Annotated in this window: 203 protein-coding genes, 15 tRNA genes and 1 pseudogene (2 of these 219 cut by a window edge); 140 read left to right on the top strand and 79 right to left on the bottom strand. The window is 29.4% G+C overall.

The window, feature by feature from the left end; translation table 11 throughout:
* Both AQ1685_RS11280 and AQ1685_RS11275 read left to right on the top strand, forming a co-directional pair.
* Positions 1 to 4,474, top strand: partial view of a T9SS type A sorting domain-containing protein gene (locus AQ1685_RS11280; RefSeq protein ID WP_095072206.1) — the 3' end only. It extends 4,997 nt beyond the left edge of the window; 4,474 of the gene's 9,471 nt are visible here — the last part of the coding sequence; its start codon lies off the left edge, out of view; it ends in the stop codon at positions 4,472 to 4,474.
* A gap of 344 nt (positions 4,475 to 4,818) precedes the next feature.
* Positions 4,819 to 5,643 carry a T9SS type A sorting domain-containing protein gene (locus AQ1685_RS11275; protein WP_095072204.1) on the top strand — a complete coding sequence of 275 codons (825 nt, stop codon included), beginning with the start codon at positions 4,819 to 4,821 and terminating at the stop codon, positions 5,641 to 5,643.
* A 56-nt stretch (positions 5,644 to 5,699) separates the two neighbouring features.
* Here AQ1685_RS11275 and AQ1685_RS11270 read toward each other — a convergent pair whose 3' ends face one another.
* Positions 5,700 to 6,437 carry a hypothetical protein gene (locus tag AQ1685_RS11270; protein WP_095072203.1) on the bottom strand — a complete coding sequence of 246 codons (738 nt, stop codon included), beginning with the start codon at positions 6,435 to 6,437 and terminating at the stop codon, positions 5,700 to 5,702.
* 383 nt (positions 6,438 to 6,820) lie between these two features.
* On the opposite strand from AQ1685_RS11270, the gene AQ1685_RS11265 reads away from it, so the two are divergent.
* The 17 genes from AQ1685_RS11265 to AQ1685_RS11185 all read left to right on the top strand — a co-directional run bounded on the left by AQ1685_RS11265 (position 6,821) and on the right by AQ1685_RS11185 (position 23,148).
* A complete protein-coding gene (locus AQ1685_RS11265) occupies positions 6,821 to 6,988 on the top strand; it encodes a hypothetical protein (protein WP_157730190.1) in 168 nt (55 codons plus the stop codon).
* Between the two features lie 54 nt (positions 6,989 to 7,042).
* On the top strand, positions 7,043 to 8,788 hold the full coding sequence (locus AQ1685_RS11260) for a tetratricopeptide repeat-containing sensor histidine kinase (protein ID WP_095072201.1): 1,746 nt from the start codon (positions 7,043 to 7,045) through the stop codon (positions 8,786 to 8,788).
* A gap of 2 nt (positions 8,789 to 8,790) precedes the next feature.
* The gene (locus AQ1685_RS11255) at positions 8,791 to 9,456 is read left to right on the top strand and encodes a helix-turn-helix domain-containing protein (protein ID WP_095072198.1); all 666 of its coding nucleotides are present in this window, start codon (positions 8,791 to 8,793) and stop codon (positions 9,454 to 9,456) included.
* A gap of 345 nt (positions 9,457 to 9,801) precedes the next feature.
* Complete coding sequence (locus AQ1685_RS11250; protein ID WP_231970180.1) at positions 9,802 to 10,542, top strand: ion transporter; 741 nt, start codon at positions 9,802 to 9,804, stop codon at positions 10,540 to 10,542.
* Position 10,543: 1 nt separating this feature from the next.
* Positions 10,544 to 10,789 carry a DUF4236 domain-containing protein gene (locus AQ1685_RS11245; RefSeq protein WP_095072192.1) on the top strand — a complete coding sequence of 82 codons (246 nt, stop codon included), beginning with the start codon at positions 10,544 to 10,546 and terminating at the stop codon, positions 10,787 to 10,789.
* 34 nt (positions 10,790 to 10,823) lie between these two features.
* On the top strand, positions 10,824 to 11,336 hold the full coding sequence (locus tag AQ1685_RS11240) for an SH3 domain-containing protein (RefSeq protein WP_095072190.1): 513 nt from the start codon (positions 10,824 to 10,826) through the stop codon (positions 11,334 to 11,336).
* Positions 11,337 to 11,374: 38 nt separating this feature from the next.
* On the top strand, positions 11,375 to 12,445 hold the full coding sequence (locus tag AQ1685_RS11235) for a type I restriction endonuclease (protein WP_095072188.1): 1,071 nt from the start codon (positions 11,375 to 11,377) through the stop codon (positions 12,443 to 12,445).
* A complete protein-coding gene (locus AQ1685_RS11230) occupies positions 12,414 to 12,713 on the top strand; it encodes an HNH endonuclease (protein WP_157730189.1) in 300 nt (99 codons plus the stop codon). The genes AQ1685_RS11235 and AQ1685_RS11230 overlap by 32 nt, the downstream gene beginning before the upstream one ends.
* Before the next feature lies 1 nt (position 12,714).
* Entirely contained in the window at positions 12,715 to 13,257 is a 543-nt protein-coding gene (locus tag AQ1685_RS11225) for a hypothetical protein (protein WP_095072184.1), read from the top strand.
* An 87-nt stretch (positions 13,258 to 13,344) separates the two neighbouring features.
* Complete coding sequence (locus AQ1685_RS11220) at positions 13,345 to 14,217, top strand: DUF4407 domain-containing protein (protein ID WP_262509599.1); 873 nt, start codon at positions 13,345 to 13,347, stop codon at positions 14,215 to 14,217.
* Between the two features lie 2 nt (positions 14,218 to 14,219).
* Entirely contained in the window at positions 14,220 to 14,459 is a 240-nt protein-coding gene (locus AQ1685_RS11215) for a hypothetical protein (protein WP_095072180.1), read from the top strand.
* A gap of 127 nt (positions 14,460 to 14,586) precedes the next feature.
* Complete coding sequence (locus AQ1685_RS11210) at positions 14,587 to 15,003, top strand: hypothetical protein (protein WP_095072178.1); 417 nt, start codon at positions 14,587 to 14,589, stop codon at positions 15,001 to 15,003.
* Positions 15,004 to 15,126: 123 nt separating this feature from the next.
* Positions 15,127 to 16,983, top strand: coding sequence for a DNA topoisomerase IV subunit B (locus tag AQ1685_RS11205; protein ID WP_095072176.1), 1,857 nt, complete (start codon positions 15,127 to 15,129; stop codon positions 16,981 to 16,983).
* Between the two features lie 192 nt (positions 16,984 to 17,175).
* The gene (locus AQ1685_RS11200) at positions 17,176 to 19,866 is read left to right on the top strand and encodes a DNA gyrase/topoisomerase IV subunit A (RefSeq protein WP_095072175.1); all 2,691 of its coding nucleotides are present in this window, start codon (positions 17,176 to 17,178) and stop codon (positions 19,864 to 19,866) included.
* Complete coding sequence (locus AQ1685_RS11195; protein ID WP_095072173.1) at positions 19,867 to 20,202, top strand: DUF2834 domain-containing protein; 336 nt, start codon at positions 19,867 to 19,869, stop codon at positions 20,200 to 20,202. It abuts the gene before it with no gap.
* Entirely contained in the window at positions 20,195 to 21,031 is an 837-nt protein-coding gene (locus AQ1685_RS11190) for a mechanosensitive ion channel family protein (RefSeq protein ID WP_095072171.1), read from the top strand. The genes AQ1685_RS11195 and AQ1685_RS11190 overlap by 8 nt, the downstream gene beginning before the upstream one ends.
* Positions 21,032 to 21,111: 80 nt before the next feature.
* Complete coding sequence (locus tag AQ1685_RS11185) at positions 21,112 to 23,148, top strand: S9 family peptidase (RefSeq protein WP_095072169.1); 2,037 nt, start codon at positions 21,112 to 21,114, stop codon at positions 23,146 to 23,148.
* Positions 23,149 to 23,184: 36 nt separating this feature from the next.
* Here AQ1685_RS11185 and AQ1685_RS11180 read toward each other — a convergent pair whose 3' ends face one another.
* The 17 genes from AQ1685_RS11180 to AQ1685_RS11100 all read right to left on the bottom strand — a co-directional run bounded on the left by AQ1685_RS11180 (position 23,185) and on the right by AQ1685_RS11100 (position 37,837).
* A complete protein-coding gene (locus AQ1685_RS11180) occupies positions 23,185 to 23,811 on the bottom strand; it encodes a CPBP family intramembrane glutamic endopeptidase (protein WP_157730187.1) in 627 nt (208 codons plus the stop codon).
* A gap of 314 nt (positions 23,812 to 24,125) precedes the next feature.
* Complete coding sequence (locus AQ1685_RS11175; RefSeq protein ID WP_095072165.1) at positions 24,126 to 24,935, bottom strand: LytTR family DNA-binding domain-containing protein; 810 nt, start codon at positions 24,933 to 24,935, stop codon at positions 24,126 to 24,128.
* A 94-nt stretch (positions 24,936 to 25,029) separates the two neighbouring features.
* A complete protein-coding gene (locus AQ1685_RS11170; protein WP_157730186.1) occupies positions 25,030 to 26,541 on the bottom strand; it encodes a serine hydrolase in 1,512 nt (503 codons plus the stop codon).
* A 108-nt stretch (positions 26,542 to 26,649) separates the two neighbouring features.
* Positions 26,650 to 27,186 carry a helix-turn-helix domain-containing protein gene (locus tag AQ1685_RS11165; protein ID WP_095072161.1) on the bottom strand — a complete coding sequence of 179 codons (537 nt, stop codon included), beginning with the start codon at positions 27,184 to 27,186 and terminating at the stop codon, positions 26,650 to 26,652.
* Between the two features lie 19 nt (positions 27,187 to 27,205).
* Complete coding sequence (locus AQ1685_RS11160) at positions 27,206 to 28,033, bottom strand: hypothetical protein (protein WP_095072159.1); 828 nt, start codon at positions 28,031 to 28,033, stop codon at positions 27,206 to 27,208.
* Positions 28,034 to 28,039: 6 nt separating this feature from the next.
* Complete coding sequence (locus AQ1685_RS11155) at positions 28,040 to 28,648, bottom strand: MarC family protein (protein WP_095072155.1); 609 nt, start codon at positions 28,646 to 28,648, stop codon at positions 28,040 to 28,042.
* A 1-nt stretch (position 28,649) separates the two neighbouring features.
* Positions 28,650 to 29,156, bottom strand: coding sequence for a DUF3124 domain-containing protein (locus AQ1685_RS11150; protein ID WP_095072153.1), 507 nt, complete (start codon positions 29,154 to 29,156; stop codon positions 28,650 to 28,652).
* A gap of 186 nt (positions 29,157 to 29,342) precedes the next feature.
* Entirely contained in the window at positions 29,343 to 29,906 is a 564-nt protein-coding gene (locus tag AQ1685_RS11145; protein WP_095072151.1) for a hypothetical protein, read from the bottom strand.
* A gap of 92 nt (positions 29,907 to 29,998) precedes the next feature.
* A complete protein-coding gene (locus AQ1685_RS11140) occupies positions 29,999 to 30,196 on the bottom strand; it encodes a hypothetical protein (RefSeq protein WP_095072150.1) in 198 nt (65 codons plus the stop codon).
* Positions 30,197 to 30,325: 129 nt separating this feature from the next.
* On the bottom strand, positions 30,326 to 30,853 hold the full coding sequence (mog, locus tag AQ1685_RS11135; RefSeq protein ID WP_095072148.1) for a molybdopterin adenylyltransferase: 528 nt from the start codon (positions 30,851 to 30,853) through the stop codon (positions 30,326 to 30,328).
* Between the two features lie 24 nt (positions 30,854 to 30,877).
* Positions 30,878 to 32,092: a peroxiredoxin family protein gene (locus AQ1685_RS11130; protein WP_095072146.1), complete on the bottom strand. Its 1,215-nt coding sequence runs from the start codon at positions 32,090 to 32,092 to the stop codon at positions 30,878 to 30,880.
* A gap of 112 nt (positions 32,093 to 32,204) precedes the next feature.
* Positions 32,205 to 32,588, bottom strand: coding sequence for a DUF805 domain-containing protein (locus tag AQ1685_RS11125; RefSeq protein ID WP_095072144.1), 384 nt, complete (start codon positions 32,586 to 32,588; stop codon positions 32,205 to 32,207).
* 42 nt (positions 32,589 to 32,630) lie between these two features.
* Positions 32,631 to 33,965, bottom strand: coding sequence for a DUF58 domain-containing protein (locus AQ1685_RS11120; RefSeq protein WP_095072142.1), 1,335 nt, complete (start codon positions 33,963 to 33,965; stop codon positions 32,631 to 32,633).
* Positions 33,966 to 33,971: 6 nt separating this feature from the next.
* Positions 33,972 to 34,970 carry an AAA family ATPase gene (locus AQ1685_RS11115; protein WP_095072140.1) on the bottom strand — a complete coding sequence of 333 codons (999 nt, stop codon included), beginning with the start codon at positions 34,968 to 34,970 and terminating at the stop codon, positions 33,972 to 33,974.
* Position 34,971: 1 nt separating this feature from the next.
* Positions 34,972 to 36,177 (bottom strand): DUF4350 domain-containing protein, encoded by a 1,206-nt coding sequence (locus tag AQ1685_RS11110; RefSeq protein WP_095072138.1) that lies wholly within the window; start codon positions 36,175 to 36,177, stop codon positions 34,972 to 34,974.
* Entirely contained in the window at positions 36,177 to 36,878 is a 702-nt protein-coding gene (locus AQ1685_RS11105; protein ID WP_095072136.1) for a hypothetical protein, read from the bottom strand. Before AQ1685_RS11105 ends, AQ1685_RS11110 begins: the two co-directional genes overlap by 1 nt.
* Positions 36,875 to 37,837: a stage II sporulation protein M gene (locus AQ1685_RS11100; protein ID WP_095072134.1), complete on the bottom strand. Its 963-nt coding sequence runs from the start codon at positions 37,835 to 37,837 to the stop codon at positions 36,875 to 36,877. Before AQ1685_RS11100 ends, AQ1685_RS11105 begins: the two co-directional genes overlap by 4 nt.
* 21 nt (positions 37,838 to 37,858) lie before the next feature.
* Between AQ1685_RS11100 and AQ1685_RS11095 the strand changes: the two genes are divergently transcribed.
* Positions 37,859 to 38,674 (top strand): RDD family protein, encoded by an 816-nt coding sequence (locus AQ1685_RS11095; RefSeq protein WP_095072132.1) that lies wholly within the window; start codon positions 37,859 to 37,861, stop codon positions 38,672 to 38,674.
* Between the two features lie 100 nt (positions 38,675 to 38,774).
* Here the strand turns inward: AQ1685_RS11095 and clpB are convergent, their stop codons facing one another.
* A complete protein-coding gene (clpB, locus tag AQ1685_RS11090; protein ID WP_095072131.1) occupies positions 38,775 to 41,378 on the bottom strand; it encodes an ATP-dependent chaperone ClpB in 2,604 nt (867 codons plus the stop codon).
* Between the two features lie 155 nt (positions 41,379 to 41,533).
* Between clpB and AQ1685_RS11085 the strand changes: the two genes are divergently transcribed.
* From AQ1685_RS11085 to AQ1685_RS11075, 3 genes are all read left to right on the top strand, one after another.
* Entirely contained in the window at positions 41,534 to 44,218 is a 2,685-nt protein-coding gene (locus AQ1685_RS11085; protein ID WP_095072129.1) for a carbohydrate-binding protein, read from the top strand.
* A gap of 64 nt (positions 44,219 to 44,282) precedes the next feature.
* Positions 44,283 to 44,690 carry a bacillithiol system redox-active protein YtxJ gene (ytxJ, locus tag AQ1685_RS11080; RefSeq protein WP_095072128.1) on the top strand — a complete coding sequence of 136 codons (408 nt, stop codon included), beginning with the start codon at positions 44,283 to 44,285 and terminating at the stop codon, positions 44,688 to 44,690.
* 54 nt (positions 44,691 to 44,744) lie between these two features.
* Positions 44,745 to 46,298, top strand: coding sequence for a DEAD/DEAH box helicase (locus tag AQ1685_RS11075; protein ID WP_095072126.1), 1,554 nt, complete (start codon positions 44,745 to 44,747; stop codon positions 46,296 to 46,298).
* Between the two features lie 68 nt (positions 46,299 to 46,366).
* Here AQ1685_RS11075 and fahA read toward each other — a convergent pair whose 3' ends face one another.
* Positions 46,367 to 47,656: a fumarylacetoacetase gene (fahA, locus tag AQ1685_RS11070; RefSeq protein ID WP_095072124.1), complete on the bottom strand. Its 1,290-nt coding sequence runs from the start codon at positions 47,654 to 47,656 to the stop codon at positions 46,367 to 46,369.
* 176 nt (positions 47,657 to 47,832) lie between these two features.
* Between fahA and typA the strand changes: the two genes are divergently transcribed.
* The 5 genes from typA to AQ1685_RS11045 all read left to right on the top strand — a co-directional run bounded on the left by typA (position 47,833) and on the right by AQ1685_RS11045 (position 53,668).
* Positions 47,833 to 49,602, top strand: coding sequence for a translational GTPase TypA (gene typA, locus AQ1685_RS11065; protein WP_095072122.1), 1,770 nt, complete (start codon positions 47,833 to 47,835; stop codon positions 49,600 to 49,602).
* 214 nt (positions 49,603 to 49,816) lie between these two features.
* The gene (locus AQ1685_RS11060; RefSeq protein WP_157730185.1) at positions 49,817 to 51,211 is read left to right on the top strand and encodes a fasciclin domain-containing protein; all 1,395 of its coding nucleotides are present in this window, start codon (positions 49,817 to 49,819) and stop codon (positions 51,209 to 51,211) included.
* 158 nt (positions 51,212 to 51,369) lie between these two features.
* Positions 51,370 to 51,816 (top strand): hypothetical protein, encoded by a 447-nt coding sequence (locus AQ1685_RS11055; RefSeq protein WP_095072120.1) that lies wholly within the window; start codon positions 51,370 to 51,372, stop codon positions 51,814 to 51,816.
* 43 nt (positions 51,817 to 51,859) lie between these two features.
* On the top strand, positions 51,860 to 53,014 hold the full coding sequence (locus tag AQ1685_RS11050; RefSeq protein WP_095072119.1) for a class I SAM-dependent methyltransferase: 1,155 nt from the start codon (positions 51,860 to 51,862) through the stop codon (positions 53,012 to 53,014).
* 180 nt (positions 53,015 to 53,194) lie between these two features.
* Positions 53,195 to 53,668, top strand: coding sequence for a hypothetical protein (locus AQ1685_RS11045; protein WP_095072117.1), 474 nt, complete (start codon positions 53,195 to 53,197; stop codon positions 53,666 to 53,668).
* A 49-nt stretch (positions 53,669 to 53,717) separates the two neighbouring features.
* Here the strand turns inward: AQ1685_RS11045 and AQ1685_RS11040 are convergent, their stop codons facing one another.
* From AQ1685_RS11040 to AQ1685_RS11015, 6 genes are all read right to left on the bottom strand, one after another.
* Positions 53,718 to 54,572, bottom strand: a complete 855-nt coding sequence (locus tag AQ1685_RS11040; RefSeq protein WP_095072115.1) for a phospholipase D family protein — start codon at positions 54,570 to 54,572, stop codon at positions 53,718 to 53,720.
* Between the two features lie 124 nt (positions 54,573 to 54,696).
* Positions 54,697 to 56,538 carry an NACHT domain-containing protein gene (locus AQ1685_RS11035; protein WP_095072113.1) on the bottom strand — a complete coding sequence of 614 codons (1,842 nt, stop codon included), beginning with the start codon at positions 56,536 to 56,538 and terminating at the stop codon, positions 54,697 to 54,699.
* A gap of 219 nt (positions 56,539 to 56,757) precedes the next feature.
* A complete protein-coding gene (locus tag AQ1685_RS11030; RefSeq protein WP_095072111.1) occupies positions 56,758 to 58,452 on the bottom strand; it encodes an ORC-CDC6 family AAA ATPase in 1,695 nt (564 codons plus the stop codon).
* Positions 58,453 to 58,608: 156 nt separating this feature from the next.
* A complete protein-coding gene (locus AQ1685_RS11025) occupies positions 58,609 to 59,553 on the bottom strand; it encodes a putative phage abortive infection protein (protein WP_095072109.1) in 945 nt (314 codons plus the stop codon).
* A 243-nt stretch (positions 59,554 to 59,796) separates the two neighbouring features.
* The gene (locus tag AQ1685_RS11020) at positions 59,797 to 60,117 is read right to left on the bottom strand and encodes a hypothetical protein (protein WP_157730184.1); all 321 of its coding nucleotides are present in this window, start codon (positions 60,115 to 60,117) and stop codon (positions 59,797 to 59,799) included.
* Positions 60,118 to 60,509: 392 nt separating this feature from the next.
* The gene (locus AQ1685_RS11015) at positions 60,510 to 62,141 is read right to left on the bottom strand and encodes an ABC-F family ATP-binding cassette domain-containing protein (protein ID WP_095072106.1); all 1,632 of its coding nucleotides are present in this window, start codon (positions 62,139 to 62,141) and stop codon (positions 60,510 to 60,512) included.
* 598 nt (positions 62,142 to 62,739) lie between these two features.
* Between AQ1685_RS11015 and hisG the strand changes: the two genes are divergently transcribed.
* From hisG to AQ1685_RS10950, 13 genes are all read left to right on the top strand, one after another.
* On the top strand, positions 62,740 to 63,597 hold the full coding sequence (gene hisG, locus AQ1685_RS11010; RefSeq protein WP_095072105.1) for an ATP phosphoribosyltransferase: 858 nt from the start codon (positions 62,740 to 62,742) through the stop codon (positions 63,595 to 63,597).
* A gap of 196 nt (positions 63,598 to 63,793) precedes the next feature.
* On the top strand, positions 63,794 to 65,080 hold the full coding sequence (gene hisD, locus AQ1685_RS11005) for a histidinol dehydrogenase (RefSeq protein ID WP_095072103.1): 1,287 nt from the start codon (positions 63,794 to 63,796) through the stop codon (positions 65,078 to 65,080).
* A gap of 152 nt (positions 65,081 to 65,232) precedes the next feature.
* Entirely contained in the window at positions 65,233 to 66,264 is a 1,032-nt protein-coding gene (hisC, locus tag AQ1685_RS11000) for a histidinol-phosphate transaminase (RefSeq protein WP_095072102.1), read from the top strand.
* A gap of 150 nt (positions 66,265 to 66,414) precedes the next feature.
* Positions 66,415 to 67,551, top strand: coding sequence for a bifunctional histidinol-phosphatase/imidazoleglycerol-phosphate dehydratase HisB (hisB, locus tag AQ1685_RS10995; RefSeq protein WP_095072101.1), 1,137 nt, complete (start codon positions 66,415 to 66,417; stop codon positions 67,549 to 67,551).
* 75 nt (positions 67,552 to 67,626) lie between these two features.
* Complete coding sequence (gene hisH / locus AQ1685_RS10990) at positions 67,627 to 68,214, top strand: imidazole glycerol phosphate synthase subunit HisH (RefSeq protein ID WP_095072099.1); 588 nt, start codon at positions 67,627 to 67,629, stop codon at positions 68,212 to 68,214.
* 34 nt (positions 68,215 to 68,248) lie between these two features.
* The gene (locus AQ1685_RS10985) at positions 68,249 to 68,596 is read left to right on the top strand and encodes a four helix bundle protein (protein ID WP_095072097.1); all 348 of its coding nucleotides are present in this window, start codon (positions 68,249 to 68,251) and stop codon (positions 68,594 to 68,596) included.
* A 40-nt stretch (positions 68,597 to 68,636) separates the two neighbouring features.
* Positions 68,637 to 69,389 (top strand): 1-(5-phosphoribosyl)-5-[(5-phosphoribosylamino)methylideneamino]imidazole-4-carboxamide isomerase, encoded by a 753-nt coding sequence (hisA, locus tag AQ1685_RS10980; RefSeq protein ID WP_095072095.1) that lies wholly within the window; start codon positions 68,637 to 68,639, stop codon positions 69,387 to 69,389.
* A 4-nt stretch (positions 69,390 to 69,393) separates the two neighbouring features.
* The gene (locus AQ1685_RS10975; RefSeq protein ID WP_095072094.1) at positions 69,394 to 69,906 is read left to right on the top strand and encodes a DinB family protein; all 513 of its coding nucleotides are present in this window, start codon (positions 69,394 to 69,396) and stop codon (positions 69,904 to 69,906) included.
* Between the two features lies 1 nt (position 69,907).
* Positions 69,908 to 70,663 (top strand): imidazole glycerol phosphate synthase subunit HisF, encoded by a 756-nt coding sequence (gene hisF, locus AQ1685_RS10970; protein ID WP_095072092.1) that lies wholly within the window; start codon positions 69,908 to 69,910, stop codon positions 70,661 to 70,663.
* A gap of 175 nt (positions 70,664 to 70,838) precedes the next feature.
* A complete protein-coding gene (locus AQ1685_RS10965; protein ID WP_095072091.1) occupies positions 70,839 to 71,180 on the top strand; it encodes a cyclic-phosphate processing receiver domain-containing protein in 342 nt (113 codons plus the stop codon).
* Between the two features lie 81 nt (positions 71,181 to 71,261).
* The gene (gene hisIE / locus AQ1685_RS10960; protein WP_262509598.1) at positions 71,262 to 71,855 is read left to right on the top strand and encodes a bifunctional phosphoribosyl-AMP cyclohydrolase/phosphoribosyl-ATP diphosphatase HisIE; all 594 of its coding nucleotides are present in this window, start codon (positions 71,262 to 71,264) and stop codon (positions 71,853 to 71,855) included.
* A 105-nt stretch (positions 71,856 to 71,960) separates the two neighbouring features.
* The gene (locus tag AQ1685_RS10955) at positions 71,961 to 72,182 is read left to right on the top strand and encodes a hypothetical protein (RefSeq protein ID WP_095072089.1); all 222 of its coding nucleotides are present in this window, start codon (positions 71,961 to 71,963) and stop codon (positions 72,180 to 72,182) included.
* Between the two features lie 336 nt (positions 72,183 to 72,518).
* On the top strand, positions 72,519 to 73,583 hold the full coding sequence (locus AQ1685_RS10950) for a glycerophosphodiester phosphodiesterase family protein (RefSeq protein ID WP_095072088.1): 1,065 nt from the start codon (positions 72,519 to 72,521) through the stop codon (positions 73,581 to 73,583).
* 65 nt (positions 73,584 to 73,648) lie between these two features.
* Here AQ1685_RS10950 and AQ1685_RS10945 read toward each other — a convergent pair whose 3' ends face one another.
* Complete coding sequence (locus tag AQ1685_RS10945; RefSeq protein ID WP_095072087.1) at positions 73,649 to 74,866, bottom strand: NADH:flavin oxidoreductase/NADH oxidase family protein; 1,218 nt, start codon at positions 74,864 to 74,866, stop codon at positions 73,649 to 73,651.
* Positions 74,867 to 75,009: 143 nt separating this feature from the next.
* Between AQ1685_RS10945 and AQ1685_RS10940 the strand changes: the two genes are divergently transcribed.
* From AQ1685_RS10940 to AQ1685_RS10930, 3 genes are all read left to right on the top strand, one after another.
* Positions 75,010 to 76,239 (top strand): class I SAM-dependent rRNA methyltransferase, encoded by a 1,230-nt coding sequence (locus AQ1685_RS10940; protein ID WP_095072086.1) that lies wholly within the window; start codon positions 75,010 to 75,012, stop codon positions 76,237 to 76,239.
* Between the two features lie 40 nt (positions 76,240 to 76,279).
* On the top strand, positions 76,280 to 77,200 hold the full coding sequence (locus tag AQ1685_RS10935; RefSeq protein WP_095072084.1) for an EamA family transporter: 921 nt from the start codon (positions 76,280 to 76,282) through the stop codon (positions 77,198 to 77,200).
* Between the two features lie 120 nt (positions 77,201 to 77,320).
* Positions 77,321 to 80,104 carry a tandem-95 repeat protein gene (locus tag AQ1685_RS10930; RefSeq protein WP_095072083.1) on the top strand — a complete coding sequence of 928 codons (2,784 nt, stop codon included), beginning with the start codon at positions 77,321 to 77,323 and terminating at the stop codon, positions 80,102 to 80,104.
* A 259-nt stretch (positions 80,105 to 80,363) separates the two neighbouring features.
* On the opposite strand, the gene AQ1685_RS10925 is transcribed toward AQ1685_RS10930, so the two are convergent.
* Positions 80,364 to 81,179 (bottom strand): DUF1853 family protein, encoded by an 816-nt coding sequence (locus tag AQ1685_RS10925; RefSeq protein ID WP_095072081.1) that lies wholly within the window; start codon positions 81,177 to 81,179, stop codon positions 80,364 to 80,366.
* 81 nt (positions 81,180 to 81,260) lie between these two features.
* Between AQ1685_RS10925 and AQ1685_RS10920 the strand changes: the two genes are divergently transcribed.
* The 4 genes from AQ1685_RS10920 (at position 81,261) to AQ1685_RS10905 (ending at position 85,506) form a co-directional block, all read left to right on the top strand.
* The gene (locus AQ1685_RS10920) at positions 81,261 to 82,403 is read left to right on the top strand and encodes a vWA domain-containing protein (protein ID WP_095072079.1); all 1,143 of its coding nucleotides are present in this window, start codon (positions 81,261 to 81,263) and stop codon (positions 82,401 to 82,403) included.
* A 3-nt stretch (positions 82,404 to 82,406) separates the two neighbouring features.
* Entirely contained in the window at positions 82,407 to 83,870 is a 1,464-nt protein-coding gene (locus AQ1685_RS10915) for an AAA family ATPase (RefSeq protein ID WP_095072077.1), read from the top strand.
* A gap of 65 nt (positions 83,871 to 83,935) precedes the next feature.
* Positions 83,936 to 84,781: a class D beta-lactamase gene (gene blaOXA / locus AQ1685_RS10910; protein ID WP_095072074.1), complete on the top strand. Its 846-nt coding sequence runs from the start codon at positions 83,936 to 83,938 to the stop codon at positions 84,779 to 84,781.
* A 416-nt stretch (positions 84,782 to 85,197) separates the two neighbouring features.
* Positions 85,198 to 85,506 carry a hypothetical protein gene (locus tag AQ1685_RS10905; RefSeq protein WP_095072072.1) on the top strand — a complete coding sequence of 103 codons (309 nt, stop codon included), beginning with the start codon at positions 85,198 to 85,200 and terminating at the stop codon, positions 85,504 to 85,506.
* A 393-nt stretch (positions 85,507 to 85,899) separates the two neighbouring features.
* Here AQ1685_RS10905 and miaA read toward each other — a convergent pair whose 3' ends face one another.
* The 8 genes from miaA to AQ1685_RS10865 form a co-directional block, all read right to left on the bottom strand.
* Positions 85,900 to 86,823: a tRNA (adenosine(37)-N6)-dimethylallyltransferase MiaA gene (gene miaA, locus AQ1685_RS10900; RefSeq protein ID WP_095072070.1), complete on the bottom strand. Its 924-nt coding sequence runs from the start codon at positions 86,821 to 86,823 to the stop codon at positions 85,900 to 85,902.
* Positions 86,823 to 87,647, bottom strand: coding sequence for an ion transporter (locus tag AQ1685_RS10895; RefSeq protein WP_095072068.1), 825 nt, complete (start codon positions 87,645 to 87,647; stop codon positions 86,823 to 86,825). The genes miaA and AQ1685_RS10895 overlap by 1 nt, the downstream gene beginning before the upstream one ends.
* A 22-nt stretch (positions 87,648 to 87,669) precedes the next feature.
* Complete coding sequence (locus AQ1685_RS10890; RefSeq protein ID WP_095072066.1) at positions 87,670 to 88,767, bottom strand: exonuclease domain-containing protein; 1,098 nt, start codon at positions 88,765 to 88,767, stop codon at positions 87,670 to 87,672.
* 88 nt (positions 88,768 to 88,855) lie between these two features.
* Positions 88,856 to 89,518, bottom strand: a complete 663-nt coding sequence (locus AQ1685_RS10885) for a YggS family pyridoxal phosphate-dependent enzyme (protein WP_095072064.1) — start codon at positions 89,516 to 89,518, stop codon at positions 88,856 to 88,858.
* The gene (locus AQ1685_RS10880; protein ID WP_095072062.1) at positions 89,515 to 90,756 is read right to left on the bottom strand and encodes a DUF1015 domain-containing protein; all 1,242 of its coding nucleotides are present in this window, start codon (positions 90,754 to 90,756) and stop codon (positions 89,515 to 89,517) included. The genes AQ1685_RS10885 and AQ1685_RS10880 overlap by 4 nt, the downstream gene beginning before the upstream one ends.
* Before the next feature lie 3 nt (positions 90,757 to 90,759).
* On the bottom strand, positions 90,760 to 91,701 hold the full coding sequence (locus AQ1685_RS10875) for an NAD(P)-dependent oxidoreductase (RefSeq protein WP_095072060.1): 942 nt from the start codon (positions 91,699 to 91,701) through the stop codon (positions 90,760 to 90,762).
* 92 nt (positions 91,702 to 91,793) lie between these two features.
* Positions 91,794 to 92,858 carry a 3-phosphoserine/phosphohydroxythreonine transaminase gene (gene serC, locus AQ1685_RS10870; protein ID WP_095072058.1) on the bottom strand — a complete coding sequence of 355 codons (1,065 nt, stop codon included), beginning with the start codon at positions 92,856 to 92,858 and terminating at the stop codon, positions 91,794 to 91,796.
* A 12-nt stretch (positions 92,859 to 92,870) separates the two neighbouring features.
* On the bottom strand, positions 92,871 to 93,932 hold the full coding sequence (locus AQ1685_RS10865; protein WP_095072056.1) for an acyl-CoA reductase: 1,062 nt from the start codon (positions 93,930 to 93,932) through the stop codon (positions 92,871 to 92,873).
* 71 nt (positions 93,933 to 94,003) lie between these two features.
* Between AQ1685_RS10865 and AQ1685_RS10860 the strand changes: the two genes are divergently transcribed.
* Entirely contained in the window at positions 94,004 to 94,354 is a 351-nt protein-coding gene (locus tag AQ1685_RS10860) for a 4Fe-4S dicluster domain-containing protein (protein WP_095072055.1), read from the top strand.
* Between the two features lie 48 nt (positions 94,355 to 94,402).
* Here the strand turns inward: AQ1685_RS10860 and AQ1685_RS10855 are convergent, their stop codons facing one another.
* From AQ1685_RS10855 to AQ1685_RS10835, 5 genes are all read right to left on the bottom strand, one after another.
* The gene (locus AQ1685_RS10855) at positions 94,403 to 95,146 is read right to left on the bottom strand and encodes a class I SAM-dependent DNA methyltransferase (protein WP_095072053.1); all 744 of its coding nucleotides are present in this window, start codon (positions 95,144 to 95,146) and stop codon (positions 94,403 to 94,405) included.
* 69 nt (positions 95,147 to 95,215) lie between these two features.
* Positions 95,216 to 97,966: a TonB-dependent receptor gene (locus AQ1685_RS10850; RefSeq protein ID WP_095072052.1), complete on the bottom strand. Its 2,751-nt coding sequence runs from the start codon at positions 97,964 to 97,966 to the stop codon at positions 95,216 to 95,218.
* Between the two features lie 120 nt (positions 97,967 to 98,086).
* The gene (locus tag AQ1685_RS10845) at positions 98,087 to 101,026 is read right to left on the bottom strand and encodes a TonB-dependent receptor (RefSeq protein WP_231970179.1); all 2,940 of its coding nucleotides are present in this window, start codon (positions 101,024 to 101,026) and stop codon (positions 98,087 to 98,089) included.
* A 14-nt stretch (positions 101,027 to 101,040) separates the two neighbouring features.
* Positions 101,041 to 102,033 (bottom strand): FecR family protein, encoded by a 993-nt coding sequence (locus AQ1685_RS10840; protein ID WP_095072050.1) that lies wholly within the window; start codon positions 102,031 to 102,033, stop codon positions 101,041 to 101,043.
* Positions 102,034 to 102,116: 83 nt separating this feature from the next.
* Complete coding sequence (locus AQ1685_RS10835; protein WP_095072048.1) at positions 102,117 to 102,683, bottom strand: RNA polymerase sigma factor; 567 nt, start codon at positions 102,681 to 102,683, stop codon at positions 102,117 to 102,119.
* A 140-nt stretch (positions 102,684 to 102,823) separates the two neighbouring features.
* Here AQ1685_RS10835 and ychF point away from each other — a divergent pair, with 140 nt between their 5' ends.
* Entirely contained in the window at positions 102,824 to 103,915 is a 1,092-nt protein-coding gene (gene ychF, locus AQ1685_RS10830) for a redox-regulated ATPase YchF (protein ID WP_095072046.1), read from the top strand.
* Positions 103,916 to 103,977: 62 nt separating this feature from the next.
* On the opposite strand, the gene AQ1685_RS10825 is transcribed toward ychF, so the two are convergent.
* The 3 genes from AQ1685_RS10825 to AQ1685_RS10815 all read right to left on the bottom strand — a co-directional run bounded on the left by AQ1685_RS10825 (position 103,978) and on the right by AQ1685_RS10815 (position 106,394).
* Positions 103,978 to 104,151: a hypothetical protein gene (locus tag AQ1685_RS10825; protein WP_157730183.1), complete on the bottom strand. Its 174-nt coding sequence runs from the start codon at positions 104,149 to 104,151 to the stop codon at positions 103,978 to 103,980.
* An 81-nt stretch (positions 104,152 to 104,232) separates the two neighbouring features.
* Positions 104,233 to 105,177, bottom strand: coding sequence for an NHL repeat-containing protein (locus AQ1685_RS10820; protein ID WP_095072044.1), 945 nt, complete (start codon positions 105,175 to 105,177; stop codon positions 104,233 to 104,235).
* Between the two features lie 101 nt (positions 105,178 to 105,278).
* Positions 105,279 to 106,394: a helix-turn-helix domain-containing protein gene (locus tag AQ1685_RS10815; protein WP_095072042.1), complete on the bottom strand. Its 1,116-nt coding sequence runs from the start codon at positions 106,392 to 106,394 to the stop codon at positions 105,279 to 105,281.
* A 202-nt stretch (positions 106,395 to 106,596) separates the two neighbouring features.
* Between AQ1685_RS10815 and AQ1685_RS10810 the strand changes: the two genes are divergently transcribed.
* The 8 genes from AQ1685_RS10810 to AQ1685_RS10775 all read left to right on the top strand — a co-directional run bounded on the left by AQ1685_RS10810 (position 106,597) and on the right by AQ1685_RS10775 (position 112,074).
* Positions 106,597 to 107,340, top strand: a complete 744-nt coding sequence (locus AQ1685_RS10810) for an NYN domain-containing protein (protein WP_095072040.1) — start codon at positions 106,597 to 106,599, stop codon at positions 107,338 to 107,340.
* 517 nt (positions 107,341 to 107,857) lie between these two features.
* The gene (gene rpsU / locus AQ1685_RS10805) at positions 107,858 to 108,049 is read left to right on the top strand and encodes a 30S ribosomal protein S21 (protein WP_095072038.1); all 192 of its coding nucleotides are present in this window, start codon (positions 107,858 to 107,860) and stop codon (positions 108,047 to 108,049) included.
* A gap of 232 nt (positions 108,050 to 108,281) precedes the next feature.
* Positions 108,282 to 108,473 carry a cold-shock protein gene (locus AQ1685_RS10800; protein ID WP_095072037.1) on the top strand — a complete coding sequence of 64 codons (192 nt, stop codon included), beginning with the start codon at positions 108,282 to 108,284 and terminating at the stop codon, positions 108,471 to 108,473.
* A 219-nt stretch (positions 108,474 to 108,692) separates the two neighbouring features.
* Complete coding sequence (locus tag AQ1685_RS10795) at positions 108,693 to 109,589, top strand: DMT family transporter (RefSeq protein ID WP_095072035.1); 897 nt, start codon at positions 108,693 to 108,695, stop codon at positions 109,587 to 109,589.
* Between the two features lie 45 nt (positions 109,590 to 109,634).
* Positions 109,635 to 110,306: a DUF2461 domain-containing protein gene (locus tag AQ1685_RS10790; RefSeq protein WP_095072033.1), complete on the top strand. Its 672-nt coding sequence runs from the start codon at positions 109,635 to 109,637 to the stop codon at positions 110,304 to 110,306.
* A gap of 197 nt (positions 110,307 to 110,503) precedes the next feature.
* Positions 110,504 to 111,127 carry a hypothetical protein gene (locus tag AQ1685_RS10785; protein ID WP_095072031.1) on the top strand — a complete coding sequence of 208 codons (624 nt, stop codon included), beginning with the start codon at positions 110,504 to 110,506 and terminating at the stop codon, positions 111,125 to 111,127.
* Positions 111,128 to 111,141: 14 nt separating this feature from the next.
* Entirely contained in the window at positions 111,142 to 111,729 is a 588-nt protein-coding gene (locus AQ1685_RS10780; protein ID WP_095072028.1) for a hypothetical protein, read from the top strand.
* A gap of 54 nt (positions 111,730 to 111,783) precedes the next feature.
* Entirely contained in the window at positions 111,784 to 112,074 is a 291-nt protein-coding gene (locus AQ1685_RS10775; protein ID WP_095072025.1) for a hypothetical protein, read from the top strand.
* A gap of 59 nt (positions 112,075 to 112,133) precedes the next feature.
* Here AQ1685_RS10775 and AQ1685_RS10770 read toward each other — a convergent pair whose 3' ends face one another.
* From AQ1685_RS10770 to AQ1685_RS10760, 3 genes are read right to left on the bottom strand one after another with little or no spacing between them, the layout of a single operon-like run.
* Positions 112,134 to 112,883: an SDR family NAD(P)-dependent oxidoreductase gene (locus tag AQ1685_RS10770; protein WP_095072022.1), complete on the bottom strand. Its 750-nt coding sequence runs from the start codon at positions 112,881 to 112,883 to the stop codon at positions 112,134 to 112,136.
* Positions 112,884 to 112,940: 57 nt separating this feature from the next.
* Positions 112,941 to 113,504: a TetR/AcrR family transcriptional regulator gene (locus AQ1685_RS10765; RefSeq protein WP_095072021.1), complete on the bottom strand. Its 564-nt coding sequence runs from the start codon at positions 113,502 to 113,504 to the stop codon at positions 112,941 to 112,943.
* A gap of 60 nt (positions 113,505 to 113,564) precedes the next feature.
* Positions 113,565 to 114,902: an MATE family efflux transporter gene (locus AQ1685_RS10760; RefSeq protein ID WP_095072019.1), complete on the bottom strand. Its 1,338-nt coding sequence runs from the start codon at positions 114,900 to 114,902 to the stop codon at positions 113,565 to 113,567.
* A gap of 62 nt (positions 114,903 to 114,964) precedes the next feature.
* Between AQ1685_RS10760 and AQ1685_RS10755 the strand changes: the two genes are divergently transcribed.
* The 5 genes from AQ1685_RS10755 (at position 114,965) to AQ1685_RS10735 (ending at position 118,996) form a co-directional block, all read left to right on the top strand.
* Positions 114,965 to 115,366 (top strand): acyl-CoA thioesterase, encoded by a 402-nt coding sequence (locus AQ1685_RS10755; RefSeq protein WP_095072017.1) that lies wholly within the window; start codon positions 114,965 to 114,967, stop codon positions 115,364 to 115,366.
* A 28-nt stretch (positions 115,367 to 115,394) separates the two neighbouring features.
* On the top strand, positions 115,395 to 116,507 hold the full coding sequence (locus AQ1685_RS10750) for a DEAD/DEAH box helicase (RefSeq protein ID WP_095072015.1): 1,113 nt from the start codon (positions 115,395 to 115,397) through the stop codon (positions 116,505 to 116,507).
* A 15-nt stretch (positions 116,508 to 116,522) separates the two neighbouring features.
* A complete protein-coding gene (locus AQ1685_RS10745; RefSeq protein ID WP_095072014.1) occupies positions 116,523 to 117,143 on the top strand; it encodes a trimeric intracellular cation channel family protein in 621 nt (206 codons plus the stop codon).
* A gap of 37 nt (positions 117,144 to 117,180) precedes the next feature.
* Entirely contained in the window at positions 117,181 to 117,735 is a 555-nt protein-coding gene (locus tag AQ1685_RS10740) for a LysM peptidoglycan-binding domain-containing protein (protein WP_095072012.1), read from the top strand.
* A gap of 184 nt (positions 117,736 to 117,919) precedes the next feature.
* Positions 117,920 to 118,996, top strand: coding sequence for an energy transducer TonB (locus AQ1685_RS10735; RefSeq protein WP_095072011.1), 1,077 nt, complete (start codon positions 117,920 to 117,922; stop codon positions 118,994 to 118,996).
* Positions 118,997 to 119,031: 35 nt separating this feature from the next.
* Here AQ1685_RS10735 and AQ1685_RS10730 read toward each other — a convergent pair whose 3' ends face one another.
* Genes AQ1685_RS10730 through AQ1685_RS10715 form a run of 4 tightly spaced genes read right to left on the bottom strand, consistent with a single transcriptional unit; the run spans position 119,032 to position 124,141 of the window.
* Positions 119,032 to 120,444, bottom strand: a complete 1,413-nt coding sequence (locus tag AQ1685_RS10730) for a TolC family protein (RefSeq protein WP_095072009.1) — start codon at positions 120,442 to 120,444, stop codon at positions 119,032 to 119,034.
* Between the two features lie 5 nt (positions 120,445 to 120,449).
* Positions 120,450 to 121,814, bottom strand: coding sequence for an HlyD family secretion protein (locus AQ1685_RS10725; RefSeq protein WP_095072007.1), 1,365 nt, complete (start codon positions 121,812 to 121,814; stop codon positions 120,450 to 120,452).
* Between the two features lie 4 nt (positions 121,815 to 121,818).
* Complete coding sequence (locus AQ1685_RS10720) at positions 121,819 to 123,471, bottom strand: peptidase domain-containing ABC transporter (protein WP_095072005.1); 1,653 nt, start codon at positions 123,469 to 123,471, stop codon at positions 121,819 to 121,821.
* A complete protein-coding gene (locus AQ1685_RS10715) occupies positions 123,461 to 124,141 on the bottom strand; it encodes a TetR/AcrR family transcriptional regulator (RefSeq protein ID WP_095072003.1) in 681 nt (226 codons plus the stop codon). Before AQ1685_RS10715 ends, AQ1685_RS10720 begins: the two co-directional genes overlap by 11 nt.
* Before the next feature lie 139 nt (positions 124,142 to 124,280).
* On the opposite strand from AQ1685_RS10715, the gene AQ1685_RS10710 reads away from it, so the two are divergent.
* The 14 genes from AQ1685_RS10710 (at position 124,281) to AQ1685_RS10645 (ending at position 137,378) form a co-directional block, all read left to right on the top strand.
* Positions 124,281 to 124,934, top strand: coding sequence for a TetR family transcriptional regulator C-terminal domain-containing protein (locus AQ1685_RS10710; RefSeq protein WP_095072001.1), 654 nt, complete (start codon positions 124,281 to 124,283; stop codon positions 124,932 to 124,934).
* Positions 124,935 to 124,937: 3 nt separating this feature from the next.
* Entirely contained in the window at positions 124,938 to 126,260 is a 1,323-nt protein-coding gene (locus AQ1685_RS10705) for an ABC1 kinase family protein (protein WP_095071999.1), read from the top strand.
* Positions 126,250 to 126,879: a flavin reductase family protein gene (locus tag AQ1685_RS10700; RefSeq protein ID WP_095071998.1), complete on the top strand. Its 630-nt coding sequence runs from the start codon at positions 126,250 to 126,252 to the stop codon at positions 126,877 to 126,879. The genes AQ1685_RS10705 and AQ1685_RS10700 overlap by 11 nt, the downstream gene beginning before the upstream one ends.
* 1 nt (position 126,880) lies before the next feature.
* Complete coding sequence (locus AQ1685_RS10695) at positions 126,881 to 128,302, top strand: SDR family oxidoreductase (RefSeq protein WP_095071996.1); 1,422 nt, start codon at positions 126,881 to 126,883, stop codon at positions 128,300 to 128,302.
* Entirely contained in the window at positions 128,299 to 128,442 is a 144-nt protein-coding gene (locus AQ1685_RS10690; protein WP_095071994.1) for a DUF2256 domain-containing protein, read from the top strand. The genes AQ1685_RS10695 and AQ1685_RS10690 overlap by 4 nt, the downstream gene beginning before the upstream one ends.
* Complete coding sequence (locus AQ1685_RS10685; protein ID WP_095071992.1) at positions 128,418 to 129,722, top strand: DASH family cryptochrome; 1,305 nt, start codon at positions 128,418 to 128,420, stop codon at positions 129,720 to 129,722. Before AQ1685_RS10690 ends, AQ1685_RS10685 begins: the two co-directional genes overlap by 25 nt.
* Positions 129,722 to 131,224, top strand: coding sequence for a cryptochrome/photolyase family protein (locus AQ1685_RS10680; protein ID WP_095071990.1), 1,503 nt, complete (start codon positions 129,722 to 129,724; stop codon positions 131,222 to 131,224). The genes AQ1685_RS10685 and AQ1685_RS10680 overlap by 1 nt, the downstream gene beginning before the upstream one ends.
* 158 nt (positions 131,225 to 131,382) lie before the next feature.
* Positions 131,383 to 132,873 (top strand): cryptochrome/deoxyribodipyrimidine photo-lyase family protein, encoded by a 1,491-nt coding sequence (locus AQ1685_RS10675; protein ID WP_095071989.1) that lies wholly within the window; start codon positions 131,383 to 131,385, stop codon positions 132,871 to 132,873.
* Positions 132,873 to 133,298: a hypothetical protein gene (locus AQ1685_RS10670; RefSeq protein ID WP_095071987.1), complete on the top strand. Its 426-nt coding sequence runs from the start codon at positions 132,873 to 132,875 to the stop codon at positions 133,296 to 133,298. The genes AQ1685_RS10675 and AQ1685_RS10670 overlap by 1 nt, the downstream gene beginning before the upstream one ends.
* Entirely contained in the window at positions 133,288 to 133,554 is a 267-nt protein-coding gene (locus tag AQ1685_RS10665; RefSeq protein ID WP_095071985.1) for a TIGR03643 family protein, read from the top strand. The genes AQ1685_RS10670 and AQ1685_RS10665 overlap by 11 nt, the downstream gene beginning before the upstream one ends.
* 36 nt (positions 133,555 to 133,590) lie before the next feature.
* Positions 133,591 to 134,271 (top strand): SDR family NAD(P)-dependent oxidoreductase, encoded by a 681-nt coding sequence (locus AQ1685_RS10660; RefSeq protein ID WP_095071983.1) that lies wholly within the window; start codon positions 133,591 to 133,593, stop codon positions 134,269 to 134,271.
* Position 134,272: 1 nt separating this feature from the next.
* The gene (locus AQ1685_RS10655) at positions 134,273 to 134,803 is read left to right on the top strand and encodes a CIA30 family protein (RefSeq protein ID WP_095071981.1); all 531 of its coding nucleotides are present in this window, start codon (positions 134,273 to 134,275) and stop codon (positions 134,801 to 134,803) included.
* 4 nt (positions 134,804 to 134,807) lie between these two features.
* Positions 134,808 to 135,278 carry a TspO/MBR family protein gene (locus tag AQ1685_RS10650; RefSeq protein WP_095071980.1) on the top strand — a complete coding sequence of 157 codons (471 nt, stop codon included), beginning with the start codon at positions 134,808 to 134,810 and terminating at the stop codon, positions 135,276 to 135,278.
* A gap of 555 nt (positions 135,279 to 135,833) precedes the next feature.
* Positions 135,834 to 137,378 (top strand): WG repeat-containing protein, encoded by a 1,545-nt coding sequence (locus AQ1685_RS10645; RefSeq protein ID WP_162288573.1) that lies wholly within the window; start codon positions 135,834 to 135,836, stop codon positions 137,376 to 137,378.
* A 58-nt stretch (positions 137,379 to 137,436) separates the two neighbouring features.
* Here AQ1685_RS10645 and AQ1685_RS10640 read toward each other — a convergent pair whose 3' ends face one another.
* Positions 137,437 to 138,453: a helix-turn-helix transcriptional regulator gene (locus AQ1685_RS10640; protein WP_095071977.1), complete on the bottom strand. Its 1,017-nt coding sequence runs from the start codon at positions 138,451 to 138,453 to the stop codon at positions 137,437 to 137,439.
* A 1-nt stretch (position 138,454) separates the two neighbouring features.
* Entirely contained in the window at positions 138,455 to 139,075 is a 621-nt protein-coding gene (locus AQ1685_RS10635; protein WP_231970178.1) for an HD domain-containing protein, read from the bottom strand.
* Positions 139,076 to 139,203: 128 nt separating this feature from the next.
* Between AQ1685_RS10635 and AQ1685_RS10630 the strand changes: the two genes are divergently transcribed.
* From AQ1685_RS10630 to AQ1685_RS10565, 14 genes are all read left to right on the top strand, one after another.
* Positions 139,204 to 139,500, top strand: a complete 297-nt coding sequence (locus AQ1685_RS10630) for a phage repressor protein (protein WP_095071973.1) — start codon at positions 139,204 to 139,206, stop codon at positions 139,498 to 139,500.
* Positions 139,501 to 139,686: 186 nt separating this feature from the next.
* The gene (locus tag AQ1685_RS10625) at positions 139,687 to 141,069 is read left to right on the top strand and encodes an RtcB family protein (protein ID WP_095071971.1); all 1,383 of its coding nucleotides are present in this window, start codon (positions 139,687 to 139,689) and stop codon (positions 141,067 to 141,069) included.
* A 59-nt stretch (positions 141,070 to 141,128) separates the two neighbouring features.
* On the top strand, positions 141,129 to 141,803 hold the full coding sequence (locus AQ1685_RS10620; protein ID WP_095071969.1) for a hypothetical protein: 675 nt from the start codon (positions 141,129 to 141,131) through the stop codon (positions 141,801 to 141,803).
* Positions 141,800 to 142,666 carry a hypothetical protein gene (locus AQ1685_RS10615; protein WP_095071968.1) on the top strand — a complete coding sequence of 289 codons (867 nt, stop codon included), beginning with the start codon at positions 141,800 to 141,802 and terminating at the stop codon, positions 142,664 to 142,666. Before AQ1685_RS10620 ends, AQ1685_RS10615 begins: the two co-directional genes overlap by 4 nt.
* A 58-nt stretch (positions 142,667 to 142,724) precedes the next feature.
* Positions 142,725 to 142,946: a phosphate ABC transporter substrate-binding protein gene (locus AQ1685_RS10610; RefSeq protein WP_095071966.1), complete on the top strand. Its 222-nt coding sequence runs from the start codon at positions 142,725 to 142,727 to the stop codon at positions 142,944 to 142,946.
* Entirely contained in the window at positions 142,928 to 143,677 is a 750-nt protein-coding gene (locus AQ1685_RS10605; protein ID WP_095071964.1) for a nucleotidyltransferase domain-containing protein, read from the top strand. Before AQ1685_RS10610 ends, AQ1685_RS10605 begins: the two co-directional genes overlap by 19 nt.
* A gap of 303 nt (positions 143,678 to 143,980) precedes the next feature.
* Positions 143,981 to 145,057 carry a nucleotidyltransferase domain-containing protein gene (locus AQ1685_RS10600; RefSeq protein WP_095071963.1) on the top strand — a complete coding sequence of 359 codons (1,077 nt, stop codon included), beginning with the start codon at positions 143,981 to 143,983 and terminating at the stop codon, positions 145,055 to 145,057.
* A 202-nt stretch (positions 145,058 to 145,259) separates the two neighbouring features.
* Entirely contained in the window at positions 145,260 to 145,961 is a 702-nt protein-coding gene (locus AQ1685_RS10595; protein ID WP_231970177.1) for a DUF434 domain-containing protein, read from the top strand.
* 766 nt (positions 145,962 to 146,727) lie between these two features.
* Positions 146,728 to 147,729, top strand: coding sequence for an RNA ligase, Rnl2 family (locus tag AQ1685_RS10590; protein WP_157730182.1), 1,002 nt, complete (start codon positions 146,728 to 146,730; stop codon positions 147,727 to 147,729).
* 222 nt (positions 147,730 to 147,951) lie between these two features.
* Complete coding sequence (locus AQ1685_RS10585) at positions 147,952 to 148,638, top strand: hypothetical protein (RefSeq protein ID WP_095071957.1); 687 nt, start codon at positions 147,952 to 147,954, stop codon at positions 148,636 to 148,638.
* A 29-nt stretch (positions 148,639 to 148,667) separates the two neighbouring features.
* Positions 148,668 to 149,441, top strand: a complete 774-nt coding sequence (locus AQ1685_RS10580) for a M90 family metallopeptidase (RefSeq protein ID WP_095071954.1) — start codon at positions 148,668 to 148,670, stop codon at positions 149,439 to 149,441.
* A gap of 108 nt (positions 149,442 to 149,549) precedes the next feature.
* A complete protein-coding gene (locus AQ1685_RS10575; protein WP_231970176.1) occupies positions 149,550 to 150,719 on the top strand; it encodes an ABC transporter ATP-binding protein in 1,170 nt (389 codons plus the stop codon).
* Positions 150,720 to 150,728: 9 nt separating this feature from the next.
* Positions 150,729 to 152,489, top strand: coding sequence for a VIT1/CCC1 transporter family protein (locus AQ1685_RS10570; RefSeq protein WP_095071952.1), 1,761 nt, complete (start codon positions 150,729 to 150,731; stop codon positions 152,487 to 152,489).
* Positions 152,490 to 153,781: 1,292 nt separating this feature from the next.
* Entirely contained in the window at positions 153,782 to 157,303 is a 3,522-nt protein-coding gene (locus AQ1685_RS10565; RefSeq protein ID WP_095071950.1) for a T9SS type A sorting domain-containing protein, read from the top strand.
* A gap of 213 nt (positions 157,304 to 157,516) precedes the next feature.
* Here the strand turns inward: AQ1685_RS10565 and AQ1685_RS10560 are convergent, their stop codons facing one another.
* Complete coding sequence (locus tag AQ1685_RS10560; RefSeq protein ID WP_095071947.1) at positions 157,517 to 160,099, bottom strand: ligand-binding sensor domain-containing protein; 2,583 nt, start codon at positions 160,097 to 160,099, stop codon at positions 157,517 to 157,519.
* 180 nt (positions 160,100 to 160,279) lie between these two features.
* On the opposite strand from AQ1685_RS10560, the gene AQ1685_RS10555 reads away from it, so the two are divergent.
* The 11 genes from AQ1685_RS10555 to AQ1685_RS10505 all read left to right on the top strand — a co-directional run bounded on the left by AQ1685_RS10555 (position 160,280) and on the right by AQ1685_RS10505 (position 169,520).
* A complete protein-coding gene (locus AQ1685_RS10555; RefSeq protein ID WP_095071945.1) occupies positions 160,280 to 160,954 on the top strand; it encodes a hypothetical protein in 675 nt (224 codons plus the stop codon).
* Positions 160,955 to 161,706: 752 nt separating this feature from the next.
* Positions 161,707 to 162,402 carry a hypothetical protein gene (locus AQ1685_RS10550; protein WP_095071943.1) on the top strand — a complete coding sequence of 232 codons (696 nt, stop codon included), beginning with the start codon at positions 161,707 to 161,709 and terminating at the stop codon, positions 162,400 to 162,402.
* Positions 162,387 to 163,778, top strand: a complete 1,392-nt coding sequence (locus AQ1685_RS10545) for an RtcB family protein (RefSeq protein WP_095071940.1) — start codon at positions 162,387 to 162,389, stop codon at positions 163,776 to 163,778. The genes AQ1685_RS10550 and AQ1685_RS10545 overlap by 16 nt, the downstream gene beginning before the upstream one ends.
* Before the next feature lie 256 nt (positions 163,779 to 164,034).
* The gene (locus tag AQ1685_RS10540) at positions 164,035 to 164,577 is read left to right on the top strand and encodes a hypothetical protein (protein ID WP_095071938.1); all 543 of its coding nucleotides are present in this window, start codon (positions 164,035 to 164,037) and stop codon (positions 164,575 to 164,577) included.
* Between the two features lie 143 nt (positions 164,578 to 164,720).
* The gene (gene prfH, locus AQ1685_RS10535; protein ID WP_095071936.1) at positions 164,721 to 165,416 is read left to right on the top strand and encodes a peptide chain release factor H; all 696 of its coding nucleotides are present in this window, start codon (positions 164,721 to 164,723) and stop codon (positions 165,414 to 165,416) included.
* A 170-nt stretch (positions 165,417 to 165,586) separates the two neighbouring features.
* Positions 165,587 to 166,138, top strand: coding sequence for a tetratricopeptide repeat protein (locus AQ1685_RS10530; RefSeq protein WP_095075056.1), 552 nt, complete (start codon positions 165,587 to 165,589; stop codon positions 166,136 to 166,138).
* 27 nt (positions 166,139 to 166,165) lie between these two features.
* Positions 166,166 to 166,477 carry a hypothetical protein gene (locus tag AQ1685_RS10525; protein WP_095071935.1) on the top strand — a complete coding sequence of 104 codons (312 nt, stop codon included), beginning with the start codon at positions 166,166 to 166,168 and terminating at the stop codon, positions 166,475 to 166,477.
* A gap of 214 nt (positions 166,478 to 166,691) precedes the next feature.
* Positions 166,692 to 166,808: transfer RNA gene (locus AQ1685_RS10520), tRNA-OTHER, on the top strand.
* A gap of 72 nt (positions 166,809 to 166,880) precedes the next feature.
* Positions 166,881 to 167,001: transfer RNA gene (locus AQ1685_RS10515), tRNA-OTHER, on the top strand.
* A gap of 208 nt (positions 167,002 to 167,209) precedes the next feature.
* Positions 167,210 to 168,988 (top strand): hypothetical protein, encoded by a 1,779-nt coding sequence (locus AQ1685_RS10510; RefSeq protein WP_157730181.1) that lies wholly within the window; start codon positions 167,210 to 167,212, stop codon positions 168,986 to 168,988.
* Positions 168,969 to 169,520 (top strand): 3'-5' exonuclease, encoded by a 552-nt coding sequence (locus tag AQ1685_RS10505; protein WP_095075055.1) that lies wholly within the window; start codon positions 168,969 to 168,971, stop codon positions 169,518 to 169,520. The genes AQ1685_RS10510 and AQ1685_RS10505 overlap by 20 nt, the downstream gene beginning before the upstream one ends.
* A 46-nt stretch (positions 169,521 to 169,566) precedes the next feature.
* Here AQ1685_RS10505 and AQ1685_RS10500 read toward each other — a convergent pair whose 3' ends face one another.
* Entirely contained in the window at positions 169,567 to 170,142 is a 576-nt protein-coding gene (locus AQ1685_RS10500) for a phosphatase PAP2 family protein (RefSeq protein ID WP_095071931.1), read from the bottom strand.
* A 928-nt stretch (positions 170,143 to 171,070) separates the two neighbouring features.
* On the opposite strand from AQ1685_RS10500, the gene AQ1685_RS10495 reads away from it, so the two are divergent.
* The 16 genes from AQ1685_RS10495 to AQ1685_RS10420 all read left to right on the top strand — a co-directional run bounded on the left by AQ1685_RS10495 (position 171,071) and on the right by AQ1685_RS10420 (position 177,259).
* Positions 171,071 to 171,158 (top strand) — tRNA-Ser (locus AQ1685_RS10495).
* A 7-nt stretch (positions 171,159 to 171,165) separates the two neighbouring features.
* Positions 171,166 to 171,237 (top strand) — tRNA-Glu (locus AQ1685_RS10490).
* Between the two features lie 95 nt (positions 171,238 to 171,332).
* Positions 171,333 to 171,405 (top strand) — tRNA-Asp (locus tag AQ1685_RS10485).
* Positions 171,406 to 171,544: 139 nt separating this feature from the next.
* Positions 171,545 to 171,618: transfer RNA gene (locus AQ1685_RS10480), tRNA-Cys, on the top strand.
* A 28-nt stretch (positions 171,619 to 171,646) separates the two neighbouring features.
* Positions 171,647 to 171,729: transfer RNA gene (locus AQ1685_RS10475), tRNA-Tyr, on the top strand.
* Positions 171,730 to 171,807: 78 nt separating this feature from the next.
* Positions 171,808 to 171,879, top strand: a tRNA-Gly gene (locus AQ1685_RS10470).
* Between the two features lie 85 nt (positions 171,880 to 171,964).
* Positions 171,965 to 172,036 (top strand) — tRNA-Arg (locus tag AQ1685_RS10465).
* 324 nt (positions 172,037 to 172,360) lie between these two features.
* Positions 172,361 to 172,433, top strand: a tRNA-Pro gene (locus AQ1685_RS10460).
* 88 nt (positions 172,434 to 172,521) lie between these two features.
* Positions 172,522 to 172,594, top strand: a tRNA-Asn gene (locus AQ1685_RS10455).
* Positions 172,595 to 172,691: 97 nt separating this feature from the next.
* Positions 172,692 to 172,765: transfer RNA gene (locus AQ1685_RS10450), tRNA-Leu, on the top strand.
* Between the two features lie 6 nt (positions 172,766 to 172,771).
* A tRNA-Gln gene (locus AQ1685_RS10445) sits at positions 172,772 to 172,843 on the top strand.
* A 6-nt stretch (positions 172,844 to 172,849) separates the two neighbouring features.
* Positions 172,850 to 172,923, top strand: a tRNA-His gene (locus AQ1685_RS10440).
* 79 nt (positions 172,924 to 173,002) lie between these two features.
* Positions 173,003 to 173,075: transfer RNA gene (locus AQ1685_RS10435), tRNA-Phe, on the top strand.
* Between the two features lie 27 nt (positions 173,076 to 173,102).
* A complete protein-coding gene (locus AQ1685_RS10430; protein ID WP_095071929.1) occupies positions 173,103 to 173,588 on the top strand; it encodes a ribonuclease H-like YkuK family protein in 486 nt (161 codons plus the stop codon).
* Positions 173,589 to 174,853: 1,265 nt separating this feature from the next.
* A complete protein-coding gene (locus AQ1685_RS10425) occupies positions 174,854 to 175,954 on the top strand; it encodes a slipin family protein (RefSeq protein ID WP_095071927.1) in 1,101 nt (366 codons plus the stop codon).
* 210 nt (positions 175,955 to 176,164) lie between these two features.
* Complete coding sequence (locus AQ1685_RS10420; RefSeq protein WP_095071925.1) at positions 176,165 to 177,259, top strand: TlpA family protein disulfide reductase; 1,095 nt, start codon at positions 176,165 to 176,167, stop codon at positions 177,257 to 177,259.
* A 23-nt stretch (positions 177,260 to 177,282) separates the two neighbouring features.
* Here AQ1685_RS10420 and AQ1685_RS10415 read toward each other — a convergent pair whose 3' ends face one another.
* The 6 genes from AQ1685_RS10415 to AQ1685_RS10390 all read right to left on the bottom strand — a co-directional run bounded on the left by AQ1685_RS10415 (position 177,283) and on the right by AQ1685_RS10390 (position 189,843).
* A complete protein-coding gene (locus tag AQ1685_RS10415) occupies positions 177,283 to 179,373 on the bottom strand; it encodes a tetratricopeptide repeat-containing sensor histidine kinase (protein ID WP_162288572.1) in 2,091 nt (696 codons plus the stop codon).
* Positions 179,374 to 179,660: 287 nt separating this feature from the next.
* Positions 179,661 to 182,435 (bottom strand): alpha-amylase family glycosyl hydrolase, encoded by a 2,775-nt coding sequence (locus tag AQ1685_RS10410; RefSeq protein WP_095071921.1) that lies wholly within the window; start codon positions 182,433 to 182,435, stop codon positions 179,661 to 179,663.
* A gap of 81 nt (positions 182,436 to 182,516) precedes the next feature.
* Positions 182,517 to 184,196: a SusE domain-containing protein gene (locus tag AQ1685_RS10405; protein WP_095071919.1), complete on the bottom strand. Its 1,680-nt coding sequence runs from the start codon at positions 184,194 to 184,196 to the stop codon at positions 182,517 to 182,519.
* Positions 184,197 to 184,204: 8 nt separating this feature from the next.
* Complete coding sequence (locus AQ1685_RS10400; RefSeq protein ID WP_095071917.1) at positions 184,205 to 185,299, bottom strand: SusE domain-containing protein; 1,095 nt, start codon at positions 185,297 to 185,299, stop codon at positions 184,205 to 184,207.
* Positions 185,300 to 185,316: 17 nt separating this feature from the next.
* Positions 185,317 to 186,921 (bottom strand): RagB/SusD family nutrient uptake outer membrane protein, encoded by a 1,605-nt coding sequence (locus tag AQ1685_RS10395; RefSeq protein ID WP_095071915.1) that lies wholly within the window; start codon positions 186,919 to 186,921, stop codon positions 185,317 to 185,319.
* A gap of 9 nt (positions 186,922 to 186,930) precedes the next feature.
* Entirely contained in the window at positions 186,931 to 189,843 is a 2,913-nt protein-coding gene (locus AQ1685_RS10390) for a SusC/RagA family TonB-linked outer membrane protein (RefSeq protein ID WP_231970175.1), read from the bottom strand.
* Between the two features lie 287 nt (positions 189,844 to 190,130).
* On the opposite strand from AQ1685_RS10390, the gene AQ1685_RS10385 reads away from it, so the two are divergent.
* The 13 genes and pseudogenes from AQ1685_RS10385 to AQ1685_RS10330 all read left to right on the top strand — a co-directional run bounded on the left by AQ1685_RS10385 (position 190,131) and on the right by AQ1685_RS10330 (position 205,574).
* Complete coding sequence (locus AQ1685_RS10385) at positions 190,131 to 191,147, top strand: LacI family DNA-binding transcriptional regulator (protein WP_095071910.1); 1,017 nt, start codon at positions 190,131 to 190,133, stop codon at positions 191,145 to 191,147.
* A gap of 133 nt (positions 191,148 to 191,280) precedes the next feature.
* Positions 191,281 to 192,627 (top strand): MFS transporter, encoded by a 1,347-nt coding sequence (locus AQ1685_RS10380; RefSeq protein WP_095071908.1) that lies wholly within the window; start codon positions 191,281 to 191,283, stop codon positions 192,625 to 192,627.
* A gap of 2 nt (positions 192,628 to 192,629) precedes the next feature.
* Positions 192,630 to 193,289: a beta-phosphoglucomutase gene (pgmB, locus tag AQ1685_RS10375; RefSeq protein WP_095071906.1), complete on the top strand. Its 660-nt coding sequence runs from the start codon at positions 192,630 to 192,632 to the stop codon at positions 193,287 to 193,289.
* 28 nt (positions 193,290 to 193,317) lie between these two features.
* A complete protein-coding gene (locus tag AQ1685_RS10370) occupies positions 193,318 to 195,627 on the top strand; it encodes a glycoside hydrolase family 65 protein (RefSeq protein ID WP_095071904.1) in 2,310 nt (769 codons plus the stop codon).
* A 27-nt stretch (positions 195,628 to 195,654) separates the two neighbouring features.
* Entirely contained in the window at positions 195,655 to 196,608 is a 954-nt protein-coding gene (locus AQ1685_RS10365; protein ID WP_095071902.1) for an alpha/beta hydrolase, read from the top strand.
* On the top strand, positions 196,608 to 198,986 hold the full coding sequence (locus AQ1685_RS10360) for a glycoside hydrolase family 31 protein (protein WP_095071900.1): 2,379 nt from the start codon (positions 196,608 to 196,610) through the stop codon (positions 198,984 to 198,986). Before AQ1685_RS10365 ends, AQ1685_RS10360 begins: the two co-directional genes overlap by 1 nt.
* Before the next feature lie 2 nt (positions 198,987 to 198,988).
* Positions 198,989 to 200,659 carry an alpha-amylase family glycosyl hydrolase gene (locus AQ1685_RS10355; protein ID WP_095071898.1) on the top strand — a complete coding sequence of 557 codons (1,671 nt, stop codon included), beginning with the start codon at positions 198,989 to 198,991 and terminating at the stop codon, positions 200,657 to 200,659.
* Positions 200,660 to 200,670: 11 nt separating this feature from the next.
* Positions 200,671 to 200,922, top strand: a pseudogene (locus tag AQ1685_RS20640) (DUF1905 domain-containing protein); the annotation flags it as partial.
* Positions 200,923 to 200,952: 30 nt separating this feature from the next.
* Positions 200,953 to 201,150 carry a YdeI/OmpD-associated family protein gene (locus AQ1685_RS20505; RefSeq protein WP_231970174.1) on the top strand — a complete coding sequence of 66 codons (198 nt, stop codon included), beginning with the start codon at positions 200,953 to 200,955 and terminating at the stop codon, positions 201,148 to 201,150.
* 13 nt (positions 201,151 to 201,163) lie between these two features.
* Positions 201,164 to 202,600 (top strand): alpha-amylase family glycosyl hydrolase, encoded by a 1,437-nt coding sequence (locus tag AQ1685_RS10345; RefSeq protein ID WP_095071895.1) that lies wholly within the window; start codon positions 201,164 to 201,166, stop codon positions 202,598 to 202,600.
* A gap of 177 nt (positions 202,601 to 202,777) precedes the next feature.
* Positions 202,778 to 203,887, top strand: a complete 1,110-nt coding sequence (locus AQ1685_RS10340; RefSeq protein WP_095071894.1) for a type 1 glutamine amidotransferase domain-containing protein — start codon at positions 202,778 to 202,780, stop codon at positions 203,885 to 203,887.
* Positions 203,888 to 203,906: 19 nt separating this feature from the next.
* Complete coding sequence (locus AQ1685_RS10335; RefSeq protein WP_095071892.1) at positions 203,907 to 204,965, top strand: helix-turn-helix domain-containing protein; 1,059 nt, start codon at positions 203,907 to 203,909, stop codon at positions 204,963 to 204,965.
* Between the two features lie 63 nt (positions 204,966 to 205,028).
* On the top strand, positions 205,029 to 205,574 hold the full coding sequence (locus AQ1685_RS10330) for a DUF4251 domain-containing protein (protein WP_095071890.1): 546 nt from the start codon (positions 205,029 to 205,031) through the stop codon (positions 205,572 to 205,574).
* 2 nt (positions 205,575 to 205,576) lie between these two features.
* Here AQ1685_RS10330 and rlmF read toward each other — a convergent pair whose 3' ends face one another.
* The gene (gene rlmF / locus AQ1685_RS10325) at positions 205,577 to 206,434 is read right to left on the bottom strand and encodes a 23S rRNA (adenine(1618)-N(6))-methyltransferase RlmF (protein ID WP_095071888.1); all 858 of its coding nucleotides are present in this window, start codon (positions 206,432 to 206,434) and stop codon (positions 205,577 to 205,579) included.
* Between the two features lie 154 nt (positions 206,435 to 206,588).
* Complete coding sequence (locus AQ1685_RS10320) at positions 206,589 to 207,179, bottom strand: hypothetical protein (RefSeq protein WP_095071886.1); 591 nt, start codon at positions 207,177 to 207,179, stop codon at positions 206,589 to 206,591.
* A 187-nt stretch (positions 207,180 to 207,366) separates the two neighbouring features.
* On the opposite strand from AQ1685_RS10320, the gene AQ1685_RS10315 reads away from it, so the two are divergent.
* Positions 207,367 to 208,227, top strand: coding sequence for a winged helix-turn-helix domain-containing protein (locus AQ1685_RS10315; protein WP_157730180.1), 861 nt, complete (start codon positions 207,367 to 207,369; stop codon positions 208,225 to 208,227).
* A 58-nt stretch (positions 208,228 to 208,285) separates the two neighbouring features.
* On the opposite strand, the gene AQ1685_RS10310 is transcribed toward AQ1685_RS10315, so the two are convergent.
* A complete protein-coding gene (locus AQ1685_RS10310) occupies positions 208,286 to 210,493 on the bottom strand; it encodes a TonB-dependent receptor (RefSeq protein WP_095071882.1) in 2,208 nt (735 codons plus the stop codon).
* A gap of 203 nt (positions 210,494 to 210,696) precedes the next feature.
* Here AQ1685_RS10310 and AQ1685_RS10305 point away from each other — a divergent pair, with 203 nt between their 5' ends.
* The 5 genes from AQ1685_RS10305 (at position 210,697) to pdeM (ending at position 216,844) form a co-directional block, all read left to right on the top strand.
* Positions 210,697 to 211,071, top strand: a complete 375-nt coding sequence (locus AQ1685_RS10305) for a rhodanese-like domain-containing protein (RefSeq protein ID WP_231970359.1) — start codon at positions 210,697 to 210,699, stop codon at positions 211,069 to 211,071.
* A gap of 61 nt (positions 211,072 to 211,132) precedes the next feature.
* The gene (locus AQ1685_RS10300) at positions 211,133 to 212,161 is read left to right on the top strand and encodes a ligase-associated DNA damage response exonuclease (RefSeq protein ID WP_095071879.1); all 1,029 of its coding nucleotides are present in this window, start codon (positions 211,133 to 211,135) and stop codon (positions 212,159 to 212,161) included.
* A complete protein-coding gene (locus tag AQ1685_RS10295; protein ID WP_095071876.1) occupies positions 212,158 to 213,744 on the top strand; it encodes an ATP-dependent DNA ligase in 1,587 nt (528 codons plus the stop codon). Before AQ1685_RS10300 ends, AQ1685_RS10295 begins: the two co-directional genes overlap by 4 nt.
* Complete coding sequence (locus AQ1685_RS10290) at positions 213,741 to 216,200, top strand: ligase-associated DNA damage response DEXH box helicase (protein ID WP_095071874.1); 2,460 nt, start codon at positions 213,741 to 213,743, stop codon at positions 216,198 to 216,200. Before AQ1685_RS10295 ends, AQ1685_RS10290 begins: the two co-directional genes overlap by 4 nt.
* Positions 216,197 to 216,844: a ligase-associated DNA damage response endonuclease PdeM gene (gene pdeM / locus AQ1685_RS10285; RefSeq protein ID WP_095071872.1), complete on the top strand. Its 648-nt coding sequence runs from the start codon at positions 216,197 to 216,199 to the stop codon at positions 216,842 to 216,844. The genes AQ1685_RS10290 and pdeM overlap by 4 nt, the downstream gene beginning before the upstream one ends.
* A 294-nt stretch (positions 216,845 to 217,138) precedes the next feature.
* On the opposite strand, the gene AQ1685_RS10280 is transcribed toward pdeM, so the two are convergent.
* Together AQ1685_RS10280 and AQ1685_RS10275 are read right to left on the bottom strand one after the other, a co-directional pair.
* Positions 217,139 to 218,107 (bottom strand): sodium-dependent bicarbonate transport family permease, encoded by a 969-nt coding sequence (locus AQ1685_RS10280; RefSeq protein WP_095071870.1) that lies wholly within the window; start codon positions 218,105 to 218,107, stop codon positions 217,139 to 217,141.
* 12 nt (positions 218,108 to 218,119) lie between these two features.
* A complete protein-coding gene (locus AQ1685_RS10275) occupies positions 218,120 to 218,419 on the bottom strand; it encodes a hypothetical protein (RefSeq protein WP_095071868.1) in 300 nt (99 codons plus the stop codon).
* Between the two features lie 240 nt (positions 218,420 to 218,659).
* Here AQ1685_RS10275 and AQ1685_RS10270 point away from each other — a divergent pair, with 240 nt between their 5' ends.
* The 3 genes from AQ1685_RS10270 (at position 218,660) to AQ1685_RS10260 (ending at position 220,512) form a co-directional block, all read left to right on the top strand.
* Complete coding sequence (locus AQ1685_RS10270; RefSeq protein ID WP_095071866.1) at positions 218,660 to 219,586, top strand: LysR substrate-binding domain-containing protein; 927 nt, start codon at positions 218,660 to 218,662, stop codon at positions 219,584 to 219,586.
* Between the two features lie 464 nt (positions 219,587 to 220,050).
* Positions 220,051 to 220,269: a hypothetical protein gene (locus AQ1685_RS10265; protein ID WP_095071864.1), complete on the top strand. Its 219-nt coding sequence runs from the start codon at positions 220,051 to 220,053 to the stop codon at positions 220,267 to 220,269.
* A 12-nt stretch (positions 220,270 to 220,281) separates the two neighbouring features.
* Complete coding sequence (locus AQ1685_RS10260) at positions 220,282 to 220,512, top strand: hypothetical protein (protein WP_095071862.1); 231 nt, start codon at positions 220,282 to 220,284, stop codon at positions 220,510 to 220,512.
* Between the two features lie 100 nt (positions 220,513 to 220,612).
* On the opposite strand, the gene AQ1685_RS10255 is transcribed toward AQ1685_RS10260, so the two are convergent.
* The 13 genes from AQ1685_RS10255 to AQ1685_RS10195 form a co-directional block, all read right to left on the bottom strand.
* A complete protein-coding gene (locus tag AQ1685_RS10255) occupies positions 220,613 to 221,167 on the bottom strand; it encodes a hypothetical protein (protein ID WP_095071860.1) in 555 nt (184 codons plus the stop codon).
* A 289-nt stretch (positions 221,168 to 221,456) separates the two neighbouring features.
* Positions 221,457 to 221,894 carry a hypothetical protein gene (locus AQ1685_RS10250; RefSeq protein WP_095071858.1) on the bottom strand — a complete coding sequence of 146 codons (438 nt, stop codon included), beginning with the start codon at positions 221,892 to 221,894 and terminating at the stop codon, positions 221,457 to 221,459.
* A gap of 120 nt (positions 221,895 to 222,014) precedes the next feature.
* Entirely contained in the window at positions 222,015 to 222,656 is a 642-nt protein-coding gene (locus AQ1685_RS10245) for a D-Ala-D-Ala carboxypeptidase family metallohydrolase (protein WP_095071857.1), read from the bottom strand.
* On the bottom strand, positions 222,613 to 222,825 hold the full coding sequence (locus AQ1685_RS10240) for a hypothetical protein (protein WP_157730179.1): 213 nt from the start codon (positions 222,823 to 222,825) through the stop codon (positions 222,613 to 222,615). The genes AQ1685_RS10245 and AQ1685_RS10240 overlap by 44 nt, the downstream gene beginning before the upstream one ends.
* Positions 222,825 to 223,310 carry a hypothetical protein gene (locus tag AQ1685_RS10235; protein WP_095071855.1) on the bottom strand — a complete coding sequence of 162 codons (486 nt, stop codon included), beginning with the start codon at positions 223,308 to 223,310 and terminating at the stop codon, positions 222,825 to 222,827. Before AQ1685_RS10235 ends, AQ1685_RS10240 begins: the two co-directional genes overlap by 1 nt.
* A gap of 2 nt (positions 223,311 to 223,312) precedes the next feature.
* Positions 223,313 to 223,468 (bottom strand): hypothetical protein, encoded by a 156-nt coding sequence (locus tag AQ1685_RS10230; protein WP_157730178.1) that lies wholly within the window; start codon positions 223,466 to 223,468, stop codon positions 223,313 to 223,315.
* A 12-nt stretch (positions 223,469 to 223,480) separates the two neighbouring features.
* A complete protein-coding gene (locus tag AQ1685_RS10225; protein WP_095071853.1) occupies positions 223,481 to 224,251 on the bottom strand; it encodes a hypothetical protein in 771 nt (256 codons plus the stop codon).
* A gap of 24 nt (positions 224,252 to 224,275) precedes the next feature.
* Positions 224,276 to 225,061 (bottom strand): hypothetical protein, encoded by a 786-nt coding sequence (locus AQ1685_RS10220; RefSeq protein WP_095071851.1) that lies wholly within the window; start codon positions 225,059 to 225,061, stop codon positions 224,276 to 224,278.
* Between the two features lie 105 nt (positions 225,062 to 225,166).
* Complete coding sequence (locus AQ1685_RS10215) at positions 225,167 to 226,102, bottom strand: rolling circle replication-associated protein (protein WP_157730177.1); 936 nt, start codon at positions 226,100 to 226,102, stop codon at positions 225,167 to 225,169.
* Positions 226,103 to 226,880: 778 nt separating this feature from the next.
* Positions 226,881 to 227,249 carry a hypothetical protein gene (locus AQ1685_RS10210; RefSeq protein ID WP_157730176.1) on the bottom strand — a complete coding sequence of 123 codons (369 nt, stop codon included), beginning with the start codon at positions 227,247 to 227,249 and terminating at the stop codon, positions 226,881 to 226,883.
* Positions 227,250 to 227,765: 516 nt separating this feature from the next.
* The gene (locus AQ1685_RS10205) at positions 227,766 to 229,826 is read right to left on the bottom strand and encodes an AAA family ATPase (RefSeq protein ID WP_095071841.1); all 2,061 of its coding nucleotides are present in this window, start codon (positions 229,824 to 229,826) and stop codon (positions 227,766 to 227,768) included.
* On the bottom strand, positions 229,826 to 230,269 hold the full coding sequence (locus AQ1685_RS10200) for a hypothetical protein (RefSeq protein ID WP_095071839.1): 444 nt from the start codon (positions 230,267 to 230,269) through the stop codon (positions 229,826 to 229,828). Before AQ1685_RS10200 ends, AQ1685_RS10205 begins: the two co-directional genes overlap by 1 nt.
* On the bottom strand, positions 230,266 to 230,686 hold the 3' end of the coding sequence (locus tag AQ1685_RS10195; RefSeq protein WP_095071837.1) for a hypothetical protein. The gene runs 728 nt beyond the window's last position; the window shows 421 of its 1,149 coding nt (coding positions 729–1,149); its start codon lies off the right edge, out of view; it ends in the stop codon at positions 230,266 to 230,268. The genes AQ1685_RS10200 and AQ1685_RS10195 overlap by 4 nt, the downstream gene beginning before the upstream one ends.

The raw sequence follows: 230,686 nt of genomic DNA, 5'->3' as shown, positions 1-230,686 counted from the left end.
GAAAGGATGTAAAATAGATCCAACATATACAGTTGAACAACCTAAAAAATTAGAAATAAAATTTAATAAAAAAGACATTACTTGTAATGGTCAAAAAGGTTTTGCTTCAGCGAATGTTACAGGTGGTGTAAAACCTTACACATATTTTTGGACAAAAAAAGGGGAAGGATTAAAACTAAGTGAAGAGTCAGATATATTAGATGTTAGTGGTGGAACTTATGTTGTTAAAGTAACAGATAAGAATAAAATTGAAATTGAAGGTGAAATTACTATAATTGAACCTCCAGTATTAGAAATTTTAGATGTAAATATCATTAAAACAGAAGTTTCTTGTTTCGGTGGTGACGATGGTACAATAAAAGTAACAGCGACTGGTGGTGTTGGAGATTATTCTTACAGATGGGATAATGGAGCAACTGGTGACGAAATTACCAAATTAAAAGCAGGAGAATATACAGTTACTGTAATAGATAAAAATTTAGTTTGTGAGTTTACAAAGAAAATTACAATTACTCAACCATCTGAAGCTCTAAGTATAAAAGATTATACTACTACCATGACAACAGGATTTGGTAAAGTAGATGGAACAATCTCTATTGAAGTGAATGGAGGTACTTCACCATACACTTATCAATGGAAAGATGAATCAGATGTTACATTAACCAATACAACAGCTAATCTAACAGGAGTAAAAGCAGGTGATTATACAGTTCAAATAACAGATGATAAAGGATGTAGTATAATAGAGACTTACACTGTAGATGAGCCAGATGAATTAAATATAGATTTTAATAAAAGCGATATTTCGTGTTTTGGTGAAAAAGTTAATATTTCAGCTCATGTTAAAGGAGGAGTTAAACCTTATTTTTATTCATGGAATAAAGTAGGAGAGACGATAGAATTAAGCAATACATCAGAATTATTAAACATTAGTGGTGGTACTTATCTGTTGAAGATCGAAGATAAAAATGGTAATAGAAAAGAAAAAGAAGTTACTATTATAGAGCCATCGCAATTAGAAATAGATAATGTTTCTACAACAGATGCAACATGTTACAAAGGATCAGATGGAGCAATTGTGGTTAATGTTAAGGGAGGAGTAACACCATATTCATATAAGTGGGCTCACTCAAGCGTAAATACCAACACATTAAACAATATCGAGGCTAATACTTATAATGTTACAATAACAGATAACAATGGATGTTTTATTCAAAGAGAAATTGTAATAAATCAGCCAGAAAAGTATGCCATAAATAATGTGAAATTATCTCGTCCAACTTCTGATGTAGTAAATGATGGTGACATCGAAGTTATTATCATTGGAGGAGAAGCTCCTTATAATTATGTGTGGAAAGATGATACTGATACCGTAGTATTGGATGAAACAACTAATACTAAATCGAGTAAAATAGAAAATCTTTCTGAAGGTATGTATAGCATCACTATAACAGATGCTAAAAATTGTATTATTACTGAAGAATATAATCTTGCAAATCCAGGAGAATTATTAGTTTCTGTGGAGCAAAGACAAGAAATTTTCTGTCATGGAGAAAGCAACGCTATTTTAGATGTAGTTACAATTGGAGGAGCTTTAGGAAATAGGTTCAAATGGTACAGTACAGATTCTAGTACAGTTCTAGGTACAGATAAACAGTTAAAAGGTATTCCAGCAGGTGATTATTATGTTATTGTAAGTAATGCTGAAGGAATAGAAGAAAAAAGTTCAATTTTTACGGTAACTCAACCAGAAAAAGTAGAAGTATCAATTAGTCAAATTAATGCTAATTGTTTCGGAACTAATGACGCTAGTTTCAAATTAGATATTAAGGGAGGAACGGGAACTTATGAATATAGATATAAAAAAGACTCTGGTTACTCTGCTTGGAATGTAGTTACAGGAAATACAGCTACTGTATCAGATCTTGTAAAAGGAACATATGAAGTACAAGTTAGAGACATTAATAATTGTTTGGCTACAGATACTACAGGAAATTCTGAATACCAGATAAATATAACGGAGCCAACACCACTTAAATTTACAAAAGAAGAAATAGCTAATGTTAGTGGTTTCGGACTTAGTAATGGTACAATTGAGATAGAAGTAACAGGAGGTACTCCAAATTACAATTACAAGTGGTTTGATAAAGATGATAGTCCAATAGGAACTAATGCAACAGTATTAGACAATCTTATTATAGGAAAATATAAAGTAATTGTAGAGGATAATAATGGATGTAGTATAACTCAAGATTTTGAAATTACTCAACCAGAACCTTTAGAAGTATCAATCAATCAACTATTAACAATTAGTTGTTTAGGTTCTTCAGATGGATCGTTAGAAGCTGTTGTAAAAGGTGGCGTAAAAGATTACAAGTATAAATGGTATGAAGAATCATCTACTATTGCGCTAGGAACAGAAAGTAAACTTACAGATTTAGCGATTGGAAATTATTATGTGATTGTTGAAGATAAAAATGGTAATGTAGAACGTAGTAAAAGTTTTGAATTAACAGAACCAAAGATATTAGAGACAGCTTTATCATCTGAATATACATCTTGTGGAACTGGAAATGACTGGACAATTATCTCTAATACTAATGGAGGAACTCCACCATACAGATACATTTGGAGTAGTGGTGAAAGTACAGCAGATTTAAATAATGTAACTCCTGGATTATACGAAGTTACTGTAGTTGATGCTAGAGGTTGTAGCACTAAAGAAAGTATTCGTTTAACTCCACCACCTGAATTAAAGTTAACTAAAGATGATACCATTAATGTAACAGGTTTTGGTTTATCGAACGGATCGATTACAGTTGAGTTAACAGGAGGAACACCAGATTATACTTATCAATGGTTGGATGCTGATGGAGTTTCTGTAGGAACAAACGCTACTGTTTTAGATAATATCTCGGCAGGAAAATATCAATTAGTAGTAGAAGATTCAAAAGGATGCCGTTTAGTCGAAGATTATGAAATAACTCAGCCAGATCTTTTAGAAGTATCTTTAAATCAAGTATCGATTATCAGTTGTTTAGGGACTAATAACGGATCATTAGAAGCTATTGCAATTGGAGGAGTTAAAGATTATCAATACAGTTGGTATAAAGAAGGTTCTAATAGAATTATCGGTTCTAAAAATCAAATTTCCAATTTAGATCCTGGTAAATATTATGTGATTATTCTTGATGCTAAAGGAAACACAGTTCGTAGTTCAAATTATGAAATAACAGAACCAGAAGCTCTAGAGTTAAATTTAACTTCAGATTACACATTATGTGGAACTGGAAATGATTGGACTGTGACAACTGCTGTTAAAGGAGGTACATCACCTTATCGATATATTTGGAATACAGGTTCAAGTGATGCAAATTTAACAGATGTACTACTAGGAACATATGAAGTAACAATTGTTGATGCTAACGGATGTTCTGTTACTGAAAAAATTGAATTAAATGCGCCACCAGAATTAATTATTAGCGGAGAGGAAACAAATGATCCAAAGTGTTTCAATGGAAACAATGGTACTATTAAAGTAGAAGTTTCTGGAGGATTACCTCCATACACATACGAGTGGAATAATGGAAGTATAACAAGTATAAATGATAATTTAACTTCTGGAACTTACGAAGTAATTATTACAGATAGTAAAGGTTGTAAAATTTCAAAAGCTTATGTTTTAAATAATCCTGAAAAGATCGAGTTTTCATTAGGAGATGATGTTACTTTATGTAAAGATCAAACGTATGTTTTAAATGCTACAATAGATAAGGGTGTTTCATACGAATGGTCATCTACTAATGGATTATCAAGTACAGAACGTGTAATTGAAGTTTCTGAAGAAGGAGTGTACTCTGTAGTAATTACTAATGAAGATGGATGTATAATAACAGACGATATAGAAATTAAACGTTCAAAAGACGATATTTCATCAAACTTCTTTGTGTCTTCAATCGCTTTTGTAAATGAACCTGTAGTTGCAGTAAATGTTAGTGATCCAGCACCTGAAGAATCTGAATGGATATTACCAGTTAATGCTAAATTAAATGAAACGACTAAAGAATATGTAGAATTTTATTTTGAAGAAGCAGGAGAGTATGAAATAACTTTATATACTAAAAAAGGAGAATGTGAAGCATTTCAAACTAAGACTGTGTTTATCACTGAAAAAGAAATTGGAGATGATACAGCGTCTGAAGAAGCAAATGATAATGATCCTATAATTACAGACTTTAATATTTATCCGAATCCTTCGTCAGGAGTTTTTGCTTTAGACTTAGAATTAAAGGAAGAAAGTGATGTAAGTATTAAAATTTATAGTTTATTAAGTAATGATATGATCAACTATAAAAAAGTTGAAAATAATAAAGCATATAAAATAGATTATAATTTAAATATGGTACCAGGTTTATATTTTGTATTAATTGAAACACAGAACGAAAAACTAGTCAAAAAGATTATCATTAGGTAATAATCTCAAAATAGTTTAAAAGTAAAACTCTGTTGATATATTCGACAGAGTTTTTTTATTGGATAAATAAAGTATTTCATGTGCAGTCTAGTAAAAAAATATTATTATTGTTGTAAGAAATTGTTATTTAAAAATTGTTGTCTAGTTGCCTCTAATTTGTTGTGAAATTTAATTCATTACTAAAGTTTTTTGGTGAATATAAATGATCATCGTTTAAATAAATTCTTCTGTATAGAACAAAAAGCTAGTATCAATTAACCAAGCACATCATATTTTGTAAATGACGATTTAGAACAAATAATTGTTTAGAATTTAAAAACAAAAATGAATATAAATCAAAAATTATGAAGAAAATTACACTATTACTTTCTACCTTTTTAACTATCAATGCAGCTTTTTCACAAGTTACACTTGATTCTGAGTATAATGATGATGTTGTTATTATGAAATTTCCTAATGCTGGAGATAAAATTATTGTGATAGATGAAGAAGATAGTTTTAACTCTAGCAACCCACAAAATACTATTATTAAAATATACAATTTAGACAATTCAATTTATAAAACAATTGATATTGGATCTAATGATGAAGTTAGAGATATTTCACAGCACATAGTCAATAATGATGATAAATTAGAATTTATGATTCAACAATTTTCTATAACAAATCCTGACGGTTCAGAAGGAAGACCACAAAGTTTTTACATTATAAATGAAGATTTAGAAGAATTATTCAGATTAGATGAATGGAGTGTTTCAGAAGCTGCTATAGATAGTAGAGCTCATGAAGATACATTCTTATATCAAACTTCAGAAGGAGTAAAATTAGTTTTAGGAAAACATGATTTGAATTCAAATGCGGTTCAAACTAGAGTTTATAGTTTAGGCGGAAATGGAACACTATCTACAAATAAAGTATCATTAAGAAATGAAAAGTCAGCCTATCCAAACCCAAGTACAGAAATTATTAATATTCCTTATTCAGCGTTAAATAATGAAATTGTAGAAATCAAAATTTACGATATAACAGGAAAATTAGTAGAAGAAAAAAAGATGGATGATCAGTTTGATAAATTATCTTTAAACATTTCAAATTACACACAAGGAACGTATATATATGCTATTAAAAACTCTTTAGGAGTTTATAAAAACAAGTTTATTAAAAAATAATACGTATTTATTCTTATATGAAAAACTCTGTTAATACTAATATTAACAGAGTTTTTTTATTCATTTAATAACCCTTCTAAGTTTAGAATTTCTCTTGTAATTGGTTTTAATTCTTTTGTTGTCTCTGGATGAATTCCTCTAGCTGAAAAAAATTCACGAACATTTTTAGTATTTTTTCCATACCAATAGTTAGCAACTCCTTTAGTGAAAAAGGTGTAACTAGTGTCTAAGTCAACTTTTTGAAAGTTTTCAATATCTATCTTATAAATAGAATTATCTATTACATTTTCATCAGTTGATAAAGCATTCTCAAAACGATTATTATTCCATTTAATAAAGTTATTATTCGTTTGATTAAAGTATAAATATTTAATGAAGATACTAGAAAGAAAAAGTAAACCAGAAATTAGATATATCTGTTTTTTTCTATTGTTTTTAATAGGTGTATATGTATATGTTTTTTTTGTAATTGGTTTTACTTCTGAATGGATTTCTGTTTTAGAGTTATTTTCAGAAGTATTTTTTGTTTCATAATCTCTAAAAGTTTCATAACCCAGATAGTTGGCTATAAAATTCCTTTGATATTCATTAGGGATTTTTACACTTACATTATCTTTTTCTTCAACATACTTTTTGTAATAACGTTCTGCTTTTCTTTTTCCTATATAATTTTCATCATTATAATCTACTTTTTGTAATTCATTTACCCAAAAATCAGTTTTACTATTCTTGTTACTCTTAAATTCCCGAGTTTCTATTTCTTGAAAGAAATCTGTGATAAGTTGTTTAATCATAGTGTTTTAGCTAGTTGTTGTCCAAATTTCCCCATTTTGGTGAAGTTTTGGTTACGGGTAACCATAAAATAACCAAAACCATTTGGTTAAAAAATGGATGAATTTTGACTAACCCTAAACTCCAAATAATCAGAATATTTGCAGTGTGATTGGTCGGGGAATTAAAAATATACGAAACGATTACATCACTTAATTAAGAGATCTACATCAGTTGATTTTAAAAGAAGGGAAGCTTTTAAATAATACTGATTAGACACCTCACTTCCCGCGAAAGAGTAGCGCGCCTCTTTTAAAAATTCCATGTCGAAAACTGACATGGCCTGAATCTGAGCAAAGTGCTCGGACAGGATAAATATTATCAATTTTTAAAACAGAATTTTATTATGAAACGCATTTTTATAATATTCGCATTTATCATAGGGAACAGCATATTTACTTCATGTACAGATTTAAATGAAGAACAAATACAAGATTTAGAAATACAACAGGAGATTAAAGCTACAGGTGGAGAAGAAGGGCAGACACCTATTGAAGATGATGAAGAAGATTAAATTTTATCAAAAAAAAAGGTTGAGAGTTGTCTCAACCTTTTTTATTTTAGGTGTATGAAAGGATTTTGGCTAAATATTATTTTTGTTGGATTAAGTTTTGTTTCCTGTACAAAAGATCATAAACAGAATAATAATTACAAAGAGTTTGTAAAAAAAATTAAAACATCTTTTGAATTAGGTGATGAATTAAAAACTAAATTTTATTTAAAAGAATACTTAAAAACTTCACTAAAAGATAATAATATTCTATATATAGGTAAGGCATATAATAGATTGGGTTTGTATTACTATTGGTTTAACGAAATAGATTCATCTTATTATTTTTATGATAAAGCAGTACCTTTTTTTAAAAAATTAAAAGATAATAGTAGATTATCTAAAGTTTACTCTAATATGGCGATTATAGAATCTAACTTTAATGATTATACTAAAAGTAATTCTACTTCTGTAAAAGCATTAAATTCTTTAAAGGGAGTTAATAGTAAATATTTATCTAATATTTATAATAATTTAGGAATAAATTTAAGGAATCAGGGTTTATATAATGAAGCTATAGATTATTATAAAAAAGCAATTAAGTTTTCAAATAAAAAAAAGAATATCATTGAATATAAAAATAACATTGCTGTAGCTTATAAATTTCAGAAAAAATATACTAAATCAATTAAAATATATGAAGAGCTATTAAAGGATACCATAGGAATTCCATCAATAAAAGCAAGAATTATAGATAATTTAGGGTACACTAGATGGTTAAAAGATTCAACATTGAATATATTATCAAGTTTAGTTTTAGCGAAGAAAATTAGAATAAAAATCAAAGATAATAATGGATTAATAGCTTCTTATGCACATTTATCAGATTATTTTAAAAATATTAACTCCCAAAAATCTTTAGATTTTGCTTACAAGATGCTAGAGATATCAAATAAAGAGAAAAGATCTAATGACATTGTTGAAGCATATGATAAAATTATAAGTTTAGAAGTAGATTCTATAGCCTTGGCTACATCTCTTAAAAGAAATAAATTAAAAGATTTTATCTATGCAAAAAAAGATAAAGCTCAAAACAAATATGCTTTAATAAAGTACGAGAGTCAAGAGTTTGAAAAAAAAGCTATTCAAAGTGAAAAACAAAAACAACTTTGGATTTATATAGGAAGCCTATCATTGCTAACATTAATAGCCTATTTCTTCTACAAACGACAAAAAACCAAAAAAGAAAAAATAATAGAAGTATATAAAACAGAAACCCGTTTAGCGAAAAAAATCCATGATGAATTAGCTAATGACGTGTACTTAGCAATGAATAAAATACAAAGTAATACAACTATTGAGTCAACTGATTTGTTAGCGGATTTAGATAAAATATACAAGCAAACTAGAGATATTTCTCACGAGAATAGTCCAGTAATTACAGGAGAAAAATTTCAAGAGTTTTTACAACAATTATTTATTGATTTTACAACAGATACTTGTAAAATTATTAATAAAGGTTTATCTGAGATAAATGTAAATTCATTAACGAAAGAAAAGCAAATTGTGTTATATAGAGTTGTACAAGAACTTTTAGTAAATATGAAAAAGCATAGTAAAGCTAATTTAGTAGTTATAACTTTCGATAGAGAGAAAGATAAAATAAAAGTCAGATATAAAGATAATGGTGTAGGAGTACAGCTAATCGCTAATAAAAATGGATTGAATAATATGGAAACCCGTATAAAATCTATAGGAGGAACAATTACATTTGATTCAGAAAAACAAAAAGGTTTTCAAGCAAAATTCCAATTTAAAAAGTAATTATGTTTCAAAAAGTATTAATAGCAGAAGATGCCGATTTAGCTTCTAGTGGAGTCCGTAAAGCCTTAGAAGAATTAGAAATTAAAAATATAGAGTTTACACAATATTGTGACGAAGCTTTTATAAAATTTAAGAATGCAATTCGAATAAATGAACCGTTTGATTTACTAATTAGTGATTTATCATTTGTTGGTAACTATAACGAACAAAGATTAAATTCTGGAGACGAATTAGTAAGAGAAGTAAAAAAGGAAGATCCGAATTTAAAAACGATAATGTTTTCAATAGAAGATAGACCTTTTAAGGTAAAACAATTATGTAGTGATTTAGAATTAGACGGATATGTATGGAAATCAAATGATGCTTTAAAAGATCTTAAAAAAGCGATTTCATTAATAAAAGAAGAAAACTTTTTTATTTCACCTCAATTAGCTCACGTTCTTAAATCAAAAGAAAGTTTTGAAATTACTTCTTTTGACATTTTCTTACTTCAGCATTTAGCAGACGGTTTAGAACAAAGAGAAATAAGCGACGAATTAAAGAAAAAAGGAATTAAACCTTCTAGCACAAGTTCTGTAGAGAAAAGATTAAAATTGCTTAAAGAGAACTTTAATGCAAATAACCCTACTCAATTAGTTGCTATCACAAAAGATTTCGGATTGATTTAGAAATAAAAAAATATAATAATTTCAAGTTTACAATACAGCCTTACGAATATCCGTAAGGTTTTGTTTTTTAGGAGAATTAGTTTTGATATAACTAATCAAACTATTAATCATGAAATCTTTTTTTATAAAAAACACAAAGTTATTATTCGTTTACATACTTTTTTTAAATATCTCTTGTACTAGTGATGGAGATGATAACGTAATAGAACAGAGTAATACAGAAATAAGTTGTGGATATTACAATGGAAATACATTGTATACAGGTCCTCGGGGAGGTTGTTATTATTATAGTGAAAATGAAACAAAAGTTTATGTAGATAGATCAAATTGTAAATGTTAGAAGATATGAGATATAAGAAACTAAATATCTTCTTAGAAAAATTTATTTACAGTTTAATAGTACTCAACGTAGTTTGTTTGATTTTAGAGTCATTTAAAGTATTAAGAATAGATCATCAGAATCTTTTTGAAACTATAGAGATATTTTCAATAGGAGTTTTTACTGTTGAATTCTTTGTTAGGTTGATAATTGCTGAAAAACAAGAAAATAAAAGTTGGAGAACTTATTTTTTTTCAGGTTATGGTCTTCTAGATTTATTATCAATTCTTCCTTTTTATTTACCATTAATTTTTCCTTTTGATTTAAGAATGCTCAGAGTATTAAGATTATTGAGAATTGTTAGAATTTTTAAGTTAGGTAGATACTCAAAATCTTTTAAAACAATCAATCTAATATTAAAGGAAACAAAACCAGAACTATTAATTACAGCATTCATCGCTTTTATTTTAATAATCCTATCATCAACATTCATTTTTTATGCTGAAAATGAAGCACAACCAGATAAGTTTTCAAGTATAATAGAAGCACTTTGGTGGTCGCTTGGAACACTAACAACAGTTGGAGCAGATGTAAGTCCTATAACTCCTTTAGGAAAATTTCTAAGTGCATTAATAGGTGTTATAGGTATTGGCTTTGTTGCTTTACCAACTGGTATTATAAGTTCTGCTTTAATAGATAAAGTTAAACAAGATAGAGAAAACTGTCATGAATGTCCGCATTGCGGCTTAAGAGCTAAAGAAGATTGATATGGGATTTAGATACCGTAAAAGAATAAAATTAGGAAAAGGAGTTGGACTTAATATTAGTAAATCTGGTATAACACCTAGTATAAGAACTAAAAGAGGAACAATTAGTTCTAGAGGGTATACAATTAAAACAGGTGTAAAAGGAGTTAGTTATCGTAAAACATTTACAAAAAATAAACCTGTGGGATGTTTAGGAATACTTTTTTTAATTGTTAGTGTTTTTACAATTTTTAGAATTAAAAAGTAGAATTTGATGTAAAGTAAAATATAGAAAGTTAACCATGAAAAAGTATATAGTATTAGGTTTTATTTCTCCGCTTCTTGTTAGCCTGTTTTTCTTTCCCAAGAATGAAACAGAAATTAAAATGCTTCCAAAGTATTCAAGTATTAAAGCATGTTATGTTTCAACTGATGCTAGATGTACAGGATCTTCTTATTGCAGAGCTTGTAAAAACTGTAGTAGATGTAAGTATTGTAATAACGGAGGTTCGTGTGGTGTGTGTGCTGAAAGGTATACAAGAAAAAAAACAAAAAAGAAAACTATTAAGTCTTATTCAATCAAACCAATAGTAAAGCAAAAGAAAATACTTTTTAAAAATAAGATAGCTCAAGTAAAACATAATAATACTCCTTTAAGAAGTGGAGCAGATAAAAGTTATTATATCATTTTAAATCTAAAGGAATACGAAGTTCTAGAATTAATTGCTTTAGAAAATGAATGGTTTAAAGTAAAAGTAATACGAACAGAGGCTATAGGTTTTGTTCATTCTAAAAATATAATAATACTGAATTAGCAAGAGCACATAAAATTAAGAATAGAAAAAATAGAAAGATGGAATTTATAAACAAACTAAAAGATCTATCAGTAAGGATTGATGATTTAAAAGATCAAATAGAAACAGAAGAGGCAACTAAAACAGCATTTGTATTACCATTTATTGCATTATTAGGGTATGATATTTTTAATCCTACAGAAATAGTTCCTGAATTTACTGCAGATATTGGACTTAAAAAAGGTGAAAAGGTAGACTATGCAATTTTAAAAAATGGGTCACCTATTTTAATAATAGAGTGTAAATATTGGAAAGAAGATTTAACTACACATAATTCTCAGTTATTTAGATATTTTCATAGTTCAAAATCAAAATTTGCTTTATTAACAAACGGTATAGATTATAAGTTTTTTACAGATTTAGAAGAAACGAATAAAATGGATGAAAAACCATTTTTAGAATTTACCATAACTAAATTAAAAGAATCTATAATCAATGAAATTTTAAAATTTCACAAAACAAAATTTGATATAGAACAAATTGCATCTAATGCAAGTTCTTTAAAATACTCAAAAGAAATAAAAAAGATATTTACGAGTCAACTACAAAATCCAGATTCTGATTTTGTGCGATTTTTCTCATCTCGAATTTACTCCGGAAGACAAACAGAAAAGGTATTAGATCAGTTTAAAGATTTAGTAACTAAATCTATGAATCAATTTATAAGTGAGAAAGTAAATGATAGATTACAAAGTGCATTAAATAAAGAGGATGAAAAACAAATAGAAGAAGAAAAAGAACCAGAAATTGAATCGAAAATAATAACTACTGAAGAAGAAATGCAAGGGTTTAGAATTGTAGTAGCTATTCTAAGTAGAAAGTTAGCTGTAGAAAGAATAGCATTCAGAGATACACAATCTTATTTTGGAATTCTTTTGGATGATAATAATAGAAAACCTTTATGCAGATTACATTTTAATGGTAAAAATAAATACTTGGGAGTTATAGATGCTAATAAAAAGGAAACAAAGTATAAAATAGATATAATTACAGATATCTACAATCATAGTACAGATTTACTTAAAACATACGAATATTATGAGCAGTTTGAGACAGAAACAATTAGTTAAAAAAGCTCATGGTACTTATGGAGTTTTATTATTTACTCTAGAATGGAAAGAGAAAAGAAAAGAAATCTTAAAGAGAGATAAACATGTTTGTAGAGTTTGTTCTTCAACAGAGAAATTACAAATTCATCATAGGCAGTATCACTATTCGTTAACACTACGAAAGTTTAAAAAGCCATGGGAATATCCAAACAAGCTCATGATCACGCTTTGTGAAAAATGCCATCAATCTGGTCATAATAAATTTAAAGTCCCAATAAAATATATTTAAAATGAAACTACTTAATATTTTTAGAAAAAAAGAAGAAACGACAGATGATGTAACAGAAGTTATTGTTCCTGAGGTTACTAAAGAATTATTTATTGAAGAAGAAACAACATCATCAGAAGAATTTTCAGAAGCAGGAAGATATAACCTAGAAAGGATTTATGCTTTTGCATCTAAAGATTTTGAAGAGAAAGGATATGATGATGCATTAATCAATCCAGATCATTCTTACAGTAGTGATAATATAAGATTATTGAAATACGATTTCCATATTTTAATTAAAAGAGCTTTTAAAAGTTATGAAGATTATATTAAAGATATTGAATTTCATATTGAATCTAGAAATAATGCTGGTTTAATAGATACAGTAAAGTTGTTAGAAACAGCGTTAATTAAAACGAAAGACTCTATAGCAGAAGTAAAACTAATAGAAGAAGATTTTTTAAATGATGCCGGACTTATAGACAGAGTATCCCTATCGTATAAAAGAGGGTTTACTAGAGGATTAGCAGCAATGTCAGATCAAATTTTAGAGAAAAATGTTTAAGAGTAAAAATAACTGGCTTCGATTTGGTTGTTTTCTAATAGGTTATAATTATAAGTTATTAATGTCTTGTAGCGAAGCCAGTAAAAAATCAGTAAAAAATATACAGCAGCATTATTAATTATTATGATTATGTGGTTGTTAATAGGCTTTTTATTTTCTAGAGAATATTTAAGATTGCCTGCACTAGGTTCTGTAATTACAGGAATTATTCTAATGATTATTATTGTTCAGATAGAAAGACAAATTATTCTTGGAGCTAAGAATAAAAAAGCAGCAACATTCAGAATTATTTTAGCTTTAGTAATGTCTTTATTAGGTTCGGTAATAGTAGATCAAATTATTTTCAAAGAGGATATTATAAAAGAAAAACTAATGAGTGTTAATAATGAAGTTAGTAAAGTTTTACCTCAGAAGATAAACGAAATCAATTTACAAGAAAAAGATTTAGATTCTACTATAGCTAACAAACAGCATGAAAGAGAAATGCTCATAAACGAAGTTACTAGGAAACCAACTATTCGTTTACCAAAATATGAAAGTCAAAGAATCCCTAGCAAAACAATAGATGGTAGAGATACGGTTTTAGTAAAAAAGATTTATACGACAGAATCAGTATTAAATCCTAAAGCTAAATTAATTGAAGATATAGATAAACAGATCTCAAACTTGCGAGAAGAAAAATCAGCACTGACCCAGAGAAAAATAGACATTAGAGAAAAAACAGAAGAAGAATTATTACATAGTAAAGGTTTTTTAGATGAATTAAAAGTAATGTTTAAAATATTAGTTTCTTCACCTATTTCATTAGTTGTTTGGGGACTTTGGTTATTATTTTTTCTAATTATTGAGTTGTTTGTTCTAATTTCAAAATTAGCCGATCAAGAAAACGATTATGAAAGAATCATAAAACATCAAAGAGACGTTAGAATAGCAGCAATTGATAAATTAAATGGTTTTTAGTTATGAAAAGTAAAAAATCAATTTATGTCTCACTTCTTTTATTTTTTCTACTATCAGGATTCCAACAGAAAAAAGAAGAACAAGTGTATATATGTGTAAGTGTAAAAAGTAAGAGATATCACTACAATAAAAACTGTAGAGGCTTATCAAGATGTAAATCAGAAATAAAAAAGATATCAAAGAAGAAAGCTGAAAAATATGGTAGAATTTTATGTAAATACGAAAGTAAAAAGAAGAAATAGTTAACACTCTATTTTCATTTTAACACTGTTAATTAATATTTAGCTAACCATCTCATAAAGCTGTTTTTCCTGTATACAGAAATCAAAAAGATAACTTTAACTGAGTTAACCTTAATACCACTTTATAATGAAAAAAATCACTCATATTTTTGTCTTTTTAGTAGCTAGCTTATTAGTTTCAAATATTGAAGCACAAAACTTAGCAAATAGTTCAACAACTGTTATAGAGACTAAAACAAAAAAAGAACTAAATAAGAAATCATCAGATTTTGATGTAAGAATCAAATTAGAAGATAGATACGGAAATGAAGTTCCAGCAGCAACTTTACCTGGATATTATGCATATAATGTAGAAACCAATACATATTATTATGCAGATGATAGGAGAGAAGTAGATCTTTTTACAAACTTACCGGCTGGTACATATCGTTTCGATGCTTACGATGGATATTTTGATGGAGCAAGCAGTACAATTGTTACTTTATCTAATAATTCTATTGTAAATGATGAAATTATAGTAACACTATCTTATTGGTCAGAATAATTTTATTTCTTTTTGATTAATAATCAAAGCATTAAAAACTCTGTTAATAACTATGTTGACAGAGTTTTTTATTTTTTCTAGGTAAATCTTATTTTAGCATACACTTCATTTTTCTCAGATTTTATGGCGCAAGAAACTAAATATACCGAAGATAATATACGATCACTCGACTGGAAAGAGCATATCCGTATGCGTCCAGGTATGTATATTGGTAAATTAGGAGATGGTTCTTCTCCTGATGATGGAATATACATTTTAGTAAAAGAGGTACTCGATAACTCTATTGATGAGTTTGTTATGGGTACAGGAAAAACAATCGAAGTATCTATCCAAGGTAATAAAGTTATTGTTCGAGATTATGGTCGTGGTATTCCTTTAGGAAAAGTTGTCGATGTAGTTTCTAAGATGAATACTGGAGGAAAATACGACAGTAGAGCCTTTAAAAAATCTGTAGGATTAAACGGAGTTGGTACCAAAGCTGTAAATGCATTATCAACATATTTCCGTGTAGAAAGTACACGTGATGGAAAATCTGCTTCGGCTGAATTTGAAAAAGGAAATCTTACCAATCAAGATCTTTTAGAGGAAACAACCAGAAGAAGAGGAACAAAGGTTACTTTTATTGCAGATGATGCCATATTTAAAAATTATAAATATCGTCCAGAATATGTAATTCGTTTATTAAAGAATTATGTCTATCTGAATCCAGGATTGACCATAGTTTTTAACGGAGAAAAATATTATTCTGAAAACGGATTAAAAGACCTTTTAGAAGATAATAACAATGTTGAGGACATGCTATATCCGATAATCCATTTGAAAGGAGATGATATAGAAATTGCTATGACACATAGCAAAACTCAATATTCAGAAGAATATCATTCGTTTGTAAACGGACAAAATACAACACAAGGTGGTACGCATCAAGCTGCATTTAGAGAGGCTGTAGTAAAAACGATTCGTGAGTTCTATGGAAAAAACTTTGATGCTTCAGATGTGCGAAAGTCTATCATTGGGGCAATTTCCATAAAAGTAATGGAGCCTGTTTTCGAAAGTCAGACGAAAACCAAATTAGGTTCAACTGAAATGGGAGGCGGATTACCAACGGTAAGAACTTACATCAACGATTTTGTAAAAACTAAACTGGATAATTACTTACACAAGAATACTGTAATTGCTGAAACACTTCAAAAGAAGATTTTACAAGCAGAAAAAGAGCGTAAAGAACTATCTGGAATCAGAAAGTTAGCAAGAGATCGAGCTAAGAAAGCAAATCTTCACAATAAAAAATTAAGAGACTGTAGAATTCATTTCGGAGATACAAAAAAAGAAGACTATTTAAATACCACGTTATTTATTACCGAGGGAGATTCTGCATCAGGTTCTATCACAAAATCAAGAAATGTAAATACTCAAGCAGTTTTCAGTTTAAAAGGAAAGCCTTTAAACTCATATGGTTTAACAAAGAAAATCGTGTATGAAAACGAGGAATTTAATTTACTTCAAGCTGCTTTAAATATTGAAGATGGACTAGAAGGCTTACGTTACAACAACATCGTAATCGCAACTGATGCCGATGTTGATGGAATGCACATTAGACTGTTATTAATTACATTCTTTTTACAATTCTTCCCAGAAGTAATAAAAGAAGGACATTTATATATTTTAGAAACACCACTTTTTAGAGTTCGAAATAAAAAAGAAACACATTATTGTTATTCTGAAACAGAAAAACAAGCCGCTATAGCCAAACTAAGAGGTAAACCAGAAATTACACGATTTAAAGGATTAGGTGAAATTTCACCAAACGAATTTGTACATTTTATTGGAGACGATATTCGTTTAGATCCTGTAATGTTAGATAAAGAAATGTCTATCGATCAAATGTTACAATTCTACATGGGAAAAAACACACCAGATCGTCAAAAATTTATTATTGAGAATCTAAAAGTAGAGCAAGATTTAATAGAAGAAAGTTAAAATGAAATTAAATAGAGGCTTAATATTAATAGCTCTTTTTTTTATTTTTCTAATGTTATTTTCAATAAATTTCAACGAGATTACTGATGACGGTAACTATGCAGCTTTTATAACAATAATAGGTCTAGCTATTTTTATATTGTTAAGATCAAAAAAGTAAAAAAATCAAAAACGTACAAACGTTTATAATACATGAGCGAAGAAAACAATAATTACGAACACGACGAAGAATTAACAAACGAAAACCAAGTTGAAAATACAGAGACCATAACTAAGGTTACAGGAATGTATAAAGATTGGTTTTTAGATTATGCTTCGTATGTAATCTTAGAACGTGCTGTTCCGTCTATTGAAGATGGATTTAAACCTGTACAGCGTCGTATCATGCATTCTATGAAAGATTTAGATGATGGACGTTATAATAAAGTAGCAAATATTGTTGGTCATACCATGCAGTATCACCCACACGGTGATGCTTCTATTGCAGATGCCATGGTACAAATGGGACAAAAAGAGTTGCTTATAGATATGCAAGGAAACTGGGGTAATATCTTAACAGGAGATAGAGCTGCGGCTTCACGTTACATCGAAGCACGTTTATCTAAATTCGCTTTAGATGTTGTTTTCAATGCTAAAACTACTGAATGGCAACAATCTTATGATGGTAGAAAAAAAGAACCTGTAAATCTTCCTGTAAAATTTCCTCTATTATTAGCACAAGGAGCAGAAGGTATTGCAGTAGGTTTATCTACTAAAATTTTACCACATAACTTCAATGAGTTAATTGATGCTTCTATCAAATATCTTAGAGGAAGAAACTTTACTATAGTTCCAGATTTTTTAACTGGAGGAATTGCAGATGTTTCCAATTATAATGATGGTAAACGAGGAGGGAAAGTTCGTGTAAGAGCAAAAATTTCTCAGTTAGATAAAAAAACATTAGTAATTACAGAAGTTCCTTTCGGAACAACTACTTCTTCGCTTATTGATAGTGTTTTAAAAGCAAATGATAAGGGTAAAATCAAGATCAAGAAGATTGAAGATAATACAGCTGCTAATGTAGAAATATTGGTACATCTACCACCAAACGTATCTCCAGATAAAACTATAGATGCATTGTATGCTTTCACAAATTGTGAGAATTCAATTTCTCCATTGTGTTGTATTATTGAAGATAACAAACCTATTTTTATTGGTGTTTCTGATGTTTTAAAACGTTCTACAGATTTCACTGTTGATTTATTAAAACAAGAATTAGAAATTCAATTAAATGAATTAGAAGAGCAATGGCATTTTTCTTCATTAGAACGAATTTTTATTGAAAATAGAATTTACCGTGATATTGAGGAACAAGAAACTTGGGAAGGTGTAATTGAAGCAATTGATTTAGGTTTAAAACCTCATACTAAGCATTTAAAACGTGAAGTTACTGTAGATGATATTGTAAAGCTTACTGAAATTCGAATTAAGAAAATTTCTAAGTTCGATATTGATAAAGCGAAACAGTTTATAGAAAGTTTAGAAGAGAAAATAGCAGAGGTAAAAGAATATTTAGATAATCTTATCGAATTTGCTATTGATTACTTCAAAGAACTAAAAGACAAATACGGAAAAGGAAAAGAGCGTAAAACTGAAATTAGAATTTTCGATGATATTGTAGCTACAAAAGTGGTAATGCGTAATGCAAAGCTTTATGTGAATAGAGAAGAAGGTTTCATTGGAACGTCGTTAAAGAAAGACGAATTTGTTGCAGATTGTGCAGATATCGACGATATTATTGTTTTCCGAGAAGATGGTGTCATGCAAGTTACCAAAGTAGATTCTAAAACGTTTGTTGGTAAAGGAATTATCCACGTAGCAGTTTTCAAGAAGAAAGATAAGCGTACGGTTTATAACCTGATTTATAAAGATGGTACACGCGGACCAAGTTATATGAAACGTTTTAATGTAACTTCTATAACTAGAGACCGTGAATACGATTTAACAAACGGAAATAAAGGTTCCAAAGTATTGTATTTCTCAGCAAATCCAAACGGAGAAGCAGAAGTTGTTACTGTTTTGTTACGAGCTGTTGGAAGTATTAAAAAATTGAAATGGGATTTAGATTTTGCTGATTTAGCCATTAAAGGAAGAAGTGTTAGAGGTAATTTAGTTACTAAGCATAGCGTTAAAAAAGTAGAGTTTAAAGAGGCTGGTGTATCAACATTAAAACCACGTAAGATTTGGTTTGATGATACTGTGAGACGTTTAAATGTTGATGAAAGAGGAGAATTATTAGGAGAGTTTAAAGCTGAAGATAAAATCTTAATTGTAAAGCAATCGGGTAAAGCTAAAGCTGTAACACCAGACTTAGCAATGCATTTCGATAATGACATGATTGTCTTAGAAAAATGGAAACCGAATAAGCCAATTTCTGCTATTTATTATGACGGACACAAAGAGCGTTATTATGTGAAGCGTTTCTTGTTAGAAAGCACGGATAAAGAAGAAATATTTATTACAGATCACGAAAAGTCGCAATTACAAATAGTTGCTACAGATTACCGTCCAATGGTAGAGGTGATTTTCTCTAAGAGAGCTTTACCAAGTATGAAAGTAAATTTCGAAGAATTTATTTCTGTAAAAGGTATAAAAGCAATTGGAAATCAGCTGACAGCAGCAAAGATCAGAACTATAAAAACTCTAGAATCATTACCTTACGAAGAGCCTGAAGAAGAAAAGGTTGAAAATATAGAGGTGAATGAAGAGGAGTTAGTTGAAGATACTAATATCATAGAAGCAGATGAATCTTTAGATAAAAAAGAAAAAGCTCGTAAAGCATTAGAAGCTGCTATTAAAAAGAAGAAAGAAGGCGATGATGAAAGTCAAACAGCATTATTTTAAATGAAACTAAAATATTTATATCTATTCTTGGCAATATTGGGTATGTGTTACACTTGGTATTACAATATCCAATATTTTCAAACAGCAATTGATCCATCATTTTTAAACTTTTTTGCAGATGCTAAAGTAAATTTTGCAGGAAAATCATTAAGTGCAGACTTATTGGTAGTAGTTTTAACTTTTTTCGCTTTTTATATACCAGACGCAATCAAATTAAAGATTAAATATTGGTGGATCTTAATTCCACTAACTTTTATCATTGCTGTAGCCTTCACATTTCCGCTGTATTTATATATACGAACAAATACTATTGAAAAGAAAAAGTTAATTGAATAAACTACTTACATACGAATTTGATTTAAAAAGCTCTACAGGAATAACCATATATATATTTCTTGTTTTATTAGCTGCTTGGCTAATTTCTAGGTTAATTCGATACATAATTCTTGTAGTAATAAAGTCTAAAAAATCTGAGCGTTTTGGGAGAACAAGTATTCAGTTTTTACGTAATTCTGTAAAGTTTTTTATAGGAATATTTGCGTTAATTTTTATTGTAATGACTGTACCTACTTTACGTAGTAAGGCTACAATAATTTTTTCAGGAGCTGGTATTATCGCAGCAATTATCGGTTTCGCTGCACAGGCGGCATTATCTAACTTAATTGCAGGAGCTTTTATTGTGATTTTCAAACCCTTTAGAGTTGGAGATTATATAAAGTTAGATGACACTAGAGTAGGAATTGTTGAAGATATAACATTACGTCATACGGTAATCAATAATTTTGAGAATAAACGCTTAATCATACCTAACTCTGTAATTAGTACAGATTCCGTTTTAAATCATACTATAGAGGATTCTCATGTGTTAAGTTTTAATAATTTTAAAATTGGTTTGCGTGCTGATATAGATTTAGCCCGAAGAATTATACAAGAAGAAGCTGTTAAATTGCCAATGGTTATGGAGACAAAATCCAGTACAAGTATAGATGTTCGTGTTATTGATATTCATGAAAGTTTTATTCATATGAGAGCTTATGTCTGGATGAATGAACCTTTTCAAGAATTCAGAGGTAAATGTGCTTTAAAAGAAGCAGTACACAAACGTTTTATACAAGAAGGAGTAGATCTACCTATTCCTATCAATAAAGTAGAAAGAATCGAATAAAAATTGCTACATAAATCTAAAAATATTAATCAACCTATATAAAATGCTACGAATAGAAAAAGTAGCTATGTCCAAAAACTATGAAGAAAACAACATCAATTATCGTATTGATTTTTTTGACATTGTCAATCACCGCACAAAATCTTAAAAAACCATCTTTTGAAGAGATTATTTCATTAAACGTAGTAAGAAATGTAGTACTATCACCAAATGGAAAACATGTAGTGTTTTCTAAAGGAGCTACAGATTGGAAAGAAAATCGATTTGATTCTGAATTATGGATTTCTAAAAATGGAGAAGAACCTTTTCAATTAACGAATAGTAAAAAAAGCAGTTCGACAGCGAAATGGTCACCTGATGGTAAGTGGATCGCTTTTGTTTCAGATAAAGGGTCTGGAAGCCAGATTTATGCTATTAAAGTTGTAGGTGGAGAAGCAATTCAAGTAACAAATTCAAAAAAGGGAATTTATAATTTTGAATGGTCTCCAGATGGAAATAAAATTGCGTATTTACAATCAGAAGATAATTCAAAGGAAAATAAGAAAGTTAAAGATAAGTTTGGAAGTTTTAAAGTTGAAGATAAAGAATTCAATCAAAGTCAAATCTGGATTACAAACTTCAATCCGGATCTTTTAATGAATAATCCTTTACCGAATACTTTGAAAGACTCAGTGTATAAAAGTAATTTAGAAGCTAAACTATTAATTGGAGATAAAGCATTTTCAATAACAAACTTTAAATGGTCTCCAAATGGTAAGAAAATAGCATTTACACATCAACCTAATTCTTTAATAAATTCAGCTTTTAAAGCAGATATTTCGATTTATGATATCAGTTCTAAAAAGCATAAAGTTTTAGTAGATAACAAAAGTTACGATGGATTAATAGATTGGTCTCCAGATAGTAAATCTATCTTATACACTTCTAATTTAAACAACGTTACATCAAATTATTATACTAATGAGAATGTATTTAGTATAAATATCGACGGAACAAATACGAAACAATTGGCAAAAGATTTTGATGAGAATTTATCTGATTTTCAATGGAATAAAAATGGAATTTATGCATTAACTTGGTTGAAGACCAAAAGAGTTATTGTTCATGTAAATCCAAATACAGGAATACATAAAGTTCTTCCTGTAAAACATAGTAAAATATGGAGTTATTCTTTTTCTAAAGATGCAAAAAAAGTTGTATATGCCGGACGTAACAATGATCACTTATCTGAAATTTATACAACAGATAGTACATTTTCTAACCCAGTTAAATTAACAAAATCGTCGGAACAAATAAAAGATTGGGCTGTTGCTACTAGTGAAGTAATTTCTTGGAAAAGTAAAGATGGAGAAATAATAGAAGGTGTTTTAAATAAACCTATGAATTACGATCCGAAGAAAAAATATCCATTATTGGTGATCATTCATGGTGGTCCAACTGGAGTTTCTATTCCTGGTCCAACAGCATCTTATGTATATCCAATGGTACAATGGGTAAACAAAGGAGCTTTAATTTTAAGACCAAATTATCGTGGTTCTGCTGGATATGGAGAACGTTTTAGATCTTTAAATGTTAAAAATTTAGGAGTTGGTGATGCTTGGGATGTAATGTCTGGAATTAAACACTTAGATAAAAAAGGAATGATTGATACTGATAAACTTGGTGTTATGGGATGGAGCCAAGGAGGTTATATTTCTGCTTTTTTAACTACAAACACAAAAGAGTTTAAAGCAGTTTCTGTAGGTGCTGGAATATCAAATTGGATGACATATTATGTGAATACAGATATTCATCCGTTTACTCGACAATATTTAAAAGCAACACCATGGTCAGATAAAGAAATCTATGAAAAAACTTCTCCTATGACTACGATTAACAAAGCAGTAACGCCAACTTTAATTCAGCATGGAGAGTTCGACAATAGAGTTCCAATAGCCAATGCAAATGAATTATATCAAGGCCTTAAAGATAAAGGAGTAGCGACTAGGTATATTGTTTATAAAGGTTTTGGTCATGCGATTACAAAACCAAAAGAACAATTAGCAGCAACTTGGCATAATTGGCAATGGTTTTTAAAATATATATGGAATGAAGAGGTAGAGTTGCCTAAAGAATAACAATAAAAAATTAGAAATTATTGAATAATAAAGACACTATTTAGTTTTTTTAAACCAAATAGTGTCTTTATTTATTTTTAGAGGGATTTTATTTTTTCTTTTATAAAGTATTGTCAAAAATATGATAAGAAATATGGTAACTATTCTAAATATATTGGCATATATATTTCCAAAAGCATTACTGGATACAGAAAAAAGTAACCAAAATAGATTCATAAGTAGATGTAAAAATATAGAACTCCATAAATTAAAATTCCACTCTACGTACACCCAAGAAAAAAGTATACCTCCTAATAACGTGGTAAAGAAAATACCCAATAGTATTATTAAATCATTACTTTGATATAAATGACCTGTTGCAAAAATTAAAGAGCTAAAAATAACAGTAGGTAGAAAACCAATTTTTGTAAACCTAAATAACTGACCAAATAATATTCCTCTAAAAATTATTTCTTCAATAAATGCAGCTATTATAGCTCCATTTATAATTGCTGTTATTGTGATCTCTGAATTAAAATCAAAAGTTAGATAATATCCAATTAACATTGGAAATGTAGAAATTAAAGAAAAGTAAAATAGTGTGATTGAAGGTTTTTTTAAACCTAAACTATCAAAGAAGTTTTTAAAATTATGAATTAATCCTACACCTAAAAATAAAGGCATTCCAACTAACAAACATTTTATAAAATAACTTAAAGAAATATGATGTAAATACTTGTTAAGAGTGGTGGTTAAATTTGAAAAAATGGTGTTTGATAGTAAAAAATGTATGCAATAAGAAAGCGATAGTATAATGATGATTATCGTTGTTTTTTTCATGTGATTATCTTAAATTTTAATTCAAAATTAGTAGTAGATGAATCTAATTTCGGATATAAAAGCTCACTAAAAAGAACAAAGTTATGGATTACTTACTTTTGGGTTGTGTGGTAGAAAAAAGTGCTGAATTACAATTTTTAGGGCTAATTAACAATCATTTATATGATGTTTCTAATTGTTTTAACCATAGCACGTGAAATCGGAATTTTAGAATCTGAATCTAAGATTTTTATATAATAAGAAGATCCCTTAAGTGTAACAGAAGTAATCATTTTTATATTAACGATGTAAGAACGATGAACTCTTAAAAATTGATGTTTAGGCAGCTTCGTTTCGACATATTTTAGTGAATTTCTAATGAGAAAACTACTCACATTATTTCTAGTAGAAACTTCAATGTAATTACCACTAGATTTGATATAAACAAGTTCTTTTGAATTAATCGAAATACTTTTCTCTTTCTTGTTATTACTATCAATAGTGATCATAAAATCTTTAGAGTTTTCTATAGAAGTGGCAATGACAAGTTTACTCTTTAAGAATTTATTGTAGTAGAAAAAAGATAAAGGAATAAAACTTACACTAAAACAAAGTATTAAAAAACTACCAATATCTTTTATTCTTATACTATAGTTAGTAACGAATAAGTTATAATATATCACGCAAATAATGGTTGTGATAATAATTACAGGAATCACAGTTATTATTTCTTTAATGATATTCCATCTGGCATAAAACCATTTTCTATAGTATGTCATAAATAAAAAATAATAAGTAGCATAGCTTATAGCACTAATAAAACCATATCCCAAAAGAAAAATGATTTTATTATTCATTTTGAATTCATAAGTTCCAAAAGGTTGAAAAACAATAAGCGTAAAAGATACAAATAGCCCAATAAAAAGACTTATTTGTATTTGATCTGTTAGTGATGAAACTGGAAAAGGTTTAAAAAAGATGCTTTTCATAACAAAATTAACTTTTCAAATATGAGATATTACATTCATTTGAATTAGAGATAAATATAATAGTAATTCTTAACTTGGTTTTTGAAATAAAAAATTACTTCATATTTCTATCCATAATTTCATTACCAAAATCAGGAAAATATTCTTGTAATAGTTTTTGCCATATTTTCATTCCGTTTTCAGAATTAGATAGTATTACAATTCCTTTTTTAGACTGTAAAGAAATTAAAGCTATGGTTTTAGTTCCATAATCTCCGCCAGTATGCATTAAAACAGTTTCATTGTTTTTTAAATTAGGTAAGATTTGCATACCTAAACCCCAGAATATCCCTTCTTTTTCTTTTGACTGTGGTTTTACAAATTCTTTATATAGAGACTGAGAAATTCCTGCACCGTTTAAGAGATGAACTAAAAATTTAGAGTAATCTTCTGTTGTAGTTAATAAATTGGCAGCAGCGTTAACCGAAGTGTATTTTTCAAAAGTTATAGCTTTATCCTTTTCATTGTGTTCTACAGCATAATTATTTTCTTTGATTTTTGAATTCCAATTAAAAGATGTGTTTTCCATTCCCAAAGGTTCAAATAATAATGCTTCTGCAATACGTTCAAAAGACTTTTTCAATTTATTTTCTATAGCTTTTCTCATATATTCAAATCCTTCGCCAGAATATTCCCATTTTGTCCCAGGTTCTCTTACAAAATTTAACTTTTGGGTTGGTGTTAAATATCTCCAATTAGGTAATCCTGATTGGTGTGACAATATATTACGAACAGTAAGTTTTTGTAAAAACACATGATCTTTTATATCTGAATCAATATAATATTTCGATAAAGGCTCATCTAAACCAATTTGTCCCGAATCAACAAGTTTCAGTACAACATTTGCAACTACAGGTTTGGTTAATGAGGCAACTTTGTAAATACTGTTTAAATCAGTCTTTACAAGGTCTTTTTGATAGCCAAAAGCTTTCAATTGTCTAATTTTAGCTTGCTCTATATAACCAATAGATAGTGATGTAATTTGATGCTTTTTAAGAAGTTTTTCTATAATCTTATCATTTTCAAATAGAGGAGAAGGATAGTTAATTGTAAATTTGGGGCCATAATTAGTTTTAGGTTCTTTATGATCATAGCTCAAAACTCTAGCTAATTTCCATTGTTTATTTTCTATTTTCCAAAGGGAAGTAAATTTGGCTATATTGGTAAGATACGGTTCTTTGTTTGTTTCTTTTATGTAGAATAAATGAATTCCTTTTTGAATAGCACCATAAGTTTCACCATTATTCTTTAATCTGAAAACTTCTAAACTTTCATCTACGACTTTTCGAATAGGTTTTTTATTTGTGTTAGAGCATATACTTTCTTTAAATCCTTTGAAAAATTGTGTTCTATTTTGAATTCCGTTTTCGTCATGATAAAACTCAAAATCAGTAGCAATATATTTTTCTAATAGAGAAAAATTACATTTATTAAAACCTTCTTCAAAAAATAAACTATCAATTTGTTTCAGTTCATTAAAGAGTTTTGAATTTTTAGAAATTTGTGCTCCTATTTTTGTTGAAAAAAGAACTATAAGAATTAAAATATGAGTATAAAATTGCTTCATAATTTTGTTTGTAATTAAAAATTTAAATGATGAAGCAATATTCCGTAAATCAGAATAAAAGAAACCCAAAAACAGCCCGAAAATAACCTGACAAAACCACGACAAGGCTTATAAGAAGCTGAATTTTAGTCTTATATAGTTTTTTTGATGTTTGTCTAATCCAACTGTATTTACCAGTATTATTGTAATATTTATTAAGATTAAAAGAATCATTACTGGTAACGTTAATCTGATTTCTGAAGAGAAAAGTCGGTTAGCAAATGGACTTAATAGAATTAAAATAGTAGAAATAATTGTCCAAAATATCTGAAGTGAGATAATCTCTTTTGTTAAACGATTATATTCTTTTTTATAATAAACAATGGCAAATGGAATAAGAATATTTACTAGAGGAATAGCAACAAAAGGTAAAGAAGATAAATTAATTAATTTAATAAGTTTGATATTTATACTTTCTTCATTTTTTTGACCATTTAAGCTTTCTATGTCTATGTTTAAAGCTTTTGAGATAGCATTTAAAGTATGACCTTTTAAAGGAGCACCAGCTTCTATTCTTTGAATAGTTCTAACAGATATTCCAGATTTTTCAGCTAGTTCTTCTTGTGTAAGATTAAATTTTTTTCTGTAAGCTAAAAGTTTAGACATTATTGAAATTTAATTGGTGTTAAAATGTATTATGCTTGTAAAAGATATGAATACTGTCTCTTATTTTTTCTTTTATTAAACCATTATTATCGTAAAGAATTCTATAAGTTTCATTTGTTTTATTTCTATCATTGTCTAAATAATAAAAAACCTGTATCGCTGAGTCTATTTTTTGATCGGTATAATAATACTTTACAGTGTTTTTATAAGATGTGTAATAGTTGTAGTTAGCAGAATCTTTAATAATGCTTAAGTCTAAAAATTTTTTCTCAGATAGTAATTGATGTAAAGAATCATAGGTATATTGAGTTATGTATCTTCTTCCAGCATCAAAATCATTATTTTCATACTGAGATTTTTCAATTAAATATCCTTGTTTATTGAATTTGAAAGTTCCTGAAATAACAGGAATTTTTCCTGATATATTTTTATAGGTTGGACTCTTATATTTTTGATATAATAACAGACTGTCAGGTTTTAATTCATAAACAAAATCAAATTCATTGGTAAAGTCTGATGAATGAATTTTTTTAGAAACTAAGTTTAATGAATCATATTGATAAGAAACATCATAACTATACAAAGCTTTTATTATGATGATGTATTCATTTATCAATTTACCTTGTATATTATATTTTAAAATACTTATAGTATCATTCTTTTGATATTGCCCAAAATCTGAACCAGCAATTTTGTAAATTTCTTTTACATTATTCTTTCTGATTGATTTCTCATTTACATCGGGGAATTTTAAGTCTTGTATCTTAAGTTGATTACTATTTGTACAATTCAGTAAAAGAATTGCTGATATTATAATCAGCTGGTTTTTTAAACACGAATTATTCATAATAAACTACATAGTAAAGAAACTCTTAATACCAGTCATTATATTCTGAACAGCATAAGACGCAAGGATTAACCCCATAATTTTACTAATTACTGTAATACCGTAATTACCAATAATTTTTTGAACTTTATTAGCTGCTAATAATATAAAAGCAGTTAAAACTATTACGCTAAAAACAAAAACAGTAGTTATTATTTGTTCATTAAATGTATAGCTATGGTTATCTGTAAGTATAACTACAGCGGTAATTGCTCCAGGAGATGCAATAGATGGAATAGCTATAGGAAATATAGTTACATGTTTATAGTCAGTAATTCTTTGTTTTTCTTTTTCAGGTTTCCCATCCCCAAAAATCATTGTAAGTGCAAATAAAAATAGAATTACACCACCAGAAATTTGAAAAGCATCTAAAGTTACTTCCATTCCTTCAAAAATAATTTGTCCAACTACGATAAAGAATAAAAGGATTAGAAATGCAATACAAGAAGCTCTAATAGCTATTTTTCGTTTGCTTTCATCGTCAAAATCTCTAGTTGCTTCTAAGTAAACCGGAACAGAACCTATAGGATCTATAACAGCAAATAAGAATAAAAATGTAGTAATTAATTCTGCCATTTTATTCAATTCTTTTTCCGTGAGTTGTAAAAGAAACTCCTTGTGTACCTTGCATAGAATTCATAACTCCTTCGAATAAAGGTTCTGGACAATTTTTAGGAATACTCCACTCAAATATAAAATTAGAACCAGTTCCGCCTTCAATATCTTCTTGATCGATAACAATTTCAAGAGTTTCCATAGGAGAAACATAAATAGGGTAATTGAAATATGTTCTAATTTTTAAGCCTTCGGTATTAAAGTAATCTGCTCTAGAAATAAAAATGGTATCTTTTTCACTAACATTTCTCAAACTAATCATTCCTGTTAAGTTGTATTTTTCTTTTTGTGTGTAGCTATACATCTGAGAATAAACAGATAGGTAAGATTTACCAGTAATAGTTAAAGAATCTACCATAGAAATAGTAGATTTTCTTTTAGACCAGTTTTCTTCTTGAATTTTTATAGGAGCTTTCTGATCGCATCCTAATAGAACTAATAGTACTAGAAATATTGTTATGTATTTCATTTTTTATTTAATCAATTGCTAGATGTAAATTTAGTTAAAAAGTTCTATTTATATGCAGTTTAAAAAAAGGTAATCACCAATGTAAAGTTGTTTTTTATATTACATTAGTAATGTTTAAAAAGTAATATGAATTAAATAAGTGTTTTTCTTTTTATAGTATTGTTTACACTTAGTTAAGTTGATGATTCATTTGATTTGAATTATATTTTGATTGATTTCTTTATTAGAACTGAACTCAAGCCTGTCTAAAACAATTCCAGATTTACCTCTTTTAATTTCTTTGCTAACTAATGCATCTAAATTTTTAAACGTTACAGCATCTATACCATAATAATCAAATAGTAAAGTAGTATATTTTTCAAAATCACATTTAATCATCAAAGCTTTTTGTTGGCCAAAAATTAAATTTTTCACCTTTTTTTTAGGTTTGATTTGTAAATGTTTAGCAATACGAATTGCTTCATTTTTATTTACATCAAGATTTTTTGTGATATAACTTTCAACAGTTATAGGATTAAGTACAGAAATCACTTTATTTTCTTGAAAATCTGTAGTTAGTTTTGCATTTGGGATATTTTTAGCTAAATAACTCAATAAGTCATAACGAAATTGATGCACTAGACTTTTACCATTCTCATCGAAATTAGGAATACATAATCGAATTAATTTTCCTTTTTCTAATTGAAATTCAGGAATTTCAATTCCTTGGAAATTGAATTTTTGACTACGAAAAATAATTTCATTAAACATTTTAAATAGTGTAAATTAAAAGTAGCCACTACAAAGTAATGACTACTTAAATTTATCTTTTAGAAGATTATATTTTTAAAATTACTAAAATTTTATCCACCAGTAGAAGGAGAACAAACTCCACTAGCACAAAATCCAGTTGGACAGTGTGGTAATCCTGTTAAACAAGCTAAACCATCTGTAGCAAAACTACATGATGCAATGTATTCAGTTAAAAAACCTCCTACTAATTCTTTTTGTGCATTTTTGTTTAATTCCTTAATACCTTGGATTTCTAAAATTTTTCTCATAATAATAATTTTAATAAAGATTAATTTGATTGAATTTAAAAGTATAAAAAATTAAGACTAAAATTTCAATGTTTAGTTTAGTTTAACATATTTTTTAAGAATTATTTAAGTAAGGTTTGTTTGTGAGTTTTACTTTTTCTTTGGACGAAATGGTTTTATAACCTCATGATTACAATCTAAATATGGTCCGTTCATTAAATCGATACAATACGGAATGGCAGGAAAAACTGCATCTAAACATTCACGAATCGATTTCGGTTTACCAGGTAAATTCAGAATTAAACTTTCGTTTCTAAGACCAGCAGTTTGTCTTGAAAGTATAGCTGTAGGAACATATTTTAGAGATTCTGCTCTCATTAACTCACCAAAACCCGGCATCATACGATCACAAACAGCCTCAGTAGCTTCAGGCGTAACGTCTCTTTTTGCTGGACCTGTTCCACCTGTTGTAATTACTAAACAACAACCTTTATTGTCAACCATATCAATCATAGTATTTTCAATAACATCCTGTTCGTCAGGAATAACTTGATAAACTTCTGTCCAATCAGAAACTAAGTAATCGTTTAAAGTTGCTATAATTGCTTTTCCACTAAGATCTTCATAAACACCAGCACTTGCTCTATCGCTTACTGTGATGATTCCAATTTTTGCCATTATTATTTAGTTATTTGTGATTGGTTATTCGTTAACTAACTCGTTTAAAAAAGAGTCGAAATTTTTAGTGAAATCGGTATATAATTTACCAGTAGCAGGACCATTAAATCCTGTATGAATTTTTCTAACTTTTCCTTTTCTATCAAGTATAATTGTAGTTGGGTATGATAAAACATGGTTTAACATTGGTAATTTTTCTTGAGCAGAAATTTTATTAGATGAACCAAATTGAGCCAACAAAATAGGGTAGGTGATATTGGTTTGTTCTTCAAAACGATTCAAATACTCAAAAGCTTCTTCTTTAGTTTTAGCAACTTCAAAAGCTAAGGCAACGAATTCAATTCCTTTCGATTTGTTTTTTGCGTAATATTCTGAATAGTATTTACTTTCATCTAAGCAGTTAGGACACCAAGATCCCATAATTTGAACCACAGTTACTTTATCTTTAAAACGGTCATCTGTTAAAGAAACCATAGTATCATTTTTATCAGGAAATGAAAATGAAATGGTTTCATAGCCATCTCTTAAATATGTTAATGATTCAGCATCAGGCAATTCATAGTTATTATTCAATTTTGCTGTAAATGGTTCTTTCCAATGATTACCAGAATAGAAATGTCCGTTCATAGTAGAATCAGTAACTTTTGCTGTAAATAAAAATGCATGAGCGCCATCAAAAGTAGAAAGTTGTAAAATATCATTATTGATATTACCTTCTAAAAAACGATAATCTCCAGTAGTAGTTCTGAATGTACCCGTAACTTTATCTCCTTCTTGTTTGAATATACCTTTTGCGATATATTTATCTTCTTCGGAATTTGGGCTAAAAACTGTTTCCCAGTTTCCTGTAATATTGACTTTACTTTTAGAAGTGCTAGCAAATCGATCTGTACTTTTTTCCGCAGTAAAAGGAACAATACGATCTAAACTAGATTTTACAAATTCACCAGTAAGTCTATTCTCTTTAATTTTTGCTGTAAGATATCCTTCAAAAAAAGGCATTTGAATTTTTACTGAATCATTATTATATGTAATTTCATGAACTTTTATCGTTTCTTCAGCATTAAAAACATGTAATTCGTTTTCATTAATAACTTCAAAAATAAAAGGAATTTCTTTTTGATCTTGAATTTGTAAAGCAGCTCTATATGTTCCTTTTTCTAGTTTGTTAACTTTTTTAGTTTCAGTAGTACAAGAAGTTATAATGATAGCTATGAATAAAGCGATATAGGGTTTCATAAGATATTTTTGGTATAAGTACGAAGAAACAAAAAAATCTTACATAATACTAGTTAAAAAAATAAATCGTCCAAATCGGACGATTTATTTGATGTTTTATTCGAAGTGTGAATTAATCTCTTCCGATTAAATTGATATCTCCTGAATTACCTAATCCTTTAGGATTATCTCCCCATTGATTTGGTCCGTGTTGACTATCTTGTGCCCACCAAACGATCAATAAGATAATTCCAACTAAAGGAATCAAAATAAATAAGAAATTCCATGCACTTTTTCCAATATCGTGTAGTCTTCTAGCTGTTACAGCTAAAGTCGGTACAATAATAATTAAACTGTATAAACTTGAGATTAGGTATAAGTCAGGAATCATAAATATAATGATACTTAAACCAATGTTAATTAGAAAACTAATAAGAGTGAACATCCAAAATTCTTCTCTTCTAGCTCTTCCTGAAAAATTTGCGTAATCTTTAAGCACTTTAATGAACCAATTCATAATAATTATAGTTTTTGAGTTAATTTCTGATTTATATACGAATTAAAATAACCCTCTGGTTTTTAATTCTAGATATTTGTTAATAGTATTTCCGGTAAGTTCTTTAGGTTTTGTTAAAACGGATTGAATTCCGTATTTCTTTAATTCGTTAGCAATTTGTTTTTTCTCATAGATAAATTTTTCAGCAATAATTGTATCGTAAACATCACTTATTTTACGAGATTGATTATCAATAATTTTGTTTAATTCAGTATTTTGGAAGAAGACTACTAGTAATAAATGATTTTTAGCAATAGCTCTTAAATAAGGTAATTGTCTTTTTAAAGCGTCTAATGTTTCAAAATTAGTGTATAGAATAAGTAAACTTCTGCTTGTAATTTTTCGTTTTATAGATGCATATAATAAGCTATAATCAGATTCTAAAAAATTCGTTTTGATATTGTATAGAGCATCCGAAATTAAATTCATTTGTGAATTGCGTTGCTCAGCGACTATTAAGTTATCAATTTTTTGAGAAAAAGAAAACATTCCTGCTTTATCGTGCTTTTTTAATATAGCATTACTAACAGCCAAAGAAGCATTTATAGAATAATCTAAAAGCGTCAAATTATCAAAATGCATTTGCATCGGTCTACCCGTATCGATAATAGAATATACAGGTTGTGATTTTTCCTCAACATACTGATTTACCATCAACTGATTTCGTTTTGCAGTAGCTTTCCAGTTTAAAGTACGTATATCATCTCCTGTAACGTATTCTTTAATTTGTTCAAACTCCATAGAGTTTCCAATTCTTCTAATTTTCTTACTTCCCTGACTAGTAATATCATTTGAAATCGCTTTAATAGAAAAATCATTAAGTGTTAGAAATGAAGGATAACATTTTACATTTTTTGGATTTCCTAAAATGTATTTTTTTGTAGCAAACTTTAAAGGAGATGAAGTATATACATTCATATTTCCAAAGTCATAATCTCCTCGAATATTTGGAGAAACAAGATAAGTTAATTCTTTATCTTCTTGCTTTTTAAAATGTTCTTTAAGTTGAAAATAGCGTAGTTGTAGTTGGTAAGGTAATTCTTCTATAACTGTAGTATGAACAGGAATTGAATAGTTATTTTTTAAAGTAATTACTATTTTATTTTGATCTCCATTAGATAATTTTTCTGGCAAAAAACGTTCTCCAGTAATCCCTTTCTTTTTAGAAAATAAAAGTATTATATCAATAAAAGTAAAAATACAGATACTAAACAATAGTATTTTAGCCACATCAAAAAATACAGGAACAAAAAAACCAACTATAAATAATGCAGCTACTAATCCTAAGGCGTAAAAAAAGCGATTATTTAAAAATAAAGAGTCAAAAAACGTTTTCATTAATAATTACCTAGGAATTTCTACAGCTTCAATTATTTGTTCAATGATTTGCTTACTTGTAACACCTTCCATTTCACGTTCAGGAGTTACAATTACTCTGTGTTCTAAAACAGGAATTGCAGCGTTTTTAATATCTTCTGGAGTTACAAAATCTCTTCCTGCTACTGCAGCAAATGCTTTTGAAGCTTTTAAAATAGAAATTGTTGCTCTTGGTGAAGCTCCTAAAAATAAGAATGAATTTGACCTTGTGTTAACTACAATATTAGCAATGTATTCTAATAAGTTTTTTTCTACTTTAATATTTGTAATTAAGTCTCTAAACTTCAGAATTTCTTCACCAGTAATTACTTTTTCTACTTGATCTAATTTTTTATCTTTTAATAAGGCTTGTTCTCTAGTCACAATTTCTAATTCTTCAGCAGCAGTAGGGTAATCTACATTAATTTTGAATAAGAAACGATCTAATTGAGCTTCAGGCAAACGATAAGTTCCTTCTTGTTCAATTGGATTTTGAGTTGCTAGTACAATAAATGGAGCACTCATAGGATAACGTTTTCCATCCATTGTAATTTGTTTTTCTTCCATTACTTCAAACAGTGCAGCTTGAGTTTTAGCAGGAGCTCTGTTTATTTCATCAATTAAAACCATATTAGAAAAAACAGGACCTTTTTTAAACTCAAATTCAGAAGATTTAACATTAAAAATAGAAGTTCCTAAAATATCAGAAGGCATTAAATCTGGAGTGAATTGTATTCTACTAAAGTCGATATCCATTGCCCTTGATAATAACTTGGTAGTTATCGTCTTTGCAACTCCAGGTACACCTTCAATTAAAGCATGTCCGTCAGAAAATATAGCAACGATTAATAAATCGATCATATTTTTCTGTCCAACAATTACTTTATGAAGCTGATTCTTTATTTTATATACACTTTCTTGTAATTCAGAAAGATCAATTCTGTTTTCAAATTCTAAACCGTCGTTTGGAGTAGTTGTTTCTTCCATATTATTTGTTTTTTAAAAAGTTCTCAATTAAAGAGTTTAATTGAACTAACTCTTCTTGTGAACATTGAGATCTTTTATTAATCGTTGTAATTGTATTAATTAAGTACTTTGTTGTATGCTCTGTATTACCAGATTTAGCAGCTAATTTCTCAATAAAACTAGCATTTAAATTTTGAGTATCTAAGTGATATTTAGTTCTTACTTTTTCTAAAAAGTAAGTGATTTTTTTAGTAACAAGATTTTTATGATTGTCTTCCTTTAAATATAAATTGGCTATAGTATGTGTAAAATCTTGTGTAGAATTTTTTAAAGCTTTTAATTCAGGAATTGCGCGTTGTTTTCTTCTAGCATTTAAAAATAAGAAAAGTAATAATCCGAAAAAAGCCACATGTAGAGCCCATTTTAGGCTAGGATGTTTATAAAAAAAGTTTAACGCAGATTTTTGTTCTTTGTTTTTCTTGTACTTACTACGTTTGGTTTGAGTATCTAAAAATATAGGCCTATCTGGTAAGTAAGAAAATACATTTTCAACATAACTAGCATTGTCTTTTAATAAGTAATAGTTTGTGAAAACAATGGGTTGTGTATGTAAAAATACATGACCTTCTCCATGACGTATTTTTATAAAATTAGCTTTATCTCTTTCCGAGTTTATATTTTGAGTACCTAATACAGTAGTCTTAGTACTGTCGATAGATTCGAAATAATTCCTTCTTAAATTTCGATCAAAATACGTTTTCTTTGGTGATAGTTGATTATTATTAAGATACAAAGTAGCATCTAACTGTTTTAAGTCTTCAATAGAATAAACTATATCATCTAAATTTTTAGTTTCAAAGCTCAATTCTTTTTGAAGAATACTGCTGAAACTATTTGATGCTAAAAAAACTGTATTACCAACTGCTACAAAGTCTAAAAGTTTTTTAATTGTTTTTTTATCTAATTGGTAAGCATATGATTTTACACAAACGTAATTACCTTGATCTTTAGTAGTTACAGGATTGATAAGTAAGTAGTCGTAAATATGTTCATCTAAAACTTCAAATTCATTGTCATTAAATAAATTTTCAAGTTCATTTGCAAAAATATATGTCCCAAAAGGATCTTTTGAGCGTTCTTGATAATTTTCTCTCCAATTGGTTTTTTTACAACCAACTATTGTAAAAAGTAAAACTCCAATTATGTAAAAACGATTACTCTTTCTCATTACAATTGTTTTAAAAAAGATTCATAATTAGACTCGATTACACTAAAGTTAGTTTGGTTTACATCAAATTCACCATACCAAACATAATCGTATATGTATAATAGATATGAGAAAGGTTTCCTTAGTTCCTTTTTTTGCAAGTCGAAAATATATTCTGTGTTCGTTTTATCTTTATCGAATGTTATTAAGCCTTTATTTGACATTTGCTTTAATAATAAAAGATAATAATAACGAGTTGCATTTCTGTAGTCACCTTTCTGTTTTGCTAATACTATAAGTTTTTCATAGTTCTCATTCTCTAAATACGATTCTTCTTCTGAAGTAAGTATAACTGCTCGTTCAATTTTTTTGTTTTTTGAAGAAAAAAACCAAGAGAAATCTTCACCAATTAGAGCTTTCACAACTATAAAAATTACAATAAGTGCTAATAGATAAGGAAAAACTGTAGTGAAAAAACGCATTACTTTACTAAGAAAAGTAGAAGGAAAGTTTGGAGTTCTTCGTTTTTCTCTTTTCTCTACATGATCTTTATATTTAAAGTCATTTCCATCATATTTTGAAGAAAGATCGTCATCAAAATTACGTTGTTTTTCTATTCTATCTTCAGGTGGAGACGTATTTTCAGGAATAAAGTCTTCTTGAGCAAATACCAATACATGTCCTAAAAATAGGATTAGGAAGTAAAGTAACTTTTTAATCATAAATTATGTCTTTTAGCTACTTTATATGGAAATATCAAGTAATAATATGAAATTGTAATTAAACAAAAAAGGATAATAAATACACAAACAAAAGCAGGCATTTTATTGTAATGTCTGGTAACATAACCTTCTAAAAAAGCTGCTACAAATGTAAAAGGAATAGTACTAAGAAAAATAAAGAACGATTCCCGTAATCCTTTCTTAAAAGATTCAAAACGCTTTAAAGCACCTGGAAATAATATACTTGCACCAATAATGTATCCGCATCCGGCTTCAATTATCATAGCAAAAATTTCATAAGTACCATGTATCCATATTCCCAGTAAACTATCTACTAGTGAATTGTGTTGGTAGAAAAAGGCTTGAAAAACAGCCACCATAATTCCATTAACCATAATATAGTAACCAGAACCAATACCAATAAACAAACCTGATAAAAACATGTTTAATCCAACCTTAAGATTGTTATTAAATATTCCAATAAAACTTCCCCAAGTACTACCGCCTTTATAAATGGCTAGTGCATCACCACTTTCTATATTTTCAAGAGTTTGGTCTACATAATCATTACTTAAAATTTGTCTGGCAAAATTTTCATCATTAAAGGTTGATAATAAACCAATAAAAAAGAACGCAAAAAACACAATAAAAGAAATATACATGTATTTTTTGTATTTGTAGAGTAGTAAAGGAACAGTATCTAAAAAGAAAGAGATTAAAGTATTCTTAGTTTGTTTTTTAGTATGATATATTTTACTGTAACTGCTTTTAGCTAATTTATTCAAATAAGGAACAACATTACTCTTAGGGTAAAATGATTGTGCATAAGACAAATCATTCATAATTTGAATGTGTAAATGTGCTATTTCATCTGGAGTTTTCTTAATTTTATTTGAAATTACTTCTTCAAATTCAAGCCATTTTTCTTTATTTTGCTTTATAAAAGCGATCTCTCTCATAGAGACAAATGTAAAAATTGTATGAACACACTACAAGTAAATACTACACAAAATGTTAAAATAAATTTTGAGATGGCAAATGTCGGTCAGCGTTTATTAGCTTTTGTGGTTGATAACATCATAAAAATTGCATACATATATCTTGCCGCAAATTTTATTGATTTTGATACTGTTATTCGTAATATCGATCAAGATCATTGGTCGAAAATAGCAGTACAAGTACTATTTTTTCTTCCTGTAACATTTTATTCCTTGTATTCTGAAGTTTTAATGAACGGACAAACTTTAGGTAAAAAAGTACTTAATATTAGAGTCATTAATTTTGAAGGATTTAAGCCTTCTTTTTTAGATTACACGATCAGATGGTTTTTACGTATGGTCGACTTTAACTTCTTTATCCTTGTTTTCGTTTTGTTTTATGATAGTCTTAATGATGAAGACTTTTTTGTTTTATTGTATTTGATTTTTCTATTTGGAAAAATGTTAGGTTTTTTAATGGTTATATTTACTAAAAACAATCAAAGAGTAGGAGATTTTGCGGCAAATACAGTAGTTGTTTATTTAAAAGATAACGCTAGTTTTTCAAAGACTATTTTAGAAGAAATTAAAGAAGATTATAAACCAACATTTTCTAATGTAATTAAGTTATCAGATAATGACGTAAGAATCATTAAAGATACTTTTGTAAAAGCTAGGAGAAGTAAAGATTATAATACTTTAATCAAATTACGATCTAAAATAGAAGAAGTTACAAGTATTAAAAAGCCAACAAAACTTACAGATATCCAATTTATAGATGTTGTTTTAAAAGATTTTAATTATTATACTCAAGATTAATCAAAAAGTAAAAGTATTATACCTTAAATACAGTAAGTCTATAAAAATATTCGAAATATATTTTGATAAAAAAAAGAGGAAGTTTTAACTTCCTCTTTTTTTATTCTTCTTCGTCATGAATTGGATTTCGAAACACTAAAGTTCCATCAAATTCATCTAGAAGTATAAGACTATCATTAGATATTTTTCCAGCTAAAATTTCTTTCGACAATAAGTTTAATACTTGTTTCTGGATGACTCTTTTTACAGGTCTTGCGCCAAACTCAGGTTGAAATCCTTTTTCAGCTAAATGCGTTATAGCTTGCTCTGTAGCATCTAAAGTTATATTCTGAGCAGAAATCATTTTTTTAATATGATTTAATTGTAATCTAACAATTGATTTTATATTGTCTTTTGAAAGCGGAGTAAACATGATAATATCATCAATACGATTCAAGAATTCTGGTCTAACACTTTGTTTTAAAAGTCCTAAAACTTCTTCTTTAGCTAAATCCATAGAAGCTTCAATAGCTCCATTCATAGTTTCATACTTCTCTTGAATAATATGACTTCCCATATTAGATGTCATGATAATAATGGTGTTTTTAAAATCAGCAACACGGCCTTTATTATCGGTTAATCTACCTTCGTCTAATACTTGTAAAAGAATATTAAAAGTATCAGGATGTGCTTTTTCTATTTCATCCAATAAAACTACAGAATATGGTTTTCTACGAACAGCTTCAGTTAATTGTCCGCCTTCATCATAACCAATATAACCTGGAGGCGCTCCAACTAATCGACTTACAGAATGACGTTCTTGATATTCACTCATATCTATTCTTGTCATTGCATTTTCATCATCAAACAAATAGGAAGCTAAAGCTTTTGCTAATTCTGTTTTACCAACACCAGTTGTTCCTAAGAAAAGGAAAGAACCAATTGGTTTATTCGGATTTTGTAATCCAGCTCTAGAACGTCGTACCGCATCAGAAACTGCTTCAATAGCTTCTTCTTGTCCAACAACGCGCTTGTGTAACTCGTCTTCTAAACGAAGTAACTTTTCTCGTTCAGATTGTAACATTTTCGTAACAGGAATTCCAGTCCATTTAGCAACAACTTCAGCAATATCATCATAAGTAACCTCTTCTTTAATTAAAGTATTATCACTTTCGTTAATTAAAGTTTCTTGTTGTTGTTCTAATGCTTCTTGAGCTTCTTTTATTTTACCATATCTCAACTCAGCAACACGACCATAATCTCCATTGCGTTCGGCTTTTTCAGCTTCTAATTTATAATCTTCAATATCAGTTTTTAACTTCTGAATTGTATCTACTACACTTTTTTCAGATTGCCATTTTGCATTAATATCATTACGCTCTTCTTTTAAATTAGCAAGATCGGCATTTAATGATTTTAATTTTAAATCGTCATTTTCACGTTTTATCGCTTCAATTTCAATTTCTAATTGCATTATTTTACGATCTAAAACATCTAATTCTTCAGGTTTAGAATTAATTTCCATTCGAAGTTTAGCTGCTGCTTCATCCATTAAATCGATGGCTTTGTCTGGTAAAAATCGACTCGTAATATAACGTTGAGAAAGCTCTACAGCACCAATAATAGCTTCGTCTTTAATTCGAACTTTATGATGTGTTTCGTATTTTTCTTTTATTCCACGTAATATAGAAATTGCACTTTCAGTATCTGGTTCATCAACCATTACTTTTTGAAAACGACGTTCTAAAGCTTTATCTTTTTCGAAATATTTCTGATATTCATCTAAAGTTGTAGCACCAATTGCTCTTAATTCACCACGAGCTAATGCAGGCTTCAAAATATTTGCAGCATCCATTGCACCTTGTCCGCCACCAGCACCAACTAAAGTATGAATTTCATCAATAAATAATACGATATCGCCTTCAGAAGAAGTAACTTCTTTTACAACGGCTTTTAATCGTTCCTCGAACTCTCCTTTGAATTTAGCTCCTGCTATTAAAGCTCCCATATCTAGAGAGTAAATTTCTTTATCTTTTAAATTTTCAGGAACATCACCTTTAATAATTCGGTGTGCTAATCCTTCAGCAATAGCAGTTTTACCTGTACCAGGTTCACCAACTAAAATAGGATTGTTTTTAGTTCGTCTAGAAAGAATTTGAAGTAAACGTCTAATTTCTTCATCTCTACCAATAACGGGATCTAGTTTTCCGTCTTGTGCTAATTGATTTAAATTTTTAGCATACTTATTCAGAGCGTTGTAAGATTCTTCTGCACTTTGAGATGTAACTCTGTTTCCTTTGCGAAGTTCTTCTATGGCAGCTTTTAAATTTTTCTCATTTACACCTTGATCCTTTAAAAACTGAGCAATTTGACTTTTAGAACTAAAAATAGCTAAAATTAAATGTTCAACAGATACATATTCATCGTTCATTTTTTTAGCAATAATACTAGCTTCATTTAAGGTTTTATTAGCCTCTCTTGATAGCATAATATCAACCCCATTAACTTTAGAAAAACTTTGTAGTTGCTTTTCTAATACTTGAGAAACTAAATCCACATTAACATTTAATTTCTTTAGTATGTAGGGTAAAACATTTTTATCAACTTGTAATAACGCCTTGAAAAAATGCTCGTTCTCAATTTGATTATGACTATATTCTTGCGTAATTTGTTGTGCAAGTTGAACAGTCTCTTGTGATTTTATAGTAAAGTTATTAAAATTCATTTTCTCAACTTTTTTATTTCACGAAGTAATAGTCAAAATACATTCCAATAAAAAAAAGATGTCAATTTGACTTTTTTTTCATAATAATCCTGAAATTATGTCGTTCTTGTGATGGTTTTTCAATATTAAATATGTGAATCCCCAAAATAAATCCCATGAAAACTTTAATTAAACTTCTAGTACTTTTAGTTGCTACTTCAGTATATGCACGAGATATTTACGTAGCTAAAAATGGAAATGATACGAATTCAGGTGAACAGAATTCACCATACTTAACAATAGCTAAAGCTTGTGAAGTAGCTATGCCTGGTGATGTTGTATACATTAGAGCTGGTAGATATGAAGAAACAATTAGACCTGTTAGGTCTGGAGTTGCAGGTAATCCCATCGTTTTTACATCTTTTCCTGGTGAAAATGTGATTATATCTGCTATGGAATCTTTAAATGGTTGGACTTCTGATGGCGAAGGCAGATGGAAAACAACGGTGAATTGGGATTTAGGACAACGTAATTTTGTAATGAATGGAACTACTGTTTTAGATTTAGCAAGATGGCCAAATAATACCGATGGAGATCGTTTTACTTTAAATTCTCTTCGTAATGACGGAGGAAGTCAAGATAATGTTTCAACAAATGCATTTTTAACCGATTCTGATATTCCGAATTGGAACTGGGCTAATGGAGGTTCTATTATGTTCTATGGAGATCGAGCAGGTTCTGGTTGGACAACTTGGAGGGCTTGGATTAAGAGTCAGTCTTCAGGCCGTGTAAATTTTGATGCAATAAAGAATCAAGATTGGATTATTAGTGCTCATCCTCCTGGAGATTTTGGAGATTATTATTTAGAAGGAATTAAAGAAGCTTTAGATTATCAAAATGAATGGTTTTTTGATGCTTCTATCCGAACACTTTTTGTGCAATTACCTGGTGGAGTAAAACCAAATGATGGTGAAGTTCAAATGTCAAGAAGAGAAGTCACTGCAAATTTAGAAGGACGTAATCATATTCACATAGAAAATATGGCTTTATTCGGTGGTAATGTTTCTATAAAAGGAACAGGAAATAAACTAAATAGAGTTACACTTTTATATGGAAGTATGACAAGAGGAATTAATCCAAATTTTAATTCTGGAATTAATGCTATAGATATTAAAAGCGGATCAAATAATACCATTATAGAACATTGTGAAATTGGGTTTGGCGATGCTACTGGAGTATGGGATTCTGGTACAGCTTCAATTATTAGAAATAACTATATACACGATTTTGATTTTTTAGGTTCTTACGATGCTCCAATAATGGCAAGAGGAGGAAGAAATACAAAAATTATAAGAAATTATATTTCAAGAGGAGGGAGAGATGCAATTCAAATTGTAAACAAAAATTCTGAAGTTGCTTGGAATGACGTATCTCAAAGTAATCTTATTGCTGATGATTGTGCTTTATTGTATACAATTAATAAAGGTTTGAATCTAGAAATTCATCATAATTGGTTTCATGATGCAGAAAGTAGAGGGAAATTAAAAAAAGCTGCAGGTATTTATTTAGATAATGATGCAGAAGGAGTGCGAGTTTATAGAAATGTAGTTTGGAACGTAGAATGGACTAATGTTCAGATTAATTGGGATGGAAAAGACATCGATATCTTTAACAATACTTTAGTGAAAGCCAAAGGAGGAACAATGGGTGCGTGGCATAAAGCAGGAACAATGTTTACTAATGTAAAAGTTTGGAATAATATTACAGATCGTAATGCTACAGATCAAGGCGGAAATCAAGAAACAGAAGGAACTTGGGAACCACAATCTGATAAACAAAATAATCTTGTTGATAAAACATCTTTTATTGATCATATAAATAATGATTTTAAACTAAAAGATGGTTCATTAGCTGTAGATTTTGGAAGACAAATTACAGGAATAACAAATGGTTTTAAAGGAAGTTCACCAGATGTAGGTGCTTATGAAGTAGGTGATAATTGGGTTCCTGGACCAGATTGGAAACTTTCTGAAGGAGCTAATGGGAGTTGTTATAATTTACCTGGAGAATCTTGTAATTGTACGCCAACAATTTGGTATAAAGATGAGGATGGAGATGGATTAGGTGATATTAATAATTCTACAGAGGCTTGTAATAGACCTAATGGTTATGTGATTGATAACACAGATAATTGTGATAATGATGCAGCTAATAGATGTGATATTTTACACCAAGTAGGAGTTAAAATTGAAGCCGAAGATTTTAATAATCAGCAAGGAGTTCAAATAGAAACTAATGGAGGGACAACAAACCTAGGGTTTATTGAGAATAATGATTTTACAATTTATAAAGTTAATGTGAACAGAGCAGGTACTTATACCTTAACTTTTAGGGTTGCAAGTGCGAGTCAAGGAGGAGAAATTACGGTTACTTCGGATAATACTTCATCTAATACAACGAAAATTGCTGTTTCAAATACTGGCGGATGGCGAGATTGGCAAGAAATATCAACTACAGTGCAGTTGTCAAATGGAATACAAAACATAAAAACTACATTTGAAGGTACTAGTAGTTTCTTGTTTAATATTGATTGGTTTAGAATTGATTCATCTGTATTATCTATTGATGAAAATGAAATTTCTAAAGTAAAAGTGTATCCAAATCCAACAAATAACATTATTGTGGTAGAGGGTCTAAATAAAGAACATAACTTTAATTTGGTAGACTTAAATGGAAGAGCTATTCAAAAAGTAAATTTAAATCCTACCAATAATAGTTTTGATATTTCAAATTTATCTCAAGGAATATATTTTTTAAAATCTTTGCGTGTAGATTTTACTCATAAGATTATAAAGAATTAACTTTGTAAGTAAGCGAAGGAAAAATAGACTACGCTTAAGAAACAATTTATTTAAAGTTAAGATTATGGGAGTTTTTGGAAATATGTTTAAAAAATCATCAGGACAAAAGAAAGAAGAAGTAAAACAAAATAATATCAATTGGATTCCTTTAAAGACTGTAGATCAAATTAAAGCTGTTACGAAAAGGTCACACAATAAGCCAGTGGGGATTTTTAAACACTCTACACGTTGTGCAATTAGTAAAACTGTAATTAAAAACTTTGATCAAGGTTTTCCAAAAGAATTAAATGAGAAGATAGATATCTTTTACATAGACCTTTTAAATTATAGAGATGTTTCTAATGAAGTAGGATACGAATATCAAGTATTACACCAATCTCCTCAGTTTCTTTTAATTAATAAAGGAGAGGCTGTTTTACATGCTTCGCATTACGATATTACACAAATTGATTTAGAAAAAATCTTAAAATAATATGTAGGTTTTACAAATAGGTTGTATTTTTGAGCTTTCAAAAAAATTAACCTTTTGAGCGCCACAGATTCAAAAAATAAAGTAGGAAAGAGCCTATATAACTATCAAAAAGAAGCATTATTCAATATTTTTAAAAGTTTTGAAAATGCTCCTGAGAATTACCACTTGTTATACCAGCTTCCCACAGGAGGTGGTAAAACTGTAATTTTCTCAGAAATTACTCGTCAGTATTTAAAACATTATCAAAAGAAAGTTTTAATAATGACGCACCGAATCGAATTATGTAAGCAAACAGCAAGAATGCTTGGAGAGTTTGGTGTAGAAAATAAGATTATTGATAGTAAGGCAGAGTTAGATGATCAAGGTGATTACGATTGTTTTGTAGCAATGGTTGAAACCTTAAATAACCGTTTGAATGATGATATTTTAGATATCTCAGATGTAGGTTTGGTAATTATTGATGAGGCTCATTACAACTCATTTACAAAGTTATTCAAGTTCTTTAATAAATCTTTCATATTAGGTGTTACAGCAACTCCTTTGAGTTCGAATATTAAAATGCCAATGAAAGACAACTATGACCATTTAATAGTTGGAGAAAGTATAGCAACTCTTATTGAAAATGAATATTTAGCAAAAGCTAACATATATTCATATAATGTAGGTTTAACTTCATTAGAAGTAGGAGCGAATGGTGATTATACGGTTAAATCTTCTGAAGATTTATATACAAATTCTAATATGCTGTCTAAGCTTCTGCAAGCTTATGAAGAAAGAGCAAAAGGAACAAAAACACTAATCTTTAATAATGGTATCAACACATCTCTATATGTTTATGATACTTTTAAAAGAGCGGGATATCCAATTGCTCATTTAGATAATACGAATACAAAAAAGGAGAGAGATGCTATTTTAAAATGGTTTAATCAAACTCCAAACGCAATTATAACTTCTGTAAGTATTTTAACTACAGGTTTTGATGAACCTTCAGTTCAATCTATCATTTTAAATAGAGCTACAAAATCGTTAACTTTATATTATCAGATGATTGGTCGTGGTTCACGTATCATTCCTGGGAAATCACACTTTAATGTAATTGATTTAGGAAATAACTTCCATAGATTTGGACCTTGGGGTGCTGATTTAGACTGGCAAAAAATGTTTAGAGCTCCAAATTTCTATCTAGACAATTTATTAACTGATGAGGATATAGAAAGTACATTTAAGTACGAATTACCTGAAGATGTTAAGAAAGAATTTGCAAATACTAAGGAAGAAGATTTATATTTCGATGTAAAACGCGTTTATATTGACACAATTCAGTCCGGACAAAGTTCTAAGAAAGTATTAGAGAAATCTATTGTACATCATACAAAAATGTGTGTAGAAAATAGTGAAGATGTATTTGATGCGTTAATCTTAGCTAAGAAATTAGGAGGCGATATTGATGATAGAATTCACAGGTATTCAAAATGTATTTGTAAATCCACACACAATTTCATCGATTGGTTACAAGATGATTACAGAAAAAAATTAAACTCACATATTAGAGCTAACTTTGATGATGTGTATGAAGAAATTCATGGTCATCCACCACCAGAAGAATAAAAATAAAACTATAAAAAAACCATTTCTAATTAGAAATGGTTTTTTGTTTGTATTAAGTATTGTACGATTTATTTTTTGAATGGTTTTGAAGGTAAAATTTTACCAGTACATTCACCAAATCCAATTCTTACTTCATTATTTTGTGAATATCCTCTCATGATAACAGTATCATGATCGTTGATAAATTTACGTTCACTACCATCATTCAATTTAATAGGATTTTGTCCTTTCCAAGTTAATTCTAACATGGAACCAAAACTATCTTCTGTTGGTCCAGAAATAGTTCCACTTCCCATCATATCACCAGCTTCAACAGGACAACCATTCACAGTATGATGTGCTAATTGCTGAGCCATTGTCCAATACATGTATTTAAAGTTTGAATTACAAACGATAGTTTCTTTTTCGTTTTCTGGCTGAATTGCCATTTGTAAATTGATATCGAAACTATGTTTTCCTTCGTGTTGTAAATACGGTAAAGGTTGTGGTTCTTGTTTAGGGTTGTCAACTCTAAAAGGTTCTAAAGCATCTAAAGTTACAATCCAAGGTGAAATAGTAGAAGCAAAGTTTTTACCTAAGAAAGGACCTAAAGGTTGGTACTCCCAAGCTTGAATATCTCTTGCAGACCAGTCGTTAAATAATACCAATCCAAAAATATAATCTTCAGCTTCTTCAACAGAGATACGATCTCCTAAGTCATTAGAAACAGTAGTAATAAATGCCATTTCTAATTCAAAATCTAATAATTTCGAGGGTCCAAAACCTGGTGCTCCACCTTCTTCAGTCGGTCTAGATTGTCCAATAGGTCTTCGTATTGGTGTTCCAGAAGGAATAATAGAAGAACTTCTACCGTGATATCCAATAGGAATGTGTAACCAGTTTGGTAATAAAGCATTTTTAGGATCTCTAAACAAACTACCTACATTAGTTGCATGCTCTTTACTAGCATAAAAGTCAGTATAATCACCAACTTGAACTGGTAAAAGCATTTCAATTTCGTCCATTCTAAAAATGATTTTGTCTTTGTGATCTGCATTATCACGAAGTTTACCATTTTTAACATCAAAGATATCAGCAATTCTATTTCTAACTAATCGCCAAGTTTTTCTTCCGTCAGCAATAAAGTCATTTAATGTGTCTTGTAAAAAAATATCGTCAGTTAATGGAATACCTTCAAAGTAACCTAATTGATGTAAGGCACCTAAATCAATTGCAAAATCACCAATTCTTGTTCCAATGGTAATAATATCATCACGAGTTAAGAAAACTCCAAAAGGTATATTTTGAATTGGGAAATCTGAAGTTTCTTCAACTTTTAACCACGATTTTCTGTTAGGGTTATTGGCTGTTATTTCCATTTCGTTTTTTAGTTAATTGTTTCATCAAACCTACATATTTTTTCAATTCACAACAAACTTTAATCACTAAAAAAAGCAGATATTTTTCCTGTAAATAAGTTAAAAATAAATATGTTCTTCATTATTAGTGCAATTCAATGTGAAATGCTACTTTTGCGCCAAATTAATGTAGCATTATGCAATCCATAAGAAATATAGCAATTATAGCACACGTAGATCATGGTAAAACTACTTTGGTAGATAAAATCATTGATCAAGCTAAAATATTAGATGAGCGTAAAGAGCGTAAAGATTTATTGTTAGATAATAATGATCTAGAAAGAGAAAGAGGAATAACAATCTTATCTAAAAACGTTTCTGTAAATTATAAAGGAGTTAAAATTAATGTAATTGATACTCCTGGTCACGCCGATTTCGGAGGAGAAGTAGAGCGTGTATTAAAAATGGCAGATGGTGTTTTATTATTAGTTGATGCTTTTGAAGGACCAATGCCACAAACTCGTTTCGTATTAGGAAAAGCATTAGAATTAGGATTAACACCAATCGTGGTAGTAAATAAGGTAGACAAAGAAAACTGTACACCAGATTTAGTACATGAAAAAGTATTCGATTTAATGTTCGCTTTAGAAGCTACAGAAGAACAATTAGATTTTACTACAATTTATGGTTCTGCTAAAAATGGTTGGATGAGTACTGACTGGCAGAACGAAACAGATAATATCATTCCTTTATTAGATGCTGTTTTAGAAACTATTCCAGAAGCACCGTATAGAGAAGGAACACCACAAATGCAAATCACGTCATTAGATTATTCTTCATTCAAAGGAAGAATTGCTATTGGTAGAGTGTACAGGGGAGATTTAGAGAAGAATAAAGATTACATGTTATGTAAAGCAGATGGAACGAACAAAAAAGTTCGTATCAAAGAATTACATGTTTTCGAAGGAATGGGGAAAGTTGAAACTGATAAAGTTCGTAGTGGAGACATTTGTGCCGTAACAGGAATTGATGATTTTGAAATCGGAGATACAATTGCTGATTTAGAAAATCCTGAAGCTTTAGATCGTATTGAAGTAGATAAGCCTACGATGAGTATGTTATTTACAATTAACAACTCACCTTTTTATGGTAAAGAAGGTAAATATGTAACATCTCGTCACTTACGTGATCGTTTGTATAAAGAAACAGAGAAAAACTTAGCTTTACGTATTGAGGATACAGATACAGAAGATAAATTTAATGTGTTTGGTCGTGGTATTCTTCACTTATCTGTTTTAATTGAAACTATGCGTAGGGAAGGATATGAATTACAAGTTGGTCGTCCACAAGTAATTTTAAAAGATATTGATGGTACTAAATGTGAACCATATGAAACATTAGTAATTGATGTTCCTGAAGAGTTAGCAAGTAAAGCAATTAACTTGGTAACTATGCGTAAAGGAGATTTATTAGTAATGGAACCAAAAGGAGATTTACAACACTTAGAGTTCGATATTCCTTCTCGTGGTTTAATAGGTTTACGTAATAAATTATTAACAGCAACTCAAGGTGAAGCAATTATTAACCACCGTTTAAGAGGTTATGACGCTTACAAAGGTGAGTTTTCTGATTTAGTAAACGGAGCTATCGTTTCTTCTGAAAGTGGAAAAGCAACAGCATATGCTATTGATCGTTTACAAGATAGAGGTAAGTTTTTCATAGATCCTAACCAAGAAATCTATAAAGGTCAGGTTGTAGGTGAAAATGCTAAACAAGATGATTTAGCTGTAAACTTAATTAAAGGAAAGAAGTTAACAAACGTTCGTGCTTCTGGATCTGATGATGGAGTTAAAATCGCACCAAAAATCGACATGTCATTAGAAGAATGTATGGAATACATTAAAGATGATGAGTATTTAGAAGTAACTCCAGAGAGTTTAAGAATCAGAAAGATAAACTTTAGATAAAATCTTAATATATTGTTAAAAACACCCAAAAAAGGGTGTTTTTTTATGTTTTTCAACTTTTTGTTTATTGCAATACAATAAAAGTTAAACAAAAATGTTATATTTGGGTATCACTTAAGATAAACAAGTGATTTTTTTTGGCCAAAAAACTTTTTGTTTATTTATATAAAGTAAAAGTTAAACAATTAAATTAACCCTAAAAAACAAATTAACAATGTTATTTAAAACAATTAAAAAAGCAGCAGTCTTGAGCTTAATATTGAGTTTCGGACTTTTAATATCTTGTGATGATGATGACGATACTAAAGTAGGGGGAGATCAAAACGATATTGTACAAATCGCTTCATCAAACAACAACTTATCAATTTTAGTTCAAGCACTTCAAAAAGCAGATTTAGTAACAGCGTTACAAGCTGACGGACCATTCACAGTTTTTGCTCCAACAAACGAAGCTTTTCAAGCACTTTTAGATTCTAAGGCTTCATGGAACTCTTTAGATGATGTTCCAGTTGATGTTTTAAAGAGTGTTTTATTATACCATGTTGTTCAAGCAAAAGCTTTATCAACAGATTTAACGAACGGACAAGATTTAACTACTTTAAGTCAAGGTACTTTAACAGTAGATACAACTTCAGGAGTTAAAATAAATACAGGAGCTGAACAGTCTGTTTCAGTAATTACACCAAATGTAGAAGCATCTAACGGAGTTGTACATATTGTTGATCAAGTATTTTTACCAAGTAAAATTCAAGATATAGTAGATTTAGCAGTGAATACTGATAATTTAAGCACTTTAGTAGCTGCATTACAAAAAGTAAATTTAGTTTCTGCTTTACAAGCAGACGGACCATTTACAGTATTTGCGCCTACAAACGATGCTTTTCAAGATTTATTAGATTCTAACATGAGCTGGAATTCCTTAGATGATATTCCTGCAGATGTATTAACTAATGTATTATTATTCCACGTAATAAGCGGTAAAGTTGAATCAACAGATTTATCAGACACTTATGTAAATACTTTAGCTAAAGGACCAAACGATGAGCCACTTTCTTTGCAAGTTGAAGTAACAGGAGGAGTAGAATTCAATGGAGATGCAAAACCAGTAACAGTAAACGTTGGTGCAACAAACGGAGTTGTACATATTATAGATAAAGTTATGTTACCACCAAATGTAGTTACATTAGCATTAAATAATGCAGGATTTACTTCATTAGTAGCAGCTTTAACAGACACAAGACACACAACTGATTTTGTATCAGTTTTATCAGGTGACGGACCATTTACAGTTTTTGCACCTACAAACGATGCTTTCCAAGCTTTATTAGATTCTAACATGAGCTGGAACACGATAGCAGATATTCCAATTGCAACTTTAGATGCAGTTTTAAAATACCACGTTATCAGTGGAGCTAACGTTCAAGCAGATCAATTAATGAACGGTGATGTAATGACTTTAGGAGGAACAATTACTATCGATTTAACTTCTGGAGCTCAAATTAATACATCAAGTTCACAAACCGTTAATATCCTTGTAGGACCAGCTACAAATGATGTACAAGGTACTAACGGAGTTATTCATGGGGTTGATAAGGTATTGTTACCTTAACCTGATATATATATTTACACTTGTTAATAGTAAGAGCTACTCGTTTGGGTAGCTCTTCTTTTGTTAAATAAAGGTAAAGTTTAATAAAAGGGAGTTTTTTCGTAGTTGCTGGTATGTTTTTTGTTTCCAAAATGTAATAACCAATGAAATGAAAAATTATGAAAAAAATTAACTACTTATGTTTTAGTATTCTACTAGCATCTTTAATTCAAGGGTGTTATGGATACAGGCCTTCAGTTGAATATACTGCATTCAAGAATGAAGATTGTAAAGAAAAACACCAATCATTATACTTGTTTTTTGAAGGTGAAGAAATTGCTTTTGAATATGAAAAATTAGGTTTGGTAGAAGTAGAAGGTGAACAATTTGCTTCCAATACCGAAGCTTTAGATAAATTAAAACAAAAAGCATGGGAAAACTGTGCAAATGGTTTGATAAAAATCGAAACAGGTTATAAAGATAGAGAACGTGGTGTTGCTTTTGTAGAGGAAACTGAAGAAGTTTACAGCGCTAAATTTTACAAAGCAATAGCTGTAAAAATCATTGTTGATGATAATTTTAGAGCTAAATACGGAGATGGAGTTGAAATCAATCTAAAGGAATAGTATTTTTAAAATAGCTGTTGCGAATATTTAATATCTTTGTCTAATGAATGAATTCGGACAACTTTTTCAGGCTTTAAAAGAAGCAATTTCAAACGATAATTTTGTAAAGTTAACATTGAGTAAACCTATAAGCAAAAGCTTTAATTTGCCTAATGTTTATGTACGATTAGTGAATATCAAAAATCAAAAACAATTACAGTTTACCTATCGATATAACACAAACGATCAAACCAAAAATTATACTGTTGATGAAGCTTGTGAAGAGTTAGAAACATTGTTATTAGAAAAATTCAAAGCAGCTACTTTATTTACTTTAGAATCAGACTTGTTAGTTATGATTTCTAAAAAGAAAAAAGTAAGTTACAGAACTACTGCACCAAGTTTTAAAAATAAACTTCCAGAAATTCACGATAAACCTAAAGAAAAGAGAATAAATCTTTCAAGCAGTTATTTGCAGTTTCTAGGAATTACAGATAAGAACAATAAAGTAATTCCCAAAATGGCTGATAAATATCGCCAGATTAATAAATATTTAGAAGTAATTGAAAGTTTAATTGCTTCTCTAGATATGAACAAAAAACTACAAATTGTAGATATGGGTTCTGGTAAAGGCTACTTAACTTTTGCTTTATACGATTACCTAGTCAATTTAAAAGGGTATAATGTTTCTATTACAGGAATTGAATTAAGAGAATATCTGGTAGATTATTGTAACGATATAGCTAAAAAAAGTGGTTTTGATCAGTTAAACTTTATTGCACAGCGTATACAAGAATACGACAACGATAAAATTGATATTCTAATAGCTTTACATGCTTGTGATACAGCTACAGATGATGCAATTTACAAAGGTTTAATGGCAAAATCTGAATTAATTATTTGTGCGCCATGTTGCCATAAACAAGTGCGTCAGCAAGTAAAAGGAAGAGAGCAGGAGAGTCCGTTATTAAAATATGGAATCTTTAAAGAGCGTCAATTCGAAATGATTACCGATACCATTCGTGCGTTAATTCTAGAAAAGTTCAACTACAATACTAAAGTTTTTGAATTTATTAGCAGTGAACATACACACAAAAACGTCATGTTGATTGGTAGTAAATCTAGCAAAAAGAAAGACATAGAAAGTATCGATAAAAAGATAGAAAGCTTAAAAGAGCTGTACCATATAGATCATCATTATTTAGAGACGTTGTTGTAAGCTATTTGTGATCCATTGTCACTTCGAGTAAAATTATTTGTAATGTAATGAAGAATAATTTTATATCGAGAAGTGTATTTAACAAACTGTTCTCGATATATTTTCTACTACGTTAACACTCCATAAAAAACACTCGAACTGACATAAGTATAAATCGATATTTTATCATTATAGAGATTTATGGAAAAGAAAATTTTAACCAATGAGCAGTTATCAAAACGTTTTTTTAGACGATTAAAAGACTATAGAAATAGTCGAAAATTGATCTTTTTTGATGAAGTTGATTTTAAACAGACAAATCTACAGATACAAATCAATGAAGATGATGTGCCTATTGTATTACTAAAACTTAAGAATTCTGAACAAATTCTAATTACGATTCGAGCTTTTCATCACATTAAAAAATCTGTAGTAACAAAAATTGAAGCTAAAGATCTAGAAGAATGTAAATATCTACCTCATGAAAATGCTCTAGAACTTCGACAAAAATCGCTATTTCATAAATTAAAAAACAAGTTTGAACTTACATTTTTAATAGGGACAGTTCGAATACAGACCAAGGACAATTCGTTTATTGACGTGTATATGGCCAGAGCTAAATATTTATTTGTTTTAGGAGATATGATAAGAATGCTTAGGGATTATAGTGGTTAAAATATGATCTGAAACTTCAGATTTAATAGAAGTTTTGTTCATACAACTATTATTTTAAAATAGGATTGTTCATACTGGTTTTTCCATAGCTTTCTTTTCCTGTTTTATGACAATAATTTTCTGCATAATTATAATTTTCAAATTGCTGCCAAGTTTTAAAAGCATAATAAGAAAAAGGCTTTTGAGGATTGTAAGGAATTTGTTCTCCAGTTCTTATACAAAAGCCAAATTCTGGTTCTAGCTCGATTTCGTTTTGTCTTTCAGGCTTTTTATCATACACTTTATCAACATCGCTTAGGTTTTCATAGTCGAATTCGGATAGTGATTTAATTTCGTAATTATAACCATTAAAAAACTCATTAGATATATCAAATAATACAGTTGAATTTTGATAAGATTTGGTTAGTCCTAATAATTTTTTCTTGTATTGGGGTTTCTTTAAAAAAACAACATGACTTTTCTCAAAAATCAATTCATCAGTAAAGTCTTCTGTTTCTTCAAACAACTTTTCTGTAGGATTTAAAATACTTTTAGAAAAATGAACTCCGTACTCTATATTATTAATCATAGAGTAATCATATAAATTTAATGAGGTAATTAAACCTTCTTTTTCATTGCTATAATGTTTAGCGTGTAAATTTTTGTTGTAAAGAATAGATATATTTTTGAAATTTTTAAAATATTCAAAATCATCTTCTCTCAAACTCTTTTGTTTATAGCCTTCATTTTTACCAAATATTAAAATTAGATGTATTTCATGTGTAGCTTTTATTTTATCAAATATGCTTCTAACATGACTATCTAGTCTTATAAAAGGAGAAACAATTACTACATATTTTTTTGCATTCCATATGATGTCAGTTAATTTTTCTTCAAGTGGTTTTCCTGTTAAAAATTTACTCATTTATTTATCTATTTTAATAGTGAATTCATAAGGACAGATTAGACTGAAAATCCGTGAGGATTTTCAGAAGTAGATGAGAATAAGCAATTCCTTATAGCCATTGTTGGCCGTAGTTATTTTAATATTAAAATTCAAGCAAGTCTGAAATATTTTGGTTTTGATTTTCAATTGATTTATTAATTTTCACTATTGATTTCCTTAAGTTTACACACATCACTTCTATTTTTTTTAGGGCTTCTTTTTTTACTAATAAATCAAATAATTTTTCATTCATCATTTCTGTTAAAGTAGCGGAGTATCTAGAAATTTCACTATAGTCTTTGATTTTATTTAACTCAAAAACATCTATAATATATTCATAATATTCTGGTGTAAGTTTAGTTGGAAATTGTTTATAAATTAATTCAATTGTATCATGAATTATTTTTTCAATTCCTAATAAAGAAAAGATTTTGAATTCTTCTACATAAATAAATTGCCTACCTATGCCTGAGTCAAAACTAATATTTAGAATTTCTCCTTTTTTATTCTGAGCAAAACTAAAACTTAAACTTAATGTTTTAGCAAAATCTTGAAAGCTCTTTAAACTATTTACTTTGGAAAAATAAGTAATTATTTCTTTAGCTTTTGGTAATAAGAAATACTTCGTAAAAGAATACTTATCTATTTCATAAGAAATATCCCAAAAACCAAAACCAATATCTTCACTTTGAATTAATAAGTTTTTGTATCTAGAATAAGCCGTCTCTTTTTGATTTGGTTTTAAAGATGAAATAAATTTTGCAGCAAAGTATTCTTGCATAGACCTATGAGGGAATTTAAATTCATAGCCATCTTTAATAAGTATTGATATTGGTACTCGTAAATCAAAAAACAATTTTTTTGAATCAAAATTAAGATGAGAGACTTTCTTTTTAATTATTTGAAAAACTTCAATTATTCTTGATTCAATAAATGTGTATTCGCCATTGAAAAATGTAATGTACGAGAAGTATTGAAGTAATTCTTCAAATTCCTCCCTATCTAAACTAGAAGTTTTTTCTCTTGGAAAACTACTTTTTGTTATCCCATCATGTTTTGAGTATAGAGTATCAAATACATTCCTATAAAATGCACTTTTTTTACTTGGAATCTCAGGATGATTTTCAAAAGATAAAATGAACATTGAAAGAAGTAACGGATTTCTTAAATATGACATAATACCTTTATCAAGATTATTCGATATAGCATCATTAATTCTTCTTTCACGTTCTTCGTCAATTTTCATTTTTTTTATAAAAGAAGGGATCTCTTTAGCATCAATGTCAAGTATCCTAAATTCATAAAATCTCGGAAAATTTTCAATTCCAGCTCCAGGTCTAGACGTAATAATGAAACAATTATTGAAGTATAAATCTATAAATTCTTCAATTTCTGTTCTAATTTCATGTTTGGAATCCGAAAAGAGCTCATCATATCCATCTAGAATGAATAGAAATTTACCTTCTGATAATGCTCGTTCCAATATATTCTGATTTGGTTTAACATTATTAGTTAGTATTTTTTTTGAAATATATTCTTTTAAGCTTTTTGTATCAGCTTTATTAAGATTTCTTAGTTCTATTAATATTGGAAGTTTTAATTTTTGTTTTAAACACTGAATAAATATATGTTTTACTAATGTACTTTTTCCACTACCTGCTTTACCTACTAATGAAAAATACTGATATTCTTTAAATAAATCATCTAAGTCAGTAAAATCAGTTTCTAATTCTTTGTATTTAGATTTAATAGGATAATATACATTAGTAAACTTGATTTTTTCCCATCTATGTAAAAATGTATTTACATAATAATATTTAGATAATTGACTATGAGTGTATGTATAAAGTCCTTCGTCAAGTAAATTATTCCACTCATCGCTAAGAGCTTTATAAATACTTATTATTGGTGAAATTAAATTGGTTACTTCAAGTTTTGATTGCATATTTTTTTTAAATTTCTTGTAACGGCTTCGGCTATGATTAGTACGGAAATAGGGAAGAGGAGACTTCCCGATTTAGCACCAAGGCGAAGCATTTTGTTTGCTTTTATTTTTTCTTATTCAAAAGTCAAATCAAAAAATTTGACGACCTTATAAATACACTAAACTTTAGATTAAACACTAAAATCCGTATTAATTATAGCCTATGTTAGGCATAGTTTTTTATTCCACTTTCTCGAAACAATTATTACAGATTTTCTGTTTGATATAAGCCAAGTGATTTGTATCAATTGTTTTAGAGCAAGAAGGACACTTTATACCTTGACCTACTGCCAAGTTAAATTTATCAAAAAATTCATCTTCTATTGATAGGGAACGTGCATCTCTGATATTTTCAATAGTTTTTACTTGATTTATCATTTCATTAAAATCTGTATCCAGTGTATTTTTGGTAATGTCTAAACTAGTATAGCTACCATAGTCGATTGAATAAACATCATAACTTTTACTATGTATGTGTCTATGTGAAATACCTTTTTCTCTTAAATGTAAAGCTCTTAAATCTACTAGTTTTTTAATTTGTAGGTTATCAGAAAACCTCTGTGGTAATAAAAAATGAGTTTTGTTTTTTTCTACAACTATTTGATTAACTAAATCTTCAAAAAACTTTTTAGTAAGTGGGTCCTTATCAATTTCTTCTTTTTTATCTGAAGAATACCATTCAGTCGTAGCATTCCTTACATTTTTTAAAATAATTCTTTGTTTAAGATTTGTTCTATTGTTATAAGATAAAATAAATAAGTTAATAAAATCTCTAGGAATACCGGCCGATGCTATTAATATTTCAGACAATGCTTGTGTAGCAAAGAAAATATTTATGAATTTTTTTTCATCTATGCTCTCAAAAACGTCTTTATTAATTTCAATTAAATGGTTTCTTAAAAGTTCGTTATAAAAGTTTCGAGTAGTATTTTTATCTTTCTCATATATGTACCTATTATCAATATTAATTGGAAATATATCACCACCTTCCTCTAAACCAATTTTTATATTACCATATGTTGTTGTTCTTAACCTTGTTCTGTAAGGAATAGCGGCAATTTTAAAAGTATAGTTTGACGCTATGAAAGTTCTTTTTAATAGTTCAGCCAAATACGGTTGAAGATTAATAGGGACTTCTGACCATTCGTCAAGTAAACATAATATTCTAACACCGTTAATGTGATAAGTTAAATCATCTAAAATTTTAGAGATTTCATTGAACGAAATATATTGAATGTTCTCTTGAGAGAAAGTTACTTTTTTTCCGTTTTCTTTATTTATGCCTATGTTGGCTTCTTCTGTAGAAACATTTAAACTTTTTTTAAGGTTTTGTTGTTCTTCAACTGAAAATTCAAAATCACTAAGCTTTTTAAAAATTTTCCCATCAAATTCAATGTTTATTTTTTTTAGAATCGTTTTTAATTTTTCTATTCTTTCGAGTTCTGTTCTAGAGTAAGTTCCGTACTCGTTTATTCCAAAAATATACTTTGAATGATTCAATATTTTATTGATTATTTCATTGAGTAAAGATTGAAAAATGATAATTGAGGTTTCAATATTTGGATTAGAATTTGCTGTGAATAATGGAAGAAACTTACGTAAATCTATGTATATAGGAAAACTAGTAATTTCTCCAATTTCATCTCCTTTTTTTAAAACTGAATCCTCAAAGGCATATAACAAATGTGTTTTTCCTGTGCCTCTTCGGCCAAATATAACTTGATTGTTATTATTGTCTAACCTACTTATAATCGATTTATCGGCATAAATAGATAGATAGTTTTCCAAATCACTTCTTTCTGTTCTTATATTGTTAGAAAGTTTGTTGATTCCTTCTTTTATAGGTTCAGAATTTAAATATTCAATTTCAGTCATTTTTTTTTAATTATCCCTAACGGTCTAGTGTATGATTTCGTTGCGTGTTTCAGTAACTAATTTAGCAAATACAAACCGAATAGAAAATCCGCGAGGATTTTCATAAGTAAGCCTTTACTAGCAATGAATTATACACATTGTTGGTAAACGTTATTTTTATCCATAAGCACTTGATTTATAAAAAATATCGTGTTTGTTTTCTTTAATAAAAAATTCTCTGTTCAGATTCTTTAAAAGATGAAATTCTTCAATCAACGGAAGGAATTTGTCCTTACCAAAATCAGATGAACTATTATAAAAAAGTAAAAATAATTCATCATTTGACAATTGTGCTCTTACAAGACTTGTATATCTTTTTTTATCCACTTCATCAGAATTTTTGATGAACTTGAAAATATGATAAAGGTTTCTGAAGTAATGCCCTAAATCAGAATGATGTTTTTCATAATACTCCAAGTAAGATTTATTACATAATTCACGCTCTTTCATTTCTGGATTAGCCTCTTTATTCTCTCTGTAAGTATTTCTGAACCCTTTACAGAACTTAACGAAGCAATCTCTTCCAGTAGTTATTTGAATGACCTTTTCATTTTTCTCTCCGTCTGTAAGTCCACGAGCAAAAATTTTCTCAAACCCTTGATATTTATCTACACGACTTTGTAAGTCGATTGAATTTACAATTTCGTGATGCAGATTTACCAAATTGAAAAAAGTTGATTCGAATTGTTGTTTTTTTAATGTTTCGCTTTGAATATTAAAGACCTTTCGAGTTTCTGACAATTCTTCTCTTTGTAATTCAAACTCTTTAATTTGTTGTTTTAAAGCTTCTGTTTGAGCGTCCAATACTTTTCTATTTGTTGCAAAGTCAGAGCGCTGTTCTGTGAGTGCTACATAGAAAAGAACTACTCCAGCGAGCGCCCAAATAGAGCCAATTAATCCACCAACAAAATCACCGAATTGTCCAACCTTGCCAGCTTTTATTTTGTCGCTTGTAGAAAAACTCCAATCATTCCAAACAAACAATACAAAACCTAAAACTAAAAGGATAAATCCAAATATCAATAATCGTCTACTAAATTTTTCTGTTAGAACGTTCTTCATAATGTTTTACAACTATTTATATATTCACTTACATTCAGTATACACAACCATTAAAGCCGTATATACTTACTTTTAATAAAAAATTAATTCAGAAAAAATAAAGGAATAGGAGGGTTTATCTATTGCTTTTTCATTTTCTATTTGCCAAATAAAAAGAAAGTCTAGAACAAAAACAAAAGGATATCCGTAAAGAAATGAGAAAGGGGAAAAACACCCTAAATTTAATTATGGTTAAAAGGAAAATTAAATTTCTTCATCAAACATTTTCTCAAATTTCCATAAAGATACTTTTCGTATTCTTTGCATTCGATCTGATAATTCAGCATTGTAAGTACATCGAGAAGGATGAAAGCCAATCCAATTGGAAAAATAACGTTTGGCTATAGTATAAATACTTCTATCAAAACGCTTAGAACGCATAAAGTTTTTATCATTTTCTATACCAATGACTAAATATGTACGGTAAGAAATTACATATTTAAAAGCTTCAGGTAAAGGCCATTTTGCTTCCCAAAGACCTTCGTCTTCATATATAAAAGATTGTGAAAATCCTTCAATTTTCATTTTGGGATTTTCAATATCAGAAGTTGTAGGCAAACTATTACGATATTTAATAAATGTTATCCAAAACCAGATTCGTAAATAAAGACTTATGAGCATTAGTTTTTAAATTACACTAATAAAAATAATAAAAAGGTCTCGACTGCGCTCGACCAGACACATTTAATGACGTTAATTAATTGAGAATAATACAAAAGTGATTAAAAGCAGCTCTTTTAAATCTTCTTCGCAGTGTAGAATTTAATTCCGTCAAAAATCTTGAAGCCTTGGAAAGATTTTAGGAATTATAATTCGGTTTTTAGCTAAAAGCTAAAAAACACATTGAAGAAGTGTCCTTTTTTTGGTTCGTTTTTTTGGACAAGCAAAAAAATGAATAAACCTTTTCAATTATTATGTTACAAATCAATCTCTTTTAACGCCTTAATGTTATTACGCTCTAAGAAAGCATCAATAGTTTCAAAATGTTCAATTACACGTTGATCTTTAAACTCAAAAACTTTTTGAGATAAACCTTGTAAGAAATCACGGTCGTGAGAAACTAAAATTAAAGTCCCGTCGTAATCTAATAAAGCTTCTTTAATCACATCTTTCGATTTTAAATCTAAGTGATTTGTAGGCTCATCTAAAATTAATAAGTTCACTGGTTCTAGTAATAATTTCACCATCGCCAAACGCGTTCTTTCACCTCCAGAAAGTACTTTTACTTTCTTTTCTAAATCGTCTCCGCTAAACATAAAACGACCTAAGATATTTTTAATCTGTGTACGAATATCACCTTCAGCAACTTCATCAACCGTTTGGAAAATCGTCAATTCAGGATCTAATAACGAAGCTTGATTCTGAGCAAAATATCCAACTTTGGCATTATGACCTAATCCACCTTCACCTTCAAAATCAATCTCGCCCATAATAGCTTTAATCATGGTTGATTTTCCTTCACCATTTCTACCCACAAACGATACTTTTTCACCACGAGCAATAGCAAAACTAGCTTCTTTAAAAACGACATGATCTCCGTAAGCTTTTGTCAATTCATTTACTTTAACTGGATAATCACCAGATCTTGGAGAAGGAGGAAAGCGTAATTTTAATGCAGAAGTATCTACTTCATCAATCTCTACAGGAACTAATTTTTCTAACATTCGCTCACGAGAAGCCACTTGATTGGTTTTAGAATAGGTTCCTTTAAATCGTTCAATAAACGCTTTGGTTTCTGCAATAAACTTTTGTTGTTCTTCGTACGCCTTTAATTGATGTGCTCTACGTTCTTTTCGTAATTCTAAATAATGTGAGTAATTTGCTTTATAATCGTGAATCGTTCCCATCGTAACTTCTATGGTACGATTGGTAATAGTATCAATAAACGCTTTGTCGTGAGAAATAACAACAACAGCTTTTGCTTTGTTTAATAAGAAGTTTTCTAACCAAATTACAGACTCAATATCAACGTGGTTTGTAGGCTCATCTAACAGAATCAAATCAGGTTTTTGTAATAAGATTTTAGCCAATTCAATACGCATACGCCAACCACCACTAAATTCAGAAGTTGCTCTGTCGAAATCTTCAGGTTTAAAACCTAAACCTTTTAAAGCTTTTTCAACTTCAGCTTCATAATTAATCTCTTCTAAAGCATAGTATTTCTCACCTAAATCAGAAACACGTTCTATGATTTTCATATACGCTTCAGATTCGTAATCGGTACGCGTTTCTAATTGCTTGTTTAAATCATCCATTTCAGCTTTCATATCAAAAACCGATTTAAATGCTTTTGAAGCTTCTTCTTTTACAGTACAATTATCTTCAATCAATAAATGCTGAGGAAGGTAAGCAATCACTGTATCTTTAGAACAACGAACTCCACCTTTTGTAGGAGAAGTTAATCCTGCGATAATCTTCATCATTGTAGATTTTCCTGCTCCATTTTTTCCCATTAAAGCGATTTTATCATTTTCATTTATCACAAAAGAAACATCGCTAAATAAGGCACTTCCGTTAAACTCAACCGTTAATTGATCTACTGATATCATACTGTTATTTTATAATGTCGCGAAAATACTAATTATACAACTGTTGATCTTTGAATTTTTTAGAAAAATGAGACTAATTATTTCTATAAATAAGGTGAGTTCTGTATTAGGATATATGGTGTAAAAGTTGTCAATTCGAGTGTTTTCGATAGAAAATCGTATCGAGAAAGGCAATTTTGGTTCTAAATTAGTTCTCTATACATCCGGTATCCATCGAGATACTCGAACTGACATCTTTTAATCATATTAAACCAATATAAATGGTGATTAAAAATCGTACTGTTTATTTTTTTATTAATTCTTAGGTTGTAAAATCAAACATTTCGATATAAATTGTTTAATAAAAAACATTAAGAACTTTTTTTTGGTTGATTCAAAAAATATCCCATACATTTGCATTCGTAAAATAATTACAATGACATTTATTCAATTACATCACCATCATCATCATATTTGCACTCAAGCGAATTAATAATGATATGCATGTAATTAACAATCATAAAATTTAAAATCCGTTTGAGTAAGTCAAGCGGATTTTTTAGTTTTATAAACTATTTAAAATCTAAAGATTTACTCAAACAACAACACAAACTTAAAAATGAGTAAATTAAGATTAGCAGTTCAAAAATCAGGTAGATTAAACGAAGAATCCCTTAAACTTTTAAAAGCAATTGGTATTTCTATTGATAATGGAAAAGATCAATTAAAAGCTTCAGCTAGAAATTTCCCTTTAGAGGTTTTCTTTTTACGTAATGGAGATATTCCACAGTACTTAAGAGATGGCGTTGTAGACATTGCTATTATTGGAGAAAATTTAATCGTTGAAAAAGGAGAAAGTATCGAAGTAGTTGAAAAACTAGGTTTTTCTAAATGTAAAGTTTCTATCGCTGTTCCAAAAACATCAAACATTTCAAGTTTAAAAGAATTAGCAGGAAAACGTATTGCTACTTCATATCCAAAAACTGTAGAGAAGTTCCTAGAAAAAGAAGGAATTACAGCTAATTTACACATTATTAATGGATCTGTTGAAATTGCACCAAATATTGGTTTAGCCGATGCAATTTGTGATATTGTATCGAGTGGAAGTACATTATTTAAAAACAATTTAAAAGAGATTGAAGTTTTATTAAAATCTGAAGCTGTTTTAGTAAAGTCACCAAAACTTTCTGACGAAAATGAAGCAATTTTAAAGAAAATACAGTTCAGACTACAATCTGTTTTAAAAGGTAGAGCGAATAAGTATGTGTTATTAAATGCACCGAATGACAAATTAGAGACAATTACTAAGATTTTACCAGGAATGCGCAGTCCTACTATTTTACCATTAGCACAAGAAGGATGGAGTTCTGTACACTCAGTAATTAATAAGAATGATTTCTGGGATGTAATTGATGAGTTACGTGAAGCAGGAGCTGAAGGAATTCTAGTTTGTCCGATCGAAAATATGGTACAATAAAAATATTAATAATAAAAAGTAGATGTCAGTTCGAGTGTTTTTTATGAAGAGTTATCGTAATAAAAAATGTATCGAGAACAATTCGATTAACGAAAACTTCTCGATAAAAAATTATTTTCCATTTGATTACAAATAATTTCACTCGAAGTGACATTTAGAGTAGATATATAATTATAATTTAACAAATTGTAATATCATGAAACAATACGACAATCCAGATCAGAAAGAATGGTTAGACTTGTGTAAAAGAGCACAGTTTGATAAATCTACATTAGACGAAGCCGTTACTAATATTCTGGAAGATGTAAAAGAAAATAAAGACGCAGCTTTATTCAAATATGCCGAACGTTTTGATGGTGTAAAATTAACTTCTTTAACTGTAACTCAAGAAGAAATTGAAGCTGCAGCAAATGAAGTATCTGAAGATTTAAAACAAGCAATTGTTTTAGCGAAAAATAATATTGAAAAGTTTCACGAATCTCAAAAAGAAGCTCCACAAAAAATAGAAACTACGAAAGGCGTAGAATGTTGGAGAAAATCTGTAGGAATTGAAAAAGTTGGTTTATATATTCCTGGTGGAACAGCACCGTTATTCTCAACAATTTTAATGTTAGCAATTCCAGCTAAGGTTGCAGGTTGTAAAGAGATTGTGTTATGTACACCACCAAACAAACAAGGAAAGGTAAATCCAGCCATTTTATACACAGCAAATCTAGTTGGTGTAACTCAAATTTTTAAAGTTGGAGGAGCGCAAGCAGTTGGAGCAATGACTTACGGGACAGAAACTATTCCGCAAGTATATAAAATTTTCGGACCAGGAAATCAATATGTTACTAAGGCGAAAGAATTAGCACAACAATCTGGAGTGGCTATTGATATGCCAGCCGGGCCAAGTGAAGTGTTAGTAATAGCAGACGAAACTTGTAACCCTAGTTTTGTTGCAGCAGATTTATTATCGCAAGCAGAACACGGTGTAGATAGTCAAGTGATTTTATTATCAGATAGTGAGACTGTAATTTCAGAGGTGAACAAAGAAGTAGAAAAGCAATTAGCAGCATTGCCAAGAAATGAAATTGCTCAAAAAGCTTTAGAAAATAGTAGATCATTGTATTTTTCTGATATGAATACTTGTATCGAGTTTAGTAATGAATATGCACCAGAGCACTTAATTATTGCTTCTGAAAAAGCTGATGATTTCATTGATAAAATAACTAACGCTGGTTCTGTTTTCTTAGGGAACTATAGTTGTGAAAGTGCTGGAGATTATGCTTCAGGAACAAATCACACGTTACCAACTTATGGTTATGCAAAGAATTATAGTGGAGTTTCGTTAGACAGTTTTGTAAAGAAAATTACATTTCAAAAGTTATCTAAAGAAGGAATAAATAACATTGGTAATGCGATTGAATTAATGGCGGAAGCAGAAGGTTTACAAGCGCATAAAAATGCAGTAACGTTACGATTAAAAGCTATTAATAATTAAGTTAAGAATATAATTATACGTCATTCCGAATTTATTTCGGAATCTCATCTAACTGTAAAATGATAATTATGATGAGAGCCTGAAACAAGTTCAGGTTGACAAACCAAATTAAAGATATAAAGCCGAACTTGTTCAGCATCTCGTAAATAGAAATGAAAACAATTAATTTAGAAAATATAGTTAGAGAAAACATTTTAAATCTAACACCATATTCATCAGCAAGAGACGAATTTAAAGGGGCTGCAGATGTATTTTTAGATGCGAATGAAAATCCTTACGGAACATTAAATCGTTATCCAGATCCACACCAAAGAGAAATCAAGCAAAAGTTAGCGAAAATCAAAAACGTTGAACCGAGTCAAGTTTTCATAGGAAACGGAAGCGATGAAATTATTGATTTAGCTTACAGAATCTTTTGTAAACCTGGAGTTGATAAAGCATTAACATTCTCACCAACTTACGGAATGTACGATGTTTCTGCAGGAATTAATAATGTAGAATTAATTAAACAACCGTTGATTAATGATTATCAGATCAATTTAAATCAATTACAACCGTATTTAGATGATCCGAAAGTAAAAATCATTTTTGTGTGTTCACCGAACAATCCTACAGGAAATTCTTTCAATATAGAAGATGTAGAATACATTCTTGATAATTTTGATGGCATTGTTATTATAGATGAAGCATATATCGATTTTAGTGATCAAGCATCATTTGTTAGTAAAATTAACGATTATGAAAACTTAATTGTTAGTCAGACATTTAGCAAAGCTTGGGGATTAGCAGGAGTTCGTGTTGGAGCGGCTTATATGAATGAAAAACTAATGGATTTATACAAGCGTGTAAAACCACCATATAACGTAAGTGTTTTAAATCAAGAAGCTGTTTTAGAATCGTTAAACGCTTATGAGTTAGTTCAAGCAAATATCAAAGCAATTTTACAAGAACGAGATAATTTAAGAGAGAAATTAGCGGCATTAAAGATTGTAAATAAAATTTACCCTACAGATGCTAACTTTTTATTGGTAAACGTAGATAATGCGGATAAAACGTATGATTATTTAATACAAGAAAAGGTAATCATTAGAAACCGTAACAAAGTAGTTAATAACTGTATTAGAATCACGGTAGGAACACCTGAGGAAAACGAGAGATTAATTGAAAGCCTTAAATTAATATAGTAATATATTTATAAAACAGTTCAATAATAAGTTTAAATAACAGACAAAAATAAAATAGTATTAAGTATGTAGTACTTAGTACAAAGTAGTTTTAGTACGAGTTTATAATAACTTAACACTCTGTACTAACTACTTAATACTAAATAAATCATGAAAAAAGTATTATTTATAGATAGAGACGGAACTTTAGTAATAGAACCACCAATTGATTATCAATTAGATAGTTTAGAAAAATTAGAGTTTTATCCAAAAGTATTTCGTTACATGGCTAAAATAGCTGAAGAGTTAGATTACGAATTAGTAATGGTAACAAATCAAGATGGATTAGGAACAGATTCTTTTCCTGAAGATACATTTTGGCCTGCACAAAATAAAGTGATTACAGCTTTTGAAAGAGAAGGAGTTGTATTTTCTGAAGTAGTAATTGATAAAACTTTTGCTCATGAAAATGCACCAACTCGTAAACCAAGAACCGGATTATTAACACATTACTTTTCTGAAGAATATGATCTAAAAAATTCTTTTGTGTTAGGTGATCGTATTACGGATATGGAGTTAGCGAAAAACTTAGGAGCAAAAGGAATTTACTTATCTGAAAATCCAGAATTAGGAGCAGATGAAATCGAAGCTTCTAAACAAGAAATTGTCGATTGTATTGCTTTAACAAGTACAGATTGGAAAGAGATTTATGAATTTTTAAAGTTAGAAGATCGTGTTGCAGAGATTACAAGAAACACGAACGAAACTAAAATCTATATCAAACTGAATTTAGATGGTTCTGGTAAAAATGATATTGATACAGGATTAAAGTTTTTCGATCACATGTTAGATCAAATTGGTCGTCATGGAGCAATGGATTTAACAATCAAAGTAGATGGAGATTTAGAAGTAGATGAACATCACACTATCGAAGATACCATGATTGCTTTCGGAGAATTATTCAATAAAGCTTTAGGAAATAAATTAGGTATAGAGCGTTACGGTTTCTGTTTACCAATGGATGATTGTTTGGCGCAAGTTGCTGTTGATTTTGGAGGAAGAAACTGGTTAGAATGGGATGCAGAGTTTAAACGAGAGAAAATAGGAGATATGCCAACAGAAATGTTTTTCCACTTGTTTAAATCATTTACAGACGGAGCGAAATGTAATTTAAATATTAAAGCAGAAGGTGTAAACGAACATCATAAGATAGAAGGTATTTTTAAAGCTTTTGCTAAGGCAATGAAAATGGCCGTTAAGCGAGATGCAAATAAAATGTTTTTACCAAGTACAAAAGGGCTACTTTAGTAGCTAGTATTAAGTTTTGAGCACAAAGTTTACTATTTTGAAAACTTAATACTAATTACTCAATACTAAAAAAGAATGAAATTAGTAATAATAGATTACGGAGCAGGAAATATAAAAAGTATTCAATTTGCTTTTAAACGTTTAGGAGTCGATGCTGTGTTAACCAATAATGTAGCAGAAATCCAGAATGCAGACAAGGTGATTTTCCCTGGTGTCGGAGAAGCAAGTTCTGCAATGCAAAAACTAAGAGAAAGCGGATTAGATAAAGTGATTCCAACTTTAAAACAACCTGTTTTAGGAATTTGTTTAGGAATGCAGTTGATGTGTAATTCTTCAGAAGAAGGAAACACAAAAGGTCTTGGTATTTTCGATGTAGATATCAAACGTTTTTCTAACGAAGTTAAAGTTCCACAAATGGGATGGAACACGGTAACAGATTTAAAGTCTGAATTATTCAAAGACATAAAAGAAGACGAATATATGTACTTGGTACATAGTTTTTACGCTGAAGATTGTAAATACGCTATAGCTTCTACAGAATACGGTGTGAAATATGCCACAGCTTTGCATAAAGATAATTTCTACGGAACGCAATTTCACCCAGAGAAAAGTGGAGTAGAAGGAGAGAAGATTTTAAAAAACTTTCTCAATCTAGACGATTGAGAGTAATAAGAAGCTAGTAAAAAGTATAAAGTTTATGAATAGTTATGAAAATTTAAAAATTTGGCAAAAAGCAATGAACTTAGTTGAAGAAGTTTATTCTTTGATGAAATCATTGCCTCAAGAAGAGAAATATGGATTAATATCTCAGATTAAAAGATGTAGTATTTCGATACCTTCAAATATATCTGAAGGAGCTGGAAGAAATTCTAATAAAGAGTTTAAACACTTTTTAAGTATTGCAAATGGTTCTACCTGCGAACTAGAAACACAAATATTATTATCAGTTAGACTAGAGTTTATTAAACAAAAACAAGTAAAAGATATTTTAAATTTATGTAATGAAGTAAAAAAGATGAATTTTGCTCTTCAAAAGAGTTTATAACTTAATACTTCTTACTAAATACTTAAGACTAATAATTAAAATGAGAATCATACCAGCCATAGATATTATAGACGGAAAATGTGTCCGTTTAACAAAAGGCGATTACGATACAAAAAAAATATATAATGAAAGTCCTGTTGAAGTTGCTAAGGAATTTCAAGATGCAGGAATCGAATATTTACACGTAGTAGATTTAGACGGCGCTAAAGCCAGTAGAATAATAAACTATAAAGTTTTAGAAGAGATTGCGACGAAGACTTCTTTAAAAATTGATTTCGGAGGTGGATTAAAATCTGATGAGGATTTAAATATCGCTTTCGAATCGGGAGCAAATCAAATTACAGGAGGAAGTATTGCTGTAAAGAAGCCAGAAGTTTTTGAAAGTTGGATTCAAAAATACGGATCAGATAAAATCATTTTAGGAGCAGATTTTTATCCAGACGATACAGGAGGAAAAATAGCAATAAGTGGTTGGCAAGAAGAAAGTAATTTAGCTTTATTACCTTTCATTCAAGGATATCAAGAAAAAGGAATTAGTTATGTGATTTGTACAGATATTTCTAAAGATGGAATGTTACAAGGTCCAAGTTTCGAAACGTACGAAGAGATTTTGTCAGATCAAGCGGAGTCGAGAGCTAAACTAAATCTTATCGCTTCAGGAGGAATTTCTAATTTCGATGAGCTACCAAAATTAGCTGAGTTAGGTTGTGAAGGAGTAATTATTGGTAAAGCCATTTATGAGAATAGAATAAGTTTAAAAGAATTAGAAAATTTTATAGTTTCAAATAGTTAATGTTATGAATGAAGAATTACTTAATGAATTCAAAGAGCAAATCATTTTTAGACTTGACGAAAGTTCAAGAATGAACATGAAATCTCTGGCTTTAATTTCCGAAGATGATGTGTGGAAACGTTTTAATGAATCATCAAATAGTATTGGTAATTTGATTTTACACCTTTGCGGAAATATAACTCAGTATGCCATTGCTTCTCTAGGGAATAAAGAAGATCAAAGAAATAGAGATTTAGAGTTTTCTACAGAAGAAGGATATACAAAAGCAGAATTATTAAATAAACTTTCAGGAACAGTACAAGAAGCAAAACGTACCATTTTAGAAGCTTCTCAAGAGGAATATTTAAGAAAAAGAGAAGTACAAGGTTTTAATTTTTCAGGAATAGGAATAGCTATACATGTTACAGAACATTATTCTTATCACACTGGTCAAATTGCATTTTGGGTTAAGCAATTAAAAAATAAAGATCTTGGATTTTACGATGGTATGGATTTAACAGTAAAAAATAAACAGTAACATGTTAACAAAAAGAATTATTCCTTGCTTAGATATAAAAAACGGAAGAACTGTAAAAGGTGTCAATTTCGTAAATCTAATAGATGCTGGTGATCCAGTTGTATTAGCTAAACAATATGCAGAAATAGGAGCAGACGAATTGGTGTTTTTAGATATTGCAGCTACACTAGAAAATAGAGGAACTACTTTAGATATGGTAGAAAAAGTTGCCGCACAAGTAAATATTCCATTTACAGTTGGTGGAGGAATTTCTTCTGTAGAACATGTAGATGCATTACTAAAATGTGGCGCAGATAAAGTTTCTATCAACTCATCGGCAGTAAAAAGACCAGAACTGGTAAATGAATTATCTCAAAAATTCGGAAGTCAATGTGTAGTTGTAGCCATAGATGCAAAACAAATTAATGGAGAATGGAAAGTACATTTAGCTGGAGGAACGATTCCTACAGAATTAAATCTTTTCGATTGGGCTAAGGAAGTGGAAGAAAGAGGTGCCGGAGAAATCTTATTCACTTCTATGGATAACGACGGAACTAAAGCAGGTTTTGCTAATAAAGCTTTAGCAAGGTTATCAGAAGAGTTAAATATTCCAATTATCGCTTCTGGTGGTGCAGGTTCTGTACAGCATTTTGTAGATACGTTTATAGAAGGAAAATCAGATGCAGCATTGGCAGCTAGTGTTTTTCACTTCGGAGAAATTCCAATTCCTGAGTTAAAACAAGAATTAAGAGATAAAAATATACCTGTTCGGTTGTAAATGAGTGTAATGTAATAAAGACAATATTTTGTCAGTTCGAGTGATTTTTGATGATTTCATACTGTCGAAATCATCAAAATCGTATCGAGAACAATCTTGAATTACTTCTCGATATTAAATTATTTTTCATTTCATTACAAATAATTTCACTCGAAGTGACAGTTAAAATAGAAAAATGAAAAAGAAAAAATTATTTCTAGATGATATTAGAACCATAGACATGGTTTACGATGCGTCGGAAGAAAAAAATTATGACATTGTAAGAACTTACGAAGCTTTTGTTGCTTACATAAAAGAAAATGGATTACCTGATTTTATCAGTTTTGATAATGATCTTGGATTAGATAAAAATGGTGAAGTTGCTTTAGATGGATATGCTGCTGCAAAGTGGTTAGTGTATGAATCAGGATTAGACTTATCAGAGTTAAAATATAAAGTACATTCTGCAAATCCAGTAGCAGCAGAACAAATAAGAGGATTATTAAATAATTATATCGAGTTTTTAAATAAAAAATGAATGTCAACTCGAGCGCAGTTGAGATGTATTTAAATAAATATATCAGTAGGTCTCGACTGCGCTCGACCTGACAACAAAAACATAAAAATGAAAATAGATTTTACTAAAAGCAGTGATGGGTTAGTACCTGTTGTGGTTCAAAACAACAATACTTTACAAGTTTTAATGTTAGGATACATGAACCAAGAAGCATTTGAAAAAACTGAAAAAGAGCAAGTAGTTACCTTTTTTAGTAGAAGTAAAAACAGATTATGGACCAAAGGTGAATCGAGTGGAAATTTTTTACATGTAAAAGATATTCAAATCGATTGTGATAATGATACAGTATTAATCAAAGCAGATCCTAAAGGGCCAACTTGTCATAAAGGCGATACTTCTTGTTTTGCTGAAGAAACTCCTAAAGGTTTCTTATATGAGTTAGAACAAATCATTCACGATAGAATTGACAACAATGTTGAGTCTTCTTACACGAATAAGTTATACAAGAGAGGGATAAATAAAGTAGCTCAAAAAGTAGGTGAAGAAGCAGTAGAATTAGTTATTGAAGCTAAAGATGATAACGACGAGTTATTTACAAATGAAGCTGCAGATTTAATGTATCACTACATTATTTTATTAAAAGCAAAAGGATTTACTTTAAAAGACATTGAAGCTGTTTTAAAAAGCAGACATTAGAGAACGTTAAATGTCTCTATAACAGTATAGATCTTAAATTTAGAGTTTAAATTAAACACTCATTTTTATTAAATTTGACTTTAATTAACCTTTTAAATTCATATTATGCTAAAAAAAATTTTAAATCTAGGATCTTCATTAACAAAAGAAGATCAAAAAAAAATTTCTGGAGGTTTTGATGACTGTTTTTTTCTAGGAACTTGTACTCAAACCATATTATGCCAATGTTTAAATATACCTGAAGAAATCCCTGTAAGATTGCCTTCATGTTCTTCATGTAAAGCTTATTGCAATAATGGAACGTATTTATGCACAAATAGGTTTTAAAAATGATTTTAAGGTGTATATACCAGGTACTTCATTACTTTTATAAATCAATTTAAAGAAACTTTTTACAAGAACTATCTAAAGAAATTTTAGGTAGTTCTTATTTTTTAATATAATAGTTTAGTATATCTAAGTTTAGCTTTTAATTATAATTTCACAGTTAATTTAAATATAGCTAGTAGTGCTTAAATTATCTTTAGATTAATAAAATGTAATCACCTTAATGTTAAGATAAACATTACTTATTTTAAGAGAGATTGTAGTAATGTTTTACTAATATAATCGCGGTTTCATCTATTTAGTTTAGCGGACATATTAACCTAAAATCTAAATAAAATGAAACAAAAATTATGCGTATTACTACTACTTGTATTAACACAGATTACAGTTCAAAGTCAAGACTTCTTAATTAGTGCGCACAGAGGAAATTCAAGTGAAGCTCCAGAAAATACATTAATAGCTAATGAACTTGCAATTGATGCAAAAGCTGATTTTATCGAATGTGATGTAAGAAGAACAAGAGATGGAGTTTTGGTTTTAATGCACGATAGTACATTAGACAGAACTACAAATACTAGAGGAAGATTAAGAAACTTCAATTACAGTCAATTAGCAAATGTAAGTGCAGGTTACTCAAGAAGATTTGGGAATCAATTTTCAAATGAAAGAATACCAACATTAAGAGAAGCTTTAGTCCAAGCCAAAGGAAGAGCTAAAGTTGAGATAGAGATTAAAGAAAGCGGATTAGCAGATGCAGTTGTGGCTCTAGTAAAAGAACTGAATATGGGAAATGATGTCATTATTATTTCATTCATTTTTTCAGAATTACAAAGAGTAAAACAGATTTCTAATATTCCAATTAAATATTTAGTTAGTATTTTCTGGGGAAGTAGCACGTTAAGAAGAGTTCAGAGTATTGGTGGAGAATATTTCGGACCAAGAGGTGTTGTATCTACATCTAGAATAAGAGAAGCTAGAGCTATGGGAATTGAAATTATTTCTTATACGATAGATTCTGAAAGAGACATTAGAAGAGCAATTCAAAATGGACAAAAAGGTATTGCTACAAATTATCCAAGAAGAGCTTATAGAATTAGACAAGAGTTACAAGGCAAGTCAGTAATCACAACTGAAGATATTTTACCAGTAACTGATCAATTAGATACAGATGAGGTAATAGTGTATCCAAATCCAACTATAAATTCTTTTCAAATAAAAACGGATAAGGTTTCAGGAAAAGTAAGAATTGTAAACACTTTAGGTCAAACTGTAGCTAATTTCGGAAATATTAAAAATGTAACGAATTACAACTTTACAATTCCTAGTTTACAAAGTGGGAGATACATAGTGATCATTGAAACAGAAACATCAATAGAAAAATTACCGTTGCTAATTAAATAGAAGCATAATTATATCAATTCTTAAACTCCATCTTTTATAAAACAAGATGGAGTTTTTGTTTGCTTTTATTTCCTAGTCAGTTTAAACTTAAAAATTAAGAAAAGATAATTAAAGAATACAGACCAAGCACTTAGTTTTAAATTCGGTTTTTTACCTAAACCTAAACGTTTTATTTGAGCTTCGTACCAAATAATGTTCATCATTCCATCAATACCTTTCACACCAGTTTTATTAATGTTTACACCAAAGTTTGATCTACTTTCTTCCAAAATCTCATTTCCGATATTAGGAAACAAAGTAAAGGGACGTGCTAATCCAACTACGTCAAGTTCTTCAGATGCTATAGCTTCTTGCATTACAGAGACGGTTCTAAAACCTCCAGTTAACATTAATGGAGTTTTAGTTATAGCTCTTGCTTTTTCGATATAATCAATAAAATAAGCTTCTCTTTCTTTAGTACTTTGCTTACGATTTCCCATCATCATTGCAGGGGCTTCGTATGTTCCACCAGAAATTTCAATTAAATCAATTCCAGCTTCCGAAAGTAATTCAATTACTTTCATAGAATCTTCTTCACTAAATCCACCTTTTTGAAAATGAGCAGAGTTTAACTTAATTCCAATAGGAAAATCTGGACCTACTTGTTTTCTAATTTCTTTATAAACTTCCAGTACAAATCGAGCTCTTTTTTCTAAACTTCCTCCCCAGTCATCTTCACGAACATTAGCATAAGGCGATAAAAACTGACTTACCAAATATCCATGAGCTCCGTGTATTTGAACTCCTCCAAAACCAGCTTCTTTTAAAATCGCAGCCGTTGTTCCGAAACGTTTAATAATATCTTCAATTTCTTCATGCGTTAAAGCTTCAGGAATTTTAGTTGTCGCTTTTTTTCTTCCTTTAGATTTTAAAGGAATTGCAGACGGAGCTTTTAAAACATTATTAATTTGATCCATCGCTTGTCGTCCAGGATGATTAATTTGTACCCAAAGCTGAGTGTTTGTTTCTTGTACAGAATTTGCCCATTCTTGTAATTTTTCGAAGTGACGTTTGTCTTCTACAACGACATTCATAGGTTCACCAAGAGCTTTGCTATCAATCATTACATTACCCGTAATTAATAATCCAGAACCACTTTTTGCCCATTTTTTATAAGCATTTATTAAGACTGGCGTAGGTTCGTGAGTTTTATTAGATAAGTTTTCACTCATTGCAGATTTAGCAATTCTATTAGCTAATACGGTTCCGTTGGGAAGTGTAAGTTGATCTTGTAGTGTAGTCATTGGGTCGATTAAAATAGTATGTAATTTACTTAGTTCTTAAAAATACTTAATACATCTAAATTACTTAGATATAAAATGAAAAAGTTTTGAGAATAGTTTTTATGAATACCTATTTTTGTAGCTCATTTTTTAGTGAATGATTTATGAAGTTTAGTGAACACATTGTATCTAACTATAAACCAAAAAATCTTGCTGTAAAACTTTCTAGCAAAGGAGAACAACATGTAATTAAAAAACATCCTTGGGTATTTTCAAATAGTATCGAAAAGATTACTAATGAACCTAAAACTGGTGATTTAGCTATTATTTTTAGTAAGAAAAGAAATAAGGTCGTTGGCATTGGTTTGTATGATGCAGATTCGCCAATTCGAATAAAAGTAATTCATAATGAAAATGAAAAAGCTACGATAAATGCTGAGTTTTTTCAGACTAAAATTGAAACAGCTTACAATAAGCGTGAAAAATTATTAGAAACAAATACCAATAGTTACCGACTTATTTTTGGTGAAAATGATGGATTTCCGTCTTTAATTGCTGATGTATATGCCAGTGTTTTAGTAGTGAAATTGTATTCTGAAATTTGGTTACCTTTTTTACAAGATATATTACAAAGTTTGCAGCAAGTTTCTAAAGCAAAAACTGTAGTGATTCGTTTAAGTAGAAATCTAGAGAAATCTACTAACCATAATTTGAAAGACGGAGAAGTAGTTTACGGAGTTTTAGAAGATGAAGTGGTACAATTTGTAGAACATAATGTGAATTTTTCTGCAAATGTGATTAAAGGACACAAAACAGGATACTTTTTAGATCATAGAGCAAATAGAAAACGAGTAGGAGAGTTGAGTAAAGGAAAACGTGTGTTAGATGTGTTTTCTTATGCTGGCGGATTTTCAGTTCATTCATTATACAATCAAGCAAAAGAAGTAACGAGTTTAGATATTAGTAAACAGGCTTTACAGATTGCTGTTGAAAATGGAAAATTGAATGATTATTCAGGAGTTCATAAAACTATTGCAGGTGATGCTTTTGAAGAATTACGAAAGTTGATTCAACAGAAAGTAAATTTTGATGTTGTTGTTATTGATCCACCAAGTTTTGCGAAACAAGCATCAGAAATTGATCTTGCAGAGAAAAAGTATAAGCAATTAGCGAAATTAGGTGTACAACTAACTGCTAAAAACGGATTATTAGTTTTAGCTTCTTGTTCATCTAGAGTTGTTGCTGAGACATTTTTTGATATTAATGAAGAAACATTAAAAGCATCGAAAAGAAGGTTTAAAATTGAAGCTAAAACTTACCATGATATCGATCATCCAATAGGCTTTCCAGAAGGTGCATATCTGAAATGTGGTTATTATCAGTTTTTAGATTAATTATACAATTTGATACAAGAATAAGCATTACCTTAGACCAATGAACAAGCAAAAATTACTTATAATATTAGCCTTTTTTTCAATTTATTTTGTTTGGGGATCAACTTATCTTTTCAATAAAATAGCAGTATCAGAATTACCACCGCTATTTTTGGCCGCAATACGTTTTAGTATGGCGGGCATTTTAATACTTGTTATCGCCAAACTACTTAAAAAATCAATAAAAATAACAAGGCAACAATTCTTAAATTCAACTATAGCAGGTTTTTTATTTTTAGTGTATGGTAATGGTGTTTTTGTTTGGGCTTTAAAATATGTAGATACTGGTTTTGCAGCACTTTTAGCATCTACACAACCGCTATTTGTTTTATTCTTACTTCGTTTAATAGATGGAAAAAAAATGCAAAAAAAATCAATTATTGGAGTAGGATTAGGTCTTTTAGGAATGTATTTGTTGGTAAGTCAAAAAACAATAGCTACATCTGAAGGAATGGTTTTAGGTATTTTTATGATGTTGTCTTGTGTATTAAGTTGGAGTTATGGTAGTGTGTTTGTATCTAAAGCTGATTTACCTAAAAACTTTTTAGTGAGTACAGGTTATCAAATGTTTATATCTAGTGTGTTATTAATATTTTGTAGTCTTGCTTTTAAAGAAGATATTTCTACAATAAAAACTATAAGTTATAAAGTTCAAATGGCTGTAGTTTTTCTAATACTTTTTGGAAGTATTGTCGCTTTTACAGCCTTTAACTATCTATTAAAAGTTGTATCTCCAGAGAAAGTGTCAACATCAGCCTATGTAAATCCAGTAGTCGCATTATTTTTGGGTTGGTATTTTTTAGATGAAAAGTTAACAAATCAATCTATTATAGCTACATTTGTACTGCTAACAGGAGTATATTTTATTACCTCAAGAAAAAGAATTGCTAAACAGAAAGTACGACCATCTCAGAAAACTTAAACTAATTAGTATCTTAATTAACAATAGGACTATAGATAACGTTCACTTTTACGCAAAAAAAATAAATAAAAGTTTAAATTTAAAGTAAAAAGTAAATACTTTTGCACAAAAAACAATCCTATGAAAAAAAAATACCTTATTTTTTTTATTGCTTTAATTGTGAATATTACAAACATATTTGGTCAAAATATTACAATTGAACAACAAGATATGTCTTCGTCCTTTCAATCTAATGTAGGACAGGGGCAAATTTTTACTGTAACAAAAAAATCTATAATTAATAACATAATTGTTTATTCTAGTGAGAATATCGGATATAATGCTTACTTTAAATTAGTTCAAGGTCCAAATAATCGAATATTACATGAAACAGAAGTTTTCATTAATCCTAATCCTAATGAAACTAAGATTAATATTTCTGAAACTTTAATTTTGGAACCTGGAGTTCAATATGCATATATCATTTGCTCTAGTATGAATTGCGATAGTGGAATAATAAAAACCTTTAAAGCTGGATGTTCTTATCCTGATGGTGAACTATATGGAAATGGATATGCAATTAGTGATCTAGATGATGATGTTTTTGATAGTAATGCGAGTTTTAATCATTGTGATTTAAGCTTCATAATTAATCTTACAAATATTATTATCACAGATGAAGATACACCAGTTAGTATACCAAATCCTCTAGATGATATTATTGGAAATTATAGTTTTGATAGTATTAATAGTAATATTCCATCGGATCGGATTACTGTAGATAATGGAATTTTACAAGTTAATTCTGATAACACATTTGTTTTTTCTCCAGAGCTGAATTTTAATGGTAGAGTTTCTATACCTTATGTTATTTCAGATACTAATGGTTTAACTAAAACTAGTAGTATTGAAATCTTTGTTCTTGCTATTGAAGACATACCTGAGGCTATAGAAGATAATTACATGGTGGATGAAGATAACTCTCTGGTTTTAAATCCACTTTTAAATGATAAAGATGGAGATGGAGATAGTTTAATTATAACTACTATTAATAATGAAAGATTTATTGAAGGTGTTATTTCTTTAGATAATGGTAGTATTAGTATTAATGAAGATAATTCAATATTGTTTGTTCCTTCTATTAATTTTAATGGTATTGTAACTATACCATATGAAATTACTGATAATTCAGGCTTAACTAGTTTTTCAAACATAAATATCTCTGTAAATCCTGTAAATGATATACCTGTAGCTAACAATGATTTTATTGAATTATCTGAAGGTAGTTCTATTTCTTTACTAGGTAATAATGAAATGACTATCTTACATAATGATACAGATGTAGAAAACAATAAATTGACAACCTTACTAGTTTCTGAACCTAGCTATGGTTCTTTAATCTTAAATACTGATGGAACATTTACTTATCAGCATGATGGATCGGATACAACATCAGATAAATTTATGTACAAAATATTTGATGGAGATTTAGAAAGTAATGTAGCAACAGTAGATATAATTATCAACCCTATAAATGATAATTTTCCTACTAGTATTATCCTATCTAATAAAAATATTCAAGAAAATATTTTTAAAGTAATAGGGGAATTTTCTACAGTTGATTTAGATTTACCGAATGATAATCATTCTTTTGAATTAGTTAGTGGTACAGGTGATGATGATAATTCTAGTTTTACTATAAATAATAATGAGTTATTAAACAATGCTTTGTTTGATTACGAATTACAACAGGTTTTATCAATTAGAGTTAAAGTCACAGATGGTAATAATCAATCCTTTGAAAAAGTTTTTCAGGTTGAAGTAATTAATGCTAACGATATAAATATTGTTACTAAAAAAAATAATTCGTTTTGTTCAGGCAATTCGGGAGGTACAGGTTCTATTTCAATAGTTGATGTTAGTAATACTTCTGGTATGTTGACTTACGAATGGTCTGCAATAAATGGAGGAATAGTTCCATTAGAACAAATAAACAGTCAAAATTTAAACGGATTGCCTAATGGTACCTATATTTTATCATTATCAGATGCTTATCATACTTACACTGAAAGTTTTGATATCAATTTAATACCACAGTATAATGAGTTAAGTATTTGCTACGTAACTAGCGATGATTCTGAAAAAACAAAGAATAGAATATATTTAAATAATGAAAATAATTATAATGTAGCTTTTTATGAAATTTTAAGGGAAAGTAATGTGTCTAATGTATATACAGTTATTGGCACAATAGCATCAAATGAAAATTCTTTTTTAGATGATACATCTAATAATTTATCACAACCTTATAATTATAAGGTAAGGTTGATTGATAACTGTGGTAATGTCTCTACAAACTCTAGTAATCATAAGTCTATACTTTTACAAAGCAACGTAGCAGTAGATGGATCTGTAAATTTAAACTGGTCTGATTATGAAGGAACTAATTTCTCAACCTATAAAATTTATAGGAATAAGAATCAAGAAGGAATTCAAGAAATAGCTTCCGTTTCATCTAACATTAATTCATTCAATGATATAGATGCAGATACTACAAATAATAGTTATGAATATTATATTTCAGTTTTTGTAGAAGGATGTTTTACTGAAACATTGAATAGAAGTATTAATATTACTGAAATAAAATCAAATTATCAGAGCTTAGGTAAAACTCTTTCAATAAATGATTATCACAGTGAATTAAAGTTATCTTCAGTATATCCAAATCCTGCTATTGAAAGTCTTAACATAAGAATTAGTAACAGTATAATTTTTATTAAAGGTGAAATTTACAATACTCTAGGTCAAAAAATTATGGTAATTAAAGAAAAAGAGTTCTCTATAAGTGAAATCCCTTCTTCAACCTATTTTATTAAAATTTATACTTCAAAGGGTATAATTACTCGAAATTTTATTAAAAAGTAAAAAGTAGTTAATTAAAAGAAGAGTCAATAGGTGTTAAAAATATGTACCTAGGGTAGGGATTTTTGAAATTGAGTTGTAATATACATGTAATCCACTAAATTTCTATTGATATGAACATGAAAAAAGTTTTAAATTATGCAATGTATACAGCATTAACAGTGACTGTATTATGCGGAACATTTTTTTTAATGGTAAAACATTTTAAAGATTTACCTATTATATAAAAGTATATATTCCAATTGCTGTGAGGTGGTTATTGCTACCACCAAACTATGAAAACTTTGTAAAGCTCGCCATTATTTTTTTTCAACCAAAATAATGGAGAGCTTTTTTTATTTAAAAATAATACTAACTTTTCTCTAAAATCTTTGTACGATAGCCAATCTACATTGTAGTGTGGTTTTACTAACCAATTGTGTTTTGTAGGGATAAAAAACTTACAATCTTCAAATAAATTTAATTCTTTTTCATAAATATAAAATCCTTCAATACATTCGTTATTAATTACAGGAAAATCTTTTTTTAGATCATTTAAATGGGGAAATAATTGCGCTTTAAAAAGTACTTTCTGGTGAATATCTTTTACATTTAAATTATATTTTTTTAAGGTTTCAATAGTTTTTTCATTGTATAGTAAAGGAAGTTGTTTATGAATCAATTTTTCATATTTCTGATAAAAACTATCATTTCTATTAGGACCAATCCAATGTTCAATCTCAGAATTTCCCACAGAAGAGTCATATAAATAAAACTTGTAAATGATTTCTAAATGATGAGGTATATCGTTTTGTAAAAGGATACAATCTATTTCTCCTACAGTTATTTTATCATTTTGTATTTGTAGATTTTCAGTAATAATACCAATGTTTTCATTTTCATTAAGTTCATTAAAAACAAATTGTTCAACTAATTTTCCTAGTCTAGGATTGCTATCAATTTTAAGTTTAAATAAACTTTCGTAATCGTATTGATAATCAGTTAATTGAATTAGTTTATCTAAAGTATTGATCCATAGTGGTTTGGTTTGTAAATAACCCTGATATTGTAATTGTATTTCTTTGTTTTTAAAGTGCATTAATGTTAAAATAATTCTAAATAGTGGTAGTTATGATTTCCAAACTTGGTGTAAAAATACAAATAGCCGTATTTTTATACTATGATTAATCAGTTTAAAAAAGGACTGCGTTTTGAAAAATTTGAAGAAAAGCAGATTCCGCCATTCGATAAACTTTTTGATATTTTCAAAGAATTGATCACATACACTTCTGGTGATTTCGATGAAGCTTTCGAATGGTTAAAACAATTAGACAAAGAATATAAGTTAACCACACCTGAATATACTTTAGATGATTTCCTTGAAGACTTAAAAAATAAAGGTTATATCCGAGAAGAGTTTGATGATCCAAAAGATGGAACAGGAAATGGTGATGGGAAATTAAAAATCACTTCTAAAACAGAACAAGCTATTCGTCAGAATGCGTTAGATCAAATTTTTGGTAAACTAAAAAAAAGTCGTTTAGGAAACCATAAAACGAAAACCACAGGTCAAGGTGATGAACACACAGGAGAACTCAGAAACTTCCATTTTGGTGATGCTTTAGATCGAATTTCTATGACAGAGAGTATTAAAAATGCTCAAATCAATAACGGAATAGGTAATTTTTCTCTAACTGAACAAGACTTAGTTGTAGAAGAAACCAATTTTAAAGCTCAAATGAGTACGGTTTTAATGATTGATATCAGTCATAGTATGATATTGTATGGTGAAGATAGAATAACACCTGCTAAAAAGGTAGCAATGGCTTTAACAGAGTTAATAAAAACACGTTACCCGAAAGATACTATCGATATTTTAGTTTTTGGTAACGATGCTTGGCCAATTTCTGTAAAAGAACTTCCGTATTTAAAAGTAGGTCCATATCACACAAACACTGTAGCAGGTTTACAATTGGCTATGGATATTTTACGAAGAAAGCGTAATACCAATAAACAAATTTTTATGATTACCGATGGTAAACCTAGTTGTTTACGTTTACCAGATGGAACATATTATAAAAATAGTAATGGTTTAGATAAATACATCGTAGAGAAGTGTTATAAAATGGCTTCTCAGGCAAGAAAGTTACACATTCCAATTACCACATTTATGATTGCTCAAGATCCATATTTGATGCAATTTATCCGTCATTTTACACAAGCAAATCAAGGAAAAGCATTTTACACAGGACTTAAAGGTTTAGGGGAAATGATTTTTGAAGATTATGAACAGAACAGAAAAAAAAGAATACGAGGAATATAAATTATGAAGTATACCGAAATAAAAACATTAGGCGCTTTAAAAGAAGCAGGTTGTAAATCGATTTCTATTAAAGATGAGTTAAGAAATAATTTAATTAAAAAACTAAAAAATCAAGAAACTGTTTTTGAAGGTGTTTGGGGTTACGAAAACTCAGTAATTCCAGAGCTAGAAACAGCAATTTTGTCTAAACATAATATAAATCTCTTAGGATTAAGAGGGCAAGCTAAAACCAGATTAGCTCGTTTAATGGTTACTTTATTAGACGAATATGTTCCCGTTGTTGGAGGTTCAGAAATTAATGACGATCCTTTCAATCCTCTATCTCGTTTTGCAAAAGAATTAATTGCAGATCGTGGAGATGATACACCAATTACTTGGTTACATAGAGATGAACGTTTCTTTGAAAAGTTAGCAACTCCAGATGTAACTGTAGCAGACTTAATTGGTGATATTGATCCGATTAAAGCCATGAACTTAAAATTGAATTATGCAGATGATCGAGTAATTCACTTCGGAATGATTCCAAGAGCAAATCGCTGTATTTTTGTAATTAATGAAATTCCCGATTTACAGGCTCGAATTCAAGTTTCTCTATTCAATATACTTCAAGAAGGAGATATTCAAATACGAGGCTTTAAATTGCGTTTACCGCTAGATATTCAGTTTATTTTTACTGCAAATCCAGAAGATTACACAAATAGAGGTAGTATTGTTACGCCATTAAAAGATAGAATTGGATCGCAGATTTTAACTCATTATCCGAAATCAGTAGATATTGCAGAGAAAATTACAGAACAAGAAGCTAAAATTTTACAAGGACAAAAAGACACTGTTTGCGTACCTAAATTAGCTAAAAGATTAGTTGAACAAATTAGTTTTGAAGCCAGAGAAAGTGAATATGTAGATGTAAAAAGTGGCGTAAGTGCTCGTATGAGTATTTCGATATTTGAAAATTTATTGAGTACAGCAGAGCGCAGAAGTTTGTTAACTGAAGATGATAAAACATCAATACGATTATTAGATTTCTTTGGTACAATTCCTGCAATTACAGGAAAAATTGAATTGGTATACGAAGGTGAACAAGAAGGAGCAGATGTTGTAGCGCAGTCTTTAATTAGTAATGCTGTAAAAACAATTTTTGTTGAACTTTTCCCAGAAATCAAAAAGCTAAAGAGAGAAGATGAAGAAACTCCTTATGATGGAATTTCTCAATGGTTCTATTCAAAAGATGCAATTGAATTATTAGATGATATGGATGATGCTTATTTTAAAGAACAACTAGATAGCATAACGCCTCTAAATGGTTTAATACATAAATATCAACCAGAATTTCCTAAAGAAGATTTATATTTCTTAAAAGAGTTTATTCTTTGGGCTTTGTCTGAATATAAAATTTTAAATAAAGAGCGTTTTACAACAGGTTTTCAATTTAACGACCCTTTAGCAAATTATATCAGAGGAATATAAATTCAAATACATAAAATTTTAAATAGCTCAGTATTGCACTGAGCTATTTTCTTTTAAATTTGACTATGAAATTATTTAAACTTCTTCTGATTTTATTACTTATTGTTTCATGTAAAGAGACAAAAAAACAAAATATAAAAGCAGGCGTGCTTAAAAATGAGTCTCAAAAAGATAGTTTGGTTATCTCTATTCAGAAAATACTAGATAGAGAAAAATTAAAAGGTTCAATTCTTGTTTACGATACTCAGAAGAAAACTTATTATTCCAATGATTTTGATTGGGCAAAAACAGGGAAATTACCAGCATCTACTTATAAAATTCCAAATTCAATAATTGCTTTAGAATTAGGAATTGTAAATAATGATAGTACGCTTTTAAAATGGAGTGATGAGTCGAGAAGATTAAAGTTATGGGAACAAGACTTAACCTTTAAAAAGGCATTTCACTATTCATGCGTACCGTGCTATCAAGAAATTGCTAGGAAAATAGGAGTACAACGAATGCGAGATAATGTAGCTAAGCTAGATTATGGTAGCATAGAATTAGATTCAACAACGATCGATAATTTTTGGCTTCAAGGAAACTCAAAAATTACACAATTTCAACAAATTGATTTCTTACGTCGTTTCTACAATGTTGAATTACCAATAGATAAGAGAACAGTTGTTATCATGAAAAGAATGATGGTTATAAATGATAATGAAGTTTATAAATTAAGTGGTAAAACAGGTTGGTCTATCGTAGATGAAAAGAGTAATGGATGGTTTGTAGGCTATGTAGAAAAAAATGATAATGTGATTTACTTCGCCACAAATGTTGAACCTTTACCGGAATTTGATATGAGTTTGTTTCCAAAAGCAAGAAAACAAATAACTATGGAAGCTTTGAAGAACCTTAACTGTATGCAATAAAAGTAAAAACTCACCAAAATCATAGCACTTTGGTGAGTTTTATACAACCCCTAAAACAAACTTAAAATTACATCTTTCCTTTTCTAGCAATTTTTTTTGATCTCTAATTCACTTTTTTTAATCAACTAATTGTTTTTCTTTCTCACTTTAAAAGTAGTTTACAGGTATAGTTTTTACAATTCATATTGAGTGAAAACAGCTTTTTATTGAGTAAATGATATGGAGTAATTAGTAAAAACTTTAATATATTTTCAAAAGATGTATAAACGTACTGTTAAACTAAGTATTTGAGTCGTTTTTGTTCTTTTGTTTTTTTCCTTAGTTCTTTAAAAATTTTCCTGTATTCATTAGAAAGCCATTTCTCAAACTTTGTGATCTAAGTAGTTTTGAGATGTCATTAAAAAAAACTAAACACAATGAGAAATACAAATAAAGAACTAATCTTTTTAAGAACATTTGCAATTACAATAGCTTTAGGGATCATAACATTTGCTTCGTTAGCTTTTAAACAGTTTGCCACCAATAAAAAATTTGGCACTATAGATGTTGAACGAATTAATATTGTAGAAAATGATGGAACCGTAAAAATGGTTATTACCAACGCAAATCATTTTCCGAGTAAAGGAGATGAAGTAAATGGAATAGTCTATCATAAACGTACAAAAAGAGCAGGAATGATATTTTATACAGAAGATGGTAAAGAATGTGGTGGATTTATTTTATGATGGAAATAAAATAAAAAAAGCACATACTTCTGCCTTCAATTCTTGGATGGGATTGTAGCATGATGTGATTTTAAAAATAAAATAAACCCCATCAAATCATAGCTTTTTGATGGGGTTTATAAGTTTTAAAGAAACAGAAATTACATTTTCATTTTTCTAATTTTTTGTTTTTAGATTCATTTTCTTTAGCAAATTTCTTCCTTTTCTAGCAATTTTTTATTTTTCAATTCATTTCAATTTTACTTTTCTTTTTCAAAAGATTACGTTGTTTTTCTTTCTCAATTCAAATGTATAATAATAGTCATGTTTGTACAATCTGTATTGAGTGAATACGATTACTTATCGAGTAAAAGTGATATTATATTGAGTGAAAGAATTTGAAAAGTATCTTATTTATGATTTTGAATTCAAATTTTCTCTTTGAAGATCTTCTATTTTATTAATGATCTGTTTGTGATCATCTTTAAAATCAAACCAAAGAGTTTCTGTATCTCTTCTAAACCAAGTTAATTGTCTTTTTGCAAATCGTCTTGTATTCTTTTTAATTTCAGAAATTGCAAAATCTAAATCCCAGTTTCCATCAAAATATTCAAAAAGCTCACGATATCCAACAGTTTGTAACGCATTTAAATCTTTATGAGGAAATAAAGCTTTAGCTTCTTCTAACAAACCGTTTTCTATCATAATATCTACTCTTCGATTTATACGATCGTAAATAATTTCACGATCAGCAATTAATCCAATTTTGATAGATTTAAAATTTCTGGGTTCCTTTTCTTTATTGATGAAATAGGAGTAAGGTTTATTCGTACCAATGCATATTTCTAAAGCACGAATAAGTCTATGTGGATTATCAATTGCTATTTTTTCATAAGATTTAAGATCCAATTCTTTTAACTTTTCTTGTAAAGTTTCAATGCCATTTTCTTCAAGTTCCTTAGATAATTTTTTTCTAATATTTGGATCTACATCAGGAAAATAATCTAAACCTCTTAAAACAGCATCAACATATAATCCACTTCCACCAACCATAATTTGAGTTGGATTTTCAGTGAATAATTGATTAAGTTTTTTAATGGCATCTTTTTCAAAACTACCGACATTATAATCTTCAAAAACACTTCTATTTTGAATAAAGTGATGTTGAGCAGCTTCTAATTCAAAAGGTTCAGGAACGGCAGTTCCTATAGCCATTTCTTTATAAAACTGTCTAGAATCACAGGATAAAACATCACAATTAAAGTATTTTGCTAATTTTATACTTAGTGCAGTTTTACCAATTGCTGTTGGTCCTACGATAGTGATTAATGTATTCATTATTCGTGTAGCTTATTTCCACAATTATAACAGTAAATAGCATCATCATCATGACCTTCAGTAGCGCAATGAGGGCAAGATTGTGTATTTAAATCTAATTCAGTTTTCTTCACGATTTCTGAAGAAACAATTCCTGTAGGAATAGCAATTATAGCATAACCTAAAATCATGATTGCACTCGCAATAAATTGTCCTAAAGGAGTTCCTGGAGCAATGTCTCCATAACCAACAGTTGTAAGTGTTACTATGGCCCAATATACACTTCTAGGTATACTTGTAAAACCATTTTCTGCGCCTTCAATTAAATACATTAACGATCCTAAAATGATACAGATGATTAAAACAAAAAATAAAAAAACTGAAATTCTAGCTAAACTAGCTTTTATTGCTTGTGATAAGTGATTAGATTCACCTATAAATCGTGCTAATTTTAAAATTCTAAATACACGTAATAGTCGCAATGCTCTTAAAGCAACTAAAGTGTTCGTACCTACAAAAATTACGGAAAGATATTTAGGAATGGTAGATAAAAGATCGATGATACCATAAAAACTAAAAATATATTTTGAAGGTTTTTTAATAGAAATAACTCTCAAGATGTATTCTATAGTAAAGAGTATTGTTATTGCCCATTCTGATATATTTAGAACATAACTGTATTTATCATTGATAGTATTTACACTTTCTAACATAACAATAGTTATACTAAAAAGGATAGCTATTAAAAGAATTACATCAAAAAGTTTTCCTTCAGGTGTATCTGCTTCATAAATAATTTCATGAAGTTTTTCTTTCCAGTTTCTTTTGGTTTTTTGAGTACTCAAAGCAGTTATTATTTGAGCAATATTACAAATTATTTTCTAGTTCGTATCGTACAATTTTATCAGCATTATTAGTGGTTAAATAATTTTTGATAATTGTTTTAGCTAACATTTTATTTTTAACAGGCGTTAAAATATTTTTAAGTATTTCTATTTTATTTGTTTGATACGACAAATTGGTATAAGCGTATCCAATAACTTCATTATTTTCTACTAAAATTACAGCATTTTCTTCTGGAATTCTTCCTTTAGAAATGAAAATAAAATGATCATGACCAAAATTCTTTTCAGTCATTTTTCTTTTACGAATAATATTGTATTTGGGCTTTAAAGTATCTAATTGTAAATAATATTTTAAACGTGTAAATAATTCATTACCTGTATTTTCAAAAGTTATAGAGTCTACTTTATCTTTTATTTTTAAAGCACGTTTAGATTGTTTCAAAAACAGTTTATTAGCTTCAAACCGAATGTTTTTACCTCTACCTATAAAAATAACATTGCCTTCTTCATTATGCACATAATAAATACCTTCTTCTTCAGGAAGATCATCAAGTATGTTTTTAATTTTAAGTTTATGATTTCTATTATCTACATACTTTATAGTTTGTTGAACAATATTTTTTTCTTTGTCCTTTTCTAAGAGAAGTTGAAATAATTTTACAGTAGCTAAAGCATCTCCATTTGCTCTATGTCTATCTGTGACAGGAATTCCCAAGTTTCTACATAATTTACCCAAACTGTATGAAGGTTGTTCTGGAATCAGTTTTTTACTTAATGAAACTGTACACAACGTATTTCTGAAGTAGTTATAACCTAAACGATTGAATTCAGTTTTTAGCATTCTGTAGTCGAAAGCAGCATTATGTGCAACAATAATACAGTTTTCTGTAATTTCAACTATACGTTTAGCTATTTCATGGAATTTTGGAGCATTACGAAGCATTTTGTTGTTGATTCCTGTTAAACTAACAACAAACTCTTGTATTTCCTTTTCAGGATTTACTAAAGTTATAAATTGATCAACTATTGAATGACCATCGAACTTATATACCGCTATTTCGGTAATTCCTTCTTCGTTAAATTTTCCACCAGTGGTCTCAATATCTAAAATTACATACATGCAAACATCTCTCCCGTTAAAAGTTTAGTAAAATTAAGGAATCATTAAAGGCAAATATAAGAAAATCAGTTTAGTAATCGAATAGAGATTACTTTTTGTAATTTCTAGCTCCAAAAATAGAACTTCCTATTCGAACCATTGTACTTCCACATTCTATGGCTAACTTGTAGTCGCCGCTCATTCCCATTGATAAAATAGAAAAATCAGCATTATTTTCTTTAAGATCATTATATAGATTATATAATGAAGAAAATTCTTTTGTTAATTGATCTTGATTATCTGTAAAAGTAGCCATTCCCATCAAACCGACAACTTTTACGTTGTTTAAGTTACTAAATTCTTTTGAATTAAGAATATTTTTGATTTCATCGAATGGCAATCCGAATTTTGTTTCTTCTTTCGCAATACGAGCTTGTAATAGACAATTAATGACTCTGTCGTGCTTAAGTGCTTGTTTATTAATCTCTAAAAGTGTCTTAAAACTGTCAACTCCATGAATTAAATCTACAAAGTGAGCCATGTATTTCACTTTATTTCTTTGTAAATGACCAATCATGTGCCACTGAATATCTTTTGGTAACTCATCGTATTTTGTTACCATTTCTTGAATTTTATTTTCACCGAAAATACGTTGACCAGCTTCGTAAGCCTCTAAAATATCAGTTGAAGGCTTAGTTTTAGATACTGCAACTAATGTAATTTCTTTTGGAAGTTTACTTTTTATTTGATTAAGGTTATCTTTTATCATTATAAGATTTCGTAAATTGTTAAGGCACTTCTTAATTTTGGCTCTATATATGTTGTTTTAGGCGGCATCACTAAACCTTTATCTACTATAGTTTTAATTTCTTGTATAGAAGTAGGCATCATACCAAAAGAAACAACAAATTGTCCATTATCCACTTTGGTTTTAAGTTCTAAACTATCAGATTTATCTTGAGAATAGATAATTTTAGAATCATTTCTAATATCTTCTATACCTAGAATTGGTTTTAAAACAGTTTGAAATAAAATTTCAGCATCTAATTTGCTTAAATCATCAGTGAATTCATAGGCAGATTTACGTAAATAAAGTGCATAAAAATCGCCTTTCAGATACATACTGAAATGATGTTTTTCTTTTGGTTTGTATAATTCCTGACCTCTTTTTTCTATTCTGAAATAAGTATCTAACTCAATTAGAAATTCATCTGGTGTTAAACCGTTTAAATCTTTAATAAATCGGTTGAATTCATAAATACTAAGCTGACTTTCAGGTAATAAATAACTCATGAAGAAGTTGTAATCTTCTTCTCCTGTGTGATTTGGATTTTCGTTAGCTAAATTTTTAGCTAAAATACAAGATGATGTTGTGCGATGGTGTCCGTCTGCAATATAAAGTGTTTCTATATTTTGAAAAGCTTCAGTTAAACTTTCAATATCTGATGGAGTATCTATTAACCACAACAAATGAAGATCTTTATCTGAAGTTGTAAACTCGTATTCTGCTCTTTCTTTTTGATATTTTTTTATAATTGTTTCTACTTGATCATTGTCTGGATAGGTGAGGAGTACTGGCTCTGCATTAAATCCGGTATTTTTCAAGTAATTTTCAAATAGTAATTCTCTTTTTCTTAGTGTTCGTTCATGAATTTTGATCACATTATTGTGATAATCCTCAGTTGAAGTAGCAGCAATGATTCCGCTGAACGATTTTCCTGAAGATATTTTTTGATATACGTATAAAGATGGCGTTTTATCTTGTGTAAAAACGTTAGCTTCTTTAAACTCTAAATATCTATTATGAACTAATTTAAAGCGTTTTTCACCCGTAACATCTTGTATATGATATTTGTATCCAGGGTTTACAACATGTAAAAAAGTAAAAGGATTGAATGCTAGTTTAGCATTCAATTCACTTTCTGGATAAGTTTCATAAGATTTAGATGAAACTAATGCAACTTTATCTCGAGTTGGTCGAACTGCTTTAAACGGTTTTATTTTAGCCATATATTACGATAGTAAATTAGCAATTTGATTTGCCAATTCGATACTAATTTTTTCTTGTGCTTCGTTTGTAGCTTTAGCAACATTAGGTGATAATGATAAATTTGGATTCATTAATAATTGAATCTCTGGATTTGGTTGATTTTCAAAAACATCTAAAGCAGCATAACGAATAGGTCCTTTATCTATAGAAGTAATTAATGCTATTTCATCTACTAAACCTTCTTTTACACAGTTAATAATCATCACGCCTTCTTTTACTTTTTTAAATTCAGCTTCTCCTAATTTAAAGTTATCTGAGTTTAAGTGTACAGTTATAAAGTCAGATTCTTCAAGTAATTCATCAAAAGGAATAGTGTTAAATTCAAAATTTACAGTTTGTCCATCGAAGAACTCTAATTCAAGTGATGTTTCTACAATTTCAGGATCAGAGAACACAACTTTCATTCCATAACCTAAAGCTATTTTTGCTGTAGCTAAACTTGAACTATTAATTCCTATTAAACCTAACGTTTTACCACTTAATTCTACTCCTTGATATAATTTGTGTAATCCTTTAAAATTCATATCACCTTCTAAAGGCATTTCTCTGTTTGCTAAATGTAAATTTCTAGCTAAACCAGATAAGTGAGCAAAAATTAATTCGGCTGTAGCATTAGCACTTCCTTCCTTACTATCAACAATGTGTAAACCTTGATCAATAGCATATTGTACGTCGATGTTATCCATTGAGCCACCAGAAGCAATTAATTTTAAAGTGGGACAACCATCAATCAATTCTTGTTGAATTTGTGTATTGTCTTTAACTAAAATAGCATCAATGCTATTATCATTTATATAGTTCTCAAGTTGTTCTTGAGCAACTTTAGTAATAATTACCTCAAATCCTTTGCTTTCTAAAATATCAACTCCTCCTTGAGTAATTCCTTCGTTTACTAATATTTTCATTTTATAATTTAATTCGTTTTGTACGTCAAATTGAAATTATTTCAGTTTCTCCAAATAATAAGATGCTGAAACTAATTCAATATGATATGTTTTTATGCTTTTCTTTCTAACTCTTTCATTACATCTACTAATGCTTGTACACTATATAAAGGTAAAGCATTGTACATACTAGCTCTGTAACCGCCAACAGAACGGTGGCCATTTATTCCGCTAATGTTAGCTTCTTTCCACATCGAATCGAAACGGGACTGTAAATCTTCGTTAACAATAGTGAATGTAGCATTCATAGTACTTCGATCCTCTTTGGATACGATTCCTTTGAAAAGAGGATTTCTATCTATTTCATCATATAATAATTTCGCTTTCTTTTTATTTACATCTTCAATAAAAGAAACTCCGCCTAAGCCTTTTAACCAATCTAAGGTTAGCATAGAAACATATACTGCAAAAACAGAAGGCGTATTAAACATACTGTCTCTTTCTACATGAACTTTGTAGCTTAACATAGAAGGAACTTCTCTACAAATACGCTCAAGTAAATCTTCTTTAATAACAACTAGAGTAGTACCAGCAGGTCCCATATTTTTTTGAGCTCCAGCATAAATTAAGTCAAATTTTGAAAAATCTAATTGACGAGAAAAAATATCTGAACTCATGTCACAAATCAAAGGAACATTAGTTTCTGGGAATGTTTTCATTTGTGTTCCATAAATGGTATTATTACTGGTACAATGAAAAAAATCTACATCATTAGGTACCGTATATTCTTTTGGAATATAAGTGAAGTTTTTATCTTTTGAAGAAGCTACTTCAATTAAATCACCAAATAATCTAGCTTCTTTAATTGCTTTAGTACTCCAAGTTCCAGTATTTAAATACGCAGCTTTTTTGCTTAAAAAATTATAAGCTGTCATTAAGAACTGAGTACTAGCGCCTCCTTGTAAAAATAGAGCTTTATACCCCTTATTTAATAAGTTAAGATGCTCTAATGCTAGTCTTCTTCCTTTTTCTATAACCTCTACAAAAGGTGCGCTTCTATGGGAAATTTCAATTAATGATAAGTCGTCATTATTAAAATTTACAATAGCTTCAGAAGCTTGTTTTAATACTTCTTCAGGTAAAATACATGGACCCGCGCTAAAATTGTGCTTTTTCATTTAAAATAAAATTTAGAGGTTTGATAGAAAGTTTAATGTGTTTATGCCATCAGCATAATCCCATAAATTAGGATGTTGTGTTTGTCCGAAAGAGATTTCATTTTCAATAAAATCCTTAGAAACTACACATTGTATTTTTTCTCGGTCTTCGAAAAGTTTAATTTTTAAGTCATCAGAGTTTTCATAATATTCATAAAAAACAGATGCAATGGGTGAAGCGTAACTTTCATCTTCTTTAATCATTAAAAATCCGTTTTCAAGAATATCGAATTCACTCATTAAGTATACCGCTTTGTTATAATCGTAATTATTAGCATACTTGGTATTATTAATAATATCTTGTTTATTGTACATGCCTTTAAAGAATTGATCAAAATCATATCCTTTAGGAATGAATAATTTAGAAACAGAACGACACCCTAAACCGAAATAACGAAAAACATCTTCGCTTAATTTTGCATAATCTTCTTCGTTTTCATTTCCAGATATTACTGCAACTGAGTTTCTGTTTTTACGAATAATATTAGGTTTATCTTTAAAATAAAATTCAAAATATCTTGCAGTATTATTACTTCCTGTGGCGATAACTGCATCAAAATTTTCTAATTTTTCACTGGTGAAAGAAATTTTACCTTTAAATTCTTCATTACAAAACTCAAGATATTTAGCTAAAAAAGGCAGTAAGTGTTTATCGTTGCTTGAAAGTTTAGTTAAAACAGCATGACCAGAAATTAGTACAGAAAGGAAATCATGAAAACCAACTAATGGAATGTTACCAGCCATAATTATTGCAACAGTTTTTGTTGAATCGTTGTTCAATGATTCATCTTTTGTCCACTGTTCAATATTTTTTTCGGTCAAAGCGCTCGCCCAGCTCTCACAAGCAAATAGTAGATTTTCTTTTGTAAACCAGCTGTTATTTTCTTCTGCCAATTTTAGTTGATGCTTAAACCCATCAAAGAAAATATCATTAAATTCTACTTTAGCATCTTTTAAAATTTCATTTCTAGAAAATTGACTTAAAAAATCACCTAATTTGATAAAGGCTTCAATACGTTTTCCGATTTTGTCCATTTAAATTGTTTCTAAATTAAATTGGCTTTATTTTTGCGATAGCAAAGTTACAAAACTGAAATAGATTAGCTATGGCGATTATTATAACAGATGAATGTATAAATTGTGGTGCTTGTGAACCTGAGTGCCCAAATACAGCAATATACGAAGGAGCAGAAGAGTGGAAATATGCAGATGGTACAGATTTAGAAGGAAATATAGTTTTACCAAACGGAAATAATGCAAACGCAGATGAAGATCAGGAGCCAATTTCTGATGAAATTTATTACATAGTTGCAGATAAATGTACAGAATGTAAAGGATTTCATGAAGAGCCACAATGTGCTGCTGTTTGTCCTGTTGATTGTTGTGTTCCTGATGAAAACAACGTAGAAACAGAAGAAGAGTTGTTAGGTAAACAACGATTTATGCACAACGATTAAATTCTAAATTTTAAGAATTATGAAACCCAAGCACTTAGTTTGGGTTTTTTATTGTTTTTGAGCTACAACGACATACGTATCGAATGCGTAACTCTTTCTATCAATTATTTCTAAAACTGTAAAATTATTTATCTCCAGAAATAATTGCCATTCATTTATTGTAAAAGCACGAACTTCAGATTGATCTTCAGTGATAAGCGTGTGATTTTTATTTTTAATTTCATAATATTTTGCATCCCATTGAAACATAAAATTCTCTTTGGTAATCTTAGGTTTCATAAAACTAGTTCTTGAATATGTTGTATTTCTTGTTTCTGCATTGTGAATAATTGTTTTTCCATCTTTTATTAGTTTAAAAAAACGGTTTGCATCTATAAAATCGAAGCAAAATATTCCTTTTTTATCTAGATGGCTATAAATGTTTTTTATAGCTTTTTGTACTGAAACATTATTCAATAAGTAACTAGTTGTTCTAGCTGTAATGATTACACTATCAAAAGTTTTATTTAAATAAAAATTGGTCATATCACCTTTATGAAAAGTACCTGTTGGATTTCTCTTTTGTGATAGTTTAACCATATCATTACTTAAATCCATACCGTTGTAATCGATTGTAGAATGAATAAAATGTTTTGCTAAATGACCAGAACCACAACCAATTTCTAATACATTTTCTTTATTGTGTTTTTTGATAATTTTTGAGTAAAATTGAAATTCTTCCTCATAATTGATAAAGGTTTGATACATTTCATCATAGATGTTTTCTAAACCATTAGAATATAAACTTTGCATAGATAGATGATTGAGAATAAAAAAATGCTACTTCATAAAAGTAGCATTTTAAAGTTAGAGGGATTATTACTAGAACCTATAATTAACTGATAAATTAAATAAAGTTCCCAATTGACTAAAATGGTAACCATCATAAGTCATTTGTGAGTAACGCTGATTAAAAGTGATTAAGTTCGCCTCATTTTGAATTTGAGTTAAACCTGTTGCAGTAATAGCAGTGCTATTAATAATATCTTGACCAGTTTGGTTTTCTGCAACGAATTCCCACTCTGGTAATACATTAAAAATGTTATTTATGTTTGCTGCAATTGTAATATTTTTAGTTGCATTGTAGTTAATTCCTAAGTCCGTAACGATTTTAGGAATAAATTCAGTTCTTAAATTAGAATCTAAACCAGCTTGGTGAAATGTAGTTTTACCAAAGTACGTATTTCCTATGTTGAAGTCGAATTTATTAACAGTATAATTGGCACCTAAAATCCATTTTGTTTGTGGACGAGAAGTAAATAATAACGATTCTTGAGTTTGATCTACTAAAAGACTACCATTATTATCAGTTCTTTCATTCTCAATAGTATAGTTTCCTGATAAATTTAAACCAAGTTTTCCTTCCCCTAATTCAATACCTTTATAACCAATAACAACATCTATTCCTGAAGTTCTTGTGTCTATTGCATTTGAGAAGAAACTTAACGTTCCTAATCCTAACCCTGTACCGCTAAAATCAATTTCATTACCTAAAACAATTCTATCATCGATTTGAATATTATAATAATCTACAGTGAAGCTTAAATTCTTTATAGGTTTTGCACCAAAACCAACAGTAAAGTTTGTAGATTCTTCTGCTTTTAATTTTGGAACTCCTAATTGACGAGCTTGAGGAGAAACATTGTTAACTAAACCAACAACTTGAATTCCTTGTCCAGCTACAAAAGAGAATTGAGATTTTTGTGTGTAAATTTGATGTAAAGTTGGTGCTCTAAATCCAGTAGAAACAGAAGCTCTTAAAGTATATTTATCATCTAAGAATTTGTAGCGAGAACTTGCTTTCCATACAAATGTAGTACCAAAATCACTATAATTTTCAGCTCTTAATGTTCCTTCAAATAATAAATCTTCGGTAGCATCAAAAGAAGCACTAACATATCCACCAATATTATAACGACTAAACTCACCTGAATTTTCAGGTCTATTACCAGCAAAAGAATCTGCACCGATTCCTTCATAAGAAGATAATTGTCCTTCAAGAATATCAAAGAATTCTCCTCTTACCTCCGTACCAATTGCAAAAGATAATTTATCATTAATGATTTTTGAAATATCAATATTTCCTACAATATGATTAAAAGCTGTTCCACCTGGTTGGAAGCTAATAGGACTATTTTGTCTGTATACATATTCACCATTAGCATCTAAAATTTCAGCTCTGTTATGTGAGTTATTTACTAAATATGTTTGTCTATTTCCACCAACAGTTATACTAGCATCTGTATTCCAACCGTTAATTTTTCCTTTTAATCCTAAAGTAGCGTTGTAATCAGCTAAGTCACCTTCAAAAGTTGGAAGATAACCATCATAACCATTTCCATTAAAAGATGTTCCTAATGCATCTGTATATGTTCCAGTATTAGTTGGATTAGCACCTGGGAAGAATAAACCTAAATAAGGAAAATCTTGAATATCTCTCCAATATGGTGTTCTATAGTTTGCAAAACTGTTTACTTTTTTATAAACATAAGCTGCATTAAAATATAAATCTTTGTCTTTAGCAGTTTTAAAACTACCGTTAATTAAGAATTTTGCTGCACTTGTTTCAGGTGAACCATTAATGTTACCTGCATCTGGTCTTCTAGATAGAAATTCACGAACATCAGCTAAAGTTTCTCCAGGTCTAGCACCACCAAAATCAGCAAACTCTCCTTCAGCATTTACTGTTCCAGGTCTATTAGCTAAAGCAGTTTTAGAAACATCTATAGTATAATTGATAAAACCTTTGTCGTCTCCAATCTCATCACCACCATTAATACTAACACCAATCATTTCTCCGTCACCTTCACCAGTAATTCCAGCTCTAAAAGTTGCAGAAGAATTAGCATAATCATCTTTTAAAATAACGTTCATTACACCAGCAATTGCATCAGAACCATATTGAGCAGAAGCTCCATCTCTTAAAACTTGTATTGTTTTAATAGCATCAATAGGAATTCCTGAAATATCTGCACCAGTTTCACCACGACCTGGTGAAGTTTGTGTGTATAATAATGAACTTAAGTTTTTACGTTTTCCGTTAATTAGAATTAAAGTTCTACTTGGTCCTAAGTTTCTAATTTCGTAAGGATCTAATAGCGAAGTTGCATCATTAACAGGAGTTTGTACAGTATTAAAAGAAGGTATTTTATACTGTAATGTTTTATCAAAAGTAGCTTGTCCTGTAGATTGTAATTCTTTTACACCTACAATATCTATTGGTAACGGACTAGCAATATTACTTCTTACTGGTGTTCTAGATCCAGTGATTACAACTTCATCTAATTGTACACCATCTTTTAAAACGATAGTAAAGTTTGTTTTTCCATTTACAGAAACTTCAGTAGTTTCATAACCAGTAAAACTTACTACAAGCGTAGCATTATCAGCTACAGTAAGCTCGAATAATCCGTCAAAGTTGGTAGAAGTACCATTACTGGTTCCTTTTTCTACTACACTTGCCCCAGGTAAAGGTTCATTGGTTGAGTCTACAACCTTTCCTGAAATTTTTGTTTGAGCATACATTACTCCACAAATAAGAGTAAGTAAAAAACATAATTTTGTTTTCAGCATAATTAAATGAATTAGTTTATTTTAAGTTTTTATTTGTTAATTATTTGGTTAATTAACAGTTCTGTTATACTATGCTTAAGTAATTCTATGTTTTTTTATACTCTAAATTTTAAGAGAAATTTAAAACTTAGCTAAAATTTTACTGTAATAAAAGGCTCCGTTTGTTCCCATTTGAACAGCATCCCATAAACCTCCACTATCAGTATTTTCGCCTTGTACAGTAGGATAGGTGTTGAATAAGTTATTCGCCCCAATTTGGAAAGAAAAATTTTTATTGAAATTGTATGTAAAATGTGTATCTAAGGTAAGTTTTGCATCGTAATTGTCTATAGAAGCTTTTAACCGTTCTTCTGAAGAGTTGTTATATTCACTTATGGGATTATTAATTTGCCAATCGACAAGTTGTAAGCTACTAAATTGAGTTAATGTATTACTAATTGAAAACTTTCCTGTTGTAAAAATTGAATTTAAAATAATTTTATAATCTGGAGCTGATGCTTTTAAAAAAAACTGTTCTCTAATACCGAAGAATGTTTCAGGGTTTAAATTTTCATAATTAATTCGGGTAATTTCCATGTCATTTACATTACCAGTTAAGTTGAAGTTTACACTTGAATTATCCCAATTCTTTAACCAATTTAATTTAAAATCAATTCCAAAAGTGTTTGTACTAACCCCGTTTGCAAAAAATTGAACGTTTTCTGCATCTGTGTTCAATAAAGAAGCATCAAAATTTCCACTTAAAATAATTCGATCTTTAATAAAAATATGATAAGCATCTAGTGAAAAACTCAAATTATTTGAAAACCTATGATGATATCCTAAACTATAATTTTGAGCTTTTTCTTCTTTTAATTTTTGTATTCCAAATTGTCGTGTTATGGGATTATTATTGGCTATTAAAAATGATTCTGTAGGAACATTATCAATATAATTAGTGAATTTTAAATTGTAATAAATTTGTGCTAAAGATGGAGCTCTAAATCCTGTACTAAAGGAAAATCTAAAATTAGATTTTGGAGTTATTTTGAGATTTGAAGCGATTTTAGTGTTAAAAGAATTACCGAAATCACTGTAGTTTTCATAACGAATTGCTGCTGCTAAAATCCATTTTTTGGTAATGTCAATTTCACCATCTAAATAAAAACTAAAACTAGTTCTAGTTCGATCAACTTCGTTAATAGGAGCATAACCAGGAAATCCTTGAGAGCCACCAGGTCTTACAATTCCATTAAATGTAGGAATTAAGTTTGTTGGTGTATTGTTTGTGATCACATTTCCATTGAGATCATAAGATTCATATGAAAAAGGTTCACCAGCAAAAATTTTATAGTTTTCAATTTTATTTTCCAAACCTAAAGCGATGTGTAAACCTTCTAAAACACCGGAAAACTGTCTGGTTAAATCAATATTTGTCGTGTTTTGATTCAAACTATGTCCACCAGCGTCAAATTCATTTGGAGAGTTTTCTAGTAATGTTGCATTTAGCGTTTCTTTAATGAAATAATGAAAATAATTGTTTCCATAGCTATTGCTAAAATCTACATTCCATCCATTTATTTTTCCCTTAAATCCAAGAGTAAAAGATTTATCAGAAATATTAGTAGTAATTAAAGGATTAAATCCATCTGGAAAAATAGCTTGAACATTTCTTTCGCTATCAAAAGATCTAGTAAAAGCATATGCATCTGTGTTTTTAAAGTTGTAACCACCATTTGTATAGGCTTTTATTGAATTAGAAATAGGAATTTCCGCATTAAAAAAAACACTACTACTTGTTACTGCTGCATCACCATAATTTTCTCTAATAACAGTTCCTTGTCTAAATGTATGTCCTTTGGTTAAAAACTCTGCAGATAAGTTTACAAAACCATTCTTTTTAATTGGTGCTCCATAATTTACTTCAGTTTTAAAAGTTAAACCATCGATACCTTTTTTAGTTGCATCTTTATTATTATTTGCATTGTAAAAACCGAAAGTGGAGTTAATATTGGTTTCATTAGGATTATCATTTAATACGATATTAATAACTCCAGCAATTGCATCTGAACCGTATTGAGCAGAAGCTCCGTCTTTTAAAACTTCTATTCTTTTAATAGCAGAAGTAGGAATTGTATTTAAATCAGTTCCAGAATTTCCTCGACCTCGTGTTCCGTATAAATTGATTAAAGATGTTTGATGTCTTCTTTTTCCGTTGATAAGAACTAGAGTTTGATCTGGACCTAATCCTCTGTATGTTGCAGGAATTATGTGATCTGCTCCGTCTGAACCTGATTGTTTGGTAGCATTAAAAGAGGGAATTTCAGTTTGGATAAGTTGATTCACTTCTAAAAGTTCACTTTTCTTAATTACTGATTTTACATTTATAACTTCTGTAGAAACAGGAGAATCTATTTTTTGTCGTTTCGAATTTCTTGACCCAACAATAAAAACTTCATCTAATTGTACACCAGACTTTAAAACAACTTGGATGTAATTTTGATTTGGAAAAATCATTTCATTTGTAAAACCTACATGAGAAATCATTAAAGGATTATTTTTCATGAGTTTTAATTCAAAACTCCCATCACGTCTTGTTATGGTTCCGTTTTTAGTGTTGTTTTCTGTAACATTAGCTTTGTGAATAGGATTGTAATATTCATCTAAAACAATCCCTCTAACAATTACTCTTTTTTCAAAATTGATTTGTTTAATACTATCAATATTTTTCTCTGAATCATCTTTAAATCTAGTTGTAGAATCATTATAAGCATAATTTTTATCTGGTTTAAAAATCACGTAATATTTATTTCCTAAATACTCAATTTTATATGAAGTAACTTTTTTTAATAAAGTAATAGATTGTTTTAAGGAGAGATTTTGAAAAGGAGTAATATCAACTTTATCCGTTTTAATGATCAAAGGATTGTAGGTGAAATATATATCATGTTTGTCACTAATATTTTCTAAAGCATCTGCTAAAGGAATATAATTAGGTTCTTGACTATAGAGATGTAATACATTAATGAAAAGAAACACCAATACATTAGAAAATTGGCGATAAGTGTTTCTGTATAGCATTAAAAATAGTTTGGTTAATTTTTATAAACTACTAGTATACTATTTTCTTTTTGAATTTTAATGTTTGTAGACTTTTTTATCGCGTTTAAGCAAATTTCAAGATCTGTTGTAGGCACTTTACCAGTAATTAAAATATCTTTTGTCTCGGCTTTGTTGTATTTAAATTTAACACCATAGTTTTCAGATACTTTAGCTAAAGCTTCTTCTAGAGTTGCATTGTCGAAAATTAGATTTCCGTTTTTCCATGAAATATGATCATCAGTTGTATTATTGTTTTCATTAACAACAATTTTTTTGGCTAAGGAAGAATACTCGATATAATTTCCAGGAATCATTTTTTGAGCTTTTCCATTATTCAAGTTTAGTAAAACACTTCCTTCTTCTAAAAACACATTAGTTTTATCTTCAGAAGTTTTTACATTGAATTGTGTACCATAAACTTCAACGATTAAGTCTTTAGTGGTAACTTTAAACTTAGCTTGTTTAGCTAAATCTTTTTCAACTTTAAAATAAGCTTCTCCAGATAGCTTTATATTTCTTGGATTATTTTTTTTGAAACTTATAGATGAATTTGAGTTTAATGTAACTATAGATCCATCTTTTAAAGAAACATCTAACATTTCTCCATAAGCTGTTTTGTGAGTAATAGTAGAAAAGTTAGTATATACAAATACGCTCAAAGAAACAAGTAATAGGAGTGAAGCAGCAGCAGAAAGATAATTCAACTTAAAAGTTCTCTTATTTTTTGTTGAATTTTTCTTCTTTTGAAGTTTAGCTTCTAATTTTTCCCATTCAGCATCTACTTTTTCTTTAGAAACTGTTTCTTGTTTAAAATTAATTCCTACAATAATATCTTTAGCTTCGGCTGCCAGATTCGTATTTGTAGCACTTTCTTTTACCCATGCATCCCAAAAAGAGTCTTCAGTAACAGCAGTATCTAAAGCCCAATTGTTAAAGGATTTGTCCTCTAATAAATCTTGAATTGTATGGTATTTCTTATCTCTCATTAAATTAATAGTGTAAAGTACACTACGTATTTTACTATTAAAAGCATATAAATTATGAAATATACTCTTTTAAGTATGCAAATTTATGAATTTAATAATTTAACAATGCTTTCTTCTTCTCTAAGATTTTTTATGGCCTTGTGTAAAGTATTAATAACACTTTGATAATTTATCCCCATAGTCTCAGCAATTTCAGTAGGTTTAAAGTCACAATTGAACTTTAAATAAATAACTTCTTTTTGCCTTTTTGGGAGTTGATTAATCAATTTTGCTAAATTTTTATTCCTAAATGTTAGGGATTCTTGTTTGGTTATAAATTCTTCGGGAGTGAAACTTATGTCTACAATATTAGTGTCGATGTTTCTAATAATTGTATATTTTTTTGTTTTACTAATTTTCTTAATAATAAATCTTCTGAAGGAAGCAAATAAGTAAGGAGCAATAGATTGAAGATCGCTAAGGTTTTTTTTATGCTCATATATGTACACAAAAAAATCTTGTAAAGCATCTTCGGTTAAAGCTTCATCTTTAGAAATTTTTAAACCATAACTATGTAATGAGGGGTAGAATTTTTTAAAAAGCACAGAGAACGATTTAAGATCTCCTTCTTTTAAAGATTTCCACAAAGTTTCATCAGATATTTGGTTCATTAAATAACAGGTTAAGCGTCTAAATTAAAAAATTGGTTTAATTTAAAAAAGAATCCATCTAGCTTTTTAAGTATAAAGACCTTAAAAAGTAAAGTATTGTGCTATATTTGCAAACGCAAAAAAATATCAATTTATACTAAATGAAAGCTGGAATTGTAGGATTACCTAATGTTGGAAAATCAACTTTATTTAATTGTTTATCAAACGCTAAAGCACAAAGTGCAAACTTTCCATTCTGTACTATAGAACCAAATTTAGGAGTTGTAAATGTACCTGATCATAGATTAGAAAAGTTAGAAGAATTAGTTAATCCTGAAAAAGTTATTCCTGCTACAGTAGAAATTGTTGATATTGCTGGATTGGTAAGAGGAGCAAGTAAAGGAGAAGGTTTAGGAAACCAATTCTTAGCAAATATTAGAGAAACGGACGCTATTTTACATGTATTGAGATGTTTTGATAACGATAATATTGTACATGTAGATGGTTCTGTTGATCCAATTCGCGATAAAGAAACTATCGATATTGAATTACAATTAAAAGATTTAGAAGCAGTTGAAAAGAGACTAGAAAAAGTTAAAAGAGCTGCGAAAACAGGAAATAAAGAAGCACAGGCAGAACTAGCTTTATTAGAAAAAATTCAAGAAGTTTTATTAGCTGGAAAATCTGTTCGTACAATAGAATTCACAGAAAAAGAAGAAGAGTTAGTAAAATCTATGCAGTTTATTACTGCAAAACCAGTTTTATATGTATGTAATGTAGATGAATCTTCTGCTAAAGATGGAAATGCATATGTAGAAAAGGTTAGAGAAGAAGTAAAAGATGAAGAAGCAGAGATTATTGTTTTGGCTGTTGCTACTGAAGCAGATATTGCTGAGTTAGAAGATTATGAAGAGCGTCAAATGTTCTTAACAGATATTGGATTAGAAGAGCCAGGTGTTTCTCGTTTAATTCGTTCTGCATATAAATTGTTAGATTTACAAACATATTTCACAGCAGGAGAAAAAGAAGTTAGAGCTTGGACAATTCCTGTTGGAGCTACTGCACCACAAGCAGCGGGAGTAATTCATACAGATTTTGAAAAAGGATTTATTCGTGCAGAAACTATTAGCTATAGCGATTATGAAGAATATGGAAGTGAAGCTAAAGTGAAAGAAGCTGGTAAAGTTAGAGTAGAAGGTAAGGAATATGTTGTTGCTGATGGTGATGTGATGCACTTTAGATTTAATGTATAAAATTACAGCATCTAATAAATTATAAAAGAGGAGAATTATCATAATTCTCCTCTTTGTTTTTATTAACAATGCTGATTGTAAGTGTCAACGGCATATTGATAGTCTCCTTGATAACCGCCTCCTAAAATTAAATTCTTTAAAGTTTTACAATATCTTCTTCTACTTACTCCTCCGTTAATAGTCATTAATTGTTGTTTGTTCATTACAGAACCTAGTGTTGCAATAGATTTTTTCATAATAATATTGATTTAAAAATAAATGTATTCCTTGATCATTTATCGACATTCAAGGTGTATGTCCGTTTCGCGAAAGTGTTTTTAAATATCGTTAGGTAAGTATATTTTTCTTAAACCTCCTTGTTGACCAAATTCAGAAACATAAAGAACTCTATTCTTTACGTCTACAGTTATTCCATTAGGTCCATTAAAAGAAGCTTCTGCAAAGTTTCCATCTTTAGTTTCAGCATTACCTGTACCTACTAATTCAGATATGGCACCAGTTTTAAGAGAAACTGAGAAAATTTTATTTACGGCAACTCCAGTTGCAAAAACTGTATCATCTAAAACAGTCATATAACCTATACCAAATCCGCTGATAACAATATCCGGAATTGTAGTAATCGAAGAAACAATTCCTTCTACTGTAATAGATAAGATTTCTGCGGTAGCAAAATTAGCAACGATCAAATTTCCTTTACTATCAAAATCAATTCCTACACATCCTGCTAATCTAGGATCTGAAGCAAAAATTGAAATATTTCCTTTAGGTGTAATTTTATGAATATTGGGTTCAATAAAGTTTGTTGTATAAATGTTATCGTCTTTATCTAAAGCTAAACCAGATGGCCAACCAGAAATTGTAGCTAATATGTTACGATTACCATTTGGAGATATTTTTAAAAGTTGTCCGTTAGCAGTATTATTAGCATCGTTTACGTAAATATTTCCTTTGGAATCAATTCCATTACCAAGCGGACCAGATAAGTTTGTAATACTATCAGTAACTATTCCAGTATTTGTAATTTTAAATAATTTAGTTCCTGTTCCACCAGTATTCAAAAACCTACCATATTCAGAAACAATAATATTTCCGTTAGGATCAATAGCTATAGCATCATTTCCTGAGAAGTTTGGGATAACAGTTTCTACTAAAGGTTCTCGCTCTTCAATATCTTTTTTGCATTGCGTAAAAGCAAAAGTTATAATAATTATTGGTATAATTCTTATTGAAAAATTGAAGTAGTTTTTTTGAGATTTTATCATCACGTTTAGATTTATATTCGAATCAAAACTAGATCGATAAAGCTTCTTAATCGACTGAAATTATACAGTCGCACTTAAAAACTAAGTTTATACGTACGAGTTTATACAGAAATACTTAAATTTTTTATGTACTCTGTTGGTGTTTGCTGCATTAATGTTTTAAATGCTTTATTGAATGTAGACTTAGAGTTAAAACCAGAGTCTAATGACAGCGCTAATAGTGTATGATGTAAATGTTCTCCTTTTCTAATTTTTTGAATAAAATCTTCAATGCGATAGGTGTTTATATAATCGTAAAAGTTAGATTTATGTACATTGTTTAATAACCAAGATAAATTATTTGTAGAAGTTTTCAGTTCTTTAGCTAATTGCGATAAGGTGAGTTTATGATTTAGATAGACTTTTTTAGTGATCATCAGATTATCCAATTCATTTGTTAACCTTTCCATTTCTTGATGATTTACACGCTCTTTTTTAACGGTATTTTTTTTATGCTGAAGTTGTGCTCTAAAAATTTCTGGTTGTTTTAAACTATAAAACCCTACAATGTAAATAAAAACAGTTATGCTTATCCAAATTGAACTATAGTTGATATAACTTAGAGCTTGAAATTTTAAAAAATAGTTAGAAAAACTAATAATCCAAAAAAGAACAAAGGCACTAATTCCAAAAATTATAAAAGATAAATACTGATATACATTTTGTGTATATGAAAGCTCATTCTTTTCTTTCATTTTATATTTTTTAATCATTAGATATGTCAATGAAAAATAAAACATATTAGAAAGTAGCGCTAAAAGTTCAGTTGTAATATAAATAAAGTCAAATTGACCTGCTTTAATCATTGCTATTAAGTCTTTATAATCAATAAAAAGCAATCCCAAACTATATATCAAATGTAAAATAGCTGGAACGTAATGATAAAAACTAAGATTTTTTTTATGATTTGTAAGTAGTTTGTTAGTGTAAGCATATAGTAGAGGACCGAAAATAAAAATTACGGTTTCAAATATCATAGCCAACCGATATAATAAAGGTGTATAATATTTGAATAGGAAAATTCGTCCTATTAACATTAAAGTAGCCGAAAACAATAACAGAGAAAGTGTTTTATTCGCTTTCCTATTGTTTTTACAGACAAATAAGATTGTAAAACCGAGGAAAATACCTTGACTTACTCCAAATAATAATATTAAATCGATAAAATTAAATTTCATATCATTTTTTTAGCAAATCTAATTTACTTTGAGACGAAAATAGACCGTTTGTATACAAAACTACGCTTTTTTAGAAGTTTAATTTAATACTTTTAATCATTATGACTTTTAAAAAAGAGATTCAATAAACTTTTCTATACATTTTTACAGGCAATAAAATTTATATTCTTAGTTTTAAATAATTAATTGAAATTACTATCGCATGAACAATAATTTAGCAGTACTTATAGATGGAGACAATATATCTTCAAGTTATGTTGAAGAAATGATGGAAGAAATAGCTAAATATGGCAATCCTACAATTAAGAGAATTTATGGAGATTGGACTAAACCTGGTTTAACAAAATGGAAAAATTTGCTTTTAGAAAATGCGATAATACCAATTCAGCAATATGGATATACTCGAGGTAAGAATGCTACAGATTCTGCAATGATTATAGATGCAATGGATATTTTATATAGTGGTAAAGTAGATGGTTTTTGTTTGGTATCTAGTGATAGTGATTTTACACGATTAGCAACAAGATTACGAGAAGCTGGAATGACAGTAATTGGAATAGGAGAGAAGAAGACACCAAATCCTTTTATAGTTGCTTGTGATAGATTTATTTATATAGAAATACTTAAAAAACAAACAGAAGAGAAAGTAGAATCTAAAGCACCAACAGTTGATAAAATCACAAAAAAAGAAATAGGTTTAATATCTTCAACTATCAATGATTTATCTGATGATGATGGCTGGGCTTTTCTTGGTGATGTTGGTAGTTTAATTCAAAAAAAGAGACCTAATTTTGATTCTAGAAATTATGGGTTTGAAAAATTAACACCTTTAATTAAATCAATAGGTAAATACGATATTGAACGTAGAGAGAATCAGAAGAATAAACATCAATTAATATTTGTTAGGATTAAGACTAAAACAGCTGCTAGAACAAAGAAAAATTAACACCTATAAATTTTAAAGTTGAATAATCCTTTTTTTATCTCTAACAAAGGGCTACCTTTGGGAAATATATTTAAATTGTAAATTAAATTACAAACGGATTCTTTAGTTTAACTTTCTTTCACTAAGACAATCAGACAACTTATCCCTATTGCGCTTTAATTCTTTTCTATTTATATGAAAAACAGCTAAATTAACTGAATGAGGTTCTTTTAGTTGAAATAATAATTCGTCTCAAAAATTTAAGTTTTTTATTACACTTATTCAAATTTGATGAGTTAATTGAACTAATGACATTTAATTTAAGAAGTTCATTATAAGAGACAATTTATGTTTATAAATTAATCAATAGAAAATTAAAGCTTTTAGGTAGGTATTTACTTAAGATTAAAGAAATCGTGATGTGATGACTAACAATTAAATAAATTAAAGAAAAGGCTTCAAGAAGATCAAGACTTATATCTAAATCTTTAATAGCTTTATTCAAGATAAAAATAATTAGTAAACAATAATAACAAGTATGTTAATAATAAAAGTAAAGGACGGTGAGAATATCGATAGAGCATTAAAACGCTACAGAAAAAAATTTAAAGATACAAAGCTTTTACACGAATTAAGAGGTAGAAGAGAATACGTAAAAGAATCAGTTAGAAGAAGAGAAGAAGTGAAAAAAGCAGAATATAAACAACAAGTATTATTAAAAGATAATTAATATTATTTTGTTTTATTAAAAAATAAAGAACTACATTTGCAATGTTCAAAATAGAACGCCTTTTCAAATTAGGGTAGTACAATAAGTTTTTTTGAGTTTTCTCTTTCCTTCTTTATTCCAATTACTTTATTTTTTCAAGTGTTTTTTTTAGACTTAAATGTAAGTCAATACTATTCATTTACGTGTTCTAGTTTGAATTAAAAAAGTAATATTAAAATATAAATTAAGTAAAATGCAAGAAGGTACAGTAAAGTTTTTTAACACTACAAAAGGATTTGGATTCATAACAGATAATTCAGGACAAGATATTTTTGTTCATAATTCTGGTTTGATAGATGAAATTAGAGATGGTGATAAAGTACAATTCGAAACTGAACGAGGAAAAAAAGGAATGAATGCAGTTAATGTTGAAGTTCTTGACTAAAATGTATTAAAATATCTCCAAAGACGTTTGGAGATTCTTTTTCATAGCAATTTTCCCACTCAATCTTTGAGTGGGTTTTTTTATGATATAACTGAAAATTATTTTTTGGTGTTTTACCTTCTGATAATCATTTTTTTATGTCTTTTTTTACTGTTTTGACAGTTGTAATTATAGTTTTTGTTAAAGAGTAAAGACTAAAACAAGCCGTATTTTTACTTTATGAAAATTAGAAATAAGCAATTATTAGGTTTTATTATCGGAATTTTAGGGATCGTTTTGTTTTCTTCAAAAGCAGTTTTGGTAAAGCTATTATACAAACACGATGTTCCCATGATTACCGCCTTATTTTTAAGAATGATTTTCTCTTTTCCTTTTTATGTTTTCATTTTAATATCTTCTTCAAAAAAGAATACAAATAGTAAAATTTCTACAAAGAACTTTATCTGGATTTTATTTTTTGGTTTTGTAGGATATTATTTAGCTAGTCTCTTTGATTTTATAGGTTTAACTTACATTAAAGCAAGTTTAGAAAGGGTTATTTTATTTGTATATCCCACAATTGTTCTCTTGTTTAACTTCCTGTTTTTAAAAGAAAAAATTAGTAAACAACAACTTGTAGCGACATTAGTTACTTATATAGGAATTGCAATCGCTTTTGGCGCCGAAGTTTCTGTTTCAGGATCTAATGTAGTTTTAGGAGGTTTCTTTGTATTATTATCGGCAATTACTTATGCATCATATTTGGTTGGAAGTGGTTGGTTAATTCCTAATATAGGAGTAGTTCGATTTACATCTCACGTTATGTTGGTATCTTGTATTTGTGTATTTATTCATTACGCCATCATTTCAGAAACATCTATTTTTAGTTATTCCTCAGAAGTATATATTTTAGGTTTTTTAATTGCTATTTTGGCAACAGTAATACCTTCGTTTTTAGTTTCTTGGTCTATTAAATTAATATCGTCTTCGAATTTTGCCATTTTAGCATCATTAGGTCCAGTTTCTACTATAATTTTAGCTGTAATTTTTTTAGATGAATACCTTTCAATGATACAGTTATTAGGAACATTAGTCGTAATCATTGGAGTACTGTTAATTTCCAGAAATAAGAAGTAAACTAGCTTGTTAAAATGTAGTATCTTTATTCTAAAATAAATCTTAATGAAACTTAGTGCAGATACTTTTCAATTTTTAAATAAACTTGTTGAAAATAATACGAGAGAATGGTTTGCAGATAATAAACCTGAATTCGATACCATTCAAAAAGATGTAAAACAATTTTATAAAGCGATTCAAGAAAAACTTGAAGCTCATGATGAAATTGAAAAGCATAAGTTTTTTAGAATTTATAGAGATGTACGTTTTTCAAAAGATAAAACACCTTATAAAACACATTTTGCAGGATCTTTCTCAAGAAATGGTGCACATTTAAGAGGCGGATATTATTTACGATTGAAACCTGGAGAAAGCTTTTTAGCAGGAGGCTTTTGGGAACCGAATAAAGAAGATTTATTTAGAATTCGAAAAGAAATAGAAATAGATGCTTCAGAATTTAGAGATATTTTAGCTGATGCTGAATTTCAAAAGTATTTTGGAGATAAATTTGAAGGAGACGAATTAAAAACTGCTCCTAAAGGATTTGACAAAACGCATCCTGATATTGATTTAATTCGTAAAAAAGGATACATAGCCATTCGAAATTTTACTGACAAAGAAGTACTTTCATCTAACTTTATCAATGAAATTGATGTTTCATACAAAGCACTACGTCCGTTTTTTGATTTAATGAGCTCTGTGTTAACCACAAACTTAAACGGAGAATCAATACTTTAAGTAGTGAAAATTAGATTAAGATTCGAAAAAATAAAACATCTGTTTTTAGTCATAATGCTTTTTTACCTCATTCTGAATTTATTTCTGAATCTTGCTTTAGTAACTTAGTATTTATGATAAGAATATGAAACAGATTCAGATTGGCTTTAGTGATCATTTTAGATTACAAATAATTATTTAAAATACTTGTATTAGAGTTGAAAAAAATAGGAAACAGTATATCTTTTAAAACCATACTAAGATATTTAGCAGAACTTTTAATTGTAGCTTTTGGTGTCTTTTTAGGTGTGTATTACAGCAATATTAATAACGATAACAAAGCTCTAAAAGAAAAAGAGAAATCCATCAGTTTAATTATTAGTGAACTAGAAATTAATAAAGAATTATTAGAAGAACAGATTGCTTATCACAAGATAATAAAAACCGAAATAGATAGTATTATTCCAAGTTTAACTGAAGCTAAAATGAATTTGGAATTTACTCCTTATGCATTGAAAGATCTAGAAATCAAAGGATGGAAAGGTTTTCTTTATGGTAGATTACAAAAAACAGCATATGAAAGCACCAAAACCAGTGGAGTTATCAAAGAATTTGATATTGAATTAATTCAAAAATTAACAGATACTTATAATTTTCAAGAAACTTACCTAGAATTAGGAACATCAATATTAGATAAAGCAATTTCTATAAATTCTTCCATGAAACTCATGGACTTTTTAGCAACAATTAAGTTAATGACTTCAGATTTACTCGGCACAGAAAAAAGTTTATTAAAAAAGTTGGAGAAGAATATTAGTGAACTTAAAACTATAAAGAGTTAAAATACATTTGCAGTATGAATTTTGAAAAGTATATAATAGTTGATGGTTTAAGTAAAAAGGATTTGATTGATTTTGTCCAAAAGTTAGCTAACTTATATTCAGATACTGGATTTACTAAAGAGGTTAAAATTTTTGAAAATAGAACAGTTCCGAATGAGTTTTTTATTAATTTTTCTCAGAATACTGACTTCGAAAGATTTAAATACTTTGTTAATTTTTTATTTTATCCTTGCAGTACTAAAGGTGATTCTAGTCATAAAGTTTATGGATATTGGACACTTTCAAAAGGTGATGATATCAATAAAGAACTTTATGGAAAAAGAATACAACTATACATTTCAGAAAATGATGAAGATGGAGATAATGTATATGGAATCCCAAAAAACTGGACAGAATCCATAAAACTTGGTTTTGCTTGTGGACATGAATATGTTCCATTAGGAAAAAAAGAATTTGATTTTTTCGAAAAGAAATATTCAAAGTCTGATTTTTCTGCATTGCAATCAATCTACGGAGTTATGGATAAAACCGAAAAGGAAAAAACGGGTTGTTCTTTCTTTTTAGTATTAACGATCTTGATTGGAATAATCTGTCTCATATAAAAATATATTGGTGTAGCTACTATAAAAACAAGATAACTTACAATAAAGGAAAAGATGAAAAAGGATGAAAGTATAATTGAATTAATAACTGAAATAAATAAAGAAATTGGTGAAAATAAATATCTTTTGAAAGATTTTTGGGAAGGAGATTTATGTGCAATTGGATTTTCAGATTTAAATGAAGAAATATTAATTTATGTATCGACTTTCGAAAGAGAAAAAGGCAACTATTATATTGAAATAGAGAAATCAAATAAAGAATTTCCCGATAAATATGATATGTTAGATAGAAAAGAAAAAGTAAACTTTAAAGAATTAAAATTGATATTACAGAATTATCTTTAGTTAAAAAATCAATACTTTAAATGTAGTAAACACTTAAAGTATTGATTAAAGACGTGTACTTAAATTTGACTTAATCCACCATCAACTTCTAATTCAACTCCATTAATAAAAGAAGCATCTTCAGAAGCTAAAAATAAAGCTGTGCTAGCAATTTCTTCAGATTTTCCAAATCTACCTAATGGTACAGTTTGAGCAAAGCTTTTTCCCATTTCTTCAACAACTTCTCCTGGTAAATTCATTTTACCATAAATAGGAGTTTCAATTGGTCCTGGAGCAATAGAATTTACACGAATACCTCGATCTTTTAATTCAGAAGTTAATACTCTAGAATAAGCTCTTAAAGCTCCTTTACTCGCAGAATAAACACCGAAACCATCAAATCCTTTTTGGTGTACAATTGAGTTTGTAAATAAGATAGATCCACCATCGTTAATATGTGGAATTGCTTCTTTTGTTGCTAAAATTGGTCCTTTTACATTAATATCGAAAACTTCATTGTAATGCTCAGCTGTTATTTCATTAGTTGGAGCAACTGGCGCAATACCAGCATTTAAAAATAACACATCAATTTTTCCATAGGTATTTACAGTTTCTTCAATTAATTTTTTGTTATCAGATTCTTTAGCAACATCTGCAACTACGGTAATAAATTCTCCATTTAAATCCTTTGTAGCTTTTACCAAAGCAGTTTCTCTTCTTCCAGATAAAACAACTTTCGCTCCTTCTTCTAAAAATAATTTTGCTGTTGCTAATCCTATTCCACTGTTAGCACCTGTTATTACGGCTACTTTACCTTGTAATTTACTCATTTTAATAGTTAGTTTTTTATTTGAAACAATCGTTTCAAATAAGGTTAAAAAAAATTTTTACTCTAATACAGAAAGAATTGTTTTTATAATACTTTTCAAATCTTTTTGATCATGTATTAAAACATTAGAAAGATTAAATCCTTGAAAGGCAGTTAATAAATAAATAGCATATTCGTAAGCTGTTTTATTTTTATTAATTGAACCTCTTTCTTGACCCTTTTCTATAATGTCTTTAAATAATGTAATCATACCATCATTATTTTGCTTTAGAAACTTATGAACTGTAGCTTCCTGATTGGCCATTTCAGTAACACAGTTATTAATTAAACATCCGTTTTTATCATTAATGTTTGAATAAAATATTCGTTCTAAAGTTTTGATATAACAGTCATTTGAACAAAGAATATTATGAATCTTTTCTTGAGCTTCACACTGATAACTCTTTAAACAAAGCATATACAAATCTAACTTACTACCAAAAGTATTATAAATGCTAGATCTGTTTAATCCAGTAGCATCAACTAAATCTTGCATAGAAGTTAAACTGTAACTTTTTTGATGAAATACTTCAGTTACTTGTTTTATTACTTGCGCTTTATCAAATGTTTCTGTCTTTGGCATGTATTTGAAATGATCGTTTCAAAATTAATTGTTTTTTTGAAACTAAAAATAAATTAAATGTTAATTTTTTAATAAAGCGATTTCTTTACGTACAAAAAAGTAGGTAACAATGGTTGCTAACAAGTCAGAAATAGGGAAGGAGAACCATATTCCATCTAGTCCATAAAAAATAGGAAGAATTAAAATAAACGGAATTAAAAAGATAGATTGACGTAATAAAGTTAGTATTAAAGCAGGTTTTGCTTTTCCCACTGCTTGAAAGTATGAAGCTCCAACTAATTGAAATGCTATAAATGGAGTAGCTAATAAAGTAGTTAAAATAGCATTTGGTGTTTGTTTTAATAATTGCTCATCGTTAGTAAACACAGTTGTCATTTCATAATTAAAGAAATATACAGCAGCAAAAATAAAAATGCACAGAATTGTACCGTACTTATTTGCTGTGTTTAAAACTTCTTTTACCCGATCGTATAAATTGGCTCCATAATTATAACCTGCAATAGGTAAAAAACCTTGTACTATTCCAAAAACGGGGAAAAATATAAACATCATTAAACGATTAATTATCCCAAAAACCGCTACTGAGGATTCATTTCCATATTTGTACAAAGAATAATTCAAAATAATTGTTAAAACACTAATTGTACCTTGTCTAACAAGTGTTATACTTCCCAAAGAACTAATTTCTGAAACTATAGCTTTATTTAATTTTAACTGATTGAAACGTATTTGTAAACTACTTTTTTTAGAAAGTAAAAAACCAAGAATAAATAATCCACAAACAGCATAAGCGATAGAGGTTGCTAAACCTGCGCCAAACATTCCCCAGCCAAATACTTTGATGAATACGATATCTAAAATAATATTTGCTATAGCAGGTAAAATTAAAGCGACCATTGCATAAGTTGGTTTTCCTAAAGCTCTAATAATTGGATTTCCCATCATTGCATAAGCTAAAAATGGTACACCAATAATTATAATTCTGAAGTAAGGAATTGCGGGCTCTAAAATATTTCCATTGGCTCCAAATAATTTTAAAACTGCTTCTTCAAAAATTAAACATATAGCTACTAAAATAACTGAAGTTAGTGTTGTTAAACTGATTTGATTTCCAAATACTTTTTTAGCTTTTTCAACATTATCTGCTCCTAAAGCCAAAGAAATAACTGAACTTCCTCCAATACCAATAGCCATTCCAATAGAAGAAATTAAAAAACCGATTGGTAATACAACAGTAATAGCAGCAATAGCTAAAACACCAATCCATTGTCCAACAAAAATGGTGTCTACAATCATGTTAATAGACATCACTAAAATACCAATTGCAGCAGGTACAGATTGTTTTAATAATAACTTACTTACTTTTTCTGTGGAAAGTTCACTGGCAACTTGATTCATGATAGTAGAAATTAGGCTACAAATTAACGAAATAATAAGCTTTCTTATGTAAGTTTGTAGTTATGAATTTAAGTAAAGTTTTCACGACAACTAGAGTAGTAGTTTCTGAAGAAATTGACAATCTAAATCATGTTAATAATGTAGTTTATGTACAATGGGTACAAGATATAGCTACATTACATTGGCAACATCTAGTGAAGGATATAAATGCGGATCATTTAATTTGGGTTCTTGTGAAACATGAAATTGATTATATAGGACAAGCAGTTTTAAATGATGAAATCACATTAAAAACTTGGGTTGGTGAAACTAAAGGAGTAAAATCTGTTCGTCATGTAGAAATTTTTAAAGAAGACAAACTATTAGCAAAATCGAAAACAACTTGGTGTTTGTTAGATAGTAAAACGTTACGACCAACCAGAATTACAGAAGAAATATTTAATTTATTATCTCCATCCGAATAAGACTATCTTTGCGGTCTAAAATATATATATGTCAACTTTTTCAGATTTAGGTGTTCGAAAAGATTTTATAAAGGGATTAAATGAGTTGGGAATTAAAAAACCAACTGAAATTCAAGAAAAAACAATTCCTTTTTTATTAGAAGAAAGAACTGATTTTATTGGTTTAGCACAAACAGGGACAGGAAAAACCGCAGCTTTTGGGTTACCAATTTTACATCAGATAAAACCTAATTCAGATACGATTCAAGCCTTAATCTTATCTCCAACAAGAGAATTAGTACAACAAATTAAAAAACAACTTTTTAAGTTTACGAAGTATGTAGATCATAAAATATTTGTAGAAGCTGTTTATGGTGGTGAGAAAATAGATAGGCAAATCAAAAATTTACAAAGAACTACGCATATTGTTGTGGCTACTCCCGGTAGACTTATTGATTTAATTGAAAGAGGTGAGATAGACTTAAAAAACATAAAGACTTTAGTTTTAGATGAAGCAGATGAAATGCTGAGTATGGGATTTAAGTTAGAAATCAACAGAATTTTAAAATATACTTCTGGTGAAAGAAATACATGGTTGTTTTCTGCAACAATGCCTGATGAAATAAAAAAGATTGTAAAAAATTACATGAATATCAACGCAAAACGAGTTGAGATTAATCCAGCTTCTGTAGTTAATGAAAATATTACACATTATTATACTGTAGTAACTTCTGCAAATAAAACAGATGCAGTAATTTCTTTTTTGGAAGGTAGACAAGATGAACGCGGAATTATCTTCGCTAGAACAAAAGCTGGCGCAAGAAAGCTAACAGAAGAATTATTAGAAGAAGGTTTTACTGTTGGTGTTTTAGAAGGAGATATGAAGCAAATAGAAAGAGATAAAGTAATGCGTGCTTTTAAAAATCAATCATTACAATATTTAATTGCTACAGATGTTGCTGCAAGAGGAATTGATGTGCAGAATTTAAACTTTGTAATTCATCATAAACTTCCAGAAAAATTAGAATATTATACACATAGAAGTGGAAGAACTGCCAGAGCTGGAAATAGAGGAATCTCACAAGCTTTTATTTCTTCTAGTGAATTAGAAACAATACATCAAATACAAAAAAGATTAAATATTAAGTTTATTAAAAAATAATATTCAGTTTGTAGTATGGATATAATTTACATCATAGATATCTTAGGAACTTTTGCCTTTGCGTTAAGTGGAGCCTTAGTTGCTTCAAAAAAAGAATTTGATCTTTTTGGTGTAATTATTTTAGCATTTGTTACTGCTGTTGGAGGAGGAATGCTGAGAGATATTCTTATAAATGCACATCCAATTAATTGGATAGGTGATTTAAATTATATAAAAACGATAGCAATAGCAGTAGTTTTTACATTTTTATTTAAAAGTAAAATAGAGCCGCTTAGAAAAACTTTCTTTTTATTTGATACCATAGGAATTAGTGTTTTTACTTTATTAGGTTTACAAAAAGGTTTAAGCTATGACCTACCTTCTGTTGTGGCCATAATAATGGGAATGGTTTCTGCTGTTTTTGGTGGAGTAATACGCGATGTTTTAACTAGAGAAGTACCTTTAATATTTAAAAAAGAGATTTACGCATCTGCATGTTTAGCGGGTGGTTTAGTATATTTAGTATTGAAAAATTTTGAAGTGAATGAAAACTTTAGTTTTATATTTTCAGCTTCAGTTATCATTTTAATAAGAACTTTATCAGTAATTTATAAATTAGAATTGCCAAAAATTAAAGATGATTTATTTAAGAATTAAAGAATAGTTTTTAAATTGCTATAAATTAATTTTTTACATGAATAAAATAGTTGTTTTAGTTTCACTTTTTTTATCAATAGTATCTTTTTCACAAGAAAAAAAATTGCCAGAAGGCTGGGATAAAATTTTGTTAGAAGGTAAAGTAGCTTATATGAATTTAATCACCGGTGATGTATCTACCAAATTTCCGCAAAAAAAAGCCGTAAAACCTAAAAAAGTAGAAGAATACGATCCAACGATTACTCATACCGTAAAAAAAGGAGAAACATTAAGTACAATAGCTAGAAAATATAAAATGCCACTAGCACAATTATATAGATTAAATAGTTTGGTTGATTTTGATACCATTGAAATTGGTGATGAAATAGTCATTGGTTATGAAGAAACTCCTTCTCAAAAAGAGAAATTAAAGTCTAAAACTAAAGAATTAAGAGTAGATCATTTTGATGATACTAATTATCATGTTGTAACTTCTGGTGAAACCTTATATAGTATTTCTAAGCTCTATAATATCACTGTATCAACTTTAAAAAAGAAAAACAAACTTTCATCAAATCATATTTTTTTAGGTCAAAAATTAAGAATTAAATAGTTTTAGTTTCTTTTAGTTAGTTTAATTTTAAAATATTAACATATTTATTTAAAATTAACTAAAAATAATTCGTCGACACTTTTCTGCATTTTATCTATACTTATATGTCGTAATAGTATTGAAATTCAATAAAATAGTACAAGTTTTCTAAATTTAGGTATGTAAATTTTCAATCCCCTGTATTATGAATAGTAAGTTTTTCGTAGCAGTTACTTTTTTTGCTTTTGCCCAAGTTTTTTCACAATCTAATAAGACATGTGATACACCTAATGACGAACCAGCTTTAGATTTGAACAGTATTACCAAGTGTTCAATTAAAGATTCAGACGACAAGAAAACTAAAAAGGTTTCTGTCCAAGTTACTTCTAGACGAAGAGTAGTTAGAAAAAGAGATGCGGCTTCTGGTGTAATGACAAACGATTACACGCACAAGTTAGCTAGCATGAAAAAGAAAACAGATGTAATCAATAGTATTAATTTCAATAATGCTGGTGGATTAAAAATTATTCCTTTTAACTACGTAGATGAAATTCCACTTTTTAAAGAGTGTGAAAGTTCTCCAATATACAAGCAAGAGAAATGTTTTAAACAAGCAATATCTAAGCATATCCAAAAAAATATAAAATACCCAGAGAATTCTTACGACAGAGGAATTCAAGGTAGAGTGTTAGTTCAATTCACAATCCAAAAAGATGGTTCTGTAGGTAAACTTAATATTGTATCACCATACAAAGGCGAAGAATTAGGTAAAGAAGCAGAAAGAATTATTAAAAAATTACCAAAATTTGTTCCAGGTAAACATGCAGGTAAAGAAGTAATTGTAAAATACGGATTACCAATAACATTCAGAATTCCAGGTGTAAAACCAACTAATATTAAGAAAGCTGTAAAGAAAGTTGAAGTAAAAGAAGAAATTTTTACATTCTCAGATGTAGAACAATTGCCTCAATTTAAATCTTGTGATAATGCGACTTTAGATTGTTTTAACAAGAGTTTAGTTAAGCATATACAAGATCATTTTGCTTATCCTGAAAGAGCTGTTAATGATAATATTCAAGGTAAAGTTAATATTAGCTTTGTTATCAATAAAAAAGGAGAAGTAATTAATGTAACTACTAAAGGTCCTGCAAATGGTAAAATTTTAGAAACATCAGCAAAGAAATTAGTAGAAAAATTACCTGAATTCAAAGCAGCTGTAAAAAACGGTAAAAAAGTTAATACTAAATATACTTTCCCAATTGAATATAAATTAGACGAATAGAATATCTATTTTCATAATACTAGAAAACCATCCAATTATTGGATGGTTTTTTTATTGTCGTTATCTTGGTTATTGATCATTTGATATAATGATGCTTTAGATTTTAAAAACTTATTTTTAGTGTCAATAAGCTTTAAACGAGTTTCTATTAATTTTACTTCTCTGTAATTTATCCTAAACAAAGAACCTTCTCCAAGAATAAACATTCGTTCTTCTGCTTTCACTAATTTATCATAATCTACCACTAAGTTTGTTAAGATCTGACTTTGTCTGTTTGTAGAAGAAATTTCATTTTCAATATTTCTCATTTTGTTATTCAAATCCATTCTACTAGCAGAAATAACAAAATCAATATCTTGAAGTTTAAGTTTAGCTAATTTAAGTTCGGCTCTTTCTTTTCTTAAAAATAACGGAATATAAACATTAACTCCTCCTTTGTAATTATTGGTGTCAAAATTAGAAAGATTTCTAACTTGAGGACTTAAAAAATTATATTCTAAATCAATTCTAGGGAGTAAATTATTAAACTTTAATCGTTTATTTACCAATAAGCCTTCTTTTTTATAATTCAAAGACTTCATCTTTAAATGATTATTTACATTTAACATAGATACTTCTTGATTCTCAATATTAAGTGCATTATCAATAATATTCAATGTATTAAGATCAGGAGTTATATTATCCTCCAATTCTAGAGGAATATTATTTTCTAACCATAAAAAATTAGCAAGTTTTAATTTTGATTTTAAATATTTCAGTTTCGCTTTTTCAAGATCTAATTGTCTACTTTTGAAATTAATATTAGCTTCTAATGTGTCTACAGCAGGTTTATCACCAGCATTAAAACTTTTCTTTACAATATCGAGTCTGTTTGTTGCATTTGATAAAAAGTCATTATAAGTATTTTGAGTTTCAAAATTCTTTAACCATTCAAAATAGGTAACAATAGCATCATAAAGAATATCATTTACCAATAACTTCTGTTTAGCATTAGCTTGTTTTGTGTACAGTTTAGCTTGTTTTAAAGTAGCCATTCTGTTATTCATTAGCAACCCTCTGGCTAAGGATACAGAAACTCCTGCTCCATAAAGTCCCTGATCTGGTACATTAGCTTCCGGGTTTAAGAAAATACCTGTATTCTTTTCGTAATTTGCTTTGAATTCAACTCCATACCAAGTTGGAATCTTAAATGTGGTATTTAATTTATCAAAATACTCTGTTTTTTTGAACTTCTTTCGATCGTAGTCAACAGAAATTTTAGGATCAAAAGCTCCTCTAGCTTTTAATAATTTTATTTCTCCTTCTGTACTTACAAGCTGGGCTTGTTTTACAATAGGGTGAAACTCTTTTACATATCCTATATATTCAGATAGCGATAAAATATCATTAGTCTGAGCATATAAGCTTAGAGAAAGTATGACAGAAAAAAATGTAAATAGTTTTTTCATAACTATTATTTTAACTTTTTTAATTTACTCTTTTCTACTTTTTTTGAGACCTGCGGTTGGTAAAAGTTAGGAGGGAAGCTATTAAGTTGTCTCCATAGTTCAAACCAAATAGGTACATTATCTAATAGCGCTATAGTTTTTGCACCAGATCCTACACGAATCGCTGTAGGCCAATCTACTGAATCTTTATCTGGAGCAAGTAATACACGATACATTCCGTTATCACTTATAAAATTTTCTATGGCAACAACTTTTGCACCGTAAGTACCATAAGATACATTTGGCCATCCACTAAAAACTATTGCTGGCCAACCATCAAATTGTACACGAACATCTTCTCCAATATGTACTAAAGGTAAATCTATTGGTCGTACATACATTTCAACAGCTAATTCATAATTTGCAGGCATAATTCCTACCAATTGTTCCCCTTCTTTAAATGTTTCTCCAATACCAGATTTTATAGCTTTATTAATAAAACCGTCTTGTGGAGCAGTAATAAATAATAAACTATTTCTTTTGGTGTAATTAGCTACGCTAGTTTCTAATTTAGAAACCTGTACTTCAGTATCTAGAGTTGCCGATTTAGCAGTAAATAAGCTACTTCTAGCTTTAGATAATTTATCTTGATAAGTAGCATTTAAAGTAGAAATGGCCAATTTTGCATTAATTACATTATTTTGAGAAGTTAAATACTTGTTTTCTTGAGAAATTAACTTTGCATTTGCTTCTTGAAATTTAGCACGTTTCTCTTCTACATCTTTTACAGCTTTTAATCCTTCTTTTTGTAAGTTTATAACACGATCTAACTGTATTTTAGCAATATCTTGCTTTGTTTTCACTGCTTCTAAATCAATACTATCACTTTTTACTTTTAAATGTGCCTGAGTTAATTTATTTTTTGCCTGTTCTAGTTTTAAAACTCGTTCATTTTGTAAAGCCTTAATTTGACTTTCTAGAGCAACAACTTTATTTCTATAAGCATCAATAGATTGTGTTTTTATATTTAACTGATCTTGAGTTCTACGTGCAAGTTGATTATCAAAGTATTCACTTTTAACTTCAGAAATTCTCAGTATCGTGTCTCCTTCCTTAACAAAATCACCTTCCTGTACATACCATTGTTCTATTCTTCCTGGTATTTGTGATTGTAATGTTTGTGGTCTTTGATTAGGACGTAACGTAGTTACATTACCTTTACTAGAAATATTTTGAGTCCACGGTAAAAACAGAATAATTAATATAATTATAGAAAATACTAACAAAAATCGTTTAAAACGTTTGTGGTACTCTTTAGTAAAAATTTCCTTTCCTGATTTAAACCTTGTTAAATCAAAATTCGTTATGTTATTGTTAGAAATATTCAGCATCTTTTTACTTTTTTATTTGCCCTTTTTCTAAGACAATATGTTTATTACATTTTTCTTTCCAGCAAGCATTACTACTTACTACAATTAAACTCCAAGGTCTTTCAGGTGAAGCTAAAAAGTTTATAATTCCTTTTGTTTCTTCTATCTGACATTGATCTAAAGGATCTTCTAAGATTAATAACTTTGGTTTGATAGTAATTGCTCTTGCTAAAATTATTTTTTTAGCTATAGTAAATGCAACTTGCTTTCCTTCTGGTTTTATTATGGTTTTTAATCCTTCAGGTTGTTGTTTAACGAATTCAGTTAATCCGACTACATCTAATACTTTATAAATTTCTTCGTCAGTAATACTAGTATTACCAAAAGTAATATTCTCTCGTATAGTACCTTCAAAAGGCGTTTCTTCAGAAAGAGATAATCCTAAAAGAGATCTATAATTATTGATATGTAAACCTTGTATTGAAAGATTATTTACATGTAAAAATCCTGAAGTTGGTTCAATAACACCAGCTATTAATTGTAATAAACTCGACTTACCAGATCCACTTTCACCTTGAACAAGTATACGGTCTTGCTTGTTGATAGTAAATGAAATATCATTTAAAATAGGTGTAGGCTTATTAGCTACTTTATATGAAGCATTCTGTAATTCAATAGTAAGGTCTCCACTTACCATTTCACCACTTTGACTTTCTATAGGTTTATCAACTACTTGTCCAAGTTTTTCAATAGAAGTTAATACATCATAGAAAGATTCTAATCCTAGAATTAACTTTTCTACAGAACTAATAACAAGTAAAACGATAATTTCAGCAGCAACGAATTGTCCGATATTCATTTGCTGATTCAATACTAAAAATCCACCTATTAATAACAAACCTGCAGTAACTAAAACTTTAAAATTGATCATTAAAATGAATTGGATTACTAAAATTTTAAAGTGACTTTCTCTAGAGTTCAAATACTTATTTACCAACGCATCATTCTTTTCTAAAGCCAGGCTTGTTTTTCCAGACAATTTAAAACTCACTACCGATCTAGCTACTTCTTGAAGCCAGTGAACAACCTTATATTTATTTTTAGATTCATCTAAACTTGTTTCAATACCTCTTTGTGCTGTAAGCTTAAATAAGATGTAAATAAGTACTAGAAGTAATAATCCAAAAATGATAAAAAACGGATGATAAAATGATAATAGTAGTAACGCAAATATAATTTGTAAAAAAGCGGATGGTACATCTATTAAAATCTTTGATAGTCCTTTTTGAATGGTAAGAGTATCGAAAAATCTGTTAGCTAATTCTGGTAAATAGTAGTTTCTCAATTCCTTCATTTTAATTTTAGGGAATCGATAACTCAATTCAAAAGAAGCTCTTGTGAAAATTCTTTGCTGAATAGTTTCAATAATACGCAATTGCATAAGTTTTAAAACTCCAGAAAAAATTACTCCCATAGTAACTAAAACTACAAGAACAATCCATGAAGCTGATACCTGCGCTCCTTGAATTAAGTTAATAATCGCTTGAATACCTAATGGAAGCGATAAGGATACTAATCCTTCGAAGATAGCGTAATAAGAAATTTGAAAAATATCTTTGCGCTCTAATTTTACTAAACCAAGGAATCGTCTCCAAGGGGTTAAAGATTTAGTTGTCATTTGTTAAAGTTTTTATTACTAAGTGTGAATAAAATTGTGTTGGTGTAACTGATTCATTACAATTAGTAATAGATGTAAAATGTTGAGTCATAAATTGCTGATGTAATGCTCCTTCTGTAACTGAACTAGCTAAACTTAAAGGGAATTCATATTTGTTATTGTATTCAGAAATAATATCAGCTAATCTTCTAACCACTCTTTTATAGGGTAAAAAGTATCCTTGTTTATTTTCTGAATCAACACTTTTTGTTAAATAAGATTTAGAATTTTCGTTGATAATAATTTTATTAAGTAAAATTTCATTAATGTGTGAGAAATTTTGATCTTCTTTGGTTGTTCTCGTAACAATTTCTACAGCTTTCTCCAATTTTTCTTTGCTATCCTTAATACTAAATGTTTCAATCACTAATTGGTATTCTAGCCATCTCCAGTACCAAGAACTTAAGTATATTAATAATTTGTGTTTGCTTTCAAAATATCTGTAAACAGAACTTTCATTAGAGCCAATAAGTAACCCTAATTTTTTGAAATTAAAACTTTCAAAACCAATTTCATCTATTAAAATGATACTGTTTTGAACTATTTTTTTACCTAATTCAGAGGATTCTGGATTCTTCAAATAAATCCCTTCAGGCACCTCAATTTTTATGTTTGAAAGTAATTTATCCATTGTTAATTGTTTTGAATGCAAATATAATAGTATTACTATTAAAAAAAAGTTAAAAAATCATTATTGTTTAATTATTTTATTTTTAAGTTAAACAAAATATAAGTATCTTTGAAGTGGTAAAATTCAATCTTTTAATTTCATGGCTAAAAAGAAAAATATAACTCAGTTGGACATTATTACAATGTATATGGATTATGTACTAGAACATAATGAAGATCCAAAATCTGTATACAAGTTTGCAAAAGAGAATAATTTCGAAGAACAATTATTTTACAACAGTTTTGCTTCTTTCGAAGCAATAAAAAAATCAATATTTACTGTTTTCTTTGAAAACACTGTATCATTATTACATAAAAGTGAAGAGTTTGAAAACTTTGATGCTAGAAATCAGTTATTAAGTTTCTACTTTACATTTTTCGAAAACTTAACTGCTAATAGAAGTTATGTGGTTTACGCTTTATCTGGACATGGAAATAAGCTTAAAACACTTCAGATATTAAGTGGTTTAAGAACCAACTTCAAAAAATTTATCGGTACTCTTAACATAGAAAAGCTAGAGTTAAAGCAAGAAAGATTAGAGAAAATTCAAGACAAAGCGATAAGTGAAAGTGCTTGGATTCAATTGATAATGACTATGCAGTTTTGGTTGAATGACACATCGTCTTCCTTTGAGAAAACGGATGTGTTTATAGAGAAGTCTGTTAATGCAAGTTTTGACGTGTTAAACATAGCACCAGTGAAAAGTGTAATAGACTTCGGTAAATTTTTATTTAAAGAAAAGATGATGAAGTAATATATGAAGACAATAGATAACATCCCCACTTCCAAAATTCAAAGAGCTTCTAAATTAGTGCAAACTGGTGCTAAAGTAGGAGTGAATTATTTGAAATATTACGGAAGTAAATTAGTTAATGGAGAAGAAGAAGCCAAACAACAATTAAACAAAGATAATGCTGAAGATATTTATAACGGATTAAAGCAGTTGAAAGGAAGTGCTTTAAAAGTTGCACAAATGTTAAGCATGGAAAAAGGAATTTTGCCACAAGCTTATGTTGAGCAATTTTCTTTGTCACAATTTTCAGTTCCACCATTATCAGCACCATTAGTAAAAAAGACATTCAAAAATTACTTTGGAAAATATCCAAGTGAGCTTTTTGATAAGTTTAATTTAAATGCTGTAAGTGGTGCAAGTATTGGTCAGGTACATTTAGCTGAAAAAGATGGAAACAAATACGCAGTTAAAATTCAATATCCAGGAGTTGCAGAAAGTATTTCGACTGATTTAGCTTTAGTGAAGCCCATTGCAATTAAAATGTTCAATATCCGTGGAAAAGATAGCGATAAATATTTTAAAGAGGTTGAAAATAAGTTAGTTGAAGAAACGAATTACATTTTAGAAGTAGAGCAAAGTCAGGCTATCGTAGATGCTTGTAAGCATATCAAAAATTTAAAATTCCCAAATTATTATAAGGAGTTCTCTTCAGATCGAATTATCACAATGGATTGGATGGATGGAATTCATCTTTCCGAATTTACCAGTACGAATACTGATCAAAAGAAAGCGAATGAATTAGGTCAGGCTTTATGGGATTTTTATATGTATCAAATGCATATTATTAAAAAAGTTCATGCCGATCCACATCCTGGGAATTTCTTAGTTTCAAAAGATACTAATTTAATTGTGCTGGATTTTGGTTGTATGAAACAAGTTCCTGAAGAATTTTATAAGCCATACTTTGAATTGGCTAAAAAGGAAAGCATTTCTGATCCAGTATTTTTTGAGAAAAAACTATATGAATTGGAAATTCTTAGAGAAGATGATAGTCCAGAAGAATTGGCTTTTTTCAAAGATATGTTCCATGAAATGTTGAGTTTGTTTACTCAACCATTTCACACTAAGGAATTTGATTTTTCTGATGAAACATTCTTTGGTAAAATCACTGAATTAGGAACGAAGTATGCTAAGAATACTGAGCTCAGAAATATGAATGGAAATAGAGGCTCTAAGCATTTTATTTATATCAACAGGACATTCTTTGGACTTTACAATCTAATGCACGATTTAAAAGCTAAGAATATTAAGATTAACAATTTCGAACAGTATAAAGATGTTTTTTAATAGAGAAGATATAGATGGATTCGATAAAATTCATCGTATAAACTTGATGAATAGTTTATCGGGTTACAAATCAGCAAATTTAATAGGAAGTATTTCTCCTGATGGTGAAGAAAATGTTGCTGTATTCAGCTCGATAGTTCACTTAGGATCGAATCCACCGTTATTAGGGTTTATTTTACGTCCTACAACTGTTCCGAGAAATACGTATGAAAATATTAAAGAAACTGGTTTTTATACGGTAAATCATATCACAAAAAGTATCACAGAAGATGCACATCATACATCTGCTAAATATGATAAAGGTGTTTCTGAATTTGAAATGACAAACTTAACTCCAGAATACAAGAACGATTTTATAGCTCCTTTTGTACAAGAATCACCAGTACAAATAGGTATGAAATATGTTGAAGAGTATTATATCAAAGCAAATGATACAATTATGTTAGTTGGTGAAATTCAATTTTTTGAAGTTGAAGATCATATGTTGCAAGAAGACGGATTTTTGAATTTATCTAAAGGGAATGTTGCAACGATAAACGGGCTTGATGGATATGCTATTCCGAATTTATTTACAAGATACGAGTATCAGCGTCCAAAAAAGGCAGTAGAAAAATTATAAAATGAAGATTTTAATCACAGGTACAACAGGGTATATCGCAAAAAGATTAGTGTTGAGACTATTAGAAGATGGTCATCAGCTAGTTTGTTGTGTCCGTGATTTAAATAGAATTCCAGACGAAATTGAGTATAAAGACGGAATAGAGTTCATAAAAGTAGATTTCTTAGAAGATAATTTAGAAGCTTTTCCTGAAGATATAGACGCTGCTTATTATTTAATTCATTCCATGTCTACGACAGCTACGAATTTTGAGGATTTAGAAAAAAAATGTGCTCAGAGTTTCAAATCGTTGATAGAAAAAACGAATTGTAAGCAGGTAGTTTATTTAAGCGGAATTGTAAATGATGATTCTTTATCTAAACATTTAAAATCTAGATTAGAAGTTGAAAAATCTTTGAAATCTAATCAATATGCTTTAACAACATTTCGAGCTGGAATTATAGTAGGAAGTGGAAGTGCTTCTTTTGAAATTATAAGAGATATTGTAGAGAAATTACCTTTAATGGTAACGCCAAAATGGTTGAATACTCGAACACAACCTATAGCAATTAGAGATGTGTTAAGTTTTCTAGTCAACGGTTTAGGAAACTTAAAAGTATACAATAAATCATTTGACATTTGCGGACCAGAAATTCTTACTTATAAAGAAATGTTATTGCAATTTGCAAAAGTAAGAGGCTTAAAAAGATACATTTTTACTTTACCTGTTTTATCACCTCGAATGTCTTCGTATTGGCTGTATTTCGTGACTTCTACGTCATTTAATTTGGCAAAAGCATTAGTTGATAGTATGAAAGTTGAAGTTGTTGCAAAGCCAAATAATATAAATGAAATATTGAATGTTAATCCCATACAATATAGACAAGCTGTTAGTTTGGCATTTCAAAAGATCGAACAAAATGCTGTAGTATCAAGTTGGAAAGATGCAATTAGTAGTGGTGTTTTTAATGATCAATTAAATAATCATGTTCGAATTCCACAGTTCGGATGTTTTAAAGATGTACGATCTAGAAAAGTAATTGACGAAGATTTTACAATTGACAAAATATGGTCTATTGGAGGTGAAAATGGTTGGTATAGTTACAACTGGCTTTGGCGTATTAGAGGTTATGTAGATAAAATTTTTGGTGGAGTAGGCTTACGCAGAGGGAGAACACATAATACATATTTAGAACCGGGAGATCCGTTGGATTTTTGGAGGGTTTTATTAGCTGATAAAGAACAGAAACGTTTGCTATTATTTGCTGAAATGAAACTTCCTGGTGAAGCTTGGCTAGAGTTCAAAATTGTGAAAAATCAATTATTTCAAAGAGCAGTATTTCGACCAAAAGGAATATTAGGAAGATTGTATTGGTATTCCGTTTTACCCTTTCATGCTTTTGTATTTAAAGGAATGATTAATGCTTTGGTTTATCAAAAATGAAAGGAGTAAAAAAACAACATTTACCCACTAAAATTTGTCCAGTTTGTGAACGACCATTTACATGGAGAAAAAAATGGGAGAAGAACTGGGAAAATGTAAAATATTGTAGTAAAAAATGCAGCAACAAAAAACAGCAATAGTTTGGTTTACAAACACATTAAGAACTCGAGATAATAAAGCTTTACATGAAGCTATTTCTAATTATGATAAAGTAATTGCAATATATTGTTTTGATAAAACCATGTTTGAAACAAAACAATTTGGTTTTAAAAAAACAGAGAAATACAGAGCAAAATTTTTGATAGAATCAGTAAATGATTTATCAAATCAATTGAAAGAATTAAACGTACCTATTTATATACATCATGAGCATCCGCATGTAATTTTACCATTGTTTTGTCTGACTCACAACGCGGATGCTCTCTTTTATCAAAAAGAATTTACTCAGGAAGAAACATCAGAAATTAATCGTGTAGTAGAAAAACTTCCAGATACGGTTCAGGTTAAAAGTTTTTATGATCAATTTTTATATCATCCAGAAGATATTCCAATAAACATTAAAACTATCCCAGAAGTTTTTACTGTTTTCAGAAAAAAAGTAGAGAAATATGCTACAATTCGTGAAGAAGTAATTCCTGTAGCAATGCCAAAAGAGAATTATCTGGAGAATGATACTAAAATCCCAACATTACAAGACTTAGGTTATCATAATTTTGAAGTTCCAACTAAAACTGCTTTTCCTTTTAAAGGAGGAGAATCTGCAGCTTTTGAGCGTTTAAACTCGTATTTCTTTTCATCTAAAAAACTATCATATTATAAGAAAACTAGAAATGGTTTAATTGGAGTTGATTATAGTTCAAAATTCTCTCCTTGGTTGGCTCATGGTTGTATTTCAGCGAAGTCAATTTACTGGGAAGTAAAAAAATATGAAAAACAGTTCGGAAGTAATCAGTCTACTTATTGGTTGATTTTTGAATTGATTTGGCGTGATTATTTTAAATATTTATCGCTAAAACATGAAAATAATTTATTCAAGTTAGAAGGAATAAAGGAATTATCATATTCATGGAAAAATAACGAAAGATTAATTCAAAATTGGATTAATGGTGAAACTAATGAGCCTTTCGTAAATGCCAATATGATAGAGTTAAAAGAAACGGGTTGGATGAGCAATAGAGGTCGACAAAACGTAGCTTCATATTTTGCAAAAGAACTGTTGTTAGATTGGAGAATTGGCGCGGCATATTTCGAAAGTATGCTAATTGATTACGATGTGCATAGCAATTATGGAAATTGGCAGTATGTATCTGGTGTTGGAAATGATCCAAGAGATAGAAAATTTAATGTACAACTACAAGCAGAACGATATGATGCAAATGGCAAATATCAACAAATGTGGTTACAACCAACCTTTTTCTAATGAAAGCAGTAAGTATTATTTTTCCGCATCAGTTATTTAAAAGTACAACGCATATTTCAAAAGAAAATGAGGTGTATTTAGTTGAGGAATATTTATTCTTCAAACAATATGCTTTTCACAAGCAAAAATTAGCTTTTCACAGAGCTACAATGCAGTTTTATAAAGACTTTTTAAATGAAAAAGGATATCAAGTTACTTATGTAGAAAGTACAACTGAAATTTCAGATATTAGAAATTTACTGCCACAATTGATAGAAAAAGGATACAAACAACTTTATTTTATTAATCCTACGGATAATTGGCTAGAAAAGAGAATTCATGAATTTGAAAATGAGATAGAATTAATTGAAATAGACAATTCGTTATTTATTAATACTAAAGATGAATTAACTACTTTTTTTAAAGCTTCTAAAAAGAAATTTTTCCAAACTTCTTTCTATAAAAAGGAACGTTTAGGTAGAAATATTTTAATCACAAATGAACAACCAGTAGGAGGAAAGTGGACTTTTGATACGGATAATAGAAAGAAATATCCAAAAGGTAAAACACCACCACAAATTACATTTCCTGATGCTAACAAATATTATCTAGAAGCCAAGAAATATATTGAAGAAAATTTCTCTGACACTTTAGGGGAAATTGATAAGCAACAATTATATCCTTTAACTTATGAAGAGTCAGAAAATTGGTTAGAACAGTTTTTTGAAGTTCGTTTCCATGAATTCGGAATTTATGAAGATGCTATTGTGAAAGACAAACATTTCTTGAATCATAGTATTTTATCACCATTAATTAATGTTGGATTGTTATCTCCTTTAGAAGTAATTAAAAAGGCAATTGATTATGCTGCTCAACATGAAATTCCGATTAATTCTTTAGAAGGTTTTGTCCGTCAAATATTAGGTTGGCGTGAGTTTATACGTGGAATTTATGAAGTGAAAGGTACAGAAGAACGAACAAAGAATTTCTGGAACCATTCTAGAAAAATACCAGCTTCTTTTTATGAAGGAACTACGGGAATTTTACCAATAGATACTACAATTAAAAAGATCTTAAAAACAGGATATGCACATCATATTGAACGCTTAATGATTTTAGGGAATTTTATGTTGTTGTGTGAGTTTGATCCAGATGAAGTATATCGTTGGTTTATGGAGCTGTTTATCGATGCTTACGACTGGGTAATGGTGCCGAATGTTTACGGGATGAGCTTATTTGCTGACGGAGGATTAATGTCTACTAAACCATATATAAGTAGTAGTAATTACATTAAAAAAATGAGTGATTACTCAAATGGTGAATGGCAAAAGATTTGGGACGGATTATTCTGGAGATTTATGCATACCAACAGAGAGTTTTTATCAAAAAATCCACGTTTGAATATGCTAATTCGAAATTTAGATAAAATGGGAGTTGAGAAAAGAGAAGAGCATTTTTCTAATGCAGAACATTTCCTTGATAACCTAGATAATAAAAAAGAATTTCAACTGAACTTATTATAGTAAGTATATATGATAATAATGGCTTTTCATAAAATTAATAACATCGATCAGAACTTGTTTCAGGTTCGTATTCATAGATTCCGAAATAAATTCGGAATGATGTTAGGTTTGTGTGATCCCATTATATTCAAATATTCAGAAAACGAAAATTTGAAAATATGAAGAAAAGAGAAGATATAGCAGTAGTTTGGTTAAAGAGAGATTTGAGATTGCATGACAATGAGGCGATAACAAATGCGCTAAACTCAGGAAAAAGAATTTTATTATTATTTGTTTTTGAAAACTTATTGATAAATGACGACCACTACAGTCAACGTCATTGGGATTTTATAAAACAATCATTGGTTGACATGAACACTGAATTGAAAGAATATAACACTAAAATTTTAGCTGTTAATGGTGAAATTTTTGCTGTTTTTAATCAGCTTTTGAATCATTATAATGTCACAGATGTTTTTTCACATCAAGAAACAGGATTATTAGTCACTTTCAATAGAGATAAAGAATTTGCACGTTATTGTAGAAATAATTCCATTGAATGGAAAGAGAATATAAATAACGGAGTTTTAAGAGGTTTATTAAATCGAGAAGATTGGTTTGATAAATGGGAAAGTTATATGTATCAAGATATTTTACCTTTTGATGCAGATAAAGAAGACTTTGTTAGTATTTCAGAAATTAATAGAATCTCAGATTATTTTCATACTACGGATTTAGTAACTGGAGATACTTCTGATTTTCAGCAGGGCGGAAGAACTATTGCATGGAAATATGCAAATACGTTTTTTGAAAAACGTCACGAAAATTACATGTATCATATATCAAAACCAGAAGCTTCGAGAAGTAGTTGCAGTAGACTTTCTCCTTACATAGCTTGGGGAAATGTATCGATACGAGAAGTGTTTCAAAAGGCAAAAGTAGTAAAAGAAGAATCGGAACATAAGCGTCATTTAGGAGCGTTTATTTCTCGCTTACGTTGGCAAGCACATTTCATTCAAAAGTTTGAAATGGAATGTACGATGGAAAATGCTAGTATAAATAAAGGTTTTCACAAGCTGAAAAAATCAATTTCAGAATCTTACAAAACGGCTTGGGAAGAAGGAAATACAGGTTTCCCTTTAGTTGATGCTTCTATGCGTTGTTTAAATAAAACAGGATTTATCAATTTCAGAATGCGTGCCATGTTAGTGTCTTTTTTTACACACATTTTATGGCAGCCTTGGCAAGAAGCAACTCATCATTTATCACGTCAGTTTCTAGATTTTGAGCCTGGAATTCATTTTCCTCAACTGCAAATGCAAGCAGGAGAAACAGGAATTAATAATCTAAGAATTTATAATCCTGTGAAAAATAGTCACGATCACGATCCAGATGCAATTTTTATTAAAAAATGGGTTCCGGAATTAGCACATTTACCAACTCCATTTATTCATGAGCCTTACTTAATGACACATTTAGATCAACAATTTAATAACTGTGTTCTAGGTAAAGATTATCCAAATCCGATAGTAGATATCAAAGAAAATAGAAAAAAAGCCAGTGATATCTTATGGAATATGTTGAAAGATGGAGATGTAAAAAGAGAAAGCTTACGAATTTTACGTAAGCATACGATTACAAATAGAAGTAGAATGTTAAGAGATGAATAATGATATTTAATACTACATATACAAATGAAGACTTTTTAGTGCATAGTAGAGAATTACTAGGAAAGCCATTCTCTTTACTAAATAAAGTTAAACTGAATGGAGTAGGTTCTGGTCGTTTTATGATTGCTGAAGTAAGTCAAAAATTAAAATCAGATAAAGTTCAGTTTTCTGAATTAAATTATGGAAACATAGAAATGCGTCCGAAAGGAATTTTAGTTCATTTCACGAACAGATTAGAACGTTTTTCTTGGTGTATTCCTTATTACAAATTAGTAATATACAATTCCTCGTTTTTCAGTATTCACGCGGAGGGAAGTTTTATAAAATTTTTTAAAAACAAGAATTATTCAGAGAATAAGAAATTCATTTCAAAAATGATTGATTATAAAAATGAATATTTAAATCTAGATTATTATGACGGATAGACAAATTGATAGAATTATAGAAATGGCTTGGGAAGATCGTACAACTTTCGATGCTATTCAATTTCAATTCGGATTAAAAGAACAAGAAGTAATAGATTTAATGCGAAGAGAAATGAAGCCTTCTAGCTTTAGAATGTGGAGAAAAAGAGTGCAGGGTAGAGCTACTAAACATCAAGCAAAAAGGCCTTTTGATAAAGGAAGGTTTAAATGTACAAGACAAAGAAATATATCAAATAATAAAGTATCTAAAAGATAACAATGAACTGAGTTCATTGCATAAAAAATAATAGAAATGAAAACAATTTTAGTTGTAGGAGGAAGTAAAGGAATTGGTAATGCAATAGTAACTTCTTTACAAGAAACACATAAAGTAATTAATTTTAGTAGAACAGAAGTTGCAAGTCATGCAAATGTAACACACTATTCAATTGATATTTTAGAAGACGAATTACCTGAACTTTCTGAAGACATAAATGGTTTGGTTTTTTGCCCGGGAAGCATTAACTTAAAACCGATAGGAAGACTAAAGTTAGATGATTTTAGAAGTGATTTTGAAATCAATGTAATTGGAGCTGTTAAAGTGATTCAAAAGTATATTAACTCACTTAAAAATAATAACGGAAGCGTAGTTTTATTTAGTACTGTTGCTACCAAATTAGGAATGCCTTTCCATGCAAGTGTTGCAGCTAGTAAATCTGCTGTTGAAGGTTTAACAAAATCTTTAGCCGGTGAATTTGCTACTAAAGTTAGATTTAATTGTATTGCTCCAACTGTAACAGATACATCTTTAGCAGAAAAGTTATTACGTAATGATAAACAGCGTGAAAATATGGAAATGAGACATCCGCTAAAGAAATTCTTAAAAGCAGAAGAAGTAGCAAGCTTAGCAAATTATTTGTTATCAGATCATGCTTCTGCAATTTCTGGTCAAGTTTTCCCTATCGATGCAGGAATAGTCAGTTTAAAATTATAATATGAAATATTTAGCCTTTATCATTATGTTGTTTGCTTTCCAAGATACTATAACCGTTGTAGATTTTTCTCAATCTTCTGATATTAGTAGTTGGAAAACAACCAGTGATGATGTTATGGGAGGAATTTCAACTTCTTCTATAGCGTTAAATGAAAATGGTAAAGGCGTATTTTCTGGTCATGTTTCTACAGAAAATAACGGTGGTTTTGCGATGGTCAAAAGTACGGTAGTTGTAGCTTTACATGAAAACTCAAAAAAAGTTATTCTTCGTTTAAAAGGAGACGGAAAAGCATATCAATTTAGAGTAAAATCAAGTCCAACAGATCGACACTGGTATACTCAAAATTTTACAACTTCTGGTGATTGGGAAACTATAGAAATTGATTTAAATAGTTTGTATCCAATTTTCAGAGGTAACAGATTACGCAGACAAAATTTTAATCATACAGAAATTAAAGAAATTGCTTTTTTAGTTGCTAATAAAAAAGATGAAGATTTTAAGCTAATAATCGATTCTATCAAAATCAACTAAATCAATGCAAAAATCATACATCAGATTCATTATTTTTTTAATAGTTAATTTTCTAGCACTTTATGTAGGTGTTTTATTAATGAACGATGGTCCACGAACAGACTGGTATCAAAACTTAAATAAAGCACCATGGACTCCAGCGAATTGGGTTTTTGGTGCAGCTTGGACAACCATAATGTTATTGTTTGCTTTTTATATGACTAAAGTAAGTTACATTTATGAAAGTTTTGACAAGAAATTGATCGTTTTATACGCTGTTCAATGGTTTCTAAACGTAATATGGAATTTACTTTTTTTCAATAAACATTACACCGTATTAGGTTTAATAAGTATCACTTTATTGTGGCTTTTGATTGGTTACATCACTTTTAAGCATATAAAACAGTTAAAATATTATACGATTTTAATTATACCGTATTTAGTTTGGATGACTATTGCTACAAGTCTTAACGCTTATGTGGTTTTTAATAATTAATCATTTAAAAGTATTGATTAATTTCTTTATTTGTACTATTTCTGTTGCGGAAAACTACGTACTTTGAGTTGTTTTTATATTTATAACCAATTGCTTAGGAAGACTAATATCAACCAAAACAGAAGTAATTCCTTTTTGATTTAACTTTTTTATGTAACCTTTAAGGCTTAAGAATTATTATGGATTCACAGTTATTCAAATTCTATACTTTGAATTAATTATACCTTGGGAAATTGAATATCATCTCTACAAAGTGTTGATTTCAATAAAGTTTTGAGTGATTTATAGCCTTAAAAACTTTAAAAATTTTAAAAAAATAATGTGTACAAGTTGCAGTGAATGAGTATTTTTAGAAATATTGATTAGCTAATATAATATTAGACTTTTTCAAAAAACGAGGGATACTTGATTACAAATCAGAAAAAAAAGTATATTTCACTACTAAGAAACAATTATTTGTATCACAAAGAAATAATGATTAAAAATACGATTTATAGTTGCTTGTTTTTTGTTACTTTTTCATGTACAACAAAAACAAAAGAGATAAATATCAAGATGGGAGACAATATTTTAAATCAACACGAACAATTGATCCCCTATAGAAAAGGAGATAAATATGGTTTTTGTGATAGAAACAAAAATATTATTATTAAACCACAATATGATCGTGCAGGTCTTTTTGGTAATGGATATAGTATAGTTACTATTAATGGAAATCGTGGAATTATAAATACATCAGGAGACATAATAATTCCTTTTGATCCATTTTATAAATCATCAATTACTACTAACTTATTTAAGATAAGTAAAGAATATGAAGGCGAAATAGTATGGGGAATAGTGAATTTAAATAGAGAAGTGATTCTTCCTTTGAAATATGATGATATTATATATAGATATGGAAATTTTGAACTTGAAGATTTACAAGGAAAAAAAGGAATTGCTAATCTCAATGGTAAGATTATTATACCAGTTGATTATGAATATATTGAATATAAGAAAGAAAATTTGTATGTGGTATACAAAGGAAGAAAAAAAGGATTATTTACTATAAAAGGAAAGCAGTTAACAGATTTTGAATATAAAAGAGTAAAAGATTTTAGTGATGGTTTAGCTCAGGTAGAGAAAAATACTTCTGATGATGAAAATAGTCTATATGGTTATATAGATACAACTGGTAAAGTAATTGGAAAAATTGAATATGAAGATAATAGTTCTTTTTATGGAGGGTTTGGTGTTGTAAAACAAAATGGGAAATATGGACTTATTGATAAACAAGGAAATATAAAAATAGAAACAAAGTACGATGATCTTGAAGGGGTTTATAATGATGTTGCTCTTTTCCAGAGTAATGGTTTTTGGGGAATCGTTTCTGTAGATGGAAAAGAAATTTTGGAAGCACAATATGAAAAGATTTATTTTTTACATAAAGATATATTAGTAGCTAAACACAAAAATAAATGGGGACTGATTTCTAATAAAGGTAAAAAACAAACAGAGTTTATTTTTGATGAGATCGAAACGCTAGCTTCGTACAGTTTCCGGTTATATCGTTATGATCGTCATAATTTTGATAAAGGTTACTTATCTGTATCAAAAGGATCAAAATGGGGAGTTATAAATGCAAAAGGGGAAATAGTAATACCTATTCATTATGATCGTATTCTCAGTTTTGTAAATGATATAGCTGTTGTTCAAAAAGGAGATAAGTATGGGCTAAAATCAGTTAGAGGATTAGCAAATACCGAAATAGTTTATGATAACATAAATCCTATTTCTTCAAAAGACCATGTAATGATTTTTATTTTTAGGAAGGATAAAAAACTCGGTTTTCTAAATAAAAAAGGTAAAGAAATTTCACCCGCTATCTATGATGAAATAGAACCCGAAAATAATGGATATTATGTGGTCACTAAAGCAGGAAAAGTTGGAATTTTTAATGTTGAATCTGGTAAAGAAACAACACAATGTATTTATGACCGAATAAGTAAAGCAGCTTCTACTGCTTCAGATTATATTTCACTTCTAGAAATAGCTCAGCTTTTCCATGACGGAAAAATACTTTATATTGATAATAATGGACAAGAATTTTTTGAATGACAAAAGCGCTTAAACCTATTCAATTTTTGATAATTGAAATAGTGAGAAAAAAATTTGCTTAATCATCCGAATTAACCGATTTATAATTATTGTAAGCTCGCCCTAATTGTTTACTAATTTTGTCTCTTAATTTTTCTGGTTTTAGTACTTTAATAGATTCTCCATAACCTAAAATTACACGTTCTAATTCAAAGTTTATTTGAACTAAAATATTAAATATGAAACCATCTTCAGTTTCTTTGATTAAACGTTGAGTATGGTGAAAAGGTTTGGTAATTACGTAAGGAGCTAAGCGTTTTTCAATCCAAAATTCGATACGTTTTGGTCTAGAATTAGAAACAGTAACGCCAATTACATTTTTAAAATATTCATCACCATTAACAGCTTTATCTATGTATTCAAGTTCATCTTTCTCTTCAATTTTTATAATACGATCAAGAGCTAAATTCATAAAATCAGTTTTATGATACACTATTAAAAACCATCGATTATTAAACTCTTTTAAAAGCTGCGGATGAACAGTAAGAATATTTTCTTGTCTAGCTTTAAATGACTTATATGTGATTTCTAAAACTTTCTTCTTTTGAATTGCACTGTATAATGGATCTATAAGTTGCAAACCTTTTAATTGTTCATTTTTATCTAAATGAATAATAGCACGATTATTTTCTTGTGAAGAGTATACAGAATCTTCTAAACGTTGTAAAACTCCATCCATTTCTCTAAACAGAGAAAAATCTTTAAATTGACGTAAAACCTGAATCGCATTGTTCATTACTTTTACATCATTTTCAGTGACAGGAATATTCATAATAGAATAACCTTCTTCTGCATAACGATAATATTTTCGTTGATAAACTTCTATTGGAGCATTGTAACCCAATTTATCACTACGCATCATTTGAATATCGAGCTGAACAGTTCTTTTACTTACATAAACATCTTTACCTTCATACTCATATAAAGCATCAGAACAAGCATCAATCAGATCATTTAAAGTCCATTTACGCATGGTATTTCGTAAACATTGATCTATAGTTTTATATCGAATAAGAGCATTTTTATTTGATGCCATATTATAATGTGTTTAATTCTGTTTTTAAATTGAATTTCGCCTGTTTTTCATAACGATCAGTAAAAGTATTGGTCTTGTAAATGAAAGGTTTATCTATAAAATGATGCAATACTTTTTTTCTTCCATTTTTATATAAAATATCTGGAACGAGTTTATATTCTTTACGAATAAGTTTAGCATATTGCTGATATATTTCTGAAGATTGACCTAAAATAGCTAAATCAAAATCGATTAAAAAACGAGTATCATTATCTGAACCTTCATGAGTTTTAGTGGCTATAATTTGATTAAAAATGATGTTTAAATCATCTTTTGAAAGTAGTTTTCGAAGTCGATCTACAGCAAAATCAGCACTTTTTTCTTCGTTATCTTTTTTCCAGATATTATAAACTACATCATGATAAAAGATAGAAAAAGAAACTAAATTCGAATCTTTTAATTCATCTTTATAACGATCAAAATAAGAGAAGATTTCCTCTAAATGCTTTAAATTATGATAGGTGCGATGCTTTTCTTTGTAGTGTTTTTCAAGCTCATTCCATAATGAAGAAATGAGTTCATTATCTTGAGAATAAAGTGATAACAGTTGGGTAAAACGTTCTTTTAAAGTCAATTTTTTCAATTAAATAGTTTGTATTACAAAAATATAAACTAATTTTACATTGATTTTAAACGGTTAAAGTTATTCGTTCTTTACTTTTCGTTCAGCAATAGTCTTTGAATTAATGTTTAATTTAAATACAAATAATTATGAATTGGAAAATTCAAAAGCTATTGAATGGAGAAACAATTATCTCTAAAGAACCAGGAAACTCAATGTTACCCATTTTAAAATCAAGACAACCCGTTGTTTTAAAGCCAGTACAATGGCAAAATTGTGAAGAAGGTGATATAGTTTTCTGTAAAGTACGAGGAAATTGTTTTACGCATTTAGTAAAAGGTAAAAATGAAAAACGAGGATTACTAATAGGTAATAATCGTGGACATCTTAACGGATGGACGAAAAATGTGTATGGTATAGTAACAGAAATCTTGCCATCTAAGTAGTGCTAATCAGCACTTTTTTTGTTTATAGACTTTTCGAATCCAATATAAATTTCAATTTTTTTTATAATTATTTTTTGTTACGCAAAAACATTGCGTAATAGAGTTGCAGTTTTGTTTTGTGATTAAGAAAAACGTCTGAGTGGGAAATGCTCAAAAAGAAAAGTATAATAATTTAAAAACTAGAAAATGAAAATTACAGGAAAAACATTAATTGAAATGGGATTTAAATCTGGAAAATGGTTTCCGGAAGCTTTAGAGTATGTTAATTCTAAAGATTTAAGTAATGAGGAAATTATGGAGTATTTAGAACAGTATAGACCAGGCCCAGAAATTCCATTATTAGAAAATCATGCAAACTTTAGTATAAACATTAAAGCTGAAAATAATTTAGAAACCGAGAATGTAGCTAAGGTAATTGATACTATGGAAGTTCTAATGAAAACTCCAACATTAGTTGATGGAGCCATTATGCCAGATGCTTGTCCAACAGGACCATCAGGAAATATTCCAGTTGGCGGTGTTGCTGTTGCAAAAAATGCAATTCATCCTGGAATGCATAGCGCAGATATTTGTTGTTCAGTAATGTTAACAGATTTTGGTAATGCTAATCCTAAAGATGTTTTAGATGCTGCGCATAGTGTAACTCATTTTGGTTTTGGAGGACGTTCTAGAGAAGATCAGTTTAGATTTCCTTCTGATTTATTAAAAGAGATTGAAAATAATGTATTCTTAAATGATCAAAAAAGTATTTCAGCTGCTCGTTCTCATCTAGGAACTCAAGGTGATGGTAATCATTTTTTATTTGTAGGAAAATCTAAAAAAACAGATAATACCATGTTAGTTACGCATCATGGTAGTAGGGGATTTGGTGCTAATTTATATACTAAAGGAATGAAAGTTGCCGAACGATTTAGAAAAGAAATATCACCTCAAACTTTAAAACAAAATGCTTGGATTCCGTATGAAACAGAAGAAGGTAAAGCTTACTGGGAAGCTTTACAAATTATAAGAAAATGGACAAAAAAGAATCATGAGGTTTTGCACGATGCAACTTTAAATAAGTTAGGTGTTGAAAAGGAAAATAGATTCTGGAACGAACATAATTTTGTTTTTAAAGATGGAGATTTATTTTACCATGCTAAAGGAGCAACACCATTAGATCCTAAATTTATGCCAGATATTACTGGTCCAAGATTAATTCCTTTAAATATGAGCGAGCCTGTTTTAATTGTTGAAGGGAAAACAACAAATACAAATTTAGGTTTTGCTCCGCATGGAGCAGGTAGAAATATCAGTAGAACGCAACATAGGAAAAGTAAGACAGGAACTTTTCAAGAAATCTTTGAACAGGAAACTAAAGGTTTAGATGTACGTTTCTTTTCTGATGAAATTGATATTACTGAGTTACCATCTGCTTATAAAAATGCAGAAACTGTAAGAAATCAAATGGAAGAGTTTGGATTAGGTGAAGTTATTGATGAAGTAATGCCTTACGGTTGTATTATGGCAGGAGATTGGGAAAAAAATGCTCCTTGGAAACGTAGAAGAAAGAGAAATACTAGAAAGTAGAAATAGCCTTGCAAGTTAACCATTTGTTACTTGTAAGGCTCTATTGAAAAAGAAGCATCATGAATTTACAAGAATCGATAAATAATTTATACCAAGTATTTCAGTCGTATACAGTTTTAGGAAATTTAAGAGAAAGATCATGTGATTGTTGTGTAACAGATGAAGAAATAAAGGAATTGCTTTCAAAACCATTGAAAGAGATTCAACCAGACGAAATTTATCATTTTATGTCATCAGCATTAACCACTTATGGAGATATCAATGATTATAAACATTTCTTACCAAGAATTTTAGAGTTAACAGTAGGTTATGATTTTTTAACTGATTTTCATTGTTATGAGAAGTTAAATCATGCGAATTGGAAATCTTGGAATGAAAATGAGATAGAAGCTATATCAAGTTTCTTGGAATTATTACTGATACATCATTTGAATCATCTTGAATATATAGATTTGATATTTGTAATAAATCTAAGTATAAAGTATTTAGGAGAAGAAAAAACGTTAAATATTTGGAAACAACATCTCACAGAAAATCATTTACATTTTTTTGTGGATTATAAACTAAGTTTTTCAGATACAATATTTCTAGATTTCAGACAAACTACGTTTGATGAATGGATTTCTAGTGATTTCATTTTAAAAAAGCTAGAAAGTTTATATCTAAAAACAGAAGACAAAATTGAAGCTAATAGAATATCGATTGCTTACACAATGCTAGAAAATGAAAGATGAAAACGTATAGAATAAAACATAAAATTTATCAAGTACTAAATGATAAGTTATCAGAGAAAGATTTTGAAAAAGATATATACTTCATGGCTGAAGTGAATAGTCTTAAATTGAATTCTTTTTTATTTGATTTAGTTGAAGTTAATTATAATTCAAATACTTTTAAAAACCAGTTATTGAATGTTTTTAATAAGCATTCTACAGCTGATGAGTATCTAGCAATTTCAATTTTTGAATTAAGTAAATTAATATTAGATTATAACAATATTAATGAAGTTTTCGAAGTAATTAAAGTGATAAGAGATAAATGTCTAGAAGAGGATTTTGGCTATCAAATATTAACCGATTATTATATATGCTACGAAAATTATAGTTATCAAGAAGAAATAGGTCATGGCTTATCTACTTTTGAATTAATGAACGAAGCTAAAGATATTGCTAGAAAAGTTTTTGATAGATATACTAAAGTAAAAGAGTTTGAAGATTGGTTATTCATACTAAAAGACACAGTAAGTTATACCTCAAATAATGAAGAAGAACTGTCTTATCAAGTTAAAAATTATATAATAGAACAAAGTTTAGATTTTAGATCAGAAAAAGATATAAGAAATGATTTTAAAAGTTTAGGATTTAGTGATTATGAAATCAATGAAAGTTTCTTAAAATCAGAAGAAGAATTAATAAAAAGTGCAAAAGAAAAAGCATTACCGTTATTGGTTCTAGGTATAGTTTGCACTTTTGTTAGTGTCGCATATATCTATCAAAAGGATAAGGTTTTTTATTGGCCTATTTTAATTCATGTATTATTAGGACTAGGATTGATTTATTCTGCAATCTTATTATATTTAAAATCATTAAAGAAATAACAATATGCAAATCAAAAAAGGAGCACTGTATTAGGTTTTAATTAAAAACGTAATACAAATGAAAAAGTTTAGTCGATTTAAAAGCGCTTTCGGTTTAAACGAGTATGGATTAATAGATTTTCCGAGAAAAATTTCTGGAATACAAATTTCTAGAATAAAAGTAGGTAAAGAACAAGGTTGTGAATGGTGTTTTCCTCACGGATATGAAACTATAAACGTAACTATACCTGAAAGAAACTGGAAAAGTCAACGAAAAACACAATGGAAAAAAGAATTTTAGAACATTTAGCTGCATTAGAAAAAGAAAAGAATATTGAAATTCTATTTGCAGTGGAATCAGGAAGCAGAGCTTGGGGTTTTGCTTCTCCAGATTCCGATTATGATATTCGATTTGTCTATAAACACTCTAAAGATTGGTATTTAAATCTTTGGGAAACAAAAGATACGATCGAATTTATGACAGAAGATGACTTAGATGGATCTGGCTGGGATATCAGAAAAGCACTTCGTTTATTAGCAAAGTCAAATGCTTCGTTTACAGGTTGGTTATTTTCACCTGTAATTTATAGAGCCAACACCGCCTTTTTAGAAGAATTAAAAATATTGGCAAGCGAAAACTTTAATCCAATTGCTGGATTTCATCATTTTCATGCAATGAATAAAGGTTTTGAGGAAACTTTAGGAACTGATAAAATGACATTAAAGAGTTTCTTTTATACTATCAGAACTGCTTTATGTGCCAATTGGATTGCCAAAAAGCATACGATTCCACCAGTATATTTTAGAGAATTGTATGAATTAATTGATACATCTTTCCATGCTAAAATTGATGCTGTAATTCAGCTAAAAAGTGAACGAATAGAAAAGAGTAGCGATCCTGTTTCAGATGAACTAATTCGTTTAGTTAGAGACGTTATTAATGAAAATAACGAGTTAAAAAATAGTTTACCAAGTGGAAAAGCAAATCAAGAAGCGTTTAATACTTTCTTTTTGAAATATTTAGATTTGTAACTAACACTAAAAATTATTTATGTGCCTAATACTTTTAATAAAAACCTTGTAGAGCAATTGTAAAAATGATCTATTGATTAAAAGTTTGAAAATCAAGGCAGCAGTGAGGAAAAAGATGAAAAACTGTTTGAGTGATAACGAGTTTTTTTCATCTGTGGCTGTAGATGCTGTAGCATTTTCTTAATTTTTTATCATAAATCTTGATTTTTGCTTCTTTTCATCAAGGAAAAGAAAGAAGAATTATTCATTATCAAAAAGTTTTCGACTGCGCTCAACCAGACATTTATTTAAAAATATTAAGCAATGACACTAGAAGAATTAAAAAAATCAAACTCAATTATTTTTGAAAGTATCAGCGGAAGTAGAGCTTATGGATTACAAACGCCTACTTCAGATACTGATATTAGGGGTGTTTTTATTTTACCGAAAGATAAATTCTATTCGTTGGATTATGTTGGACAAATCAATAATGAAACGAATGATATTGTGTATTATGAATTAAGAAAGTTTATAGAATTATGCTTAAAGAATAATCCGAATATTCTAGAATTATTAAATATGCCAGCTGAGTGTATTCAAATTAAACATCCGATTTACGATAAAATTACATCTGAGTTATTTTTATCAAAATTATGCAAGAATACATTTGCTAATTATGCTTTTACTCAGATTAAAAAGGCGAGAGGTTTAAATAAGAAAATTGTTAATCCGGTTGAAAAAGAACGAAAAGAAATCATTGATTTTTGTACTGTTCTCCAAGGTAAAAAGTCATCACCATTAAAAGAATATTTAACAGAACATGATTTAGATATCAATAACTGCGGATTGGCTAAAATTCCAAATATGAAGAATTGTTTCAATTTGTTTTATAGTGATTTATTAGGTTATCAAGGAATTGCGAGAGAAAATGCAAATGAGGTGTGTACAAGCTCAATTCCGAAAGAAGAAAAGCCAATTGCAGTTTTATACAGTAATTTAGAAGGTTATTCATCGTATTGTAAAAAGTACAAAGAATATTGGGATTGGGTCGATAAAAGAAATGACGAACGTTATAAAAGTAATATCTCTCATGATAAAAATTATGATGCGAAGAACATGATGCACACATTTCGTTTATTGCAGATGGCAGAAGAGATTGCTAAAAACAAAGTTATAAATGTTAGAGTTAGCGAATCTGAAAGAAAATATTTATTTAGAATCAAAAATGCTGAATTTGAATACGATGATTTAGTTAATGAAGCAGAAACTATTAAAAAAGAATTAGAACAGCTTTATGAAACTTCAGATTTACCAGAAAAACCAGATAAAGCTTTGGCCAATGAGTTATTAAATAGTATTAGAACTGAATTTTATAATCAGAACGATATTAGTAGTGTGTGATCATAAACTTACGTCAACCTGAACTTGCATGTGCTGAATTTATTTCAGTATTTCAGGTTCTCATTAAAAATTGTTGTTTATCAGAGTTATGAGATTCCGAAATAAATTCGGAATGACGTCAAAACAGTATTTACAACTAAAAATTATTCAATAAACTAAAATAAAGAATTATTATAATTATTCTTAACTCGTAAAACTAATAATGCCAAAAAATAGAGGAAAAGAAGGTTCAGATGATCGATTATTTGGACAAGAATTTATGCTACGAAAGATAAAAGAAGCAGTTTACGATATGTCGTTTCTATTAGAACGTGGCTATGGAGAAGCTTCTTCTTGTGAATTAGCTGGAAATCGTTATAAGTTGAATAAGCGTCAACAACAAGCTATAAAAGGAATGTCTGCTGCTGTATCAGCTATAAAAAGCAGAAAGGAAAAGCAAATTTCGAAAGAGAATTTGATCGGTAAAGAAATCATAATTGATGGTTTTAATCAGATTATATTATTAGAAAGTATTCTTTCTAATGCGTATATTTTTGAAGGAAAAGATGGAGCTTATCGTGATTTGTCTTCTTTACACGGAACTTATAAAAGTGTAAATCAAACAGAAGAAGCAATCCGTTTAATTGGTGATTTCTTTCAAAAATATAAGGTAAAAAAAGTAGTTTGGGTTTTCGATCAACCAGTTTCTAATAGTGGTAGAATGAAAACTAAATTATTAACTATTGCAGAAAAACATGATTACAACTGGGATGTAATTTTAGAAAATAATCCAGATAAAGTTATTGCAAATAATGAATTTGTAGCTATAACTTCAGACGCTTGGATACTAGATCGCGTACCTATTTGGTTTAATTTAATAGCTGAATTACTTCCAAAAAATTATAAAACATTAGTTTCTTGTTAAATTACAATTCTCAAATTCTAAAAAATATTGCATATTTGCATCAGAAATGAAACAAGAATCATTACATAACACAATTCAAATATCGAGAAAAGATGCTGGTGTTTATCTAAATTGGATGAACGCAGAAAGGACGTTATGTAATTATTTCAGAAGAAAATAGAGATTAAAAACAAATAATAATTCATAGTAAAAGCGTCCAATTTTTAAGTTGGACGCTTTTTTTTGTAAAAAATGATAAAAAATCTTAGAAAGTTAAAAAGCAAACACATAGTCGATGCTAAATCAGCAAATAACTAGTAATCAAAATAGTAACAAGTTTGTTGTGTATCCGTAAAACTACGGACAGGAAATCTATTGAGTTTTATTGTTTTAAATACTTGATTTTAAGTGTTTTGTAATTTGTAAGTTTGAAATATTTGACACATATTTGCACCACGAAAAAATTAATTCATAGGAAATGCTAAAAATGAATAACATACAAGATTGGAATACTAATAAAAGAGCACAAATAAATAGTGCAAGTATTGTTATGGAGTTATTTCAAATGAAAAATAGGAGGTATAGACAGTAAAAAGTTTAGTATATAAATTTTAAAAGCACCTCCGAAACGAGGTGCTTTTTTATTGTCAGTATTAAAGAAAAGTGTTTTAAAGAGTTAATGAAAACGTAGAAGTATAAAGGAATGTTTAATAACAATGAGTTCGAATCTCATCTTCTACACAAGCGCGCAAAAAGAGAATTAGTAATTATTAAAAAAATTAAGATCATGTTTAAGAAATATAACAGTATTGAAAACACATATCGTGAAAAACAAATTGAGCAAGTTTATCTTCATGGATATGATAAAGAAAAATATGTAGTTCAAGAAAAAGTGCACGGAGCTAACTTTTCTTTCATTACAGATGGAGAAGTAATTCAAGTCGCAAAACGTAGTGGGTTAATTGCTGAAGGCGAAAAATTTAACAACTACAAATACGTATTAGAAAAATATAGAACAGCTATTGAAAAACTGTACGTACTTGTTAAAGAAAAATACCCAACTATGACTGAAGTTACTGTCTATGGAGAAATCTTTGGAGGTAGTTATGAACACTCAGAAGTACCAAAATCAAAAGGAATGTCAAGAATTCAAAAAGGAGTCTTTTATACACCTGATAACGATTTTTATGCTTTTGATATTCGTATTGATCAAGATGTATATCTAAATGTAGATGAGGCGAATGAACTTTTTGAAACCGTTAGACTATTTTATGCAAAATCACTTTTTGAAGGTTCATTTAAAGATTGTCTAGCATATTCAAACGAGTTTGATTCAAAGATTCCAGGTTGGCTTGGTCTTCCAGAGATTAAAGATAACACTTGTGAAGGTGTTGTAATTAAACCCGTAGAAAGTAAAATTTTTAAAAATGGAACACGAGTAATCTTTAAAAACAAAAACGAAAAATGGTCTGAACGTTCACATGCAACAACACGAGTTAGGAAAACTACTGTGGTATCGTTTTCAGATAAAGAAAAGGAAACTCTAGAAAAACTAATGAGTTACATTAACGAAAACAGACTAATGAACGTACAAAGTAAATTGGGTGATTTTGAACCAAAACAAACTGGTAAAACTATTGGTTTACTATCCCAAGATGCTTTTGTAGATTTTAAGAAAGATTACGAAGATGAGTGGAATACTATTGAAAAAGAACGTCAAAAACTATTTACTAAAGCGCTTAACAAAGAAGCTGTTAGTTTAGTTAAAGAAGTACTTTTATTCAAGTAAGGTAACGTCAACCTGAACTTGTTTCAGGTTCTCATCAATATAGATTTAATTATCTAAAAAGATTTGAAAATAGGATTAGAATTAGAAATGTAGTTTAAAAGACAAAACATTGGAAAATACCCAAAGATGCAAGTAAAAATCTTTCCATTTCTAATTTTTTAAATTGCTACGCAAAAAGAATACGTAGTAATAAATTAAGTTTGCTGTGTTATTCAGTAAAACATGAAAAAAGAAGAATTACATATTACACTGTTGACTTTACAAAAAGAGCTCATTGAAAAAGAAGAAAAACATTATTTAACGTATTGTAAAGAAGAACATTTGACGTCTTTCATAGCTAATTTACATGGATATTATTCTGATGCAAATTTTTTAAATACACTTACTTTGCCATATTTTGAAGAAGAAATTCAAAGAGATAGAAAAGCTGCTTATGAACAGTTTCTATTTTTATTTGAGATAAATGAAGTTGATGAATTAAATCAAAGATTTCAGCATACAGATATCACTGATTTTCTTTTGGTTTTAGGGCAACGTTTAACATCAGCAACAGATAACACGATAAACGCACTTCCGCCTTTAAATGATGATGTTTTTAAAGCAAGTTTTGAGCAATATAATTTACACGTTACTAAAGCAGTCAGAGCTTTTGAAAAACATTCTGAACGAACAACAAATAACTTTTGGGGTAGCGTGGAAGGAAATCCGAAGCAGAAAGAAGAAAAAGTAAAAGAACTTATACTACATTTACTTCACCATAAAACTTGGTGGAATGTATTTTATCATTTTAAACACGAGTTGATTTATGAAGTTCGTATTGCGTCTGGTCACGGAGCAAGATGGAAAAAAAGCAATTTAGAATTTATTGGTTTTGTAGAACCTTTCCTAAATTCAGAAAATGAAAAATAATAGTATTTTAGCCTAAAAGAAAAAGTATTTTGTTATATATCATTAGTACTCTTATTATCCTTTTTTTAGTATATAAATCAATTACTAAAGAAAAAGTTGAACCTAAAATTAATACTGTTGAAATTCAAGAACATTGGTATACACTATTAGAAGAAAATGTACTGTTTTATAAACAATTAAATACAGAAGACCGTTTACATTTTAAAAAACGAATTCAGACTTTTTTGAATCGTGTAGAAATTGTTGCGGTTGATTTTGAACTTGAAGATTTAGATATTTTATTAGTTGCAGCAAGTGCTATTATACCAGTTTTTGGTTTTAATAATTTTATGTATCCAAATTTAAAAACTGTGATTATTTATCCAGATTATTTTAATGAAGATTTAGAGTTCGCAGCAAAGTCAAAAAACAAAATTATTGGTGGATTAGTTGGAAACGGACGTTTTGAAAATAAAATGATTCTATCGAGAAGAGCTTTACACCATGGTTTTACGAACAAAACTGATAAAGGAAATACCGGAATCCATGAATTTGTTCATTTACTAGATAAACTAGATGGAAATATTGATGGTATTCCTAAAGCATTATTAGACAATAAGAATTTGTTAGTTTGGCTAGATTTAGTTCATGATAAAATGGAAGATATTAATAATGATGATTCTGATATTAGGAATTACGGAGGAACATCAAAAGAAGAATTTTTTGCTGTTGCTTGCGAATATTTTTTCGAAAGACCAATGTTATTGAAAAGGAAACATCCAAAGTTATATCAAATGTTAGATGATTGCTTTACTGTAGATTAAAAAACTACGATTATTGAATCATGACCAACGAATAAAGATTCAAGTTTTCAAAAAAGAAAAATAAAACCTAGTTTTACAGAGAGATAACTTATTAAATTAAGAATTGTTATGGAAAATAAGTTGACAAAACAAGAATTGCTTATTCAACAAGCCACAGAGTATTACAATCAAGGAGATCATTCTTTAGGATATAGAATGTTACTTGATGCAGCTTTAAATACCAATAAATCAGAAGTCTATAAAGCTGCATTAGCATTTGTAGAAATTTATGAAAAAGAGGAAAATGATAAATCTAAAATTTTAGATGATTTTATAATATGTAAGGAGACTATAAATAACTTTAGCATAGAAGATAAAAACATAATTGGACAACCAATACTCAAAGGAATTTCTATTGAAAAAGAATATAAAAGAGGAAAATTTAAATTAGGACCAATTGATATTAAGCTTCATAAGGGGGATATTTTTGGTTTGGTTGGAGAGAATGGAAATGGTAAAACAACTTTACTCACAATTTTAGCTTCTTTAATAGAAAAAACATCAGGTGATCTTTCGTATTCATTTCTTGAGCATTCAGATGATATATATGATTTAAAATCAAAATTAGTTTACATTCCTCAAAGAACTTCAAAATGGTATGGAAGTGTCATTGATAATTTGAAATTTGCTTTAGTTCATCATGGAGTTACAGGTGAGAAAAATCATTTATTGGTGTATATGATGATTGCAAGGTTCGGTTTGTGGAAATACAAAGATTTAAAATGGAGTGAACTATCTTCTGGTTATAAAATGCGTTTTGAGTTAGCCAGAACGATGCTTAGAAAACCAGAAATTGTTTTATTAGACGAACCGTTGGCTAATTTAGATATTCTTGCTCAACAGGTAATTTTAGAGGATTTAAAAATGTTAGCAAAATCACATGTAAATCCGATTGCTATGATTTTTTCTTCACAGCAATTATACGAAGTAGAGAAAGTTTCAGATGAAGTAATTTATCTTAGAAATGGTAAACCAACAGATCTTCTAGGCTTAAAAACACAAGAAGAAAATTCTTTAATTATCGAATTAGATACAACTAACTCACGAGAAGATATTGAAAAAGTATTTCAAGAATACGAGTTAGAACAAATAGAATATAACGGAGGAGTGTATATCATTTACTTTAAAGATAATACGATTACTTTTAATAATGTGCTATCAATAATAGCTTCAAATAATTTTACAATACAATACATTAGAGACATTTCTAAATCAACAAGAAGATTTTTTGTGTATTAATACTTGCCTATGGAAACGATTAAAAAAATAAATAAATATTTAGTTGAACATTATCCGCTAATTTGGAATACTAGATTGGTTTGGATGTTAACATTTGCTGTTGTATTACATTTAGCATTTTTCATTGCAGGGTACTTTTCAGTAAATACACAAAAAGATGTATCCAGTCATTACAGTTTAGAAGGTTTTTATTTTGATTCACCTGCTATTTTAATAGGAGTTTTAATCTCAATTATTTCACTTTTAATTTGGATTATTTTTTATTTAAAAAATAATGCATTTAAAAACTTTTATCCTTTAAAAAAGGGAACATTATTTATTCAGTTTTGTATTTTATTTTTGATATTTTTTACAAATATTACGCACTACTATTCCTATAAGAAAGGTATTACAACCAAAATTAAAGTTTTATACGATTGGGAAAATATAGATGCTGATATTAAGAAATTTAATAACGCTGCTATTTTTTTCTTAAAAAATAGATCTAATTATACGATAAAGGCAAAACAGTATCCAGAGCCTTTTCCATTGCAAGTTGTTTCTACCGAAAGAACAGATTACTTGGGAGTTACCATAGATACTACTAGAGCATACTTAAGACATGATGGAGAATTTCATCAATTCTTCAAAATAGATGAGGAGTTAATAGCAAAGGATTCAAAAAATAATGTGTTTACAGAGGATGGTATTTACGATGAAGAATCTTATGTAAGAAACAATCAACCATTTAAATATAGAATTGTATATGATATTTCTTCATATAAAGAGTTAATTACTCCGAATTTATATAATTTTTCTCAAGAATTTATAAGTTACGGTCAAGATTCTATTGATTATCGAAACAGACTCATACATTATCAAAAATTATTAGATAAAAAAGATGAAAGTGTTATTAGTAATGAATTAGATCAATTTTACAATTTAGCTAAGCAATACGAGGTAGAACATAACCTTAAAAAGGAAGATTGGTTATACCTTATCAATTTAGAAAATGATTATAAATACATAATTAATATTCAAGATAGAAAACCTCAAAAGTATGAGATAAATAAATTGAAGTTAAATTATTTTAAGACTAAGAAAAGAGTCGACACAATATTAATTCCCAATACACAACATAAAAAAGACTATCTGTATTACAGTAGATTTCCTAAAACTGCAGACGGAAAGAGTGTTTTAATTGAAAAAGATTACGATGAATATTTTGACTATATCCCTTATTGTGATTTTGGTCGTTTAAATATATTTTTCAGAAATGTTTATTACACATTTCACCCAACTTTTGATATAGCGAGTCTTTATGCTTTCATTATTTTATCTCTTATATTTTCATTATTAATTTTCTTATTTAAAACAACAGATATCAGAAATATACTATTAAGTGTTGTAGCTGCTGGTATAGTCTTAATTTTTGGAATATTATTAATTTACATAGCAGATAAGTATTTAGGTTTTAATAATAGAATAGGAATTTTTATTGCGCTATTATTAAATATTTTAATTGTTGTTTTTTCAATTTTAGGATTAATTGGAAAATGGCGTAAAACTCTAGTATCTATATTATTTTCTTTAGCATTATTTGCTATACCATTAGTTGTATTATTTAGTTACTTATACTATCGTGAGCTATTAGGTTACCCAGATAGAACCAAAGATCTTTTTATATTATGGTTCGATGATTACGGTTTTTGGTTTACCATTATTATTTGGATTATCAGTATTTATTTTTACTCGAAATCCATCCGAAAATGGAAAGCTTTGACAGAGTAAATTGTAATCAATTTTGGGACTATGCTAAAAACTAATTCTGAGAAGTCAAATATTTTACATGAACAGTTAATGAATAGCGAAAAAGTATTTTCAAAAATAGATTGGATTTAACAAAGAGCGATATAGCCAAAGTGAAGAATTGACAAAAAGAATTAAGAGTGTTAAAGAGGTTTCGAATTGGATGATTAATAAAGCATTTAATGAAATCGATGACTTAAAATAATGTTGATACAACAAAGTAGAAAAAATGAAACAAATTGAATTACCTTACTTGACTGCTATAAATATTTAAAATATCACATAACAAAAATTATACGTGGGAGTTAACTTTAAAAAATAGAACAATAACCTTAATTTGATTTGCAGAAGAAAAAATTGATGAGCTATACTTCAAAAAGGCAAAACAAATTCTTGATAATATAGAAGAGTTTGATAAAAAGAGTTGTTCTTTATTTGAAAGTGAGTTTATAAATTCACAAGAAAACTCAGTTCTAGAATATTTAGCATATCATTTAGAAGAAATGCCTTCAGAATTTTATAATATTATTGATGAGAATACTACAAAATCTCAGAATTTGAATGGGTTATTATAGGTTTTAAAGTTGAATAATATTTCTTTTCACTAAGGAGTGATAACATTACTGATTACATCTTAAATAACGAAGTTTCTGACCAGATTTTAGCAATTTACGTTAACATAAATGGACAGCAAAGAATAGCTTGGGAAAGCTAAAAGAAAGACAAATACTTTCATTAATCGTTTAAATTACCTTCAAAAAAATAGGAGATCTAAAAAGTATCTGAAAACGTCATTCTGAATTTACCTGTGCTGAACTTGTTTCAGTATTTCAGAATCCCATTATTCTGATTATTAGTTGTAATGAGAAAATGAAACAAGTTCAGTTTGAAGAAAAAAAATCTTTTTAGGTCTTCATTTATCAAAACACACATTTTATATAAAGCATAGATCATAGGAATAGATATGATCTATTTTTTATTTAGATATTTTCCATTCACCCCAAATATATAATCATTCATCACAAGATATTATAAAATATAGGTTTTTCATCACTTTTATTCAGTCGTTTTATCACATCCATAAGAAACACACAAGTAAAATTTCACTAAGCAAAATACTTTTGCAGTAGAAAATTTGCGCAAAAAATTTGAAGTACAAAGATCTCTTTTTATAGAAGGTTAAAGTTACGTTTTTATAAAGAATCGATTCAAAAAAGGTGTTAACCGAAAAACCTTAATAGAGTAGGAAAAAAACAAAATTATCAAACGAAAAAATGAAAAAAAATATATTATTGCTATTGTTTTTTGTGTCATTTATTAAAGTATTTACACAGCAAGATCCGTGTAATACAATTCCAATTATACAGAATAATTCAGGATGGAGTTATACTCATGGATCTCCCACTTGGACTACAAACTCGATTTGGCTTTGGGCTAAAAATAACAGAGGAGAAGGTGTAAATCATTTTAATTTTAGTTTCAAAAGAAATCAACAATATAGAGTACGATTAACTGCTACAGCTACAAGTTTGACATTAGGAGGGACACAAAATATCCCTATTCTAGATAATGCTTTTATGAATGTTATTCTTACGACCAATAGATTGATCCCTGATGGACGCGCTATTATTCCACCTATTCCAACACCAAATCAGGTGATTATGCAAAAAAATATATGGAACCAATTACCCAATTCAGACACCTATGAACTAGTTTTTACCGCAGAACAAGATTTTAATAACCTATGGTTTTTTCCAACAAAACAAAGTAATTGGCCACAAGCTAATGTACTAATTACAGATTTAGAAATCTGCCCTATAACATGTAATGCTGATAATGAAGTGAATTTTCATTTTGAAGATAAAGATGCAATTCAACAATCAGCGTTTAACTTATGTGAAGATGTATTTGTAAATGCTTCATCAACCCTAAATATTGATGCATATAATATTGAATTATTTGAAGTAAATTTTAATGCTACTACATTACTTTCTCGAAAAAGTACGACCACAGGCCAATTTAATCTTACGGAGTTATTTGCTGATACGGTAACTTTTGAAGCGAATACAACCTATGAAGTGAAAATAAGTATGGAAAATACATATTGTAACACCACAATTTTCAAAACCAAAAGATTTACCTATAACGATAGCTTTATTGAAGGTGATTTTGAACTCGTTTATAATTGTTCAGATACTACTTTTGATGCTTCAGTACAATCATTAACTAGTAATGTTGCTCATCATTGGAAATTATATGAAACTAGTGTAGCAGGTTCTATTTTAGATAGCGATACGATTAATTTAGTAACAGAAGTAAATGATGTTGATTCTCATACATTTAATAGTTTAGATACAGAAAAGCACTATTATGTAGCGTACAACGCATCTACAACAAACTGTAATGCTTCGGAAGTAAGAATTGCATTAACTCCAGATTGTTGTACATTAACACCCAAAATTTTCCCTTTTTGTGATGACCCTTGTGTCATGGATGTTTTTCCTTTAAAGGTGAAAGATCAAAACGATCAAATTATTACAAGTTCAGATGGGTATAACTTCTTTTGGACCAATACCACTACTGGTGATATCATAACCAACGATATTGTGTTAGCAAGGTCATCAGATGTTTGGACATTAACATTAAAAAAAATCGATTCAAATTGCGAATATGAATTAAAGTATAGTTTAGTGTGTTGTAATGATACCATTCAATTAAAAAACTATGAATGTCCTACTGTAAACGATGTCGACTTATTGAGTAATACAAAAATCAGAGAACAGGCAAAAACAGCTAATGGTTGTCGTCCTTGTAATTCCGGAGTTTTTGTGATTGCTATTGAAGATGAATTGGGCAATGCAATTACCGATTTTGAATCGATTACTTGGAGTGATGGATTAGAGGAAAATGAAGTAATACGATTAGGAGATGTTAATACAACCTATACGGCGACAGTAACCTTACGAAATCCTGATGGAGTAAGTACATGTACTTATGAAGATACTATAATCTATGAATGTTCTGAATGTGAGATTGTAGATGCTCCTAAAAATTTAAGTAACGATGGAACTTTTTTAAGTTGGGATCCGGTTCCAAATGCTACTGAATATATTATCAGTGTAGCAAGTAAACCCGTGAATTGTTGTAATGAACCGTTGTTATATTTTTCAGACTTAAGCACAAATACAAACACAATACGAATTCCTGACGATCTCAAAAATGGTTGTTTTGCTTGGGAAGTAAAAGCTGTATGTACTGATGGAAGTATTTCTGAACCCTCAGAACCTAGTTGTTACAGTAAAAAAGATATTGATTGTGAAAACTTTCCAGCACCTATAAATTTAAGTACTGATGGAACTTTTTTAAGTTGGGATGCGGTGCCTCATGCTACTGAGTATATTATTAGTGTAGCAAGTAAACCCGTAAATTGTTGTAATGAACCTTTGTTGTATTTTTCAGACTTAAGAACAAATACAAATACAATACGAATTCCTGACGATCTTAAAAATGGTTGTTTTGCTTGGGAAGTAAAAGCGGTATGTGCTAACGGTGATATTTCTGAACCTTCGGAACCTAGTTGCTACAGTAAAAAAGATATTGATTGCGAAAACTTTCCAGCACCTACAAATTTAAGTAATAATGATACACATTTGTTATGGGATCCAGTTCCACATGCTGTCGAATATATAGTTAGCGTTGCTAGCAAACCAGTGATTTGTTGTGACGGACCGGAGTCATATTTTTCAGATTTAAGAACAACAACAAACAGTATTCAAATTCCAGATGATATTAAAATTGGATGTTTTGCCTGGGAAGTAAAAGCGGTATGTGCTAACGGTGATATTTCCAAACCATCGGAACCTATTTGTTATGATAATGAAGAAAAAGATGAATGTACAACCTTAGCACCACCTTCAAATTTAAGAAATAGTGATACTCATTTATTATGGGATCCTATTCGTGATGCCGTAACATATATTGTAAGTGTAGCTACTCAAGATGTACCTTGTTGCAACAGTACAAGTACACTATTCTTTAATCCTATAGAAACTAGTGACAGTTCAATTCCAATTCCAAATTATCTTAAAAATGGATGTTTTGCTTGGGAAGTAAAAGCAGTATGTGCTGATGGTAGTATTTCAGATCCTTCAAAACCGATGTGCTATGAAAATAAAGAAACAAATCTGTGTGCTAAATTACCAGCGCCAAGAGGCTTAGACTTTGGAGCTACTTATTTAGTTTGGGATAGGGTACCAGGAGCAGTTAAATATGTAGTTAGTTCACCTGAAAATGTATTGACTCAATGTTGCGGATACTCTGCAGGAGAAAAGTTTTTAGCTACAGAAACTACAACAAATAGACTTTATTTAACCCCAGATTTAATGCCTGCCTGTTTTGTATGGCAAGTTGTTGCGGTATGTGGAGATGGTAGTGTTTCTAAACCTTCACAGCCAAAGTGCTTTAGAGGGATTATTGCAATTGAAGATCCAATAAACGATATTATGATGAGAACAAATACACTAGATAATACATCAATACAAGAACATGATGAGATTATGATATTTCCAAACCCAAGTAATGGAAACATTAGTATACGATTAGAAGATACAGCTACCAAAACAGCACTTAGTATCTTTAATACCAATGGTGTCTTTGTTAAAAAAATTGAAAATATTCATGATTTGGAACATAATGCTACTACTTTTTATTTGAATTTGAACTTACCTAAAGGAATTTACTTTTTAAAGTTTGAAACTCAAATTAAGAGTATTACGAAACAAATTATAATTAAATAGTAAAAGGTTAGGAGGCTGAATTATTTGTTTTTTAACTTAGTATTCAGCCTCTTATTTTTAAGTTTAAAAATAGACTAATGATTTTTTTAATACATTAAGTTACGTGTTATTTTAACTTATCAATCCCTAATATTCTCAATTCTTAACTTCTAATAACACAAGAATTGAAGTCTTAAAATAAAAATGAGGTACTTCCAATCAAGTTGAAATCTATTAATAGAAAACCATTTTATCTATTTTTTCTTTGTTGTTTCTACTCACAGGAATTTGTTCACCGTTTACTTTTACCCACTTTGTATTTTTACTTTCTATTTTATCTTTTCTTATAATGTAGGAACGGTGTACTCGTATAAAATTTTCTTTATCTGGGAGGTTTTTCTCAAAATCTCCCATTTTTTTTCTAACAACATAGGTTTTTTCAAGCGTTACAATTTCTAAATAGTTTCCAGCAGATTTGGCATAATGTATTAGTGAAGTATCTAGTTTTATTTCAATACCAGATTCCTTAATAATAATATGTTGACTTTTTCCATTTAACTTTTTTAATACTAAAAATAGTAATTCTTTAAAAAGCTCCTTATCATAAGAAAGAATTTTGAATTTAAAGAACATATAAATGATAACTGAAATGGCGATAAGGATTAAAGTATTAAACCACCAAGTTTTCCAAAATGGGAGATGAATTTTAAAGGTTAGTGTAGTACTTTTTGTATTCCAAACTATATTTCCTCCTTTAGTTTGAATTTCAAATGTGTACTTTCCAGCAGTCAGGTGATTATACTTAACCGATTTATTTTGGGTAATATTCCAGTTATTTTCTAGTCCTACTAATCGATAACGATACAAAACATCCTTATTTTTTTTAAATGAAATTGCTGAAAATTTAATTTCTAAGGTATTCTCATTATAATTTAAGGCACTTATTTTATTAAGCTGGTTTTCAAATTTATTATTAATTGTAACACTTTCTATTTTTAGCCAGTCTCTAGATATGGTCTCTTGTTTCAAATCCATTTTTTTTTCTGGATAAGAGAACAATCCTTTCTTTGTAGCGATCCAAATTGTATCATTGATAACTTCTACATCATTTATATGATTACTTGGTAAACCTTCATCAATAGAAAGCTTAGAGACAGTATAATTTTTTAAGTCATTTGAAAAGGTAATTTTATTCAAACCTGTATTAGAAGTTACAAATACTTCTTTATTGTTTTTTGGATATATTTCAGTGATGATATCACTAGATAAACCATCAGATTCTTTAATAGTAAAAGTTGAATCTTTATCCATTACAATAACGCCATTACCTAAACTAGCAAAATAATATCTTTTATCAACCTTATCAATATCTTCTATTCTAACTTTAAAGTGACTATCTATTTCTTTCAAGGCATATAATGAATCTTTCTTGTAGTGATATCCTCCTGACAAAGTACCAAAAAAATAGCCTTCATTAGCATATTCTATATCTAAAATTCGGTTAATTTTTTTAGTATAAGTATGAGGTAAAATTTGTACATTTATAGTATCATCAATAATTCGATTTGTGAGTACGGGCAACCTGTTTGGATTATCGGAAATAGCGCGTGAAACAAAATATTTATGGGAATTGATCTTTTGAATTGAGTTAACTTCTTCTTGGTAAGAGAAATTATAAGTGTCTATAAATAGCTTTTTTACTTTTTGATTATACTGAATTTTTACAGGATGTTTGTTCTTTGACTCCCATAGCTTTTTATATTGATAGTTTTTTTGCTTATATACTTCTCCATTACTATAGGCTACATAAAGTTGATTTTTTTTATTCTTAGTAAGAGAAGTAACATCTTTACAAGAGGTAGAAATTGCATGCGATCCAATATATTTATTTTTTATATAGTAAACTCCAGAGTCAGTTGTACCAATCCACAAACCACCTTCATGATCTACAAAAAACTTTGTTACTGTTTTATTTGGAAAGAAATGATATTTTAATTTTCCATCTTTCGAAAAAACTTTACCACCACCATGATTAAGGCCAATCCAGAAATGATTCGAATCATAAGTTCCAGTAACAACTGTAATATTATCATTAACGATTCTTTTTAGAAAATCAGTTGTAGTGTTTAGCACATACATTTCTTTACGATCTATAAATATAAAATAATCTTCAAAAGGGCGATCTAGATAGATATGACAATTTTTCTCATATTTTTTCTTGATTTTATCAAAAGATAATGATGCAGAAAAACCTTGTTTGGGATGTTTTATATAAGAAGCATCAATATTTTTATTGGACATATCAAGATCTTTAATGCATGAGATTAACTTATTTTCAATAATACCTTCCTGATTTATTTTAAGGTAACCCAATGAAGTTGCAAGATTTATATATAATGAATCTTCCTTTTTAGTGATATTGATTATAGCATTGTAATCGGTAATTTGTTTTAATACACGATTGTACTTATAAGAAGTAAAAGAATCGGTATCAGGGTTAATAAAAAAGAGTTTTCTATTTAATGTAATGCATAAAATAGTACCATCGTTCTGTTCATAAAAATTTAGGATAACCAAATCATCAATTCCATCATTGGTTGTATATTTTTTGAATTCATAACCGTCGTAACGCGTTAATCCCCTATCGGTTGCAAACCACAAATATCCATTTTTATCTTGAGTAATATCATATACTTCAGAACTACTGAGTCCATCAGCAGTAGAATAATTGGTATAAATAAAGCTTTGCGCTGTAATTAGTTTTGAAATAAAAAATAATAGCGTGCAACAAACAGATTTAATAAACAATTTTTTCAAAGTTTAGGAGCAATTAAAGTTGCAAAAATAACTTTTAATACTATTAGATTTACGACGTGAATTAGAAATTTTGCAGATATATTATAGCCTGTAGAAACAATTTAAAACGAATCTAAAATTATAAATCAAAAGAAAATTTCCATATTTGCCCCAGATTGAAAAAGAAAATAAAATATTGTTATGAAACCAAAAAATAATAAAGAACTAAAGGAGAAAGAAGTTCGTAAAATATATAGACAACTTGATGTACTATATGAAAAAAAATCTCAGTTAAAACTAATAAAATTAAATCAACCTTACCGACATGGTTGGTTTAAAGAGCTAATTATTACTAATACTATAGATAAGTATGCTAACAAAGAATATATAGAAGAAGTATATAGATTAGTGGAGAAAAAAGTTTGGGCTAAAACGAAGGAAGAAGCAGAACGAAAATGGAGATATCAGATTTCTAAATATTTAATCAATAAAGAAACCCCTACTTTAAATAAAAAACAATACAACAAGCTAAGTATTGAAGCTAAAAAACTATGTATTCCTTTTCAATATTACACTGAAAGAAAAAATTTAAGAACTCGTTTTTATATTAAAATACCTAAAGGAGCTTATAAAATAAAATTCACAAGAGCTTATGTAACCCATACTCGAAATGTAGATCCGCAATTAGATAAACAAATCGCTTTTTTAAAACAAAAGTTAAAAAGTAAAGGATATTACGAAACAGAAAGAAAGTTATTCCCTTGGTTAACTTATGACGATTGGCCTAGTTATAGAGAAAGTAGGCAAGAAGGTAAGAGAAAAGTCAGAGATTTAAAAAATAAAGGAATCAAATACTTAATGAATGAAGCTTGTTAAAAGCCTTATTTTATCGAATTCTACTTGTATGAATTTAATTTAAAATCAATCTAAGCCCATAAATCAAATAAAATTGTCATATTTGTTGACATATTTATTAACGCAAAAACAAAAATATAACCTATGCTAATGCAATTTAATCACATATCGGACGCTCAAAAGCGATTTTTATGGAGTTACAAATAGGTTATTGTAGTATAAAATCACTTAAAAGCGTCCAAGTTGTAAAATTTGGACGCTTTTTTTATGAAAAAAATGTAGCCCTTTGAAAAAAGAGTCAATAGTACTACATAACTCAATTACAATAGATTAATTATCTGAAGAAATTCGGACAGGATTTCTATTTTTTTGATTTAATTTAAGTATTTGATTTTCAGTAAAATAAATTCATTTTTTTCTTGCGTAATAAAAAAAAGCCTCACATCTTTGCATCGCAATTAAAGCAAAAACAAAATATCGTTTTAATAACTTTATTATAATAGTTAGGGGAGTCTAACTGTTATAAAAAAAAAAGGAGTTAAAACTTAACACATAAAAAACGAAGTAAAATGTTCAATTTAAGAAAAGACATCGGTGTAACAAGAGAACTAGGTTCTTATGCACAACAGCTTCGTGACTTCATTCATAAATAGTATACCATATGTTTAAAGTCCGAAGCCCAAAACAAAGTTTCGGATTTTTAATACTACACAATTCCGTTTAGTTTATTACCATTTCCGAAACAAACAAAGCAACGTTTAATAGGAAAATAATTGAAACCAGAACATAAAAAGTCGAAAAGGCTTAAAGAGGTTCGTGGTATCTTGAAAAGACAACATCAAATTTGGAAACAAAAACAAAGTTTAGGTTATATAAAACTTGAAAAACCAATTCGACATGGTTGGTTTAAAGAGATCGTTATAACTCAAAACGTAGATCGATATAAAAACAAGAAAGAGATTCTTGAATTATACGATGCAATAGAGAAGAAATTTTGGGGTAGAACCAAAGAAGAAGCTGATCAACAATGGTTTCATCAAATTTCAAAATATCTGATCTATAAAGATTTTCCAACAGTCAGTAAACGTCAATTTAACAGATTAAGTTATAAAGCACAAAAGATGTGCACTGTGTATTCGTACAGAACAGAAGACAAAAAGCTTAGAAAAAGATTTTATGTACGAATTCCTAAAAGCGCCTATCGTATAAAATACACGAGAGCTTATATAACACATTCTAAAAGAATTGATCCAGAGTTAGAAAGTGAAGATGCTTTACTTGATAACAAGTTGTTAAGAAACAGATACTACAAAGCAAACGCAAAATTTTGTGGTTGGAATCGAAAAGATTATTGGACAACCCAAGATTTTACAAAGGATAAACTTAAGGCTAAAAAACAATTAAAAGCTTTACAAAACTATCCAATAGCAGCAATTTTAAATGGGAAAGTAACATGGGAAAGAGATTAAAAGGAAAAGATCTAATCAATTTAGGATTTCCACAAAATAATAGCATAAACATCGCCTTAGGGCAAATTAACCGATACAGAAAAAAGGAAAAGAAAGAGCGCATTTTAGAAGAAGCAAAAGACGTATTGCTTCATCCAGAAAAATATCAAGGAAATGCGATTTGGGGGAAAGTTGCAGAAGGTTTAACAAAACCAGTAGAAGTTAGAATGCATCAATTACGAAATACAAGAGCTCCATTTTCAATTTATGGAGAAAACGAAATTGATGATCAAGCAAAGTATCAATTATACGATGCTTTAAAATTACCAATAGCAGTGCAAGGCGCATTAATGCCAGATGCACATTCGGGTTACGGTTTGCCCATTGGCGGAGTTTTAGCTACAGATAATGCAGTAATTCCATATGGCGTGGGGTTAGACATCGGTTGTAGAATGGCTTTAAGTATTTATCCAATGAAAGCTTCTTATATCAAAGGAAAGCAACATCAAATGGAGAATATTTTAAAAGAGCATACAAAGTTTGGGATGTATGAAACTCATGATAAAAAACAAGATCATGAAATATTTGAACGTAGTGAGTTTCGAGATATTCCATTAGTAAGGCGCTTAAAAACAAAGGCATTCAGACAATTAGGAACTTCAGGTAGTGGAAATCACTTTGTAGAGTTCGGAATTGTAACCATAACTGATGAAAAAAACGAGTTTGATTTACCTATAGGTGAATATGTGGGATTATTATCTCACAGTGGATCAAGAGCTTTAGGAGCTAATATAGCAAAACATTATACCTATTTAGCGAGTAAACAATGTCCGTTACCAAAGAATGTACAGCATCTAGCTTGGTTAGATTTAAATACACATGACGGACAAGAATATTGGCTAGCTATGAATTTAGCAGGTGATTATGCTAAAGCTTGTCATGATAATATTCACAAACGAGTAGCAAAGTTACTAGGTGTAAAACCACTAGCAATGGTTGAAAATCATCACAATTTTGCTTGGAAAGAACAAGTCAACGGAGTAGAACGAATTGTACATAGAAAAGGAGCAACTCCTGCTAGCAAAGGAGAATTAGGAGTAATTCCAGGATCTATGACTGCACCAGGATACATTGTTCGAGGTTTGGGTAATGAAGAAAGTTTGCAGTCTGCATCACATGGAGCAGGGAGAAAACATTCTAGAAGAAAATGTAAAGAAAAGTTCACCAAAAGTGATATTAAGCATCAACTGAATATGAATCAAGTGAGTTTAATTGGAGGTGGAATTGATGAAGCGCCAATGGCATATAAAAACATAAAGAAAGTCATGGCAAATCAACAAGAATTGGTAGAAGTTATAGGAACTTTTACACCGAAAATTGTAAGAATGGATAAGTAATTCAGTGATCGGTGACCAATGAATAATTTTTAGTGAAGAATTAAGAATTGTCACTTCGAGTGAAATTATTTGAAATGGTATGGAGAATAATTTTATATCGAGAAGTAATCGAATTGTTCTTGGTAAAATTTTACTTCATAAAATCATTCGAACTGACATTAGTATAACAAAAAATTGTACGATCATATATTTTACGCATTAAAATAAACAGTTAAAAAGAAAAATCAATGAGTTTTAACTCATTGTACTAGAAACGATGGGAGCACAACATAACACAAAAAGATACGGAGAATTATGGCCTGATTACCGTATAGAATTAGGCCTAAAAATATTAGAAAAATTAAAACAATGGATTGTTATTTCTGGAGGATGGGCCTGGCATTTCATGTCAGAAATGAATCATAAGGAATACAAACATGCACATGATCATAAGGATATAGACATTTTTGTGAATCCTAAAAATGTTGGAATTGTAATGCAAATTTTATTAGATGATGGATTTGAAAAAGTTTGGACTCGTTACGATCATATGCCTAGTCAAGAGAATTTTAGACGATACGAAAAAATAGAGTGGTTACCAACAGGAAGAGAAGTTAGAGTTACAATCGATTTCTTTGAATCTAAAACTATAGCAACAACTGAGGTTAATGGTTGGCAAGTAGTTCAGCCAGAAACGTTATTAAGTTTTTATTCAAATATTCATTCAAGTGATAAATGTTGGGCAGTAAAAACCGCAATAAAATTAGTATCAGAAGGAAAAAATCCAATAGGTAATCCATTGTTATCAAAAATGCCTTAAAGGCACTTTGTCACTTCGAGTGAAAGTATTCAAAATGAAATAAAGAATGCTTTTGTATCGAGAAGAGTTTGGTAGGTTCTCGATAAAATTTGAACCTCATTTCATTCGATTAAAATCACTCGAACTGACAACAAGAAAATAACATGGAAACAAAAACAATTCAATTTACCGCAGGTCGTGGTCCTGCAGAATGTACTTGGGTAGTTGCTAAAGTATTAAAAACGTTCATTAAAAAATTAGAAGAAAATAAGTTTGATTATACGATTCTTCAAAAAGAAAATGGGAATCAAAATGGAACTGTTCAATCGGTTACGATTCAAATTGAAGGTAAAAACTTGACTTCATTTTTGAAAGAATGGTTAGGCACTATTAAATGGATTGGTACATCAACATACAGAAAACATCACAAACGTAAAAATTGGTTTATCGGTTGTTTTGAATTAAAAATGAAAAACAAAACTACTGTAGATGAAAAGCAAATAGCATTTCAAGCCATACGAAGTTCTGGTCCTGGAGGACAACATGTAAATAAAGTAAGTTCTGCGATTAGAGCAAAACATATTCCAACAGGAATTCAAGTATTGGTATCAGAAAGTAGATCACAGCATCAAAATAAAAAGATAGCAATACAACGATTAAAAGAGCGAGTAATGGCAAATACTATTGAGCAATTACAGCAATCGGTACAACAAGAATGGGAAAATCATTTGAATATAGAAAGAGGAAATCCAGTACAAATATTTACTGGAACAGATTTTAAAATTCAAAAACAGAAAAAGAAAAACTATAAATCAAAACGTAATCAATTAAAAAATGATTTGCGTAGAGAATTGAATTAATCAAAGATTTAAAGATTAAAAATTTAAAGAATTGTTAGTTCGAGTGATTTTTATGAAGATGGAGTGAATACAAAGTCGAAATAAAATAGTATCGAGAACTTCTCGATATAAAAGTATTCTGTATTTCATTTTGAATACTTTCACTCGAAGTGACAAAAAAAGAAAATAAAATGAAAACACTAACGAATAATTACATATTTAAAGCATTAGATGCATATCCATATGATTTAGAAGAAGCTATGGAAGCTTTAACTTATGCTTTAGCTTATGATGAAAAAAACACTATGGTGTTAGGTTTACTTGGACGCATTAATGCTGAGAGTTTATATGATTATGAAAAAGCGAAAAGTTATTTTGCTGAAGCTTTAGCCGAGGATATTAACGCATTTCATATTTATCCGCATTATGTTAATGTTCTATTATGGAATGAAGATTTAGATGAAGCTGAAAAATTAATAGATTTTGCTTTAAAGATTAAAGGTTCAGACAAAGCGGTTTTGTATGTAAGTAAAGCAAGACTTTTTGAACAAAAAAGATCGTATCAAAAAGCATTAGATTTTTTGAAAGAGGCAAAAATTCATACGTATAATGATAGTTTCATGTATACAATTAATCAGCATAAAGATAGGATTAAAGACAAAGTTCCACGGAAAAAGAAAAAAACTAAAAAGAAAGAAAAGAAAAAAGAAGCTAAAGCAAAGAAAAACAAGAAAAAGAAGTAATTAAGTTTAATCATTAAAAATAAAAAAATGAGAAGAGAAGTTTTAAAAAGGTTTTTACAAGGCACAGATAATTCAGGAAGATTTATTGTTCAGTCTAAAGTAACAGGAATTACATATTATGTAGAGCCTATAGATCAAGGAAAACCTGATAAGTTATGGGGAGATGTTGATCCAGCTACTAAAAAACTCACTGGCGATTATGGAAATGTTAGGAGAGGAGCTGTAAAACCTTCTGAATCCTTAATTACTGAGGCGAATGGCTTTGTAAATATTGATACATTTAAAGGAAGTCCGCTTGCTGAAATTGATCGTAGAGATAAAATTTATGAAAATAAATAACATTATTTTTATTACGCAAAAACAATGCGCAATATACTTCAATATTTGCAGTGTAATTATGAAAAAGAGCAATAATTAATCAAATTGCTTTCTGAAAAAGAAATAAAGATCTATGAAATTGAAAAGAAGAGGGGGAAGATTGAAAAAGAAAAAAGCCTCATCATAACGAGGAGTATGATGAGGCAAAATTAAAAGTTCATTAACATTATGAAATAGTTCGGTAGCTCAGCGGTAGAGCAACAGAAAAATACTATTCGCTATGAAAAAGCAACAATAGTTCCTATGAAAAGATCCAAACTGTGTGTCGCAGGTTCGATCCCTGCCCGAACTACAAATACTGACTAAGAAAGTTCCTATTTAACATTAGCTGTCACCTAAATATTACTTTCCGTTAGTATTATCAGGCTCAGTAGCTCAATTAGGTAGAGCACTAGATTTGTTATACTGTTCGCTGTTAAAAAGCATAAATAGTTCCTAGAAACTTTTGGTTCTAGAGGTTACAGGTTCGAGTCCTGTCTGAGTCACAAATCGACAAAAGAAGTTCCTATAAAAATCACAATTAAAGGAAAAATTACTTCTCGTTGATTATTAAAGACAAAAAGAGTTCCTATATACCGGTTCGATTCCGGAACATGTTTAGGTTCATTTTACTCTTCGTCTTTTTTTAAAACATAGGTAAAAGGTGTTCCTATATATTCCATTAAATACACCTCACTTATAAATATTATGAAAATGAAAACATTAAAATTGTTTAACGCTGTAATAGCAAAAGAATCAGAAAATAATGATCGTCCGTTTATCTCTAAAGAAGGATTCATTATAGAAAAAGACGCTTTATGGGCAAAAGATAAAATAGAAGAATTTTATACTCGTGAACAGTTAAGCGGAAACGATTTAAACAAAACCTTCCATAAATCTTGGAATAAAATTAAAACAAGTACGAGATTTGAATTGTATGTTGAACAAATACAACATTATATTTCTACTTACGGAAGTAATTTTAAAAGTGAAATTTATATTCCTTCAGAAGTTTTAAATGTCCCAAACTTAAAATTAGTTTATAAAGTAATTAAGGCATATACAGTTGAAGAAATGACAAAAAAATGTTTGTCATTGCTACAATCGGGTATTGCTTTAAAAGAAGAAACTATAGACGATATTCTATCAATTTTAGTAGACGAATTGCAATATGAATTTACTGGGAAAGAACAAATAAAAAATAAAGAAGCAATTGTTAAGATTGCCGATGTATATCAAGTTTATCCAGAAAGTGTAGTAGAGTTTTTCAGATATATAATTTATAGAACTACAGACACTACATTATTAATTAAAAATGAAGAATTAATTCAAGCGATTAAAGACAGTTCTTATAATCCGTCAATAGCTTTTAATAAATTCGGATTAGAGCGATTAGCAGAGATTTTTAATCGATTCAAGCCATTGTTTTTAGCTTATAAAAATAGAGCGCCTAAAACAATTAATAAGATTAGTAAATTATCTAAAAAGTATCACAAACCATTAACATCTAACCCATTAAATGAAGTAACCTATGCGTTATTGTTAGAAAAAGATACGCATTGGTTAGATAATGCAACACCATTTGCTTTATTTAAAGCATTAAGTGCTTGTTATATCAGAAAAAATGGTCAAGATACGTTTATGTATCGTATAAGAAATGGTAAATCTTGGGTAAAACCAGGACGTTCAACTTATGCAAGTGACTTAAATTATGATTTCTTACTGGCATACTTGAAAAATAGATTCAATTTATCAGAGCAAAAAATATTTATTCCAAAAGATATAGAATATGCTTTACCAACATCAGAAAAAATGTACGTAGGAAATATCCCAACGGGAACAAAATTCTATGGAGAAAAATTAGCTGTTGGTGTCTACTGGGAAAATAAATGGGGAGCTTATGATTTAGATTTATCAGGAATCAATATTGGAGGTAAAGTAGGATGGAATGCTACTTATAAACAAGGTAATGGAGATTTAATGTATTCTGGAGATATTACTGATGCACCAAATGGAGCTGTAGAATATTTATATGCCAATACAGGTTTAAATGCACCAACTTTGGTAAATAATAATGTTTATTCTGGAAGACAAGATTGTGATTATAAAATAATTGTTGGTAGAGGAGATGGTATAAAAAATGAATATATGATGGATCCTAATAAATTATTTGTAGATATCAAATGTAATTCTGTACAAAAGCAAACCATTTTGGGTATGATTTTACCAGAAGAAAATCAGCAATCGTTTGTATTATTAAATTTTGGAGCGGGTCATGCAAGAGTTTCTGGTAATTCAGAAATTTCAGACTTAGCTACAAAAGCTTTATACCAACAATGGAATAATCCACTAACATTTGAAGCTATTGTTTATGAATTAGGTGGAGAACTTGTAACGAATAGAGAAGAAGCAACTTATGATTTTTCTTTAGACGTACTTGAAAAAGATAGTTTTATCAAAATATTTAATGAAAATGAAATTAAGAGGAAATAAAATAATTGTAATAGATATAGAAGCTACTTGTTGGAATGGCAAAATTCCAGCAGGACAAGTAAATGAAATTATAGAATTTGGTATCAGTGAATTAGATATCGAATCAGGAGAAATTTCAAAAAATAAAGGAATTTTAGTCAAACCAGAACGTTCAGAAGTAAGTCCGTTTTGTACAGAATTGACTACCATTACTCAGGATTTGTTAGATAAAGAAGGGATTTCATTTAAGGAAGCTTGCCGACAAATTCGAGAAGATTATAACGCTAAAGAATATGTTTGGGCAAATTATGGGGCCTATGATTTAAAAATGATTCAAAATCAGTGTAAGATCAGAGGTGTTGAATATCCTTTATCGCAAGAACATGTTAATGTAAAAGAACTCTTTGCTGAAGTAAAAGCTTTACGACGCAAAGTTGGCATGAAAGGAGCTTTACATATTTTGGATATTCCTTTAGAAGGAACGCATCATAGAGGTGTAGATGATGCAAAGAACATTGCAAAAATTTTGCATTGGTGTTTAAGAAACTCATAGTTTCAATTTAGTTAAATCTTTAGACAGTTTTTGTCTAGAGATTTTTTTATTTAAAAGTATACCTAAACCCAAAAGTAGGTGTGTCATCTAAAACTCCTGATGTTATTTGGAGTTGTGCATTTTTATCATATGGTTTGGTAAATAAATAACTAAAACCATAACCAATTGCAGCTCCAGCTAAAACATCCCAACCGTCATGTTTTTTAGCTTCAATTCTAGAAAAACCTACATAACTGGCGAGAACATAAGCAGGAATCCCATATTTCCATCCATATCTTTTTTGAATAAAAGTTGCACTAGCAAATGATATTGAAGTGTGACCTGAAGGAAAACTATTTAAGCTTTCTCCGTTAGGACGTTCTTTATCTATAATTAATTTCAAAACTGAAGTAACTACTACAGTACTCATAAATGATTTTGTAAACTGTAAAGTTCCTTTTTGCTTATCTTTCCAGATAAAAGTAGAAGTTAAAGCTACTGCTGGTAATAATCCCACCAAAACGTCTCCACTAGTTTTATGAAATTGTTGTGAAGAATTTAATGGAGCTTGTGATTGAACAATACCTTTTCCAGATAAAAACACTAAGATTAAAACTAATTTTAAAAATACTTTTTTAGTCATACAAGGATTTCGGGGTTTTAATAGGTAAATAAGTACCTCAAAATACAATTTTATATGTTAATTGATATACTTTTTTGATTAATAACTTAAAAAACAGCTCTGTATTATATCTTTTTAAAGTAAAATATGAAGTGAAATCAATAAAAAAATGATGAAATCTTTAGTCATTTTCAAAAAATGAACTAATATTGCACTACAAATGAAAACAATAAGTATACATATTAGCAATCAATCAGAGCTTTGTACTTATGATTTTCGTCCTGGATTAGGCGAAAAAGGATGCTATGTATACAAATTTCAAGAGTTACTTTGAATGAAATGAATAATAAATAAATACAAATACTAGCGTCCAATGAAAATTGGGCGCTTTTTTTATGAAAAAAATTGAAAGAAAATGTTAGACTAAAGAAAATAAAAATAAAAGCATAAAAACTGAAAACAATTGAGAGACAGACTTTTGTAAACAAGTAAAGTATCCGTTGAAAAACGGACAGGATTTTTATTGTCCAGGATCAAGACTAAATAACTGATAATCAGTAAAATAAATTCATTTTTTTCTTGTGTGGTTAAAAAAAGTGTTCCATATTTGCAGTGTCAAAAACAACAAGACAAAACAAAATATAAAAAGAACAAATAATAAAAATGTATAAAGCTGAACAACATATAATTTCAACAAAGAATAACTATATATTAGTTCAGTATAATACGAATAACAGAAATAACATGAAACAATATCCACAACATAACACAGCCAATCATTTAGGATTCCGTTTACCGGAATGTTGCTCACTGTTTAGTGAATCGGATTTAGATTTTAGTTATAAAAAGGAGATAGATTATGAAAGTATATTGTGATATACATTCATTTATAAAGATTAAAAGCATCTCCTTATCAAAGTGAGATGCTTTTTTTATGCTATGAAAATTTGGAAGAGCAAGCCAATTTGGTGGTGGCCACGGTCTTGAAAACCGTTCGGAGTTAACGACTCGTGTGGGTTCGAATCCCACCTCTTCCGCAAAAAAACTCTGTTCGTATAACGGCAAGTACGCCTGACTTTCTATCAGGAAATAAGGGTTCGATTCCCTTACAGAGTACAAAAGGAGAATAGGTAAATATTGGTTTGTTACGCTTAACTGCTAATTAAGTCCATGATAATGGTGAAGGTTCGATTCCTTTGTTCTCTGCAAAAAGTGTTGTGGCGCAATGGCTAGCGCATCCTACTGTCTCTCGGAGGGTTGCGGGTTCGAATCCCGTCAGCACTGCTAAAACTAGAGGTATAAAAATTGGTAGTTTACCCGCTTTGGATGCGGGAGGTTGTAGGTTCGAAATGCATAGCATTCATAAGCACAAAAGAGAAATATAAAAGTGTGGCGAACTAATCCTGCTCTCTAGACTAAATATGACAAGGTGGCTGAATGGTTTAAGGCGACAGACTGCAACTCTGTTTTTTGTGAGTTCGAATCTCATCCTTGTCTCGATTGAAGATCATTGAAATATTGAAAAGGAAGTATTGAGCAATTGGTTGGCTCGCCAGACTGTAAATCTGGTCTCTTCGGAGCTTGTAGGTTCGAGTCCTACTACTTCCACTAACAAGTAAACATTAATCAATTAACAATTACCAATGGGTAATTAAAACTGATAATTGTTTACTGATAATTGAAAATGCATCTGTAGTGTAATTGGTAACATAGTAGATTTCCAATCTTCAGTTTCGAGATCGAGTCTCGACAGATGCTCAAAAATACGTTTATAATGTAATGGTAGCATTTGAGTCTCCAAAACTCAGGGTTAAGGTTCGAATCCTTATGAACGTGCGAACAAGCATCTATGGTGTAAAGGATAGCACAAGAGATTACGAATCTCTAAGTCTAAGTTCGAGTCTTAGTAGATGTACAATTTGCTCCACTGGCCAAAATGGTAAAGATTAATGAGCAAAACGTGTTTTGAGAAATTAAGAACGCAGTTCACGTTTAAGCCGTGTGAATTCTTGGTTCGAAATACAAAGTATTCACGATTTCTTAATTCAACAAGTATGAATGAGTAATCCAAGGTGGAGTACAATGTTCAGTGAACAGTGACAATGATTAATAAAGAAACTAATCATCGTTTACTAATAATTAATTGATCACTGAAAAAAAGGTTCATTGTGGTTAATGGCTAACCTTCCCGACTGTCTCTCGGGAGATACGAGTTCGATTCTCGTATGAACCGCTAAAACTAGAGGTATAACAATTGGTAGTTTACCTGCTTTGGATGCAGGAGGTTGTAGGTTCGAATCCTGCTCTCTAGACTAAACCTAGAAAGAAGGTGTGTGTATGGTGACTTAACGTTAAAGAAATTAGTTGGCTGTTAAAAATTAACATTAAAGTCACCAAAATTGAGGTATAACTCAGCTGGCAGAGTACCGTGCTGTTAACACGGGAGTCTTGGGTTCGAATCCCAATGCCTCAGCAAAACAATGATAAGTAAACAGTAATCAATTTACAATTATCAGTGATCAGTAAGAAAAAAAATGATAATTGTTTACAGATAACTAATCATTGAAAAAGCAGGAATGGCGGAACTGGTATACGCGTCAGATTTAGAATCTGAATTTTTAGAGTTCGAATCTCTCTTCCTGTACGAATTAAACCTGTGATGTAATGGTTAGCATACAAGACTTTGACTCTTGTTGTATAGGTTCAAATCCTGTCAGGTTTACAAATGGTGGTTTTAGTTTATGTGGTAAAATATCTCACTGTGAATGAGAAGAACAGGGTTCGAATCCCGAGATCACCCCAAAATTCAATGAACAATTAATAGTTATCAGTGATCAATAAATAAAATAATAATTACTACTGATAACTGATCATTGAAAAAGGAACAATAGCAAAGTTGGTCAATGCGTCGGACTGAAAATCCGAAGATACAGGTTCAAATCCTGTTTGTTCCACTAAATAAAATGCAAAATGAATGAAAAATGAAAACTGTAAAACAAAAATGGAGAAATTTTAGTGGTAAAGAGTTCTGTGAACCAATAACCACACTTATTGAAAAAGCAATTGTAAGAGAACAAAGTGAAGGTTACAATTTAAAAATTTGTGTGGGATCAGATTCACAAGCATATAAGTCACATATTGAATATGCAACAGCTATTGTTGTGTTACGCGAAGGTAAAGGTGGATTTATGTTTATGAGAAACCTAAAAGGAACTAAACAGATTAGCATTAAAGAAAGAATGCTTAAAGAAGTTACGATGTCTGTAGAAACAGCGTATGCTATCTGTAATATTTTAGATAAATACAATGTTTCATTAGAGGTTCATGCAGATATTAATACAGATCCTAAATTTCAATCAAACGTTGCTCTAAAAGATGCTATGGGATATATTTTAGGAATGGGGTTTGAATTTAAAGCTAAACCTTATGCATTTGCAAGTTCATCTTGTGCAGATAAAGTAGTGTAATTTATAATAAATTTTATTACGCAAAAACAATGCGCAATTAACTATAATATTTGTAGTGCAATTATGAAAAAAGAAACCGATGAGAGGGGGAAATAATGAAAAGAAAAAGTAAAGCCTCACTATAACAAGGAGTATAGTGAGGTACAATTAAAAAGACAATATATAGTTAAAAATAAACGCCTCTTTAGCATAAAGGGAAGTGCTGTGGTAAAAGGTTGTTTCGTAACCATGAAGTGATTGGATGATGTTGTTAGTAGTTCTCTTACTAATGAATAGAATTTGCAGAAGCACCGAATTACACAAGATGTAGAGTAGGGAAGCGCATTTAGAGCCAATCTGCCTTAATAAGGAGTATCAGTTCGAATCTGATAAGAGGTACAAAAGTTCATTGAAAATTTATATCGTCATTCCGAAGAAATAATAACGAAGGAATCTGTAAAATCAATAAATAGATTATTTCACTTTTTTCGTAATGACAGAAAATATCAAGCGAGTCTTGTTGGGTGTTTCAGTATAGCACTATTGTATGCATTCTTGCAGTTTTGTATGAGTAATGCATGTGCAACTTGACTTGAAGGTTTTGATTATTCACCAAAAAATAATCTCATTCTATAGGTCGCGGGTTCGATTCCCGCCATAAACTTAGGGTTTATGTAGTTTAGTTAGGTTAGAACGATAGAGTTAATTAGTGTGGGTTCGAATCCCACTACTTCCACATTTGGAGGTATGGCGAAATAGGTAGACGCGCTAGACTGAAAATCTAGTTAAAATGGAAAGCCGAAAGGTAAGCCGGTTCGAATCCGGTCTTAAACTCGAGATTACGACTCTCGCTGGTTTTTGTTTGCACAGGTTCGAATCCTGTTAGAACTCACGCAGTTCTATAGCTCAGTTGGCTAGAGCACTACACTGTTAATGTAGGTTAAAGCTCATCATCTTTTAAAACTGATGAAAAACTGAAGTATTGCTAATGAGTTGTTTAGTCAGCACTCATGAGATATACTTGTTATCTGTTTTGAATTTAAACAGAAGTATAAACTTTTTTAAAGTCAGTTGATTATTAATGAAGTAATTGATCCACTTTAAAAAACGATATACAGAAATTTAAATAGATTCGAATGACCGTGTATTAAAGAGCATTAGCAATACTTCTTTTATAAAATTAAGTATAATCATTCCGAAGGAAAATGATAGAAGAAATCTTTTAAATAACATAATAGATTACTTCATTTTGTTCGTAATGACTCATAATTAAATAAAAAAGGAAAATGAAAAGAGTAAGAATTCACTTAGGAAAAGTTGGCTTAGTTTTCAAAAATGGAAACTACCAAAAAGTAATTACTGAAGGAGTACACTGGTTAGGATTTAATCAAAGTATACTGATTTACGATTTATCGCATCAATTTCATACTACTGTAGCTACAGAAATCTTACTAAAAGATGAAGCTTTAGTTAGTTTACTAGATATAGTTGAAGTTAAAGATAATGAGCTAGTGCTAGTCTATGAAAATGATAACTTTAAATCTATACTTTCTGCAGGTAGATATTTATTTTGGAAAGGTTTGATTAACAGAAAATTTCAGAAAGTAGACACAAGTAAAATTTATATTACAGAACACATAGACAAATCATTATTTTCAAATTATGAACTAGCAAAGTATATAAGAGCTTTTGAAGTATTTTCTTATGAAAAAGCTGTTTTACTTGTAGATGATTTGTACACAAAAACACTAACAGGTGGAACTTACAGATTCTGGAGAAATAATACTTCAGTAAAGATAAGCAAAGTAGATATGCGTCAGTTACAACTTGAAATTGCTGGTCAGGAATTATTAACTAAAGATAAAGCTAATATTAGAATCAACTTTTACACGAATTATAAAGTTACTGATATTGAAAAAGCTTTACTAGAGAATAAAGACTATGAAAAGCAATTGTATGTTGCAATGCAATTAGCATTAAGAAAATATATTGGACAATATTCTTTAGATGAATTATTAGAAAACAAAGAAGACGTTTCGAAAGTTGTTTTAGAAGCTTCTGTTGAAGTAGCTAAAAAACTTGGTGTGAAAATCTTAGACTGTGGAATTAGAGATATTATTTTACCTGGTGATATGAAAGAAATTATGAACCAGGTTTTAGTTGCACAAAAGAAAGCACAAGCTAATATTATTACTCGTAGAGAAGAAACAGCTTCAACAAGAAGTTTACTGAATACAGCTAAATTAATGGAAGAAAATGAAATGCTGTATAAATTAAAGGAAATGGAATATGTAGAAAAAATTGCTGATAAAATTGGTGAGATTTCTGTTTCTGGAAATGGAAATATGGTAAAACAGCTAAAAGAAATATTTGCTGTAAATAAATAAGAGAAACCGTTCTTTTCTGAACGGTTTTTTTATGTTTTTAATTTTATGTGTTAAAAGACTATTATTATAGTTTTTTCTTATTTAAAATTCTATTTTTGTTATAGTTGCTTGGGCTTATATTTAAAAAAATTGCAAAATTCATATACATTAAAACTTCTTTATTAGCGTTAAGTACTAATTTTAGAATAAAAAATACTTAAATAAAAAGAAATGAGAATTATCTTAATAATATTAGTTGTTGCCTTGATAACTTCATGTAGTAATCAAACAAAAAATAAAAACTATTTAATAGAAGGCGATTTAGTTCATCTTGAAGCTGGTTGTAAAATCAGTATGAATCCAAATACTAAAAGTGATCAAAAAATAACTGTAATTTCTTCTAAAGAGAAATTTGTTTTTGAACTAAATGATAGTATTGATAAAGGAGAATATACTTTAGAAATAGTTAATCCTAAAAATTCAACAAAACAAAATTTGTATTTCTGGTACAATAAACAAGATTTACTTTTTAAGGGAGATTTTAATCAGTTTAAGCAAATAAAAGTCGAGAATGACGAAACTAATAATATTACTCATAAATATTATCAAGTTATTGATACTTATGATCGTAAAATGTCAAAGTTATTAGAGACAGTTAAAGATCCTGATAAGTTAAATGTTTTGGTTACTAAATACTTTGATTCCATTCAAAAAGATCAAAAAGCACTTATCTTTAAGCATAGTAATAATCCGTTTTCATTACATAAAATTGTATTTCTAAAGAATAAATTTTCTTCAGATAATTTATCAATAGTATATAATAAGTTAAGTGATAATCTTAAGAAATCTACAGATGGAAAATTGCTTCGTAATTATCTTTCTTCTAAAAGAGTAGAAATAGGTAAAAACTTCGTTGATTTTAAAGCAAAAACGATTAAAGGAAATTATGTTAAGTTATCAGATTATAAAGGCAAAATAATTCTATTAGACTTTTGGGCTAATTGGTGTACTTGGTGTCATGTTCAAAACAAACAAGAATTTACTCCTTTACAAGCCAAATATAAAAATGACTTAGTTATTATAAGTTACTCATTAGATGAAACAACAGAAGATTGGCAAGAAGCTATAAAAAAAGACAGCTATAAATGGGAGAATTTATCGAATTTGAAAGGAATGAATGATCCTGTCAGTTATATATATAAAGTAAATTTACTACCTCATAGTTTTTTAATTGATAAGCAAGGGAAAGTGGTTAAAGAGTTTATTGGATATGAAGGAGAGAATATAATTGAAGCTGAAATTCAAAAACTGATAAACAAATCATAAATGAAGTAGTTTAATCATATAAATTAAACTACCTCTAATTCAGATTCGGGTACAATTGGGATTCTCATTTCAAATAAGGTTCCTTTTTCTTTCTCAGATGAAACTTTAATATTTCCTTTATTGATTTCAATAAAACGGTGGACTAATTTTAATCCTAAACCTGTACCTTTTTCACCATGTGTACCTGTAGTGGTGTTTTTGTTTTCTAGATTGAAAATAGATGCTATTTGTTCTGAAGACATTCCCACACCTGTATCCTTTATATTGCAAATAAAATCATCATATTCTTTCTTAAATGAAATTTTAATTAAGCCTTGTTCGGTGTATTTTAAAGCATTACTAATTAAGTTTCTAAAAATTACATGAAAAGCACCTTTATCAAATAAAATTTCAATATTCTCTTCAGATTCAATTTCTATTACAGTTTTTTTATAATTTGCTTGTTGTTCATAACCAGAAATTATTTCTAAAAGTTCTTCTTTAACGGAAATGTAAATCGGATTCATTTTATAACCGTTTAATTGTTTTAAAGACCAATCTAAGAGGTTGTCTAATGTATTAGATAAGCGTTGTGAATTTGCTTCTAGTTGTTCAGATAAAACCACAGTTTTATCGTAGTTTCCTTTTTTAATATGATATTTAAGAATTTTTCCTGAGCGTTGAAAAGGTAATATCATACTTCTTAAATCATGTGCAATGATAGAAAATAGTCTATTCTTAATTTGATTTACCGCGATTAATTCTTTTCGTTGTTTTTTTAATTTTGAATACGCCCAAATTCCCGTAAACAGTAGTATTAATAATGATAAAGTAATGATTAAATATGTATTTTTCTTTGCTTCAGATTTTTGAATTTTTAAATTTTGTAATTCTTTTTGTTCTGTCAAATTAGCTATAACCAGCTCTTTTTTCTGGCTATCGTATTTTTTTTCTAAATCAGCGACTTTTGTTTTAGTTTCTTTGTTAGCTATAGAATCTCTAATCTTATGATATTTTTTAAAATGCTCAAGAGCTAAGGTAGGTTTTCCAGTATTTTCATAGTACTCACTATAATACTTGTGCATTGCTTCTTTAGAATAAGCAATATCTGTTATTGAAATAGTGTGTTTAAGATCTTCTAGGTACAGTTTAACTTTAGGATAATTTTTTTGATCTAAATAGAAGTTCACCATTCGATCAATACTAGAAATAGTAACTAAATAATTACTTGATGTTTTTCCAAGTGCATAAGCACCCTTCAAATATTTTTCAGCTTCTTTTAATCTTTTTTTATTTTCAGATAAAATTATTCCTTTTTCGCTATAAATTTGAGATAATCTAGCATTATTCTCCATGTTTTTTCCAATTACTTCTGCAGAATCTAAAAACTGTAAAGCAATATTATTCTTCTTAAGTCCACGATATGCAATACTGATTTCTATAAATGATAAAAGCCTAATGTATTTATTATTTCCTTTTTTTGAATTTGCTATAGCTCTTTTATAGAATATAGATGCGTTTTTATATTTTTCTAATCGCATATTGCATATTCCTATTAAATACAATGTATTAGCAATTGAATTTGGCCCCATTTTTTTTTCCTCTTTGAGTGCTAAGGTTTTCATTAATTGAGCTGTAGCTTTTTCATAATTAGCTAGTCTAATATAATAGACTCCTTTATTATGGTAAATTGTAGTTAGATCAAATGGTTTTTCCAATTTTTTAGAAAGCTGAATAGCAGAGTCTAAATAAATAATTGCTTTTTTATAAGCTTTATTTTTATCGGCTAATTTAGCTCTTGCAGAATAGTAAGTAGACCATTCCGTACTGTTAGGAGCTTTTTTTAAAGCTTCTCGAGCGTTTTGTAAAGCTAATGTAGCTTTTTCTTCATTATTTTTTGTGGTTAATAAAAATGCTTTCTGAGAATAGGCATACGCAACATTTTCATATTTATTTATTTTCTTGCTCAATTCTGCAGCCTTATTAAAAGCATATAAAGAAGAATCTAGCTCTCTTTTTAAATGATATTTTACTCCTAAAATTCTATAAATTTGAGCTTTACAAGCTATACTAGCCCCAGATAATTGTGAATTTCCATATTGTAAGGCCTTATCTACATCTACTATAGCATTCATTTTTTTTGCTATATCATCACAATATTGGTTTTGGCAATTTAATTTATACAACGTAACTATTAGCAATAACAGGAGTGTGAAATTGTTTTTTTTCATTATTAATTTTAGAATCTAAATAAGAGGTTTTGGTTGAAGATAATTTTTCTCAGTAAAAACTATCTTCACCAAATATAAGAATATTGATAATGAAAAGAATAAAGTCTAAAAAGAGATTGATTTATTTAAATTTTGAAATAAAAAAAAGACCGTTCTTCAAAGAACGGTCTAGTAAGTGTTTAATGGAACTTTTATTTGACTAGCAATTTATAAGAAAACAAATTATTGTTATTTTTCCCTTTAATGAAATATAATCCTTGTGATAATTGCTGTAAAGAGAATGTATGATTCTTATTGTAATTTCCTTTAAAATATAAAACTTGTTTCCCAGAAATATCATAGATTTTTACATCGGAAACTTCTTTGTTTATAGAAATAAAACCTTTTGAAGGATTTGGATATACACGTAATACATCTTCATTATTTTCAATATCTTCTGTAGATAACGTTACTGCATCACTACCAAAAATTCTAAATTCACCTGGTTGTAGTGCTAGAGTAGCATTGGTATTGGTTACATTTATAGTTTTAGTTTCATCTAATAAATCGTACCAAGTTCCTGTTTGTTGAAATGATGGATTTATTGCTTGAGCTGTAATTCCGAAGTTACCAATGATTGTAACATATTGTAAATCATCTGAAGTATTATCATTTGTCAGTTGAATTTTCTTTAAACCATTTGCGTTATTAACATCTAAAGTGAAATCGGAAGTTCTAAAAATATCCTCTTGTTTTTTTAAAGCAATTAGTTTTGCCCAAACATCGTAAATAGCTTTTCTGTTCACTTCGTCTGCATATTCCCAACGAATTGGTTTATTTCCTGTTCTACCATTAAAATCAATATCTACATCGTAACCTAATTCACCAAATTGCCAAATCATTTTTGGTCCTGGAACTGTAAAATAAAAAGCGCCTGCACTTGTAATTCTATTTAAGGCAGTTGCTAAATCTTTTACATTATAAGTGCTATTAGAATTTCCAAACTGTAAATTTTTGAACATTAAACGTTGTTCGTCATGACTTTCCATATAAGCGATATTTGCAGGAACAGTCCAGCCACGATTTCTATAATCTATCCATGAAAAGTCAGATTTTCCACCAGAATGAAACCCTAAGGTAGTTTCGTTATAATTAGAGTTTAAATTGCTCCACATCATAATTCCTTTTCCTTCAGCTAAACGATAATTTACCCATTCTGATTCTTCTTGATTGGTTCCTAGGTGTTCAAAAATTACATAAAAATCAGAATCGATATCCCATTGATAATCTGCGTATTCTTTTAAAACAGCAACTCTATCTGGTTGCATTCTATTGGTACAAGCATCATCTGATCCAGAACAATTCTGCGTAAATCCTTTTGTTAAATCCCATCTGAAGCCATCAATATTATATTCTTCAATCCAATATTGCACTGTACGTTTTACATAATCTTTAGTGGCTTGTTGACTATGATTGAAATCGTTAAACACGTTGAAAGAATGTTTTGCAGTTGCATTAAAGAAAGGACTATCAGCAGAAGCTTGTCCGCCATAATTTCCGTTGTCAGTATTCCACATTCTGTAGAAAGGGTTCTGTCCTGTTGCATGATTATATACAACATCTAAAATCACTGCGATTCCTCGTTTATGACATTCGTCAACTAATGCTTTAAAAGCATTTTGAGTTCCGTAATATTTATCTAAGGCCATATGAAATGAAGGATTGTATCCCCAAGATTCATTTCCATCAAATTCACTAACAGGCATTAATTCAATAGCATTTACACCTAAACCTTGAATATAATCTAATCTAGCTTTTAAAGCATCGAAACTATGTAATTGATCAAAATCACGTAATAAAACCTCATATATTACCAAATCAGTTTTAGCTGGACGATTAAAATTGGTTACTTCCCAAGCATATGGTGTATCTCCAGTTCTTAATAATGTAACAGCATGATTTGTTTTTCCTGTCGGATAAGCAGGTAAATCAGGATAAGTAGTAGCATTTATAAATTGATCGTTACTCTCAGTTAAAACAACAGTAGAGTAGGGATCTGCTACACGTAAAGAACCATCAATCAAAAACTGATACATATGATTTGTTTGTGGAGTTAAACCTGTTAATTCAATCCAAAAACGATCATTAGCTGTGTCTTTTTTTAATAAATAAGAATCATTTAACGTCCAATTATTAAAATCTCCAATAACATGAACAAACTCTTTCCCAGGAGCATATAAAACTAAAGTAGCTTTTGTATTATCTGTTGGATTTAATGTTAATCCATCTTTTATTCCTGAAGGAAGACTCTCTTCAACTACAGTAGGTTTTACAAGAACTTGAAAATTAGCTGTTTTTGTATCAGTACCGTTTACGGCTTCTAACTCAAAATCTGTTGTAGCTGTAACAGTTGTAGTAAAGCTATAATTAGTACTGTTATTTTGCATATTTACAGAAGCACCATTAGCTTTTAAATTAAAGTTAGCATTTAAACTAGCTGTAGCCGTTATTGTCACATCATCTCCTGAATTAATAATGGTAGGAGAAGAGCTAGGTGAAGTTAATGTTAATTGAAATTTACCAACTTCAAATACTTGATCTTGAGATTTTTTATCTCCAGTACCATTTTTAGCTTTAACAAGTATTCCTATTCGGCCAATATCAGTTCTGTTGTACAATGAAGTAGGGGTGAAACTAATTGAATAACTACCATCTCCATTGTTAGTTAGCTTTTGAGCTTCGTTAGAATTCGTCCAAGTTCCATTAGTAGGAGAATCCATGATGTTATCATCATTAATATCAAAAGACCAAGTCCATAAATAAATATCTGTTACTCCCCACATTGCAGGATTTACATTAGTAACAGTAATAGTAATCTCTTCATCTTCATTAAAAGTTGTGGGGGACACAGAAAACGTTACGTTTTGCTGTTGCGCAAATAATGAAATATGAATACAAAGGATTAAAAAAAGTACTATTTTCTTCATAAGGTATAATTAAAAAGCAAAAACCATCCATTAACTATAAAAGTTTAAGGATGGCTTTTGTGTTACATATGTCTTAAATTATTAAGGTTGAATCGTATATGTTGGATTAGCGGCATCAGAAAAATCTAATATGATAGTATAAGTTCCTGCAGTTGCAGTTAAATTATCACCACCTAATTCTAATGTACCATCACCACCAGTATCACCATAATTTACAGCCCAATCGTTATTTGCTCTAAATTTAAATTCACCATCCAATAATTCTACATCTCTTAAAATCCAAACATCACCAAATGGTCTAGACCAATCTCTTGTGAACTGTGCATCTGGAGTTGCTCCCCAATCGTTAAATGCAGAACCTACAAGTCCCCATACATTTGTGATTGGTTCTAAAGTATAATTGTTATTATTTAAATCTACAGTAACAATGTAAATACCAGCAGTAACGGCAATATTATCACCATTTAATTCAATAGAACCATCAGCACCAGTATCACCATAATTCACTGCCCAGTCATTATTCATTCTTAACTTCATTTCTCCATCTAGTAGAGTAACAATACCTCTAAAAACATCTGAATATTGATCATATTCTAACATGAAGTCTGGAGTTGCTCCCCAATCATTGTAAGCAGAACCTACAATTCCTAAAGAGAAATTTTCAAGTGTATAGGTGTTATCATTAAAATTTAATGTTACTTTATATGAACCAGCAGTAACAGCAATATTATCACCGTTTAATTCGATAGAACCATCAGCACCAGTATCACCATAATTTACAGCCCAATCGTTATTCTCTCTGAATTTGATTTCACCATCAATTAAAGTAACATAAGCAGCTAATACTCCATCTACATCAGTCTTAAAGAAAGGTAAATCTGGAGTTGCTCCCCAGTCATTAGCAGCTGAACCAACAATTCCCCAAGTAGTAGATAAATCTAATACAGTTAAATAAGTACCTACAGTTACTGTTATTGGTGTGCCAATTCTTTCTAATGTATCACTAGTACCATTAGTAATTACAGAACGTAAACGAATTTCAATATCTCCAGTTGTATCAGGAGCAATTCCTAAAGCTTGTGCAACTGTATTTAATTTAGCATGTGTGATATTGATATTCGCATTATCTGTACTAGTACCTAATTCTTCAATTGTAGCAAAATTAGTTCCTACAGCTGCAGCTTCTAAGAAGTATTGAACAGTAACTCCTATGTTAGCATTTAAAACAGGATCGTTAATTACCAATTCAAGTGCATTTTGATCATTCATATCTAATGATAATGTAAAAGAATCACCATCAGATAAACCGCTATCAAAAGTAGGAGCATTTATAGGGTAGGTAGTAACTAAAAATAAGATTTGATTACTAGTTTGATCTCCTGCTTTTACTCGCATAAATACAGGAATATTATCAAAATTTGTGATTCCAGCATTATTAATAGCCTCATTAAAAGAAGTAACAGTCATAGAAAATGAATTATCTGACGTACTTCCCAATGCTATTGGAGTAGTAAAAGTATCATCTGTCGCCATTTCAACTTCATATGATGAAGAAGAAGTAACTTGATCTTTCCAAGTGATTGTAAATGCTGGATTATCAGGTAATGAAAAATTTAAAAATACATTAGATATTCCTGGCATTTCCAACTCAAAAGTAGGATCAGGTGAAGTAACGGTAATATTCTCTTCTGTTTCACAAGCAGTAAAGAAAAGCATTACGGCTATTACTGTGAAAGATAGTTTATTTAATATTGTTTTCATTGTAATAGTTATAAGTTTAATGGAATAAGTATATATTCTCCAGTTAAATCGTTAAACCAGATATCATAATTATCTTCTACAATTACAGGAATATTAGCTCCACCGTTAGTTGCTATTCCTGAAAAAGCAGTATCACTTCCCCAAGTGTCAGTTCCATTTGCCAAGAATTGTACTTCTCCAGGCTTCAAACGAACTGTTGAAGCTCTCCAAATATGTCCATCAAAAGCTAATGGAGTTAATGTTATAGGCGCATTTACACCAGTTCCTTGTAAAACTAAAGTACTAGGACTCGTTGCTCCTGAAGCGTCAAAAGGTTCAAATGTGAAATCTTGTGTTGCAAAATTAATAGTGAACGTGTAAAAACCAGGAGTTATATTTGCAGCACCTGCTGTTGGAAATCTCTCAGGATCATCGCCACCTCCAGGATTTACTTCGATAGTTGTTCCGTCGTTAGTTCCCCATTGTGGTTGCCAAGCTCCTTTTGTTTCAAGTACTTTAAATTGACCATCACTGAAGAAACCAGTATACTTGAATAAATTTTCATCACTAGCATCTCTGAATAATGCAGGGTTTTCATTGTCATTTTCCCAACCCGGAGCTGTACCATCACCTACTAGGAAATAGTCATCGAAAATATAATTGTAGAAAGGGAAAACGCGTAATGAAACAGCATTTGAATTAGCTTGACTAGTACGTTGTTTCCCTAAAGAAGATACAATCCTAACATGGATGTCAGCCCATTCAAAAGGGTTTAATCCTGCGTTACCAACCGCTGTATTTAATTCTCCCATAGAAAAAGTAACAGCATTTTCACCTGTAACAGAAGCTCCTATTATAGGGTTAGTAAAAGCTTGATCCGTAGAAAATTCTACATCATAAACAACTGCTGTTTGTTGTCCATAATCAGCGCTAGACCAATTAAAAGTAACCGCTGGGTTGTTCACGTTAACTTGATCTATTTCTATTTCGCTAATTCCTATGGCACCTAAATCCGGTGCTGTTCCGTCAGAAACTGTAAAAGTTTCTGAATTATCTTCACAACCAATACCAATAAAAATTAATAAGACTAATGAAGATAGTTTATATATAAATTTATTTTTCATTTTGATTTAGTAATTGTTTAGTAACCTGGATTTTGTGTTAAATTAGGGTTTGGTGCTAAAGCACTTGCAGGAATAGGGTACAAGTCGAAATGATTTGGTAGTGCAATACCATTTGTAGCATTTCCTTTCCAAGCCCAATTGTAATTACCTCCTGTAAAGCGGTTAAAACGGATTAAATCTTGTCTTCTGTGTGCTTCCCAGTGTAGTTCTCTAGCTCTTTCATCAATAACAAAATCTAATGTAAGATCTGTAGCTGTAATTGCTTGTGGATTATTAGCTCTTGTTCTTAGATCATTCACTAATTTGATAGCTTCACCTATTGAACCACCAGAACCACCTCTTAATACAGCTTCTGCATACATTAAATTTACATCTGCTAGTCTAAATAAAGGAAAATCTGTATCAACAAAAGTTTGGTTACCACCAGCAACTCCAGCTGAAGTAATATTAGAATACTTAGCTAAAATAAAACCAGAATCTCTATCAGCTATATCAGTAATAGTAACAGTTCTACCTGCTTTTGTTAATGTATTTCTAGTATCGGTTATAAATGCGCCTCCGTTAAATAGATTTGCAAATTGAGCTCTTACACGTAATGCACCACCCCAACCTTCAGTAGTAACACCAAGAGCATCTCCGTTTTTCTCAATACTTCCAACCGCACCATTAGTCATAACTGTAGTTGGTCCAAAATTTTGAGTTAGCGATCCATCAGAAATAAAAGCAAAAATGATTTCATTTCTTGCAGCTCCTTGGTCGTTATCTGCTTTAAATAAATCTAAATAATTCGGAGCTAAAGTATATCCAGCAGTTAAAATTTTATTACAATATTCGATACATTCTGTGTAACGGTCACTACCAATATACACTTCAGCATTCAAATAAATTTTTGCTAAAATCATCCAAGCAACAGCTTTGTCAGCTCTACCATATTCGTTCTGTCTTGGATCTATTAAATCAGCTTCAATAGCCTTTAATTCACTTTCGATAAAAGTAAATAATTCACTTCTTGAAGCTTCTTCTGGAGGAGTATTTACTATTGAATTTTCATCAGAAAAAGAAACTTTTCCAAATAAATCCATTAAGTGATAGTAAGCTAAAGCTCTTACTAATCTTGCTTCAGCTCTAAAGTTTACAATTTCTTGACGCGTAGCATCTGAAACATTTCTAGAATCTAACTTTTCAGGAGTAGTTTCATTTAAAAAATTATTTACAAAATTTACAGAAGCACGAGCTCTTTCGTACATCCCTAAAATAATAGGATTTTGAGCATTCCAAGTATTACGTTGAATTTCTGCAACTCCCTGATCATTTTCGTAAGACCATATCATTTGATCTGCAGCAAGCGTTTGTAAATACAATAATGTACGACCATATTGGCTTGTTCCTGCATCTAAACCATCTAAATTAGAAGATTCAGCTCCATCTGTACCTGTTAACGAAAAATTAGCATATATACCAGCTAAAACCTCTTTATAGGCATCTTCATCTTTAAATAACTCTTCACTTAAAGTTGTTTGATCATCATTAGGTATGATATTTAAATCTTCTGTACATGACCACATGAATATTGTAATCGATGCAAAAAATAATACCTTTTTAATATTGTTTTTGATGTTCATTTTTTTGTTTTAGAATTTAATATTTGCTCCAAATAAAATATTTCTTGATCGAGGATAAATAATATTATCGATCCCATCAAATATTTCAGGATCTAAACCTGAATAATTTGTCCATGTAAATACATTTTGTATTCCTGTCCATATTCTAATACTATTTTTTGAAAACTTTTTAATTGGTCTGTTGAAAGTATAACCTAAAGTAATATTATCCATTCTTAAAAATGATGCGTTTTCAATAAATATATCTGAACGTAAAACATCTGCTGTATTTACAAAGCCTGTACTTAATACTGAAGTTGGTATGTTACCTAGTACGGCATTATCTCTTAATAAGTTTAATTGTGCTCTAGACGAATTTACGTTATTATAAGCGTAATTACCAATACTAGCTCTCAAATTGAATGAAAGATCAAAGTTTTTGTAATTAAAGTTACTTTGGAATCCTAAAATTACGTCTGGATCTGGATTCTCTTTTAAATATTGATCTTCACTATTAATAGTTCCGTCACCATTTAAATCTAAATAAGCACCTTCAATAGGATTACCATTACTATCTGTTAATTGTTTTAAAACATAAAAAGCTCTTGGAGCTTCACCAACTCTATTTAATTGTATGAATGATCCTGTTCCACCACTTATGCCTCCTAATTCGAATTCTGTACCTGCATTTAAATCTTTAATTTCTCGATCAAATAAAGTACCATTGAAGTTAAAGTTTAAACTGAAATCATCAGTATCTACAACGTTTGAGTTTATAGAAAATTCTAAACCTCTTATTTGTAATTCTCCAACATTTTGAATAATTCTATTGGTAAAGTTTAGTGGAGTAGGAGCGTCAACAAGTAAATCTGTTGAGTTCTTTTGGAATGCACTAATAGATCCAGTTACACGATCATTAAATAAACCATAATCTATACCGAATTCTATTGTAGCTGTTTCTTCCCATTTTAAGTCTTCGTTAATTTCAGAAGGGATGTTAGTAGCTATTGGCACACCACCAAATATATATTGTGAATTTTCATTACCAGATCTATATCGGTTTAAGAAAATATCTTTTTCTGAAATTTCTTGTTGTCCAGTTAAACCATAACTAGCTCTTAATTTTAAACTTGAAACAAATTTAGAATCTTTTAAGAAATCTTCTTCGCTTATCTTCCATGCTAAAGCAGCTCCAGGGAAGTTACCCCATCTATTTTTTGCAGCGAAACGAGAAGTTCCGTCACGTCTATAATTTAAAGTTACTAAATACTTATCTAAGAAGCTAAAGTTAGCTCTACCGAAGAAACCAATTAAAACTACATCTGGATCCGCAAACGTTTGAGGTTTAGAATCAACATCTCTACGATTTCCTGTATTACTTCCGTCAAACTCAAATCTTTGATATGAATAACCAGCAGTAAAATCACCTGTAATATTCTCATTAAAATCTTTCTTATAGTTTAAATATCCATCTAATAAACTATTTATTCTTAATTCTTCAGATTCAAAATCGTTTCCTATTATCACTGCATTAGAAGCTCTAGGTACACTAAGTGAAGTAAAATCTTTTCTACTAGCTTGTGTTCTGTCATACCCTAAATTAACTACAGCTCTTAACTCTGGTAAAAAATGAAATTTATAATCAAATTGTAAATTACCAAATTGTCTAAACGATCTACCTGTATTGTTTCTTTGTAATAAAGAAGCTACAGGGTTTGTAGTACCATTAGCTACACCAGTTCCTGCTAAGTGTTGGTAAAATCCACCAAAAGGAGAATTACTATCAAAAACAGGTTGAGTAGGATCATAACGTAAAGCAGCACCAATCTGACCTGAATCTGCAAAACGATTGTTTTCAAATGCTCTACTATAATTTAAGTTTATTTTTAAGTGGTCATCTAATAATGATGGACTTAAAGCTATAGATACATTTCTTCTAATAAATTCTGAAGTTAATAACGCTCCTTCTTGATCATTAAAACCTACAGACATTCTAATAGGAATAACATTAAAAATTGTACCTCTAGCTGATAAATTATGGATAGTAGATATCGTGTTTCTAAAAATTTCATTTTGCCAATCAGTATTAGCAGTACCTAGTAAACTTGTATCTAATGTAGTTCCTGAAATAGGTTGAGAATTTACTAAATTTCTAAACTCATCAGCAGAGAACACATTAATACGATCGTTTATTCTTCCTGTTGTTACTTGTGTGTCAAAATCTAATGACCAATTAGCTTTACCTTTTTTAGTTGTAATGATGATAACACCATTAGAAGCTCGTGATCCATAGATAGCAGTTGCAGATGCATCTTTTAAAACTGAAAATGATGCAATGTCGTTAGGGTTGATGTTGGCTAATATTCCTCTAGAACCATCAACACCACTATTACTTATTGGTAATCCATCAATAATAATTAAAGGATCGTTAGATGCGTTAAGAGATGAACCACCACGAATTCTTATCTGAGATCCAGAACCTGGTGCACCACTTGTATTAATACTAACCCCAGAAACCCTACCGTTAAGTAAGTTTTCAGGTGTAACAATATTACCTTTAGTAAATTGTTTTTCAGTAATGGCTTCAACAGAACCTGTTGCGTCTTTTACAGTAGTAGTACCATAACCGACAACAACAACTTCGTCAAGAACTTGCCCACCTTCTTCTAATTGTACATTAATAGATGTTTGATTACCTACTTTAATTTCGGTAGTTTTCATACCAATAAATGAGAACACTAAAATATCAGAAGCTTTTACTCCTTTAATTTCATAGTTACCATTAAAATCTGTTTCAGTACCTCTTACTTCTCCTTTTATTAGGACAGATACACCTGGTAAAGGTTCTCCAGTACCTTGTTCAGTTACTGTACCTTTTACTGTTTGTTGTGCATAACCTAATAAAGAAAAACATAACAGAAATAAACTGAAAATTAGTTTCATTTTTTTCATGTAAAAAATCTTAAGTAAATACGTAAATTTGAATTAGTTTGTTATCAACAATCGTTGTTCCGCGTTGTGAATATAGGTATTAAAACAACGCTCTGTTAATGATTATTCCTACGAAACCGTTTTCGTGTTGATAACTTTTTAACTTTAACTTAACACATTAATAATATAACTCAAATTTTTTATCAGTTTTGTAAAAAATTACAAATAAAATTGTAATTAAAATAACTAAAAATCATTTTAACAATAAACCCCTATAGATATCATTATATTTTTAAAATATGAAGCCAAAAATTACCATTAAAATAATAGCAAAAGAATTAGGCGTATCAACTTCTACTGTTTCAAAAGCACTTAGAGATAGTCATGAGATTAGTCAAGAAACTAAAGATAGAATTAAAGCTTATGCAAATTATTATAATTATAGACCTAACAATCTAGCATTACAATTGCGTAACCAAAAGACAAAAGTTATTGGTATTGTATTACCGAAAATTGTACATCATTTTTTCTCTACAGTCATCAGCGGAATTGAAAGAGTGGCAAATGAAAGAGGCTATAATATTATGGTGTGTTTCTCTAATGAAAATCAAGAAAAAGAAATTGAAACGATTAACGTGTTAACCAATGGTAGTGTAGATGGTCTAATAGTTTCTATAGCCAAAGAAACTTTGAGAAATAAAGCTTTAGATCATTTTTACCGTTTGATAGAAAATGAAATGCCAATTGTTTTATTTGATAGAGTTCATGATTCCATAGAATGTGATAAAGTTATTGTAGACGATATTGGAGCAGGGTATAAGGCAACAAAATATTTAACTGATATTGGTTGTAAAAGAATTGGAATAGTTACAACGCCTGAACATGTTACAGTTGGACTTGATCGTTATCAAGGTTATGAAAGAGCATTAAAAGAACAAGGGATAAAAGTGAGTAAAGAATTAATCGTAAATGTTGACGAAGAGCAAGATATTTATGAACAAATAAAAGTACTTTTCAATGAAGATTTAGATGCTGTTTTCGCTGTAAATGAAATATATGCAGCGACAGCAATAAAAATAGCAAAAGAAAAGAATTTAGATATCCCAAATGATTTATCTGTTATTGGATTCACAGATGGTTTAATCTCAAAATATTCATCACCTTCAATTACAACTGTTGTTCAACATGGATATACCATGGGAGAACAAGCGGCAGAATTATTAATAGACAGAATCGAAAATAAAGATAACGACAGATTTCCTCAAACAAAGGTGATCTCTAGTAATTTAAAACTAAGAGAATCGAGCAAATCTTGATTAATTTCTTTTCTGTGTAAATAAAATTTATATATTTACCGCATATTTAGATTTATCAGCAATCTTACTTCCGCAAAAAAGAATGATAAGTCTAGCGCTTATCGTAGTATATAACTAACAATACTTTACGATAATGAAGAAGCGTAAATTAAGTTTCTTAGAAATCTGGAACATGAGTTTCGGCTTTCTTGGAATTCAAATGGGTTTTGCCCTTCAAAATGCTAACGCAAGTAGAATTTTACAGATTTTTGGGGCTGATGTCCATGAACTTTCATGGTTTTGGTTAATAGCACCTTTTATGGGGTTACTAGTTCAACCAATAATTGGACACTACAGTGATAATACTTGGACAAGATTTGGCCGAAGAAAGCCTTTCTTTTTATTAGGAGCAGTTTTAGCGTCTGTAGGAATGATTCTTATTCCTCAAGCTAATTTCATGATTGCTATACTTCCAGCACTTTGGGTTGGAGCAGGTATGCTTATGATTATGGATGCATCTTTTAATATAGCAATGGAACCATTTAGAGCTTTAGTTGCCGATAATCTTTCTGATGAACAAGCTACACAAGGATTTAGTATTCAGACTGCACTTATTGGTATTGGAGCTGTAGTTGGATCATGGCTGCCTTGGGTTTTAACCGAATGGTTTGGTGTACCAAAAACTGCTGAAGAAGGTGCTGTACCAGGTAATTTATTATGGTCTTTTATTATTGGAGCTGTGGTTTTAATAGGTTCTATTTTAGTTACTTTATTTACAACAAAAGAATATTCTCCAGAAGAATTAGCTCAATTTGAAAATAATGAATCTGATACTGTTGATGATACTCACAAAGCTAAACTAACAGATATTTTCGAAGACTTTAAAAAAATGCCAGAAACCATGCGCCAATTAAGTTGGGTTCAGTTCTTTTCTTGGTTTGGTTTATTTGGAATGTGGGTTTTTTCTGTTCCTGCTGTAGCGCAGCACATATACGGGTTACCTTATGACGATTCAAGTAGTGAAACTTATCAAGAAGCAGGAAATTGGATTGGAATTTTATTCGGAATTTACAATGGAGTTTCTGCAATTTTTGCCTTTTTATTACCAACAATTGCCAAAAAAATAAGTAGAAAGAAAACTCATGCTTATTCTCTTTTTATTGGAGGTATTGGACTCATATTAATTTATTTTATGCCAAGTCCTAACTCTTTAATATTACCTATGGTCTTAATAGGTATAGCTTGGGCTAGTATTCTATCTATGCCTTATGCAATGCTGTCTGGTTCTATTTCACCAAAGAAAATGGGAGTTTACATGGGAATTTTTAATTTCTTCATCGTAATTCCTCAAATTATTAATGGAATAATAGGAGGTCCATTAGTAAAATATGCTTACGGAAACCAAGCTGTATTTGCTTTAGTTGTAAGCGGTATAGCATTCATTATAGCAGGATTTCTATCATTTAAAATTAACGATAAAACAGATGTTTCTCATCTATAATTATGAATAAAAAAGGATTCATATTTGATTTAGATGGTGTTATTGTAGACACCGCTAAATATCATTTTTTAGCTTGGAAAAAATTAGCTAACGATTTAGGTATCGATTTTACAGAAGATCAAAACGAGCAATTAAAAGGAGTAAGTAGAGTAAAATCACTTGAAAAGATTTTAAATTGGGGAGGAGTTTCTATATCTGAAGAAGAATTTCTTCAATTAATGGACAAAAAAAACACTGATTATTTGTCTTATATAGAAACAATGACTGAAGATGAAATTTTAGTCGATGTTCCAAAAGTTCTAAATCTTTTAAAAGTAGAAAATCAAGGATTGGCTTTAGGTTCTGCAAGTAAAAATGCAAGAACGATCTTGAAAAAAGTTGAATTATTCGACAAATTTGACTCTATAGTAGATGGAACTAATGTTACCAAAGCAAAACCAGACCCCGAAGTTTTTATTATAGCCGCAGAAAATTTAGAGATAGCTCCAGAAAAATGTATCGTTTTTGAAGACTCTATTGCTGGAATTCAAGCTGCAAATGCTGCAAATATGATATCTATAGGTATCGGTCAAAAAGACGTATTGTCTGAGGCAGATTATGTATTCAAAGATTTTTCTGAAATATCAGAAGAATTTATAACTCAACTTATAAACAAACACTAACCCCCCGTACAATAATTAAAAACTAGAAATGAATCAAGATTATATCATACCGAACGAATGGTCTATTATTGAAGAAGGATTTAATGAAGATAGAGTAAAATCTTCTGAAAGTTTATTCAGTATCGGTAATGGAGCCATGGGGCAACGCGCTAATTTTGAAGAAAAATACACAGGAGAAACTTTTCAAGGTAGTTATATCGCTGGAGTTTATTACCCTGATAAAACTAGAGTAGGATGGTGGAAAAATGGATATCCAGAGTATTTTGCTAAAGTTTTAAATGCACCAAATTGGATTGGAATTAATGTATGTATCAATGGAGAAGAACTTGATTTAAATACATGTAAGAAAATATCTAATTTTAGAAGAGAATTAAATATGAAAGAAGGTTGGTTATCACGTAGTTTCGATGCTACATTAGCCAACGGACTAGAAATAAAGGTAGAAACAAAACGTTTCTTGAGTATCGACTTAGATGAAGTAGGAGCAATTTCATATAATGTAACACCTATTTCTGCTGATGCTACAGTTATTTTTGAGCCTTATTTAGATAGTGGTATTCAAAATGAAGACAGTAATTGGGATGATCAATTTTGGAATACAATTAATGTTTCAACAGAAAATGATCAAGCATTTATAGAAGCACATACAATGAAAACTAATTTTCATACTTGTACTTTTATGCAATCTGAAGTTTTTGTAAATGCTAAAAAGCAAGAACAAAATCCTGAAGTTGAAAAATCAGCAACTAAAGTTTCTTTCAAATATATAACTCAAGTAAAAACGAATGAAACTGCCAGTATTCATAAGTTTGGAGGTTATGTAGTGGATAGAAATCACGATAAAAATCAATTGATTACAGCTGCTAAAAACACCTTAAAATTAGCAACAGATTTAGGATTTTCAACATTATTATCTCAACAAAAAGAAGCTTGGGCTAATATTTGGGAAATGGCAGATATTACTATCGAAGGTGATGTAAAAGCTCAGCAAGGTATTCGATTTAATATCATGCAATTAAATCACACATATTTAGGTAAAGATGCTCGATTAAATATTGGTCCGAAAGGATTTACAGGTGAAAAATATGGAGGTAGTACATATTGGGATACTGAAGCATATTGTTTACCATTTTATATGGCTACCAAAAATCAAGAAGTTGCCAAGAGTTTACTAACGTATCGATACCATCAGTTAGATAAAGCTATTGAAAACGCTGAGAAAAACTTAGGTTTTAAAAACGGAGCAGCTTTATATCCAATGGTAACTATGAATGGTGAAGAATGCCATAATGAATGGGAAATTACTTTCGAAGAAATTCATAGAAATGGAGCAATATCTTTTGCTATTTTCAATTACCATAGGTATACAAATGACTATAGTTATATTCCAGAAATGGGATTAGAAGTTCTTATTGGTATTGCACGTTTTTGGCACCAAAGAGTTAACTTTTCAGAGGATAAACAAAAATATGTAATGTTAGGTGTAACTGGTCCTAACGAGTATGAGAACAATATCAACAATAATTGGTACACAAACTACATTGCAAAATGGTGTATCGATTATGCTTTGGAAAATATAGAGATTGTTAAATCTGATTTTTCTACTGATTATGATAGAATTGTAACTAAAACAAACATTACAGCTGAAGAGTTAGCGGATTGGAAGAAAGTTGCAGACAATATGTATTTCCCATATTCTGAAAAGCATCAAGTTTACTTACAACAAGACGGATTTTTAGATAAAGAGTTAATTACCGTTGCAGATTTAGATCAATCACAACGCCCAATTAATCAAAAGTGGAGTTGGGATCGTATTTTACGTTCACCTTACATTAAGCAAGCAGATACGTTACAAGGATTTTATTTCTTTGAAGATCATTTTACAACAGAAGAATTAGAAAGACATTTCGATTTTTATGAACCTTTTACAGTTCATGAAAGTTCTCTTTCTCCTTGTGTTCATAGTATTCAAGCTGCTAAACTAGGAAGAATGGATCAAGCCTATACGTTCTATTTAAGAACTTCTCGTTTAGATTTGGATGATTATAACAAAGAAGTAGAAGAAGGCCTACATATTACCTCTATGGCTGGAACATGGATGAGTATTGTTGAAGGTTTTGGAGGTATGCGTATTAAAGACGGATTATTACATTTTACTCCTCAAATTCCTAAAGAATGGGATGCGTATTCTTTTAAAATAAACTTTAGAAATCAAATACTGAAAGTAAATGTTTCTAAGAAAGGAACAGAATTCGAATTAGAAGGAACTAAAGAACTAGAACTTCTAGTAAATAACAATAAAATTTTGGTAAAACCTAACAGTTTAGTAACTGTATAATATTAATTAAGTTCGTTAAATTTAAGCATGAAAAATGTTCTACACTTTATAGTTTTGTTTATAGTATTGAGTTGTAATACTCAGGTTAAAAGTAATACCCAAAAGAAAGATAATTTTGTAATTAACAAACAAACTGGTGTTACTTTATTTGAAGGGACTTTAGAACGTTTAGAACATTTTTCTTCTAAATTTATTAAGGAGAGACCTGTAGATGTATGGTTACCTAAAAATTATACTAAAGAAAAAAAGTATAATGTATTGTACATGCACGATGGTCAAATGCTTTTTGATAGTACCAAAACATGGAACAAACAAGAATGGAAGATTGATGAACTATCTTCAAAATTAATTAAGGAGAAAAAAGTTAAAGATTTTATTATTGTAGGAATTCATAACATTGCTAACATCAGATGGCAAGATTTATTTCCACAAAAAGCTTACGATTATATTGATGAAGAAGCAAAAAAAGCATTAAAAAGTATTTCTGGGTCAAGAAATTTCACTTTGAATGGAGATAATTATCTGAAATTCATTGTGAAAGAATTAAAACCTTTTATAGACAGTAAGTACGCTGTTCATACGGATAAAGATCACACATTTATAATGGGATCTAGTATGGGAGGATTAATGTCTATGTATGCCATTAGTGAATATCCAAAAATATTTAGTGGAGCAGCTTGTTTATCAACACACTGGGTAGGAGCTATGCCTATGGATGACAATCCTTTTCCTGAAGCAATATTGAAATATATGGCTGATAATTTACCAAATTCAGGAGAACACAAAATTTACTTTGATTACGGAAATAAAACTTTAGATCAACATTACCCTCAATACGCACCTAAAGTAGACGAAATTTTAAAACAAAAAGGATATTCTGAAAGTGATTCTAAAAATTTATTATTTGAAGGAACTAATCATTCAGAAATATCTTGGAGTAAGAGACTAGATATTCCTCTTTTATTTTTATTAAAGAAATAATGAAAAAACTTTTCTTCATTTTATTTTGTGTACAAACATTTGTATACACGCAAAACAGTAGCAGAATTTTTAAAGAAGCTTCTGTACAAAACGGCGATATTTTAACCGTTAAAGTTAATGATGGAACTTATAAAATTAGATTTTATTCTAGTCAAATAATAGAAACTAGTTTTATTCCAAAAGAAGAGACTTTTTCTTCAACATCTCATGCTGTAATCAAACAACCTGATAATGTAGATATTTATTTAAATGATTCTGGTGAAAAAGTTATTTTTAAAACCAAAACAACTACTGTAGAAATTATTAAATCTCCTTTTCAGATAAAATATTACCACAACGGAAACTTAATAACTTCAGAAAAAAAAGGTTTTCATAAAAAAGAAAATAACGATGCTATAGAACTGAATTTAACTTCAGAAGAAGTTTTATACGGAACAGGTGCTAGAGCATTAGGAATGAATAGAAGAGGAAATAAGTTACAATTATACAACAGGGCTCATTATGGTTACGAAACTCGATCAGAGCTAATGAATTTTACCATGCCAGTGGTAGTTTCTTCAAAGAAATACATGATTCACTTCGATAATGCTCCAATTGGATATTTAGATTTAGATAGTGAAAAGAATAATTCGTTGACCTATGAAACGATTTCTGGTAGAAAAACATATCAGATTATTGTTGGTGATACTTGGTACGAGTTATTAGATAATTATACAGATTTAACTGGGAAACAACCAATGATTCCACGTTGGAGTTTAGGGAATTTTTCTAGTAGATTTGGGTATCATTCAGAAAAAGAAACTAGAAATACAATACAAGCTTTTAAAAATGAGAAGATTCCAGTAGATGCTGTTATTTTAGATTTATATTGGTTCGGAAAAGATATAAAAGGTACTATGGGAAATTTAGAAGTCTTTAAAGATTCTTTTCCTAATATGAAGAAAATGGTCAGTGATTTCAAGAAAGAAGGTGTAAAAACTGTTTTAATTACTGAACCGTTTATTTTAACTACATCTAAAAAATGGGATGAAGCTAAATCTAAAGGAATTTTAGGTAAAGATGAAGCAGGAAATCCTTTTACCTACGATTTTTATTTTGGAAATACAGGTTTAATTGATATTTATAATCCTGAAGGCAACAAATGGTTTTGGAATATTTATAAAGGCTTAAAAGATATGGGAGTTGAAGGTTTCTGGGGAGATTTAGGAGAACCAGAAGTTCATCCATCTAAATTGCTACACGCTACAGGAACTGCAGATGAAGTTCATAATATTTACGGTCACGATTGGGCAAAATTAATTTATGATGGTTATAAAACAAACTATCCTAACGAACGTCCGTTTATTTTAATGCGAGCAGGATATTCTGGCTCGCAACGATTTGGATTAATTCCTTGGTCTGGTGATGTTAACAGAACTTGGGGTGGTTTACAAAGTCAACCAGAAATTGCTTTACAAATGGGTATGCAAGGATTATCTTATATGCATTCTGATTTAGGCGGATTTGCAGGAGCTAATTTAGATGACGAATTATATGTACGTTGGTTACAATATGGTGTGTTTCAGCCTATTTTCAGACCTCATGCACAAGAAGAAGTTCCTAGTGAACCTGTTTTTAGAGCAGATAAAGCAAAAGCACTTGCTAAAAAAGCAATTGAATTACGTTATCAATTATTACCCTATAATTATAACTTAGTTTTTGAAAACAATCAGAAAGGAAAACCGTTAATGCGTCCTTTGTTTTTTGAAGATAATACTACATCACTTTTTACAAATTCAACCTCATATTTATGGGGTAATGATTTTTTAATTAGTCCAATTTTAAAAGCTAAACAAACCGAGCAAAGAGTTTACTTTCCTAAAAATCATTATTGGTTTAATTTTTATTCTGATGAGCTTGAAGAAGGAGGAAAGTCAAAGGATGTTAAAACTACTGAAGAAAACATTCCAACCTATGTAAAAGCAGGAAGTTTTATTCCATTAACTAGTGTAGTACAAACAACTAAAGAGTATTCTTTACATGCATTTGATTTACATTATTATCATCATGCTACAGTGACAAAATCAAGTAGAGAATTGTACAATGATGATGGAGTTACTGCGAATGCTTTTGAAAAAAAGCAGTATGAAATTTTAAAGTTTTCATCAAAAACTAAACAGAAATCAATTTCAATCCAATTAAAAGCACAAATTGGAGAAAATTTCAAGAAAAGTAAAAAAGAAATCAATTTAATAGTTCATAATATTAAATCAAAACCTAAAAAGGTAAAAACAAACAACAAGAAGGTCGAATTTACTTGGGATTCTACTAAAAACCAATTAGTAATTCCTGTACAATGGGACACTTCAAAATCAAATAAAATCACTATAAAATTATAGTAATGAAGAAACTATATTTAATAATGTTTTTTGCTTTAATCATTGTTAGTTGCAAAGAGCAAAATAAAGCAGAAGAAAAACCAATAGCTGAAAAAAAAGAAACTCCTTTTGTTTGGAACGGAGCGAATTTATATTTTTTACTCACAGATCGTTTTAATAACGGTGACACTTCAAACGATATCAACTTCAATCGTTCTAAGAAAACGGCAAAACTTCGAGGGTTTAAAGGCGGAGATTTAAAAGGAATTACTCAAAAAATCTCTGAAGGTTATTTCGATAAATTAGGAATAAATGCGATTTGGATGACTCCTGTTGTAGAACAAATTCATGGAGGAACAGATGAGGGAACAGGAATTACCTATGGTTTTCATGGGTATTGGACTAAAGATTGGACTAAAATTGATCCTAATTATGGAACTGATAAGGATTTAAAAGAATTAGTAGAAACAGCACATAAACATGGTATTAGAATTTTATTAGATGCAGTAATTAATCATACTGGCCCAGTAACAGATAAAGATCCTGTTTGGCCAGATGAATGGGTTCGTACAGACCCTCAGTGTAAATATGATAATTACGAAAATACAATCACTTGTACTTTAGTAAAAAATTTACCAGATATTAAAACCGAAAGTAACGAAGAAGTTGCTTTACCACCACAACTAGTTGAAAAGTGGAAGAAAGAAGGACGTTACGAACAAGAAGTAAAAGAATTAGATGAATTTTTTACAAGAACAGGATATCCAAGAGCACCTCGTTTTTATATCATGAAATGGCTAACTGATTATATTACAGAGTACGGAATTGATGGTTACAGAGTTGATACTGTTAAGCATACAGAAGAAAATGTTTGGCAAGAATTTAGAAAAGAGTGTGATTATACATTTGCAGAATGGAAAAAGAATAATCCATCTAAAGTGTTAGATGACAATGGATTTTATTTAGTAGGAGAAGTGTATAATTACAGTATTTCAAACGGAAAACAATTCAATTTTGGAGACAAAGAAGTGAATTATTTCCATAATGCATTTAATAGTTTAATCAATTTTGAATTTAAATGGAATGCTAAACAACTATCTTTTAAAGACTTTAATGAAAAATATAATCAAGTTTTAAGCAACGATTTAAAAGGATATGGAGTGTTGAATTACATGAGTTCTCATGATGATGGAATGCCTTATGATCCTACTCGAGAAAAAACTTTTGAAACAGCAAATCGATTATTATTAGGTTTAGGTACATCTCAAGTATATTATGGAGATGAATCTGCTAGATCTTTAATTATTGATGGAACTGAAGGTGACGCTACTTTACGTTCATTTATGAATTGGGATGCTATTCAAAATGATCAAAAAACACAAGAAGTTTTAACTCACTGGCAAAAATTAGGTCAGTTTAGAAAAAATCATCCAGCTGTTGGAGCAGGAACCCATTCAATGATAACTGAGTCACCATATATTTTCTCTAGAAAGTATAGTAAAGATACATTTACAGACAAAGTTGTAATTGGAGTTGATTTAAAACAAGGTGGTAAAGTAATTGATGTAACTACAGTTTTCGAGAATGGAGACGAGTTAAAAGATGCTTATTCTGGTCAGAAAGTAACAGTTAGCGAAGGAAAAGTTAGTATTGATTCTCCTTTTTCTGTTGTACTTTTAGAGAGAACACGTTAAATTCAAATACCATTATAAAAGAATATCAGTCTACTGCCAGTATAGGTCAACTAGAAAAGAGAAAAGGAGGATATTATTTCATTAAACTTGAAGCACAAATCATTAATCAATTTGAGCAAAAGCGAAAAACACGATTCATATGTACTATAAACGATACACTTGAATTTCGTTGTGGATTAAATCATTACGGAGATGGTAACTTTTTTATCATTATATCTACCAAAAATTTTAAGACGCTAAACAAAGAGTTAGGAGATACTATAAATTTTCATATCAAAGAAGATCCAAATCCCTTGGGTGAAATACCTGAAGCATTACAAGTTTTATTAGCTCAAGATCATGATTTAAATGAAAGATTTACACGACTTACAGATGGTAAAAAGAGAAGCATTATAATTCAAATTGGTAAAATTAAAAATATAGACAAACAAATTTCTAAATCTATTCAACTTATAAATAATCCAAATTTAGGAAGAAAATACAAACACTAAATTCTAATACATTATGAAGAAAATATTAAGTATACTATCTATTAGTATATTGCTGTATTCTTGCAAACAAGAACAAACTAAAACGACTCAAACTGTAAATGATACTCCACAAAAAGAGGTGAAAGCATTATCACCTATTACGAATGAAGTTTTAGAAACTGCGGTGATTTATGAAGCTAACATTCGTCAATATTCACCAGAGGGTAGTTTCGATGCTTTTACCAAAGATATTCCTGAGTTAAAGAAGTTAGGAGTAAAAATTATCTGGTTAATGCCAGTATTTCCAATTTCTGAAACGAAACGTAAAGCTACAGGAGGAAAGGATAGTAAATTTGCTTCTGAATTTCCTGAAGCTGAAAGAAAAAAATACTTAGGAAGTTACTATGCTGTGTCTGATTTCAAAAAAATTAACCCTGAATTCGGAACTATTGAAGATTTTAGAAAGCTAGTGAAAACTGCTCATGATAACGGTATTTATGTGATCTTAGATTGGGTTCCTAATCATACAGGTTGGGATCATACTTGGTTAACAACTAATCCAGATTTTTACAAAAAAAATGACAAAGGAGAAGTTATTCACCCTGAAGGAACTGACTGGACAGATGTTGCTGATTTAAACTATGAAAATCCAGAATTACGTAAACAAATGATCGCAGATATGAGCCATTGGATTGTTAATGAAAATATTGATGGTTTTCGTTGTGATGTAGCTGGACAAGTTCCTACAGCTTTTTGGCAAGAAGCCATTCCACAATTAAGAGCGAAAAAAGACATTTTTATGTTAGCAGAAGCTTGGGAACCAGAATTATTAAAAGATGGGTTGTTTGATATGGGATACGGCTGGGATCGTCATCATGCAATGAATCATATTGCTAAAGGTGAGAAAAAAGTAGATGATTGGTACGCTACTTTTGATAAAGATACAAAGCGTTATGCTGCTGATGACATTATTATGAATTTTGTTACAAACCACGACGAAAATTCTTGGAATGGAACTATTCAAGAAAGAATGGGAGAAGGTGCTAATGCTTTTACCGTATTGAATTATGTAACACCAGGAATGCCTTTAATTTATTCGGGACAAGAATACGGTTTAAGTCATAGATTAAAGTTTTTTGAAAAAGATTCTATTCCAAAAGCTAAAGGTACAGAATGGACTTTATTAGAACAATTAGCTGACTTAAAGAAAGCGAACAAAGCGATGCATGGAGGAAAAGAAAAAGCTAATTATACTAAAATTGATCTTAAAAATGATCACGTGTTAGCTTTTTCAAGAGCAAAGGAAAGCGATGAATTAACATTTGTAGCTAATTTATCTAAAGAAAATCAGAAAATTACTTTAACTTCAGAAGGAACTCAACAAGATTATTTTACTAAAAAAGAATTTAAAGGAACAACTGAAGTTGAATTGAAACCTTGGGAATATTTAGTTTTAGAAACTAAAAAATAAGAAAACTAAAATTCAACTAACTAATTCAAAAGAGCTTATTACAAGCTCTTTTTTTTGTGATACATGCAAAATATTATTCAAAATCATAGTTTTTTACATTTTAGGTTGACAGAATTATAATTTACTCAGTATTTAAGCGAGTTTTAGACGTATTTAGCATCAATAAAAAATATAGAAATGCTGAAAAAATATCGTTTTTTAAAGTACACTTTAGTAACAATTGTAAGCTTAGTTTTAATTGTTGTTTGTTTTGGATTTTGGTTTAAAAGTCTAATACCACCAAAAGATTTAAGTCTTGAAAATACAACAACACAAGACATCTCATATCTATCAGAACATAAAGTTTCAACTAGAGGAAAAATATTAGCTGTTGTTACAAGTACGGCTGTAATGGGAACATCTAATAAAAAAACAGGTTATGAATTAACAGAATTAGCAAGATCATATTATGTTTTTCAGGCAAATGGATTCGAGGTCTTTGTGGCAAGTCCAAAAGGAGGTAAAGCTCCTGTTGTAATTGATGAAGAAGATATGGGAATTTATGATTACGCATTTTTGAACGATCAAAAAGCTCAATCAAAAGTGAAAAATACATTACGATTAAGCACTATAGATTTCACGAAATACGATGCTGTCTTTTTTGTAGGAGGGAAAGGAGCAATGTTTGATTTTCCAAATCATCCTAAGATTATAGATATGGTTCAAGATTATTATGAAAATGATAAAGTAATAGGAGCTGTATGTCACGGCCCAGCGGCTTTAATAAATGTGAGATTAAATAATGGCTCACCTTTACTAAAAGATAAAAACATTACTAGCTTTACGAATGATGAAGAATTGTTTTTAATTCCTGATGCTAAAAAAATATTTCCCTTTTTATTAGAAGAAAAAATAAGAGCGCAAGGAGCTAAATTTAATCAAAACAGAAAATATCTAGAAAAAGTTTGCCATGATAATAATATAATCACTGGACAAAATCCTTGGTCTACTTGGAAAGTAGCTGAAACAATGGTCAAACAATTAGGATATACACCCAAAGAACGAGAAATTACTGATGAAGAAAATGCTGTAGCTATTTTGTCTATTTACAAATCAAAAGGGAAGAAAATAGCAAAAGAAAAAATCAAAAAAATGATTGTTCAAGAAAATAAACCAATTTCAAGATTATTGATAGCTAAACACAGTGTTTTAGCTATGATGGAAGGAAAAGTAACTGACTTTTTTGAATTGATAAGTCTGGTTTCACACATTAAAAATCAAGAAAAACGATCAAATAAAAACAATTAAATTTGAGAAAAATAAAGATGTGAACTTTTCTGATATACTTCTAATTATATTAAGTAGTGCTGGACTTCTACATGGTATGCTGTTTGCTGTTTACTTGATTTTTTTCAAAAAGAAAAAGAAGTTGACCAATACATTATTGGGGTTGATTTTAATCTTTATGGCTTTTAGGGTAGGAAAATCGATATTACTTTATTTTGGAGAAGATCTAGAGCCTACTTTTATAATTTTAGGACTAGCACTTTTGTTATTAATTGGCCCTTTATTGTGTTGGTATTTTAAAGCAATGACTATACCAGATTTTAAATTACTTAGAATTCACACTCTAGAACTTATTCCTTTTTTTGTCGTTTTTAGCTTGAGTTTTTTTATTCCAAAGAATTGGTTCAGTTCAAATAATAGAGAAACTGTAATCATTTTTGGCAGTATTCTCATTTTTATTTATTTGCATTTTGCTATTTATATTTTCTTAGCAAATAGAATATTAAGGCGTGTTAAAAAAGAAATAAATAAAGTACAAAGTAAATCTCAAAAGGCCATTATAAAATGGTTGAAAACACTCATTATTAGTTGTATAGTGATATGGGTTTCTTACTTTTTGAATATTATAGAAAATACAATACCATACATTTTTGGACCAATATTATACAGTATTGTTATCTATTTTTTAACATACCAAGCATTTAAATTGAACAGTGTAGATATAGATGGAGAAAGTTTTAAAGTTAATGATGATTTACTTTTTTTTAATAAAATTTCAAAATTGATTATTGAAGAAAAAGAATTTTTAAATCCTAGTATTTCATTAGTACAAATAAGTAAAAACATAGGCTTAACACCTCACAAAACATCCTCGGTAATCAACCAATACAGCAAGAAGAATTTTAACGACTTTATCAATTATCAAAGAGTAAATGAAGCAAAAGAAAAACTAATCTCTAAGGATAGTGAGCATTATAAAATTTCAGCTGTAGCTTTTGAGGTAGGTTTTAATAGTTTATCCTCATTCAATTCAGCGTTTAAAAAATTTGTAGGGGTAACTCCTTCTGTTTTCAGACAAGACAATAAGCTGAATGGTTAATTTAACAGTTAGTTTTCAAAGTTTTACTTGATTTTTAGTAATTTTATAGTAAAAGCGACTATTATGATTAGAGTATTTTACTTTTTGTTACTTATACTTTTAAGTGTTAGTTGTGCATCAACAAAAGAAAGTTACACAGCTGTACAATTGAAAAAGTTCAATGAAATTGTAGATGGTAAACCTTTTAGTATTAATTCTAAAAGAGCTTATCCTAGAGTTACAGCAGCTTTAAATTCTTTACCTGCAAATGTCTTTTTACCTAACGGAAATACAATTAACATGATCGATATTACAGGTCATGGAAGTGTTTTTAAATTTAGTAAAGATTCTATAACTATTGGAGATTTACCATATTATGGAGAACGTCAATTCGCTGGAAGTTATAATAATACAAATGTTGGAATTGAATTTGATGATAAAATTACGAATTACAAAACTTCGAAAACAAAGAGAGATAATCACCAAATAAAGTTTACAATTCGTGATAAAAACTCAAATACAGAAAGTTATGATGTAACTTTAGTCATCTATAAGAATTTAAAAACCCGAATGGATATCATTTCTACACATCGATTTCCAATTCAGTATTCTGGAATAGTTACAGAGTAATTTTAAAAGTTTTTAATGTAAGACCAAGCCAAAATTCTTGTGATTTTATTACCATGCTGCATCGGTATTACCCTATACTTTGCTTTTAGTTTAGATAGTTGTTTCTCTAACTTTGGCAAATGTTCTTTTTTAGAGACCAAACTCGTAAAATAACCTACTTGATTTTTAAACAATGTACTTTGTTTAATCATTCGTTTTAAAAATAAAGCTTCACCACCATTACACCACAATTCATTAGCCTGACCACCAAAATTAAGCTCAAAATCTTTTTTATTTAAATTATTAAGCTTGCGTAATGTTCCCTTTTTAGCTTCATTTTCAGAATTATGAAAAGGAGGATTACAGACTGAAAAATCAAAATAATCATTAACGTTTATAACACCTTCAAATATGTTTGCATTATTACTTTGATGAATTAAACTTACGTTTTTCTTTAATTTAGGTGTAAAATCAATGTTTTTTTGAGCAATTTTAATACTTTCAGCATTAATATCACATCCTATCATTTTCCAATTATAAACTTGACTTCCTAAAATACAGTAAATTGTATTTGCTCCAACGCCGATATCTAATCCTTTAATTTCTTGTTTTTCAGTAACAATATCAGCTATATGATGTATGTAATCCACTCTGCTAGGAATTGGCGGACATAAATATCCTTCGGGTAATTCCCAATTTGATACATTGTAATGTGCGATTAAAAGAGCTTTATTTAAAGCTACCACAGCTTTCGGATTACCAAAATCTATGGTAGTATTTTGATATTCATTTTTAAAAGTAAAAGCTTTTAAATCAGGATTTGCATCAGATAATTTTTCAAAATCGTAAGCAGAATCTTTATGTAAGTTTCTTGAATGCATAAGATTGTCAAAATTATCAAAAAAACGTCAGAGAACAGTTATCAATAAGCAACGAATAATATATTATTAACTGATAACTGATAACTGATAACTGATAACTGATAACTGATAACTGATAACTGATAACTGATAACTGATAACTGATCATTGACCACTAACATCCATCTCTACGAACTCTTAACTCACCATGTTCATGGACAATAATAAAAGGAATTTCTTCTAATGTACAACGAGGTTCAATAACAAACTTTATTACTCCTGTAACTGTGAAATTCTCTTTCGGTGTCAAAATTTTAAAATTCTTAATATAAATAGTATTTTCTTTTACCCAATTTACATAACCATTAACATATGGATGAGGATCAAAGGTTTCTTTGGATAAAGGAGATTCTAAAATTCCATCTTCTAATTCAATATGTTTACTTTCAGAAAACTCTACTCTAAATTTTCCTTTAAAATCACCTTTAGATTTTGGAGAAACAAAAAATGCACCTTGATGTAATAACATATCAATTTCTAAACTATGAGTATCTGTTCGTAGTTGAAAAGTTTTCATAGTTAGCTCATATGGCATATTGCTTTTTGAAATATCATATGGATAGTTATTATTGTAATAAGGACTCGTAAAATTATCTGTTTTTATATTTTGTGCCACTGATTTTTCTTGTTTCATTTCCACTTTATTTTCTTTTTTACAAGAAATTGAAAAAAGTAAGGTAATTCCTAAGATTATATATTTAATCATTTTTTTATTGATTTAATAATTAGTAATTTATGAAAAAATATCGCGAAATTTTATTTCATTTTTGATATCTCAAAGTTAGAATATGCTTATCCAAAAAGTGTCAAAAGAGTGTAAAAGAAGTGTCAAAAGCTATAAATTATCGTAAAATTATATGTTATTTGTTACAATGATTTATAAAAAACTTTTTTTGAGTTCTGTACGAATAATTGTCTTACTTTTTACGGTTAGTCTGATTTCTTGTAATTCATCTTCTACAGAATCTTATTTTTCAGAAATAGTAAAAGTTTCCATCCGACAAGTTGGTCATGAAATACTTGCTGCTAATAAAGATTTAACATCTCCTGTTTTACCAGTAAAAAAAGTTGATAATGCAACTTATGAAATAGCATTTCCTAGTGCTATAGAAATAGAACCAGATAAATTAGTAAAGTTAATTGAAACGAACTTTAAAAAAGCAAAATTACCAGAAGCTTATATTGTACAAGTATTTCAATGTGTTGATAATGAAGTTGCTTATAGTTATTTCATGAAAAAAAGAGTACAAGAAGGTATTATTCCTTGTGCAAATAGAATTTTAGCTAAAAGTTGTTATACAATTAGAATAAACTTCACAGAAGATGTTACAATGAGTTCAACTAATTATAAGAGTTATTATATCATAATAGTATTACTAATTGTAGTCACCATTATTCTCTTGTTATTATTTAAAAGGAAACAGCAAAGAAGTAAAAATACAGTAGTTGAACATGAAGTAAAACTAACTATAGGTAACTATTCTTTTTTACCAGATAGGAATATTCTTATTAGAAATTCTAATGAAATGAATCTATCTAAAAAAGAATGTGATTTACTCTTAATTCTTGTAGAAAATTTAAATCAAACTGTAAAACGAGAGGAACTAACAAAGAAAGTATGGGAAGATAATGGAGTAGTGGTTAGTAGAAGTTTAGATACTTATATTTCTAAATTACGTAAGAAATTGGCTGAAGACGAAACCATAAAAATTACCAATGTTCATGGAGTTGGATATAAACTAATTGTAAAATAAAAAAGACTCAATATTGTAATCGAGTCTTTTTAAATGATTTTGAAATTAGATTAAATCCCTAAAACCTAACAGAAATAGTTCCAGTTAAGAAAAAAGGAGTTCCAGGTGTAAAATGAATTTCTTCAACAGAATTTACTTCATTTTGCAAACGAGATTCTGTTGCAAATTGAGTTTCATTCCACTCTGTATCAAAAAGGTTTTTTACTTGTACACCAAATGTTATGTTTTTAAACTCATAACCAACATTTAAATCTGTTACAGTGTAACCTTCAGCAACAATAGAATTATCTTCATTTGCTGGTCTATCTTTAATATGTCTTAGTTGCGCGCTTCCAAAAAATCCTGATTTACTTTTATAGCTTAATCCGCTTGTTAACGTAAAATCTGGAGCCAAAGGAATAAAATCTTGTCCTTTTAATTCTTCTGAAGCTCTTGCGTGTGTATAATTTGCATCAAAATTGAAATAAAGTTGATCGATTGGTTCATATCTTAAACTAAAATCAATTCCCTGACGATTAGTTTTTCCGCTAGGTTCTACAATTCCTGCATCTCCAACATATACAAACTCTTGTTCTAAGAATAAATACCAATATGCTGTGTTAATTAAAATTTTAGGAATAGGTTTCCAGATAATTCCAGCATCAAATCCATAAGAAGCAGGTAAAATTGTATTTCCATTTTGAGCAACAACTACTCGAGTATCATTTGAATGAAAACCTTTACCTGTTTTTAAATAGAACTGAGTATTGTCATTATGATTGTAGAAAATGTTTAATTTCGGACTGACAACACTAGCTGTTTCAGACTGTGTTTCGTAATTCGTTTGTAAATTATCATTATACTGGAAATTGAAATAATCTAAGCGTAAAGCTGGATTTATAGTAAACTTTCCGAAGTTAAAATTAGCACTTACATAACTTCCAAGGTTTGTTTCATTGATATCACCAAACTGAATTCGATTTAAAGTTTGCCTACGATTTACTGTATTTGCTAATTCATTACCAAAACTTCTGTCATTTCGCAAGCTAATTCCAACAGAAAAACTTCCATCAAGTGAAGTAAAATTTTGTTTATAATCACTTGTTGCACCGAAAATTCTTCGAGTTTCTTTTTGTTTAATTTGATCACCGTTAACAGGATCATCTAAGAAAAAAGTGAAATTAGAAAACAATTCGAAATCATAACGATTATAAAAAACTTTGTTTTTAATAGAAGCATTTTCAGAAATTATCTTGTCGTAAGTAAGTAAAGCGTTAGTTCTGCTTGTAGAACCTCCTTCAGTATCGTCAATAGCACCAAAACGAGTTATTAATCCACTATCTACAGCACGTTGAGGAATTTGTCCAGAAGCATCCCATTTACTTGTAAAATGAGAAACAGTTAGTCCAACTTTATCATTGTCAGTTACATTTAAACTGTATTTTCCAAAAATATTTAATCTATTGAAATTTTGAGAACTCTCGAAATACCCATCTGTCAAAATATATTCTGAAGCAATATAAGCACTCTGTTTGTTGTTATTCATAATATTAAACATTCCTAATAAACGTTTTGTATTAAATTGACCCACATCTAGCTTTAATAAATTATTGCTTAATCTTTCTTTGGTTTTAAAGTTTACATATCCTGCTGTATTGAAGTTTCCTTTATCTGCATAATACGCACCTTTACCAAAATCTATTTTATCAACGGTTTCTGGAATTACAAAGTGTAAGTCTGCATATCCTTGTCCGTGTGCATGAGAAACCATATTTACAGGAAGACCATCTGCTGTTATTGTAATATCAGTTCCATGATCGATATCAAATCCACGAAGAAAAATTTGTTCTGCTTTTCCTCCACCTGCATGTTGGCCAATGAATAAACCAGGAACTTTTTGTAGAATTTCCTGTGAAGAATTTACTGGCGAAACTTGTATGTCTACATCTGCAATTACATTTAAAGCATTTAATTTTTTAGCAATGGTAATTTCTTCAAGCGATACTAAGTTTTCTTCTAAAGTTATTGTAATTGGTTTTAAATCATTTATAATGACTTGTTTCTTTTTGTAGTTGATATGACTTACAATTAATGTATCTCCAACTTTTACATGGTGTAAAATAAAAGCACCTCTATCATTACTATGCGTATGATGTTTATCACTTGAATTATAAATATGAGCCTCTATTATAGGAATATCATTTTGCGATATTATTTTTCCTTTTAAAGTTTGTGCTGAAAAGTGTTGTATAAAAAGTAAACTACAGATTGTAAATAGATACTTCATTTGGTTAATTTATTGGTTGGTTTTTTACTGTTTTTTGCAGGAAACAAAACTAAAGATATAAACCCATCTTTAGAAGCTTACAAAGCGAATTAACAGTTTATTTTTTTTGCAATAGAATTGTTAATTTTCGCTAAAATTTGAGATGATTCCTGATAAAAGTTTTAATTTTCATCATGAATATCAATTTGAAAATAAAACGATAGATGAAGCACATACTAACAATACTTATAATGACAATTTTTACACTTTCGTGCACGTCTAAAAAAGATTCAAATATAATCGTGTTAAACGTTTCAGAATTCAAAAAAGAAATACTCAATCAAGATATTCAATTAATAGATGTTAGAACTTCCAAAGAATTTAATCAAGGTCATATTCTAAATGCAAAATCAATAGATTATTTCTCATCAACTTTTAAAGCTGAATTAAATCAATTAAATAAAGAGAAACCTGTTTATTTGTATTGTAGAAGCGGAAAAAGAAGTGGAAAAGCCTCTAAAATATGCAGTGAATTAGGGTTTAAAAAAATTTATGATTTAAACGGAGGTTATTTAGCTTGGTCCAAAGAAAATAAATAAACTATTATAATAATGTCTTTAGAATTATTTTTTGTTTAATATTTTTTTAAATTTGTTAAACATGAAAATAGTTCGTTTCACTAAAAAAGGCATTTATTGTATTCCTGGAAAGTTTTATATCGATCCATGGTATCCAGTAGATTATGCGGTAATTTCTCATGGACATGCAGATCATGCACGTTGGGGAATGAAGCATTATCTCTGTCATACACACACCAAAAACATTTTAAAACATCGCATTAGTCCAGATATTTCTGTAGAAACACTCAATTACAATGAATCTAAAACGATAAACGGAGTTAAAGTTAGTTTTCATCCAGCAGGACATATTATTGGATCTTCTCAAGTTCGATTAGAATACAAAGGAAAAGTTGTAGTTTTTTCTGGAGATTATAAAATAAAAGAAGATAATTTAACTATTCCTTTTGAACCGATTACGTGTCACGAATTCATAACAGAAAGTACTTTCGGATTGCCAATTTATAAATGGCAAACAGAAGCAGCGATTCAATCACAAATTCATAATTGGGTGGCAAAAAACAAAGCCAATAATCGAACAAGTGTGTTTTTTGGGTATTCGTTAGGAAAATCACAACGTATTATGAAACTTTTAGAAGGATTAGATGAAATCTATGTTCATAATGCAATTCATCATATCAATACTGCAATTACAGCTTCAGGAGTTAAAATTCCAGAAACCATTCGTTTAGATGGAAATTTTAAAAAAGCGGATATTCAGAATAAAATTATCATTATGCCGCCAGCTTTGCTTGGAAGTAAAATGCTAAAAAGAGTTCCGAATGCAGCCACTGCAATTTGCTCTGGTTGGATGCAAATTAGAGGAAACAGACGTTGGAGAGGTGTAGATGCGGGTTTTGTAGTAAGTGATCATGCAGATTGGGATGGATTACTAAAAGCTGTGAAAGCTACAAATGCAGAGAAAGTTTATGTAACTCACGGATCTCAAGCTATTTTTTCTCGTTATTTAAATGAAATCGGAATAGAATCTGAAGAAGTTATTACCGAATATGGTAACGATCAAATAGAATCAGAAGAAAAGCAAATTGTAACCCAAGAAACAACTTCATGAAACAGTTTGCCGAACTTATAAATGCAATAGAAATCACAAATAAAACCAATGCAAAGATTGATGCATTAGTCGATTTTTTTGCAACAGCACCAGATAAAGATAAACTCTGGATGATTGCATTATTCACAGGAAAAAGACCTTCACGACCTGTAAAATCTTCGTTAATGAAATTATGGTGTGCAGAGATTTCTAAGCTTCCAGAATGGTTGTTTTTAGAAAGTTACAGTACAGTAGGTGATTTAGGAGAAACTTTAGCGTTATTATTACCTGAACCAGAAACAACAATCGAAAAGTCGTTACATGAATGGATGTTAGAATTAATTGCTTTAAAACCTAAAAGTGAAGAAGAAAAAAAAGAATATGTGATCAATGCTTGGAACGGATTACAAATGCAAGAACGATTGATTTTCAATAAATTAATTGGTGGAAGTTTTCGAATTGGTGTTTCAAAGAAAACCTTAGTCAATGCTTTAGCAAAGTTAACGAATATTGATGTAAATAAATTGATGCATAGCATTATTGGTAACTGGGATATCAATACAATTTCTTTTGATGAATTGTTATCAGGAACTCATATAAACTACGATAATTCGAAACCGTATCCGTTTGCTTTAGCGTATAGTTTAGAGAAAGAACTTGAAGAATTAGGCGATATAAATGATTGGCAAATAGAACATAAATGGGATGGAATTCGTGGACAAATTGTAAAAAGAAATAACGAATTATTTATTTGGAGTAGAGGAGAAGAACTAGTAACAAATCAGTTTCCTGAACTTGTAGAAGCATTTTCTACTTGGAAAGAAGATTTTGTTTTAGACGGAGAAATTCTGGCTATTAAAGATAGTAGTGTGTTGTTATTTAATGATTTACAAAAGCGATTGAACCGTAAGAATGTCACTAAGAAACTATTAGAAGAAATTCCTATCGGATTTTATGCTTACGATTTGTTAGAATATCAAAACGAAGATATCAGATCAGAAAATCTTGCTGAGAGAAGAAAGAAATTAGAAAGCATATTTCTAAACAATACGACCAATACCATTCAATTATCCAATGCAATTAAAGTAGATTCCTGGGATGAATTAGATGAAATTAGAAACGATTCTCGAAGGATTAATGCTGAAGGATTAATGCTAAAATCTAAAAATGCGGAGTATCATATTGGTCGAAAAAAAGGAACTTGGTGGAAATGGAAAATAGATCCGTTAACGATTGATGTAGTTATGATTTATGCGCAAAAGGGTAGTGGTCGTAGAAGTTCTAAATATACAGATTACACGTTTGCTGTTAAAAAAGATGATAGTTTAGTCACGATTGCTAAAGCTTATTCCGGACTTACAGATGCTGAAATAACTGAAGTTAGCCGTTGGGTAACAAAGAATGCTACAGAGAAATTTGGGCCAGTTCGTACAGTGAAACCTGAATTGGTTTTTGAAATTGCTTTTGAAGGAATCGCTTTAAGTAATCGTCATAAATCTGGTGTTGCACTTCGTTTTCCTCGAATTAAACGTTGGCGAAAAGATAAAACAGTAGCTGATATCGACACTATTGAATCTGTAAAAGACTTAATTTTTAATCAATGAGTACACTAGAAACAACTGAAGGATATAAAATTATTGAAGATTGGTTGTCTTCTAAAAACTTTTCACCTTTTGATTTTCAATTGAAAGCTTGGAAAAAATACGCTCAAAATTATAGCGGATTAGTCGTTGCACCAACTGGTTTTGGTAAAACTTATTCCTTGTTTTTAGCTGTTTTGATAGATTATTTAAATCACCCTGATCAATATAAAAAAGGCTGTAAATTATTATGGATAAGTCCCCTGAGATCTTTAGCAAAAGATTTACAAAAAGCAATGCAAGCTGCGATTGATGAAATTGGCTTAGATTGGGTTGCAGCTGTTAGAAATGGCGATACACCACAAAATATTCGTAGACAACAAGAACGAAAAATGCCAGATGTGTTGTTAACCACTCCAGAAACCATGCATTTGTTGTTTACACAAAAGAAAAATTCTAGATGGTTTAAGAATATTAGGTGTGTTGTAATAGATGAGTGGCATGAACTTTTGGCTACAAAACGTGGAGTTTTAACAGAGTTAGCTATAGCTAGAATTCGATCGTTAACCAAAGATTTACGAGTTTGGGGAATTTCAGCAACTATAGGAAACTTAGAAGAAGCAAAAACAGTTTTGTTACCAAACCCAGAATTGAAAACGACAATCATCACTTCTAAAGAAAAGAAAAAACTTAAAATTGTTTCTTTACTACCAGATGAAGTGGAATTATTGCCTTGGGCTGGACATTTAGGCGGACAATTGGTGAAAAAAGTGTTGCCAATTATCTATGAAAATACAACAACACTAATTTTTACAAATACTAGAAGTCAATCAGAGCTTTGGTACCAATTATTATTAGATACTGATCCAGATTTAGCCGGACAAATTGCAATTCATCATGGTTCTATTGATAAAAAACTACGAAATTGGATTGAAGATGCTATTAATGACGGATTATTGAAAGCCGTAGTTTGTACTTCCTCTTTAGACTTAGGTGTCGATTTTAAACCTGTAGATTGTGTGGTACAAATTGGTTCTGCCAAAGGAATTGCACGTTTTATGCAACGAGCGGGAAGAAGTGGACATTCACCAAACGAAGTATCAAAAGTATATTGTTTACCAACGCATACGTTACAATTAATTGAAGTTTCAGCTTTAAAAGAAGCGGTAAAGCAAAAAGATGTCGAAGCTAGAATTCCTGTGGTCTTAGCGTATGATGTTTTAGTTCAGTTCTTAGTGTCTTTAGCTGTAGGAGAAGGTTTTCAATGGAAAGAAACTTTTGAATTAATTCAACAAACACATGCTTTTGCTGAACTTACTGAAGAAGATTTTAGTTGGGCTATGCAATTTATTACGCAAGGTGGAAATACATTAAAAACTTACGAGGAATTTCATAAAGTGGTTTTTGAAGAAGAAACCAATTTATATAAAGTTACCAGTAGAAGAATTAGCATGTTACATCGAATGAATGTTGGTGCTATTGTTAGTGACGCCATGTTGAAAGTTCGTTTTATGAAAGGCGGATTTATTGGTATGATTGAAGAATTCTTTATTTCTAAATTAAAAAACGGAACTCCATTTGTATTAGCTGGTCGAGTTTTAGAAATTGTTCATATTAAAGACATGACAGTTTTTGTGAAGAAAAGTAACTCTAAGAAAGCGATTACACCGAGCTGGAAAGGAGGGAGGCTACCATTAACTTCATATCTGAGTCATTATTTACGATTAAAACTTAATGATGCTTTACATCCAGGAATTAGAGAGAAAGAATTGAAGTTTTTGAATCCGTTATTAACAACGCAAAATAGTAATTCTCATATTCCAAAGTCAGATGAGTTTCTGGTAGAAAAAATAAAAACAAAAGAAGGTTATCACTTATTTTTCTATCCGTTTGAAGGACGTTTGGTACATGAAATAATGGCATCATTAATTGCCTACAGAATTAGTAAATTGAAACCTATTACATTTACAATTGCGATGAATGATTATGGTTTTGATTTGTTGAGTGATCAAGAAATTCCTGTTTTTGAAGAAAATTTAGATCGTATATTGTCCAAAGAAAATCTCATGGAAGATGCAATAGCAAGTGTAAATGCTTCAGAAATGGCTAGTAGAAAGTTTCGTGATATTGCTGTAATTGCTGGTTTGGTTGTACAATCGCAACCCGGAGCAAGAAAAACAAATAAGAGTTTACAATCTTCATCAGGTTTAATTTTTAGAGTTTTGGAAGATCATGAACCAAATAATTTGTTATTTCGACAAGCCTATACAGAAGTGTTTAATGAACAGCTAGAACAAGCACGATTATTTGAAGCTTTCGATCGTATTTCGAAAAGTAAAATCATTTTAAAAGAGGCGAGAGGCTATACGCCTTTGAGCTTTCCTATAAAAGTTGATAGTTTACGAGATACCATGAGTAATGAAAAACTAGCAGATCGTATTTTACGATTACAAAAACAACATTATAAACTGATTCAGTGAATATTCTAACAGAAGATATTGAGTTTTCCAATACTAAATTGACCTTAACAAATCAACGAGTTATCTATTGGGAAGACAAAGAAACATTAATTTTATCTGACATTCATATAGGAAAAACAGCACATTTTAGACAACATGGAATTGCCGTTGCCGACACTATTTTACATGAAGATTTACAACGTTTATCAACTTTAATCACTCATTTTTCTCCTAAAAGAATTATTGTGGTTGGAGATTTATTTCACGCAAATTACAATTCGAATATTGAGATTTTTAAAGATTGGTTGGTTTCAATTTCACATATTAATAAAGTTCTGATCAAAGGAAATCATGATAAAATGTCTGAAAAGAAAATACAGAAACTCGGTTTTGAAACCGTTTCTTTTTTAAGAGATAACAAACTCACTTTTCGTCATGATTTAGATGATGGAATAGAAGGAGAATCTATAATTTGTGGTCATATGCATCCTGGAGTTCGTATTAAATTCAAAGGAAATCAATATATAAAATTACCATGCTATTTGGTAAGTAAAAGCCAATTAATTCTTCCTGCATTTAGCTTATTTACAGGCTTGAATACAAAGTTCGATCAAGAAGAAAATAAAGCCTATGCTTTTGATGATCAGTTGATTTTTAAAATATAAAAAAGATCTAGTACTAAAATAGAAACTAGATCTTTTTGAAGAACGGGTTAATGAAAAAGAACAGAAATAACTAAAAAACTACTACATAAACTATTCCTATATTTGATAATCTACACTACAAATTTAAGATATATTATTGATATATAGATATTTATGTTTTTTAAAATAATCATTAGTCTAATTTATGTTTTTTGTGTGGGTCTTTATCAAAAAAAAGACCTAACTATTGTGAGTTAGGCCTTTTACAAAAGAACGGGTTAATGAAAAATAACAAATAACTGTACTAAAGTTATTTTATGAAAATGTTTGCTGAACTATATACATATAAATAGGCATACCTAAAGTAATATTGAAAGGGAAAGTTATTGCAAGCGCCATGGGTAAATACAAACTTGGGTTAGCTTTAGGAGCTGCAATTCGCATAGCTGCTGGTACAGCAATATATGAAGCACTTGAAGCCAAAATGGCGATTAAAAATCGATTTCCAAGTTCGTCTAACCAAATTCCAGAAATGTAGGCTACTAAACAACCGTTAATTAAAGGTATAATGATTGCAAAAAGTAAAGCAAACCAACCTTTTTTAATAAATGCTCCAATTTTTTTACCACTTGTTATTCCCATATCCAATAAAAATACAGCTAGAAAACCTTTAAAAATATCTGTCGTAAAAGGTTTAATTCCTGCGGCTTGAGCGTCACTAGCCAAATATCCTATAACTAAACTTCCAATAATTAAAAGAACACTACCATTCGTAATAGAATGTTTAATTAATTTGAGTAATTCTTTAGTAGATCGTTTACCATTAGAGAATAATCTCATTAATAAAACTCCAACAATAATAGAAGGAGCTTCCATTAATGCCATTACGGCTACCATATGTCCACCATAACTTATCTTTTCCATATCAAGAAAACTAATTGCAGTAATAAAAGTTACAGCACTCACAGAACCGTATGCAGCTGCAATAGCTCCTGAATTTTCGACTGAAAATTTTCTTTTTAAAATAAAGAATGTGTAAAAAGGAGTGAAGACAGCTAACAGAAATCCTATGATTAATGCTCCATAAATTTCTGATGAAAAATCACTATGAGCTAATTCTTGACCACCTTTAAAACCAATAGATAAAAGCAAATACAGCGAAATAAATTTTGATGAATTCTTCGGGATTTCTAAATCACTTTTTACTTGTGAAGCAAAGATTCCTAAGAAGAAAAAAAGTAAGGCAGGATTTGTTAAATTATCAATCAACAAATGAATATCCATTTCGTAAATATTTTATTGGTCAGTAAGTTCTATACTTATTGTACTTTTTAACTTAATATTTTTGTTATTCGCTTTAGCGAAAGCAATAATCTCAGATAAGTGAATCTTATCAGCTTTTAATTCATGAATTCTATTGTTATCATAAGCAGTATCATTATTATGATCTCCTTCAAGAATAATTAATCGATGAAGTTTGTGATAATTAATTTTAGTGTTGATAAAGCTTTTTAATAAATCTTCTGTGTGCATAGGTGTAAATGTGCCATCAATTAGTTTTAAACTGTTTACTAATGTTTGTGTTGTTGTACTCATCTTTTGTGTTTTTTATGGCGCAAATTTTGAATATTTTTTTAATATATTATTATTTATTATTCTTTAAATAATCATTAATAAAATTTATTATATTTGTGTAAGTATTTGAAATAAATGAGTTTAATTAATTTTATATCTCTTAATTGTATTAGAATATTAATTTATATTTAAGTTCATATACATAAGTTTTTAGTTATATATAAATTATTTTTGCTCTAAAAAAATAGATTATAAAACTGTATGAATTATACACTTCATCAATTAAAAGTTTTTTTGGAAATAGTAGATAAAAAAAGCATTACAAAAGCTGCAGAATCTTTATTTCTTACGCAACCAGCTGTTTCAATTCAGCTTAAAAATTTTCAAGAACAATTTCCTATACCTTTAACTGAAGTAGTAGGTAAGAAGCTCTATATTACGGATTTCGGACAAGAAATAGCTGATACAGCGAAACAAATTCTTATTGAAGTTGAAACCATAAACCATAAAACTTACGCATATCAAGGGAAACTAGCAGGGCAATTAAAGTTAGCTGTAGTTTCAACTGGTAAATATGTAATGCCATATTATGTTTCAGATTTTTTGAAACAACATGAATCTATTGACTTTTCAATGGATGTAACGAATAAACAGAGTGTTGTAACAAATTTAGAAAATAATGAAGTTGATTTTGCTTTAGTGTCTGTTTTACCAAGTCATTTGAATTTGGAAACTATTCCGCTGTTACGAAATAGTTTATATCTGGTTGGAAGTTCAACAATGATTAATGAAAAAAAGAAGAAAAAAAGTAAAATATTTACAGAAGGACCTCTGATTTACAGAGAAAAAGGATCTGCTACACGAAATGCCATGGAAATGTTTGTAGAGAAAAAGAATTTTCAATCTGCAAAAAAAATAGAATTAACTTCAAATGAAGCTTTAAAACAGGCTGTTATAGCTGGAATTGGTTATTCTATAATGCCATTAATTGGAATTAAAAGTGCTTTAATGAATAAAGAAATTTCAATAATTCCTTACAAAGGTTTGCCAATTGAAACTGAATGGAATCTAGTTTGGAGAAAAGAAAAGAAACTAACACCAATAGCGAAAGCTTTTGTTGACTATGTAAGATTGAATAAAAATACGATTCGAAATAAACATTTTTCTTGGATAGATGAAAGTATATAAAAGGAGATAATACTTCTTTTAAAATATCCTATTTAACATAATATAAATTATAGTGCAAAAAATATATGAGAAAATAATCCCATATAAGTACTCGTGTTTTTACTTAAATAACTGATTTAAATACGTTTAGATTTCAAAGAGCGGATTATATATGCGCTAATGTATGCAATTTCGATCGTATATGCAAATTTAAGGCATTTTAAAGGTGTTTTAAGACATGTTTAGAGCTAGTCGAATGCGGTTCGGCGGTGGGTATATTTTCTTGGTTTTAATACCACCGCACGAATATAGACACAGCTTTAAAAATAAAAAGAATTTTATCTGGGTTTTCACCTCCTAAAGTCGGCAAACCTTCCCAGAAAAATTTTTGTATTTCCAAAACCGTGTCAGTGGTTTGTTTGTTGGTTTTAAAGCAAAAAAAATATTTTTTTTTTTAACAGGGGAAACCCACAAAATTAACAGACATGGAAAAAGCATTAATTGAAAAAATCAGTAAAGAACTTAACGAGAAAGGTAGAAATCATAATTTAAAAGTGATTGAAAGTGATGGAGATATATTAGTTAGAAGACATAATATTATACCTGATATAATAATTGAAATCATAAGAGATGTATGTAAAAAATACAAAGTACTTTACACTGTATGTATTCTAGATAAAAAATTAACAGTATTAATATTTTAAAATTAATTGATTATGGCAGATTTTAAAAAGAAGTTGAGGGATTGGCAAAACAAAGAAAAGAGACTTGTTAAAGCTTTATTAATAGCTGAAATTAACGAAGTAATTATTCACGGTGAACATGATTATATAGTGATTAAAAAAGAGTTAATTAACGGTGAAAGAACTGTAGAATATATTAAAGCAGATAACAACGACTTAGTTAAACATACTGTGTTTGTTGATAGAATTCTAAACATGGAATAAAAAGTAAAAACCCGTACAGATTATGTACGGGTTTACTCATAGTTGAAAACTAACATACTACGCCCCCACGTAATATACTAACTTATCACAAATATAACAATTAACTTGTAGTTGAACCACCACTTCCACCTTGAGTTGGAGTACCTGTTCTTCCGCCACCGCTTGAAGGTTGTCCGTCGTTTCCGTTGCCGTCTCTTACAGTATATTGTTTGTAAGGCGTGTAATCCTCAGGTATACCGTCTGGATGCATTGCGTTAAGTATATTTTGTTGGTCTATTAAATCGGTAGCATCTAGATCACGGTAAGCACTTGGTCTAGTCAAAATTAAACCGTCAAAATACACAGGGTAATAATCAACTATACCCAACGATCTAAATATAATAGGAGTTTGTAATTCAAAATCAAAGAAGGTGATTAAATACGGGTCATCTCCAGTATAACCATGTAAAAAACCTATAGTTCGTTCGTACTCTGGAAAACCATTAATAGCTGGTACATTATAGGGAGTTAATGAAATTCGACCGTATAATTGTTGGTTTTCTAACAAAAGGTCATGATTTAGTACATAGTAACCTCTATCGTTTAGAACCATTGGTAAAACTCCTGTATAAGCTCTAGAACTGAATTTTGTATCGTTTAAATTAATTTCTTTCATTAGGATTTGGGTTTTGTTTTTTCTTTTTGTATTCGTTCCACAGGTGCCTTAGTACTTCAGCAAGTATAGCCACGAGTAGACTAATTATTTTAGGGATTGGGTCGTCGTCTGTACTAATGGAGTAACCAAATAGCAAAGAACCACCCGTAAAAAGATATTTCATATATTTATCGAAATTTTAAAAAGGATTAGAAATGGCGATTATTAAAATAGGAATAGTTTTATGTATAGTTATAGCAGTAGTATTTTACGGAATTGGATATAAAATAGCTAAAACGAAATACAAAAATTAGTTAGGATTAACTAAAGGAAAAACCAAACCTTTAGATTTATAAATTGCTTTAATTCTTTGTTTTTGGTTTTCATCAAATTCTCTTAAAAGAATTGCAGATAAATTGTAAGTTTCTGCACCAATAGCATCGTCTAAAACAGGAACCCAAGAAAATATCCCGAAGGTACTATCATGATATCTTAAACCAAAATCTTTATGAAGTTTTAGTATTTGAGATGAATTTAAACGTGATACTACATCAAATATTGGTTCATGATCTTTATTCCTGAACAGAAATTTATCTATTGATTGATCTATAACTGATATAGCCTCAGCGACTGAGTTATCGTTACTTTTAGGCTCAGTGCTTTTCGAACTTCTACCCTTAAAATAAAAATACAGTCCAAATATCAGAGCGAGTACAGCCCCAATAAAGATTTGAATAGTCTTTGACATAATTTTATTATGATTAAAGTAAAGAGCATTGTCATTATTGAAATTGACAGTACTAATATGAATACAATTGTGAATATTAGTTTTGAAATCGACATGCTCTTTAGTTGTTATTAATTTGTTTTACTTCTTTTTAAATCTGTTATACAGATAGTTACCTAATGCGAATAATGGGGTTACAATTGTAACCAATACAGCCACGAATGATAGTGCGTCCATTAGCGCAATTTTGTCTAGTCCACTACCCTTTTTTTTTTCGAATACTACTTGTATATCCTGAGTATTGTTTGGTCTAGTATCGATATGAACAAAATTTGAGTAAGGATAGATTTGTATAAATCCGATACCAATTTGTTTTAATCGTCTGTAAAGCTCATTCTTTGTGTTTACAGCTTCGGTCATCATTTTAACCAAACCATCACCTGACAAGTCCCAAGCCATACCGTAAGTGTGTCTACTTGTACCGGGTCTTTTTCTGTAGAACTCCCATTCCATTGAGCGGAAAGTACTACCTAATTTTATAGGCTTGTTTAAAGCATCTCTTATCGCTTGTGAAGCCAAAATAACCCTTGGGTCTATTGGTATGCGTGTGAATTGTGACTTTTCGAAACCTCTAACAAAAGCGGCGTCTACAGCTTCTTTTAAACTAAAGTTTTTTGATAACTGTTTGTTTGAAATTCCTGTAAATGGTATTTGTTGGTATATTTCATGAAATACGACGCTATTCGGTATTTCTGGACGGTATAAGGGATACGGTTTTTTCATTTTCTTTCGGTTTTTCTTTTGGTTTAATATTCCAAATCTTTTTACGCTCTTCCTCGAACAGCTTTAACGCACTTGCGAAAGCCTCAAGTGTTTTTGAAGCTCTTTTCAAACCGTCAAGGAAATTGATGACGGTTTGAGTTATAGAGCCTAATTGATTTAAGAACTTCATTAATCAAGCTTTTTTACAATTCGAGTGATTGCACCTTTTGGGTATGTTCTACCGTCGGCAAGCATATTCATTTTCTTGAATACTGCTGTTTTGTTGGTAATATTCACGTCTACCCATTCCAATACAGTAACTCCTGTATTTTCATAGAAACATTCTACAAACATTAGAATATGTTTGTTACCGTTCTTTTCACCTTGGTATCTTACAGACTTAGAATTTTCAATACCTTGGAATTTAATAGTACCAGCTCTTTTCGAGATGTTATAACCAGTCACCCACACCTTAGGTTGATTTACGAATTGTACACCGTCAGTTCCTACTACGCGTGCTTCATATTCATAAGACTCTTTAGTATAACCAACTTGGAAACCGCTGTAATACTTCCCGTTCTTAGTCATCGCACGTCCGTACTGATCAACGTTTTGTTCTGATTCGTAGATATTCGTGTATTCACTCTGTTTTTTGTATTTTTTATTTTGTGCCATGATTACCAAGGTTTAGAGTTCTTACTTCCTTTCGGTTTAAATAGCCAAAAGATTAAATAGACGATTAAAGCGATTGGTAAGATTCCGATTGCCCAATATGGCAAACCCCATAATTTACGGTTTAAGAACTCACCTATTTTAGTGAAATATTCCTTCATAATGATTAAATTTTAGTTGTTGTTGGGTTTCTTTTTTTTCTTTTTAGGTTTCTTAAAAACATTGACAATTAAAGCGATTAAGCCAAATAATAATCCTAGACCTAAAGCAACCCAACCAATGATGGATTTTGTTAAAGGACTGTATTGTTTAGCGCCGTCAACGGCTGTATTTACAAATGCAAATTGGGATTTACGAGAGACTGTCTTGATCTGTGGAACTGTAAAAGTTCTTGATGGACCACCACCACGAAAAATGGTATTGTGTTGGATAGTTCGGTTATGAAAAGTAATGTTATAGTTATCTTTCATCTCCTGAATTATCAACTGTTTTGCCTGTTCGAACATTCGGTGTGATAACTCCTCACCTTGTTTAGTACATCCTTTGCGGTCACGTGCATTCATTGCACGCTCTATAGTGTTTGCGCAAATCTCTAATAGATAAGCGTTAGCCTTCTGTTTAAACTCTTCTAAATTTGAAGCTGGGTTATTGTAGTATGAATCTAAATTATAACGCTGTTGTTGTTGTAACAAGAAAGCTGATGTTTCTTTCTGTGCTTTCTCAGGTGGAAAGCTTGCGTTAATACAATTTAAATCAATACCCAATAAATTTAACCCTGAACCAATGAGACCTCCAGCGAATGGAATTTCGCTAATAAAGTTTTGAACAGATGACCCACCGTTGGCAAAACCAGTACCCCCACCAAAAACAGGTGGAATATTTACAGGTATTGTTTTAGACTGTGGAGAAGCGTCAAAGCTCTCCGTTAGTGGATAGATTAACATAAATTAAATTTGAATTAATGAATTTTAAGCAGTTGGGTTAACTGTGTAGTACTTGATATCAGCTGTACGGTTTTCCTTAGTTACATGTACAGAATTGATACTTCTTACATCAAGAACAACACAAGAATTTGTTCCAAATATTGCTCCGTCTTGTTGGTCATATGCAACAATTCCAAAATGAGTAGATTGGTTTGCTAGTAAATCTCTAGTGTACATTGTAATCTTTTGGTTTGGTACGATAAACTCGTACTTGTCAGCTAAAGCAGGTTTAGCCATGATTAAATAATGAGCATCTGTCAATTCTAAAGCAATCTCTTCATCTTCTTTTTTCCAGGTAAGCTCTTTGTACGAATATTCGTTTTGAGCGATTTGGTAACCTCCTAGGAATGTAACATGTGAATCATCGTGTTTTTGTAGATTTGAAAGTGTTACTGTTAACTTATCACCTTCATTAAGTAAGACCTCACCTCCTATTGCAAGTAAGATTTCTACAGAAGTTAAAGCCTTTTTTACTTCGTTTGCCGTAGTAGTTGGCATATCCGAAATTTCATAAGTCTTTGGGTTGAATGGTAATGGTACGGAGTGGTTAGTCTTATATGACAAAGTTTCCATTTTAGCCTGAGACTCTTTTAGAGTAGCTACGGTTAAATCTGGTATCAATGTAATAGTGTGAGTATTGTTACGAGTGATAGTCACTTTAACCTTTGCACTTGGAGACACATTATACAAGATCATCGCCGCAGGATTATGTGGTTTTTCTAGTACAATCTTTTTTGAAGTTACTCCTGTTAATTCAAATGTTTTAGCCATTGTAAAAAATGTTTTTTTATTAATATTTGATACAATTTTACGGCTAGGTTTAGTTAAAAAAGTTGCAATGTGCCTTGTTGTAAATCAGGTATTTACAGGTAGTAATTATTTTAAATTATTTGTCCAAAATGCAGGGTTTCCATAGTTCAATTTTACTTGTTCAAATGTTGGTTGTTGCAAAATTTCAATTTTAGGAATAGTTGGTGTTTGTTCAGGTATGTAATTCTTTAATCGAATGAACTCTTTTTGTGAGATCGTACGAGGCTCAATGTTACCGTTTTGTAGTTTATAGAAATCTTTGATATCTGACCAAAGTTTTTTGTATTTGGTTGATATAACCTCGTAGGACCTACCAGAGAAAAAAGAGAAAAAGTCTTCTTTTAAAACTTGTTTTAACTTCTTAGAGTTTATTAAGTGTACAACATGGTCAAATAGTGGTTGACCCTCTTGGTATTTCGGGTAGTCTAGTTGTTTAGCCTCATCTGAACAACCCCATAATTTACCCAGTATTGGACGTTTACCGAACTCAAATTTAGTCATATATTTTACTATGTATGACGTAGGGTTTTTAATCTTACGACCTTTATCGTCTTTTTTTAAACTCTTTACGTCTGTAGTATTTGGGTTTCTATGACCGTGTTTACTTTGAAATGAATCGAGATATCCTAATTTATCTAGTTGTTTATTCCAAAGTTTTCTATGGACAGTGTGATGTATCCATTTATCGAGTAGTAAATGAAAGTGTATATTTCCATTCTTTTGGGCTTCAGCTTTCCAGACATAATATTTTACGCCATAAGTCTTTTGTAAATTCTCAATATAGCGTGTTTGTAAACGCTTGATTTGTTTGTCTGAATGTTGCTGTTTGCTTGGCAGTGTTAGAGTTACAAATACTACGTATTGACCTGTTTTATAGTCTGAATTTCTTTCTCTACTGAATATGACGGTGTTGATGATATTTTCACATACTTTTTTACAGCTCTTTTTTTGATTATTTGAAAGTGTACCCAGTTCTTTTAAATTCTTTCCACGTTTAGACATGATTTGTCTATGTAAATCGTGTTTGAATTTGATTCGATTAACATCGTTTAGAAAATTTGGTGTAGGCTCATACTTCTTGATTATTTGATTAAATGGTGTTTTTTGATTCTGTTTTAGTACAGAAGTGTCACCATTTCGGACGATATCAAGATAACTTACGTCAAAGTATTGGGAAATACCCCCATTTTTAATTGAAAAAGTACAAGGCGCGTTCATCTAGCAAGACTCAAAAACTCAGCTACGCTATGGCTTCGCTTCGTTTTTTCGACACAACCGTTATGTTTTGCCTAGCCAATAGAAAAAGCCGTTAAACGGGCTTAAATGGCTCGAATAACGGCTATAATAATTTTAATGTTCGTAATGTGTTTGCGTTGGTCTGTTCCTGTTTTGCAGCACGTAACTTTAAAGCACGATAGATCGTACTGATATCACAAAACAAAAAATTATCGGCAATATGCTGATAAGCTTCAGTATAGGTGTAAACAGGAATTTTCGGGTTTTTTAAAAGCTCGTCAGACAAATTTAGAATGTACTGTCGACGAGCTTTGTAGTTCACATTATCTTTCTTGTAACCCATATACGTAAGTTCTAGGGTTAACAAATTCAATCACACCATCAAAAAGCTCAACTTCTGAGTAATGATCGCCTAACGATCTTACGTGTGTTTGAATTTTGGTCGTTGGTAGACCGTTTAAAGAATAGACAAATTTTTGACCTTCTGCTAATGTGTTTAGCGGTTGTGGGTGTTTTTTAGTGTACATAACGTTTAGGTTATGCTCTAAGAAACCTTGCGCTCTAAATCAAGTAGCTTAATTGTGTTTGACTTATAATTAAGATTAACTTTAGCATTTTTGAAAATGATATCGTATTTCTCATAAAAGAAATGGACCATTTGAAGCTGGGCGTTAACCTTATTAACATGGTAGTAATCATTTGACTTTTTAAAGTGTGATATAAACTCAATGGCTGTATCTTCTATATGGTTTAGGATTTTAAAAAAACCGCTTAATTTCAAAGATTGCCAACCGTCTCCGTAATCATTTGACCATTTATCGGTAAGATCAAGAAAACCATCTAGTTTGAGTTTAATTTGGTTTAACGAATAGGGTTTGATAGTATACGAATGATGTAAATACAGAGTGTACAATTGTACGTGTATATCGTAACATAACCTTATAGTGTCACAAACATAATTACTAAAATCCCTTACAAAATCCTGAGCCTTGCGTTTGCTTCTGAAGTATAAAACTTTTCGCTCATGCAAATTCACTAGATATTTGTACGGGGTTTGAAAATCGCTCGTAACGGGCGAAATTGATAACTTTAACTTTCTCATAATCAAATATGAAAAAACACGAGATATAATAAAACTAATAATTAGTTAAAAAAAGTGTGCAATTACGATTTTTTTTGTCTCTTTTTCGCTGTAGCCCCCGTCACTACTCGGATTGCTATTTCATAATATAAATTATAGAACAAGTATATTGTTATGAGTAAAACGGCGGAATGCGTATTAAACATAACTGTAAATATAATTGACGCGTGCGCGTTTTATATCACCAACTATGTTACAGCTATTTTTCGATTAAATTTCATTATATCGTTTTGCGCTATCTTTTACTTTAATACAAAAGAAACAAAAAATCAATGTATTTTTCTTTAATTAGCTTTCCATTTCTTGAATTGACATTTCTGTAATAATATATTCATTGTGTTCTATTTTACTTAAAATATTATTTAATGAATAAGTTTTTTTATCTTCAGTTTTATTGTTTTCTTCACTTGAAGCAGCTACTATTATTTGAAATTGTTTAAGGTCAGCAACAGTTTTAAAAAACTGTTCAAGACTACTACTCTTCATAGAGTGTTGACTTGGTTCATCAAATAAAATAATGCCTGGATGATTTTCAGCTTCTTTTAATAGACTAATAGTATAAGCCCAAATATTACGTATGAAATCACTAGAGGAAGAACTCATTTGGATTTTTTGAATCTCTTTTCCATATTTTGAAATAGGGAAATATTTAAAAGGAAATTTTCTTTGAACCGAAACATTGAATGGTTTATTACTACTATAATTAAATTTATAAAGTAAATTTTTATATGAAGTTTCGAAATTTTCTAGTTTTAGAATATCATCTGCATCATTAATTTTAAAATTATCTATTAATCTTTTATTTTCTCCATATAAAACGCTCACTTCTCTAAGTTCATTAATTAAACCTTTGAAATCCGATTCGACTTTAGTTAATTTTAATATCTCATTTTCTAACAAAATATCTTTTTGAATTTCTAACCTAGATGGCATTGAGTCAGGATCTAAAAGTTCATTTTTAATTTGTCTAATACTTAACTCTAAATCAGATATTTCTTTGATAAAGGTTGAATTGATTACTTCTTTTTCATCTAATGTTTTTATTAGTCCATTTATTGATGATTCAAGTAATTTTTTTTGATTTTGAAGGTAATTCAAATTTCCTTTTATGGTTTTAAACTCAATAGATAAATCTGTTTTAATTATCTCAGGTGTGATTTTTTGAGAACAAGTGGGACATGAATCTAATTCGTTTACTGTAGGATCTTTTTCAGTTAAATATTTTATATCCTTATTAACTTCTATTTCAGCTTTTAATTCTTCAATATGATTTTGATATGAAAGTAATTGAGATTTTTGAGATTGATATTTTAAATTAAATTTATTGTAGTAATCAACAAAATCTAAATATTTTTCCTTTTGTTGATTGAGAATACGTCTCAATTCAGGTTTTTTATTTTCAATTAGTTTTGGTTGTAAATTAATGAGGCTCTTTTTTTCTTTTAACTCCTCTATTAATTCATTTATAGGAATAAAATTGTCAGAATCTATTCCTTTCAATATTTTTAAGGAAACAAAATCAAGATCTTTACTATCTAGAAAAGGAACTTCATCTAATTCGGAGTATTTACCTGAGTTAGCTGTAGCTAATACATCTAACTTTCCTAATGTTGTCGTCCATCTTTCCGTAATTCTTTTTTTAATTTCATTTAATCGCTCTTTTTCAACATCGTTTTTAAGAGCTTTTAAATTAAAAAGATATTCAATGGTTCTTTGTTTGTTATCTTTGATACCAAAGTAAGGCATAGAGGCTAATAAATCTGACCATCCTTTAGTTTGCTCAATAAATAAAGCTGGAAAAATTGTTTGTAAGTACAAATCTGAATAATCTCCTTTTTGATTTAGGACTTTAGGAATATCTGGCATTTTCATAAAATGAGCAAACCACGAATAAAATCCTACTTCACTTTCATGATTTCTTGTTCTATCAATAAAAACTGTTTTAGATTCAGGTTTAGAATTAAGTTCAGAAATACCTCCTTTAAATATTTTAACTATGTTATTTTCACCACCTTTTATATTTCTTTTTAGTGTAAAAACCTGATTATCATCATTTTTTATTTCTACATAAGTACTAGAAGTAAAAACTTTATAATCATTCTCATTTATTGAAAATTCTTTTTTTACAGAATTATCTAAGGCTCTTATATTTTTAGCTCCTTTAAGCTCTTCCAAACATAAAGAATAAAATAAGCAAGAAATAATAGTTGATTTTCCTGATGTGTTCTCTCCTTTAATAACATTTAAACCTTTCTTAAAAGGAATATCAAAACCATATCTTTTTTTTAAAGCGGTATTTGAAGGAGAATAACCTTGAATATCTAATTTTAATCTATTTATTTGTATCATTATCTTACTTGCCAAGTTTGTTTTTCAGTTAATATTTTAGATACATCTCCTATTTCTTTCAAAGAAGTTATCTGAGTTTTAAAGAGGTTATCTTTTATTACTAATTCTACTAATTTCTTACCTTTTTTTGTTAGTCTTATTTTTCCACCAATCAATCTTTCACAATACTGATTTACTAAAGCAAGTATTAATGCCCTATCAAGTGCTGGTTCAAAACACCAAGGAACAAGACTATGTCGTTTTTCTTCTTTATAATCCATAAGTATTTTTAAATTTCCTTCATCACGCATTGCCCATGCTATTGTTTGTAAAAGAGAAATTGTAGCAGATTTAGATGAGCCTGTATTATAATTAAGAATTAATAGAATTTGTGAAACCCTGTAAACAGGTTGTAAATGTATTGGAACATAAACGCTTTTTGGATTTGATATTATTTCAATCATATTTTAACAAAATTAAGATCACAATTTAATAGTAATTCATTAACGGCTATATCTCCTAGTAATTCAATTTTAGAAGTCGAAATTTCAGATTTATTTTCAGAAGCCATTAGTGTAAAAAATAAATCTCTAATATCATTATATATTTTTTGAGCTTCATTTATAGTTTGAACTTGGCGATTACGAAATGTTCTGTTTACCCTTTTTGAAAGTGTTATTTGTACTTCGTCAAATTCATTTTGAATAAATCCATTCAATTTTCCAATTTTGCTTAATTCTATCTCAGCTTTGAAAAATTCGGTTAATATTTCATCTACCATTTCATCTACATCGCTAATACCATAGAGAACTTCACATTTTCTGTGTAAATTATCAAACCTATCATTATTAGCTTCTTTTAAAGAAGCTATTTTTAAAGAA

Origin of the sequence: Tenacibaculum jejuense, from assembly GCF_900198195.1 — a bacterium.
In the GTDB taxonomy this organism is placed as follows: Bacteria; Bacteroidota; Bacteroidia; order Flavobacteriales; family Flavobacteriaceae; genus Polaribacter; species Polaribacter jejuensis.
Note: the sequence above shows the minus strand (reverse complement) of the source record. Positions and strands in the feature narration are given on the sequence as shown.

Coding starts and splice junctions, on each gene's coding strand:
- AQ1685_RS11275 (WP_095072204.1), top strand. CDS start 4,819: ATGAAGAAAATTACACTATTACTTTCTACCTTTTTAACTATCAATGCA.
- AQ1685_RS11270 (WP_095072203.1), bottom strand. CDS start 6,437: ATGATTAAACAACTTATCACAGATTTCTTTCAAGAAATAGAAACTCGG.
- AQ1685_RS11265 (WP_157730190.1), top strand. CDS start 6,821: ATGAAACGCATTTTTATAATATTCGCATTTATCATAGGGAACAGCATA.
- AQ1685_RS11260 (WP_095072201.1), top strand. CDS start 7,043: ATGAAAGGATTTTGGCTAAATATTATTTTTGTTGGATTAAGTTTTGTT.
- AQ1685_RS11255 (WP_095072198.1), top strand. CDS start 8,791: ATGTTTCAAAAAGTATTAATAGCAGAAGATGCCGATTTAGCTTCTAGT.
- AQ1685_RS11250 (WP_231970180.1), top strand. CDS start 9,802: ATGAGATATAAGAAACTAAATATCTTCTTAGAAAAATTTATTTACAGT.
- AQ1685_RS11245 (WP_095072192.1), top strand. CDS start 10,544: ATGGGATTTAGATACCGTAAAAGAATAAAATTAGGAAAAGGAGTTGGA.
- AQ1685_RS11240 (WP_095072190.1), top strand. CDS start 10,824: ATGAAAAAGTATATAGTATTAGGTTTTATTTCTCCGCTTCTTGTTAGC.
- AQ1685_RS11235 (WP_095072188.1), top strand. CDS start 11,375: ATGGAATTTATAAACAAACTAAAAGATCTATCAGTAAGGATTGATGAT.
- AQ1685_RS11230 (WP_157730189.1), top strand. CDS start 12,414: ATGAGCAGTTTGAGACAGAAACAATTAGTTAAAAAAGCTCATGGTACT.
- AQ1685_RS11225 (WP_095072184.1), top strand. CDS start 12,715: ATGAAACTACTTAATATTTTTAGAAAAAAAGAAGAAACGACAGATGAT.
- AQ1685_RS11215 (WP_095072180.1), top strand. CDS start 14,220: ATGAAAAGTAAAAAATCAATTTATGTCTCACTTCTTTTATTTTTTCTA.
- AQ1685_RS11210 (WP_095072178.1), top strand. CDS start 14,587: ATGAAAAAAATCACTCATATTTTTGTCTTTTTAGTAGCTAGCTTATTA.
- AQ1685_RS11205 (WP_095072176.1), top strand. CDS start 15,127: ATGGCGCAAGAAACTAAATATACCGAAGATAATATACGATCACTCGAC.
- AQ1685_RS11200 (WP_095072175.1), top strand. CDS start 17,176: ATGAGCGAAGAAAACAATAATTACGAACACGACGAAGAATTAACAAAC.
- AQ1685_RS11195 (WP_095072173.1), top strand. CDS start 19,867: ATGAAACTAAAATATTTATATCTATTCTTGGCAATATTGGGTATGTGT.
- AQ1685_RS11185 (WP_095072169.1), top strand. CDS start 21,112: ATGAAGAAAACAACATCAATTATCGTATTGATTTTTTTGACATTGTCA.
- AQ1685_RS11180 (WP_157730187.1), bottom strand. CDS start 23,811: ATGCCTTTATTTTTAGGTGTAGGATTAATTCATAATTTTAAAAACTTC.
- AQ1685_RS11175 (WP_095072165.1), bottom strand. CDS start 24,935: ATGAAAAGCATCTTTTTTAAACCTTTTCCAGTTTCATCACTAACAGAT.
- AQ1685_RS11170 (WP_157730186.1), bottom strand. CDS start 26,541: ATGAAGCAATTTTATACTCATATTTTAATTCTTATAGTTCTTTTTTCA.
- AQ1685_RS11165 (WP_095072161.1), bottom strand. CDS start 27,186: ATGTCTAAACTTTTAGCTTACAGAAAAAAATTTAATCTTACACAAGAA.
- AQ1685_RS11160 (WP_095072159.1), bottom strand. CDS start 28,033: ATGAATAATTCGTGTTTAAAAAACCAGCTGATTATAATATCAGCAATT.
- AQ1685_RS11155 (WP_095072155.1), bottom strand. CDS start 28,648: ATGGCAGAATTAATTACTACATTTTTATTCTTATTTGCTGTTATAGAT.
- AQ1685_RS11150 (WP_095072153.1), bottom strand. CDS start 29,156: ATGAAATACATAACAATATTTCTAGTACTATTAGTTCTATTAGGATGC.
- AQ1685_RS11145 (WP_095072151.1), bottom strand. CDS start 29,906: ATGTTTAATGAAATTATTTTTCGTAGTCAAAAATTCAATTTCCAAGGA.
- AQ1685_RS11140 (WP_095072150.1), bottom strand. CDS start 30,196: ATGAGAAAAATTTTAGAAATCCAAGGTATTAAGGAATTAAACAAAAAT.
- mog (WP_095072148.1), bottom strand. CDS start 30,853: ATGGCAAAAATTGGAATCATCACAGTAAGCGATAGAGCAAGTGCTGGT.
- AQ1685_RS11130 (WP_095072146.1), bottom strand. CDS start 32,092: ATGAAACCCTATATCGCTTTATTCATAGCTATCATTATAACTTCTTGT.
- AQ1685_RS11125 (WP_095072144.1), bottom strand. CDS start 32,588: ATGAATTGGTTCATTAAAGTGCTTAAAGATTACGCAAATTTTTCAGGA.
- AQ1685_RS11120 (WP_095072142.1), bottom strand. CDS start 33,965: ATGAAAACGTTTTTTGACTCTTTATTTTTAAATAATCGCTTTTTTTAC.
- AQ1685_RS11115 (WP_095072140.1), bottom strand. CDS start 34,970: ATGGAAGAAACAACTACTCCAAACGACGGTTTAGAATTTGAAAACAGA.
- AQ1685_RS11110 (WP_095072138.1), bottom strand. CDS start 36,177: ATGAGAAAGAGTAATCGTTTTTACATAATTGGAGTTTTACTTTTTACA.
- AQ1685_RS11105 (WP_095072136.1), bottom strand. CDS start 36,878: ATGATTAAAAAGTTACTTTACTTCCTAATCCTATTTTTAGGACATGTA.
- AQ1685_RS11100 (WP_095072134.1), bottom strand. CDS start 37,837: ATGAGAGAGATCGCTTTTATAAAGCAAAATAAAGAAAAATGGCTTGAA.
- AQ1685_RS11095 (WP_095072132.1), top strand. CDS start 37,859: ATGAACACACTACAAGTAAATACTACACAAAATGTTAAAATAAATTTT.
- clpB (WP_095072131.1), bottom strand. CDS start 41,378: ATGAATTTTAATAACTTTACTATAAAATCACAAGAGACTGTTCAACTT.
- AQ1685_RS11085 (WP_095072129.1), top strand. CDS start 41,534: ATGAAAACTTTAATTAAACTTCTAGTACTTTTAGTTGCTACTTCAGTA.
- ytxJ (WP_095072128.1), top strand. CDS start 44,283: ATGGGAGTTTTTGGAAATATGTTTAAAAAATCATCAGGACAAAAGAAA.
- fahA (WP_095072124.1), bottom strand. CDS start 47,656: ATGGAAATAACAGCCAATAACCCTAACAGAAAATCGTGGTTAAAAGTT.
- typA (WP_095072122.1), top strand. CDS start 47,833: ATGCAATCCATAAGAAATATAGCAATTATAGCACACGTAGATCATGGT.
- AQ1685_RS11060 (WP_157730185.1), top strand. CDS start 49,817: ATGTTATTTAAAACAATTAAAAAAGCAGCAGTCTTGAGCTTAATATTG.
- AQ1685_RS11055 (WP_095072120.1), top strand. CDS start 51,370: ATGAAAAAAATTAACTACTTATGTTTTAGTATTCTACTAGCATCTTTA.
- AQ1685_RS11050 (WP_095072119.1), top strand. CDS start 51,860: ATGAATGAATTCGGACAACTTTTTCAGGCTTTAAAAGAAGCAATTTCA.
- AQ1685_RS11045 (WP_095072117.1), top strand. CDS start 53,195: ATGGAAAAGAAAATTTTAACCAATGAGCAGTTATCAAAACGTTTTTTT.
- AQ1685_RS11040 (WP_095072115.1), bottom strand. CDS start 54,572: ATGAGTAAATTTTTAACAGGAAAACCACTTGAAGAAAAATTAACTGAC.
- AQ1685_RS11035 (WP_095072113.1), bottom strand. CDS start 56,538: ATGCAATCAAAACTTGAAGTAACCAATTTAATTTCACCAATAATAAGT.
- AQ1685_RS11030 (WP_095072111.1), bottom strand. CDS start 58,452: ATGACTGAAATTGAATATTTAAATTCTGAACCTATAAAAGAAGGAATC.
- AQ1685_RS11025 (WP_095072109.1), bottom strand. CDS start 59,553: ATGAAGAACGTTCTAACAGAAAAATTTAGTAGACGATTATTGATATTT.
- AQ1685_RS11020 (WP_157730184.1), bottom strand. CDS start 60,117: ATGAAAATTGAAGGATTTTCACAATCTTTTATATATGAAGACGAAGGT.
- AQ1685_RS11015 (WP_095072106.1), bottom strand. CDS start 62,141: ATGATATCAGTAGATCAATTAACGGTTGAGTTTAACGGAAGTGCCTTA.
- hisG (WP_095072105.1), top strand. CDS start 62,740: ATGAGTAAATTAAGATTAGCAGTTCAAAAATCAGGTAGATTAAACGAA.
- hisD (WP_095072103.1), top strand. CDS start 63,794: ATGAAACAATACGACAATCCAGATCAGAAAGAATGGTTAGACTTGTGT.
- hisC (WP_095072102.1), top strand. CDS start 65,233: ATGAAAACAATTAATTTAGAAAATATAGTTAGAGAAAACATTTTAAAT.
- hisB (WP_095072101.1), top strand. CDS start 66,415: ATGAAAAAAGTATTATTTATAGATAGAGACGGAACTTTAGTAATAGAA.
- hisH (WP_095072099.1), top strand. CDS start 67,627: ATGAAATTAGTAATAATAGATTACGGAGCAGGAAATATAAAAAGTATT.
- AQ1685_RS10985 (WP_095072097.1), top strand. CDS start 68,249: ATGAATAGTTATGAAAATTTAAAAATTTGGCAAAAAGCAATGAACTTA.
- hisA (WP_095072095.1), top strand. CDS start 68,637: ATGAGAATCATACCAGCCATAGATATTATAGACGGAAAATGTGTCCGT.
- AQ1685_RS10975 (WP_095072094.1), top strand. CDS start 69,394: ATGAATGAAGAATTACTTAATGAATTCAAAGAGCAAATCATTTTTAGA.
- hisF (WP_095072092.1), top strand. CDS start 69,908: ATGTTAACAAAAAGAATTATTCCTTGCTTAGATATAAAAAACGGAAGA.
- AQ1685_RS10965 (WP_095072091.1), top strand. CDS start 70,839: ATGAAAAAGAAAAAATTATTTCTAGATGATATTAGAACCATAGACATG.
- AQ1685_RS10955 (WP_095072089.1), top strand. CDS start 71,961: ATGCTAAAAAAAATTTTAAATCTAGGATCTTCATTAACAAAAGAAGAT.
- AQ1685_RS10950 (WP_095072088.1), top strand. CDS start 72,519: ATGAAACAAAAATTATGCGTATTACTACTACTTGTATTAACACAGATT.
- AQ1685_RS10945 (WP_095072087.1), bottom strand. CDS start 74,866: ATGACTACACTACAAGATCAACTTACACTTCCCAACGGAACCGTATTA.
- AQ1685_RS10940 (WP_095072086.1), top strand. CDS start 75,010: ATGAAGTTTAGTGAACACATTGTATCTAACTATAAACCAAAAAATCTT.
- AQ1685_RS10935 (WP_095072084.1), top strand. CDS start 76,280: ATGAACAAGCAAAAATTACTTATAATATTAGCCTTTTTTTCAATTTAT.
- AQ1685_RS10930 (WP_095072083.1), top strand. CDS start 77,321: ATGAAAAAAAAATACCTTATTTTTTTTATTGCTTTAATTGTGAATATT.
- AQ1685_RS10925 (WP_095072081.1), bottom strand. CDS start 81,179: ATGCACTTTAAAAACAAAGAAATACAATTACAATATCAGGGTTATTTA.
- AQ1685_RS10920 (WP_095072079.1), top strand. CDS start 81,261: ATGATTAATCAGTTTAAAAAAGGACTGCGTTTTGAAAAATTTGAAGAA.
- AQ1685_RS10915 (WP_095072077.1), top strand. CDS start 82,407: ATGAAGTATACCGAAATAAAAACATTAGGCGCTTTAAAAGAAGCAGGT.
- blaOXA (WP_095072074.1), top strand. CDS start 83,936: ATGAAATTATTTAAACTTCTTCTGATTTTATTACTTATTGTTTCATGT.
- AQ1685_RS10905 (WP_095072072.1), top strand. CDS start 85,198: ATGAGAAATACAAATAAAGAACTAATCTTTTTAAGAACATTTGCAATT.
- miaA (WP_095072070.1), bottom strand. CDS start 86,823: ATGAATACATTAATCACTATCGTAGGACCAACAGCAATTGGTAAAACT.
- AQ1685_RS10890 (WP_095072066.1), bottom strand. CDS start 88,767: ATGTATGTAATTTTAGATATTGAGACCACTGGTGGAAAATTTAACGAA.
- AQ1685_RS10880 (WP_095072062.1), bottom strand. CDS start 90,756: ATGGCTAAAATAAAACCGTTTAAAGCAGTTCGACCAACTCGAGATAAA.
- AQ1685_RS10875 (WP_095072060.1), bottom strand. CDS start 91,701: ATGAAAATATTAGTAAACGAAGGAATTACTCAAGGAGGAGTTGATATT.
- serC (WP_095072058.1), bottom strand. CDS start 92,858: ATGAAAAAGCACAATTTTAGCGCGGGTCCATGTATTTTACCTGAAGAA.
- AQ1685_RS10865 (WP_095072056.1), bottom strand. CDS start 93,932: ATGGACAAAATCGGAAAACGTATTGAAGCCTTTATCAAATTAGGTGAT.
- AQ1685_RS10860 (WP_095072055.1), top strand. CDS start 94,004: ATGGCGATTATTATAACAGATGAATGTATAAATTGTGGTGCTTGTGAA.
- AQ1685_RS10855 (WP_095072053.1), bottom strand. CDS start 95,146: ATGCAAAGTTTATATTCTAATGGTTTAGAAAACATCTATGATGAAATG.
- AQ1685_RS10850 (WP_095072052.1), bottom strand. CDS start 97,966: ATGCTGAAAACAAAATTATGTTTTTTACTTACTCTTATTTGTGGAGTA.
- AQ1685_RS10845 (WP_231970179.1), bottom strand. CDS start 101,026: ATGCTATACAGAAACACTTATCGCCAATTTTCTAATGTATTGGTGTTT.
- AQ1685_RS10840 (WP_095072050.1), bottom strand. CDS start 102,033: ATGAGAGATAAGAAATACCATACAATTCAAGATTTATTAGAGGACAAA.
- AQ1685_RS10835 (WP_095072048.1), bottom strand. CDS start 102,683: ATGAACCAAATATCTGATGAAACTTTGTGGAAATCTTTAAAAGAAGGA.
- ychF (WP_095072046.1), top strand. CDS start 102,824: ATGAAAGCTGGAATTGTAGGATTACCTAATGTTGGAAAATCAACTTTA.
- AQ1685_RS10825 (WP_157730183.1), bottom strand. CDS start 104,151: ATGAAAAAATCTATTGCAACACTAGGTTCTGTAATGAACAAACAACAA.
- AQ1685_RS10820 (WP_095072044.1), bottom strand. CDS start 105,177: ATGATAAAATCTCAAAAAAACTACTTCAATTTTTCAATAAGAATTATA.
- AQ1685_RS10815 (WP_095072042.1), bottom strand. CDS start 106,394: ATGAAATTTAATTTTATCGATTTAATATTATTATTTGGAGTAAGTCAA.
- AQ1685_RS10810 (WP_095072040.1), top strand. CDS start 106,597: ATGAACAATAATTTAGCAGTACTTATAGATGGAGACAATATATCTTCA.
- rpsU (WP_095072038.1), top strand. CDS start 107,858: ATGTTAATAATAAAAGTAAAGGACGGTGAGAATATCGATAGAGCATTA.
- AQ1685_RS10800 (WP_095072037.1), top strand. CDS start 108,282: ATGCAAGAAGGTACAGTAAAGTTTTTTAACACTACAAAAGGATTTGGA.
- AQ1685_RS10795 (WP_095072035.1), top strand. CDS start 108,693: ATGAAAATTAGAAATAAGCAATTATTAGGTTTTATTATCGGAATTTTA.
- AQ1685_RS10790 (WP_095072033.1), top strand. CDS start 109,635: ATGAAACTTAGTGCAGATACTTTTCAATTTTTAAATAAACTTGTTGAA.
- AQ1685_RS10780 (WP_095072028.1), top strand. CDS start 111,142: ATGAATTTTGAAAAGTATATAATAGTTGATGGTTTAAGTAAAAAGGAT.
- AQ1685_RS10775 (WP_095072025.1), top strand. CDS start 111,784: ATGAAAAAGGATGAAAGTATAATTGAATTAATAACTGAAATAAATAAA.
- AQ1685_RS10770 (WP_095072022.1), bottom strand. CDS start 112,883: ATGAGTAAATTACAAGGTAAAGTAGCCGTAATAACAGGTGCTAACAGT.
- AQ1685_RS10765 (WP_095072021.1), bottom strand. CDS start 113,504: ATGCCAAAGACAGAAACATTTGATAAAGCGCAAGTAATAAAACAAGTA.
- AQ1685_RS10760 (WP_095072019.1), bottom strand. CDS start 114,902: ATGAATCAAGTTGCCAGTGAACTTTCCACAGAAAAAGTAAGTAAGTTA.
- AQ1685_RS10755 (WP_095072017.1), top strand. CDS start 114,965: ATGAATTTAAGTAAAGTTTTCACGACAACTAGAGTAGTAGTTTCTGAA.
- AQ1685_RS10750 (WP_095072015.1), top strand. CDS start 115,395: ATGTCAACTTTTTCAGATTTAGGTGTTCGAAAAGATTTTATAAAGGGA.
- AQ1685_RS10745 (WP_095072014.1), top strand. CDS start 116,523: ATGGATATAATTTACATCATAGATATCTTAGGAACTTTTGCCTTTGCG.
- AQ1685_RS10740 (WP_095072012.1), top strand. CDS start 117,181: ATGAATAAAATAGTTGTTTTAGTTTCACTTTTTTTATCAATAGTATCT.
- AQ1685_RS10735 (WP_095072011.1), top strand. CDS start 117,920: ATGAATAGTAAGTTTTTCGTAGCAGTTACTTTTTTTGCTTTTGCCCAA.
- AQ1685_RS10730 (WP_095072009.1), bottom strand. CDS start 120,444: ATGAAAAAACTATTTACATTTTTTTCTGTCATACTTTCTCTAAGCTTA.
- AQ1685_RS10725 (WP_095072007.1), bottom strand. CDS start 121,814: ATGCTGAATATTTCTAACAATAACATAACGAATTTTGATTTAACAAGG.
- AQ1685_RS10720 (WP_095072005.1), bottom strand. CDS start 123,471: ATGACAACTAAATCTTTAACCCCTTGGAGACGATTCCTTGGTTTAGTA.
- AQ1685_RS10715 (WP_095072003.1), bottom strand. CDS start 124,141: ATGGATAAATTACTTTCAAACATAAAAATTGAGGTGCCTGAAGGGATT.
- AQ1685_RS10710 (WP_095072001.1), top strand. CDS start 124,281: ATGGCTAAAAAGAAAAATATAACTCAGTTGGACATTATTACAATGTAT.
- AQ1685_RS10705 (WP_095071999.1), top strand. CDS start 124,938: ATGAAGACAATAGATAACATCCCCACTTCCAAAATTCAAAGAGCTTCT.
- AQ1685_RS10700 (WP_095071998.1), top strand. CDS start 126,250: ATGTTTTTTAATAGAGAAGATATAGATGGATTCGATAAAATTCATCGT.
- AQ1685_RS10695 (WP_095071996.1), top strand. CDS start 126,881: ATGAAGATTTTAATCACAGGTACAACAGGGTATATCGCAAAAAGATTA.
- AQ1685_RS10690 (WP_095071994.1), top strand. CDS start 128,299: ATGAAAGGAGTAAAAAAACAACATTTACCCACTAAAATTTGTCCAGTT.
- AQ1685_RS10685 (WP_095071992.1), top strand. CDS start 128,418: ATGCAGCAACAAAAAACAGCAATAGTTTGGTTTACAAACACATTAAGA.
- AQ1685_RS10680 (WP_095071990.1), top strand. CDS start 129,722: ATGAAAGCAGTAAGTATTATTTTTCCGCATCAGTTATTTAAAAGTACA.
- AQ1685_RS10675 (WP_095071989.1), top strand. CDS start 131,383: ATGAAGAAAAGAGAAGATATAGCAGTAGTTTGGTTAAAGAGAGATTTG.
- AQ1685_RS10670 (WP_095071987.1), top strand. CDS start 132,873: ATGATATTTAATACTACATATACAAATGAAGACTTTTTAGTGCATAGT.
- AQ1685_RS10665 (WP_095071985.1), top strand. CDS start 133,288: ATGACGGATAGACAAATTGATAGAATTATAGAAATGGCTTGGGAAGAT.
- AQ1685_RS10660 (WP_095071983.1), top strand. CDS start 133,591: ATGAAAACAATTTTAGTTGTAGGAGGAAGTAAAGGAATTGGTAATGCA.
- AQ1685_RS10655 (WP_095071981.1), top strand. CDS start 134,273: ATGAAATATTTAGCCTTTATCATTATGTTGTTTGCTTTCCAAGATACT.
- AQ1685_RS10650 (WP_095071980.1), top strand. CDS start 134,808: ATGCAAAAATCATACATCAGATTCATTATTTTTTTAATAGTTAATTTT.
- AQ1685_RS10645 (WP_162288573.1), top strand. CDS start 135,834: ATGGGAGACAATATTTTAAATCAACACGAACAATTGATCCCCTATAGA.
- AQ1685_RS10640 (WP_095071977.1), bottom strand. CDS start 138,453: ATGGCATCAAATAAAAATGCTCTTATTCGATATAAAACTATAGATCAA.
- AQ1685_RS10630 (WP_095071973.1), top strand. CDS start 139,204: ATGAATTGGAAAATTCAAAAGCTATTGAATGGAGAAACAATTATCTCT.
- AQ1685_RS10625 (WP_095071971.1), top strand. CDS start 139,687: ATGAAAATTACAGGAAAAACATTAATTGAAATGGGATTTAAATCTGGA.
- AQ1685_RS10620 (WP_095071969.1), top strand. CDS start 141,129: ATGAATTTACAAGAATCGATAAATAATTTATACCAAGTATTTCAGTCG.
- AQ1685_RS10615 (WP_095071968.1), top strand. CDS start 141,800: ATGAAAACGTATAGAATAAAACATAAAATTTATCAAGTACTAAATGAT.
- AQ1685_RS10610 (WP_095071966.1), top strand. CDS start 142,725: ATGAAAAAGTTTAGTCGATTTAAAAGCGCTTTCGGTTTAAACGAGTAT.
- AQ1685_RS10605 (WP_095071964.1), top strand. CDS start 142,928: ATGGAAAAAAGAATTTTAGAACATTTAGCTGCATTAGAAAAAGAAAAG.
- AQ1685_RS10600 (WP_095071963.1), top strand. CDS start 143,981: ATGACACTAGAAGAATTAAAAAAATCAAACTCAATTATTTTTGAAAGT.
- AQ1685_RS10595 (WP_231970177.1), top strand. CDS start 145,260: ATGCCAAAAAATAGAGGAAAAGAAGGTTCAGATGATCGATTATTTGGA.
- AQ1685_RS10590 (WP_157730182.1), top strand. CDS start 146,728: ATGTTTAAGAAATATAACAGTATTGAAAACACATATCGTGAAAAACAA.
- AQ1685_RS10585 (WP_095071957.1), top strand. CDS start 147,952: ATGAAAAAAGAAGAATTACATATTACACTGTTGACTTTACAAAAAGAG.
- AQ1685_RS10575 (WP_231970176.1), top strand. CDS start 149,550: ATGGAAAATAAGTTGACAAAACAAGAATTGCTTATTCAACAAGCCACA.
- AQ1685_RS10570 (WP_095071952.1), top strand. CDS start 150,729: ATGGAAACGATTAAAAAAATAAATAAATATTTAGTTGAACATTATCCG.
- AQ1685_RS10565 (WP_095071950.1), top strand. CDS start 153,782: ATGAAAAAAAATATATTATTGCTATTGTTTTTTGTGTCATTTATTAAA.
- AQ1685_RS10555 (WP_095071945.1), top strand. CDS start 160,280: ATGAAACCAAAAAATAATAAAGAACTAAAGGAGAAAGAAGTTCGTAAA.
- AQ1685_RS10545 (WP_095071940.1), top strand. CDS start 162,387: ATGGGAAAGAGATTAAAAGGAAAAGATCTAATCAATTTAGGATTTCCA.
- AQ1685_RS10540 (WP_095071938.1), top strand. CDS start 164,035: ATGGGAGCACAACATAACACAAAAAGATACGGAGAATTATGGCCTGAT.
- prfH (WP_095071936.1), top strand. CDS start 164,721: ATGGAAACAAAAACAATTCAATTTACCGCAGGTCGTGGTCCTGCAGAA.
- AQ1685_RS10530 (WP_095075056.1), top strand. CDS start 165,587: ATGAAAACACTAACGAATAATTACATATTTAAAGCATTAGATGCATAT.
- AQ1685_RS10525 (WP_095071935.1), top strand. CDS start 166,166: ATGAGAAGAGAAGTTTTAAAAAGGTTTTTACAAGGCACAGATAATTCA.
- AQ1685_RS10510 (WP_157730181.1), top strand. CDS start 167,210: ATGAAAACATTAAAATTGTTTAACGCTGTAATAGCAAAAGAATCAGAA.
- AQ1685_RS10505 (WP_095075055.1), top strand. CDS start 168,969: ATGAAATTAAGAGGAAATAAAATAATTGTAATAGATATAGAAGCTACT.
- AQ1685_RS10500 (WP_095071931.1), bottom strand. CDS start 170,142: ATGACTAAAAAAGTATTTTTAAAATTAGTTTTAATCTTAGTGTTTTTA.
- AQ1685_RS10430 (WP_095071929.1), top strand. CDS start 173,103: ATGAAAACTGTAAAACAAAAATGGAGAAATTTTAGTGGTAAAGAGTTC.
- AQ1685_RS10425 (WP_095071927.1), top strand. CDS start 174,854: ATGAAAAGAGTAAGAATTCACTTAGGAAAAGTTGGCTTAGTTTTCAAA.
- AQ1685_RS10420 (WP_095071925.1), top strand. CDS start 176,165: ATGAGAATTATCTTAATAATATTAGTTGTTGCCTTGATAACTTCATGT.
- AQ1685_RS10415 (WP_162288572.1), bottom strand. CDS start 179,373: ATGAATGCTATAGTAGATGTAGATAAGGCCTTACAATATGGAAATTCA.
- AQ1685_RS10410 (WP_095071921.1), bottom strand. CDS start 182,435: ATGAAGAAAATAGTACTTTTTTTAATCCTTTGTATTCATATTTCATTA.
- AQ1685_RS10405 (WP_095071919.1), bottom strand. CDS start 184,196: ATGAAAACAATATTAAATAAACTATCTTTCACAGTAATAGCCGTAATG.
- AQ1685_RS10400 (WP_095071917.1), bottom strand. CDS start 185,299: ATGAAAAATAAATTTATATATAAACTATCTTCATTAGTCTTATTAATT.
- AQ1685_RS10395 (WP_095071915.1), bottom strand. CDS start 186,921: ATGAACATCAAAAACAATATTAAAAAGGTATTATTTTTTGCATCGATT.
- AQ1685_RS10390 (WP_231970175.1), bottom strand. CDS start 189,843: ATGAAACTAATTTTCAGTTTATTTCTGTTATGTTTTTCTTTATTAGGT.
- AQ1685_RS10385 (WP_095071910.1), top strand. CDS start 190,131: ATGAAGCCAAAAATTACCATTAAAATAATAGCAAAAGAATTAGGCGTA.
- AQ1685_RS10380 (WP_095071908.1), top strand. CDS start 191,281: ATGAAGAAGCGTAAATTAAGTTTCTTAGAAATCTGGAACATGAGTTTC.
- pgmB (WP_095071906.1), top strand. CDS start 192,630: ATGAATAAAAAAGGATTCATATTTGATTTAGATGGTGTTATTGTAGAC.
- AQ1685_RS10370 (WP_095071904.1), top strand. CDS start 193,318: ATGAATCAAGATTATATCATACCGAACGAATGGTCTATTATTGAAGAA.
- AQ1685_RS10365 (WP_095071902.1), top strand. CDS start 195,655: ATGAAAAATGTTCTACACTTTATAGTTTTGTTTATAGTATTGAGTTGT.
- AQ1685_RS10360 (WP_095071900.1), top strand. CDS start 196,608: ATGAAAAAACTTTTCTTCATTTTATTTTGTGTACAAACATTTGTATAC.
- AQ1685_RS10355 (WP_095071898.1), top strand. CDS start 198,989: ATGAAGAAACTATATTTAATAATGTTTTTTGCTTTAATCATTGTTAGT.
- AQ1685_RS10345 (WP_095071895.1), top strand. CDS start 201,164: ATGAAGAAAATATTAAGTATACTATCTATTAGTATATTGCTGTATTCT.
- AQ1685_RS10340 (WP_095071894.1), top strand. CDS start 202,778: ATGCTGAAAAAATATCGTTTTTTAAAGTACACTTTAGTAACAATTGTA.
- AQ1685_RS10330 (WP_095071890.1), top strand. CDS start 205,029: ATGATTAGAGTATTTTACTTTTTGTTACTTATACTTTTAAGTGTTAGT.
- rlmF (WP_095071888.1), bottom strand. CDS start 206,434: ATGCATTCAAGAAACTTACATAAAGATTCTGCTTACGATTTTGAAAAA.
- AQ1685_RS10320 (WP_095071886.1), bottom strand. CDS start 207,179: ATGATTAAATATATAATCTTAGGAATTACCTTACTTTTTTCAATTTCT.
- AQ1685_RS10310 (WP_095071882.1), bottom strand. CDS start 210,493: ATGAAGTATCTATTTACAATCTGTAGTTTACTTTTTATACAACACTTT.
- AQ1685_RS10305 (WP_231970359.1), top strand. CDS start 210,697: ATGAAGCACATACTAACAATACTTATAATGACAATTTTTACACTTTCG.
- AQ1685_RS10300 (WP_095071879.1), top strand. CDS start 211,133: ATGAAAATAGTTCGTTTCACTAAAAAAGGCATTTATTGTATTCCTGGA.
- AQ1685_RS10295 (WP_095071876.1), top strand. CDS start 212,158: ATGAAACAGTTTGCCGAACTTATAAATGCAATAGAAATCACAAATAAA.
- AQ1685_RS10290 (WP_095071874.1), top strand. CDS start 213,741: ATGAGTACACTAGAAACAACTGAAGGATATAAAATTATTGAAGATTGG.
- AQ1685_RS10280 (WP_095071870.1), bottom strand. CDS start 218,107: ATGGATATTCATTTGTTGATTGATAATTTAACAAATCCTGCCTTACTT.
- AQ1685_RS10275 (WP_095071868.1), bottom strand. CDS start 218,419: ATGAGTACAACAACACAAACATTAGTAAACAGTTTAAAACTAATTGAT.
- AQ1685_RS10270 (WP_095071866.1), top strand. CDS start 218,660: ATGAATTATACACTTCATCAATTAAAAGTTTTTTTGGAAATAGTAGAT.
- AQ1685_RS10265 (WP_095071864.1), top strand. CDS start 220,051: ATGGAAAAAGCATTAATTGAAAAAATCAGTAAAGAACTTAACGAGAAA.
- AQ1685_RS10260 (WP_095071862.1), top strand. CDS start 220,282: ATGGCAGATTTTAAAAAGAAGTTGAGGGATTGGCAAAACAAAGAAAAG.
- AQ1685_RS10255 (WP_095071860.1), bottom strand. CDS start 221,167: ATGAAAGAAATTAATTTAAACGATACAAAATTCAGTTCTAGAGCTTAT.
- AQ1685_RS10250 (WP_095071858.1), bottom strand. CDS start 221,894: ATGTCAAAGACTATTCAAATCTTTATTGGGGCTGTACTCGCTCTGATA.
- AQ1685_RS10245 (WP_095071857.1), bottom strand. CDS start 222,656: ATGAAAAAACCGTATCCCTTATACCGTCCAGAAATACCGAATAGCGTC.
- AQ1685_RS10240 (WP_157730179.1), bottom strand. CDS start 222,825: ATGAAGTTCTTAAATCAATTAGGCTCTATAACTCAAACCGTCATCAAT.
- AQ1685_RS10235 (WP_095071855.1), bottom strand. CDS start 223,310: ATGGCACAAAATAAAAAATACAAAAAACAGAGTGAATACACGAATATC.
- AQ1685_RS10230 (WP_157730178.1), bottom strand. CDS start 223,468: ATGAAGGAATATTTCACTAAAATAGGTGAGTTCTTAAACCGTAAATTA.
- AQ1685_RS10225 (WP_095071853.1), bottom strand. CDS start 224,251: ATGTTAATCTATCCACTAACGGAGAGCTTTGACGCTTCTCCACAGTCT.
- AQ1685_RS10220 (WP_095071851.1), bottom strand. CDS start 225,061: ATGGCTAAAACATTTGAATTAACAGGAGTAACTTCAAAAAAGATTGTA.
- AQ1685_RS10215 (WP_157730177.1), bottom strand. CDS start 226,102: ATGTCTAAACGTGGAAAGAATTTAAAAGAACTGGGTACACTTTCAAAT.
- AQ1685_RS10205 (WP_095071841.1), bottom strand. CDS start 229,826: ATGATACAAATAAATAGATTAAAATTAGATATTCAAGGTTATTCTCCT.
- AQ1685_RS10200 (WP_095071839.1), bottom strand. CDS start 230,269: ATGATTGAAATAATATCAAATCCAAAAAGCGTTTATGTTCCAATACAT.